General features: G+C 59.4%; 195 protein-coding genes, 1 tRNA gene and 6 pseudogenes (2 of these 202 only partly in view). 102 read left to right on the forward strand and 100 right to left on the reverse strand.

Annotation, left to right across the window (positions count from 1 at the left end):
- Both selB and AC1Q6Y_RS08595 read left to right on the forward strand, forming a co-directional pair.
- Positions 1-319 carry the 3' end of a selenocysteine-specific translation elongation factor gene (gene selB / locus AC1Q6Y_RS08590; RefSeq protein ID WP_492624475.1) on the forward strand. The gene continues 1,589 nt to the left of window position 1, outside the view, so 319 of the gene's 1,908 nt are visible here — the last part of the coding sequence; its start codon lies beyond the left edge, outside the window; the stop codon is at positions 317-319.
- A gap of 19 nt (positions 320-338) precedes the next feature.
- Positions 339-434: transfer RNA gene (locus AC1Q6Y_RS08595), tRNA-Sec, on the forward strand.
- Positions 435-553: 119 nt separating this feature from the next.
- Here the strand turns inward: AC1Q6Y_RS08595 and AC1Q6Y_RS08600 are convergent.
- From AC1Q6Y_RS08600 to AC1Q6Y_RS08610, 3 genes are all read right to left on the reverse strand, one after another.
- A complete protein-coding gene (locus AC1Q6Y_RS08600; RefSeq protein ID WP_102670267.1) occupies positions 554-844 on the reverse strand; it encodes a type II toxin-antitoxin system RelE/ParE family toxin in 291 nt (96 codons plus the stop codon).
- Positions 837-1,082, reverse strand: coding sequence for a type II toxin-antitoxin system ParD family antitoxin (locus tag AC1Q6Y_RS08605; RefSeq protein ID WP_102670266.1), 246 nt, complete (start codon positions 1,080-1,082; stop codon positions 837-839). Before AC1Q6Y_RS08605 ends, AC1Q6Y_RS08600 begins: the two co-directional genes overlap by 8 nt.
- 170 nt (positions 1,083-1,252) lie before the next feature.
- Positions 1,253-2,572: an OprD family porin gene (locus AC1Q6Y_RS08610; RefSeq protein ID WP_492624388.1), complete on the reverse strand. Its 1,320-nt coding sequence runs from the start codon at positions 2,570-2,572 to the stop codon at positions 1,253-1,255.
- A gap of 249 nt (positions 2,573-2,821) precedes the next feature.
- On the opposite strand from AC1Q6Y_RS08610, the gene AC1Q6Y_RS08615 reads away from it, so the two are divergent.
- Complete coding sequence (locus tag AC1Q6Y_RS08615) at positions 2,822-3,553, forward strand: hypothetical protein (RefSeq protein WP_057714817.1); 732 nt, start codon at positions 2,822-2,824, stop codon at positions 3,551-3,553.
- Positions 3,554-3,765: 212 nt separating this feature from the next.
- On the opposite strand, the gene AC1Q6Y_RS08620 is transcribed toward AC1Q6Y_RS08615, so the two are convergent.
- On the reverse strand, positions 3,766-5,256 hold the full coding sequence (locus tag AC1Q6Y_RS08620) for a DUF1254 domain-containing protein (RefSeq protein ID WP_492624389.1): 1,491 nt from the start codon (positions 5,254-5,256) through the stop codon (positions 3,766-3,768).
- Between the two features lie 110 nt (positions 5,257-5,366).
- On the reverse strand, positions 5,367-6,434 hold the full coding sequence (locus AC1Q6Y_RS08625) for an alpha/beta fold hydrolase (RefSeq protein WP_492624390.1): 1,068 nt from the start codon (positions 6,432-6,434) through the stop codon (positions 5,367-5,369).
- Between the two features lie 290 nt (positions 6,435-6,724).
- Between AC1Q6Y_RS08625 and AC1Q6Y_RS08630 the strand changes: the two genes are divergently transcribed.
- Together AC1Q6Y_RS08630 and AC1Q6Y_RS08635 are read left to right on the forward strand one after the other, a co-directional pair.
- A complete protein-coding gene (locus AC1Q6Y_RS08630; protein ID WP_492624391.1) occupies positions 6,725-7,234 on the forward strand; it encodes a cupin domain-containing protein in 510 nt (169 codons plus the stop codon).
- Between the two features lie 212 nt (positions 7,235-7,446).
- Positions 7,447-7,932, forward strand: coding sequence for a hypothetical protein (locus AC1Q6Y_RS08635; RefSeq protein ID WP_492624392.1), 486 nt, complete (start codon positions 7,447-7,449; stop codon positions 7,930-7,932).
- Between the two features lie 221 nt (positions 7,933-8,153).
- Here AC1Q6Y_RS08635 and AC1Q6Y_RS08640 read toward each other — a convergent pair whose 3' ends face one another.
- The 3 genes from AC1Q6Y_RS08640 to AC1Q6Y_RS08650 all read right to left on the reverse strand — a co-directional run bounded on the left by AC1Q6Y_RS08640 (position 8,154) and on the right by AC1Q6Y_RS08650 (position 11,062).
- Positions 8,154-8,960: a creatininase gene (locus tag AC1Q6Y_RS08640; protein WP_090455228.1), complete on the reverse strand. Its 807-nt coding sequence runs from the start codon at positions 8,958-8,960 to the stop codon at positions 8,154-8,156.
- Between the two features lie 75 nt (positions 8,961-9,035).
- The gene (locus AC1Q6Y_RS08645) at positions 9,036-9,587 is read right to left on the reverse strand and encodes a VOC family protein (protein WP_057714836.1); all 552 of its coding nucleotides are present in this window, start codon (positions 9,585-9,587) and stop codon (positions 9,036-9,038) included.
- A 44-nt stretch (positions 9,588-9,631) separates the two neighbouring features.
- A complete protein-coding gene (locus AC1Q6Y_RS08650) occupies positions 9,632-11,062 on the reverse strand; it encodes a purine-cytosine permease family protein (protein ID WP_057714837.1) in 1,431 nt (476 codons plus the stop codon).
- 322 nt (positions 11,063-11,384) lie between these two features.
- Here AC1Q6Y_RS08650 and AC1Q6Y_RS08655 point away from each other — a divergent pair, with 322 nt between their 5' ends.
- Together AC1Q6Y_RS08655 and AC1Q6Y_RS08660 are read left to right on the forward strand one after the other, a co-directional pair.
- Entirely contained in the window at positions 11,385-12,053 is a 669-nt protein-coding gene (locus AC1Q6Y_RS08655; RefSeq protein ID WP_492624393.1) for an FMN-dependent NADH-azoreductase, read from the forward strand.
- A gap of 33 nt (positions 12,054-12,086) precedes the next feature.
- Complete coding sequence (locus AC1Q6Y_RS08660) at positions 12,087-13,427, forward strand: amidase family protein (RefSeq protein WP_057716602.1); 1,341 nt, start codon at positions 12,087-12,089, stop codon at positions 13,425-13,427.
- Positions 13,428-13,455: 28 nt separating this feature from the next.
- On the opposite strand, the gene AC1Q6Y_RS08665 is transcribed toward AC1Q6Y_RS08660, so the two are convergent.
- Together AC1Q6Y_RS08665 and AC1Q6Y_RS08670 are read right to left on the reverse strand one after the other, a co-directional pair.
- Positions 13,456-14,397, reverse strand: a complete 942-nt coding sequence (locus tag AC1Q6Y_RS08665) for a LysR family transcriptional regulator (RefSeq protein ID WP_492624394.1) — start codon at positions 14,395-14,397, stop codon at positions 13,456-13,458.
- An 86-nt stretch (positions 14,398-14,483) separates the two neighbouring features.
- Positions 14,484-15,098 carry a DUF1989 domain-containing protein gene (locus tag AC1Q6Y_RS08670; RefSeq protein WP_079246752.1) on the reverse strand — a complete coding sequence of 205 codons (615 nt, stop codon included), beginning with the start codon at positions 15,096-15,098 and terminating at the stop codon, positions 14,484-14,486.
- A 130-nt stretch (positions 15,099-15,228) separates the two neighbouring features.
- On the opposite strand from AC1Q6Y_RS08670, the gene AC1Q6Y_RS08675 reads away from it, so the two are divergent.
- Entirely contained in the window at positions 15,229-16,098 is an 870-nt protein-coding gene (locus tag AC1Q6Y_RS08675; protein ID WP_090455221.1) for a LysR substrate-binding domain-containing protein, read from the forward strand.
- Here the strand turns inward: AC1Q6Y_RS08675 and AC1Q6Y_RS08680 are convergent.
- Positions 16,082-16,678: a flavin reductase family protein gene (locus AC1Q6Y_RS08680; protein WP_340311910.1), complete on the reverse strand. Its 597-nt coding sequence runs from the start codon at positions 16,676-16,678 to the stop codon at positions 16,082-16,084. The genes AC1Q6Y_RS08675 and AC1Q6Y_RS08680 overlap by 17 nt on opposite strands.
- 217 nt (positions 16,679-16,895) lie before the next feature.
- Between AC1Q6Y_RS08680 and AC1Q6Y_RS08685 the strand changes: the two genes are divergently transcribed.
- A complete protein-coding gene (locus AC1Q6Y_RS08685; protein ID WP_131726867.1) occupies positions 16,896-17,183 on the forward strand; it encodes a hypothetical protein in 288 nt (95 codons plus the stop codon).
- Positions 17,184-17,187: 4 nt separating this feature from the next.
- Here the strand turns inward: AC1Q6Y_RS08685 and AC1Q6Y_RS08690 are convergent, their stop codons facing one another.
- Positions 17,188-18,741 (reverse strand): MltF family protein, encoded by a 1,554-nt coding sequence (locus tag AC1Q6Y_RS08690; protein WP_489338440.1) that lies wholly within the window; start codon positions 18,739-18,741, stop codon positions 17,188-17,190.
- 344 nt (positions 18,742-19,085) lie between these two features.
- Between AC1Q6Y_RS08690 and AC1Q6Y_RS08695 the strand changes: the two genes are divergently transcribed.
- The 5 genes and pseudogenes from AC1Q6Y_RS08695 to AC1Q6Y_RS08715 all read left to right on the forward strand — a co-directional run bounded on the left by AC1Q6Y_RS08695 (position 19,086) and on the right by AC1Q6Y_RS08715 (position 27,789).
- Complete coding sequence (locus tag AC1Q6Y_RS08695; RefSeq protein ID WP_492624395.1) at positions 19,086-20,309, forward strand: patatin-like phospholipase family protein; 1,224 nt, start codon at positions 19,086-19,088, stop codon at positions 20,307-20,309.
- A gap of 123 nt (positions 20,310-20,432) precedes the next feature.
- Positions 20,433-20,648 (forward strand): hypothetical protein, encoded by a 216-nt coding sequence (locus AC1Q6Y_RS08700; RefSeq protein WP_492624396.1) that lies wholly within the window; start codon positions 20,433-20,435, stop codon positions 20,646-20,648.
- A gap of 1,177 nt (positions 20,649-21,825) precedes the next feature.
- The gene (gene gfa / locus AC1Q6Y_RS08705; protein ID WP_492624397.1) at positions 21,826-22,404 is read left to right on the forward strand and encodes an S-(hydroxymethyl)glutathione synthase; all 579 of its coding nucleotides are present in this window, start codon (positions 21,826-21,828) and stop codon (positions 22,402-22,404) included.
- A gap of 68 nt (positions 22,405-22,472) precedes the next feature.
- Positions 22,473-22,622, forward strand: a pseudogene (locus AC1Q6Y_RS08710) (ornithine cyclodeaminase); the annotation flags it as partial.
- Between the two features lie 334 nt (positions 22,623-22,956).
- The gene (locus AC1Q6Y_RS08715; RefSeq protein WP_492624398.1) at positions 22,957-27,789 is read left to right on the forward strand and encodes a M10 family metallopeptidase C-terminal domain-containing protein; all 4,833 of its coding nucleotides are present in this window, start codon (positions 22,957-22,959) and stop codon (positions 27,787-27,789) included.
- 76 nt (positions 27,790-27,865) lie between these two features.
- Here AC1Q6Y_RS08715 and AC1Q6Y_RS08720 read toward each other — a convergent pair whose 3' ends face one another.
- A complete protein-coding gene (locus AC1Q6Y_RS08720; RefSeq protein ID WP_492624399.1) occupies positions 27,866-28,018 on the reverse strand; it encodes a hypothetical protein in 153 nt (50 codons plus the stop codon).
- Positions 28,019-28,143: 125 nt separating this feature from the next.
- Between AC1Q6Y_RS08720 and AC1Q6Y_RS08725 the strand changes: the two genes are divergently transcribed.
- From AC1Q6Y_RS08725 to AC1Q6Y_RS08745, 5 genes are all read left to right on the forward strand, one after another.
- Positions 28,144-29,580, forward strand: a complete 1,437-nt coding sequence (locus tag AC1Q6Y_RS08725) for an NAD(P)-binding protein (RefSeq protein ID WP_492624400.1) — start codon at positions 28,144-28,146, stop codon at positions 29,578-29,580.
- A 204-nt stretch (positions 29,581-29,784) separates the two neighbouring features.
- Positions 29,785-30,240 (forward strand): glycine zipper 2TM domain-containing protein, encoded by a 456-nt coding sequence (locus tag AC1Q6Y_RS08730; RefSeq protein ID WP_057714847.1) that lies wholly within the window; start codon positions 29,785-29,787, stop codon positions 30,238-30,240.
- Positions 30,241-30,440: 200 nt separating this feature from the next.
- Positions 30,441-31,256 (forward strand): AraC family transcriptional regulator, encoded by an 816-nt coding sequence (locus tag AC1Q6Y_RS08735; RefSeq protein WP_492587052.1) that lies wholly within the window; start codon positions 30,441-30,443, stop codon positions 31,254-31,256.
- Positions 31,257-31,365: 109 nt separating this feature from the next.
- On the forward strand, positions 31,366-32,442 hold the full coding sequence (locus AC1Q6Y_RS08740; protein WP_492624401.1) for a threonine aldolase family protein: 1,077 nt from the start codon (positions 31,366-31,368) through the stop codon (positions 32,440-32,442).
- 192 nt (positions 32,443-32,634) lie between these two features.
- The gene (locus tag AC1Q6Y_RS08745) at positions 32,635-33,093 is read left to right on the forward strand and encodes a metallophosphoesterase family protein (RefSeq protein ID WP_492587155.1); all 459 of its coding nucleotides are present in this window, start codon (positions 32,635-32,637) and stop codon (positions 33,091-33,093) included.
- A gap of 19 nt (positions 33,094-33,112) precedes the next feature.
- Here AC1Q6Y_RS08745 and AC1Q6Y_RS08750 read toward each other — a convergent pair whose 3' ends face one another.
- Complete coding sequence (locus tag AC1Q6Y_RS08750; protein WP_340311894.1) at positions 33,113-33,571, reverse strand: winged helix-turn-helix transcriptional regulator; 459 nt, start codon at positions 33,569-33,571, stop codon at positions 33,113-33,115.
- A gap of 135 nt (positions 33,572-33,706) precedes the next feature.
- On the opposite strand from AC1Q6Y_RS08750, the gene AC1Q6Y_RS08755 reads away from it, so the two are divergent.
- Positions 33,707-34,984: an MFS transporter gene (locus tag AC1Q6Y_RS08755; protein ID WP_492624402.1), complete on the forward strand. Its 1,278-nt coding sequence runs from the start codon at positions 33,707-33,709 to the stop codon at positions 34,982-34,984.
- Here AC1Q6Y_RS08755 and AC1Q6Y_RS08760 read toward each other — a convergent pair.
- Positions 34,943-35,374, reverse strand: a complete 432-nt coding sequence (locus AC1Q6Y_RS08760) for a GFA family protein (RefSeq protein ID WP_492624476.1) — start codon at positions 35,372-35,374, stop codon at positions 34,943-34,945. The two genes, AC1Q6Y_RS08755 and AC1Q6Y_RS08760, sit on opposite strands and share 42 nt — an antisense overlap.
- 190 nt (positions 35,375-35,564) lie before the next feature.
- Entirely contained in the window at positions 35,565-35,795 is a 231-nt protein-coding gene (locus AC1Q6Y_RS08765) for a hypothetical protein (protein ID WP_090455175.1), read from the reverse strand.
- A gap of 330 nt (positions 35,796-36,125) precedes the next feature.
- Here AC1Q6Y_RS08765 and AC1Q6Y_RS08770 point away from each other — a divergent pair, with 330 nt between their 5' ends.
- On the forward strand, positions 36,126-37,448 hold the full coding sequence (locus AC1Q6Y_RS08770) for a DUF1329 domain-containing protein (RefSeq protein ID WP_340311890.1): 1,323 nt from the start codon (positions 36,126-36,128) through the stop codon (positions 37,446-37,448).
- Between the two features lie 161 nt (positions 37,449-37,609).
- Here the strand turns inward: AC1Q6Y_RS08770 and AC1Q6Y_RS08775 are convergent, their stop codons facing one another.
- The 5 genes from AC1Q6Y_RS08775 to gabP form a co-directional block, all read right to left on the reverse strand.
- Positions 37,610-38,536, reverse strand: coding sequence for a 2-hydroxyacid dehydrogenase (locus tag AC1Q6Y_RS08775; RefSeq protein ID WP_492624403.1), 927 nt, complete (start codon positions 38,534-38,536; stop codon positions 37,610-37,612).
- 42 nt (positions 38,537-38,578) lie between these two features.
- Positions 38,579-39,382: a response regulator transcription factor gene (locus tag AC1Q6Y_RS08780; protein WP_154946424.1), complete on the reverse strand. Its 804-nt coding sequence runs from the start codon at positions 39,380-39,382 to the stop codon at positions 38,579-38,581.
- A gap of 114 nt (positions 39,383-39,496) precedes the next feature.
- On the reverse strand, positions 39,497-40,729 hold the full coding sequence (eutH, locus tag AC1Q6Y_RS08785; protein WP_218495873.1) for an ethanolamine utilization protein EutH: 1,233 nt from the start codon (positions 40,727-40,729) through the stop codon (positions 39,497-39,499).
- An 81-nt stretch (positions 40,730-40,810) separates the two neighbouring features.
- The gene (locus AC1Q6Y_RS08790; RefSeq protein WP_090455167.1) at positions 40,811-41,575 is read right to left on the reverse strand and encodes an SDR family NAD(P)-dependent oxidoreductase; all 765 of its coding nucleotides are present in this window, start codon (positions 41,573-41,575) and stop codon (positions 40,811-40,813) included.
- Between the two features lie 197 nt (positions 41,576-41,772).
- On the reverse strand, positions 41,773-43,182 hold the full coding sequence (gene gabP / locus AC1Q6Y_RS08795; protein ID WP_492624404.1) for a GABA permease: 1,410 nt from the start codon (positions 43,180-43,182) through the stop codon (positions 41,773-41,775).
- 463 nt (positions 43,183-43,645) lie between these two features.
- Here gabP and AC1Q6Y_RS08800 point away from each other — a divergent pair, with 463 nt between their 5' ends.
- Positions 43,646-44,254 (forward strand): trimeric intracellular cation channel family protein, encoded by a 609-nt coding sequence (locus AC1Q6Y_RS08800; RefSeq protein ID WP_090455163.1) that lies wholly within the window; start codon positions 43,646-43,648, stop codon positions 44,252-44,254.
- 301 nt (positions 44,255-44,555) lie between these two features.
- Here the strand turns inward: AC1Q6Y_RS08800 and AC1Q6Y_RS08805 are convergent, their stop codons facing one another.
- The 14 genes from AC1Q6Y_RS08805 to AC1Q6Y_RS08870 form a co-directional block, all read right to left on the reverse strand.
- Positions 44,556-46,052: an aldehyde dehydrogenase gene (locus tag AC1Q6Y_RS08805; protein ID WP_492624405.1), complete on the reverse strand. Its 1,497-nt coding sequence runs from the start codon at positions 46,050-46,052 to the stop codon at positions 44,556-44,558.
- Positions 46,049-46,954, reverse strand: coding sequence for a dihydrodipicolinate synthase family protein (locus AC1Q6Y_RS08810; protein WP_057714859.1), 906 nt, complete (start codon positions 46,952-46,954; stop codon positions 46,049-46,051). Before AC1Q6Y_RS08810 ends, AC1Q6Y_RS08805 begins: the two co-directional genes overlap by 4 nt.
- Positions 46,955-47,049: 95 nt before the next feature.
- Positions 47,050-48,381 (reverse strand): MFS transporter, encoded by a 1,332-nt coding sequence (locus AC1Q6Y_RS08815; RefSeq protein WP_218495877.1) that lies wholly within the window; start codon positions 48,379-48,381, stop codon positions 47,050-47,052.
- A gap of 172 nt (positions 48,382-48,553) precedes the next feature.
- Positions 48,554-49,873, reverse strand: a complete 1,320-nt coding sequence (locus tag AC1Q6Y_RS08820; RefSeq protein ID WP_492624406.1) for an NAD(P)/FAD-dependent oxidoreductase — start codon at positions 49,871-49,873, stop codon at positions 48,554-48,556.
- Positions 49,874-49,972: 99 nt separating this feature from the next.
- Positions 49,973-50,695, reverse strand: a complete 723-nt coding sequence (locus tag AC1Q6Y_RS08825) for a GntR family transcriptional regulator (RefSeq protein WP_090455155.1) — start codon at positions 50,693-50,695, stop codon at positions 49,973-49,975.
- A 297-nt stretch (positions 50,696-50,992) separates the two neighbouring features.
- Complete coding sequence (locus AC1Q6Y_RS08830; protein WP_489340622.1) at positions 50,993-51,976, reverse strand: GlxA family transcriptional regulator; 984 nt, start codon at positions 51,974-51,976, stop codon at positions 50,993-50,995.
- Positions 51,977-52,088: 112 nt separating this feature from the next.
- The gene (locus AC1Q6Y_RS08835; protein WP_492624407.1) at positions 52,089-53,087 is read right to left on the reverse strand and encodes a 4-hydroxyproline epimerase; all 999 of its coding nucleotides are present in this window, start codon (positions 53,085-53,087) and stop codon (positions 52,089-52,091) included.
- A gap of 12 nt (positions 53,088-53,099) precedes the next feature.
- Complete coding sequence (locus tag AC1Q6Y_RS08840; RefSeq protein ID WP_057714865.1) at positions 53,100-53,951, reverse strand: ABC transporter permease; 852 nt, start codon at positions 53,949-53,951, stop codon at positions 53,100-53,102.
- Positions 53,948-54,796: an ABC transporter permease gene (locus tag AC1Q6Y_RS08845; RefSeq protein ID WP_154909030.1), complete on the reverse strand. Its 849-nt coding sequence runs from the start codon at positions 54,794-54,796 to the stop codon at positions 53,948-53,950. The genes AC1Q6Y_RS08840 and AC1Q6Y_RS08845 overlap by 4 nt, the downstream gene beginning before the upstream one ends.
- Positions 54,793-55,911 (reverse strand): quaternary amine ABC transporter ATP-binding protein, encoded by a 1,119-nt coding sequence (locus tag AC1Q6Y_RS08850; protein ID WP_057714867.1) that lies wholly within the window; start codon positions 55,909-55,911, stop codon positions 54,793-54,795. The genes AC1Q6Y_RS08845 and AC1Q6Y_RS08850 overlap by 4 nt, the downstream gene beginning before the upstream one ends.
- Before the next feature lie 78 nt (positions 55,912-55,989).
- Complete coding sequence (locus AC1Q6Y_RS08855; RefSeq protein WP_154909029.1) at positions 55,990-56,838, reverse strand: glycine betaine ABC transporter substrate-binding protein; 849 nt, start codon at positions 56,836-56,838, stop codon at positions 55,990-55,992.
- A gap of 194 nt (positions 56,839-57,032) precedes the next feature.
- Positions 57,033-57,719 carry a GntR family transcriptional regulator gene (locus tag AC1Q6Y_RS08860; protein ID WP_057714869.1) on the reverse strand — a complete coding sequence of 229 codons (687 nt, stop codon included), beginning with the start codon at positions 57,717-57,719 and terminating at the stop codon, positions 57,033-57,035.
- A 426-nt stretch (positions 57,720-58,145) separates the two neighbouring features.
- Positions 58,146-58,307 (reverse strand): DUF2986 domain-containing protein, encoded by a 162-nt coding sequence (locus AC1Q6Y_RS08865; RefSeq protein ID WP_090455146.1) that lies wholly within the window; start codon positions 58,305-58,307, stop codon positions 58,146-58,148.
- A gap of 57 nt (positions 58,308-58,364) precedes the next feature.
- On the reverse strand, positions 58,365-58,931 hold the full coding sequence (locus tag AC1Q6Y_RS08870; RefSeq protein ID WP_492624408.1) for a nucleotidyltransferase family protein: 567 nt from the start codon (positions 58,929-58,931) through the stop codon (positions 58,365-58,367).
- A gap of 228 nt (positions 58,932-59,159) precedes the next feature.
- On the opposite strand from AC1Q6Y_RS08870, the gene AC1Q6Y_RS08875 reads away from it, so the two are divergent.
- From AC1Q6Y_RS08875 to AC1Q6Y_RS08915, 9 genes and pseudogenes are all read left to right on the forward strand, one after another.
- On the forward strand, positions 59,160-60,497 hold the full coding sequence (locus AC1Q6Y_RS08875) for an MFS transporter (RefSeq protein WP_492624409.1): 1,338 nt from the start codon (positions 59,160-59,162) through the stop codon (positions 60,495-60,497).
- A 114-nt stretch (positions 60,498-60,611) separates the two neighbouring features.
- Positions 60,612-61,148 carry a P-loop NTPase family protein gene (locus tag AC1Q6Y_RS08880; RefSeq protein ID WP_407515457.1) on the forward strand — a complete coding sequence of 179 codons (537 nt, stop codon included), beginning with the start codon at positions 60,612-60,614 and terminating at the stop codon, positions 61,146-61,148.
- A gap of 215 nt (positions 61,149-61,363) precedes the next feature.
- Positions 61,364-61,666: pseudogene (locus AC1Q6Y_RS08885) on the forward strand (PAS domain-containing protein); the annotation flags it as partial.
- Between the two features lie 288 nt (positions 61,667-61,954).
- Positions 61,955-62,929, forward strand: a pseudogene (locus tag AC1Q6Y_RS08890) (methyl-accepting chemotaxis protein); the annotation flags it as partial.
- A 169-nt stretch (positions 62,930-63,098) separates the two neighbouring features.
- Positions 63,099-63,434, forward strand: a complete 336-nt coding sequence (locus AC1Q6Y_RS08895; protein ID WP_349734056.1) for a hypothetical protein — start codon at positions 63,099-63,101, stop codon at positions 63,432-63,434.
- Positions 63,435-63,746: 312 nt separating this feature from the next.
- A complete protein-coding gene (locus tag AC1Q6Y_RS08900; protein WP_057714874.1) occupies positions 63,747-64,025 on the forward strand; it encodes a DUF2790 domain-containing protein in 279 nt (92 codons plus the stop codon).
- A gap of 278 nt (positions 64,026-64,303) precedes the next feature.
- Positions 64,304-64,957 carry a hypothetical protein gene (locus AC1Q6Y_RS08905; RefSeq protein WP_492624410.1) on the forward strand — a complete coding sequence of 218 codons (654 nt, stop codon included), beginning with the start codon at positions 64,304-64,306 and terminating at the stop codon, positions 64,955-64,957.
- 73 nt (positions 64,958-65,030) lie between these two features.
- Positions 65,031-65,237, forward strand: a complete 207-nt coding sequence (locus tag AC1Q6Y_RS08910; protein WP_407515455.1) for a co-regulatory protein PtrA N-terminal domain-containing protein — start codon at positions 65,031-65,033, stop codon at positions 65,235-65,237.
- 111 nt (positions 65,238-65,348) lie between these two features.
- Positions 65,349-65,801, forward strand: a complete 453-nt coding sequence (locus AC1Q6Y_RS08915; protein WP_057714877.1) for a thiol-disulfide oxidoreductase DCC family protein — start codon at positions 65,349-65,351, stop codon at positions 65,799-65,801.
- Positions 65,802-65,914: 113 nt separating this feature from the next.
- Here AC1Q6Y_RS08915 and AC1Q6Y_RS08920 read toward each other — a convergent pair whose 3' ends face one another.
- Positions 65,915-68,038, reverse strand: a complete 2,124-nt coding sequence (locus AC1Q6Y_RS08920) for a TonB-dependent receptor (protein WP_492624411.1) — start codon at positions 68,036-68,038, stop codon at positions 65,915-65,917.
- Between the two features lie 267 nt (positions 68,039-68,305).
- Here AC1Q6Y_RS08920 and pdxR (AC1Q6Y_RS08925) point away from each other — a divergent pair, with 267 nt between their 5' ends.
- The 3 genes from pdxR (AC1Q6Y_RS08925) (at position 68,306) to AC1Q6Y_RS08935 (ending at position 72,314) form a co-directional block, all read left to right on the forward strand.
- Positions 68,306-69,814 (forward strand): MocR-like pyridoxine biosynthesis transcription factor PdxR, encoded by a 1,509-nt coding sequence (pdxR, locus tag AC1Q6Y_RS08925; RefSeq protein WP_057714879.1) that lies wholly within the window; start codon positions 68,306-68,308, stop codon positions 69,812-69,814.
- Between the two features lie 112 nt (positions 69,815-69,926).
- Entirely contained in the window at positions 69,927-70,997 is a 1,071-nt protein-coding gene (locus tag AC1Q6Y_RS08930; RefSeq protein ID WP_492624412.1) for a sugar phosphate isomerase/epimerase family protein, read from the forward strand.
- A gap of 51 nt (positions 70,998-71,048) precedes the next feature.
- Positions 71,049-72,314, forward strand: a complete 1,266-nt coding sequence (locus AC1Q6Y_RS08935; RefSeq protein ID WP_057714881.1) for an MFS transporter — start codon at positions 71,049-71,051, stop codon at positions 72,312-72,314.
- Positions 72,315-72,380: 66 nt separating this feature from the next.
- Here AC1Q6Y_RS08935 and AC1Q6Y_RS08940 read toward each other — a convergent pair whose 3' ends face one another.
- On the reverse strand, positions 72,381-74,171 hold the full coding sequence (locus tag AC1Q6Y_RS08940; protein WP_492624413.1) for an acyl-CoA dehydrogenase C-terminal domain-containing protein: 1,791 nt from the start codon (positions 74,169-74,171) through the stop codon (positions 72,381-72,383).
- A gap of 82 nt (positions 74,172-74,253) precedes the next feature.
- On the opposite strand from AC1Q6Y_RS08940, the gene AC1Q6Y_RS08945 reads away from it, so the two are divergent.
- On the forward strand, positions 74,254-75,171 hold the full coding sequence (locus tag AC1Q6Y_RS08945; RefSeq protein ID WP_492624414.1) for a LysR family transcriptional regulator: 918 nt from the start codon (positions 74,254-74,256) through the stop codon (positions 75,169-75,171).
- 91 nt (positions 75,172-75,262) lie between these two features.
- Here the strand turns inward: AC1Q6Y_RS08945 and AC1Q6Y_RS08950 are convergent, their stop codons facing one another.
- The 8 genes and pseudogenes from AC1Q6Y_RS08950 to AC1Q6Y_RS08985 all read right to left on the reverse strand — a co-directional run.
- On the reverse strand, positions 75,263-76,630 hold the full coding sequence (locus AC1Q6Y_RS08950) for an ATP-binding protein (RefSeq protein ID WP_492624415.1): 1,368 nt from the start codon (positions 76,628-76,630) through the stop codon (positions 75,263-75,265).
- Positions 76,627-77,289: a response regulator gene (locus AC1Q6Y_RS08955; RefSeq protein WP_492624416.1), complete on the reverse strand. Its 663-nt coding sequence runs from the start codon at positions 77,287-77,289 to the stop codon at positions 76,627-76,629. The genes AC1Q6Y_RS08950 and AC1Q6Y_RS08955 overlap by 4 nt, the downstream gene beginning before the upstream one ends.
- Positions 77,290-77,300: 11 nt before the next feature.
- Positions 77,301-77,945 carry a tetratricopeptide repeat protein gene (locus tag AC1Q6Y_RS08960; protein WP_492624417.1) on the reverse strand — a complete coding sequence of 215 codons (645 nt, stop codon included), beginning with the start codon at positions 77,943-77,945 and terminating at the stop codon, positions 77,301-77,303.
- Complete coding sequence (locus AC1Q6Y_RS08965; RefSeq protein WP_492624418.1) at positions 77,942-78,751, reverse strand: SDR family oxidoreductase; 810 nt, start codon at positions 78,749-78,751, stop codon at positions 77,942-77,944. The genes AC1Q6Y_RS08960 and AC1Q6Y_RS08965 overlap by 4 nt, the downstream gene beginning before the upstream one ends.
- Positions 78,738-79,412, reverse strand: a complete 675-nt coding sequence (locus tag AC1Q6Y_RS08970; RefSeq protein WP_492624419.1) for an iron-containing redox enzyme family protein — start codon at positions 79,410-79,412, stop codon at positions 78,738-78,740. Before AC1Q6Y_RS08970 ends, AC1Q6Y_RS08965 begins: the two co-directional genes overlap by 14 nt.
- Positions 79,409-80,890, reverse strand: a complete 1,482-nt coding sequence (locus AC1Q6Y_RS08975; RefSeq protein ID WP_492624420.1) for an AMP-binding protein — start codon at positions 80,888-80,890, stop codon at positions 79,409-79,411. Before AC1Q6Y_RS08975 ends, AC1Q6Y_RS08970 begins: the two co-directional genes overlap by 4 nt.
- Positions 80,880-81,557: a thermostable hemolysin gene (locus AC1Q6Y_RS08980; RefSeq protein WP_150813190.1), complete on the reverse strand. Its 678-nt coding sequence runs from the start codon at positions 81,555-81,557 to the stop codon at positions 80,880-80,882. The genes AC1Q6Y_RS08975 and AC1Q6Y_RS08980 overlap by 11 nt, the downstream gene beginning before the upstream one ends.
- Before the next feature lie 205 nt (positions 81,558-81,762).
- A pseudogene (locus AC1Q6Y_RS08985) lies at positions 81,763-81,954 on the reverse strand (LysR substrate-binding domain-containing protein); the annotation flags it as partial.
- 386 nt (positions 81,955-82,340) lie between these two features.
- Between AC1Q6Y_RS08985 and AC1Q6Y_RS08990 the strand changes: the two are divergent.
- Positions 82,341-85,259 (forward strand): multicopper oxidase domain-containing protein, encoded by a 2,919-nt coding sequence (locus AC1Q6Y_RS08990; RefSeq protein ID WP_492624421.1) that lies wholly within the window; start codon positions 82,341-82,343, stop codon positions 85,257-85,259.
- Positions 85,260-85,527: 268 nt separating this feature from the next.
- Here the strand turns inward: AC1Q6Y_RS08990 and AC1Q6Y_RS08995 are convergent, their stop codons facing one another.
- The 8 genes from AC1Q6Y_RS08995 to AC1Q6Y_RS09030 all read right to left on the reverse strand — a co-directional run bounded on the left by AC1Q6Y_RS08995 (position 85,528) and on the right by AC1Q6Y_RS09030 (position 92,633).
- Positions 85,528-87,033 (reverse strand): multiheme c-type cytochrome, encoded by a 1,506-nt coding sequence (locus AC1Q6Y_RS08995; protein ID WP_492624422.1) that lies wholly within the window; start codon positions 87,031-87,033, stop codon positions 85,528-85,530.
- Between the two features lie 412 nt (positions 87,034-87,445).
- Complete coding sequence (locus AC1Q6Y_RS09000) at positions 87,446-87,904, reverse strand: MarR family winged helix-turn-helix transcriptional regulator (RefSeq protein WP_057714893.1); 459 nt, start codon at positions 87,902-87,904, stop codon at positions 87,446-87,448.
- A gap of 127 nt (positions 87,905-88,031) precedes the next feature.
- Positions 88,032-88,484, reverse strand: a complete 453-nt coding sequence (locus AC1Q6Y_RS09005) for an Ohr family peroxiredoxin (protein ID WP_057714894.1) — start codon at positions 88,482-88,484, stop codon at positions 88,032-88,034.
- Positions 88,485-88,562: 78 nt separating this feature from the next.
- Positions 88,563-89,003: an Ohr family peroxiredoxin gene (locus tag AC1Q6Y_RS09010; protein WP_492624423.1), complete on the reverse strand. Its 441-nt coding sequence runs from the start codon at positions 89,001-89,003 to the stop codon at positions 88,563-88,565.
- Positions 89,004-89,274: 271 nt separating this feature from the next.
- Entirely contained in the window at positions 89,275-89,481 is a 207-nt protein-coding gene (locus AC1Q6Y_RS09015; protein ID WP_057714895.1) for a hypothetical protein, read from the reverse strand.
- Between the two features lie 118 nt (positions 89,482-89,599).
- Positions 89,600-90,220 carry a hypothetical protein gene (locus tag AC1Q6Y_RS09020; RefSeq protein ID WP_154909283.1) on the reverse strand — a complete coding sequence of 207 codons (621 nt, stop codon included), beginning with the start codon at positions 90,218-90,220 and terminating at the stop codon, positions 89,600-89,602.
- Positions 90,221-90,870: 650 nt separating this feature from the next.
- Entirely contained in the window at positions 90,871-91,566 is a 696-nt protein-coding gene (locus AC1Q6Y_RS09025) for a tRNA (adenine(22)-N(1))-methyltransferase (RefSeq protein WP_305734407.1), read from the reverse strand.
- A gap of 110 nt (positions 91,567-91,676) precedes the next feature.
- Entirely contained in the window at positions 91,677-92,633 is a 957-nt protein-coding gene (locus AC1Q6Y_RS09030; protein WP_492624424.1) for a threonine dehydratase, read from the reverse strand.
- A gap of 96 nt (positions 92,634-92,729) precedes the next feature.
- Here AC1Q6Y_RS09030 and AC1Q6Y_RS09035 point away from each other — a divergent pair, with 96 nt between their 5' ends.
- Both AC1Q6Y_RS09035 and AC1Q6Y_RS09040 read left to right on the forward strand, forming a co-directional pair.
- On the forward strand, positions 92,730-93,608 hold the full coding sequence (locus AC1Q6Y_RS09035; protein WP_492624477.1) for a helix-turn-helix transcriptional regulator: 879 nt from the start codon (positions 92,730-92,732) through the stop codon (positions 93,606-93,608).
- Between the two features lie 110 nt (positions 93,609-93,718).
- Positions 93,719-94,342, forward strand: coding sequence for an eCIS core domain-containing protein (locus tag AC1Q6Y_RS09040; RefSeq protein WP_492624478.1), 624 nt, complete (start codon positions 93,719-93,721; stop codon positions 94,340-94,342).
- Positions 94,343-94,396: 54 nt separating this feature from the next.
- On the opposite strand, the gene AC1Q6Y_RS09045 is transcribed toward AC1Q6Y_RS09040, so the two are convergent.
- The gene (locus AC1Q6Y_RS09045; protein ID WP_057714899.1) at positions 94,397-95,353 is read right to left on the reverse strand and encodes an AraC family transcriptional regulator; all 957 of its coding nucleotides are present in this window, start codon (positions 95,351-95,353) and stop codon (positions 94,397-94,399) included.
- A gap of 198 nt (positions 95,354-95,551) precedes the next feature.
- On the opposite strand from AC1Q6Y_RS09045, the gene AC1Q6Y_RS09050 reads away from it, so the two are divergent.
- Both AC1Q6Y_RS09050 and AC1Q6Y_RS09055 read left to right on the forward strand, forming a co-directional pair.
- On the forward strand, positions 95,552-96,505 hold the full coding sequence (locus tag AC1Q6Y_RS09050; RefSeq protein ID WP_492587013.1) for a hypothetical protein: 954 nt from the start codon (positions 95,552-95,554) through the stop codon (positions 96,503-96,505).
- Between the two features lie 78 nt (positions 96,506-96,583).
- Positions 96,584-97,006: an MAPEG family protein gene (locus tag AC1Q6Y_RS09055; protein WP_057716609.1), complete on the forward strand. Its 423-nt coding sequence runs from the start codon at positions 96,584-96,586 to the stop codon at positions 97,004-97,006.
- 11 nt (positions 97,007-97,017) lie between these two features.
- Here the strand turns inward: AC1Q6Y_RS09055 and AC1Q6Y_RS09060 are convergent, their stop codons facing one another.
- Positions 97,018-97,410 carry a GFA family protein gene (locus AC1Q6Y_RS09060; protein ID WP_057714901.1) on the reverse strand — a complete coding sequence of 131 codons (393 nt, stop codon included), beginning with the start codon at positions 97,408-97,410 and terminating at the stop codon, positions 97,018-97,020.
- Positions 97,411-97,743: 333 nt separating this feature from the next.
- Between AC1Q6Y_RS09060 and AC1Q6Y_RS09065 the strand changes: the two genes are divergently transcribed.
- The 8 genes from AC1Q6Y_RS09065 (at position 97,744) to AC1Q6Y_RS09100 (ending at position 105,523) form a co-directional block, all read left to right on the forward strand.
- Positions 97,744-98,424, forward strand: a complete 681-nt coding sequence (locus AC1Q6Y_RS09065) for a DUF3313 domain-containing protein (protein ID WP_057714902.1) — start codon at positions 97,744-97,746, stop codon at positions 98,422-98,424.
- 159 nt (positions 98,425-98,583) lie between these two features.
- Complete coding sequence (locus tag AC1Q6Y_RS09070) at positions 98,584-99,045, forward strand: hypothetical protein (RefSeq protein WP_492624479.1); 462 nt, start codon at positions 98,584-98,586, stop codon at positions 99,043-99,045.
- A gap of 627 nt (positions 99,046-99,672) precedes the next feature.
- Positions 99,673-100,494: a winged helix-turn-helix domain-containing protein gene (locus AC1Q6Y_RS09075; protein WP_492587011.1), complete on the forward strand. Its 822-nt coding sequence runs from the start codon at positions 99,673-99,675 to the stop codon at positions 100,492-100,494.
- Entirely contained in the window at positions 100,491-100,973 is a 483-nt protein-coding gene (locus tag AC1Q6Y_RS09080; RefSeq protein WP_090455109.1) for a hypothetical protein, read from the forward strand. Before AC1Q6Y_RS09075 ends, AC1Q6Y_RS09080 begins: the two co-directional genes overlap by 4 nt.
- 646 nt (positions 100,974-101,619) lie before the next feature.
- Positions 101,620-101,952 (forward strand): hypothetical protein, encoded by a 333-nt coding sequence (locus AC1Q6Y_RS09085; protein ID WP_057714906.1) that lies wholly within the window; start codon positions 101,620-101,622, stop codon positions 101,950-101,952.
- A 127-nt stretch (positions 101,953-102,079) separates the two neighbouring features.
- The gene (locus AC1Q6Y_RS09090) at positions 102,080-103,093 is read left to right on the forward strand and encodes a helix-turn-helix domain-containing protein (protein ID WP_492624425.1); all 1,014 of its coding nucleotides are present in this window, start codon (positions 102,080-102,082) and stop codon (positions 103,091-103,093) included.
- A 263-nt stretch (positions 103,094-103,356) separates the two neighbouring features.
- Positions 103,357-104,952, forward strand: a complete 1,596-nt coding sequence (locus AC1Q6Y_RS09095) for an EAL domain-containing protein (protein ID WP_492624426.1) — start codon at positions 103,357-103,359, stop codon at positions 104,950-104,952.
- A 70-nt stretch (positions 104,953-105,022) separates the two neighbouring features.
- On the forward strand, positions 105,023-105,523 hold the full coding sequence (locus AC1Q6Y_RS09100) for an outer membrane beta-barrel protein (RefSeq protein WP_057714909.1): 501 nt from the start codon (positions 105,023-105,025) through the stop codon (positions 105,521-105,523).
- An 86-nt stretch (positions 105,524-105,609) separates the two neighbouring features.
- Here AC1Q6Y_RS09100 and AC1Q6Y_RS09105 read toward each other — a convergent pair whose 3' ends face one another.
- From AC1Q6Y_RS09105 to AC1Q6Y_RS09200, 20 genes are all read right to left on the reverse strand, one after another.
- Positions 105,610-107,226 carry a mechanosensitive ion channel family protein gene (locus AC1Q6Y_RS09105; RefSeq protein ID WP_492624427.1) on the reverse strand — a complete coding sequence of 539 codons (1,617 nt, stop codon included), beginning with the start codon at positions 107,224-107,226 and terminating at the stop codon, positions 105,610-105,612.
- Positions 107,227-107,514: 288 nt separating this feature from the next.
- Positions 107,515-107,970: a YMGG-like glycine zipper-containing protein gene (locus AC1Q6Y_RS09110; RefSeq protein WP_090455105.1), complete on the reverse strand. Its 456-nt coding sequence runs from the start codon at positions 107,968-107,970 to the stop codon at positions 107,515-107,517.
- Between the two features lie 538 nt (positions 107,971-108,508).
- Entirely contained in the window at positions 108,509-109,219 is a 711-nt protein-coding gene (locus tag AC1Q6Y_RS09115) for an NAD(P)H-dependent oxidoreductase (protein ID WP_057714912.1), read from the reverse strand.
- Between the two features lie 9 nt (positions 109,220-109,228).
- Positions 109,229-110,875, reverse strand: coding sequence for an ABC transporter ATP-binding protein (locus AC1Q6Y_RS09120; protein ID WP_492624428.1), 1,647 nt, complete (start codon positions 110,873-110,875; stop codon positions 109,229-109,231).
- A gap of 2 nt (positions 110,876-110,877) precedes the next feature.
- Positions 110,878-111,705, reverse strand: a complete 828-nt coding sequence (locus AC1Q6Y_RS09125; protein WP_057714914.1) for an ABC transporter permease — start codon at positions 111,703-111,705, stop codon at positions 110,878-110,880.
- 3 nt (positions 111,706-111,708) lie between these two features.
- Positions 111,709-112,668: an ABC transporter permease gene (locus tag AC1Q6Y_RS09130; protein ID WP_057714915.1), complete on the reverse strand. Its 960-nt coding sequence runs from the start codon at positions 112,666-112,668 to the stop codon at positions 111,709-111,711.
- A gap of 135 nt (positions 112,669-112,803) precedes the next feature.
- On the reverse strand, positions 112,804-114,405 hold the full coding sequence (locus tag AC1Q6Y_RS09135) for an ABC transporter substrate-binding protein (protein WP_090455101.1): 1,602 nt from the start codon (positions 114,403-114,405) through the stop codon (positions 112,804-112,806).
- 99 nt (positions 114,406-114,504) lie between these two features.
- A complete protein-coding gene (locus AC1Q6Y_RS09140; RefSeq protein WP_492624429.1) occupies positions 114,505-115,920 on the reverse strand; it encodes an aldehyde dehydrogenase family protein in 1,416 nt (471 codons plus the stop codon).
- A complete protein-coding gene (locus AC1Q6Y_RS09145) occupies positions 115,913-117,103 on the reverse strand; it encodes a pyridoxal phosphate-dependent aminotransferase (RefSeq protein ID WP_090455099.1) in 1,191 nt (396 codons plus the stop codon). The genes AC1Q6Y_RS09140 and AC1Q6Y_RS09145 overlap by 8 nt, the downstream gene beginning before the upstream one ends.
- A 24-nt stretch (positions 117,104-117,127) precedes the next feature.
- Positions 117,128-118,735, reverse strand: a complete 1,608-nt coding sequence (locus AC1Q6Y_RS09150; protein WP_492624480.1) for a 5-guanidino-2-oxopentanoate decarboxylase — start codon at positions 118,733-118,735, stop codon at positions 117,128-117,130.
- Between the two features lie 10 nt (positions 118,736-118,745).
- Positions 118,746-120,845 (reverse strand): acetate--CoA ligase family protein, encoded by a 2,100-nt coding sequence (locus AC1Q6Y_RS09155; RefSeq protein WP_492624430.1) that lies wholly within the window; start codon positions 120,843-120,845, stop codon positions 118,746-118,748.
- Between the two features lie 18 nt (positions 120,846-120,863).
- Positions 120,864-122,024: an acyl-CoA dehydrogenase family protein gene (locus AC1Q6Y_RS09160; protein WP_008021395.1), complete on the reverse strand. Its 1,161-nt coding sequence runs from the start codon at positions 122,022-122,024 to the stop codon at positions 120,864-120,866.
- Positions 122,025-122,064: 40 nt separating this feature from the next.
- Positions 122,065-122,856, reverse strand: a complete 792-nt coding sequence (locus AC1Q6Y_RS09165; RefSeq protein WP_150813208.1) for an enoyl-CoA hydratase/isomerase family protein — start codon at positions 122,854-122,856, stop codon at positions 122,065-122,067.
- Between the two features lie 356 nt (positions 122,857-123,212).
- The gene (locus AC1Q6Y_RS09170) at positions 123,213-124,637 is read right to left on the reverse strand and encodes an amino acid permease (protein ID WP_492586995.1); all 1,425 of its coding nucleotides are present in this window, start codon (positions 124,635-124,637) and stop codon (positions 123,213-123,215) included.
- Positions 124,638-124,845: 208 nt separating this feature from the next.
- A complete protein-coding gene (locus AC1Q6Y_RS09175; protein ID WP_492624431.1) occupies positions 124,846-127,101 on the reverse strand; it encodes an ATP-binding protein in 2,256 nt (751 codons plus the stop codon).
- Entirely contained in the window at positions 127,098-127,871 is a 774-nt protein-coding gene (locus tag AC1Q6Y_RS09180) for a substrate-binding periplasmic protein (protein WP_492624432.1), read from the reverse strand. The genes AC1Q6Y_RS09175 and AC1Q6Y_RS09180 overlap by 4 nt, the downstream gene beginning before the upstream one ends.
- Positions 127,872-127,876: 5 nt before the next feature.
- Entirely contained in the window at positions 127,877-128,593 is a 717-nt protein-coding gene (locus AC1Q6Y_RS09185; protein ID WP_057714926.1) for a response regulator, read from the reverse strand.
- Positions 128,594-128,685: 92 nt separating this feature from the next.
- Complete coding sequence (locus tag AC1Q6Y_RS09190) at positions 128,686-129,333, reverse strand: TetR family transcriptional regulator C-terminal domain-containing protein (protein WP_090455090.1); 648 nt, start codon at positions 129,331-129,333, stop codon at positions 128,686-128,688.
- Positions 129,334-129,546: 213 nt separating this feature from the next.
- Complete coding sequence (locus AC1Q6Y_RS09195; RefSeq protein WP_154862733.1) at positions 129,547-130,335, reverse strand: class II aldolase/adducin family protein; 789 nt, start codon at positions 130,333-130,335, stop codon at positions 129,547-129,549.
- 75 nt (positions 130,336-130,410) lie between these two features.
- A complete protein-coding gene (locus tag AC1Q6Y_RS09200) occupies positions 130,411-131,460 on the reverse strand; it encodes an ABC transporter substrate-binding protein (RefSeq protein WP_340311795.1) in 1,050 nt (349 codons plus the stop codon).
- A 315-nt stretch (positions 131,461-131,775) separates the two neighbouring features.
- Here AC1Q6Y_RS09200 and AC1Q6Y_RS09205 point away from each other — a divergent pair, with 315 nt between their 5' ends.
- Positions 131,776-133,737 (forward strand): oxidoreductase, encoded by a 1,962-nt coding sequence (locus AC1Q6Y_RS09205; RefSeq protein WP_492624433.1) that lies wholly within the window; start codon positions 131,776-131,778, stop codon positions 133,735-133,737.
- A 179-nt stretch (positions 133,738-133,916) separates the two neighbouring features.
- Positions 133,917-134,513, forward strand: a complete 597-nt coding sequence (locus AC1Q6Y_RS09210; protein ID WP_057714930.1) for a cupin domain-containing protein — start codon at positions 133,917-133,919, stop codon at positions 134,511-134,513.
- On the opposite strand, the gene AC1Q6Y_RS09215 is transcribed toward AC1Q6Y_RS09210, so the two are convergent.
- Complete coding sequence (locus AC1Q6Y_RS09215) at positions 134,510-135,442, reverse strand: helix-turn-helix domain-containing protein (protein ID WP_492624434.1); 933 nt, start codon at positions 135,440-135,442, stop codon at positions 134,510-134,512. The genes AC1Q6Y_RS09210 and AC1Q6Y_RS09215 overlap by 4 nt on opposite strands.
- A 162-nt stretch (positions 135,443-135,604) precedes the next feature.
- On the opposite strand from AC1Q6Y_RS09215, the gene AC1Q6Y_RS09220 reads away from it, so the two are divergent.
- The 10 genes from AC1Q6Y_RS09220 to AC1Q6Y_RS09265 all read left to right on the forward strand — a co-directional run bounded on the left by AC1Q6Y_RS09220 (position 135,605) and on the right by AC1Q6Y_RS09265 (position 147,300).
- The gene (locus tag AC1Q6Y_RS09220) at positions 135,605-136,963 is read left to right on the forward strand and encodes a glutamine synthetase family protein (protein WP_090455086.1); all 1,359 of its coding nucleotides are present in this window, start codon (positions 135,605-135,607) and stop codon (positions 136,961-136,963) included.
- A 170-nt stretch (positions 136,964-137,133) separates the two neighbouring features.
- The gene (locus AC1Q6Y_RS09225) at positions 137,134-138,222 is read left to right on the forward strand and encodes a polyamine ABC transporter substrate-binding protein (protein WP_489340554.1); all 1,089 of its coding nucleotides are present in this window, start codon (positions 137,134-137,136) and stop codon (positions 138,220-138,222) included.
- The gene (locus tag AC1Q6Y_RS09230) at positions 138,219-139,520 is read left to right on the forward strand and encodes an NAD(P)/FAD-dependent oxidoreductase (RefSeq protein ID WP_090455085.1); all 1,302 of its coding nucleotides are present in this window, start codon (positions 138,219-138,221) and stop codon (positions 139,518-139,520) included. The genes AC1Q6Y_RS09225 and AC1Q6Y_RS09230 overlap by 4 nt, the downstream gene beginning before the upstream one ends.
- Before the next feature lie 239 nt (positions 139,521-139,759).
- Positions 139,760-140,356, forward strand: coding sequence for a paraquat-inducible protein A (locus AC1Q6Y_RS09235; protein ID WP_057714935.1), 597 nt, complete (start codon positions 139,760-139,762; stop codon positions 140,354-140,356).
- On the forward strand, positions 140,353-141,009 hold the full coding sequence (locus AC1Q6Y_RS09240) for a paraquat-inducible protein A (RefSeq protein ID WP_150813220.1): 657 nt from the start codon (positions 140,353-140,355) through the stop codon (positions 141,007-141,009). Before AC1Q6Y_RS09235 ends, AC1Q6Y_RS09240 begins: the two co-directional genes overlap by 4 nt.
- On the forward strand, positions 140,990-142,666 hold the full coding sequence (locus AC1Q6Y_RS09245) for a PqiB family protein (RefSeq protein ID WP_492624435.1): 1,677 nt from the start codon (positions 140,990-140,992) through the stop codon (positions 142,664-142,666). Before AC1Q6Y_RS09240 ends, AC1Q6Y_RS09245 begins: the two co-directional genes overlap by 20 nt.
- A 17-nt stretch (positions 142,667-142,683) precedes the next feature.
- Complete coding sequence (locus tag AC1Q6Y_RS09250) at positions 142,684-143,241, forward strand: PqiC family protein (RefSeq protein WP_090455082.1); 558 nt, start codon at positions 142,684-142,686, stop codon at positions 143,239-143,241.
- A gap of 376 nt (positions 143,242-143,617) precedes the next feature.
- Positions 143,618-144,631: an iron ABC transporter substrate-binding protein gene (locus AC1Q6Y_RS09255; RefSeq protein WP_218495961.1), complete on the forward strand. Its 1,014-nt coding sequence runs from the start codon at positions 143,618-143,620 to the stop codon at positions 144,629-144,631.
- Positions 144,632-144,634: 3 nt separating this feature from the next.
- Entirely contained in the window at positions 144,635-146,233 is a 1,599-nt protein-coding gene (locus AC1Q6Y_RS09260; RefSeq protein ID WP_492624436.1) for an ABC transporter permease, read from the forward strand.
- The gene (locus tag AC1Q6Y_RS09265) at positions 146,230-147,300 is read left to right on the forward strand and encodes an ABC transporter ATP-binding protein (RefSeq protein WP_057714941.1); all 1,071 of its coding nucleotides are present in this window, start codon (positions 146,230-146,232) and stop codon (positions 147,298-147,300) included. The genes AC1Q6Y_RS09260 and AC1Q6Y_RS09265 overlap by 4 nt, the downstream gene beginning before the upstream one ends.
- A 4-nt stretch (positions 147,301-147,304) precedes the next feature.
- Here the strand turns inward: AC1Q6Y_RS09265 and AC1Q6Y_RS09270 are convergent, their stop codons facing one another.
- Positions 147,305-148,243, reverse strand: coding sequence for a site-specific integrase (locus AC1Q6Y_RS09270; RefSeq protein WP_057714942.1), 939 nt, complete (start codon positions 148,241-148,243; stop codon positions 147,305-147,307).
- A gap of 328 nt (positions 148,244-148,571) precedes the next feature.
- Here AC1Q6Y_RS09270 and AC1Q6Y_RS09275 point away from each other — a divergent pair, with 328 nt between their 5' ends.
- The 6 genes from AC1Q6Y_RS09275 (at position 148,572) to AC1Q6Y_RS09300 (ending at position 154,442) form a co-directional block, all read left to right on the forward strand.
- Positions 148,572-148,727 carry a hypothetical protein gene (locus AC1Q6Y_RS09275; protein WP_223502226.1) on the forward strand — a complete coding sequence of 52 codons (156 nt, stop codon included), beginning with the start codon at positions 148,572-148,574 and terminating at the stop codon, positions 148,725-148,727.
- Positions 148,705-150,084, forward strand: coding sequence for a UDP-glucose dehydrogenase family protein (locus AC1Q6Y_RS09280; RefSeq protein WP_057714943.1), 1,380 nt, complete (start codon positions 148,705-148,707; stop codon positions 150,082-150,084). Before AC1Q6Y_RS09275 ends, AC1Q6Y_RS09280 begins: the two co-directional genes overlap by 23 nt.
- Positions 150,085-150,266: 182 nt before the next feature.
- The gene (locus AC1Q6Y_RS09285; protein ID WP_492624437.1) at positions 150,267-151,478 is read left to right on the forward strand and encodes an MFS transporter; all 1,212 of its coding nucleotides are present in this window, start codon (positions 150,267-150,269) and stop codon (positions 151,476-151,478) included.
- 158 nt (positions 151,479-151,636) lie between these two features.
- Positions 151,637-152,344: an HPP family protein gene (locus AC1Q6Y_RS09290; RefSeq protein WP_492624438.1), complete on the forward strand. Its 708-nt coding sequence runs from the start codon at positions 151,637-151,639 to the stop codon at positions 152,342-152,344.
- Between the two features lie 97 nt (positions 152,345-152,441).
- Positions 152,442-153,914, forward strand: a complete 1,473-nt coding sequence (locus AC1Q6Y_RS09295) for a nucleobase:cation symporter-2 family protein (RefSeq protein ID WP_150813227.1) — start codon at positions 152,442-152,444, stop codon at positions 153,912-153,914.
- Between the two features lie 57 nt (positions 153,915-153,971).
- Positions 153,972-154,442, forward strand: a complete 471-nt coding sequence (locus AC1Q6Y_RS09300; RefSeq protein WP_492624439.1) for an LEA/WHy family protein — start codon at positions 153,972-153,974, stop codon at positions 154,440-154,442.
- A gap of 35 nt (positions 154,443-154,477) precedes the next feature.
- On the opposite strand, the gene AC1Q6Y_RS09305 is transcribed toward AC1Q6Y_RS09300, so the two are convergent.
- Together AC1Q6Y_RS09305 and pssA are read right to left on the reverse strand one after the other, a co-directional pair.
- Positions 154,478-155,494: an AraC family transcriptional regulator gene (locus AC1Q6Y_RS09305; RefSeq protein WP_150813258.1), complete on the reverse strand. Its 1,017-nt coding sequence runs from the start codon at positions 155,492-155,494 to the stop codon at positions 154,478-154,480.
- A 183-nt stretch (positions 155,495-155,677) separates the two neighbouring features.
- Complete coding sequence (gene pssA, locus AC1Q6Y_RS09310) at positions 155,678-157,021, reverse strand: CDP-diacylglycerol--serine O-phosphatidyltransferase (RefSeq protein WP_407515414.1); 1,344 nt, start codon at positions 157,019-157,021, stop codon at positions 155,678-155,680.
- A 215-nt stretch (positions 157,022-157,236) separates the two neighbouring features.
- Here pssA and AC1Q6Y_RS09315 point away from each other — a divergent pair, with 215 nt between their 5' ends.
- The 3 genes from AC1Q6Y_RS09315 to AC1Q6Y_RS09325 all read left to right on the forward strand — a co-directional run bounded on the left by AC1Q6Y_RS09315 (position 157,237) and on the right by AC1Q6Y_RS09325 (position 159,302).
- Positions 157,237-157,800: a TetR/AcrR family transcriptional regulator gene (locus AC1Q6Y_RS09315; RefSeq protein ID WP_090455074.1), complete on the forward strand. Its 564-nt coding sequence runs from the start codon at positions 157,237-157,239 to the stop codon at positions 157,798-157,800.
- Positions 157,801-157,855: 55 nt separating this feature from the next.
- Positions 157,856-158,332: a nuclear transport factor 2 family protein gene (locus AC1Q6Y_RS09320; protein ID WP_020799197.1), complete on the forward strand. Its 477-nt coding sequence runs from the start codon at positions 157,856-157,858 to the stop codon at positions 158,330-158,332.
- Between the two features lie 190 nt (positions 158,333-158,522).
- The gene (locus tag AC1Q6Y_RS09325; RefSeq protein ID WP_057714950.1) at positions 158,523-159,302 is read left to right on the forward strand and encodes a TSUP family transporter; all 780 of its coding nucleotides are present in this window, start codon (positions 158,523-158,525) and stop codon (positions 159,300-159,302) included.
- On the opposite strand, the gene nudC is transcribed toward AC1Q6Y_RS09325, so the two are convergent.
- Complete coding sequence (nudC, locus tag AC1Q6Y_RS09330) at positions 159,270-160,100, reverse strand: NAD(+) diphosphatase (protein ID WP_492624440.1); 831 nt, start codon at positions 160,098-160,100, stop codon at positions 159,270-159,272. The two genes, AC1Q6Y_RS09325 and nudC, sit on opposite strands and share 33 nt — an antisense overlap.
- 6 nt (positions 160,101-160,106) lie before the next feature.
- Complete coding sequence (locus AC1Q6Y_RS09335) at positions 160,107-160,919, reverse strand: crotonase/enoyl-CoA hydratase family protein (protein WP_057714952.1); 813 nt, start codon at positions 160,917-160,919, stop codon at positions 160,107-160,109.
- 559 nt (positions 160,920-161,478) lie between these two features.
- Between AC1Q6Y_RS09335 and glgA the strand changes: the two genes are divergently transcribed.
- The 8 genes from glgA to AC1Q6Y_RS09375 all read left to right on the forward strand — a co-directional run bounded on the left by glgA (position 161,479) and on the right by AC1Q6Y_RS09375 (position 174,320).
- Positions 161,479-163,062, forward strand: coding sequence for a glycogen synthase GlgA (glgA, locus tag AC1Q6Y_RS09340; protein ID WP_090455073.1), 1,584 nt, complete (start codon positions 161,479-161,481; stop codon positions 163,060-163,062).
- Between the two features lie 12 nt (positions 163,063-163,074).
- Positions 163,075-164,871 (forward strand): malto-oligosyltrehalose trehalohydrolase, encoded by a 1,797-nt coding sequence (gene treZ, locus AC1Q6Y_RS09345; RefSeq protein ID WP_492624441.1) that lies wholly within the window; start codon positions 163,075-163,077, stop codon positions 164,869-164,871.
- Positions 164,868-166,946: a 4-alpha-glucanotransferase gene (malQ, locus tag AC1Q6Y_RS09350; RefSeq protein WP_057714955.1), complete on the forward strand. Its 2,079-nt coding sequence runs from the start codon at positions 164,868-164,870 to the stop codon at positions 166,944-166,946. The genes treZ and malQ overlap by 4 nt, the downstream gene beginning before the upstream one ends.
- On the forward strand, positions 166,943-169,738 hold the full coding sequence (locus tag AC1Q6Y_RS09355) for a malto-oligosyltrehalose synthase (RefSeq protein WP_492624442.1): 2,796 nt from the start codon (positions 166,943-166,945) through the stop codon (positions 169,736-169,738). The genes malQ and AC1Q6Y_RS09355 overlap by 4 nt, the downstream gene beginning before the upstream one ends.
- A gap of 21 nt (positions 169,739-169,759) precedes the next feature.
- Complete coding sequence (locus AC1Q6Y_RS09360; RefSeq protein WP_489340548.1) at positions 169,760-170,077, forward strand: DUF2934 domain-containing protein; 318 nt, start codon at positions 169,760-169,762, stop codon at positions 170,075-170,077.
- Between the two features lie 229 nt (positions 170,078-170,306).
- Positions 170,307-172,469, forward strand: coding sequence for a glycogen debranching protein GlgX (gene glgX / locus AC1Q6Y_RS09365; RefSeq protein WP_057714958.1), 2,163 nt, complete (start codon positions 170,307-170,309; stop codon positions 172,467-172,469).
- Positions 172,470-172,682: 213 nt separating this feature from the next.
- A complete protein-coding gene (locus tag AC1Q6Y_RS09370) occupies positions 172,683-173,441 on the forward strand; it encodes a PIG-L deacetylase family protein (protein WP_492624443.1) in 759 nt (252 codons plus the stop codon).
- A gap of 114 nt (positions 173,442-173,555) precedes the next feature.
- Entirely contained in the window at positions 173,556-174,320 is a 765-nt protein-coding gene (locus tag AC1Q6Y_RS09375) for an endonuclease/exonuclease/phosphatase family protein (protein WP_090455067.1), read from the forward strand.
- Between the two features lie 158 nt (positions 174,321-174,478).
- On the opposite strand, the gene glgB is transcribed toward AC1Q6Y_RS09375, so the two are convergent.
- The 3 genes from glgB to AC1Q6Y_RS09390 all read right to left on the reverse strand — a co-directional run bounded on the left by glgB (position 174,479) and on the right by AC1Q6Y_RS09390 (position 182,216).
- On the reverse strand, positions 174,479-176,710 hold the full coding sequence (glgB, locus tag AC1Q6Y_RS09380) for a 1,4-alpha-glucan branching protein GlgB (protein ID WP_492624444.1): 2,232 nt from the start codon (positions 176,708-176,710) through the stop codon (positions 174,479-174,481).
- 2 nt (positions 176,711-176,712) lie between these two features.
- Entirely contained in the window at positions 176,713-180,054 is a 3,342-nt protein-coding gene (gene treS, locus AC1Q6Y_RS09385; protein ID WP_492624445.1) for a maltose alpha-D-glucosyltransferase, read from the reverse strand.
- 167 nt (positions 180,055-180,221) lie between these two features.
- Complete coding sequence (locus AC1Q6Y_RS09390) at positions 180,222-182,216, reverse strand: alpha-1,4-glucan--maltose-1-phosphate maltosyltransferase (protein WP_492624446.1); 1,995 nt, start codon at positions 182,214-182,216, stop codon at positions 180,222-180,224.
- 215 nt (positions 182,217-182,431) lie between these two features.
- Between AC1Q6Y_RS09390 and AC1Q6Y_RS09395 the strand changes: the two genes are divergently transcribed.
- A complete protein-coding gene (locus tag AC1Q6Y_RS09395) occupies positions 182,432-182,599 on the forward strand; it encodes a hypothetical protein (RefSeq protein WP_198530240.1) in 168 nt (55 codons plus the stop codon).
- A gap of 37 nt (positions 182,600-182,636) precedes the next feature.
- Here the strand turns inward: AC1Q6Y_RS09395 and AC1Q6Y_RS09400 are convergent, their stop codons facing one another.
- Entirely contained in the window at positions 182,637-183,134 is a 498-nt protein-coding gene (locus tag AC1Q6Y_RS09400; RefSeq protein WP_154908971.1) for an MgtC/SapB family protein, read from the reverse strand.
- A gap of 121 nt (positions 183,135-183,255) precedes the next feature.
- On the opposite strand from AC1Q6Y_RS09400, the gene AC1Q6Y_RS09405 reads away from it, so the two are divergent.
- The 3 genes from AC1Q6Y_RS09405 to mapR all read left to right on the forward strand — a co-directional run bounded on the left by AC1Q6Y_RS09405 (position 183,256) and on the right by mapR (position 186,583).
- Positions 183,256-183,489 carry a DUF3203 family protein gene (locus AC1Q6Y_RS09405; RefSeq protein ID WP_057714965.1) on the forward strand — a complete coding sequence of 78 codons (234 nt, stop codon included), beginning with the start codon at positions 183,256-183,258 and terminating at the stop codon, positions 183,487-183,489.
- 195 nt (positions 183,490-183,684) lie between these two features.
- Complete coding sequence (gene ccoG, locus AC1Q6Y_RS09410) at positions 183,685-185,097, forward strand: cytochrome c oxidase accessory protein CcoG (RefSeq protein WP_492624447.1); 1,413 nt, start codon at positions 183,685-183,687, stop codon at positions 185,095-185,097.
- A gap of 76 nt (positions 185,098-185,173) precedes the next feature.
- Positions 185,174-186,583 carry a GntR family transcriptional regulator MpaR gene (mapR, locus tag AC1Q6Y_RS09415; RefSeq protein ID WP_057714966.1) on the forward strand — a complete coding sequence of 470 codons (1,410 nt, stop codon included), beginning with the start codon at positions 185,174-185,176 and terminating at the stop codon, positions 186,581-186,583.
- Positions 186,584-186,733: 150 nt separating this feature from the next.
- Here the strand turns inward: mapR and AC1Q6Y_RS09420 are convergent, their stop codons facing one another.
- From AC1Q6Y_RS09420 to AC1Q6Y_RS09455, 8 genes are all read right to left on the reverse strand, one after another.
- Positions 186,734-187,480: an SDR family oxidoreductase gene (locus tag AC1Q6Y_RS09420; RefSeq protein ID WP_057714967.1), complete on the reverse strand. Its 747-nt coding sequence runs from the start codon at positions 187,478-187,480 to the stop codon at positions 186,734-186,736.
- An 85-nt stretch (positions 187,481-187,565) separates the two neighbouring features.
- On the reverse strand, positions 187,566-189,683 hold the full coding sequence (locus AC1Q6Y_RS09425; protein WP_407515406.1) for a putative bifunctional diguanylate cyclase/phosphodiesterase: 2,118 nt from the start codon (positions 189,681-189,683) through the stop codon (positions 187,566-187,568).
- A 290-nt stretch (positions 189,684-189,973) separates the two neighbouring features.
- Positions 189,974-191,455, reverse strand: a complete 1,482-nt coding sequence (locus AC1Q6Y_RS09430) for an efflux transporter outer membrane subunit (RefSeq protein ID WP_057714969.1) — start codon at positions 191,453-191,455, stop codon at positions 189,974-189,976.
- Positions 191,452-194,559, reverse strand: a complete 3,108-nt coding sequence (locus tag AC1Q6Y_RS09435) for an efflux RND transporter permease subunit (RefSeq protein ID WP_090455060.1) — start codon at positions 194,557-194,559, stop codon at positions 191,452-191,454. The genes AC1Q6Y_RS09430 and AC1Q6Y_RS09435 overlap by 4 nt, the downstream gene beginning before the upstream one ends.
- The gene (locus tag AC1Q6Y_RS09440) at positions 194,556-197,660 is read right to left on the reverse strand and encodes an MdtB/MuxB family multidrug efflux RND transporter permease subunit (protein ID WP_057714971.1); all 3,105 of its coding nucleotides are present in this window, start codon (positions 197,658-197,660) and stop codon (positions 194,556-194,558) included. The genes AC1Q6Y_RS09435 and AC1Q6Y_RS09440 overlap by 4 nt, the downstream gene beginning before the upstream one ends.
- Positions 197,657-198,973, reverse strand: coding sequence for an MdtA/MuxA family multidrug efflux RND transporter periplasmic adaptor subunit (locus AC1Q6Y_RS09445; RefSeq protein ID WP_090455059.1), 1,317 nt, complete (start codon positions 198,971-198,973; stop codon positions 197,657-197,659). Before AC1Q6Y_RS09445 ends, AC1Q6Y_RS09440 begins: the two co-directional genes overlap by 4 nt.
- A gap of 177 nt (positions 198,974-199,150) precedes the next feature.
- Complete coding sequence (gene tpx, locus AC1Q6Y_RS09450) at positions 199,151-199,651, reverse strand: thiol peroxidase (protein WP_057714973.1); 501 nt, start codon at positions 199,649-199,651, stop codon at positions 199,151-199,153.
- Between the two features lie 147 nt (positions 199,652-199,798).
- The gene (locus AC1Q6Y_RS09455; protein WP_057714974.1) at positions 199,799-200,242 is read right to left on the reverse strand and encodes an SRPBCC family protein; all 444 of its coding nucleotides are present in this window, start codon (positions 200,240-200,242) and stop codon (positions 199,799-199,801) included.
- A gap of 178 nt (positions 200,243-200,420) precedes the next feature.
- On the opposite strand from AC1Q6Y_RS09455, the gene AC1Q6Y_RS09460 reads away from it, so the two are divergent.
- The 14 genes and pseudogenes from AC1Q6Y_RS09460 to AC1Q6Y_RS09525 all read left to right on the forward strand — a co-directional run bounded on the left by AC1Q6Y_RS09460 (position 200,421) and on the right by AC1Q6Y_RS09525 (position 217,115).
- A complete protein-coding gene (locus AC1Q6Y_RS09460) occupies positions 200,421-200,846 on the forward strand; it encodes a YciI family protein (protein WP_492624448.1) in 426 nt (141 codons plus the stop codon).
- 364 nt (positions 200,847-201,210) lie between these two features.
- Positions 201,211-201,624: pseudogene (locus tag AC1Q6Y_RS09465) on the forward strand (hypothetical protein); the annotation flags it as partial.
- Positions 201,623-201,727 (forward strand): annotated as a pseudogene (locus AC1Q6Y_RS09470) (DUF1214 domain-containing protein); the annotation flags it as partial. The pseudogenes AC1Q6Y_RS09465 and AC1Q6Y_RS09470, both read left to right, overlap by 2 nt.
- 12 nt (positions 201,728-201,739) lie before the next feature.
- Positions 201,740-202,687: a SphA family protein gene (locus tag AC1Q6Y_RS09475; RefSeq protein WP_057714976.1), complete on the forward strand. Its 948-nt coding sequence runs from the start codon at positions 201,740-201,742 to the stop codon at positions 202,685-202,687.
- Positions 202,688-202,695: 8 nt separating this feature from the next.
- The gene (locus tag AC1Q6Y_RS09480; protein ID WP_492624449.1) at positions 202,696-203,676 is read left to right on the forward strand and encodes an AAA family ATPase; all 981 of its coding nucleotides are present in this window, start codon (positions 202,696-202,698) and stop codon (positions 203,674-203,676) included.
- Complete coding sequence (locus AC1Q6Y_RS09485) at positions 203,673-204,608, forward strand: DUF58 domain-containing protein (protein ID WP_492624450.1); 936 nt, start codon at positions 203,673-203,675, stop codon at positions 204,606-204,608. Before AC1Q6Y_RS09480 ends, AC1Q6Y_RS09485 begins: the two co-directional genes overlap by 4 nt.
- Complete coding sequence (locus AC1Q6Y_RS09490; protein WP_492624451.1) at positions 204,605-205,171, forward strand: DUF4381 domain-containing protein; 567 nt, start codon at positions 204,605-204,607, stop codon at positions 205,169-205,171. The genes AC1Q6Y_RS09485 and AC1Q6Y_RS09490 overlap by 4 nt, the downstream gene beginning before the upstream one ends.
- On the forward strand, positions 205,158-206,150 hold the full coding sequence (locus tag AC1Q6Y_RS09495; protein ID WP_159389856.1) for a vWA domain-containing protein: 993 nt from the start codon (positions 205,158-205,160) through the stop codon (positions 206,148-206,150). The genes AC1Q6Y_RS09490 and AC1Q6Y_RS09495 overlap by 14 nt, the downstream gene beginning before the upstream one ends.
- Position 206,151: 1 nt before the next feature.
- Positions 206,152-207,732, forward strand: coding sequence for a VWA domain-containing protein (locus tag AC1Q6Y_RS09500; protein WP_492624452.1), 1,581 nt, complete (start codon positions 206,152-206,154; stop codon positions 207,730-207,732).
- Positions 207,729-209,150: a BatD family protein gene (locus AC1Q6Y_RS09505; protein WP_492624453.1), complete on the forward strand. Its 1,422-nt coding sequence runs from the start codon at positions 207,729-207,731 to the stop codon at positions 209,148-209,150. Before AC1Q6Y_RS09500 ends, AC1Q6Y_RS09505 begins: the two co-directional genes overlap by 4 nt.
- Entirely contained in the window at positions 209,147-210,172 is a 1,026-nt protein-coding gene (locus AC1Q6Y_RS09510) for an HAD family hydrolase (protein ID WP_340316332.1), read from the forward strand. The genes AC1Q6Y_RS09505 and AC1Q6Y_RS09510 overlap by 4 nt, the downstream gene beginning before the upstream one ends.
- 73 nt (positions 210,173-210,245) lie before the next feature.
- Entirely contained in the window at positions 210,246-211,826 is a 1,581-nt protein-coding gene (locus AC1Q6Y_RS09515) for an arylsulfatase (protein ID WP_057714984.1), read from the forward strand.
- Between the two features lie 191 nt (positions 211,827-212,017).
- The gene (locus AC1Q6Y_RS09520) at positions 212,018-214,531 is read left to right on the forward strand and encodes a spermidine synthase (protein WP_492624454.1); all 2,514 of its coding nucleotides are present in this window, start codon (positions 212,018-212,020) and stop codon (positions 214,529-214,531) included.
- Positions 214,532-214,754: 223 nt separating this feature from the next.
- Positions 214,755-217,115 carry a tetratricopeptide repeat protein gene (locus AC1Q6Y_RS09525; RefSeq protein WP_492624455.1) on the forward strand — a complete coding sequence of 787 codons (2,361 nt, stop codon included), beginning with the start codon at positions 214,755-214,757 and terminating at the stop codon, positions 217,113-217,115.
- A gap of 121 nt (positions 217,116-217,236) precedes the next feature.
- Here the strand turns inward: AC1Q6Y_RS09525 and AC1Q6Y_RS09530 are convergent, their stop codons facing one another.
- Both AC1Q6Y_RS09530 and AC1Q6Y_RS09535 read right to left on the reverse strand, forming a co-directional pair.
- Positions 217,237-217,716: a DUF934 domain-containing protein gene (locus AC1Q6Y_RS09530; protein WP_057714987.1), complete on the reverse strand. Its 480-nt coding sequence runs from the start codon at positions 217,714-217,716 to the stop codon at positions 217,237-217,239.
- Positions 217,713-219,386: a nitrite/sulfite reductase gene (locus tag AC1Q6Y_RS09535; RefSeq protein WP_159389848.1), complete on the reverse strand. Its 1,674-nt coding sequence runs from the start codon at positions 219,384-219,386 to the stop codon at positions 217,713-217,715. Before AC1Q6Y_RS09535 ends, AC1Q6Y_RS09530 begins: the two co-directional genes overlap by 4 nt.
- A gap of 359 nt (positions 219,387-219,745) precedes the next feature.
- Here AC1Q6Y_RS09535 and ccoN point away from each other — a divergent pair, with 359 nt between their 5' ends.
- Together ccoN and AC1Q6Y_RS09545 are read left to right on the forward strand one after the other, a co-directional pair.
- Entirely contained in the window at positions 219,746-221,173 is a 1,428-nt protein-coding gene (ccoN, locus tag AC1Q6Y_RS09540) for a cytochrome-c oxidase, cbb3-type subunit I (RefSeq protein ID WP_057714989.1), read from the forward strand.
- Positions 221,173-221,394: a hypothetical protein gene (locus AC1Q6Y_RS09545; RefSeq protein WP_057714990.1), complete on the forward strand. Its 222-nt coding sequence runs from the start codon at positions 221,173-221,175 to the stop codon at positions 221,392-221,394. Before ccoN ends, AC1Q6Y_RS09545 begins: the two co-directional genes overlap by 1 nt.
- A gap of 57 nt (positions 221,395-221,451) precedes the next feature.
- On the opposite strand, the gene AC1Q6Y_RS09550 is transcribed toward AC1Q6Y_RS09545, so the two are convergent.
- The 4 genes from AC1Q6Y_RS09550 to AC1Q6Y_RS09565 all read right to left on the reverse strand — a co-directional run bounded on the left by AC1Q6Y_RS09550 (position 221,452) and on the right by AC1Q6Y_RS09565 (position 224,281).
- The gene (locus tag AC1Q6Y_RS09550) at positions 221,452-221,946 is read right to left on the reverse strand and encodes a hypothetical protein (protein WP_057714991.1); all 495 of its coding nucleotides are present in this window, start codon (positions 221,944-221,946) and stop codon (positions 221,452-221,454) included.
- Between the two features lie 145 nt (positions 221,947-222,091).
- The gene (locus tag AC1Q6Y_RS09555) at positions 222,092-222,613 is read right to left on the reverse strand and encodes a GNAT family N-acetyltransferase (RefSeq protein WP_407515389.1); all 522 of its coding nucleotides are present in this window, start codon (positions 222,611-222,613) and stop codon (positions 222,092-222,094) included.
- 173 nt (positions 222,614-222,786) lie between these two features.
- Positions 222,787-223,767 carry a LysR substrate-binding domain-containing protein gene (locus AC1Q6Y_RS09560; protein ID WP_492624456.1) on the reverse strand — a complete coding sequence of 327 codons (981 nt, stop codon included), beginning with the start codon at positions 223,765-223,767 and terminating at the stop codon, positions 222,787-222,789.
- A gap of 73 nt (positions 223,768-223,840) precedes the next feature.
- Entirely contained in the window at positions 223,841-224,281 is a 441-nt protein-coding gene (locus AC1Q6Y_RS09565; protein WP_057714994.1) for a carboxymuconolactone decarboxylase family protein, read from the reverse strand.
- A gap of 204 nt (positions 224,282-224,485) precedes the next feature.
- Here AC1Q6Y_RS09565 and pdxR (AC1Q6Y_RS09570) point away from each other — a divergent pair, with 204 nt between their 5' ends.
- The 5 genes from pdxR (AC1Q6Y_RS09570) to AC1Q6Y_RS09590 all read left to right on the forward strand — a co-directional run bounded on the left by pdxR (AC1Q6Y_RS09570) (position 224,486) and on the right by AC1Q6Y_RS09590 (position 228,659).
- On the forward strand, positions 224,486-225,919 hold the full coding sequence (gene pdxR, locus AC1Q6Y_RS09570; protein ID WP_090455038.1) for a MocR-like pyridoxine biosynthesis transcription factor PdxR: 1,434 nt from the start codon (positions 224,486-224,488) through the stop codon (positions 225,917-225,919).
- Positions 225,920-226,042: 123 nt separating this feature from the next.
- Positions 226,043-226,336, forward strand: coding sequence for a putative quinol monooxygenase (locus tag AC1Q6Y_RS09575; protein ID WP_057714996.1), 294 nt, complete (start codon positions 226,043-226,045; stop codon positions 226,334-226,336).
- A gap of 240 nt (positions 226,337-226,576) precedes the next feature.
- Positions 226,577-226,996: a cupin domain-containing protein gene (locus tag AC1Q6Y_RS09580; RefSeq protein ID WP_223502188.1), complete on the forward strand. Its 420-nt coding sequence runs from the start codon at positions 226,577-226,579 to the stop codon at positions 226,994-226,996.
- Positions 226,997-227,224: 228 nt separating this feature from the next.
- Positions 227,225-227,938 carry an ATPase gene (locus AC1Q6Y_RS09585; protein WP_492624457.1) on the forward strand — a complete coding sequence of 238 codons (714 nt, stop codon included), beginning with the start codon at positions 227,225-227,227 and terminating at the stop codon, positions 227,936-227,938.
- 145 nt (positions 227,939-228,083) lie between these two features.
- Complete coding sequence (locus AC1Q6Y_RS09590; RefSeq protein ID WP_154860093.1) at positions 228,084-228,659, forward strand: hypothetical protein; 576 nt, start codon at positions 228,084-228,086, stop codon at positions 228,657-228,659.
- Positions 228,660-228,749: 90 nt separating this feature from the next.
- On the opposite strand, the gene AC1Q6Y_RS09595 is transcribed toward AC1Q6Y_RS09590, so the two are convergent.
- Positions 228,750-230,686: the 3' portion of an NAD-glutamate dehydrogenase gene (locus AC1Q6Y_RS09595; protein ID WP_492624458.1), read on the reverse strand. It continues 2,962 nt past the right edge of the window; 1,937 of the gene's 4,899 nt are visible here — the last part of the coding sequence; the start codon falls outside the window, past its right edge; it ends in the stop codon at positions 228,750-228,752.

A 230,686-nucleotide genomic window follows, 5' to 3' on the forward strand; every position in this document is an offset into this window, starting at 1 on the left:
GGTGCGCAACCTGGGACATGACGAAGCCACCGTCCGCACATTGCTACGCAAGATGGCGCGCCTGGGCTTGTTGCACCAGGTGGTACGCGACCTGTTTTACACCGACAGCATGATTCGCCGATTGGCGGCTATGCTGTTGCAACTGGCGGACGCCAACCCGGTGATTCAGGTGACGGCGTTTCGTGATGCGGTGGGCCTGGGGCGCAAGCGCAGCATTCAGATACTGGAGTATTTTGACCGTGTCGGCCTGACCCGGCGCTTTGGTGATCGTCGGCAGATTCGCCTGGACAGTGCGTTGGCCCAGCGAAATGAGCTTTGATTCAAAGGCAATCATTCAAGGAAGGCAATCGCGCCCGGTGGCGCGGCCGGGCTTCAAACCCGGTTGGGGACGGCATCCGTTCCCGGGCAGGTTCGACTCCGGCTGCCTTCCGCCAATCAACCCCACACGTTCTGACTCAACCGAATCCCCTGTGGGAGCGAGTCTGCTCGCGATGGCAGTTGGTCGAAGCAACACATTCGTCCAGTTTTTACACGGGGGTTGGAAAATGGATCGTCAGAGATTGCGCTGCGCTTCCATCCGATCATGAAGGATCCTGATGATCGCAATACCGTACGCAGTGATTCGAAAATAGATCATGTGCCGCTCCACACTACAGCGCCGATAACCAGGACGGATAGCGTCGCAGGCCGGCGCCTTTTTCGGGTGCTCGGCCAATTGCGCAAATGCTGAGGTAAGGATATCAATGTAGCGATTGGCCTGATCCAGACCCCACTGGCGAGCGGTATAACTCCAGATTGCCTCAAGGTCACCCTCTGCGGCAGGCGTCAGACGATATTCAGCCATGCGCGGTTAACATTCTCTGTTTGAATGCAACAGGATCGAATGGGCGAGGCTTTCCGCTGGATTCACCTTCCCGAAGGGCGGAACGGATCGTTTCGAGTTCAGCGCTGCGCTCCTGTTCACGACGGATCAGATCGCGAATGTATTCGCTGTCGTTGGTGTAATGGCCCGCTTCTATCTGCGCTTTGATCCAGTTGTCTTGCTGGTCAGTCACGGTGATGGTTTTTCGTACGGTTCCCATGAATGGGCCTCCACGGAGATGGTCGACTGCGTGCAAGCTATCATACTATTGGTGCGGTTTCGAGCAACCTGGCCACTATTGCTAACCTTCCAATCCGAACAGAATTTGCAGATTTGCGGCAAGCCCGCTCCAACAATTGAATACATTCCAAACATTGCCGCGTGGTTTGCTCAGAACTCCAGCGGGTACTCAATCACTACATATATCCGGTCTATGTCATCACCCGCCTGCGCCTCATTGGCCCGATGCGAAACGTGTGACACCTGTACCGACAGGTCCTTCGCCGCCCCCGTTTGGACGATGTACTTCAAATCAATGTCCCGCTCCCAATGCTTGCCGCCATCCCCTTGTTGCGGCACGTAGGTGCCGGTCACCGGGTCGAACGGGTTGTAGGCCCCGCCTTGTGGTGCATGGGTGCCGTCGATCTGGTCGCCGGTGACGTAGCGGGTCATGAACTTCAGGCCGGGTATCCCGAAGGCAGTCAGGTCCAGGTCATAACGAACCTGCCAGGAGCGTTCGTGGGCGCCGTTGAAGTCGGCGTACTTGATCGAGTTGGCCAGGTAGATGGAATCGCCACCGACGAAATCGAATGGCGTATCACCGTCGACTTTCTGATACGCCAGGGTGAAACCATGGGCGCCCAGCGCGTATTTACCGGACAGGCTGTACGCCGTGTTGTCGATGGCGCCGGCCAGCGCCTGACCAGTGTCCCTGGTGTGATAGAGGTTGGCGTCGAGGAACACCCCGGACTGCTTGAAGTGCAGGTTGCCGTAGTACTGATGCCAGGTGTCGGTCAGATCCGAGGCATACAGGGCGCCGCCAACCGGGCTTTGGGTAAACAGATCAGCGCCGACAAATGATATGCCGCCGGCCTCGGTATTGGCGCCATAACCGAAAAAGTTGCCCTTGTCTGAAGCACTGTCCTGATTCTTGAATGCCGTGAAGTGACCGGCTTGCAGGTTCATGCCGTCGATTTCGCGGCTGTTGAGCAGAAAACCTGTGGCGTACTCCGGCTGCAGGCGTTTGTCCGCGGTATCGAACACCGGGGATTCGACCTCCATTTCGCCAAACGCCAGGGTGGTGTTCGATGCCTTGAGCTTGATCGCGCCGCCACCGCTGGAGTAATTGCTTTCGCTACGACCGTCACTGCCCACGGGCAGCAGACCGGTTCCGGAATGGCCTTTGCCACCGTCGAGTTTCAATCCAGCAAAGGCATGGGCATCGAGACCGAAACCAACTGTGCCCGGCGTGAAACCGGATTCAAAAGCGCTGATAAAACCTTGAGCCCATTCGGCTTTGTAGTTTTTTCCGGTCGGTGAGGGGGATCGATAGTCGCTGTTCAGATAAAAGTTTCGACTGAGCACGCCAAGGGTCGAGCCCTCGAAAAATCCGTCTGCGCCTTGCACCGATTCCTCGGCCGGTGCGTGGTTGGCCAGCAGGCAGAAAAACAGGGCAACAGGCGCCCTGAAATCTTGCAGGGAAAGGATCATCAATGGGTCACTACAGGGGAGGTTCTGCCTTTGCAATGGTCATGACACTGTTCTTACGGGGGGCGTGAGGTGGTCATGGTTACGTAGATCGGGTCGGGAATATTGAATCGGTGTGCTGTCTTTGATGCCTGGTGCGCAAAGTGGCTAGAACCCCAATAGGGCTGTCCATCGGCACGGTCCTGCAAGCGGCCGGCTATCGATTATTCTGGTAATGAGGCCAGCGCTGCCGGCCGAGGAGGGGACGCAATCATGTCTGCACAGGATCGAGAACTGCTGGACCAGGTGCTTGCCGCCCATGGCGGCCTGGTGCGCTGGAACAGTTTCAATAAGGTCTGCGCCACGATCGTCACCGGCGGCTCGCTCTGGGGCATGAAAGGGTTGACCCAGGACAGCGCTCCACGCCAGATGACCGCGTGGCTGCATGAACAAAGAGCCTCGGTGAAACCCTTCGGTGCACCGGAGCAATTCACGGCCTATACGCCGAACCGAATCGCCATCGAGAATACCGCGGGCAAGGTGATTGCCGAGCGCCATGCGCCCCGGGCATCCTTCAAGGGCCATGGGGAACACACGGCGTGGGACCCGTTGCACCGGGCCTACTTCAACGGCTATGCGATGTGGTCCTACCTGACCATGCCCTTCCTGTTCACCTTGCCGGGCGTAACCTGCGAGGAAATCGAGCCCCTGCAAGAGGGGGCCGAACTCTGGCGGCATTTGCGGGTGCACTTTCCCGACAGCATCGCAACCCACAGCACCATCCAGGACTTCTATTTCGGCGATGACTTTCTGCTGCGCCGCCACGACTACAGCGTCGATGTGAGCGGCGGCATGCCCGCTACGCAACTGGTTGGTGACTACGTCGAAGCCGACGGATTGCGCATGCCGGGCAAGCGGCGAGCCTATCGACGCAAGATCGATGGGCAGGTCAACATGGAGGCGTTGCTGGTGTCGATCGACTTGAGTGAAATCCATTACTCGTAGCAAAAGTTGTGTCTTGGCGTAAACCGGCGGAGCGCGAAGCCAGCCGTCGTGTCTCCTGTGGGAGCGAGCTTGCTCGCGATAAGGCCGGCACATCCAGCATTGATGCCGGCTGACACTCCACCATCGCGAGCAAGCTCGCACTGGGCCCTGGAGTTTCCATGTCGCCAAAATGAAATGAGCGCCACCCGGGCGCTCATTTTTTCAGATCCTGTTCATTTGGTTTTCACCACCGCCGGTGGGGTCCAGTCGCCGTCGAGGACATCGGCTTGCGGCCAGTAGGCGCGGATGTACAGCGAGAATTCGGCACCTTTGGGCGAGGGCAGCCAGTTGCTTTCCTTGTCCTTGCCCGGTGATTCACTTTGCACGTAAATGGTCAGCGAGCCGTCAGGATTGGTTTGCAGGGATTTGTTCTTGGTGCCGATGGAGTAACGCTTGAGCTCGTTCGGCGAGAAGAAGTGCTGTTCGTTGTACAGCGTCAGCGACCAGAACCCCCTGACTGGCGGCAGCTTGCCTTTGGCGAATGTGATGCTGTAGCCGTACCGGCCGTTGAGGCGCAGGCCGTTCTCATCCAGGTCCTGGTAGAAGTATTTGGTCTCTTTCTGCTGGTTCACGAATATGTTCGAACGCGCGACGGCGGTACGGGTGAAGTAGTCGGTGCCGAACGCTGCACCGTTGCTCACGGTGCTCCAGTGATTGGGCAATTGCAGACCGTAGTTGCGGAACTGCAACAGCGGGTCGATCACTTCGCTGTCGGCCTTTTTCGCCTCGTCGATCATCGCAGCGCGAAGTTGCGGGTCGGCCTTGGCGATGGCCGCGAGGGCGGCCATTTGCGCGTAGCGGGCTTCTTCCCCCGGCAATGGCTTGGCGTCCTTGAGCAGGGCCGGCAGTTCATCGAAGAACTTCTCCGGCACCACCCACCTGGTTTCGGCATTGCCTTCAGAAGCCTGGGCCGGGAATTTCGGCAGCCTGGCCCAGTTGCGCTTCTTCATTTTGCCGTCGTATTGCGACAGCGGGTACATGTCGATGCCCGACAAAGCCGGCTGCAAGGCCTGACGATCGGCGGCGGTGTCGTCCTGGAATACCCGTGGGATCACGAACCCGGTGTTCGTGCGCGCCCGGTACACCCGCTTGATGCCGGGCGGCACCTTGCCGTTCCAGTCCGGGCCGACCAACAGGTAGAAGCCCGGTTGGGTGTTATACATTTTGCCCATTTCGGCGAAGCTGTCCGAACGCAGGTCCACCACCTGATACACCCAGAATCGGCCGTCGAAGTCCGGCACTTGCAGCACCACCGGCTCAATGTCCAGGGCGATGCTGCCGGCGCCGTACACCACGTCCTGGTTCGGACAGGCCACCAGCCGCTCGGCCGGGTCGATGTAGTCGCTGAGCATCGACAGCCGATTGATCGGGGCCACGGGTACGATGCCGCCCATCAAGCCGGGTTCCGGCAAGTTCTTGAAGGCCTGGCGACGATTGAAGATGTTGGCCATCGGCCAGGCCCAGAAATACGCCTCGCGCGCCATCATGCGCACATACGGTTCGGTTACTTTGGTGCCGGCGACAGGGCCTGAGACAGGGCTGGCGACCGGTGCGGCAACAGTGGCTTGCGCTGCGTAACCCGGCGTACTCAACAGGGCTGCGGTTGTGACCGTACTGGCGAAAGTCAAGGCGAGGAGGGCATGACACCGGGGTAAACGATTCATGAAGCGTCCTTACTTGTCGGCAGTCACCGAATGCAGGTGATTCGCTCTCAAGATAGCTCATCCTTTACCCCAGTGCTGTTCAGCGCAGGCGCGAGGGCCTCAGATCGACCTCAAAGATGATCGGCATCAATCACCGCCTTGGCGAACGCCTGCGGATCTTCCTGCGGCAGATTGTGGCCGATGCCACCATTGATCAACCGGAACTCGTATTTGCCGGTGAAGCGCTTGGCATAGTCTTCAGGCGCCGGGTGCGGTGCGCCGTTGGCATCGCCTTCAAGGGTGATGGTCGGCACGCTGATGGACGGCGCCGTGGCCAGTTTCTGCTCCAACGCTTCGTACCGACTTTCGCCCTGGACCAGGCCCAGGCGCCAGCGGTAGTTGAACACAGTGATGTCGACATGGTCGGGGTTGTCCAGCGCCTTGGCACTGCGGTCGAAGGTGGCGTCATCGAACGCCCATTTCGGCGAGGCCAGTTGCCAGATCAGCTTGGCGAAGTCATGGGTGTTCTTCTCGTAACCGGCGCGACCACGGTCAGTGGCGAAGTAGAACTGATACCACCACTGCAATTCCGCCTTGGGCGGCAGCGGGTTCTTGCCGGCCGCCTGGTTGCCGATCAGATAACCGCTGACCGAAACCAGCGCCTTGACCCGTTCCGGCCACAGTGCCGAGACAATGCCGGCCGAACGCGCACCCCAGTCGTAGCCACCGAGCACCGCTTGCTTGATCTTCAGGGCATCCATGAAGTCGATGACATCACTGGCCAGTGCAGCCGGTTGGCCATTGCGCAGGGTTTTGTCGGACAGGAAATGCGTATCGCCATAACCCCGGGCATAGGGCATCAGCACCCGATAACCCTTGGCGGCCAGCAACGGCGCAACCTCATCATAGCTATGAATGTCGTACGGCCAGCCGTGCAGCAGGATCACTACCGGCCCGTTGGCCGGGCCTGTTTCTGCGTACGCCACGTCCAGCAGCCCGGCGTTGACATGCTTGAGCGGGCCGAAGGGCGAGGGCGCCGCCTGGGTGGTACCGGCAGGGGCCACGGCTGGCTGCGCGGTGGCGGCCGTTTGCGCGTGGGCCGCACCGAGCACACCGAACAGCGTCAGCGCGAGAATCGAAGGACCGACCAGGTGGCGGCGAGTCTTGCCGGATTTGCAGTTGCGCAGTGCCATCTTCATGGGATGTCTCCATTACCAGCCGTGGGTCAGGGGTTCCGTCCGAACCCCTTCAAACCTTACGAGCATTCAAGCGCGACAACGTATCTGGCCTGTGTCCAATTGCAGTCCGGATGAAAGTCTGTGTATCGAGGTGTCACGCCGATACACTGTGATACACAACAGGTCAGACACTGGAGGGGGACAGGATCAGTTATGAAGACTAACTCGACTAAAGCACTATTTAGTCGAGTTATGTTGGCAAATGCTTCGATTATGCCAATAAAGTTGCGATTTAAAGGCAGGGAGACAAAATGAATCAAAGCACCACGGAAATTGCAAAGCTGATCAAAACCCTGGCCCTTGAGCCCCATATCGAAGGTGGTTTCTTTCGCAGAACCTACCAGTCGGACGACCAGAACACGATTCTGACGTCCGCTGGCCAACGGCATTGCATGACGTCGATTTTCTATCTGCTGACCCAGGACGCTCCAATAGGTCATTTCCATCTGAACCGGTCAGACATCGTTCATTACTATCATCTGGGCGATCCGATTCAGTACACGCTGATTTTTCCGGACGGCACATTGAAAACCATTGTGATGGGTCACGACGTTCTCGCCGGACAATGCTTGCAACTGCATGTGCCCGGTGGCATCTGGAAAGCTTCGCAGGTGATGCACGGCGCAGCAGGATTCGGCTTGATCAGCGAAGCGGTTACGCCAGGCTTTGATTTCGCAGATATGGAAATGGGTGACCGGCAAAAGCTCGGTCAGCAGTTTCCTGAGCATTGGGCGTTGATCGAAAGGCTGACGCGAGGATGAGGTGGTTCCTTGCTTCAAGATCTGTGTGAGTCTGGGCCAATCTGGCCATATCGTATTACGTGTAATGTATATTATGTTAAATGACAGGTCATGTCATAGATGTTCATGAGCTGCCTAAGCCACTGATTCGACAAACCTGCTTCTGACGTCCACGCTCTCAACGGGCCATGTACTTCGTGTTCATGGTGAGACATTGAATGAGGTGGCTGCCGATGAAGCTGATTCAGTGCCGTTACTCTTCCGGTCAGCGTGTACCGCTGCTCGTGCAGACCGGAGATGCGGCGCCATTGCCCATGCTTGTCCCGTTCATCTACGTTCAACTCAAGCTCAGATACCGCGCTTACAACACTGCGGCGGCACATCTGCGCGCGATCCAGGCTTTCTATACCTATGCCAATACCAGAGATCTGGATATCGATGAGGCCATCTTGGCCTGCCACTTTGAGGCGATTTTGGCTTTGCTGAATGGTTACGCCATCTGGCTCCAAAGCGGCCGTCACGCCGATAATCTGATCGCCCGAATCGGCACAGCTGCGACGGCACCTTTTCCGCAGATCGATCCGCGTACTCGTGACCAGTACCTACGATTGCTGAAGCAATACTTGTCCTGGTGTGTCACCCGTTACATCCCGCTTGCTCGTCAAAACTCAACCTCCCTAGAAAACATCGAGGCTGTATTTGCAGACGTTGCCGAATAGCGGCTGCATTCGCGAGCACCTTCATCACTTATCAGCTATTTGAGGTTCCTTGGTCCTGCCTGCGTGGCCTTATCGGCGTTGAAACCGTGGAAGTATTCCAAGCCGTCCATAAGCCAGAAAAGGCCGACTCTCGCGACCAGTCGCGCTGGAGCCTTTCCAAAAACCTGGCTCTTGAACAATCAATTGCAAGGCCGTACCCGTCAGTTGATTTCTCGATTGCATCAAGGTGTCGCGACATTGAAAGTCGCCTGGCCCTGAATCGAATCAAGCCCGAACTCGAATCGTACCGCCTTGGCGATTCCACTGATCACATCATCCACCAGCCACCGTCCTTTGTCCGCGCTTGAGTCCAGCGCAGACGACAGTACCCCACTGGCTGGCACCCATTCAGTCCGCGCGGGGTACATGTCGTAAACCGGGAACTGCGCCGGTCCGTGATCAGGAATTTGGTCAAGGAATACCAACTGCGGGTAGTAATGCAGCATCATCGATGTTTCGATGACCGCTGCATGTTCCAGCGCAATCCCCGGAAAACCGTCCGGAAAGATTCTGTCGAGCGTCTGTGATTTCACGAACTCCCAGTGTTCGAGGCGCATGACCTCCAGTCCGGCATTCGGACCGATATCGCGCATGGCCAGTTCAATACCCTCAGTGACAAACCACTGGTTTTCGTAATGACCGATCACCAGCACCAGGCGCGTCACGCCATGACGATGAAACTCGCGTACGGCATCCCTTACCATGGCGATCAGCGTGGCCCCATCCACGCTGGTTGTTCCGCAGAAGTGCTGCCCTCCTCCACATTTCGGCTGAGATTTATAGCCGTAGGAAAGCGCTGGGGCGACGATGCCGTCGATTTCCCTGGCGACATCTTCACTGATCGCACTGGCCAGCAAAGCATCGGTGCCCAAAGGCAAATGAGGCCCGTGCTGTTCGGTCGCACCGATAGGCAGGAAGACCACCGAGCCCGATTGCACGCGGTGCTCATAGTCGACCCAACTGATGTTATCCATCCTTACGTTGTTCATGGCTGCACTCCCATTTCGATTGGTCATAGCGAACGCCCCGGCACCAGATCGGCGCCAAGACGTTTGCGCGTTGTCTTACGCTTGCGCCGGGTACCACGCTTCGGGCTCCGGGTAGTCCCAGTCCGAAGGAAATGCATAGGTTTCAAATACGGTGGTGGTATCGGCCTCGGTGCCGAAGAACGCGAAATGATTCACTCCCATCCATGACCCGGACTGCACGCATTTGAAGCCGCGTCGCGTCAGCTCCGTAATGCGATCCTCAAACGGAATGTTGTTGCAGTCGTAGGCAACGTGCTGGATGCCTTCGCCATGTTTCTCCAGGAAGTCGGCAAAGATGGTCGGACCGGAGACCGGCTCCATCAACTCCCAGACCATGTTGCCGGACTGTGCGAAGCAGACTTTAAGAACAAACTCGGCCGGTTCGCCATGGTAAGTCTGGTTTTCAGTGTTTTCCGGGCTGAAGGTATACACCCGCCACGGGCCGATCCCCAGCTTGAGCAAGCCATCCATTGTGCGCTTGTGATCACGCGTAACGATCGCAATCTCCACAACATTACCCAGGAATGCATCGACCTCGGTTCCAGCATTCAATGCTTTCAGCACATTAGTTTGTTCAAGATGGGACATACGCAGTTTCCTTTTTAATCGTTTAATGATTGAACACACTGAGTTTACTTAGCCAGCACCGAAGAGCTGACAACTTCCGTACGCCGTGAACGATGCAATAAATAGTAGATCCCCCCTCCCACACCAAACCCTGCCAGCCAGGACAAATCAATTCCGCCCAATGCCATTGCGAGCGGGCCTTGCAGTGATTTAATTGTCCCGACCTGAAATAACCAGGCTGCAAGTATTCCCACTGCAAGTGCAAATATGCCTCTCCAGTTCACATCAGCGCATGCACTTTGGGAGTGGTGGCAATACAGCGATTTCAAATCGACCTGACCACGGCGAATCAGGAAAAAATCAACCAGCGTGATACCAGCCCAAGGACTGATCCACACCACGAAGAACACCATCAGGTTTTCAAAGGCATGTACAAACTCGCCCGATTGCAGAAACAGGTAGAGCATGAACAGCGCAACCACGCCCGAGACCATCGAAACCGCCCAGCGTGGAACACGCAGATCCAGAGACAACGTCGCCAGCGCTGCGGAATAAATGACCACGATGTTGGTGGCTACCGGGCCATGCAACAGCACAAGCAGAACCGGCAGCGCCATTGTGCCGAACACCGCGATGATCAATTGTGCAGGATCCGAACCTCCGCCCGCGGAAGCAATGGTAGCGCCCAGAAAGGCCAGCCATACAGTGGGCAGGAACATGCCCAGGAACGTCGACCGAAACACCTGGCCGTCAGACAGTTTGCTCTGGGTGAAGCGGGTGTAATCAGAGGCGTATACCAGCCATGAAATGCCCCAACCGATCCCGATCGCCGTCATCAGGCTACTCATGGCCGACAGCTTGCCGAAGCCCTCGGTGGTGGATGCCTGCCACTGGATATCCACATGGGTGAAGGCCAGCACGGTCATTACTACCATGATCAACAGAATCACCGGCATGGTGTAGCGCTCGAAGCACTTGATGGCGTTAAAGCCCCATGCCGCAATGCCGACCTGAAGAATCATGACCGCCAAAGCGATCCCGTACTTGAGTTCCATGCCACCGCTGATACCGATTTTTTCCAGGGCTGCCACTGCAAGATCAAGAACGATCCAGGTGTTGGTGGCCACCCAGCCCATAGGCATCAGCACTTGCATGATGGTGGGGAGGTAGGCACCGCGCCGGCCAAACGCCAACCGGGAAAGCACCATTTGCGGTACGCCCGTGCGGTGTCCCATGATGCAGATGCCGCCGAACAGAGCCGCGCCCAACAGGTTGCCGACGACAATCACCAGCAGGGTTTCCCACAGGCTCAAACCCAGCTGGATACCGATTGCACCGAGCACCCAGTTGATAGGCGCGACATTAGCCCCGGCCCAGATCCAGAACTGGTCCAGCGGCGTTGAAGTGCGATGGCTATCGGGCACGGGCTCAATGCCCAGCGCATCATAATTGGCCTCGTTGATTACGCTTTTTTCAGAATTGCGACGGGTTGACATTATTATTTTCCTCGCTGACCGGCGACCACGTGAATCGCCCCGAGCCATTAAAGCGAGGTCTGTTCTTTTACGTAATTGATAATAACTAAAAGACCCTTTAGCAAAATTACCGCATTAAGTTTTACTCAATTGCCCCCGCGAACAGTCAGTCCATCCTCCTTTTAAAAATCGAAGTTTACACCCACGCCCACAAATAAAACTCGCTTATTGAGTTTTATTTAACGCACCTAAAATTAATGTCAATAGCCTCACCCTCGATGGTCGTGGCCAACTTGTTGCAGCCATTGAGGTAATTCCGCCTCAGGTTCAAAGGAAGTTTCACATGACCACCCTTCTTCATATCGATGCTAGCGCACGATCCGATCGTTCCCTGAGCCGCAAACTGTCCCAGGCATTTGTCGAGGCTTGGGTTGATCGCGATGACAAGACGCAAGTCATTGTCCGTGACGTTGGGCACAACCCTCCACCGTTCGTGACGGAGGCATGGATTGCCGCAGTTTTTACTCCCGAAGAGCACATGACGCCGGAAAAACGCGAAGAGATCCGCCTCTCGGATGAGTTGATCGATGAGATCGATCGCGCCGACGTCATCATCATGGGTACGCCGATGTACAACTACGGAATGCCGGCAGCCCTCAAGTCCTGGTTCGACAAAGTCATTCGCATTGGCAAGACCTTCACCTTTGATCTTGACCGCGGCGACTACCCACTGGAGCCGATCATGAACGGCAAGAAGCTGGTCATTTTATCTTCCCGGGGTGAATTCGGATTTGGCCCGGGAGGTGTGCGCGAAGCGATGAACCACCTCGACACTCACATCCAGACCTGTGCTCACTACCTGGGCGTGAACGAAACCCACGTCATCTCCATCGACTTTCAGGAATTTGGCGACGCCCGCCACGAAGCCTCCATCGCCGATGCGTTCGATGCAATTCCGGTGCTGGTCAGGCAGTTGGTTGAAGATCGCCAACGTCAGCTTTTGCCGGCCTGATTGCCAGGTACCGCCGTCAAAATGGGAGAAACCATGATCACGATGATGCAAACCGCTGAACGATTGAGACAAGGCCTGACGACACCCGATAAGTTGATCGAGTCGGCCTTGGCGGCGATCAAAAACTCGGCGTACGTGTTCATTGATGTGCTTGAACAGCGCGCTTTCAATGATGCGGAAGCGTCGACCAGGCGTTGGCGTCAAGGGGCTCCCTTGAGCCCTTTTGACGGGATTCCCTATGCGGTCAAGGATCTGCTGGATGTCGTCGGTAGTCGAACAACCGCCGGCTCCATCACCCGGATCGACGCTCCGATGGCGGTCGAGGATGCGGAGGTGATCGCAGCCCTCGCCGCACTCGGTATGATCCCGCTGGGTAAAACCAACCTCACGGAATTTGCTTACTCCGGGCTTGGCCTGAATCCGCATTTCGGAACACCGACCTGCGATGTCGCGGTCAGCGAGAGCCGCGTTCCTGGCGGGTCTTCTTCGGGCTCGGCCATCGCTGTTCAACGAGGTATCGTCACCTGCGCCATCGGAACCGACACTGCCGGTTCGATCCGCATTCCAGCGGCGTTCAATGGATTGGTCGGGTACAAGGCTTCTACGAGTCGTTACAGCATGAAAGGCCTTCACCCACTCGCCATTACGCTGGATAGCCTAGGCCCTTTCGCCCATACCGTGGCGGATTGCGTTGCACTGGATGCGGCGATGCGAGGTTTCAAAAACGTGGCCATCGAGGCTGTCAACCTTTCAAGCCTTCGCTTTGTGGTCGACGACGGTGTGATGTCTGACCCGGCGTTACAGCCAGTGGTCCAGCACAACCTTGTTTCGATGATGGAGCGGCTTCGTGCAGCCGGTGCACAGGTTGAGCGTCGGCCGGTTCTCGCGGTTGCCCGCACCAGAGAACTCATTGTCCGCGAGGGCTGGCTGGGTGCGATAGAAGCCTGGCGCCTGCTGGGAGCGATAGTCGAAGGTCCGCAGGGGCATCAGATGGACAGGCGCGTGCGCCATCGTCTGCGCGCGGCCAAGGAGGTCGATCCAGCGAGTGAAGCCAGGATCCGCCATCTGCGCACGGAGCTGATGGCGGCCATGGAGCGTGAGCTCGATGGCGCTATTCTGGTCATGCCGACGGTCAAGCACGTCGCCCCGCCGATGGCGCCACTTTCGAATGACGACGAACTGTTTGCGAGCGTCAATCTCGAGACCTTGTCACTCACCATGATTGGCAGCCTGCTGGATATGCCGGGTGTGGCAATCCCGTCCGGCAAGGACAGCATTGGCCTTGCAACGTCGACTTTATTCTCGACGACCCAAGGCCGCGACGATCAACTGCTCAGTGCGTGCCTGGCTATAGAAACGCGCCTTTGTGACTAATGCCTATCAGTCACGCCATGGCGCTAACTCAGGAAGTGACAGCCAACGGTTGTCCTGCCAGATCATTCAGGGCATTTTCCCTGAATGATTTGGCTTCGCTCAGGAGCCAGTCTCTGAACAACGAAAGGCTGCGGCGCGCACTGCAGTGGTGGTCTTCTATAAGGTGGTAGGTGAAACCAGGCAAACTCGGACCTTGCACTCGATGCATCTGTCCAGAACGAAGCTCATGGTCGATCAATACATTGCTGCACAACAGCGGCCCAATCCCGCGCTCAACCGCATGTAGCGCTAGGGTTTCCTCGCTGTACCAGGAGATACGAAATTCCCACGATGAATCGTGCTCCACCTGAGCCAGCCAAGCTGACCACGAGGGCGCTTCGAGCGATTGATTCTTCCATTTGAACGCCAGCAGCGAGCGATTATGAAAGTCGTTGATCGTTGCAGTACGGTTGGCCGGACAGATACTTTTGTCCGCGACCGCGATGTATCGATCCTCGAACAACACCGGCCCCTTCGCATGGGCATCGAATGGGCCATAACGAATCGCCAGATCGACAGTCTCGGAACGCAGGTCCACGACTTTCTCCGAGGCATGGATGGACACTACGATGTTGGGGTAGATCGAGTTGAACTTCGCCAGTCGCGGCATCAACCATCGCTCCGCGAACGCGCGCGTGGTGGACAACTGAATGGCATCCCCCTCCTTTGGCGAACCGATCAAGGCAAACGCTTGGGCAATTTGGTCAAAACCGTCTCGTAACAGCGGGTAGATCGCTTTTCCGGCGGACGTGAGGGTGACCGTACGGCCCCTTTCCAGAAGCTTTTGCCCCAGCCCGTCTTCCAGTTGTCGGACCTGATGGCTTACCGCCGCGACCGTGACAGAAAGCTCATTGGCAGCCGCGGAAAAACTCTGGTGACGTGCTACCGCCTCAAACACTCGCACAGAATTGAGTGGGGGGATTTTGCGCATGGTTTTCTCCGGACACCTGACTGTGTGCTGGCAACGGGTTCAGTGTCCCGCCGGCAGACATCGCCCGCCAGCATGTTTTTTTGAGATCAGTTGACGCTGTAGTGAACATCCTGTGGCTGCATGCCATTAACCGCCGTAATGTCCTGAGGACAGGCAGAGAGGACCACAATAGCGTCCATTTCAGCTTTAAGGCAGACGTACTGCCCAGGTTCACTAACTGGCGCGGCGAATTCGATGCATCCGTCCTGATGAACCGGAACGTTCATAAAGAGATTCAAGGGGCTAGGTGTTTCGTGGACCTTGAGGCCGAGGTTTTCCAAGGCTAGAAAAAGGTTTTCATTGCAACTGTCGTGATGGCCGACAACCCCCAGTTGCACGTAACGGGTCGGGTCACACGCGGCGACCAGCGTGTCGTGCACACCGGGAGTGGTGTCCTCGGTGAGCGTGAGGATTTTCTGTCGTTTGTTGGTGAGGAAGCTGTCACCCTCGCTTGGGTTAAGCTTCAACCAGAACGCACGGCTGTGCTCCATCGACATGGCTTCGGCGAGGTCTGCCGGGTTAAAGGCCCAAGTGTCCACAACCTGCTTGCCATGGGTGTTTATGAGTTTGATGGATTGCCCCTGTTTCAACCGGATCGCTACGCCCCGTCGTGCAGGCAGACGGGTCAGTTTACCGGGTTGGATCGACATCACTGCGTTCATGCCTTTGTTCTCCTCTTTTCAGGCTGATGGCCGGCGTACCGGGTATCTGAATTCAAGGAAAACACAGCACAACTCTTCAAACCAATAATATAAAGTGGCCTCGGTATAAGCTAAATCTATAGGGTATCCCATGCGAATCCGGCAGCTCGAGTGCTTCAGAACTTTGATGATCCACGGCACGATGACCCGAGCGGCAGAGCTGTTGAGTATTTCCCAGCCCGCCATTAGCAGCACCATCGCCAATCTGGAGCATGAGACGGGCTTGAAGCTGTTCGTGCGCAAAGGTGGTCGGCTGCAACCTACGCCGGAAGCACGGCTGTTTTTCGTTGAAGCTGAACGGGCGCTGGAGGCGGTGGAAAAAACCAATCGGGTCGCCAAGGAAATCCGAACGGGAAAACGAGGCCATCTGGCGATCGCCGCCTACGCCAGTATCTCGATCAACCTGTTGCCACGGGTGATGGCCGGGTTCGCGAAAGAGCGTCCGGGGCTTGAGCTGAAAATCATTACCCGAAACTCTCAGTCTGTCCGTGAGCTAATGAACACGCAGCAATTCGACCTGGCCATTGCCGAGTTGCCCCTCGACTACCCCACCTCCAGCATGGAAGTGATCTCGTATGAATGTCAGTGCATGGTGCCGCTCGGCCATCCCCTCGCTCAACTGGAGGTGATCACCCCGTCGGATCTGGATGGCGTACCCTTCGTTTCACTGTTCAAGGGCGACCCTATCTACCAACAGTTGGCCATGGCTTTTTCGGCGCACGGGTCAGCCTGGAACGTGGTGGCCGAGACTGAATTCTTCTCGACGGCATGCGAATTGGTTTACGCTGGCATGGGTGTCGGGATCGTCGACCCGGTGGTCAGCCGGCCCTTCACCAAAAATTTGGTTCTCAAGCCCTTCTCGCCAGCGATCAGATACGAAATTGCACTGTTGCTTCCCACGCAGGAAGAGCCCTCGCAACTGGCACGAGAATTTGCCCATTTCCTCAAGCAACACCTTTAACGATGCTGCCGATGGTTGAAAATTGACCATAACCGAGCCGGGCGAGTGGCCGGATTCTGGAGAGGTCGATACGTCCGTCAGTGAGGCAGGCATCATTGATATGAACGCCGACCACCCGCCCGATGATCAGCAGATTTTCCTCTAGCTCCGATGGAAGCTCGACGGCTTCTAACAACACGCACTCAATGTGTATTGGCGATGCTTTGACTCGTGGAGGCTTCACCAATGAGGACGCTTCGAACTCCAGTCCCGCCCGTTCAAACTCATTGATTTCGGGCCGCTCCACATCACTGGTCGTCCGGACCTGAACACGCAGATCAAAGCTGGCCATGTTGCAGACGAATTCTCCGGTTTCAAGGACGTTTCTGGCTGTGTCTTTAGCACCGTGTGCATGACGGCCATTGGAGCCGAACACCACAATCGGCGGGTTCTCCGACAGCGCATTGAAGAAGCTGTAAGGCGCGAGATTCGGTACCCCGTTTTTACCGAGTGTGGAAATCCATCCGACAGGTCTGGGGACCACACAACTCATCCAATGCTGGTTGATCTCTTCATCATTACGGCCAACTACAAGAAACATGAAATACCCTCCCGAGTTCAGTGATAGCGGGAGTGGAACACCATTGCCGGTCAATAAATAATATTGAATCTTGCACTGACTATAAGTGAATCTTATACAGCCATAGATGGATGGGCGTTGCCTATTAATCTGGCGCTGGAAACGCTCGGTACCAATCGATACTCCTCCGCTGTAAGCATCCGGTGACACATCACCTCATTTCCCAAGGCCGGAAGGTTTGCTTACCATCATCTTACATCCATGGCACAGACCTCGAAGCGAATGGGCCGACGGTAACTTCCTGTTCCGGGTGCTGCCGAAAGCAGACCTTGACGAACGTCCGCTTTGGGTTGTGGATTCAACCGGTCACGACAGGCAGCAATCGGCCAAAAGCTGTCTGTCGATTCCGCCGAATAAAACACAGGCGATCTGCTTCTTATTGCCGCTCAATGCGGTCCACAGAAACGTGGGTGATACAGATATCCAGTTCGAAGCCTGTATCGAGCGCTTTTTTGGAGCACTTTGATAAGTCAACGCGCCTCTTTACTCTGGTCTTTCAGCTTCTGCGTAGCCTCCTCTTTCTCCTTCTTAGCTTCCATGATCAATTGGTAGGCAATGTAGTACTTGTAGATATTGCTAACGTAGGTAACCGTCTCCGCACCGATCTTCTCGGCGGCAACATACTCAACGTTGTGAAACCAGACGTTCGGATCGAGTCCACGCAGGGCGGCTTCTTTACGAAGTTTGGAAATCCTGCCCGCACCTGCATTGTAGGAAGCGAAGGCGAACAGGGCCTTGTCCAAGTTGGTCATGGGCTCCTTGCCATAGTACTGGTCGATCATCCAACGCATGTACTTGATCCCGGCATTAATGTTTGGTTCGACTTCAGCAATGTTGCCGACGCCAAGTTCCTTGCCGGTGGCGGGCATGACCTGCATGACACCAATGGCGCCCACCTTGCTCTTGGCTGCCTGATTCAGTTGAGACTCCTGGTATCCCTGGGCTGCCATCAGTAACCAGTCCACAGAGTATTTGTCCCCGTACCGCTGGAAGTACTGAATCAATGCGATAAATTTCTTGCGTTCGGACTCGGCGGTGGAGGCCTTCACATATTTTTCGTTGATCAAATAACGGGTCAGAAGCATGTTCCCGGTGGTAGTCCCTTGGCCGTGGCGAGCAATGAAACCATTGACAGCAGCCTGGAGCTGCGGACTGCCCTTGCGGATCGCCCAGGCGATTTCGCCGCCGGTGCGTAAGGTGATCTCATCATGCACCGTGATATTCGGGAAGACCTTCTTCCAGAAAACCGCCTTGTGCTTATCCACGACGATCAAAGGAATCATGCCGGCGCTCAGCATCTCTATCAGGTCCTCATCCTCCAAAGCTTCCGGTGCCTCCTTGAGGATTACCGCAGGTTTGTTCTCGCTGACGAAGCGCTGATTGAGGGCTATCAGGCTCTCGTAATAACTGGAGGACTTGCGAACGAAGACTACCTGTCCCGCTAACTCGTCCACGTTGGCCACTGCGGGCGAGTCGGGACCGGATACCACTACCTCGCTGACGTTGCGATAAACAGGCGAGGAAAAATCGACTAGGTTCTTGCGCGCCTCGATCACAGTTAGGTTAGACGCCGCAATATCGCCCTTGCCGGCAATCAACGCCGGCAGCAGTTCATCCCGGGCGACAGGAATGAACACCACACGCACTTTCAGAGCCTTGTGTTTCAGTTTTTTATCCTTGGCCAGTTCCTTGTTCAGATCCTCCTCGAATACGCGAAAAGCGTCGTAAGTCAGACCGCGCTGGACACCCCTATCGACAAAATAGAAAGTTTTGCTGTAGACCGACAAGACGCGAATGACCCGTCGTTCGATCATCCCGTCGAGATCACCGGTCCACGGCTTCGCGATCTCGATCGAGATGGTGAGTTGCTCGCGTTGCGGTGTCTGAGGGGACGACTTTGTCTCGACTGCGGCATAGATCTGGCCAGCGAAAAACGTGAGCGCCGCAACGGTGTAGATGATCGGAGCTAAGCGTGCAAAAAGACGACCTGAACGGTGTATTACCAGATCGCGCGCGCCCAACATGGTCAGTGCTCCACAAGTTGTTTTCGCCTAACTTGTTCCAACTGCTCCGTCCCTAAGTTCAGCCGTGCCAAGATGGCCAAGACCATTCATCCAGAAGAACACAGCAAAGCTTAGTTCAGTGATGACAGCCGTTCCATGCCTGGTTGCCGGATGCTTGATCTGGAGGTCGCGCCATAGCAGAACGATTCAGAGATGCTATCGTTCCAACAATCGCAAGCGATCAGAATGCATAGAGAGTGACTGATCGACGTCAAAAAACCAGTCGCTTCGAAGCAGCCGACACCTGTAGACGATCGTTGAATCGACGCCACGGGCAATCGGATCGAACACTTTTCGAGTGATGCATGACTATGAAAATCCCCAGTCTGGTTGTCGCGCTGCTTGTACTGATACAAGGCTTACAAGGCTGCACCATGACGCCGCCTCGCCTACCCGCGGTGCCGTCCGAATTGACGGCGAGAGCGCAGATTCCGGGAATGACTGGGGTGCGTTATGTCGGTGGCGGAGACATGACAGAGCTGAACCGAGTTGCGCTAGAAGCGCTGCAGCGGGAACAGGCTTACCTCGTGAAGCTGGGGCACAAGGGCCCCATGCCGCCAGTGACATATCTGGCAATTTCGGGCGGTGGAGACAATGGCGCGTTCACCGCGGGGTTGTTGAATGGCTGGACGGTTACAGGAAAGCGCCCTGAATTCAAACTCGTTACCGGAATCAGCACGGGCGCACTGATTGCGCCTTTCGCCTTTCTCGGGCCGAAGTATGACGCAACGCTGAAGCGGGTCTATACCACTCTATCGCCCAAAGACGTCATTGCACCGCGCAGCTTTATCTCAGGCGTTTTGAGCGACGCAATGTCGGACAATGCGCCGCTGTTGAAGCTGACGCGCCAATCGGTGACCGAGGACATGCTCAAGGAGGTCGCCGCCGAGTACGCGAAGGGCCGCTTTCTGTTGGTCGCTACCGCAGACCTCGATGCGCGTCGCCCCATTATCTGGGACATGGGAAAAATCGCGACCTATGGTGGTCCTGAGGCATTGGACCTTTTCGTGAAAATCATGATCGCTTCCGCCTCTATTCCAGGAGGATTTCCGCCGATGATGATCGATGTGGAAGTCGACGGTAAACCCTATCAGGAAATGCACGTCGACGGCGGCATCATGGCGCAGGTATTCGCTTACCCGGCCGGGATCCGTATCAACGAGGAAGCTGCAAAAGCGGGAGTCACCCGCGAGCGTAAACTCTACGTGATACGCAACGCGCGACTCGATCCGGACTGGGCGCAGGTCGAGCGCAGCACGATGAGCATCGCTGGGCGCTCGATCGCCTCGTTGATCCACAGCCAGGGCATCGGCGACCTCTACCGGATCTACGCCACCACCCAGCGCGACGGTGTGGACTTCAATCTTGGGTTCATACCGGCGAGTTTCAACTTCCCCCACAAGGAAGAGTTCGACAACGAGTACATGCGCAAGCTCTACGCCACCGGTTATGACATGGCGCTGCAGAGTTTCCCGTGGCTCAAAGTGCCGCCCGGATTCGCTTCTCCGGGTACAACAACGGGAAAATAAGCTCGATTTCGTTGAGCAAAGGAGTGGAAATGTCTCCTAGCAAAAAAACCAAAGGTACAACAAAAACAGCGGAAGTCGCGGAGGACGCGCCGGTCTTTCATTGCTGATCTCTTTCACGGAGGAATGACGTTTTCGAACGCTGACCTACTCCCTTCTCTGCTCTTCAAGATCAATCATAACTTACTAGCCCTCGAAGCCGCGATCATGGAGCTTACCCTTTGGATCGAGCAGCGCGGCTCGGGTGAGATTGGAGGCAATGTGCATAATGCGTTGGCAACAATCAGCAAGAACGAAGAGTTAATCAACATAACGCTAGCGGTGGCCATGACGCCTGAATGACTTTTTCCTGACAGACAGCAATCCGCCAAAAGCAGTCCCTTTTTTTGGGGGAACCTCAGCTGTAATTTGTCGATCGATTCTAATGTGGGTGAAAAGAGATTAGATGGTGATTTATGACGGCGACCGAGGATCTGATTGTTTGGAATGGTCGATGGCAAATTGCTAATGGCATCGTGTCTTGCCGAACTTGCCACGCCCAGCAAAAAGAGATTGATCGTGTTGACGTGTTTCAACACTCCCCAGATTGCGGGTACGCAGGACAACGGTGTAACCCGTGGAATGACCTGGATTTGATCTGTAAAAAATTCGGGAGTACTCCTAGATCCACGCAAGCACGCAATGGTTTTTGATTGATACTGCAATGTCCGATATGGGGCGACTGCTGCCCGTCACGACAGACAGAAGTCGGCTGTGGATTCAGGTCCACAGCGCAGATGCGTTCAAACTCGTCCTCATCGTAGGTGCGTAGGGTCGCCGGCGCGCCGCGCCAGGAAATACCGGCGTTGGCAAATGCCACGTCGAGACGCCCGAACTGCTTGACGGCCTTACGCACCACTGATTTCGTCGCATCGGCATCGGCATCGGCATCGGCATCGGCATCGGCATCGGCATCGGTGACGTCGTGCTGGAGGTTGCTGGCTAGTACTCCCCTATGAACATAAATCGATGAACAATATCCCCACGATTCTGCCTGTACTCCCCCAGAGCAAGGAGACGGTCCTCTTATGAACACATGACATCGCCCACAAGTTAAATTCTGTATTGAAGCAGATCCCCGCCTCAGTTCTGAGGTCCACAGCTCTAGCTCTCTGAACCAACCCTTTGAATTCTCGCGAACTGATTTGTAGATTTGCCATCGATGCTTCAGACATTAAGTTTTCGTGCTCACCCTGCGATGTGTCCGAAGCAATATCGACGCTGGATCAGTGGGAATCCACGAGCAATAAGAAACCGCTTGCTACCCGGTTTTCAGGGCGTCTTTGAACTATGATTTTCTCTGGGATACCGGAGGCGACAGCCACTCTTTCTCCCCGTGGTCGCTTGGCCCAGGCGATCTTCGGGTCGATAAATCCAAAGGCGTCGAGGGTCGCACCCAGTTGCCGAAGATGGTCCAGGATGCGATGAGGTGTACGGCCCCAGGCACTTTCGTCCAACACCCTGAAACGGAGAAGCCAACGTGAACACCTTGAAACTTCACCCTGCACTGGACAATGGTATCCAGCCTGCCGCTGCGAATTTCACAGGAGGCACCCTGCAATGCTTGTGTGCGACCGACAAGGTCGAGGTCAAGATCGACGCACAAACCCTGCATAACCACGCGTGCGGCTGCAGCAAATGCTGGAAACCGCAAAACGCGACATTCGCCGTCATTGCCGTAGTACCTCGGGATAAGGTCAGCGTCACTGCCCACGGTGAGAAACTGGCAATTGTCGACGAAACCGCCACCATTCAGCGGCACGCCTGCAAGCAGTGCCACGCCCATCTCTTCGGGCGCATCGAGAACAAAGACCATGCATTTTATGGTCTGGACTTCGTCCACACCGAGCTCTCTCCCCAAAGTGGATGGGCTGCGCCGAGCTTCGCGGCGTTCGTGTCCTCCATCATCGAAACCGGCACACCGCCAGCGCAAATGAAGGCCATCCGTGAGCGCCTGCGCTCGATCGGCCTAGAGCCCTATGACTGCCTGTCCCCGGACTTGATGGACGCACTGGCGACTCATGTCGCCAAACAGAAAGGCCTGCTCCCCGCCGCCTGATTGATCGGCCGCCGCGGTTTCTTCGTCGGACCGCGGCCCCGACATCCCAAAAAAACCGCTTCCCGCACAGTGAAATGACGCTGACTACTGCCATTCGCACCGCTGCCACTTCTGCACTTGCCGCCCGCTACCTCGCCCGACCGGACAGTCGCCGAATGGCACTTATCGGCAACGGTTCGCAGAGCGAATTCCAAGCCCTGGCACTCGATGTAAGGCTTCGGGCCTGACTCCACTCGACTCTCCAAAGCGTTCACCTGGCGGCCCCTTCGGCTGCCAGGCGGAACCCTGAACAAGGTCTCGGTCTTTTGAGCTTTTTTTCAGCGCCATCCGCTGCGCGAGCCACCCGGTCCATTGCGGACTCGCCACCTGAATGATCGTCAACAAACCGTTATTTCTCCAAAACATCTCATAACCGCTAATCAGCTTTATCTGTTTTTTGACGCTTCCCCGATATGCGGTCACAACTTTTGCGCTCCGGTGGGTCATAACACGGTAGCTGCCGATGGAGTATTGGCATCTGCCGAGGTTTTCGCCTGATACGGAGATAAACTCATGATTTTCAATGTCCAAAATTTTGGCGCCAAAGGAGATGGCATCACTGACGATACGGCTGCGATACAAAATGCAATTGATGCGGCGGCCGCTGCAGGCGGGGGACAGGTGTACATGCCGACCGGAACTTATATCGTTTCGGGAGGTGAGGAACCCTCCGACGGCTGCCTGATGCTCAAGAGTAACGTCTACCTTTACGGCGACGGCATGGGCGCAACCACCGTCAAGGTGGCTGACGGCTCCGACACCAAGATCACCGGAGTCATCCGCTCCGCCTATGGCGAGCAAACCCACGACTTCGGTGTCAGCAACCTCACCATCGACGGCAACCGTGACAACACCACGGGCAAGATCGACGGTTGGTTCAACGGCTACATTCCAGGCGAAGCGGGCTACGACTCCAACGTCACCCTCGACAGCGTCGAGATCAAGGATTGCTCCGGGTACGGTTTCGACCCCCACGAGCAGACCGTGAACATGGTCATCAGCAACAGCGTGTCCCACGGCAACGGCCTGGACGGTTTCGTTGCCGACTTCCTCAGCGACAGCACCTTCGAAAACAACGTCGCCTACGACAACGACCGGCACGGTTTCAACATCGTTACCAGCACCCACGACTTCACACTCACCAATAACGTTGCCTACAACAACGGCGGCACTGGCATCGTGGTGCAGCGCGGCAGCGAGGACATCCCCTCCCCCAGCAACATCACCATCACCGGTGGCGAGGTGTACGGCAACGGCGCCGAAGGGGTGCTGATCAAACTGTCCAGCGAGGTGACCGTCAGTGGCGTCGACATTCACGACAACGCCAGTGCCGGGATCCGCATCTACGGCAGCAACCACGTCGAGATCATCGACAACACGCTCAACAACAATTCCCTGGGCAGCCCCGTACCGGAGATCATCATCCAGTCCTACGACGACACCCTGGGCGTGTCCGGCAAGTACTTCAACGGCAGCGATAACACCATCCAGGGCAACCTCATCACCGGCAGCAACCTGTCGACCTATGGCGTTGCAGAGCGCAATGAAGACGGCACTGATCGCAACGCCATCATCGGCAACACCATCAGCCACACCAGCAACGGTGCCACGCTGGTCTATGGCGACGGCAGCTACGTCAGCGCCACGGTGCCGATGACCACCGTGCAAGGTACGGCTGGCAACGACACCCTGCTGGGCAGCGCCGCCAGCGAGATTTTCTACGGCGTTGCCGGCAACGACACCCTCCATGGCGGAGCCGGTGGCGACATTCTGGTGGGTGGTGCAGGCATCGACAAACTCACCGGCGGTACCGGCGCCGATACGTTCCGTTTCGCCGCTCAGTCCGACAGTTACCGCAACGCGACCACAAGCTTTGATGACACCATCACTGACTTCGACGTCACCCAGGACAAGATCGACCTCGCCGGCCTCGGCTTCACAGGCATAGGCAATGGCCGTGGCGGCACCCTGCAGGTCAGCTACAGCGCCAGCAGCGACCGCACCTACATCAAGGACTACGACGCCGACGCCAGTGGCAATCGTTTCGAGCTGATCCTCTCGGGCAACCTGACCAGCACCCTGACGGCCAATAACTTCATCTTTAATCGGGTGATCACCGGCACCAGCGGCAGCGACTCATTGTTGGGCAGCGATTCGGCCGACACCCTGTTCGGCCTGGCGGGCAACGACAGCCTCAGTGGCGGCGCGGGCGACGACAAACTCGACGGCGGCGCCGGCATGGACACCCTCACCGGCGGTGCCGGGTCGGACACGTTCGTGTTTTCCAATCGCCTGGACAGTTACCGCAACTACAACACCGGCGGTGCCAACCTTGGCGACCTGATCACCGATTTCGATTTCACCGCCGACAAGATCGACCTCTCGGCCATGGGTTTCACCGGCCTGGGGGATGGCAAGAACAACACCGTATACCTGGTGCTCAACAGTGCCGGCACCAAGACGTACATCAAGTCCCTGACCGCCGACGCCAATGGCAACCGCTTCGAAGTGGCACTGGACGGCAACCACCTCGACAAACTGACCAGCGCCAATTTCATCTTCGCCACCTCGTCACCGACCAACCAGGCGCCGGTGCTGACCACGCCGCTGCTGGATCAGAACGCCACCGAAAACACCGTGTTCAGCTACGTGGTGCCGGCCACCAGCTTCACCGATCCGGACAATGACAGCCTCAGCTACACCGCCACCCTGGCCGATGGCAGCGCCCTGCCCGCGTGGCTGAGCTTCAATGCCAGCAACCTGACCTTCACCGGCACGCCGATCAGCACCGCGTCCGGTAATTACAATGTGCTGGTCAGAGCCACGGACCCGACCGGTGCATCGGTCAGCGATAGCTTCGCCCTGGCGGTGGCCGATGCGCCCGCCAACACCGTCACCGGCACCAACAATGCCGAAACCCTCAACGGCACGGCGGGTGCCGACCTGATCCTTGGCCTCGGTGGCAATGACACGATCAAGGCCGGCACTGGCGCCGACACCGTCGACGGCGGCGCCGGACGCGACTCACTGTACGGCGGCGACGGTGCCGACACCTTCCGCTACAGCAACGTGCTCGACAGCTACCGCGACTACGACACCGGCGGTGTCACGGCCACCGACACGATTTATGACTTCACCGCCGGCGTCGACAAGATCGATGTTTCGGGCCTGGGCTTTCTCGGCCTCGGCGATGGCAGCAATGGCACGTTGTACATCACCCTCAACGCGGCCGGCGACAAGACCTACATCAAGTCCGCCGAAACGGATGCCGATGGCAATCGTTTTGAAATCGCGCTCTTCGGCAACTACCTCAACACCCTGACCGCCAGCGACTTCGTGTTCGGCGAGAGCACCCAGCAGGACATCCTCTATCTGCCCACCCTCGGCCAATCCAATGCGCGCCTGCTGCGCATGACGGAGGACGACGGTCAGTCCGGCACCTCGATGCTGGTCAACGACCTGGACCGCTACACCCCCTATGACGTGCGCAGCCAGTTCACCGATGCCGATGGCAACGGCATCGACATCGCGGTGGGCGGCAGCACGGTCACCGGCCTGTCGACGCTGAGCGCCGGGGAACTCGAGTTGTGCTGGTGGCTGACCGACACCAACCAGCCCGGGGCCGCGTTGTTGCGCGCCGTGACGCTGCTGCGGGGTCAGCTCAGCGAACTGCAATCGATCAGTAACGTCACCATGGGCATCATTTGGGGCCAGGGCGAGGAAGCTGCCCAGGAGATCGCCCGAGCCACGGACAAAGCAGCGGCAGCAGCGGCGTACAAGGCCGCGACCCTGAAGGTGTTTGATTACCTGCATGCCCAGTTCGGCAACTTCAGCGTGTACATGATGGAAACCGGTCACTACGAACAGGACGCAGCGCGTGCCCGTGGTTATTCGGAGGAGAAAATTGCCTCCATCGTCGAGGGGGGTGGTTATGTCCGCGCGGCCCAGGAAGCCATCGCCGCCGAGCGCGCCGACGTCAAGCTGGCGGTGGACTACACCGACCTCCCCTTGCGCTACGAAGTCGATCCGCTGGCGTATCCTGACGACGTCTGGCACCTGCACGAAGAGTCGGCTGAGATCGTCGGCCAGCGCCTGGCCGACTACATTGCCAATGACCTTGGCTTCGAGGGCAACCCCGACGACAACAACAGCGTGCAGGACATTTTCGACAACGCCCGGAACATGATTTCCGGTACCGACCAGGCGGATACCCTGGTGGGCAGCTCGGGCAACGACACGCTGGATGGCAAACTGGGCGCCGACACCATGACCGGTGGCAATGGCAACGATATCTATGTGGTCGACAACGCGTTCGACCGCGTGGTGGAAACCAGCACCTCGACCTCGCAGATCGATACGGTGCAGGCTTCCGTCAGCTGGACCCTGGGCGCCAATCTCGAGAACCTGGTGCTCACCGGCGTGTCGGACATCAACGGCACCGGCAATGAGCGGCACAACTTCATCACCGGCAATGCCGCCAATAACGTGCTCAATGGTGCCGCAGGGGCCGACAGCATGAGCGGCGGCGATGGCAACGACACCTATCATGTCGACAACGCCGATGACACCGTGATCGAGACCAACAGCAGTGCGGCGCCTGGAGGAGTCGACAGTGTGCACAGCAGCCTGGCGGCCTTTACCCTCAGCAATAATGTTGAACATCTGTATGTCGATAGCACTGGCGCCGCCAATGGCACGGGCAACGCGCTGGACAACACGCTGTTCGCCGGAACCGGCAACAACGTGCTGGACGGACGCGATGGCATTGACACGGTGTCCTTTGAGCGCGCCCCGTCCGGCGTTACCGTAAACCTCTCGACGTCAGCGCAACAAAACACCACGGGTTCCGGGCTCGACACCTTGAAATTCTGCGAAAACCTGACGGGAAGCGCCTACGCCGACAGTCTCTCGGGCAACAGCGCCGCGAACGTTCTGAACGGTGGTGCGGGCAACGATACGCTGGTGGGTGGTTCGGGCGATGACCGGCTGATTGGCGGTACAGGCACCGACAACCTCATCGGTGGCACTGGCGCGGATACCTTCGCGTTCAGTGCGCTGTCTGACATGGGCGTCGGGGCTTTGCGCGATGTGATCAACGGTTTCAAGAGCACCGAGGGCGATCTTCTGGATTTCACCGGCCTGGACGCCAACCCGCTGACCACCGCTGTCGACACCTTCACCTTCATCGGCAGCAATGCCTTCGACCCTGCCAACGCCACCGGTCAACTGCGCTTTGCCAATGGCATTCTCCAGGGCAGTGTCAACGCCGACGCCACCCCCGAGTTCGAAATCCAACTGGTGGGCGTCCAGGAGCTGCACGCCAGCGATTTCACAGCCTTGGGTTAAGCCCACACCCTGCGGGAGCGGGTTCGCCCTGATGCCGGTCAGACGAGGGTGATACTGAACCTGCAGGCGTAAACGATCAGGTGCGCAAGTGCGCACTCATGTAGTCAATGAACACGCGCAACTTGGGCGAGGCATAACGGCTGGCTGGCCACAGCATCCAGAAGACGACCTGGCGGTCAATGTAATCGTCCGGCACGGTGACCAACTGGCCGCTTTCCAGAGTCGACATGGTATTTAGAGAGTCTTTAAATCTGTTGGCTATGTCGGCAAGGAACAACTGTTCTTTTGCGACAAGCGAAAACAACTAGCCTGATTCGATGGAGGAGTATTTTCAACTTTCATCAGGGCGTACCTATGAACACATCCACCATGGCAACGGATTATCTGGTCATCGGCGCGGGGGCAACAGCCATGGCCTTCGTCGATACATTGCTCGATCAGTCGGATGCGAGTGTGCTGATGGTGGATCGACACGCTCAACCTGGTGGACACTGGAACGATGCCTACTCGTTCGTCCGCTTGCACCAGCCGTCTGCCTTCTATGGCGTTAACTCCTGCGAGTTGGGCTCCGGCCAGAAGGACGAATCCGAATGGGGCGGTGGCTTGTATGAATTGGCCTCAGGCGCCGAGATTGTCAGTTACTTCGATCAGCTTATGCATCATCGATTCTTGCCGTCAGGTCGGGTGCGATATTTTCCGATGCACAACTACGAAGGTGATCGCACCGATAGTCATTGCATCACTTCCCTGCTCACCGGCGAACGTAATACTGTCCAGGTCCGAAGGAAGCTGGTGGATGCGACTATTGCACAGGCAGCCGTTCCTTCGACCCATCCTCCGCATTACCGGATAGAGCCCGGTATACGGTGCGTACCGCTCAACGACTTGCCAAAGATCGGACAGCCTTACTTGCGTTACGTGGTGGTGGGGGGAGGAAAGACCGGCATCGATGCCTGTCTGTGGCTGCTGCAGAATGGCGTGGCACCAGGCAGGATTCAATGGATCGTTCCAAACGCCCCCTGGTTGTTGGATCGCGCCAACTTTCAACCCGGCCAGGAGAATGTTGTACGAACGATCGGTAGCCTCGCGAACCAATTCGAAGCAATAGGTGCTGCAGATTCGATCCCGGACCTGTTCCTCAGGCTCGAAAGTGTCGGCGAACTGCTGCGCATCGATCAAGCCGTCGAACCCACCGCCTTCCGTGCTGCGACCATTTCACAGGCTGAGTTGCGTGCGCTACGGCGCATAAGCAATGTAGTGCGCCTGGGGCGAGTGTGCTCGATTGAAGCCAGCCGTATCTCCCTCGAAAGGGGCAGCATCGCTGGAGATCCCGACGCCCTTTATATCGACTGCAGCGCAAGCGCTGTCCCGATTATTCCTGAGGGAAGCGTGAAAGCGTTTGATGGCAATCGCATCAACCTGGTGACAGTCAGCAGTTATCAGATTCTGTTCAGCGCCGCAGTCATCGCATACGTAGAAAGCCACCTCGACGATCAGATGCAGATGAATCAACTATGTGGGTTTGTCCCGCTGCCACGCTCACCGGTGGACTGGGTCAGGATGTGGGCCGCTTATCTGGGCAATCAGCGGCAATGGAAGAACCACGCGGGGTTGTCCAACTGGCTTGCGCAGTGCCATCTGCACCTTTTGCCGACAGTGCTGAGAAGCCTGCAGGAGGGGGATCCTGAAAAGCTTGCCGTGTTGAACCGATTTACTGAAGCCAGGAAAAAAGCCCTGGAAAACATGCCCAGGCTCCTGCAGGCCGTAGCAGGTTTGGCGCAAGAGTCCTGAGCGACTGGAGTCAACCAGAACACCTGCCGCCTTTTGCGTGAGCATGGGCGGATCAGTGGCCATCCTGGTCGTGCTCTGGCGCTGGAGCACTTTCTCGACCTCAAACGCCTTGCACAGCCAGACAAGCGCATGAACCGGACTTTTTCGTCTAACGTCATTGGATGCGTTTGCATGATCCACTTCCTCTGAAAATGGAGTTCAACGATGAAAACAATCGCTTCCTGGTTGACGATTTCGCTTTTTGGTCTGGTGCTTGGCGGCTGTGCCGCGGTGGGTGCCGGGAGCGGAGGCGCTGGCGAGATGGAGATTCGCTCGGGGAAAATCGAGCAGATCACACAGACCCAGATGCAGACCAATCACGATAGCGGCGTCGGTGCCATCTTGGGCGGTATTGGCGGTCTGGGCCTGGGTAGCCTGATCGGCCAGGGTACCGGCCGGGATGTGGCGATGGTCGCCGGAGCCCTCGCGGGGGCGGCAGGCGGCAACTACGTCGAAAAGAAAAAATATGATCAGCCCGTGGACGCACAGCAGATCATCGTTCGCACCCAGAGCGGCGTACTGGTTTCGGTAACGCAGCCGATCAACCCGACGCTGAGAAAAGGCATGAACGTGTACGTCGAGGGTGCCGGAAACGAAGCGCGAGTGGTACCACAAAGCTAGGACGGCTACCGGGCGTTGCGCAGCGGACAAATGAGTCGTCGTCACTTGCTGCGCAACATCCTCATGGCGAGCGAGTTGGGTTGACACTCAATGACTCATGCACAACCTCAGGCCAATTGCTGGCAACCCATGGATCTGTACCTCTTGCGCACTTAAACTTTGAGTCTCTCGCCCTCCTCGCCGATTGTTGAACGGGTTTCATGACTGAGCAAGCCAAGTACCATCACGTGTCCGAAGTACCAGGCCTGGTGCTGGGGTCCGCACGTTTTGCGGATGTCGGCTTCGATCGCCATTACCACCTCGATTTCCACATTGGTTTTGTCACCGAAGGCATCCAGCGTCATCGAGCGAAAGGCGAGTCGTTTCTTTTGGGGCCGGGAAGTGTTGCCCTGATGCCGCCGGGTGAAATCCACGACGGTGTATCCGAGGGCGGCGGCGCTTATACGCTCAAGACATTCCGTCTATCCCAGGCGCTGGTCGCGAGCCTGGCCGAGGAAATCAGCGGTCAACCAAAAGAGCTTGAATTGACCGGTGTGTTGCTCGAAGACACGGGGCTTGCCGGCAACCTGCGCGGGTTGCACGATGCAATGCAGCAGGCCGTTGGCCCCGGCAGCCTCGCGGTGCAGACGCAATGGTTCACCCTCCTTGAACCCCTGTTGAGCCAGTCACGGGCGATCAAGCCCGAAACGATTACCGGCTCGCTATCACCCCTGCAATGGTCTCGCGTCAGGGACTATTGTTTCAGCCACATCGATGAGCGAATCACCCTCGATGATCTCGCCGGACTATGTGGGCTGGGGCGTTTCCCGTTTCTCAAGCAGTTCAAGCGGACCATCGGCATGACGCCCCACGCATGGCTGCTTCGCCTGCGTCTCGAACGGGCGTGTGGCCTGCTGTCTGGCAGTGCGCAACCGATCATCGATGTCGCCCACGCCGTCGGCTTCTACGATCAAAGCCATTTCAACCGCGCCTTTCGACAGGCATTCGGCGTCGCGCCATCACGCTACAGGACTTAGGCCGTCGACCATCGGCGAGCGTCAATTTTTTACAAGCGCAACAACCGTCCCCCTCCATAGGATGCGCCAATCCGGGCGAAACACCTTCGCCTGCGCAGCCGAGAACTGGATGATGAACGGTGAAACAAGCAGACCGCCCGCGCTGGGTTTTTCAAGTGACAACATCGCCGGTGCATCGCCGGAGGTGGCACAAGCCCTCGTCAAACACAGTTCGGGCCAGGCGGGTCCCTATGGCACCGACGAGTTGACGGCACAGGTCAAGCGCAAGTTCTGCGAGATCTTCGAGCGCGACGTGGAGGTCTTTCTCGTGCCCACCGGCACCGCCGCCAACGCCCTGTGCCTGAGTGCGATGACACCACCCTGGGGCAACATCTACTGCCACCCGGCCAGCCATATCAATAACGATGAATGCGGCGCGCCCGAGTTCTTTTCCAACGGCGCGAAGCTGATGACCGTCGACGGCCCGGCGGCCAAGCTGGATATCGTCCGATTGCGCGAGCGCACTCGCGAAAAAATCGGCGACGTACACACGACCCAGCCCGCCTGCGTCAGCATCACTCAGGCCACTGAAGTCGGCAGCATCTACACCCTGGATGAAATCGCAGCCATTGGTGACGTCTGCAAGTCCTCTTCCTTGGGATTGCATATGGATGGATCGCGCTTTGCCAACGCCCTGGTGTCGCTTGGCTGCTCCCCGGCCGAGATGACGTGGAAGGCCGGCGTGGATGCCCTGTCGTTCGGTGCCACCAAGAACGGCGTGCTGGCGGCGGAAGCGATCGTCCTGTTCAACACCTCCCTTGCCACCGAGATGAATTACCGCCGCAAGCGTGCAGGCCATCTCTCTTCCAAGATGCGTTTTCTGTCGGCGCAGATCGATGCGTACCTGACCGACGATCTCTGGCTGCGCAATGCACGCAAGGCCAACGCTGCCGCCCAGCGCCTGGCGCAAGGGCTTGAGGGCCTGGGTGGCGTCGAGGTGCTCGGCGGCACCGAGGCGAACATCCTGTTCTGCCGGCTGGACTCGGCAATGATCGATGCGCTGCTGAAGGCCGGCTTCGGGTTCTACCATGATCGCTGGGGACCGAATGTCGTTCGCTTTGTCACCTCGTTCGCGACCACCGCCGAGGATGTCGATCACCTGTTGAACCAGGTAAGGCGAGCTGCTGACCAGCCACAAGAACGTTAGTTGATCGCAAGTGGCGGCTGTGCTCGCTCTGGTTTCAATGAGCAGCCGCCAAAGCGGAGTTTACGCCTTCGATGTCATTTACCGCCCGGGCCCGGCTTCGATGTGGTTGAATTGACTGCTTCGCTCAACAATGCTCAGCACAGGAGACATCCGCTTGAGCCTGGAAGCAGAATGCATCTCGAGCCGCCCGCGATGAAAATCGGCGTCATCTCCGACACCCACGGCTTGCTCCGCCCCGAAGCCATTGCCGCCCTGCAAGGCTGTGATCGCATCCTTCACGCGGGTGACATCGGTAGCGAGGCGATCCTCGACCAATTGGCCGCAATCGCGCCGGTGGATGCGGTGCGGGGCAACAATGACCTGGACGCATCCTGGGCGCGGGAGTTGCCCGATTGTCTGCACCTGGAGTTCAACGGCTGGACGGTGCTGCTGGTGCATGACATCGCCGACGTGGCGGCCGATCTTGATAGCCGCATCAAGCTGGTGATCACCGGTCATTCGCACAAACCGCGCATCGACTGGCGCGGTGAACGGCTATTCCTGAATCCAGGCAGTGCCGGGCGCCGACGCTTCAAGTTGCCTGTCACCCTGGCGTTGCTTGAGGTGGTTGACCAGTCAATCGAACCGCGGCTGGTGTCGCTGCTCGACTGAATCGCCGTCACCGTTCGATTCACGACTCGCCGGCAACCACCCTCACTCTGTGGCAGTCGGACGGTCCAAGTTTTTGGCCGCTCGAGGAGCGAACTTCAATCGGCATCAGGGACTGGCCGTACTCATTGTCCAACAGCACTGAACGCGTCTCGTCCCCCGTGAACAGAAACCGTTCGCCCCACTGCCTCATACTGACCACCACAGGAAAGATCTCACGCCCTTTCTCCGTCAGTACGTATTCCTTGTAGGCACTTCCATCCGACGCCGGTTGAACGTCGAATACACCGACCTCAACCAACGTCTTCAGGCGCGATGCCAGAATGTTCCTGGCCACCCCCAGGCTTTTTTGAAATTCGCTGAATCGGCGAATGTCGTCAAACGCGTCGCGAATGATCATGAGCGACCAACGATCCCCGATGGCTTCCAGTGTTCGTGCTACCGGGCATTCGCTGCTTGGCGATGAAGGGTCTACGACCATCGTGTTTACCTTTTTGGATAACGACTGCCAAGTCCGTCGACCGGTCTTGAGCAATGTGGTTGCAATATGAAACCTGATTCGACAACAATGAATCCAGTTGCTAATTGAAACCAGTTTAGCGCCACGGAGGCTCACGTGAAAGCAGTTACCGATTCAGCCACCCATCCTTTCCTCGCGCAGGCTTCGGGGCTTTCTGCGCAACTCACGTTTCTATTTTCTGTCACCTGCGCGCTTGCCGTCGCCAACGTCTACTTCGCACAACCCTTACTCGATTCAATGGCCCGCAGCCTTGATGTTGCCCCATCAATGATCGGGTTTGTGGTGACGGCGACTCAAGTCGGTTACGCGCTGGGGTTACTGTTCATCGTCCCTCTGGGCGACTTGTTAAACCGTAAAGGGCTGATTCTGACGCAAATGCTGCTGTCTGCGATTGCGCTGGCGGGAGTCGGCGCTGCACAGCAATGGCTGACCCTGTTGGGGGCCATGATCGCCGTGGGTTTGCTGGCAGTGATGGTTCAAGTGCTGGTGGCCTGCACCGCCGCGCTGGCAACGCCGTCACAACGTGGTCAGGCCGTGGGAACCGTCACCAGTGGCATTGTCCTGGGCATTCTTCTGGCGCGCTTCACGTCCGGGCTGATCGCCGATCTGGCGGGCTGGCGCGCTGTGTATTTCGCTTCCTCTGGATTGATGCTGACCCTCGCGGCGGTGTTCTGGAAAGTGTTGCCTGCGGCAGTGACGCCACGCAGTCGATACACCTATCCGACACTCATCCGCTCGCTCTTCACGCTGTTCATGACCGAACCGGTGTTGCGCATCAGGGGCCTGCTGGCCTTGTTGATCTTCGCCGCTTTTTCCGTGCTTTGGACATCCATGGTGCTGCCGTTGAGCGCCCCACCACTGTCGCTTTCGCACACGGTCATCGGCCTGTTTGGCCTGGCGGGCGTCGCCGGCGCCCTTGCGGCCAGAAGATCCGGGCGCTGGGCCGACCAGGGTTTTGGGCAACGCGTCACCGGCGTTTCTCTGGCGATCCTGACGCTGTCCTGGCTGCCCATCGCCTTTGCACAGTCGTCACTGATCGCGTTGGTTTGTGGAGTGGTCTTGCTCGACTTCGCTGTGCAGGCCGTACACGTCACCAACCAGAGCCTGATTTTCGCGGCACGGCCCGACGCCCATAGCCGCATGGTCGGCGCCTACATGTGCTTTTACTCGGTGGGCAGCGCGCTGGGTGCCGCCGCCGCGACGCAGGTTTATGCGCTATGGGGGTGGATTGCCGTCAGCTTGCTGGGCGCTTCGATCAGTGTGACGGCCCTGGTGCTGTGGTTGTTCACCTTTCAACTGTCAACGGGTTCCAAAGCCGACCATGCGCCTGAGTCAAGCATCGACCTGCAACTCATGCAGAAGAAACCCCAGTGAATCCGGGGCTGCGCAATGACTTTTTGCCGAGCGTTGTTCATCCCACGACATAGCATCATCGGTGCAGAAATCTCCAACACACTCCATGCTCAACTCGCCATCGAGAAGTCCAAGCGGAATCCAGTAGTAAGGCGTTTCGCGAAGAACATTAGGCACGGTCGAGCCACATCGTGAGCAAAAGTCATTTCTGTACCCGCTGGGTTTGAGCCACCCCGTGATCGTCCCTTGCCCTTGCTCCCACCGAAAGTCGCAAGCGTTGACCAGCGTGGCAAGATTATGGCCAACCCCGGTTTGCTTGCGGCACAGGGTGCAATGGCAGCGATAGAAAAATCGGGGTTCAACCGCCAGGGAAAAACGTACCGCCCCGCAAAGACATTGCCCTGATGCCATGAGTATCTCCCTTGAAAAATGCTTCATCCGTATTTGCCGGTTAGTGGGTTGGTACTGGAAAAGGGGGGCTGTCCTGTTACTGGCCCCCTGTTGCCATGTCGGCTTGGCAAAATGATAACCTTGGGCTTTTCCTACCCCTGTTTTACGCAGCTCCCCACTACCCCCCTGCATTTCAATGACGTTGAACCTATCAGTCGTCGTTGTCATCGCGATCACGGTAGCGACGGTGATCGCGATCATAGTCCCTGCGATCATAGTCACGGTCATAACCTCGATCATCGTCCCCTCTCTGGTCGTAACCACGTCGATGGTCATGATCGTGATATCGCCCGTACCGCTCTCCGTCATCCCAGTGCGGGCCGCACCCTCCCAACAAGACGGCGCTGGAAATGGCCACGATCAAGATTACTGCGCGATTCATATGAACGTCCTAAACGTCGGAAGTATGGAAGGGTCATGGCTGCTCGAAACCTTCGTCCGAGCAGTGTTCAGACATAGCTATGACCATTCGGTAACCCAATGATTCCGCTGAAAAATACAAACAAGTGACAGTCACTCTCCCATCGAATGCCCGACGAGACAGCCCGGGCCTGTCATCAATAGCCAAGGGGCTGTCGTCGAATGAAAAGCGCCCCTGATAAGGCGGCTATCTAATGGCAGTACTGAAAAAGTCTCTGGTGATGAGTCGACGTAAGCGACTGCTGCGCCTGAGTCACGAGTTGCCTGGTACGCCAGGCAGGAGAATAACAATATGACATTCGTGAAAAGTCTTCTGGCTGCCGTACCCCTCATGGCGCTGGCGATCGATGCCCACGCCTATGTATCGAGCCAGGAAGCCGCCCGGCTGGGCACCAGCCTGACGTGGGTGGGAGCCGAAAAGGCCGGTAATGCCGACGGTTCCATTCCGCCCTACAACGGTGGCCTGACCACTGCGCCGCCCGGTTTCAAGACCGGCGACAGCATGCGCCCGGACCCCTTCGCGGGCGAAAGACCGTTGCTGGTGATCAACAGCAAGAACGTCGAAGCTTACAAAGGCATGCTGACCGCCACCACTGTAGCGTTGGCCAAGCGCTACCCCGCCTTTCGCGTCGACGTCTATCCGACCCACCGCACGGCATCGCTCCCACAGGCGGTACTGGACAACAGCCGCAGAAATGCCACCAACGCCAGGTCCCTCAACGGCGGGATCGCCATCGACAATGTGATGCCCGGGGTGCCTTTCCCGATCCCGCAATCCGGCGCCGAAGCGATGTGGAATTTCCTGCTGCGCTACCAGGGCGTCAACATCCATTCCAAGTACGACTCCTGGAGCGTCGACACGGCGGGCGTACCGAGCCTGGCGGTCACCGGCGAGGCATTCGTCTCCTTCCCGATCTACGAGAACCTGTCGAAACCGTTCAACAGCTCCGACATCTACTATCAGTTGAAACTGTCCTATACCGGACCTGCGCGCCGAGCCGGCGAATCGATCATGCTCAAGAACGCGACCAACCCGGCGGAGTTCCCTGGCCGCGCCTGGCAGTACATGCCTGCCCAGCGCCGCGTCAAACAGATTTCGATCCTGGCCTACGACACCCCCAACCCCGGTACTGCCCGTGCACTCGAGCTGTACGACTGGACGCTGGTGGGCAAGCAGGAAATGATCGTGCCCTACAACACTTACAAACTCACCTACGCTCGCGCTGCCAAGTCGCTGACCACGCCTGACTTCATTTCCCCGGACTTCGTACGCTGGGAAAAGCACCGGGTCTACGTCGTGGAGGGCAACCTCAAGCCGGGGGCGAAGCACATCTACCAGAAACGCCGCTTCTACCTGGATGAAGACACCTGGGCCGCGGTGGCCTCCGATCAGTACGACACCAGTGGCCAGCTATACCGCGGCTCCTTCGCGTTCTTCAGCCAGAGCTACGACCAGCAGGTCCCGGACGCCACCCCTTTCATGACTTACGACCTGTCCAAAGGCACCTACAACATCAATGGCGTGGTGGGCCCCCATGGCGGCATCCGCTACATCGAGCCGCTATCGACGGCGCAGTGGGTGCCAGAATCCATGGCGGGTGCCGGTATCCGTTAGGTCCGCGGCGAAGCAACTCCCGATCATGCATGACCGATGAATAACAAAGCCCCCAGGTTCAAAAGAACCAGGGGGCTTGAGACTTCGGGTGAATGTTTTCGTGCAGATATGGAGCGATTGCAACAGGCCAACCGTAGCGTTTGTCCTTGAAAAACGGGACTCTAATAACCCTTGAAACGATCAACCTCATTCAAGAATGGTCTACCCTCTCGCTCTCTCTGAAGGTTCTCGACGATCACTGCCACACCCCCTTCAATCTGCACATCACTCGCGATGTGCGGGGTCAACAGTACTCGAGGGTGTTTCCAAAAAGGGTTGCCCGGGGACGCAGGTTCCTGTGCCAGGACATCCAGCACTGCGCCTCCCACGCGGCCTTCATTGAGCGCTGCAAGCAGATCTTGCTCAACCAGGTGGGCACCACGCCCCACGTTGATCAGCCCCGCTCCCTGAGGCAGTCGAGCTAGCGTTGCAGCATTGAGTATGCCCTTTGTTTCGGGGGTCAGCGGCAACATGTTCACAACGATGTCGCACTGAGCTAAAAACTCATCCAGTTGCCCAGGTCCGACATAACAACGCCCTCCAGGAACATCCTTCAAGGAGCGATTCCAGCCACTGAGTTGAAATCCCAATGGTTGAAGACGACCAAGCGCAGCTCGCCCCAGATTACCAAGCCCCATGACGCCAACTCGCCGCTGCGAAGCGAGCACGATTGGCCTGGGTTGCCAGCGTCCTTCGCGTTGATCCTGCTGATACGCGAGGATGTCTCGATGCAGGGCAAGGACGGCAAACAAAACATACTCGGCCATGATGCCGGCCATCGAGTCATCAACCAGTCGGACGAGCGAGACCCCTGCCGCCAAACCGGCCAGATCGAACTGATCGACGCCAGCCCCCGCAGCGTAAAGGACTCGAAGATTGCAAAACTGATCAGCAAATTTGGGGAGAGGCTCCCAGGCCAGGAGGTAACGCACCTCTGCCGGGTTACCTGCATCAGGCCATTCGCGGAACTCCAGTTCAGGCGCCATCGATGACAGGCAATCACGCCACTTCTGCGCATCGGCCGGGTCTGCCATGTACAGGATGCACATTGAAAGCTCCTTGTCCGCAATCGGGAAACAACCACTGTTTTTTCAGAGTGGCCCCGTCAGATAGTTGATGAACCGCCGAAAAAGCTCGGCGTTCGTGGAAATATCGAGGCGCTGGTAAATATTGTGCTTGTGAACCTTCACGGTGCCTTCCGATATGTTCAGCACGGCGGCAATCGACGTATTGCTATGGCCTTGCAGGATCAGTTTCGCGATATAGCGCTGGGTCTCCGTAAGCTGTCCCTGGAGGATGTGAACGAACGCATCTTCGGATCTCGCCTCGGTACTTTCCGAGCCCATGTAAAAATCGCTGTGCTTGAGCCGGCAATGCAGTTCCAGCAACGAATTGATAACCGGTGCCAGTGTTTCCAGCGCATTCATTTCCCCGGTCAGGAAGGCTCCATTCCTGAGGTTCCTCATCATCGAATAAACGATGGCGACTCGTGCCTGGACGGGAATGATGAAGCCAATTTCTTCTATCAGCGTGCCATGCTCGGACGACACGCAGGGATGCAGATCCTTGGAGATTGAAAACCCCGAAGAAAAGAAACTGTCGGGTGCCAAATCCCTCATCCGCCAGAGGCCGGCTGGATGATTATTGATGCAAGCGACATAGAACGGGTCTAGCAGGTAGCCGCCTCGAATGTAGGCATTCAGCGTTTTCTCCGGCACCGACTTGTTGTACCCGTTGTGTATCAGGATGGGCGGGTGATTGAAGCGGAACAGATAGCCGCAGCTCATATCGAAGCCCAGGATACTTCTCAGCGCTGAATCAATGGACGCGCCCATCCGCTCCGAGCCCACGGCACTGATCAGGGTTGAGAGCATTTTCGCGTCACTGGCTTTCATATTGACCACACTTGTTCTGCAAAAATGGAACTTCCCAATGGCGCAAATGTAAACGCACGACAGCATGCCAGGCCATCGTGCGTGACTTCGAGCTCAACCCGGGAACCGCAGGTCTCAGGTCAACTCAGGGGCAGCGCCGAGTCCACTCTCCTTGATGTCCTTCTCGCCCAGTTCCAGCGCCTTGGGCACCGCAAGCCAATAGGCAAGCATCATGCCGATCAGGCCGCCGCTGAGTTTGCCGATGATCAGGGGAAGAATGAGCGAAGGCTGGAAGTTGGCGGAGTAAGCCAGATGGTCGCCAAAGGTGAACGCTGCACAAACGGAAAAGGCAATCACCAGTACTTTGTCCTTGGGCGGCATGTCGGCCACCAAGCGGAACATCGCCAGTATGTTCGCCGAAGCCGCGAGCAGACCTGCCGCGCCCATAGGAGAAAGCCCCAATACAGCGGCCACTTTCTCTATGGGCTTTGAAAGGAAACGCTTGATCAGGTAGACCATCGGGAAGGCACCGCACAACATGATGCCGACATAACCTGCGATTTCGAGCGCCCGGAATTGATCTTCCTTGTCGGCAATGATGGGGGCGAAACCCCAAGTGCCGAATACCGAACTGAAGAACGAGGTGAAGTACTCGACGATCGAGGCCACCAATACCAGGGTCACGACACCGTATACGACCTGACCAAGCCTCAAGAACAACAGCACCATCAGGTTCGGGAAGTAGCGCAATGCGGCGGCCAGTGCACCGCAGAACAGAATCAACGGCATCAGGTTCTGAACCAGCATGCCAAGATTGAAATGCAATGCCTGAGTGGCCTCGCCCGCCGTGGCAATGTCCGGCCTTACACCCAGTCCAAGAAACTGCATGCCCATTGCAATAATGATGATGCTGATCGGAATGCTCAGCAGGCCCGCCATGATGCCCAGCGCCATGTACTTGTGATCGGCCTTGTTGAGCATCGCAAGGCCAACGGGGATGACGAAGATCACGGTCGAGCCGGACTGGAACCCGGTTATCAGCCCCAGGATCCAGCCTTCGGGGCTTTGGGACAGGGCATGAGCCAATTGATACCCACCCAGATCAGAGGCGATGAATATCGGCCCGGCGATACCCGCATCCGCGCCCATGGCGAGAAACATCGGAGCCAGGACCTGGCTTATGAAACTGGAGATGAAGGGGATGGCGGCCATGATCCCTGCCACAGGCAGGAAGATCGGTCCAATGCTGTGGATACCTGCGTTGAATTCCTTTCCGAGTTCGGACTCTGCATTGACGATGGAGGCTATGCCGCCAATAACGGCGCACACCATGATGATATAAATGACATACGTACCTATATGTTCCATTGCTGCCTCTGCTATTTAAGAGTTTTTGTTTGGCAGAATTCAGGTGCAAACGAATTTATTATTGGTGGTCAGTGTTCCGGCTCAGAGCGCGGTGTATCCGTTATCGACGAAAAGATGCGTGCCGTTGACGAAGCTTGAATCATCGCTGGCCAGGAACAGAGCCGCAGATGCCACCTCGCCGGGCTCACACAGACGCCCCTGCATCGCCCCGATTGCCTCGTCGCTAGCGTCCACGCCAAACCGGCGAAGCAGATCAAGCTCGCGCTGGCCATGGGCGGTACTGATAAACCCAGGGCAAATGGCATTGCTGCGAATGTTTCGATCGCGGTACTCGACCGAGATGGCCCGCGAGAACATATGGCAGGCCCCTTTGGTGGTGCAGTACAAGACTTCCATGGGCGTACCGACCACACCGGAGATAGAAGAGGTGCAGATGATGCTGCCACCGCCCGACTCGATCATCCCCGGCAGGACAGCCTTGGTGACGAGGAACATGCTCTTGACGTTGATGCTCATCAGGCGATCCCAGTCGGCCTCGCTGGTTTCCAGGAACGGCCCGGCGGAAATCGTCCCGGCATGGTTCATCAACACCGTAATGGCGCCAAAGCGCTCCTCGGCTTGCCTGACAGCGCGATTGACCTGATCGGCCACCGACACATCCGCAGGCAGGAAACAGGCTACGCCGCCAGCCGCGTTAATCCGCGCGGCGACCGCTTCGCCCTGGCTGGTTGGCAGATCCAGGATCGCGACCTTCGCGCCCTCCCTGGCAAACAATTCCGAAACGGCCAGGCCACAACCCCCTGCCCCACCACTGATCAACGCTACTTTGCCTACCAGTCGACCCATTTTTGGTTTTCCTTATTGAAATCGAAGTGAAGTTTGCGATTTCAAGCTAAGTGCCAGCGACAGGACACGTCCATATATCGACCGATATACAAGACTTCAACCTATTGTTTTTACTTGTTTTTTAGTACTGAAAGATATCGAGCAGCGACGACTGGCTTGCCGTCGCTGCTCGATCAGGGGGTTCAATCTCTAATGAATTACGACTTTGCTGAAGCGGACGACCAGGCCGTCTTTTGGGCGTGACGACGAGTATTCATCAGCCCCAATGCGATGATCACGATCGTCAAGGCCCCGGTAGAAAGCACCTCGCTACGGTGCGCGGGCATCGCGACCATAACGCCCAAGGCGAAAACGATAAAACCGATGACCAGCCACGTCAGCCAAGGGAACAACCACATCTTGAATTCGATCAGGGCACTGGATTTTTCCAGCTTCGCTCGCATGCGCAATTGTGAGAACGCAATCACCAGATACACCAGCAGGGCAATGGCACCGGAACTGGCGAGCAGGAACGCGAACACCTGCGACGGTGCAAAGAAATTCAATGCTGTTGTGGCGATACCGATTACCGTACTGGCGATCACGGCACCCCGCGGTACGCCGGCCGATGACGTGCGCTGTAGAAAGCCAGGCGCTTCATTACGCTTGCTCAGCGAGTAGACCATTCGGGAGGAGATGTAGATCGCGGAGTTCAAGCAACTGGCAACGGCAAACAACACCACAATATCAACGATGGTTTTCGCGAAGGGTACATTCATGATCTCCAACGCTCGCTGATACGACCCTTGCACTGGTAGCAACGGGTCATTCCATGGCACCACGGAAATGATCACAAAAATCGAGAGCAGGTAGAAAATGCAGATTCGCCAGATGACCGACTTGGTCGCCCGGGCGATATTCTTAGCCGGATCCTTCGATTCCGCCGCTGCGATAGTGACCGCTTCCGTGCCGACGAAACTGAACATGGTGGTCAGCAACGCGCCGATGATGGCTTCCCAACCGTTGGGCATGAAGCCGCCGAACTCAGTCACTAGACGACTGACACCGCTGACTTCCCGACCGGGTAAAACCCCAGCAATGGCACAGGCTCCAAGCGCAATGAAGGAGACGATGGCTATCACCTTGACCATGGCGAACCAGAACTCGAATTCGCCGTATTTGGCGACGCTGAAGAGGTTCGTCAGGGTGAGCAAAGCGGTTACGCCTACCGCGAACACCCATGTTTCGACCTGAGGGAACCAGCTGTTGAGCACAACGCCAGCGGCAATGGCTTCAAGCGGAATCACCAACACCCAGAACCACCAATACAACCAACCAATGGTAAAGCCGGCCCAAGGCCCGATGGCGCGGTCGGCATAGGTGGAAAACGAGCCCGTATCGGGACTGGCGACCGCCATCTCGCCGAGCATTCGCATCACCAGTACCACCAGCAGCCCCGCCAAGGCGTAGGCGACGATCGCTGATGGCCCGGCTGCCGCGATGGCGTGGCCCGAGCCGATAAAAAGCCCCGCGCCGATGATGCCGGCAATGGAAAGCATGGTGACATGCCGCTGTTTGAAGCCAGCGGCCAGATTGTCATCCGTTGTTAGTTTACTGTTAGTTGACATTAGTGAGCCCTTGTTATTTTTTTGGAGGCGAGCTGCCGCAATTCAATGACTTACAAATATGTTTGCAAGTATCAACTCTGAACTTTGGGAACAGCGTATTTCTAATGCTGTGGAACGTGAGGGTCAGGCTGGAAAGAACGAGATTTAAGAATCTGAGGTTTTATAGTCATGCATAATGCACCTCTTGTAATTTTAAGAATCATCACAATTCAAATCCTTATGACGGCCACGATGCTACGGCTTGCCCTGAGTCGCCGAATCGACTGGGTACGTCACTCGCTTATCTGTTTGCGACACAACGCCTCGCCAGCGCATCAATAAAAAACTTCCTGCACTAAGGCACTAGTTTAGAAAGACGCCCTTTAAAAGTTCAGTTATTGTTATATGTAACGAAGTCGAAATTCGCATTGTCTTACTCATCAACGCGGTTCTACCGCCGGGTCACCTGAGAAGGGAATACAAGATGCTTTATCTTCAGGAAATGCTGGGTATTGCGGTGTTTTCCATCACAGGTGTGCTGGCCATCAAGAAAGCCGATGTCGATTTGTTTGGTGCTGTGGTGCTCGGAATCATCACGGCTATTGGCGGCGGTACCCTGCGCGATCTGTTACTGGATCTTCCGATCTTCTGGATTGCCGACTTCAATTACATTTGGGCCGCTTTGCTTGCAGCACTCCTGGCGTTTTTTCTGACCCAAAGACTACAACAGCGTTACCGTCTGTTGCTTTATCTCGATGGGTTAGCTGCAGCGCTGTTCGGACTGGCCGCTACCGAGAAAGTCCTGGCATTACATCTCGCAGCGCCATTGGCAGTGATGATGGGAGTGCTGACCAGTATTGGAGGCGGCATCGCGCGGGATGTCCTGGCCGGAAGAGTCTCACTGCTGATGTCACGTGACATTTATGCCACGCCAATTTTGCTGGGATGCACGCTCTATGTTCTGCTGCGCAACGTATTCCCCTCGATCTGGATCGCCGGCTGGATTGCGTTGATTTTTACCTTCGGCTTGAGGTTTCTCGCCATCTACAAGCATCTCCAGATGCCGGCGATCTTCTCCACCAAACAGGGCTAGCAAAGCAAAGACAAGACCGGCCCCTAATCCCCATAGAAGCGCTAGGGTGCCCTGATTGCCGAGACCGAATGAATGCGTTACAAGGATTAAACCCAATGTGACGAGAATCAGCAAAAACGATTCTGAAAAACGGATGCGATCGCGAAATATTGCAACATCCAATAAGGCAATGAATGCTGGAAAGCTGGAAAATCCAAGTGTCGCCATTATCAGTTTTTTTGCCATTGCTTGATGCAGCACTCATCCCGACATTCGTGGTATTCGGGATGAGTGTGCATACTGCTGTCATCCGTTCGGTAGATTACCGCTCAGAGACGTCGATCCAGATGGTCTTGATTTCGGTGTACTGATCGTGGGCCCAGATTGACTTGTCGCGCCCGCCAAACCCGGACTCCTTGTATCCACCAAACGGCGTGGAAGCATCACCCTCACCGAAGCAGTTGACCGTCACAATCCCCGCGCGAATTTCGCGCGAGAGCTTGATGGCGTTGCGCAGGTTGTCGGTGTACACCGATGCCGCCAGGCCATACACCGAGTCATTGGCCAGAGCGATGGCTTCGTCAACGGTGTTGAACGTAGTGACCGCCAATACAGGGCCAAAGATCTCTTCCTGGAACAGTCGGCTGTCGACACCTACGCCATCGACAACGGTAGGCTCGACAAAGATGTCACTCTCGGTGTTGCCGCCATAAACGACGTCGAGTTTTTCAACGGCCGCTTGCTCGAGGTAGGAACGAACCTTCTCGAAATGCGCTTTGCTGACCATGGCGCCAAGGCGATTGTCCGGATCCAGTGGATTGCCCATTTTCCATTCGCGCATCTGCACGCCGATGCGCTTCAACAACTCGTCCTTGATGTCCGCATGCACGATCAAGCGCGAGGAAGCCGAGCAGTTTTCGCCCATGTTCCAGAATGCGCCATTGACGACGTGGCTGGCGACCAGATCCAGGTCTTCAACGTCATTCATCACCACTGCAGGATTCTTGCCGCCACACTCCAGCACAATGCGCTTGAGGTTCGAATCCGCCGCGTAGTTAAGGAACCGGCGTCCGGTGGCTGTCGAGCCAGTGAAGCTGACCATGGACACGTCCATGTGGCGGCCAAGCGGCTCGCCTACTTCACCGCCCCCGCCGGACAGCACGTTGAACACACCGGCGGGCACGCCTGCTTCATGAGCCAGTTCGGCGACACGCAGTGCCGTCAAGGTGGTTTCCTTGGCCGGCTTGACGATGATGGAGCAGCCCGCGGCCAGCGATGGGCCGATTTTCCACGCCAGCATCAGCAGCGGGAAGTTCCAGGGCAGCACCAGACCGACGACCCCGATGGCTTCACGCACCACCAGGCTCAACGCACCGGAACCGACCGGTGCGGTGCTGTCGTAGATCTTGTCGATCAACTCCGCATGCCAGCGGATCATGTGAATGGTTTCCGGAACATCCGTGAGTTGGCACTCGCGAACGGGTTTCCCGCTATCCAGACTTTCCAGGACAGAAAGCTCGTGGGAGTTCTGCTCCAGCAGATCGGCAAAGCGCAGCAACACCTTCTTGCGCTCGCCAGGGCTCAGTTTATGCCAGCGACCATCTTCGAAGGCTTCCTTGGCCTTGGCCACCGCGAAGTCAACGTCTTGAGCGTTGCAGGCCGTGATCTCGGCCAGCACGTCATTGGTCGCCGGGTTGGTTGTCGTAAAGGTGTTGCCCGACACCGATGTGTAGGACTCACCGTTGACGAACGACTGAGTCGGGAACTTCAGGTCCCGAGCGATGGCGGCATATTCTGCCGCGCAGAGAAGGCCAGTCATTTTGCGCTCCCGGTCACCTGGGCGACGTCACGTTTCAGAGTGGTGATGATGTCCTGCAAGGCCTGTTTCTCGTGTTCGTACAGAGGTTGCAGAGGCGAACGTACACCGCCAGTGCGAAGGCCGTTCAACTCGCAGCCAACCTTGATCGACTGCACGAATTTTCCGCTTTCCAGGAAGTCCATCAGCGGCATGAAGGCGCTCATGATCTTGCGGCCTTTATCGAAGTCTTTTTCCACGACACAGGCTTCGTAGAGCGCAACGTGCTCACGGGGAATGAAGTTCGATCCGGCGCAAACCCAGCTGCGTGCGCCCCAGGCGAAGAACTCCAGCGCCTGGTCATCCCAGCCGCAGGACAGGCTGATGTTCGGGTATTCCCGTGCCAGGCGATGGACTTGCGCCATGTCGCCGGAGCTTTCCTTGATAGCCACGATGTTTTTGCTTTCGGCAACGGCCGCGAAATACTCCGGGCCCATGCTGACGCCCATGCGTGCCGGGTAGTTGTAGAGCATGATCGGCAAGCCGGCGGCACGATCCACGGTCAGCGCATGGATGGCGTTTTCTTTCTCGGTAGGCAATGCATAAGGCGGAGAGCCCACCAGAATCGCATCGGCCTTGATCTCGCGAGCGGCCTTGGCATATTCGACGGAGTCTTCAGTGCGGATTGCACCGGTACCAATCACCAGTGGCAGTCGTCCGCCGATCACATCTTTAGCCTGGGTCGCCAGTTCGATACGCTCTTGAGAGGTGTGGGCGTAGTACTCGCCGGTCGAACCGCCAATGATAATGCCGTGCACTTTCGACTCGATCAGATACTCCAGCACGTCGGCGAAAGCGGCCTTGTCGATTTCACCGCTCGCGGTCAAAGGGGTAATTGCCGGGGTATAAATGCCTTCGAATTTCATGATTGCCTCTCCATTACTAAGGGAATGTTATTCAACCTGGCGTCCACCGCCATTTATCAGGGACAACTCATCGCTTACGGCTCAGTTGCAGCTTCTCAACTGCTCAGCGCCGCTGCGTCGCGCAAGTTCAACGAACGTGTTTCAGGTGCCATGGCCCAAGCTGCCATCAGCCCGATAAAGGTGACCACGGCGGCCACATACATCGTGTTGCCGATACCCAGGGTCTGTAGCGAAACAGGTACCAGGTAAGTGCCAACCGCTGCTCCCACTCGGGAAAGGGAAGTTCCGATGCCTACCGCAAATGCGCGAACCTCTGTAGGGAACAACTCGTTCGGATAAACAAGCTGCAGAACTTGTGCTCCACCGATAAATACCGCGTAGGCACCGAACAGGAAGAGCACCAGTACTTCATTGCTGTGTGAAAAAGTCGCCAAGCCCAACAGCGCCAGGCCCGACCATAGAAAGCTGTGAATAAGCATGCAGCGCCGGCCAATCGTGTTGATCAGCCTTGTCGCAAGTACACAACCGACCACAAACAGCATCGTGATGATCATGGAGCCGTATGAGGCCCACTCCCCTTTCAAATTCAACGCCAGGAGAACCTTGGGGGCGAACGCATAGACTGCAAAAACAGGAATGATCGAGCATGACCAAAAGACGGAAACAAAGAACAACCGTTTCCCATATCCGGAATGAAGCAAATCCAGGAATGACGTTTTTTTCTGGTCTGGCTCCTCAGGGAGATCGCGAAGCGAATAGTGCTGACCGTACACATGCTTGATCACGCGCTCTGCATCAGCCTCGCGCCCCTTGCTCAAGAGCCAGCGCGCGGACTCCGGGGTGCCGACACGCAGCAATAGCAGCAACAGCCCGATGACAGAGGCACTCGCCAGCGCATAACGCCAGGCGTCATCTCCGCCCACATTGAGGATTGATGTACCGACAACGTAGGCAAATGCCGCACCGGCAAACCACAGGATGGTCAGCGCCGCGAGCCTGGGACCGCGTTGTTTCTTCGGCAGGAACTCGACCAACAACGACGTGGCCACTGGATATTCAATGCCCACCGCCAGACCGATGATAAATCTGAGGGCGAACAATACCGGTGCTGACTCAACCCAGAACTGTGCCAACGAGCAAACGATGAACAGCGTAGGCCCAACGAAATAAACCTTTTTGCGACCCAGCCTGTCGGTCAACCAGCCACCGATGAAACCGCCAAAAAACACCCCCATGAGTGCCGATGCGGCAATCATTCCTTGCCAGAACTCCGACAAGTTCAGGGCGGATGTTATTTGCATCATCGCTATACCGATAATGCTCAGTACATAACCGTCTACAAATGACCCGCCCCCGGAGCGGGCGGTCAGTAAACGATGGAAATTATTGAGAGGAACATCCTCAATAGAGGTATTAGGACTTGTCATTATTGTCTCCTATTCCGCTTCGGTCATTCAAAGGGCTGAAGCTCAAACCCAAAATCCGGGCGAATCAAAGCCGCCTCGATAAGAAACCATCAGCCTTAATGGACTAACCAATAAGCTAAAAACTTCTAACCAATTACTTAACGTTTAACTTGCCTGTCAGAGTGTTACGAAATCAGCTTTCTTTCCCTGCCCGGCACTGTCCCCACAGCAAGTTCATATTCACGCCTGCTGAAAGTAAGGGTTCCGGTGGGTTTCTGTTAGGCCCTGGGGACGACAACAGAAAATCGATCAGTGGGTCCTTCTTGCCTGCCAGCCAGTCTGCCAGCAAGGTGCCTGTCACCGTGCCACGGGTCACGCCCAGTCCATTGCAGCACAGTGCACCATAGACGTTGTTGGCCAGTTGCCCGAAGTGCGCCATGTGGTTGCGCGACAACGCTAGCGACCCGCCCCAGGTGTATTCGAAATTGACATCGGGGAGCATGGGGAATCTGCGATCAAACGAATCCTTGTGTCGCTGGATAAACCGCTCCAGGTATTTCTGATGGCTGCGTCCATCGGCATTGAAGCTGAAGCTGTTGCGCACCAACAGGCGGTTATCCGTTGTCCGGCGCAATGTAGTGCCGAAAGGATCGGCAGGAATAACACCCCAATAAGGCCGACCTCCCAAGCGTGCCTGCTCATCTTCCGTGAGCTGCCGGGTCAGGCTTGCGTACGTGAAGATCGGTAGCATGCGCCCTTTCAAAAAGCCGAAGCTCATGGCGAACGCGTTATTGGTCAGCAACAACTTGTCCGCAACAATACGACCGTTCTTATGGGTGAGGATGGTTTTGTCGCCGTACTCCACCTCGGTAATCGGCGTATTTTCATAAAGCGTCACGTTGGCCGGCAGGCTGTCGGCCAAGCCCTTTACCAAGGCGGCCGGCTGGATGAGTGCCGTGCCCGGGGTGAACAGCGCCTTGCGATAGAACGGCGTGCCGATGTGATCCGGCAAGTCCTTCTCTTCGATCATTTCGTATTCTTGACCGAGTTTGTCCAGCCCACGGCGATAAGCATCCAGAACAGAGATACCCCGGTCTTCAATGGCAGCCTGATACTTCCCGCACATGCGCAACTGACAGTCGATCCGGTGTTTTTCCACGAGGCTCTTCAGAATGTGTTGCCCTGTCAGGTTCAACGCCATACTGATTTTTGCCGTCTCGATATCGCCGATATAGTCATCGGCACCGATATCGTGTGGCAGGTCGATGGCGAAACCGGCATTTCTACCGGAGGCCCCGTAACCGACCTCTTGGGCCTCGATCAGGACAATCTCGTCATCCGGAAAATTCAGCGCCAGTTGCCGAGCTGCCGCAAGCCCGGTAAACCCGGCACCCAGCACGACCCAACGGGCCGAGCGGATGCCCGAGTGGGGCGCACGGGCCACTCTCGGCTGGCTAAGGTGGAACCAGCCGCATGTAGAGTCATCTGCAGGTGTGTATCTGATTTTTGCCATTTTTCGCGACCTGGGCTCTTTTATATTTGTAGTTACTAAAAGCGTCCCTTCTGCACGTTCTCGTCACACGGTTCATGCAAGTGGCATCGGTACTGCTTTTTAGTAGGTAAGTGCCACATCCAACCCTTCCGGCGCGGCGTACTCGGACATACGACGTCGCGACAATTCCAGATGCGCGCGCACGATATCTCCCGCCAGAACCTGATCATGGTTTTCAATGGCACTGATCATTTCGTCATGTTGTTGCGCCGCCACTTCCAGGTCTTCTTGCATGTCCACTGTCGTGGGATGGCGATAGAAGATCTTCCCCAGCCGCGCATGGTCGATCAGCAGGCGTTGCAGGCTTGGCATCAAGTAAGCGTTGTGAGCCATCTTGCCGATCTGCAGATGGAACTCGTCGTTGTAGAGCACTCGCTTCTCTACATCTTTTTCTTCGATGGCCGTGCGGAAGAACGCCTGGATGCGCTTGAGCTCTGCAATCTCCGATGGCGTTGCATGGGCGGCCGCCAATTGGGTGGTGGCGATGTAAATCAACGGGGCTGCCAGGAAAAAGCTTCTGAGCGACTGGTAGCTCATCGACGACACGCGGGCGGCACGGTTCGCCTCAAGATCGATGTATCCCTCGGCCGCCATCTGCCGCATGAGTTCGCGCACAGGTGGTCGGGATAGGCCGAACTCGTCGCACAAGGCCAGTTCGTCAACGACTGCGCCAGGTGCCAGCTCCATGCTCAGGATCCGGCGACGCAACGCCTCTCCCAGCACAGCTTTACGGTCAACGGGCAGATCCGCGGTGGCTTGCAGATCGAGTTCTTTGGTAGCCATTTATTAGAAACCTTTGTACGGGTGAGTGAACGCTGTCTACTACCTGTATTCTCACTATAAAACAACGTTATTCTTTGTGTCTACAATTAAAATACACATTCAAAACAGCCTTCATCCCGAGGCGATGGATGGTTTTGGAGACGCGGCTATCGGGTGGCGCCGCAGCGCCGGATTTTGACGAAGACAGGCGTCAGGGCCGCTTCGCTTGCGCAATCAGGGGTGATCGTCGTGACACCGCCCAGGCATATCCCTGAGCGTGTTCGCCTCACGATTGGCGGGTTCTGAATCACGGCGTCTTTACTTGACCAGCCGGACTTCCTTCGACGGGCGATAGCCAAAATAAGAGCTGTAGCACTTGCTGAAATGGCTGGGTGAAACAAAGCCACAGGCAACCAGCACGTCGACTTGCGAGAGCTCGGTATGCTGCAGGAGCCGACGCGCTTCGGTGATGCGCAACTCCAGGTAATAGCGTTGCGGTGTAGTGCCCAACTGCTCCCTGAACAGGCGTTCGAGTTGCCGGCGTGAGCGGCCGGCGTAGGCCGCCAGTTGCTCCAGTTCCAGGGGCTCTTCGAGGTTGGCATCCATCAGCTTGACCACCTCCCGTAGCGGCGCACTCAAACAGATGTTTTCTGTCGGCTTGATGCGCCGGTAGCGAGACTCTTCAAAAGCAAGAATGTCCTCGATGCCTTCGACCAGCGCTTTGTCGTGCAGCCCCTTGATCCAGTCCAGCGCCATGTGGAATGCCCCGGAAGGACTGGAGGCTGTAAGCCGGTCTCGGTCTATCACATAAGGCTCACTGCTGACCTGTGTCGCCTTGCAGAACTCGGCGAGTGCGGGACGGTGCTCAGGATGTATGGCGCAACGGTAACCCGTGAGCAATCCGGCGCGCCCCAGGAACCATGCGCCATTCCACAATCCGGCGAGCGTGATGCCCAGGCCCGCAGCTGTCTTGAGTAACTGTATGAACTCATCGGTAGCCCTGAGCTCTGTCCGGTAACCGCCACAAATGACCAGCATGTCCAGGTCTTGAAGTACCGAACAATTGATACGGGCATCTGGCCGGATGACCAGGCCCAGGTCACTGATGACCTCACCGTCGTTCAAGCCGAACGTCTGGGACGAGAACAGCTTGGGACGCAGTAGATTCGCGGTGACAATCGTATCCAGCGCCTGGGTGAACGCAGGTAAAGAGAAATGTTCGAGCAACAGAAATCCGGCTCGAACCATTTGCGTCGGCTGGTTGGGGTTGTCATTCACATAGCGAAGATTTTTCCCCTTCATGCCTCCGCTAAACTGGCGTCTTTCGATCAATCTTCGATCCACTCTATTACGTTCGAGAATGCGTCATTTGTAGCGTTGAGAAGCCCATCATCCTGACGCCACTCCTGCCGGGTCAAGCAAGCTGAAAGCCATGACGAAGGGGATCTTTGTCATCGACAAAAATGGTGTTGTGTCCGGTGATCTGCGCCCAGCCACCGATACTTGGCCTGATACCGTCAAACGTTCCCACTTTCACCGACGCTTCGACTTTTCCTTCGAAGATCGTACCGATCAGGCTTTCGTTGCGGTACGTGTCTCCGACCTTCAACCGTCCTTTGCCAAACAGTTGCGCCATTCGTGCCGAAGTACCTGTGCCACCGGGCGAGCGATCAATCGCCTTGTCACCGTAGAATACTGCACCGCGCCCGTCTGCTGCCGTCGAGTGTTCCTCGTCACACCAGATGACATGGTGAACGCCACTGATCCTGCTGTTTTCTGGATGCACGGGGTCACTGACTTCAGACAAGGCGGCGCGCAGCTTCTGACTCAGGCTGACGATGTCTGCCGTGGTCAATCCGTTCAAACCCGGCCAGTTTTCCTGCGGCTCGACCACCGCATAAAAATTACCGCCGTAGGCAATGTCTACGACAAGCTCGCCAACACCAGGCACATCCACCACCACATCGGCGCTGTGCAGATAACTGGCCACGTTGAACAGGCGGATGGAGTCAACATATTCACCGTTCATGGTGTAGTCGACATCCACGCGACCTGCCGGTGTCTCGATGGCCAGCCGACCAGGTTCGCGAGGCGTGACCAGGCCTTCTTCGATGACGACGGTAGATAATCCGATGGTGCCCGCCCCGCACATGGGCAGGCACCCGCTAACCTCGATAAACAAGGCGCCGAAGTCGCAATCCTCACGGGAGGATGGATAGATGATCACGCCGGACATGATGTCGTGCCCTCGCGGCTCAAACATCAACGCCGTGCGCACCCAGTCATGATCGCGAACGAATATTTCGCGTCGCTCCGCCATCGAGACGGATGGCAGCAATGGCCCGCCACCCGTGACGACGCGAACCGGGTTCCCGCACGCATGGGAATCAATACAAAAAAAGCTACGTCTCATTCTGAAAATCTCTTACACGAGTTTGCGCGGGGAGTGACGCTGCAACGCGCCGCGAGACAGCCGATCCAGAAGGAGTGCGACAGCGACGATCGCCAGGCCAGCACGCAGGCCCAACCCCATCTCCATCCTTGTAAGGCCTCGGGTGACTTCAGCACCCAGTCCACCCGCCCCCACCAGGCCTGCCAACACCACCATTGCCAGCGACAGGAGGATGCATTGGTTCAGTCCCACCAACAGCGTCGGCGCGGCAGTCGGCAATTCGATCTTGAACAGTATCGCCCTCGGCGAAGCACCGATGGCCTGGCCCAGTTCAAGGAACTCCTTGGGCAGTTGCTTGAAGGCAAGGGTCGTCAATCTGAGCATCGGTGGAATGCCGTAGACGATGGTCGCAATGATCGCGGGCACCCGTCCCAGGCTAAACAGCATCACGGCCGGGATCAGGTAAACCCAAGGCGGTACGGTTTGCATGATGTTGAGGATCGGCAAGAATGCCTCGTCGACCCGCTTCACCCGTGCTGCCAGAACGCCGAGCGGAAAGGCGATGGATACCGAAATCAGCACCGCAACCGAGACCAGGGCAATGGTCTGCATGGACGCGACCCACAGCCCGGAGAACAGGCAGAATGCCAACATCAACCCGGCAAACAGGGCCACTTTCTTGTTGGCAAAAAACAATGCCAACACCACTACCCCACCGATCAGGGCATAGGGATGCGGCGCAAGCAATGCACCCTCAACGCCGCCCAGTACCGCCTCGATCACCTGGCTGATGACTTTGAACAGCCCATGCAAATTGGCGTTGAGCCAATCGACGGCGGGTGCGAGAAATGCGCCTGGTGAAAAATGGATTTCTGCTGAACTCATTTCGATTCTCCCATCCGGGAACGTGCGGCGCTCTGCGCCAATCGATCCAGAATCATGGTCAAAATCACGATGGCAATGGCTGCGTTGATCGACTTGGCGATGTCCAGCGTGCGAACAGCGCCATAGATCGATTCACCCAGGCCGCCGGAACCGACGATGCCGGCGATGACCACCATGCCGAAGGCCATCATCAGACTTTGATTGACCCCGGCCATGATGCTTGGCATGGCAAACGGCAGGCGGATCTTGAAGAACATCTGCCATCCGGTGACGCCGCTGGCGTCCCCCAGTTCGATGAACTCTTTTGGCGTCATGCGAATCCCCAGGGAGGTCAGGCGCATGGCGGGTGGCACAGCCACGATAAAAGTCGCCAACAGTGCCGTGGCGGTGCCATAGCCCAGCAGCGCAATGGCCGGCAGCAAGTAGATGTAGGGCGGCATGGTCTGGATCAGATCCAGGAACGGATCCACGACCCGATCAAATGAAGGCGCGAGCCCCGCCAGCACGCCCAGTGGTATCGCCACCACCAAGGCAAGCACGGTAGATGTCAGCACCAGGGCAAGCGTGCTGACTGTTTCTGGCCATAAACCAATGACATCACAAAACAACAAGGCCAACCCGGTAAGGATCGCGAAACGCAAACCGACAGCCCGCCAGCCGATCAGGGCAATGGCTATCGCAATGACGTAGTAAGGTGGGTAGGCGATGCACCACTGCACGCCTTCGTAAACGCCCTTCAAAAACGCATTGGTCGTGTCGAACACGGACTCTCCATTGTCCATTAGCCATTCAAGGCTCGAGTCGACGACCGAATCGAATTGGTTGGAAAAGTCAGGCGTGCTCATGTTGAGGCCTCCAGTGCAGTGGCGGCCTTCGATACCGCGAACTCGTTTGGAATACCTTGGACGCCACGCAGCAAATCACGCGGCGTAATGATCCCCACTACCACTCCGTTATCAACCACAGCGAGTGCGTCGCGCTCGGACTTCATCGTCAAGCCGATAAGCTCGTTGATATCCGCATCGACTGAGGTTTTGATGAGCCGGGCGATGTCGCAGCCGGGGTTTGCTACCTTGAATGACTCCACGGGCGTCATGACGGAGTTTGCCCTGACCAGATGCAACCTGGAGATACCGGCGACAAATTCCGCGACGTAATCGTCCGCGGGGTTGAGGACGATCTCCTCGGCCGTCCCCACCTGAATGATCGCGCCGTCCTTCATGATCGCGATCCGGTCGCCGATACGAATCGCTTCGTCCAGATCGTGAGTGATGAATACTGCAGACTTGCCCAGTTCCTTGGTCAGTTGCCGGAACTCATCCTGCAACTGCCGGCGAATCAACGGGTCGAGCGCACTGAAAGGCTCATCCATCAGGATCACTTCCGGGTCTGCGGTGATTGCCCTGGCAAGCCCTACCCGCTGTTGCATGCCCCCGGACAATTCGCTGGGGTAGCGCGACATCCAGTCGCTCAACCCGACTTTGGCCAAGGCCTGCTCGGCAACCTTGTAGCGCTCTGCCTTGCCCACGCCTTGTACTTCCAGTCCAAACGCCGTGTTCTCCAGAACCGTACGGTTAGGCAGCAACGCAACGCTCTGAAAAACCATCCCGATATGACGTGCCCTCACCTCACGCAGTTGTGCGGCATTCAACGACGAGAGTTCTTTGCCCTTGACTACGATCTTGCCGGCGCTGGGTGTGATGAGTTTGTTCAACAGCCTTATCAGCGTAGATTTGCCACTGCCTGACAATCCCATGATGCAGAAGATCTCTCCCCGGCGAACCTGGAGACTGACATCCGAGACCCCGACCACGCAGCCGTAGTTTTGCAGGATCTGAGTCTTGGTGAGCCCCTGCTGAACGACGGCATTCATCGCAGCAGGTGCGGCTTTCCCGAAGATTTTCCAGACTGACTGGCAATCTATCAGCACTTCGTTGGTATCAATGTTGGGCGTTGTCATTTTTCGTACCCGTCGAACCAGTTTTTCTGGTTTTTCTAATGAATCAAAGGGCGGCAGTGGCGTTTAAAAAGATGCTCGTTATTTCTTTATGTTTTCCCAGCGCTTCAACAGGTCAGCGTGCCCATCAGTCCAGCCTTGAATGGCTTGCTCCATGGTCTTGCCGTCCTTTACTTCACCGTTTATTGCCGTGATATCTGAAATCGGCACGTATACGCTGGCCATTACTTCACGTGCACGTGGGTTTTCCTTTGAGAAATCCTTGTGGCCAATCCAGTAGTAACCTTGTGGCGGTGGGAACACACCCTTTGGATCCTTGAGGAACTTCAGGTCGAACTTCTGCGCCATCCATGAAGGCTCCCACACAGTGACGGCAACCCACTCTTTACGATCGACTGCCGATTTCAATGCGGCTGTCATGGCAGCGGTACTGCCTTCGAGCAGTTGCAACTTGATGCCGTAGTCCTTTACCGCCTTGCTCGCGTCATTCATCAAGCCCGAACCTGGTTCGATACCGATGATCTTGTTGCCGAATTTCTCGGCGTTGTCATTGAGTTGTTCGATTGAATCGATGTCGACGTATTTAGGTACGGCGATCGCCTGGTAAAGGCCATAGGAAACCGGGGATAGTTTTTCCAGGCGGTTCTTGTTTTTGTTCCAGTAGTCATTCGCCGCGTAGTCGGTTTGTGAGGCAAGTACCTGGATATCACCTTTGGTCAGAGCGGCATAAGCAATACCCCACTCGGAAAACTCGATGACTTTTACGCTATAACCGGAATCCTCAAGCACCTTTTTGGTAATACCGGTAATGGGTGTCAAGTCTTCCCAGGTCAACGTGCCCATGGTGATTGTTTTTTCTTCCGCGTGAACAGGCAGCATTACCATGCCCATCATCGCGACCGCGCAGACTGCCTTCCAAATCTTCTTCATGGCGTTCCTCGATCTACGTTAATACTTTTTATATTAGTCTCTAAACAATAGAGGCCCGTGGTGCACAGCTATAAGCTCACCATCTGTTTCAGTTGTTGTTGCCTATCAATCCGTATCCGGATTGATATTCAATGCCGCCGTTTCTGCGACATCAACTCGTATCGATCCTCATGCCAATTAAGCGAGGACCGGTATTATTTAAATGGAGTTGGCAGGTCTGCCTTCATTCCATTGGGCGCGATAAACATTTCCATGTTCTCGCGGGAGAGCTCCCAATGCTCAAAGACCAGGTCAACTACAGCGCTCTCGTCACGACGCTCAATGGCTTCAATAAAAGAATCGTGGTGCTCTGCGGAAAGCTGTAGCCGTTGTTCCATGTCCTCATCGCGAGGGCGGAAAAATGTATGACCAATCCGTGCGTGATCAATCAGCAGTCTTTCGAGGCTGGGCTCAAGGTACTGATTGCCCGACATTTCACCCATGATTGCGTGGAATCGATTGTTTTCCACCACCATCATCAGGGCATCACGGGACACCGTCGCAGCACGGAAACGGCGTTGCGTTTCCTTCAGGTCAACCAGCTGCTGAGCCTTGAAATTCTGAACGGCCAGGCGACCTATCGCGGCGTACACCATGGGAGCCACCAGGAAAAAATTTCGCAGTGTCGAATGGTTCATGGGAATCACCCGGGCACCGCGGTTCTCCCTGATATCGATGTACCCCTCACCGGCAAGACGTCGAAATACTTCTCGCACCGGGGTTCTCGAAAGCCCGTACCGTTCGCTGATGGCAACCTCATCCAGCGCCTCGTCAGGATCGAGCTCCATCGTGAGGATCTGACGCTTGAGGTCGTCATAAAGAGTGCTCTTGCCGTTTTTCACAATGACCTCCCGAGGCAGTCAAATCAGCGGTTACGGCTTGTTGTTGAATTCAGATTCGCACGGGTTTCGGGTGTCGTCAATGATTTGTATTTTTTATGTATACACAGAAAATACTGTAAGAACACACATAGGAAATAGATTATTTCCTTACAAATCAAATAGATAAAATTTCAAACCGAAATCATAGGGTCGTTAACAGAAATGTAACCTGTCGCAAATTGAACGGCCCTTCGGCCTCGGGATCGGGCACCTGGCTGGGTCGGATGTCCGACGGCGCCATTTTCAAGACCGCAAACGACATGCTGCCGATATGACAAACAGGGCAATGTTCGAGAAATGTAGCGAGGGGGATCTGGTCATTCAAAGCCGCGAAGCGGCTTCGACTTGAAGGAAGGGGTCGACCACGTCTACGCGGCCCGACCTGTATCAGCTCTCAGAGGCGATCGTTGACTCGTCAGTGGTTTCTGCCGCCAGCTTCAATCGGTCCGCTTTACAAATGTATTTAGGCTTGCTCTTCGGTGCCAGTTTGGCACTGGCCTTTTTGGCCTTAGCCTTGAACAGTTGCTTTAGTTTCTTTTGACGGTTCATGTTGTTCTACTCAGCCTGTAATTCTTGAATGATATCAGCTTGAGACATTTAGCCGATTCAACTTTGCGGCTCCACGATCCTGAGCCAGGGCCAGCGATCCTGATAACTTCTCGCCTTCTGATCGAACAGCTCTGGCTTGAGATTCTTCGGGTTGATTCGAAGTAGCCCGTGCTCGGTGTCGGCCAGGCCGTTGGGCGCATAGACCTCACCCGTTTCGATATCCAGGCCAATGCAGGTGCCGGCAATCAGGTAGCGATCTATCCCGTCTTTAGCCGACTGAAGCCTTGGATAATCCCCGCCAAAGCGCTGGCGGTACCACAGGTGGACGCGGGCCTGATTCTTGATCTCAATGTTCACGTCCAGGTCCTGGAACAGACGCTGACCTGATTCGATGACCTCATTCTCAGCTTCCCATGACAGGTCATCATCGAAGTAAAAGACGTCGTAATCCTTCACGCCCCACTCTGGCGGTCGCTGTGCCTGTTGATTCCAGACGGCCTGGAACAAACAACCGGCCGTGAGCATGCACTGGTTCAAACCGAGCTCCGGCAAACGAGCGGAAATTTCTGCGTTTACCGGATTGGTCATTGCGATCCTGACCAGGCTTTCGACAGTCAATGTCATCTTCATCCCTTCTGATTGATCTAATCCCGGCGACCGACAATACCCTCAACGCTTTTCAAATTTGCAAAAAAGTCGCCCTTTTCTCTCCCTCGGCCAATCTGGCGCGAATCATGCCTGATTCAATAGCCTGAAGTCGGTACTGACTATGTGGGTGACACTTTTGAAGTGAACCACCTCAGTGCCTGCCACGATAATCGATAGCTTACTGACGAACTGTCGAGGTCAAGCATGACGAACGCAACTACGGAACAAGTCAGCCCACAAACACTGAGAAGAGTGATTGTGGCTGCCGGCATCGGCAATTTCGTCGAGTGGTTCGACTTTGCGGTGTATGGCTTTTTGGCCACGACCATCGCCCAGCAGTTCTTCCCCAGCGGCGATGCCAGTGCCGCGCTGCTCAAGACCTTTGCGGTATTCGCCGTGGCCTTTGCGTTTCGGCCTCTTGGAGGGATTTTCTTCGGCATGCTGGGCGACAGGATCGGCCGCAAGCGCACCCTCGCGATGACCATCCTGCTGATGGCCGGTGCCACGACCTTGATCGGCCTGCTGCCCACTTATGCGGCAATCGGGGTCATGGCGCCGATTCTTCTGTCCCTGATCCGTTGCGCCCAAGGCTTTTCCGCCGGCGGAGAATACGCAGGTGCCTGTGCCTACCTGATGGAACATGCGCCGAGTGACAAGCGCGCCTGGTACGGCAGCTTCATTCCGGTGTCGACATTTTCCGCCTTCGCCGCAGCCGCCGTGGTGGCCTACGCGCTCGAGGCGTCATTGTCGGCCGAAGCAATGGGGAGCTGGGGTTGGCGCCTGCCGTTCCTGATTGCCGCGCCCCTGGGCCTGGTGGGTCTTTACCTGCGCTGGAAGCTCGATGAGACACCGGCATTCCAGGCGGTGACTCAGGAACATGCTGTCGCACATTCTCCACTCAAGGAAACCTTGCGCAACCATGGTGCGGCGATCTGTTGCCTGGGCGCTTTTGTGTCACTCACGGCACTTTCGTTTTATATGTTCACCACCTACTTCGCGACCTACCTGCAAGTGGCCGGTGGCCTGAGTCGCGCAACAGCCTTGCTGGTGTCACTGATTGCATTGCTGTTCGCTGCGGCGATCTGCCCGCTGGCCGGGCTGTATTCGGACCGGGTTGGGCGTCGTGTCACGGTGATGACCGCATGCGCGCTGTTGATCCTGGTCGTGTATCCATCGTTCCTGATGGCCAGCTCCGGCTCGTTCGCCGCGTCCATCGTCGGCGTCATGCTCCTGGCGATTGGGGCGGTGTTGTGCGGCGTGGTAACGGCGGCCTTGCTCTCGGAAACCTTCCCTACCCGTACTCGATACACCGCCTCGGCGATCACCTACAACATGGCGTACACCCTTTTCGGCGGCACCGCGCCGCTGGTGGCAACGTGGCTGATCAGCACCACCGGCAGCAACCTGTCGCCGGCGTTCTACCTGATTGCGATTGCATTGCTCGCATTGGCGGGCGGGCTGGCATTACCGGAGACTTCAAGGATTTCCCTGCATGACGTTGCGACGCAGGAGAAAGCCGAGGGCGTGGGCGCATCCGCCTGAAAACACGAAACGAGCCGGCCAGGTGTCACGTGATCGAGGTCTCCCTAAGCGGCCGTTGACTGGCCGTCAAAACCCTGCACAATTGCCGGTTTTTTTCGCGACAGGACGTCACTCATGCAACGGATTGTAATTCTAGGCAATGCCGGTAGCGGCAAATCCACCCTCGCCCGCGCCCTTGGCAAGCGTCTGGGCCTGCCCGTGGTGCACCTCGATACCTTGTTCTGGGAGCCCGGCTGGATAGAACCCGACGCGGAGCAATTCCGCGCGCGGGTCAGCGCCGCGATCGCAGCGGATACCTGGATTTGTGAAGGCAACTATGCCCGGCGCACCTTTGACCTTCGCCTGCCCCGGGCCGACCTGATCATCTGGCTCGATACGCCGCGCCTGACCTGCTTCGCCCGAGTGATCATGCGCAGCATCAGCAAGCGCCCTCGCCCTGACCTTGCAGCCGGTTGCCCAGAGAAGCTCGACCGGGCGTTCCTGACCTTTCTGAACTTTGTGTGGAATTTCGATCAGGGTTACCGCCCCGGTATCGAGGCGGTGCGCCTGACCACAGGCCCGCGGATTCCTGTGGTGCATTTGTGCAATAGCCAGCAGATTGCCGCCTTTCTCCATGGCTTGCCCGCAATGCCAGGCACCTGCCCTGTATAGAGGGCGCATGATTTCACATTGATATCGCCGATTTGTCATGAAATGACAAGAAATTGTCGTCGAATGAATGGTCGATAGCCTCCCCCGTCCATAAATTTCTCTTCGGGCCCGCGCGTTGAATCCCCCGATCTGACGCCTTGCCCGGCTGGCGCAATGCCTGGGCGCATTTCTGATTTATATGCTCAACATAATAATAATCCGAGGGGTCGCATTGTATGCGTGTGAATTTACCCGTAACCGAGCATGAAAGAGTTTTCCCCACCGAACAGCGATTGATCTCCACGACCGATCTGGATAGCCGAATCACTTACTGCAACGACGCCTTTGTTGCCATCAGCGGTTTCACCTACGACGAACTGGTGGGTCAGACCCATAACCTGGTTCGACACCCCGATATGCCACCCGGGGTATTCGTGCATATGTGGCACACCATCAAGCAAGGCAAACCCTGGATGGGTATTGTGAAAAACCGCTCGAAGAATGGTGATTTCTATTGGGTCAGTGCCTACGTCACGCCCATCTATGAAAACGGACGCATGAGTGGCTACGAGTCGGTCCGCTCGGTGCCCAGCCGCGACCAGGTCCGCCGGGCATCAGCGCTCTATTCCAGAATGCGGGCCGGCAAGCCGATCATTGCGCGCAGCGCGCGGATTTTCCGGCCACTGCGACAGGGGTGGCCATTATTGATGGCTGGCGGGGTTACACTGCTCGGTATTCAGTGGCTATCGACAACCGCGGCACAAGGGGTCCTGATCGCGAGCCTTGGAGTTGCCTGGTACCTGATCGAGTCCCGAAATCGCAAGGCCATCGAGCGTACCCTGGCCGAGCATCCGAAAGCCTTTTCCGATCCGTTGGTCGCCCTCACCTACAGCGATAACCACGGCCCCCAGGGGCAACTGGACATGGCCATGGTCAGTGAGGAAGCGCGCCTGCAGACAGCCCTGAGCCGGCTCGTCGATGCCGGGGTCAATGTCAAGGCCAAGGCGGCGCAATCATCCGAGCTCTCAGGTTCCCAGGCGCAGTCGCTTGATCGTCAGCGCAGTGAAACCGATCAGTCTGCCGCCGCCATTTCACAGATGGCCGCCACCATTCAGGAAGTCACGCAGAACGTCATCAGCACCGCACATGCCGCGTCGGAGGCTGACCAGTTGACCCGTGACGGTAGTGAGTTGGCCCGGCAAAGCCTGAGCGCCATGAAAACCATGCATGAGGCGGTCAACGAGATTGGCCAGGCGGTCAATGCATTGGCGAGCGAAACGCAATCGATCGGCAGTGTCGTGGATGTCATCACCTCCATTGCCGAACAGACCAACCTGCTGGCGCTCAATGCGGCCATCGAGGCGGCCCGGGCAGGTGAGCAAGGCCGCGGTTTTGCCGTGGTTGCCGACGAGGTGCGCTCCCTTGCACAACGCACCCGCACCTCCACCGAACAGATCCACGGCATCATCGCTTCACTGTATGCCGGTGCCGATCGCGCCGTATCAACGGCCAATCGTGGCGAGCAGATTTCCCGCGAAAGCATGCAAAGTGTCGAGGCGGTGCAGTCGGCGTTGGTCGGCATCAGCCAGGCCGTCACCCGGATAACCGGCATGAGCCAGCAGATGGCCTCGGCGTCTGAAGAACAAAGTCACGTGGCTGAAGATATCAATCAGCAGATCACCCGGATTGCCCAACTGTGCGACCACAGTGCCGGGCAGGCCAAGCAAGGCGCGGCGATCAGCCAGGATCTGGAAGTAATGGCCGATTATCTGCACAGCCTGGCCGAACGTTTCAGCCGATAGCCATCAGTGCCTGTTGACCATCTTGCATCCGGACAACAGGCAGCCTCAGTGGAAAACAGCGACGCGTCCCTCAACGCCCCTAGTCCCAATGATAGAATCCTGTTTTGAAAAAGGAGTTTCATCTGTGGAGGCTGGAAAAATGAGTTGCCCTTATTGCGCGGAAGTCATCATGGCTGAAGCCATTCTATGCAAGCACTGCCAATCCGACCTCAGGCAGAAAATACAAATCCCGCCTGGGCGGCCACTACCGTCAGAAAAGAGAATGGGCCCTGTCGGCAAAGTCCTCATCGGAACCATTATCGCCATCACCTTGTACCTGGCTTTCGGCTCTTCTGTCAGTAACAGGTCGCAAGACAAGGAAATGATGCAGGCCCGAGATGCCGTCGAACTATGCCGCCAGGAAGTAAACAGCTACTCCGGCCCTGCAGTCGGGAAAAGCATAATCGTAGAAACTTGTCAGAAGCTTGAAGACGAATTCCGTAAGGGTTTTGGCGACGCACCATAGGAAAAGCCGATTACGAAGCCCGCCATTGAGCGGGCTTTTTTGCCTTTGGCATCAGGCAGCAAATCACTGATTCACCCTGCATGAAAATCCATCATGACATGTCATGACATCATTCAAAAACGGACTTTGGTCAACAAATACGGGGTTAAAAGGACGAATGGTCGAGAGGCGTCAAGCGTGGGGAATTGCCGGGAGTTTGCAGCCACTACAGGCTTTTCAGGCAGGCACGTTCGTCGCGGTAAGGTGAACTTCACTTACTCAACGTGTCACATTAGGTCCCCGTCAAGCGAACTTCAGTGGAGGTATAGCCTTATGAGCATGGCCACAATTGTCAGTGCCGTGATTTCCAGTCTCGCACCCAGTGTCTTTGACCAGAACAACCTGCAAGAACCCGGCGCGCATGTTTCAGCCGTCGATTATCACTACGGTATGGACATCGATGTGAAACAGGTACTGCAGCGCACCGATACATCCGACAAGACCGGCGTAGTACCAGTGACTGTGGTCTACCTGGACAGCCAGGGTGAGCTTCACAAGATCCGTTTCCTCGAATGGGGTGCAAGCCCTGCCAACCCCACCAGCATTGCCTGATCCGCTCGTCGATCGGATTCCGGGCCTCACCGCCCCCCCCAGAAGCGGAAGTTAAACCTCCCATGCACTCAGTGCGATTGAGGTTTTTTGTTACCTGAAAATGGACATGATCGAATGACTAAACGTTCATTCGAGAAACTCACTTTTATCTTGGTGGCTTAATGTCGCAAGATTAATTGATAACAATTGCTGGATCTAAATGGCAGTCAGCAACGGTAAATTCCAATCAAACCGTGCATAGAGCCAAGTTGATTCACTATTGAAACCAAGAGGTCACCATGGAACTTAGTATGTTCTCTTCGTCCACCGTGGAATATGTGCGTTTAGGCGTTGTATATTTTCATCTTATCGCCTGCTGCGTAGCAATCGGGCTGGTCTTGACCAGCGACATTGCAATGGTCAAGCAACTCCTGAAGGGAGATGCGTCAGGCCACCACGATGACGCGCACATGGAAAGCCTTCAAAAAACCGTAGTGCTTGCACTTGTAGCGCTCTGGATTACGGGCATTGGTATTGTCGGGATCGATTATGCCGGCAAGGGGATGGAATATTTCCTCAATCCAAAATTGCAAGCCAAAATCGGCATAGTTGTGCTGTTGACCTTTAACGGTTTCCTGTTGCATAGCGCTGTATTGCCGGCGCTGAAAAAAGCCGGTTCGTTACTCAAACTCTCCTTCAGCTTGCGCATGCTGGCGCTGTTCTCCGGCGCCCTCTCTGGCGTGTCGTGGTTCTATGCCGCCATGCTGGGTGTTGGTCGTCCGCTGGCCTGGAAGTATTCGCTGGTGGAGTTGCTGGCAGCCTATCCGGTACTCATCGTCGGTGGTTTCGCAGCGATGGTACTGCTCACTACCTGGGCAAAAAGCAGAGACGCCGAAGCGCGTAGGGAGCAAGGCACCTGGTCACCAGGAAACGCCGCCCTGGCTGGATGGTGAGACAAGAAAGTTCAGCTTTAGCCAATAAAACCCATTTTTAGCAGTTCGTAAAATGTCACTTGAGGATACCCAAATGAAATCCATGAAAGCCCTTTTCGTAATCGCCGCTCTGACCGCTTCTTCTCTGGCGATGGCCACAGGTGGTGGTGACAAGACGTTCAATCGCATGGAGTCGGCCCGGAAAGTCTCGATGGAGGCCTTCCTGGTTGCACAGAAACAGAAGGCTGAAGCCGCTGTCGCTGAAAGCAAAGCCAAGGCTGCCAATCACACCAACAGCTGATCGATGTAGCCTGTCCCCCCGGCTGACAGAAATGTGCAGCCTCAAGCCTCGCTAGCAGTACCCAAGGTGTTGCTAGCGCCGGTTTAACCGAGATCCCTTGGACCCACGCCTATGCCAGTCTCGCAAACCCGCCCCTCACCCGCGCCGTTGCTCAAACCGGGAGAGACGGTTGTTTTGTTCGACGGTGTCTGCAAGCTATGCAATGGCTGGGTGAGATTCTTGATTCGCCATGACCGCCAGCGGCGCGTGCGGTTGGCGGCGGTTCAGTCACCCGAGGGGCAGGCTCTGCTTGCATGGGCAGGTTTGCCCCTGGATCAGTTCCACACCATGGCGGTGATCCGCGACCGACACTACTGGGAGCGTTCGCAAGCATATTTCGAAGTCATTGCCCAGTTGCCCGCACGTTGGCACCCCGTGCTTCTGTTGCGCATTTTTCCTCGCACGCTTCTGGATTGGGCATACGACCGCATTGCGCTTAATCGTTATCGGCTCTTCGGGAAATACGACACATGCCTGTTGCCGGACCCTGATCATGAACAGCGCTTTTTGAAAGCCCCCCTGTGAACGCCCTCATGCGCATTAACCGGATCGCCCTGAGGAACCGGCTATCGCTTCAGGAGACAATCCCCTCAAACAAACGCCCGACAATGCCGGGCGCCCGTTCTTCAGGTCTGTACTCAGAAGCGATAGTTGGTGCTCAGCTCCAGCGTCCGTGGGGCACCCGGTGTGATCAGATCCACTGAGCCATGCGCCGAAGCGTAATAGTCCTTGTCGAAAACGTTGCGCAGACGCAGGGCCATGTCCCATTTCGGCTCGTTGTACAGCAGCGCGGCGTCCACGGTTGTGTAAGCCGGCATGACCACATTGTTATCCAGCGCGGTATAGCGATCATCGACATAGTTGGCCCCCATGCCCACACGCCAGGTTTGCGTCAGTGAACGCACCAACCACAGGTTGGCGCTGTGGCGCGGCGTCAGGGTCGGCACCTGCCCTTCGTTGGCGACCCCGTTGGTAAAGCTGTTGGACTTGGTGATTTCGGCATCCAGAAAGGCGTAACCGGCATAGACCTGCCATTTGTCACTCAACTGCCCGCTGGCGGTCAGCTCAAGGCCGTCGGTACGCTGCTCTCCCGCAAGCACCAGTTTGGTCGGGTTCGCCGGATCGCTGGTTTTCATATTGGTGCGTTCCAGGCGGAACAGCGCCGCGGTCAACGCCAGGCGATTGTCGAACAGGTCCCACTTGCCGCCGATCTCGAAGTTGGTGGTTTCCTCTGGTTCAAGATCCTGGTTCGTCGTGCTCAGGGCGAACATCTCGGCGGAGGGTTGGTAGGAGCGGCTCACCGAGACGTAATAGGACTGCACTTGATCAGGCTGGTAGACCAGACCGACTCGCGGGCTCCAGGTCGTATCGGTGCGGGACAGCTCGCTGTGCGTCAGGTCATCGGCGTACTCCTGGTCGAACACGTCGTAACGCACACCCAGCAGTGCCTTCCACTGTGGCGCCAGTTCGATCAGGTCCTGTACGTAGAAGCCGGCGGTGTCCTGGGTGTTGGTACCCTTGGCGGTTTGCCGGTTGGCCTGGAACGGCACGTCGACCAAGGCATCGCGGTACACCGGCACCCTGGCCACATTGGATTGGCTGAATACGGACTGGTCCTTCACCTGGCGCCCCAGCTCCACACCATAGAGCAGGTTATGGTTCATCCCGGCAAGCACGGCGCGCTGCTTGAGTTCGGTCTGGTTGAACCACCCGTCCTCCTTGCGCTGCACGTTGCCGCGGTTGAGTTTTACCAGCAGTTCACCATTGGGAGCAGTGACGAAACGTGTCGGGCTGGAGTCAGCGAGTGTGTTGTTGCGATCCAGGTCGTAGTGGTAGTAACGACTGGTATTGCTCAGGCTGAAATCGTCGTTGATCCGGTAGTCGACACCCGCCGTGAACGAGAACACTTCGCTGCGGGTGTAGTCATCATCCGGGTCGGCGGCACCGAAGCGCTTGTCGCGGTCCACATCGACCGGGCGGTCGCCTCGTGCCGGGATGCCGAAGTCAATCAGGCGCTTGTCATACAGATAGGTAGCACCCAGGTCCAGTTCCAGATCATCCGAGAGCTTGAAGTAGGCCGAAGGCGCGATGGCCTTGCGGTCGATGTAGCCGTCATCCCGGTAGGTGTCACTGTTCTCCAGCGCGCCTGTCACACGAAAGGCTTTATTGCCTTGCTGCTGATCGGCCCAACCGGCATCGAACTGAGTGCGTTTTTCGCCCTCGCTGTCGACACTGACGCCGACCTCCTGCTTGGGTGCGAAGTTGGGTGTCTTGCTGATGCTGTTGATCAGCCCCCCCGAAGAGCCTCGGCCATAGAGCACCGCAGCCGGCCCCTTGATCACTTCCACCCGCTCGACGTTGGACAGATCCCGGAAGTACAGCGCATCGTCGCGAATGCCGTCGACATACATGTCGCCAATGGCACTGAAACCACGGATGGTGACCTGATCGCGCTGACCGTCACCATTGGACAGGCCGATACCAGGGACGTTCTTCAGCACGTCCTCCATCGACCGCGCCCCCTGATCCTTGATGACGCTTTGGGGAATCACATTGACGGTTTGCGGGATATCTCGCAGAGGGGCGTCGATCTTCAGCGCGCTCCTGCTCTCGGTCGACATGTAGCTCTGCTCGCTGTACTCACTGTTCACAGCGGTTGCCGGTAGGGTTAGAGCAGACTCCGTTTCTGCCTGTAATTCAGGTACAACCAGAACACCCAGCAACGACAGAGAGGCTGGGTAAATGCGCGATCGAGCCACCATGGACACCTTTGTTTGAATTGTCGCGCGAATAATAACGATTATCTTTTGTAAGTAAATACATATCATTCCTATATGCAACTCAGAACGATCGTCTCAATTTCATGGGCGGTCGACAGAAGCGTTAGTGCACTGCCGTACTCGGCAGCCACATTATTGTGACGCTGACGCTGTGGTGGATGACTTATCCAGCCCCCCTCGATACCCTTTCGCCTCCGGGTGCCTGACGGCAATTCAGGTCAAACCACACTTCATCCAGACGAACCAAAAATGAAATCCTCCGCAGGTTTGCTGTTGTCAGGTATCGAGCTGGACCGTGCCAGTTCCATCCCCTTGTACCGCCAACTCTACTTGCAGATTCGCAAACAGATCCTCAGTGGCAGGATTCAGGGAGGCGTGCGCCTGCCCTCCACCCGGACCCTGAGCAAGGAACTGCAGTTGTCGCGAATCAGCATTCTCAATGCGTTCGATCAACTGATTGCCGAAGGTTTTCTGACGTCGAGGACCGGGGCCGGGACCTATGTCGGCCATGAATGGGAAAGCCGCGGTATTGAAGACGATGAACACAAGCGCCAGCCTCCGCGCCTGTCCGACCTTAGCCAGTCCATGCTGTCATTGCGCAGCGATCATTTTCGCGGCGTTTCCTATGCCGACTGGGCGACCGGGAGCCCGACCTCGTTCCTGCCCAGCCACAGCGCCTACGATGCATTCCCGCAATCGGTCTGGAAGCGGCTGTTGAACCGCCACCTGCACAAGCCGACCAAGGCCATGCTCGGTTATGGCGAACTACAGGGATTGCTGGCCCTGCGCGAGGCGATTGCCGAGTACGTCTTCGATGCCCGTGGCATCGATTGCACTGCCGATCAGGTGGTCATCGTGTCCGGCGCCCAGCAAGCCTTCAACCTGCTGGGCATGCTGTTGCTCAATCCGCAGGACAGTTTCTGGATGGAAGATCCGGGGCATATCGCGGCGCGGATTGCGCTCCAGGCCCAAGGTGGTCAGGTCGTGCCGTTGCGTATCGACGAACAGGGGATCGATGTCCGGCAAGGCCTGGCTTTGTGTCCTGACGCCCGCCTGGTGTTTACCACACCTTCCCGTCAGCATCCCTTGGGCGTCACCATGAGTTATGGGCGACGCCAGGAACTCATCGACTGGGCCGCTCAGAATCAAAGCTGGATCATCGAGGACGACTGCGACAGTGAATTTCGCTACAACGGTCGCCCCCTGCCGGCACTCTATGCCATGGACCAATGGGCCCGGGTCATCTACGCCGGAACCTTCAGCAAAGTGCTCTTCCCCTCGCTGCGACTGGGTTACGTGATACTGCCGAACGCCTTGATCGAACCCTTCTGCACCCTGCGGGCGGTCATGGATCGCAGCCCGCCCACGCTGCTACAGGCCGCCACGGCGGACTTCATGCGCGAAGGCCACTTTCTCGGCCATATTCGCCGAATGCGCGCCCTGTACCAGGCTCGCCAGCAGGCACTGGTCGAACAACTGCAGAAACGGCTGGGCTCTTTCTTCAGGATCACGCCAGTGGAAGCCGGCATGCACCTGATCGCCTGGTTACCCGCGCATCTCGATGACGATGCCCTGGCCAGGGAACTCGGCCAGCATGACATTCATACCTATCCCCTGAGTGACTACTGCGTCGAACATGTCTTGCCACCGGCGCTGTTGATCGGCTTTGCCAGCACCCCCGAGGACCAGGCCCAGGCGCGCGTCGAAGCACTGGCCCAGGCCTTGGACAAAATGGGCTACCTGCAACCGGCTACTTGACCCAAGGCAAGTGGTCTTATGATTTAACTGATAATGGATCTATCGAGAGTTCCTGACTGGCGCGATAAAGGCTGCGCCGGTAGACCCGGTGTCTGAACCAGGAACGACTCGAATGAACAATAAGATCCAGGAACGATTCAACGCCTTGCTCAGCCATAAGGCTGTCGAGGCCGGAACTCCCCCCGTACTGACTGAGGCACTGGCCCACCGGTTGCTCGACCGACTGGCACAGTTGCGCCTGTTTGCCCATGCCTACCCCTTGCTGACCAACCTGACCCACGGCCGTGTCACCCCTGGCGACCTGCTGGATTTTGCCTATCGCCACGAACTGCAGGGCCTGAGCCTGCACCTGCTCGACGGTGAGGAAAACAGCCTCAGTCAAATGACAACCGCGCAGCTTCTGGCGTTCGCTGCCAAGGCCAATGCACTGGGGCTGGATGTGCATCTGGAAATCAGCAGCACGCTGAAAAAAGATGTCGATCAAGTGATCGCCATTGCCAAGACGCTGGGCACCCGCAACATCCGTGTCTACTCACGCTACGAAGGGGCGCTGTCCCGGGTCATGGACGTGATCGAGTCAGACCTGCACTACCTCGCGCAACAGGCAGACGAGCACGACCTGTTCTTCGACTTCGAACAGCATGAAGAACTCAAGAGCGCCGAAATCGCGCAACTGCTGAACCGGCTGAACCACCCTCGCCTGCACGCGCTGTTCGACTTCGGCAACATGATCAATGCCTGCGAGCAGCCCCTGGCGGCACTGCGCACCCTGGCGCCGCACATACGCCAGACCCACCTCAAGGGTGTGCGCATCGTGCCTGAACAAAACGGCTTCGGGCATTACGGTGTGCTGCAAGGCTGTGACGAAGACGACCTGCCCAACGCACGCATGTTGTTCGAATTGCTGATGCTCGGCGAATCATCCCCGCAAGTGATCGCCTTCATTCTGGAGCAGGAAAACCACTACGTCGCCCCGGCGTTCCGCCAGCTCGACGAAGCCGCCGACCCGCTCATTGCGTACCGGGAAATGAGTGAAACAGCGCTGCCGGAAGGCTTCTCGCTGGAGCGAATGCTGGCCGATGAGCACCGTTGGGCAAACAACCAGGTCGCCTACGTACGAGGTCTGCTGGCCGAGTTCCGCACCCTGGCCGAGTTGACCCTGGCCCATTGCGCTAACGCCTGAACCTGACGTGCCGACCGGCACTGCCTACCCAATAATGCCTGGAGAACAATAATGACATCCCAAGACAAGGCCAAATGGCTCAGATTCCTGATTCTCATCCTCGGTGGCGGCACCATCTACAAGCTGGCGAATCTCAAAGACGCCTTCTACATCCCCATGCAAGAATTCATGGGGCTGTCCCACACTGAAATCGGCGTGCTGCTGAGCGCCAACGCCATCATCGCCACCGCGCTGTTCGTGGTGGGCGGCATGCTTGCCGACCGGTACGACACGCGCAAGCTGATCCCCCTTGGCTTGATCGGTACCGGCGGCCTCGGACTTTACCTGGCGACCTTCCCGCCCTTCAGCAATCTGCTGGTGGTGTTCTGCCTGCTGGCCGTGTGTGCCGACTGCCTCTTTTGGCCTTCGCTGCTCAAAGCCATCCGCAACCTGGGCGACGATAAGGAACAGGGTCGCCTGTTCGGCCTGCTCGAAGGCGGGCGTGGCGTCATCGATACCCTGGTCGCCTTCTCTGCGCTGGGCGTCTTTGTCGCCATGGGCTCCGGTGAAAACGGTCTGAAATCGGCGATCCTGTTCTACTCGGTCATCGACATTCTTGCCGGTACCCTGACCTGGCTGCTGCTCAAGAGCGGCAAAACCCAGTCGACCGTCAAGCCGAAGAACGGGTTGTCGAACCTGTTCGAGGCCATCAAGGTGCCGGGCATCTGGCTGGTCAGCCTCAACGTGTTCATGGTCTACATCGTGTACTGCGGCCTGACCTATTTCATTCCCTACCTCAAGGAAATGTACGAGCTGCCCGTGGCCCTGGTGGGCGCCTACGGCATCATCAACCAGTACTTCCTCAAGATCCTGGGCGGCCCTGCCGGTGGCTTCATTGCCGACAAACAGTTCAAGAGTTCCAGCCGCTATCTGAAGTGGGCATTCCTGGCGTTGTTGCCGCTGATGGGTGTCATCATGCTCATCCCGAAAAGCCCGGACTTCATCTACGCAGGCATGGCGGCCACCCTCTCCTTCGCGCTGATTGTCTTTTCCATGCGCGGCGTGTTCTGGGCACCCATGGGTGAAGTCGGCATTCCCCAGCACATCACCGGTTCAGCCTTCGGGATCGGTTGCCTGATCGGCTATGCGCCCGGCATGTTCGCCTACGTCATCTATGGCGCCATCCTTGATCACTTCCCGGGTCAGCAGGGCTACAACTACGTGTTCTCGTTGATGAGCGTATTGGCCATTGTCGGGTTCATGGTGTCCAGCCTGCTGTATCAAGCGGTCCGCAAGAATGCCACGATCACTGGCAAGGTCAGCGCCGCGCAAGCCTGAACATAGACGGTGCATGCAGTGCGGCGGTAACCGGGGTCTCTCGGTTACCGCCGCACTGTGCTGCCATCAAAAGGCGAAATCGGCCTCGTCCATGGCCATCAGGCAATGGGCTCCGCCCCGCAGGCTTTCGCGGTGGCCACTGGCACGGGGCAGCACCCGGCGCCAGTAGAAATCCGCCGCTTGCAGCTTGGCCCGATAGAACCCGGGTTCGTCGGTACCAGCATCCAGTGCCGCTTGGGCACGCACAGCCGCCTGTAACCACAGCCCGCCCACCAGCACGTAAGCGCTGTACGCCAGGAAGTCCACCGACATGGCGCCGATTTCCTGCACATCACGCCGACACGCCTCGACCACCTCGGTACCCAGTTCACGCCACTCGACGAGACGCTGCTGCATTGCCTCGACCATTTGCCTCAGCGCTGCTTGCGAGCCGGCCGCGTCGACATGCACGGCCAGCTCATCGATCAAGGCGCCCAGTTCCGTTGCGCCGTCGCCCAGCACCTTGCGCCGCAGCAGATCCAGCGCCTGGATACCGTTGGTACCTTCGTATAGCTGAGTGATGCGGCTGTCACGCATCAACTGCTCCATACCCCACTCACGGATGTAACCGTGGCCGCCGTACAACTGAACGCCCAGGCTGGCGACTTCCTGGCCGACGTCGGTAAAGAAGGCCTTGACGATCGGAATCAGCAGCGCTGCCCGACAACTCGCCTTCTGGCGAGCCTCGGGTTGCGGGTCGCCGTGTTCCAGATCCAGTTGCAGGGCGGTGTAGGCCGCGAGCAAGCGGCAACCTTCGCTCAAGGTTTTTTGCGTCAGCAGCATGCGCCGAACATCGGGGTGCACGATGATCGGGTCGGCGCTCTTGTCCGGCGCCACCGGGCCGCTGATGGCCCGCGATTGCAGGCGCTCACGGGCATAAGCGAGGCCACCCTGGAAGGCGGCCTCGGCGATGCCCAGTCCCTGCAAGCCAACCTGGAAGCGTGCATCGTTCATCATGGTGAACATACAGGCCAGCCCCTGATTCGCTTCACCGATCAACCAGCCTTGTGCGCCGTCGAAGTTCATCACGCAGGTGGACGCGCCCTTGATGCCCATCTTGTGTTCCAGTGCGCCACAGCTCAGCGAATTGCGCGGCCCCGGAGTTCCATCGGCAGCGGCCATGAACTTGGGAACCAGGAACAGGCTGATGCCCTTCACCCCGGCCGGTGCATCCGGCAAACGGGCAAGGACCAGATGAACGATGTTGGCGGTCAGGTCCTGCTCGCCACCACTGATGAAAATCTTGCTGCCGCTGACCTGATAGCTGCCGTCGGCTTGAGGTTGGGCACGGGTTCGCAGCAGGGCAAGGTCGGTACCGGCCTGGGGCTCGGTGAGGCACATGGTACCGGACCATTCACCGCTGACCATTTTCTCCAGGTAAGCCTGCTTGAGCGCCTCGCTGCCATGGCGATGCAGAGCCAGCACCGCGCCTTCGGTGAGGCCGGAATAAATGCGAAACGACAACGAGGCGGCCATCAGCATTTCGTGGAAGCTGGCCGAAATCAGCTGCGGGAAACCCTGGCCGGCGAACTCCAGCGGTCCGGTCATGCTCGCCCAGCCGTTATCAACGTACTGCCGGTAGGCGTCGCGAAATCCCTGGGGCGTTGTGACGTGGCCGTCGATCAACTGACAGCCCTGCTCGTCACTGTTGCGGTTCAGCGGCGCGACCACTTCGGCGGCGAAGCGGGCGGCTTCTTCGAGGACGCCGTCGATGGTTTCCCGGTCCAGCCCATTGTTCAACCGCGCGCAATGGCCGCTGACATCGAACAGTTCGTGCAGCACAAAACGCATGTCGCGCAGGGGAGCTTGATAATTCATGTCGGCCTCATGGGTTGGCGCAGTGGAAAAGATTGCCGTCACCCTAAGCAGGCGCCTACTATTTTTGAAATTTCATTTTCATATGCCTGGTATTTGTAATTTGAATTTAAAAAGCTTCGATCTGAATTTGCTCCGCGTCCTCGATATGCTGCTGCGCGAACAGAACGTGTCGCGAGCGGCCGAGCGCCTGGCCCTCAGCCAGCCCACCGTCAGCAACGCCCTCGCCCGCCTGCGTTCACTGTTCGACGACCCCTTGCTGGTGCGGGTTGGCCGCCACATGCAACCCACCTCCCGGGCGCTGGCGCTTGAGGGGCCGATTCGCGCGGCCTTGCAACAGATCGAACAGACACTCAATGCCGGGGAAACCTTCGACCCACGCCTGAGCCAGCAGCAGGTACGCATCGCCCTGACCGACTTTGTCGAGCAGCTGTGCATGCCGCCCTTGCTGGCACGTCTGGGAGAGCTGGCGCCAAACCTGCGTGTCGACGTTGCTCACCTGGCCCCCAGCCTTCCTGCCGAGCTGCTGGATCGGGGTGAACTGGACATGGTTCTGGGACGCTTCGAAGAAGTGCCAGCGCGTTTCACCCGCCGGACCTGGCACAGCGAAACCCTGCGGCTGGCCGTGCGCAAGCAGCATCCGCTGGCACACGACACACTCACACTGGATGACTTTCTGGGGCAGCGTCATCTCTGGGTGAGTGGCGGCCAGTCGCGGGGCATGGTCGACCAATGGCTGGGCAAGCAAGGCCTGTCGCGCAAAATCGTCTACACCACGCCCAACTACCTGCAGGCGGCGCACCTGGTCGCCCATTCCGACTTGAGCGTCGTCCTGCCGACCCAATTGGCCAATCAATTCGCGCAGTTGCTACCGCTACAGGTGTTCGAACTGCCCTTCGACGTCGGCTCGTTCCACCTCGAACTGGTGTATCTGGCGCAACGCCAACATGAGCCGGCGCTGGCGTGGCTGATCGAGCAAATCCTGGCGGTGCGGCCGGCTTGAACGGACGCCCGGCATAACGCCTTGCCTGAGCCAACGCCTGGGGTTTGCCGAAGTGTTTTTTCGGTTGCGCCAGACAACACCAGGAACAACTTCAAGAGCGACGAATTTCTAACGTAGCGCGTAACCCTCCAGGGCTGCGGTTCTCCAGTTTGATCTGCCCGCCAAAGCGATCGGCAATGGCCTTGACGATAGTCAGCCCCAACCCTGCACCCTGATGATTTCCGCTGCAGTAGAAACGCTCGAAAAGCCGTTCACGATCCTGCTCATTGATGCCCGGCCCCTCATCTTCGACAGTCAGTTCGTAGCTATTTTCCTTTTCTACGAGCCTGACGGTGATCACTCCGTGCCGGGGAGAGAAATTCGCCGCATTGGTCACCAGGTTGTTCAAGGCAATATCGATCGCAGCGGGGTCGACTCTGGCAAGACTGATGTCGTCCCTGACATCAAAAACCAGCTCGAGCCCCTTGCTCAGTAGCCAGGGCGTCAACTGAACCAGGCTTTCGCGAACGGTGCTGGCCAGATCAATAGGCACAGGCGCTTTAGTCCCTGCTGTAGGCTCTATACGAGCCATCGTCAGCAATTGGTTAACCAGTCGGCTGGTACGGTCCACGCCGGCAATCAAGAATTCGAGCGATGCGCGACGATCCGCTTCACTCCCCGCCGCCATCAGGTTTTCAGCGTGGATCCTGAGCACGGCCAGTGGTGTACGCATTTCGTGGGCGGCGTCGGCGATAAAGCGTCGCTCGCGCCCCATGACGTCCTGAATTTGCGCGAGCATACGATTGAGGGCGGCCTGCATGGGCTCAAGCTCAGTGGGTAGCGGCGTCAATTGCAAGGGTTCGAGTGAACCGGGATGCCGGGCCCGCAGCGTTGCAGCCATATTGACCAGTGGCTTGAGTCCCCAGCCGATGGCCAGCCAGATCATGGCGGCCAGCAACAAGCTCCCCAGGATATTGGGCCACAGTGTGTGGCGTACGATGCGGTCCACCAAGTCCATTCGCACGTCGTCCCGTTCGCCCACCCAGATGCGCAGGTTGTTCTGCTTGTCTACAAGCAGGAAGGCACGCCAATGCCGGTTGTTCAGGTCGACTACATCGCTGAAACCTGGTGTGACCGCGGGTGTGCTGAAGGACGGAGAACTGGCCGTATGTACCAGCACTTCGTTCCTGGCGTTCCAGACCTGAAACGCAATTTTCGTTTCATACGGATGCCCCTCGCCCCCGGGCGTTGCCTCGTTCAGGGCCTGGTTGAAAGCCTTGTACAGATCCGCATGTTCCTTGCTCACCATGGGCATACGCATGACGCCTTGTAGCAGGCGAGCGTTCTGGGCCAGATGGGCATCATAGACTTCGGCGATTTCGTGGTTGCTGTCGTGCAGATTCAACACACTGATCACGGCCAGGCCGGCGAGCATCAGGCCGATGATCAGGACCAGGGTCCGACGCCGGATAGAGCTCATCGACGCTCCTCCACCAAGTAGCCGATACCACGGACGGTGCGGATCAGATCGGTGGAGAACTTCTTGCGCAGGTGATGGATGTGCACTTCCAGGGTGTTGCTTTCGGCCTCCTCGTTCCAGCCATACAGCAACTGCATCAGATGATCGCGAGTCATTACCCGACCCGGTGGCGAGAGCAGTTCGTGGAGCAACTGGTATTCCTTAGGTGTCAGGGCTACTGGCTCGCCTTTGTAGCTGACTTGCTGGGTGTCGGGGTTCAGGCTGATACCTGCGTGCTCGATCAGCGATTGTCCACGCCCGGCACTGCGACGAAGCAACGCACGTATGCGCGCCTTCAATTCTGCCAGGTCGAAAGGCTTGATCAGGTAGTCATCGGCGCCGGCATCCAGACCGGCGATACGGTCTTCGGTGGCATCGCGCGCGGTCAGGATCAACACCGGCAGATTGGAACCGCTGTCACGCAAGCGCCTGAGCACTTCGAGACCGTCCATGCGTGGCAGGCCAAGGTCGAGCACCGCCAGATCGAAGATTTCACTGCGCAGCGAGTGCAAGGCGCTGTTGCCGTCCTGCAACCAGTCGACGGTATAACCTTCCCGGCTGAGGGCCTGATGAATACCCTCGCCGAGCGCCACGTCATCCTCTATGAGTAATAAGCGCACAGGGTCTCCTGTCAGCCGAGTTTCTTGTTCACATCCACCAACAGCGTCTCGATCTCCTTGCGGCGCCCGACGTCAGCGCTCTCGCGGCCAGGTCGAGGCGCAGCCTGCAAGGCTTTTTGCAGCGCTGCCCTGGCTTCAACATAACGCTTCTGACGGTAGAGGTGATCGCCCCAGAAGTACAGGCTGTCGATGCCGTTGGGGTTCATTTGCAATGCCAGCTTGAGCAACTGTTCGGCCTTGTCCGAATCGCCGAAACCGATGGGCCAGCCCGGTACGCGGTCATAGAGAGCCCCCAGACTGGTATAGGCTGAGCCTTGCAGGGCCTTGGGGTCCAGAGTCAAGGCTGTTTCCAGATCGGCTTTCGCATCCTTGACCTTGCTCAGCGCACCCAGCCCACCCTGTGCGCCCGCCCAGCTACTGGTGACGATGCCAGACCAGATCCAGGCCTCAGCCACCGTTTGGCGCTCCTGCTTGAAACTCGAAGCCTGAGCGGCCAGCTTTTCAAAAGCCGCGGTCCGTTGCCCCGCGGGCAACTCGTATTGAATGTGCGCCCAGCTTTGCTGGATACCGTTGAGGCGTTGCTGGTCGGCGGGGTCCAGCGCCCAGACGCTCTGGCTCATTGCGCCAAGCAGTAGGCAAGCGATGATCTTTCTCATGGTTTGACATTCTCCTGGTCGGGTTTGTGGCTCAGGCGGCGGATCAGGGGCAATTGTTTGCGCAACCCACGGTCCACCAGATGGGGCAAAAAGCTGTTCAGGCGTACAAAAAAACGTTCGGGCCAGCCCAGGTACAAGTCGCGACGGTCACCGGCAATGGCGTGAATCACTGCGGCCGCCACGGCTTGCGGATCGTCGACATTGGTCTTGAGCGCATCATTCAGCGCCTGGGCCGCCGGGCTGTTCATGCTGGTACGGGTCGCTCGCGGGGCGACGTAAAGCACACTGACCCGAGTGTCGGCCAGCTCCCGGCGCAGGGCCTCAGAGAACCCGCGCAGGGCAAACTTGGTGGCGCAGTAACTGGCGTAGCCGGGGTAGCCGATGGAGCCATAGGTCGAACCGACGTTTACCACCATGGCACTGGCGGCTTGCTTTAGCTGCGGCAACAAAAGTTTTGTCAGGCACATGGGCGCACTGATGTTCACCGCGAGCATCGAATTGATCTCGCTGTCGTCCAGCTGTTCGAGCATGGCGAAATGATTGACCCCGGCGGCATTGATCAGCAGGTTGATGCCACCGATGCCCTGGGCCTGCGCCAACACCTGACGGCGGTCGGAGAGCAACGTCAGGTCCGCACGGACCCAACTCAGGTTACCGGGATAACGCTCAAGCAGCGGCACCAACGGTTCCCGATGCCGAGCCACGGCCAGCACCTGGGCACCACTGGCGCACAGTGCGGTGGCAATGGCCAGGCCGATGCCGCCGCTGGCACCGGTCAACACGACGCGAGCTTCAGACAGGCGCATGCAGATTCTCCCCGTTACGCGGCAAGCCACGAAACATATCGGTGTAGAGCCGGTACACCACTTTGGAGGCATGAATGACGGCGGCCTGGTCGCCCGGGTCTTCAAGACGGTTCATCAATCGACGGTAGGTCTGCATATGTTCGATATCCAGCGAGCCGTGGGAACTGAGGTAGCTGAAGGCGCTTTCCGGCAAGTCCAGGTGCTGGCGAATACTGCCGGCGGCGTGGGTCGCCAAAGCGATGCTCGTGCCTTCAAGTACGTTGACCATGCCGAACAGACCCACCGGATTGTCCCTGGCAATCAGGTCGTAGAGGAAGCTGACCATCAATTCGATCGGCAATGACGGGCGTCCGTCCCGTACAGCGGCTCTGTCACCGCCGCAGGCTTCAATATCATTGAGTACCCATTGTTCGTGGCCGTATTCGTCCTCGATGTATTCACATACCGCTTCGCGCAGCCATTCCAGACGTGATGCCAACCGCGCACCACAGGCCATCATCAACGGCACGGTATGGCGCACGTGGTAATAGGCCTGAGCCAGAAAGGCCCGGTAACTTTCCAGGCTGACGTCGCCCTCCAGCGCATCACGGATGATCGGCAGGTTGAACAACTCAATGCGTTCTTGCTCAGTGGCTTTTTGCAACGTGTCAAAAAAACTCATGGTGCGGATTCCTCGGAAAATGCAGATTCGCTCAATTGCCCCCGGTAGCGTTCGACGATCGCGTCACGGCGGGGCCGGCCATTGGCGGTGAGCAAGCCGTTGGTGGCAGTGAAGGGTTGGTCGAGCCGGCTCCAGTGGTGGACCTGGGCGTACTCGGGCAACGCCTCGTTGGCCTGGGCCACGGCGGCGGCCAGTTGTTCGTCGGTGCAGTCCGGGCGATGGGGCCAGAGCAGCGCATGGTTGTGAGGCATGGCCTCGCCATAGACGAAGGCCTGGGCAACAGGCCCGCGCTGGGTCAATTCGGCTTCCACCCACTCGGGGTTTACGTTGCGCCCGAAACTGGTAACGAACTGATGTTTCTTGCGTCCCTTGAGGTAAAGAAAACCCTCGGCGTCGAACTCGCCGAGATCGCCGCTGGGCCACCACTGGGCGGTGTGCGGTGCCTCTCCCAGATAGCCCAGCAAGGTTGAACCCTTGATCAGCACTTCGCCGTCCTCCGCCAGGCGAATCTCTACATGGGGCAATGGCCGTCCGACACTGCCGGGGCGCCATGCTTGCGGGCGATTGAGGCACACGACCGACGCGCATTCCGACAGCCCGTAACCTTCATAGACGGGTATGCGCACGCGTTGAGCGCGATGCAGTAGATCTTCGCCGACCCGGGCGCCGCCCACGGCGGCAAAACGCAGGTGCTGTGGGTCGAAAGCCTTTTGCTCGGCAGCGTTGACCAGCATCAGCAACAACTGCGGTACCAGAACCAGACTCTGGGGCGATCGGCTGGCCAGGCAACTCAACAATGTCGGCACATCCACACCGCTGGCGCCTTCAATTCCCAGGGTTTTCGGGCCGGGCAGGCTCAAGGTGGCGCCGGCATACAGTGCAGCGTAACAACCGATGTTCTCCAACAAAATGGCCAGCGGCAGCAGCGCCAAGTGGTGTTGCGGATCGGTGGGTTTGCTGGCCAGGTGCAGCTCATAAGCGACCCGCAGAATGCTGTCGGCACTCAAGCACACGCCCTTGGGTGTGCCTGTGGTGCCCGAGGTGAAGGTCAACTTGGCAGTGCCTTCAAGCATCCGGTTCGGGCCATTGAACGTGCGGTGCCAGAACTCGCCGCACTTCTGATACCCGGTCGCCAGCAGTTCGTCGTGCAATTGCGGCTCGGCAATGACGAGCTCGGCCTGGCTTTGCTCCAGGCAATGCCTGCGTTGCGCCGGACTGAAAAAAGGCGGCAAGGCTACACAGGTCAAACCCTCGAACAACGCGGCCAGGTCCCAGAGCAGAGCTTCGACGCCATTGTCCAGCGCCAGGGCGACCACCCTGACCCGTTCATCGCGCAGGCGCTGCTGGCGAAAAATGACCTCGGCATACAGCGTGGCGTAGTCCAGCTTCAGATGATCGCCCCACAACGCAATGGCGTTGGTTTTTTGCTCAGCATGATTACGCAGGGTCTGTTTGAAGCGCTCCATTTCAGGCGACATGGCAGGCACCTTCAATAGAGGTCGGCAAGCCCAGGCGACTGAACAGGCCAATGTTGCGCAAATGAATGAAACCGGAGCGAACATTGCCGAAATGAACCCACGGTTTGCTTTCGTAGTAGCTGCCCCAGGCGTGGCGGTCCTCGCCCAGACGCGCCGGGTCGGCAGCACACAGGGTCACGGGCTTCAAGCCAAGGCGGTGAAAGCTATTGACCAGCCCCAGGTTCCCGGTGAAGGCAACCCATTCCAGCCCCCCCATGGCCAGCAGGTAGGTCATCGCGATGATGCTCATCCGTGCGCTGCCGGTGTCGCTGGCAGCCAGGTTGCCTACCTCTACGATGGCTGAGCGGCTTACGGTCTGGTCGGCCGCGGCACTGATCAGCGGATCGATCGCATCGTCCAGGTAACCTTCCAGGAACAGCGGTCCGCTGCGCGCCAGACGCACGCCAATCACCGCGCAAAGCGCGCCGGACGCCTCGCTCATGCCAAACAGCTCCGGCATGAAGTGGCGAATATCGGCACCGTGGGCCTTACGAAAGCGTTGCTGGATAAAGGCTTCGAAGGCACTTCGTTGCGGGGCGTCCGGCAAGGCCCTGACGAGATACATCTGCTGCGCTTCGGTCAGGCCAAAGTGCAGCGGCAACTGAACGTTCCAGTTGAAATCGGACATTGAAAACATCTCCCCCGGATCAATTGGGGAGAAGTATCAAAGGCATTTCTTAACGAAGTCTGAAGGTGAAAAAACGATTGTCGCCTTGGTGACAGTCCGTAATGACATGCCATGGCCTGCTTCAGGAACGGACTTAGGCCAACAAATACGGGGGTTTAACCGGAGCCCCCGACTGGCTGGCCACAGTTACTCATGGCGCGGACGCTTATGCGCCTTCCAGTTGATCGCGCAAAAACTCGATGAAGCGCTGGGTTTTCGCCGGCAACAGGCGCGTCTCGGTCAGCGCATACACTGAAACCGAAGTGGCGTGCCATTGAGGCAAGACCTTAAGCAGCTTTCCATTGATCAGGTCTTGCTCAGCGATGCTCTCGGGCAGCAAAACGATACCCAGGTCCAGTGGTCAGTATCCCTGCCCTCACGCACTAGTCACTTCTGCCAACAGCGGGCACCGATGAAGTCGGGACGAATGAAAGCAACCGGTCATCGATACATTCAGAAAACAGCCACTTCTCCTGGCCCAGACACCCCGCACAATCGCACCCTTTATTGGGGGATATTCCCCGTCATCGGGGTATTCATCCTGGCTGCTCATACACCAGTTTGAAGCCAGCGGACAAGGGGGGCGTGGCGTAGAGCCATTAGTCACCTCCTGTCACTTTCGGCGGGAAATTTGCATCGTTCCCATCCCGGTTCGCAATCAAACGTTTCGCCAGCCGGGCCAGGAGCCGTGACTCGTTGCTCATCTATTGCCACGCTCCGAGGAACCCGTCAGAGGTGTTTGCGATGAAACTGGATACCGGAAGGTTGAATCCTAGTCTTTTGTCCAAAACCAGGCTGGCGCTGAGTATCTCTGCTGCCGCGATCATGTTGGGGCTGGGCTTGTCCCAGACCCAGGCAGTCCCCCTCGACAACACCGATCCCCCGCCTCCTACCGACCCATCGGCGTTCACCAATCCGCCCGCCGACCCCAATGCCGCATTGAGGGACTTGCTCAAGCAGCCTCCCGCAAACGTCGGCGCCTTCGACTTACCCAATGGTGTGGCCGGTAACCGCCAGACCCCCTTGGTCGACAATGTGCTGCCACCCGATCTGCAACCCAGCTTCAATATCCCCACTAACGGTAATGCCAGCCCGGTGTTCGGGGTTCAACCGTTCACACAGAAGCTTGAGCTTTTCGAGGAGTTCGGCTCGAACAAACTGGATGCGGCCGACCCTCCATCACCTGTTCCGTTTCCGGTTCCGACGCTGGGGCCCGCACCGGCGCAGGATCCCTTGAAGGTGGCGCGTAGCGGCCCGTCGCCGGCTGCGCTGGATGCCTTTCTCAGGCAGCCAGCTTTGACGCCCTTCCCGACAGAGTTCTCCAATGTACTGGACCGCAACCCGTGGAAGGCGCAGATCGAGGATTTCCTCAATCGCCGAGTCGATTCGCCCGCAGAAGGCCGGCCACCGGGAAAAGGTTGGTCGCACCAGCGTTTCAATGAGTTTTTCCCGCGCAACGCCTTCAAGACTGTGCAAGCAGGCGCGCACGTCAACAGCGGCTTGCGTGATCGTATGCAACGGCATAACTACGCCGTGGGGGAATTTGCGCCAGGCGGGCTCTATCACAACACCAGCGGCAACCCGGCCAACGAGGGCACAACCAAGGGCATACAAGTGCAATTTCACGACAACTTCCCTGTCCAGGACCATAATGCGCTGTGGACATTCGACGGCACCTTTCCGCCCAAACTGCTGCAAGTACGCTATGGCCAGGCGATGCTGATGCGTCATTACGATGCCTTGCCCATTGACCCATCGGCCAACCGGGGCTTTGGCCTGCACACCATCTCCACCCACGAGCATAACGGCCACTCGCCTGCGGAAAGCGATGGCTTTGCCAACGCGTTCTTCTTCCCGGGTCAGTACTACGACTATCGCTGGCCGATCCAGTTGGCCGGCTATGACAGCATCAATACCAGCGCTCAGGATCCGCGTGCGGCGTTCCCGTGCGACCCCGGTGAAGAGCTTTTCGTCAACGACGCCAACCCCGGCTTCAAGACCTGCGACCGCGGCACCATCAAGATCCGTGGCGACTGGCGCGAAACCATGAGCACCCACTGGTTCCACGACCACATGCTCGATTTCACCGCGCAGAATGTCTACAAGGGCAATGCCACGATGATGAACTACTACAGCGCCGTGGATCGTGGCAACGAGTCGGTCGACGACGGGGTCAACCTGCGCCTGCCCAGCGGTTCGGGGCTGGGGTGGGGTAACCGCGACTATGACGTCAACCTGACGATCGCCGACAAGGCCTGGGACAAGGCCGGCCAGTTGTGGTTCAACCCCTTCAATACCGACGGTTTTCTCGGTGATCAGGTCCTGACCAACTGGGAGTACAAGCCCTTCCTGGACGTGCGTGCCCGCCGCTACCGTTTGCGCATTCTCAACGGATCGGTTTCTCGCTACTTCAAGTTGGCGTTGGTGCGTCAGGTCAATGGTAATGGTGGCGAGTTTCCTGGCCCGAAAAGCTCCGGGGTTTCATACAACCGGGTGCCGTTCCACATGATTGCCAACGACGGCAATATCATGGAGCACGCAGTGCCGTTCGATGGCAGCCTGGACCTCGATGGCGACGGCGACACACAGGACCACAATGCCATTTTGCCGATACAGGGCATTGCCGAACGCTATGACATCGTCGTCGACTTCGCGAAAAACGGCATCAAGCCGGGCGACAGGATTTTCTTCGTCAACATCGAGGAGCATGAAAACGGCAAGCGTCCCGAACGTGACATTCCATTGGCGGATGTACTCTCCGGGAAGTACCTGCCCGTTGTCAGGCAAACCAGCCACGGGCCACAGTGGGTCAACGGTGACCCGGGCGTGGGCGCGTTCATGCAACTGAACGTCCAGCCTTACACCGGCCAGGATGTCAGCATGAATCCGGTCGACTTCGAGCCCGCCAAGCCTGGCAAGCCCGAGGGCAAGTTCATGATCCCCCTGCCCTTGCACCGTGATGACCCTGCCGATATCGCCCGGCTTGCCCAGGCGCGGCACCGCACCTTTATCTTTGGCCGCTCCAACGGCACGGATTTCAAGCCCTGGACGATCAAGACCGATGGCGGCGAAGGCTTCAACATGGACCCGCGCCGGATTTCAGCCGCACCACAACTGGCCACTGGCCCGACACCGGCAGGGTTCAAGGGTGAAGGCACGCTGGAAATCTGGAAGATCGAAAACGGCGGCAACGGCTGGAGTCACCCGGTGCATGTGCACTTCGAGGAAGGGATCATTCTCACTCGAGGTGGCAAGACACCACCCGAATGGGAAAAAGGGGCGCGCAAAGATATCTACAATATAGGTCGTCATCCTGAGAGCCTCGACAATGTCGAAATGGCCATCCGCATCCGTGAGTTTGCCGGTACCTACATGGAGCACTGCCACAACACACAGCATGAGGACACGTCGATGCTGCTGCGCTGGGACTCTGAGCACCCGGGCCAGTTCCAATTGATGCCCACTCCATTGCCAAGCTGGGACGGCGTGAGATTCGTGGCCTCGGTTGCGTTACCGACATTCCGTACGGGAGATGGTGTGGGACCACAGGTCGAGGTCGACAATAACCAGGAAGATAGCAGTGGCAGTGGTAGCGGTAGCGGTAGCGGTAGCGGTAGCGGTAGCGGTAGTAGCGGCAGCGGTGTTAGCGGAGGCAAAGGCTAGCGGAGTCTCTGCTCAACTATCTGAGCAATGCGGTGAAGTTGACCGAGCGTGGGCACATCCTGGTTGAGGTGTGCCTGCGCCAGGCCGGCTTGAAAGTCGACGGTGCGGACATGGTTGGCAGACTTCGACGGGGACTGGGCCACCACAGTCTGCATGTTGATTTGCTGCGCAGTTACCAGCCCCACAAGACCCATTTGCTATAGCGCGAGTTACTGGATGCAGTGGCTGTCCGTGACGCGTTACCTGTTCGACGATGGTAATGACATGTTCATTCTTTGTAGTAAGCGCTAGCGTCGTCGAGTTTCAACTTCGCGGGTATCGCCCGCTTCGCCGTATCGGATCCGGTCGACAGGGGTACGCTCTGCGTGACATTGGCCATCCGGGTGATTTCCACCTGCAGCTTATCCTTGCCGAGCAGATAGTCGGCCAGCTTCTGGGAAAACGGCCAGTAGTTCAGATCGGCTGTCAGGGTCAGCGGTCCGACGGCGTCGGCCGGCACCAGGAAGGAGAACTCCCCGATATTGTAGCCCTTGGGCAGAATGCGATTGTCCGAGAGTATCTGCGTGGCATTCCAGACCTCGACGTCCAACGGATTGCCGTTCTTGTCGCCTATGTGCACTTTGAAATTTCGCGTGTTGACTTCGGTCTTGCCGTCCTTGATCGAACCCAGGCGATAGAGCTCGCGACCACTGGCATCCTGCACCCGAAAATCGATCCACATCTCCCGCCCCTCGGGAAAGCCGGTTGGCAGCTTGTGCCCGGCGCCGACGTTGGTCACTTTGACGGCTACCGAGGCGTATTGTCCGGGAATGATGGCGGCCGGCAGTTGCTGGAACGTTATTTGCGCCGCGCGCGCGAGCATGTCGCGTGCGCGTTGCGCGCCCTCCTCCTGACCAAGATGCTTGAGCATCGTCGCGTTGGCTCCGCTGAACCAATGCGAGGCGACCTCCTTGCGGTCTGGCCCCATGATCGCGGCCTTGCCCGCAAAGCCCGGCATGTGGCAACTCTGGCAGGTCACATTGTTAAGGCTGTACGTGCTCTCCTGCCATTCGTCATAAGTGCGCTCCACCGCCACGCTGCTGAACGGGTGCGTGACGTTGTGGCAGGTGCCGCAAAAGTCCGAGCGCGTGTGCAGAGCGGAATACACGGTGTCGTGATAAGGCGAAACGGCATCCTTGCGCGGGCCGAACTTGGTCGGTTTCCCGTGCGCTCGCGGGCTCAGAACATAGGCGCCGTTATCGAGGCCCGTGCGGGCACTGATGTTGTGGCAGGTGTCGCAATCGACCCCGGGCATCGGATGATTCTTCGCACTGTCTTCAATCGAGGAGCGGTTGACTTGCGATGTGATCTGCCCGGTGGTGAGACCGATCGGGGTATGGCAGCCGGTGCAGAAGTTATCGACCTTGCCCTCGGTGGCCGCGCTCGCACGCTTGAGCAAGGCCCGATAGATGGGCTCATCCCAGGCCTGGGACATCATCGACGAGCGCCACTGCCTGTAGATCTCCGTATGGCAAGCGCCACAGACCTGGGCATTGTCGAAGTCCTTCACATTCAAGACCAGGTTGCCGGTGGTATTGGCCCGATGCGGAAAGAACGGCATCGCGCCAATCACATGCATGAGCCTGGAGCGTGCCGGCTCCAGCCACTTCTCATTGTTTTGATTGTCATTGCCCTGAGGTTCGTCAGCCACCACCAGCGTTACCGTCAGCAGACAGGTTAGAAAGCACAACCGGTGCAGCGCTACCTGTGCACACGTATGTCTGGAGTGGCTCATAAGCATTTCCCCTGGACGGTTGCAGAGGATGACTGCAGTACTTCTATTGAGTAAGCCCGGTATTGAGAAGCCAGGGCTACTTCGTGATGCAAACCGATGGCTACAGGCAATCACTCAATGGAGTACTGACAGATCCACAGCATCCCGGCCCTGCACCTTGCATGAACGGGACAAGCTCACTCAGCAATTACTCTGCCAGCGTTGTATAAAATAGGCGCGGTGACCTGAAAGATCCGCAAACATTGGCCAGCGATTGAAGTAACCGGTTAATGAACATGCGAATACCGCTGAGCAATAGCCCCCATTAGTGGGGGGCTCACTCCGAATCGGGGGGGTGTCAGACGGGAGGACCAGGGTTTCTTTGCGGGGTGCACCTCGCAAATCCGGGGCCACTCACTTTACTCGATACGACTTACTCTCTGTCCTTGGTCGATCGAATGAGATTGCCCCGTAACTTCACAATGGCCTTCTGCATCTGCACGAAGTCGTCGGGATCAAGACCGGTTTGCGGGAAGCCGTCTTCGGTGAGACCTTCGCGCAGTTTTCGCCCCTCTTTGGTCAGACTGATCCGCACCTGGCGTTCGTCTTCCGGGTCGCGCTGGCGCATTAAATAACCCATCGCTTCCAACTTCTTCAGGATCGGCGTGAGGGTATTGGATTCGAGAAACAGCTTTTCGCCGAGGCTGCCAACGGTCTGGTTGTCTTCCTCCCACAGCGCAACGAGGGTGATGTATTGCGTATAGGTCAGGCCGAGCCGTTCGAGCATTGGCTTGTAGGCCTTGCCGAAGGCCAGGTTGGTGGAATAGACCGCAAAACACAGGAAGTCGGTGAGTTTGAGATCCAGGGCGGATGTCTTGTCGGTGTTTTTCATGGGCGTTCTCCTGGCTCAATCTTGCGAGACCGAAACTATACGTCGTACGCGATGGTATCGGAAGTGCGTATAAACGCCGACGGCCAGCTCACCGGGGAAATCCCCGGTGAGCTGGCCGTGTAGTGGGTTATGCCGTCAGGACGTTGATGTCGACATCAATATTGCCGCGTGTGGCCTTGGAGTAAGGGCAGATTGCATCGGCGTTGTGGGCCAACTCGGTCGCCACCCCCTGGTCCAGCCCCGGCACCCGCAGGGTCAGTCGGGCCTGGAGGAAGTAAGCCGCGCCGGTCTGGCCCAGGTCCACTTCAATGTCGACGGCGGTGTCGGTCGGCAGTGTCACCTTCATCTGTTGGGCGGCCAGCCCCACCGCTGCGATGTAGCAGGCCGACCAGGCTCCGGCGAACAGTTGCTCGGCTTTCGGGTGCGGCTGGACGGCGGTGAGCACGTGTGCCGGTGTATCGCTGCCGGGGGACGACAGCACGATATCGAGGTTGCCGTTATGACCGCGCGAGGTGTTGCCCGCGCTGTTATGAGTGGTGTGGGTTTTGCCGCTGGCCAGTACTTTTTCGATCTTGCTCATGATGATTCCCTCAGGATTACAGTGAGTTATGTTCGCGCACGCTTTTATCGCATGCGATATTAGTGACGCATCCAGGCATCACGCCGTAATAACGTTCAGGGCAACGTCGATATTGCCGCGTGTGGCTTTGGAGTAAGGGCAGATGGAGTCGGCAATGTGCGCCAGTTCGGTCGCGACATCGTGTGCCAGCCCTGGCACTCGCAGGGTCAGTCGGGCCTGAAGGAAATAGGCCAGACCAGTCTGGCCCAGGTCCACTTCGATGTCGACGGCCATATCCGTCGGCAACACGATATTGCGCTCCTGGGCCACCAGCCCCACTGCCGCGGTGTAGCAGGCAGACCAAGCACCGGCAAACAGTTGCTCGGCTTTCGGGTGCGGCTGTGTAGCGGTAAAGACGTGGGCCGGATGGGCGGAACCCGGTGACGACAGTTCGATATCGAGGTTGCCGTTGTGACCGCCGACACCGCTGTGGGTGGTGTGGGTTTTGCCGGTTGCCAGTACTTTTTCGATCTTGCTCATGGGGACTTCCTCAGGACTTGATATTTCGTGCGATTATATCGCATGCGATATTAGTGATATTTAAAAAGACAACGTTCATCAATTGGCGTGTGCAATGATCCAGTTGTTGCCGTTTTGGCCATGGGAAGCGTGAGCGGTTGAGATAAACATTGTGCGGCGGCTTCCGGTGTTCATGGCTGAGTCTCCAAACGGCAGGGGTTGTCATTACTTTTAATCGCTACCGATTAGATCGTATGCGATTGATGAATATTCAACCAAAGCCCCAATGATGTCAAAGTTTATTTTGTGCCTTGCCGATGAGCGGTAGACGCGAGATCAACCTCGCTACCCTCTCCCTTGCGGAAAGGATGATGGGCTTCTCACCGTCCGGCCCTCCGGAGCCCCCGGTTACGCGCATCGGATCGCTTTCACCCATGACGATCAACGCTTTGGCGCTGAAGTGAAATGGACGTTTTTCACTCGAAAAAAAACCGGCCATTCGAGCCGGTTCTTTGATTTCCTGAGCCCCACACACAAAAAACCCCCTCACAAGGAGGGGGTCTGATGTTTGAAAGGTTCAGACAGGTTCACCCGTCTTTTCCTGGAGCCTCGTCAGTTCAGCGCAGCGCAGGAATACCCGCAAACAACCACGAAGTTTCGTGAACCGGAGTTGCTTCGTTGCGCTTACGCGCCCACTGGGTCAGCGCCACCATCATCGCAAAGCCGAGCACGATCAACACCGGATAGGCCATCAGCAACTCGGTGAGCGAATACTTCCAGGCCAGCGGTCGACCGACACCGAGCATGGCGGCATACAACCAGGACACGCCCGACAGTGCGCCAGAGAACAGGGCAAACATTCGCACATTGATCTGTAGATCAAGCAGCGAACCGGCCTTCAGCATTGCCGGCAATACATAGCGGTGCAACAGCATGCCGTTGAACGTCAGCAACAATACAATAATAACTTTTGCTTGAAGTTTCGGATTGGCAAAATAGGTCATGCCTTTTTCAAGGTAATCAATACCTATAATCGCAGCTCCGGTGACCCACAAGAAGATCAACGCATTGGAAACAGACTTCTGAAGACTGGCCATATGTTCATTATCGTGCCCCGACGACACGCGACCTTTCAATAAGTCCTTTACCATTGCCGCGTCGCTGGCAAACACCAGGCCAATAGCTACGCAGCAAGCCAACAGGTGAACGTACACAACGCCTAAACGCAAAAACTCCATGGATTCTTTCTGGCCGATCAGGCCGATAATTGTACTAATATCCAAGATTACATCTCCACTTATTGCGGCAGTGCAAATTGACCATGCCCCAGGCATGCGAATTAATTAATTAATTGCGCCTGCACGATCAAGTTCGCATTGATTGAATCAACTAAATAATTTGGTATTACAAGAGAGAGCGACTCGCCCAGCAAGTCAGTGATGACGACATACTATCACTCCAGGTCTCAGGTAAAAAAAATCCCCATGCGCATTCCATTCAATGCAGATGAGGTATACGTCCATTTTATTAGTGAGTGCAGCGCGAACTATCAAAGGATCCGCCTGCCGGTAAATCAGAGCGAAGCATATCAAAATCGTTCACTTTTTGAGCAGTACGCTCGACAAACGGTACTAAATTCAACACCTGGAGGTACCTGTTTTCCTGGCTGAAACCTGCATAGCTACGGTGCTGAATCGATTCTCTTGGCATACCGAAAAAAAACCCGCTATTGCGCTGAACTTTCGTCGCCAGCCCCGACCAATGGCGAAAATTGCCTACTGGTCACCGGCAAATTCGAGTCGCCTGAAGGGGCCGTCGACGCGTCTCGCTCGACTCAGCCACACCCACGCTGAATCGAGGTTCTTTTTGGGCGGTGCCCCAGGCTTGCTCAAGCCAGCAATTGGGTGATCCACCGGGCCTGCCGAGCGATGTCCTGCACCGTCTCCTCGGGCACGGCCTGCTGCGCCAGGGCAAAGTGGCTCAGGGTCTTCTGTTTCTGGCGCAACTTGCGCTGCCACTTGACCAGGAACGCCGGGCTGCGGGTCTGCATCTGCAACGGGCCGAAGTACAGCTCCTGGGCGGTGTAGATCACCGGCCCTGCGCGTTCGGCGACGATGATTTCGTAGTCGAAACGATTTTCCCGCAGCACTTCCTCGCAGAGGATGCGATAGCCATTGTCCATCAGCCATTGGCGCAGTGGCTGCTCGCCGCCGTTGGGCTGCAGGATCAGGCGCTCCTGACCGCTCAGGTACGCCTTGCCACTGTCGAGGATGTCACGGATGGTTTCGCCGCCCATGCCGCAGATGCTGACCGCTGTAATCCCGTCTCCCGGCTCGATTGCCGCCAGGCCGTTGGCCAGGCGCACGGTGACTTGCGAGTCCAGGCCGTTCTCGCGCACGGTGCGGTTGGCCGCGTGGAACGGCGTCAACGCCACCTCGCCGGCCACTGCCGCCGCGATGGCGCCACGGCGCATCAAGGCCACCGGCAGGTAGCCGTGATCCGAGCCGATATCGGCCAGGCGCGCACCGGCTGGCACATAGGCGGCAACGCGCTCCAGGCGCATGGACAATGTCTGTTCGTTCAACTGCGGCCCCTTTTCACCACTAACGTCCGGCGACTTGGGCCGGATCGGGGCGTGATTCTGTCGAGCAATGCCGTGCATTTCAAATTTATGTGACCAGGGTCATGCCCTTTTCACGCAATCACTTGCGCATACACCGATCTGTCGACGTTGCCACCGGAGAGAATCACCCCCACCCTTCTTCCCGACATGGCTTCACGCTCCGAGATGAGCGCTGCCAACGCCGACGCACCGGCCCCTTCGGCAAGGTTATGGGTATCGGTGTAATACACGCGCATGGCTTCGGCGATCTGGTCATCGCTGACCGATACGATCCGGGCAGCACCTGCCGCGTAGACGGCAAAGGCTTCAGGAATCGGCTTGCGCACGGCAAGGCCGTCGGCAAAGGTGTTGGCCGAGGCGGTTTCGCAGATTGCGCCAGCGTCAAACGATAACTGTGCAGCCGCCGCCTGCGTGGAAACCACGCCAACCACTTCGGTTTCCAGACCCAGCGCATCGCGGGCGGCGATCACCCCGCAAATCCCCGATCCACAGCCAATCGGTACATAAACGGTATCCAGGTCCGGCGCTGCGTTGAACAGCTCCAGCGCATAAGTGGCGACGCCTTTGACCAGCTCGGTGTGAAACGGCGGAACCAGGAACAGGTCCTGCGCGTGCGCCAGGCGGGCAGCCTCTTCACGGGCATCATCGAAATCGCGGCCATACTCGACCACTTCAGCGCCAAAGCCGCGCATGGCGTTGTTCTTTTCTACCGAGTTACCTTCCGGCACGACGATCAACGCCTGCAAACCCAGTGTGCGAGCCGCCAGTGCCAGGCTCTGGCCATGGTTGCCGCGGGTCGCGCTGACAATGCCCTTCGCGCCCGGGTACTCGCGCTTGAGCCAGTGCATGAACGTGATACCGCCGCGCACTTTGAAGGCACCGGTAGGCGTGTGATTTTCGTGCTTGACCCACACCGTGCAACCCAACCGCTGAGCCAGCAAGGGCCAAGGGTACTGGGCTGTGGCGGGCATGACCTGGTAAACGTGGCGAGCGGCTTGTTCGATATCGTCGCGAGTCAGTGTGTGCATGAGAGGTCCCCCTGAGGTTTTGCCCAGTCTGAACAACGGCGCAGTACTCCGGCTTTCAAAAAACTGACCTGACTTTTGTCCCCCCTCTTCACTACTATGGTGTCCATGAGTCATCGAAATCGCCCGCCGCCACCACGCTTGTCCGAACCGGTCCGTCGTATCGAGGCCGGCCCTTGGGCGATCGAATTGCTCCCCGGCAGCGCCTACGCGACCCGCTATGTCGCGACCCAGGCGGGAATCGGCTTCGCCTTCGACAGCCAGCGAGGCCTGCACGCCATCGGCAGCGACCGAATACGCCCCTTCGATGCCGTGCCCAACGGCCTGGCGTTCGTCCCCGCCGGGTGTGACGTGTTGTCCGAATCCCCCCAGGGCGGCGAATACTTGCGGGTGATTCGCACCGATGGCATGGCGTTGATGGGGGATCGTGCCTTCAACAATCGCATCGACCGGCAGGCCACCGCTCTCGCGTGGCGTATGCGTGCGGCGCTGTTGCTGTCCTCTGTGGAGGACGATTGGGAGGCCTGGGCACTGGCATTGTCCGAACGGGCGACCGGTAGCGAAGCGGTGTCGACAACACCCCATGGCTCGATAACCGGCAGCCGGATGCGCTTGCTCGATGAGTTCATTGATGCAGGCCTCGAAGACCCGTTGAGCGTACCGGCAATGGCGGGCCTGCTTGGATTGTCCGAAGGGTATTTCATGCGGGCCTTCAAAAACGCCACCGGCAAAAGCCCGCACAGCTACCTGATCGACCGACGCCTCGCCAAGGCCCGTGCCCTGATGCGCGATTCGACCGCCACCCTGACGGAAATCGCCTACGCCTGCGGTTTCAATTCCCAGGCGCACATGGCGACCACCTTCAAGCAACGCCTTGGAGTGAGTCCGGCGCAGCTGCGTCAGTCTTTGGGGTTAGAGCAGATTGACAGCGAATCCCACGCCAAAGCTGACCTGCTCGGCGTGGCCAAAAGAAACTGAGGAACCCAGGGAATCGAACGGTGTCGCAGCGGTCCAACACGCGGCAGCACAATGGGCGCGAGACGCCCAACGTATTGCCTGCCGACCGCCATTGCCCATGGGAGAACCCATTGCCAGCTATTTTTTTGCGTCAAGTTTTCCGGTTAGCGATCGTGCTCTTTTGCGCTGGCACCTCGTCCTCGGTTTTCGCCTGCCCGGCCGGGCAGTATCAGGTCTGCATGGTCGCTTGTTTTTGTGCTCCAGGTTCCGAAGAGGAAGCTGGAACGATCTTCGACGACATGAACCAGATGGCGGCCTCTGGATTGCAGAACTGGATTGTGCAATCGCGCAACACCGCGGCAACCGGCGATATCCAGCCAATCCCGCTGAATATCCGGGCCCAGCTCGAACCCTACTATGACATTCAAGTGCTCGATTCGGTTCGCTACAAGGTAGGCGATGATGTGGAGCTGAACGCCGCACACACCATGCTGCAGAATCCTGATGTACGTGCGGTCACCCTTATCGACATCATCGTCTTTCGAAATCCCGAAGATGCACTTAACGATGTCGCGCTGTGGGCGCATGAGTTGAAGCACGTGCAGCAGTACCAGCAATGGGGCGATCGCGAGTTCGCCACTCGTTATACCCGTGATTACGAAGCCGTCGAGGCGCCTGCCTACGAGATTCAAGCCCAGGTAGCCAGAACGCTACGAGCCAGCCAGGCTCGGGCAGAATCGCCTCGGCTTCCTTGAGTTCAAAAGGTCAAGCCTGGTCAGGTCAACATGGAAAGGTGGCACCGCCCCTTCTCATGCGGATTGTCTGCGCCAGGTGCCGGGGGATGTGCCGAATTGGCGTTTGAATGCGCGACTGAACGCGGCTTCGGAGTCGTAGCCAACGGCAAAGCCGATTTGCGCCACATTGCCGCGACCTTCGCGCAACTGTTGAGCCGCCACGTGCATGCGCCACAGCGTCAGGTATTGCATCGGTGGCTGTCCGACCAATGCCGTGAAGCGCTCGGCGAACACCGAGCGCGACATGCCCACCTCAAGCGCCAGAGCTTCTGCCGTCCAGCCTTCGGTTGGACGCGCATGCAATAGCGCCAGTGCGCGCCCGATATGCGGATCCCGCAACCCCGCCAGCCACCCACGCCGCTCAGCGGGAAGGCTGGCGACATACTGGCCGACGGCTTCGACGAATAGCAGCTCCGATAGCTTGGCGATGACCGTTGTCGAACCGACGCGGCCCGCCGCGATTTCACTGACAGCAAAACGAAAGGAGCTTTCGATCCAGGTGCCCGAAGCCGTCGCGCGCAAATCCAGCTTCAATAAGGAAGGCAACGACGAAAGCAACGGACTGAAGGGTGTTTCTGAACCGAGGAACCCGCACAGCAACTGCGTAGCCTCGCCGCCCCCGCCGTACTTGATCCGTGATATGCCGCCGACTTCTGGCGGCTGGATGACTTCTCTGGCCGGCATGGGCGCAATGCTCAGGTCGCTGCCAAAAGAATGTGCGTCGTTGCGAGGAAGCAAAACGAGCTCGCCTGCCCCTACCTCGATGGCGGCACCACCGTCGATTTGAATTTGCATGCGCCCAGCGGCGACAAAGTGCGACGCAATGATGTGTCGAGGTGCCACCAGGAACGGCTTGCAATCATCCGCCGAGATTCTGCCGTTGATGCACCAGGGCGCAGTGAGCTCCGCCTCGAGGAAGACCCCTCCAGACAGCCGAATCACACGCAACACATCAGAAAGCGCATCCAACACTTGACCGCCCTCCTTTCCGGAGTCCGGAGCAGGTTTTCAGGCGCACCGGTCATTCACCGCCTGAACTGCGACGCCTAGATTAGCACCAACGCGGAATCAGCGATCGAAACTGCCCCAGAGGCTTCACCCAGGGTCATTGGCTCCGACGTCAACCGAAATTGCCCCATTCCAACGCCACCAGGGCAGCAGGAGATCCATATGAACAGCGTCGTTACCCTACCCGGTTCAGCGTCAGGCAACACCGCCCGTTATGCGCAAATGGTCAGGTCATCGAAAAAGTCCGAATGGCAGATCGATCGCGATCTGCTCCAGGACCGCAGTTTCGACTTCTCGCGCAAATTCCTCCCCGACGGACTGTCGCAGGTCGACCGCCTGACCTTTCTCGATGCGGCCCAGGCGCGCCTGCTCAGTCAGATCCAGGGCCGGACCTATGCATACATCTTTGGCCTGGTCGAGCGCTTTATCAGTGCCAAGATGCTCGATCAGGGTCGGGCCCATGTATTTGACAATCAACTGGCCCTTGAAGCGCTGGTGCGTTTTTCCAACGACGAGATCAAGCACCAGGAGTTGTTTCGGCGCATGGAGACGATGATGAGTTCGAAGTTGCCTGCGGGATATCGTCAGGTTGCCGATCCAAACGAGGTGGCGCGCTCGGTACTGGCGGCCAGTACCTGGTCGGTGCTGGCGCTGACCTGTCACATCGAGCTGTTTGTTCAGGCGCACTACGTGCAAAGCATCGCCCCGCGCGAGGAACTGTGCCCGTTGTTCAAGGATGTCTTCAAATTCCACTGGAAGGATGAAAGCCGGCACGTCGTACTCGATGAACTGGAATGGCAGGACGAGCACGCGAAACTCTCGTCGGCCGAGCACGACCAGGCAGTGAATGACCTGATTGCGCTGGTAGCGGCCGTCGACGCGATCCTGCAGGCACAATCGGCAGCCGATGCCGACTACTTCATCAGTCATGCTTCACGATCGTTCAGTGTCGATGAGACCGCGCAAATCAAGGCCTGCGTACTGAGCGCCTACCGCTGGCAATACATTATCTCGGGCGTACGGCATCCACACTTCGGTCGACTGCTGACGCAGATGACAACGCCAGCACAGATGTCCAGGATCCAGACCGCTCTGGCCCCCATCATGAGCAATTGACCGACAGCGCGCGACAGACTGCTCGTCGGTCGCGCTGCGGGACGACGTGCTGACAATGAACCATCGAGGATGGCGGCCATGACGATACCGATGTGGATGCTGCTTGGGTTTGCGACCTGGACCTTGCTGCTATTGATGGCAACCGTCGGGGTTTATCGCTGGGTCGCAATCCTGTTCTCGAGTGTTCCGATCGCCTCTTTCCGAAGCGATCGGCTCGAAGGCGAAGATTGGTATCGCCGCGGGACAAGGGCCCACGCCAACTGTGTGGAAAACCTGCCTGTGTTTGGCGTCATCGTGTTCGTGATTACAGCCCTTGATGTCAACGGCGCCGCAGTGAACTACTTGTCCACACTCGTCCTGATCGCTCGCGTGTGCCAGTCATTGGTTCACGTCTCCCATGAGCAAACCAATGCGTTCGTGGCGGTTCGGTTTGCCTTCTTTAGCGTTCAGTTGGTGTGTTTTCTAGCGCTCATTGTCATAGCCGCTTGTTATGGCATATGAACAGGTGCCCGCTAATCCTCAAATCGCCCCGTGCCGTCTCGATCGCGCTCGTAGTGTCGGGTGAGTGCAAACGCCGGCAACCAGGCCTCGCGCCGCACAGTCCAGCTCTCGTAGGTTGGCGTCAACTGGTCAGGGGCATCCAGAGATCCAAGGTTCACCTCGACTTCGTCTGCGCTGCGTGAGAACACCGACGAACCGCACTGCGGACAGAAGTGCCGCCCGGCGTAGTCACGCGTTTCGCCCTCGATTGTCACGGCATCCTGATGAAATATCGCGGACGCGTGGAACAGCGCCCCATGGTGCTTGCGGCAGTCGAGACAGTGACAAACGCCAACCCGGAACGGGCGCCCCGACGCGACAAGACGCACTTTGCCGCACAAACAACCGCCGGTGAATCGGTCCATTCGGTGCCTCCTTCAGGCCGTCCGAAACGGCGTATCAGCGTGGGAACAGGAACGTCACGGCGATGCCAAAACCGGCGTTGCAAAGGGTTAGCGTAGGCAACTGTGATCGATGTGCAATTTGTCCCGACCGTGTGTTTAACAGTTTTTGAGAGTTATTGATTCGGATTATCCCGCCGCTACGGGCAGCATTCGGCCCGCATTGACCGGCGTGCAAGCACCTGCTTTGCGTAACCGACTGGCAAATACCAATGCCTGAAAACAAGGCGCCCGGACCAATGCCCGGGGCCAGGTCGGAACCCGAATGACAACTTTCATCACTTGAGAACCAAACATATGGGCATGTCGAATAAATGGATTGCGGGTATTGCTTTGAGCTGTGTATTTCAGGTCGGCTGTGTCTCGCAAGTCGCGCAGCAAGAGCAATACTCGGGCTTCCTGGGCAATTACCAGGGCCTGGAGGAGCAAACTACGCCAAGTGAGCAGAAAGTATTGCGCTGGGTATCGCCAGGGTTCGATCCACGCGCGTATTCCACAGTGGTGTTCAGGCAGATGGAACTGTATCCATCGCCGCAGCCGACCGCGCGCGTCAGCCTGAAAACCCTGCAAGACCTGCAATTGATGGCCAGCAACAGCGTCAAGACCGCCTTTGCCCGCCGCTATGCGATCGTCCCTTATCCACAGTTGGCGCCGACCAATTCACGGTCGCTGATCCTGCAGGCGGCGATCACTCACGTCAGCGCCAACAACGAAGGCATGCACTGGTATGAAGTCGTACCAATCGGGGCCATTGTCGGGGCGACACAAGCAGCCACCGGGCACCGGGACCAGACCGCCGAGATGTACATCGAAGCCAACCTGATCGACGCCAAAACCGGTTTGCCGGTAGCGAAGATCGTGCGCAAGGTGTTCGGCGAGACCATCAAGAATGCCAAGCAGCCGATTGTTGCCAATGACTTCAAGGTTGCACTCAAAGGCATGTCAGACGATATGCAGGCCCTGCTCCTCAAGCACTGACGTTCAAGCAAACCCCATCGCAAGCGTGAAAGTGCCTGCCGTCCACCGGCATTGGATGGCATTGCAAGCAAACCGGCATGGGGTTTCGACGTGGCGCCACGCCGCGTTTTCCCTCTGACAAACCGTTAGCCGTGCCGACGCCTGACGCGAGACTCGATGATGAAAATTCTGGCCCATACCCTGGCGATCCTGATGCTGTTGCTGAGCACCAGCGCCCTGGCGGCAACCGTGATTCCCCTCAAAGGTCAGACCTCCCAGACCATCCAGCAGGACACCAGTGCCTGCCAATCCCAGGCCAACGCGCAGCATCCGGTGCAAAGCACCGTGCCCTCCGGTGGTCGGGTCAAGGGCGCCGCAACCGCTGCGGTAGCCGGTGCGACGGCGGCGGAAGTTCGGGGCCGCCAACATGAAAACGTCTATGACCAGATCGACGACGATACCCGCCAAGACTATCGCCAGAACCACGCACGCAGTGCCGCGGCTGCCGGCGTCGTCGTGGGGGGCGCCAGGCAACGTCAGGCGCGCCGGGAGAATCTGAGTGAGAGCGAACAAAGCATCACCGCCAACAACTCCGTCTACAGCAGCTGCCTGCAACAACGTGGCTACGATGTTTTGCCTTGATCGATGACGACAACGGCGTGAAGAACCAAAAAAAAGCCCCGGGCCCTTCATGAAAGGACTCGGGGCAAAGTCGTAGAACGAGAGGTGAGGATCGTTGACGCCGCGAGAAACAAACCGTGAACACGCAACGTTCCTCGAGATCCATTTAAATCGGTAACGTCCCTGGTTAAAAGCTAATAAGAATCAAAAATAATCTTTCACACGCCAAGTGCACAAGAACACCATCATTGATTTGTATCCTGATAGTTCAGGCTGATACAGAAACCTGGCGCAACAGCGAGGTTAGTTCATTGAGGGGTGGCCGCGCGCCCCCCCCCCCTCCTGCCCGAGCTTGCAGTTTTCGGATAGCGCAGTTAATCCATTCCAAGCATTATTCATGGTGTCCAAATCGAAAACCATGGGTCATCCAGCAATGCTTTTCCTTTGTATGATTGAACGGATACCTCTGACAGACAGGGCTGTTTGCCGAACTGCACGCCTCTGAAACGAGCCAATCCAGCATCGTAAATGCAACACACAGTGCACCTTCCGCTGGGCCCTCATCTTCGTTCACTTCCCAGACCAGAATGTACCGAGCCAAATCCGGCCCCTATACTCAGGCCAGCACCGCCTGAACGGAAGATTTCTATGAGTTACACCTTCAAGTTGAAAAATGGCGCCGTCGCGGTGTTCGACCCGGACAGCGCCATGCTTTCCATTACAACACCCCATGGAGATGTACAGAATTCCACGTTAGGTAGAGCTGAGTCGCGCCTGTTGGACCTGCTGCTCATGGAGCCAGGTGTCACTAAAAGCCGCGATGAAATCATCGACTACACCTGGAATGACCGCGTGGTTGCCTCCGGCAGTTTGAATCAAACGGTTTTCTCACTACGCAATATTCTCAATGACAGCCGGGATCACGAGATCTTGATGACTGTTCCTCGACGAGGATATTGCTTCAACCGGCAATGTGTCGTCGATGCACAAGCAGATGTACCGGCACCCCGGGAGGAAACAACGCAGCCCCCCGCCCCCATCGCTGAGCAACTACCGCCGGCTGGGAGTGATGGGCTGCTTGCACCCTCAGGTAAAACCAATGAATCCGCGCGCATTACAAAAGCCCAGCTGATCGCTTATATCGTTACGCTGGCAGTCGTTGCCTTTACTGTTTTTCAATTCGACTTCGACGCGCCAAAAATTGAAATTTCCAGTACCGACAAGAATGGGCTGGTCATACACGCCGTGGGCAGCGATCTTGCCGAGGCGCAAGCGCTGATGGAGTTGTCCGCCAAACAAACCGAACAGCTGCCACCAAACCTGAAGGGCCAGGTCTGGATCAACCTGTATAAAGCCAATTATTCCGTTTCGTGCATCCGCCAGGATCTAAGCACTGCAAATCTACAATTGAACAGCAGCGAAAGGGACCTCGCCTTGATGATTCGTCAATGTCTGGAAGTCACTTTATGAAATTTGAAATTTCGCAAGCGGTTCACTGGCCTCTTATAGGCTTGATCAATGCACTGTGCATTTTCTCTTTCGTTTACTCACCTTCGCACTACATGGAAAATATCAGTTACCAGACAAAATCCCGACAATGGCTGGAAGATCTCAACCAACTCAACACCGAAGAGTACCTCACTATCGGGCATGGCAGGCTCACGGGGACCACGCTGGAAAGCCTGAATGGGAAAATCCGCAACGCGACCATCTCAGCGAACATAATCGGAGAAAGCAATAAACACGTCGAGATCAAAGTCAGCAACATCAAGCTCAGCCAGGACAATGAACTTTTTGCCATTGAAAAGACCCCTGACTTGTTCTTTAGACGTCAATACGTCTTGCAAGAAGGCGCCATTCTGAACTACGAGTTGATCCCGACCCAGGATAAAAACGCGGTGTGTTTTTACATCCATGAACTTGGCCGTTTGCGCTGCATGAACCATTAATCGGCCTCCCGAACGGGCTCGACACCCGCCTGGCAAAGGTTCACATCAAAGAATTTTCAAACAAAAATAATACTTATTGATTTGAATCAAACGTCTCCCCCGCCAAAAATCCCTCCTCGATAATCCTTGGAATCGAGCCCGCTTGATTCTCGTCCGGGACAATGCCCTACAGAGGGAATCAAGTGAACACCATGCATTTCCTGCGAGCCCATAAATCGACGACTTTCAGATTCCTGGGGGTCTTGTTTCTGTCTGCCATTCCACTTTATTCGTTGGCGCACGACGAGCACTCCGTCGAAAGCACGACCATTGAATATTATGAAGTTGAAACAAGCCCGGATGACAGCCAGAAACTATCGCATCTGAAGATTCACAGTGAGAATGAGTATCATACAGACGAGCAGAGCAGTGATTCTACTCTCCCCGCCCCACCACAAAGTGACACAGGCATGAGCTACGCCAGTTCGCTCATACTTCTATGAGGGGCGGGCAAACGCTGACTGGCCTCTTCTGACGACCTGACAAATATGAGTTATTGACTTTGGCAGGCACCATCGAAGTGAGATTATTTGCAGCCCAAGTCGTGGCAGAGATGCAGCTGACATTCTGCGCTGCCTGAATAAACTGTTAATAAGGAATCGCCTCGATGCTACTGAAAAACTTCGTCACCGTGTCGTTTGGTTTATTGCTTTCTCTCAAGGCCATGGCCGACGACAAGGGTGTCTACAGTGCCAAATTGACGAGTGTCGAAACCAACAAAAAGGCCCCAACTACTGTGAAAACTGGCTATCAGGTAAAAAACGGTTATCGTATTGACGACTTTTACGCCTTTACAGCAGCAGCCATTGACCCGATGAAACCCCAATCGCAGATCTTCAGTTCGAAAATCGATCCGCGCAACGTTCAACACATGGACGACTCACCGTTGGACAGCAAGTACGCATTTTCGGCGGAACTGGAACTGATCCGGGGACTCTGAAAACCCGTTCAAAGCCAATGACAATGGGGTCGATTTCACCGACAGCGAGAACGCCCAATCGCGCATCTTCTCCATGACTGCCCGTCAGGCTTGACCCTTATCATTTAACAGATGAGCCTTCAATTTCATGAGTATCGCACCGCCCGACGAGATCTTTCATTTGTCCTCTGCCTTGCCGAGCCAACTGAATAGAACAATAGGCAAATGGGAAATGAGCCTTATTCCGACCGAGCATGAAGCGCGCATTCGGCAACACAAACTCTTTCACAGTCCGCAACTGCAGTGCAGTCGCCTTGAGTTCGACTCATCCGTGACGCTGGTCAGTTCTGTCCCTGCCGGATTCGTGACATTCGCCATCTCCCAGGCACCGATTGGCCGCCCCGTCGTAAACAATCAAAAACTACGGCCTGACGAAGTCATCGTACTGCACAGTGATGAACCGGTGCATTACACCTGCGAACCGAATGAAACACTTTTCACCATCACCACGACACTGGAAAACTATGAGCGGTGCCGCCAACATCACTCTGTCATAGATATCCTTGCAAACAGAACACAACACCGCTTCCAGGCTGAAAACTTTCAATTCATACAATCGGCCATTCAAGCCATCAGCGCGTGCTGTGTCGACATCAACGACGCTGCTTCAGCACAGCGCAGCGAAACAGAGGGTTCGACGATTGAAAGTGCGGTACTCGCTTCTCTGTTGCAATCGTTGACGCCCGCTGGCCGCTTCATCCGCAAAGTCCCGACAAGAAGAAAGGTGGCGATACAAGCCATACAGTACATCCATGAAAACACAAAAAAAACGCTCACTATAAAATCGCTGGTAAGGCAACTGGAAACCACCACTCGCACTTTGCATTTTGGCTTTATTGAAACGTTCGGGATATCGCCAATCGCTTATATCAGAAACTTGAGGCTCGCAAGCGCCCGTCGCGACCTGATCAATAAAACGTGGCCTACCGTCACAGAAACCGCGATGTTTTGGAATTTTCACCATCTGGGCCGGTTTTCCAAGGCCTATCAACTGGCTTACGGAGAGACGCCGTCGGAAACGGCCAAGCGCAACTCGGCCAGGCCAAGGAACACGACCTCATCTGTTTACAACCAGGTCGTCGGGGATAGAAATTATCGTTAACAGGCGTTTATCAAAGCCCCGAAAATGATGATTAATGATTTCCCTTGATTAACCACAAGTTTCCACAATTGCTTATTTGCCTACTCAAGGAGATAAGCATGCAACATCGAATAAACACACTGCCACTCAAGCAGAAAATCGCACTGTGTCTTACCGTCTATGCCAGCGGCATCTTGTTGGCTTGGGTAATTGACTGGTACTGAAGTCGCTTAATCCGCGACTACAGAAAACACAGTGAAATAATGATACCTCGGAGTTTTTCGATGGTTGCCGCATATAAAGCATTACTTGGAAGGCACGCAGTCACTGTATGTCTGATTGCTGCAACAGGTTGGGCCGCATGGTTCTGTGCTGGAGGGCTGGCGGATCAATTCGTTGCACGGAAGTTGAATAATGTTTATGCCGATCTGCGTGCTGCTCAAGTGGAGCCCAATGCGCAGATCGACAAAGTACTGGAAACCCTCGGCGATCTCGATCGCTCGGGTCAGGAATGCTCCGTAGAGCAATACTCACAACTGGCTGACCTGGTCAAGAACCTGCGATTTGTTGATCAAGCGGCAATCCAGTTGCCCAATGGCAAGATCTGTTCCTCCAACGGACAAGCACCTCCCTCGATACTGGCCGATAGCGACAAGCGCAAGTTTTCCGTTGGAAAGCGAACCTACTGGGTGGATGCTGGCCTCACGGTTTCTGCGGACTCCGATTTTATCATTGTGTCGGAACAGTCAACCTACGTCTGGGCAAACAAGAAGCTCCTGCTCGACAACTTGAAGTTTCCCAGGGACCTGCAACTGGACCTCATCGGCCCCGGCGGCGCAGTGCCCATTGCCTCTACGGGCCACAAACCGCTGGCGATGCAGAAACCGTTCCACCTGGAAGAACTGGTTACCTCGGCAGACAAGGTCCTCATCGCCTTTGCGGGCAACCGAAATGAACTGATCTCGGTCATTTCTCTTCCGTTGAGCTACCTGACGAGTCTCAAATTCAAATTATTCATTGGCCTTGTGTGCGTGTTCGCAGCGCTGTTTTTGCTCGCATGGTGTGTCAAACGGCATTACACCTCTACCGCCGTACGGCTTCGCAATGCCCTGAAAGCCAACAGGCTGGATGTTCACTACCAGCCTATCGTCAACCTGACGACGGGCTATCTGGTGGGCGCTGAATCACTTTCTCGCTGGAACGACAACGGCACCCAAGTGCCTGCGGATGTTTTCATTGCGGTGGCGGAAAAATCCGACTTGATCCGCGTACTAACACGTTCGGTAATTCGACAGGTGGCGGAGGATTACAGCACCTACCTTTGGGCGTGCAAGGACTTCTACATTACGGTCAATCTTTGCGCCCAGGATATTCAGGACCCAAGTTTTCCAGACTATGTGGCCAGCGTGCTGGCAACCTACAACATGCCAGTGTCCGCCATGGCTTTTGAAATCACCGAAAGGACCCTGATCGATCAGAAGCCTGCCGCCCTGCAATTGCGACGGCTTCGTGCGTGCGGACATCGCATTGCCGTGGACGACTTCGGTATCGGTTATTCCAACCTCTCGCTCCTCGATTCAGTGCCTTTCGACATTCTGAAATTAGATCGCTCATTCATCGCCGACGACAAGATCGCGGCCAAGGATGCCTTGTGGCGCCACATTGCCCAGTTGGCCAGGTCGCTGAGACTCAAGGTCGTGGCCGAAGGTGTCGAGACTCAGGAGCAACTGCCGCATCTGGTCTCGGAGGGGGTTCTATTGGCACAAGGCTGGTTGTTCTCCAAAGCGCTGCCAATTCAAGCATTGGCAAGACGCTACTTTCAATGTCCGGAAAACATCCCGCCTTACGACTCAAAAATATCAATCAATGATTTTTATTAACCCTTCATGGCCCCTCAAATGCTCGCCGAACCCTAACACCAGACAAACCTGAACAAGGACTCCACCACCCATGCTACTTCGAAACCTTGGCTTCGCTTCACTGCTATCGCTGCTGTCTTTTCAGGCGCTCGCTGATGACAAAGGTTTATATCTTGGAGCTGGCGTAAGCAGCATACAGACCGACGAATCCAGATTGGACGACGACGACACCAGCTACAAGGTTTATGCCGGGTATCGCGTCAATAGCTACCTGGCCTTCGAGGGGGCCTACGTCGACCTGGGTCAATTCAAGGACAAGAATGTCGATTTCGATGGTAAATCGGCTCAGGCTGCGGCCCATGTCGGCTTTCCGCTGGGCGATCGGTTGCGGGTATTCGGCAGTGTCGGTGCTCACGCCTGGGACGCCGACGGCAATGCCACCGACGACGATACCGGGGTTGACCTGACCTACGGCGTCGGCGTCGAGTTCGATGTCTTTCGCAACATCGGCCTGCGCGCTGAATACGAAGTTCTGGAGGTCGGAGAGATCGACCTGAATCAGACGACTGCATCCGCCTATATGCTTTTCTGACACCGCTACAACTGAGCGGCCTCCCCCGGGTCGCTCATCGCACTCTGCACAATGCTCGTCCTCGCTCTACCTATCCCACCCTGCCATTACTTCAACGTTTCCTTCGATTCCTGCGCAGGCGCCATGTACCACTTGTCCCTGGGCACCCATTTCTCTTGTTGCGGATCGCCCAGATAGTGCGGCGACATGATCTGCACACCGTACTCGTTGAACACGTCCTGGATGTTGGCGTGCAGCATGCTCAGCAGCACGGCGCGCGGTCGAGGCTGGCTGGGTATGGCCTGGGCCACCAGCCGGTATTCCGGGTAGAAGTCCGACAATGCCGTCTGGAACACCTGCGGCGGTGGGGTTTCGAGGACGCCGGGCGTGCGTCTGGCGGCTTCCAGCAACATCCCTTCGACCTGCCGCCAGGGGGTGTCATAACCGATGGTGACTACGGTATCGACCACATAACCGGGGCCTTGTACGACCCGTGAGTAGTTCTTGGTGACCGTGCCGGTGATCATCGAGTTGGGCAGGGTCAGCACTTCGCCCAGGCCGGTACGAATGCTCGTGGTGAACATGCCCAGTTCAGTGACCGTCCCTTCGTGCTCGCCAATGCGCACGAACTCACCGGGACGCAGGGTTCGGGTGTACGTCAGGATCAATCCGGCCGCCGCCTGCCCGACGACGCTGGAAGCACCCAGGGAGATCATCAGGCCGACCAGCACCGACAAGCCTTTGAACGCATCGGTACCGGCACCCGGCAAGTAGGGATAAGCCATGGCCAGGGCAAACAACCAGATCGCCAGCGAAGTCAGGCGCTGAGTCGGTTTCAGGGTTTCGTGGTTCAGCCAGTTGAAGGTGCCGGGCGTGGCCATGCGCCGCAGTATCCGGCGAGAGAACGCTGTCGCGCCACGGGCAATGAAAAAGATCGCCAGCGCCACGCCGAGCCCGGGGATGGCCCCTAGAATCCCTTGCAGCAAATAGTCGGCGACTTCCAGCAGATAGTTGTTAAGGCTTTCACCCCAAGGCCGGGTATAGGGAAACCGCGACAGGACAAACCCCAACCACTCGTAAGAGAGCAGCAGCACGATGACCCAGCGCAGCAACTCCAGCACGCGGCTGACCAAGGGATAAAGGAAGTTGGCGTCGATCAGCGGAACCTTTCCGACTTTCAGCGCCTGGGTGTGCCGATGCATCAGTTCAGGCAGTTTCTGCAGCACTCTGCGCCGCAGGTACGACATGCCGAACAGCAGCGCGATGTAAATGCCGGTGGCCAGCAACGCAGCGACGACGGAACGCAGGATCAACTGCAGGCTACGGGCTTCCCGGGTTTCGGCCACGACCTGGCGCAGCCTGTCGGCCGCGGCTTCGGCGGCCAGTTGCACCGAGTCGAATTCGGTCTCGTCGACATCCGTGGGCGAAACGATAAAAGCACGGCGAGACCCCAGCAGCACCATGTAGCTTTTCATGATCGGGTCGAGGGTGACATTGAGGTCGTCGGCGTCATCCAGCGCCTCACCGATCACCGCTTTCGCCCGTTTGACCCGCGAAGCCGGGGCTTCACCGAGGATGGTCGCGCGAAACACCATGATGCTGCGGTTGGCCACTTTCAATTCAACGGGAGCATCGACCACTTTCGGTGAGTCTTCGGCCCACAGTTGCACCGACCAAAACATCCCGAAAACAGTAAACATTACAGCGAGCAGCCTGCTCCGCATGTGTCAGATCCTTACGTCACGAAATTCAAATCCAGAGTACGTATCGCAGCGTAGTTCACCGATGAACGGTTGTCAGATTGGAGCTACAGGCCGTTTCCTTATCCGTCTGTTTTCTTGAAACAGCGAGCTCAAGCCCTGGAAATTGTGCTCTTGACCGAATTCTTGAAACACTGAAGATCCCTGTGGGAGCGAGCCTGCTCGCGATAGCGGTGGGTCAGACACCGGGATGTTGAATGTGCCGCCGCCATCGCGAGCAAGCTCGCTCCCACAGTGTGTTCCATACCTGATTCAAGGATTGACCTGATAACCCTTGCCTTGCAAACAGCTGGTGTAAGCCGTCGTGGTGTTCGCCTGCGTGGTTTTCGATTGCTCCCGGCGTTCCTGGCGCTGACGTGAAGCACCGACCACGGCGCCGGCCGCCGCCGTCTCCTTGGCGCGGTTCTGGCGATAGTCCTGTTTCCTGTCATCGTCGACACGATCATAAGCTTCGTCATGCTGATTGCCGCGCACCTGGGCCCCGACCGCGCCGGCGGCGGCCCCGGCAGCAGCACCCTTGATCCTCCCGCCGGAAGGCGTGGAAGCCGTCGAGGCGCTCTGGCTAGCGGCGATGCTGTTGCATTCGTTGATGTCGGCCTGGGTTTGTTGCGAACTTTGCCCTTTCATCGGCACCACCGATTGCGCCCATCCCGGGGCACTCAAAATCGACAATGCGATACATAGGCTGACCGATGAAAATCGTTTCATGATGACCTCCGACAGGCTTGCCACAACGGGCAAGCCTTTGGGTCGACTGGCGGGCGGCAAGCGACGCAATGCGTCGCCCTGCCGATCGGGTGGAGCAACTGAAAAGTGTAGTTCAACGGCCCCGCGCAGAAGGACTTCCGAACAAGCGGTGGACGTTGTGCAGGAGCGAGCCTGCTCGCGATGGCGGTGTATCAGGCACATTAATGTCGAATGTGCGGCCGATATCGCGGCAGGTTCGCTCCTGCAGGTCTATTGGTGAACTGCGGATGTGCGGTTACTCAGCCGGATCGAGCCGATCCAGCGCCCGATTCACTGCCAATACCAAACGAGGGGTGGTGGCCATACGCAGGTTGGTAGACCGGCCCAGGAACCCGGCGCATCCGAAGACGCCCTACGCAGGCTGCAGAATACCTGGCACACACCAAAAACCTGTGGGAGCGAGCTTGCTCGCGATGGCGGTGGCTCAGTCAACATAGATGTTGAAGCTGATGTCCTCATCGCGAGCAAGCTCGCTCCCACAGGGGGTATGTGGTGTTGGTCAGGCATTGGTTGTCAGCGGATAGAGCTTGTCATCAAACTCCGCCAACTTCGGAAACACCAGCGGCTGATCATCGCTCAGATGCTGCAGTCGCTGCCCGTAATCCACCAGAAACTGCTGGCGCGCCTCGTCACTGATGTACGGCACATGCCAGGCCACGAACGGCTCCAGCACATCAAAACCAACATAAGCCAGGGTGCCACGCAGGATCGGCCGCAGCATGTCCTCCAGCGGGCCGTGAATCGCACCTTCGCCGAACATGTGTTCACGCCCGCCCAGGGTCACGGTCACCAGCGCTTTCTTGCCGGCCAGGCCGCCCTGATCGTAGAAACGCTTGCCGCCATAGCAGATGCCCGACACCAGCACCCGGTCGATCCAGCCCTTGAGCATGGCCGGGGTGGAGAACCAGAAGATCGGGAAGTTGAGGATCAGCAGGTCGGCCCACAGCAGTTTGTCCAGCTCAGCCTGGATATCCGCCGCCAGCGACTGGCTCTTCACGCCCAGGCGTTGTTCCAGGGCGTAGACCAGGTATTCGGGGTTTTCCCGATTCGAGAAGTCCGCGTCGCTGGCCACCGGGTTCCAGTTCATTTTGTACAGGTCACTGACCTGCACTTCGTGGCCCTGGGCTTCAAGCGTGGCGACAGCCTGGTCCCGCAGGGCGGCGGTGAAGGATTGCGGCTCCGGGTGAGCGTGGACGATCAGTACTTTCATGGTGGTTCCTTAGACTTGTTCCAGCGTATCGGTTGAAGGTGTGGAAGCGCGCGTGGCCAGCAACCGGTCGAGCCAGTCGGGGTCCATTTGCGGTTCGGAAGAAAACAGCAGCCCGGTGTAGTCCTGATGCGGCGGGGTGAAGATCTGGCTGCGCGAGCCGTGGTCCACCACCCTGCCCCGTTGCATCACCAATACCTCATCGGCGATCGCCCGCACAGTAGCAACATCATGGGTGATGAACAGATAGCCGACACCCAGTTGCTGCTGGATGCGGTTGAGCAATTTCAGTACGCCTTCAGCCACCAGTTGGTCGAGGGCCGAGGTCACTTCATCGCAGATGATCAGTTGCGGCTCGGCCGCCAGGGCCCTGGCGATGCAGATGCGTTGCTTCTGCCCGCCGGACAGCTCCCGGGGCTGACGATCCATGAAGGTCGCGGGGTCGAGTTCGATCATCTCCAGCAGTTCGGCAACCCGGGCGCGCATGGCTTTACCCTTGAGACCCAGATAAAACGTCAGCGGCCGGCCGATAATGTCGACGATGCGCTGGCGCGGATTCAGCGCGGTGTCGGGGATCTGGTAGATCATCTGGATGCGCCGCAGTTGCTCCTTGCTGCGCTGGCGAAAGTCCGCCGGCAAGGGTTCGCCGTCGTACAGCACCTGGCCGTAGGTCGGTGGCAGCAATCCGGTGATCAGCCGCGCCGTGGAGCTTTTGCCGCTGCCTGACTCACCGATCACCGCCAGGGTCTGACCACGGTAGAGCTTGAGGGAAACGTCATGCAGCACCGGTTGCTGGCCATAGCTGGCGCAACTGTTGCGTAGTTCCAACAGCGGTTGTTCCTGCTGCGGACCGGCCTTGGGTTCGGTGCGGAAACTGCGCACCGCCCACAGCGACTTGGTGTAGTCCTCCTGCGGGTCACCGAGCATCTGCCGGGTTTCGGCCTCTTCCACCAGCTTGCCGTGACGCAGCACCATGATGCGGTCGGCCATTTGCGCCACCACCGCCAGGTCGTGGCTGATGTAGATCGCCGCGCTGCCATAGGTCGCGACTGCGTCACGAATGGCTGCCAGCACCTCGATCTGGGTGGTGACGTCCAGCGCGGTGGTCGGTTCGTCGAAGATGATCAGGTCCGGATGGCAGGCCATCGCCATGGCGGTCATGACCCGCTGCAACTGGCCACCGGAGACTTGATGCGGATAGCGCTGGCCGATGGTTTCGGGATTGGGCAAGCGCAGTACCCGGTACAACTCCACCGCCTCGCGCATGGCCTGCTCACGGCTCATGCCGCCGTTTTTCACAGCGGTTTCGACGTGCTGGTCGATCAGGCGATGGGCCGGGTTGAACGAGGCTGCCGCGCTCTGTGCCACATAGGCAATACGCAGCCCCCGCAGTTTACGCAGGGCCTCAGGCTTGGCGTTGAGCAAGTCGATGCCGTCGAAGTGCACCGAGCCGCCGGTGATCCGGCAGCCGTCGCGGGTGTAGCCCATGGCCGACAGGCCGAGGGTCGACTTGCCCGCGCCGGACTCGCCGATCAGCCCCAGCACCTCGCCCCGTTGCAGGGTCAGGTCGATGCCCTTGATCAGCGGATGCCAGGCATCTTCGTAGTGGCCTTCGATGTGCAGGTTGCGGATTTCCAGCAAAGGTTTTGAGGTCGTCATGTTCAGCATTCCTTGAGGCCGCTGGATTTGTGCAGCATCCAGTCGACGACGAAATTGACGCTGACTGTGATCAAGGCCACGGCCAGGGCGGGCAGCAACGGGCTGATGTCGCCAAAGGTGATCAGCACCGCGTTGTCGCGCACCATGCTGCCCCAGTCGGCGGTGGGCGGCTGGATGCCCAGGCCGAGGAACGACAGCGCACTGATGAACAGGAACACGAAGCAGAAACGCAGGCCGAACTCGGCAATCAGCGGTGCCGCCGCATTCGGCAACACCTCGCGGGTCACCAGCCACCACAGGCCTTCACCGCGCAGGCGTGCGGCTTCGACGAAATCCTGCACCACCACGTTCATCGCCACAGCACGAGACAGCCGAAACACCCGGGTCGCATCCAGCAGCGCAATCACCAGCACCAGCGACGTCGCCGTGGTGCCGACCACGCTGAGAATCAGCAAGGCAAAGATCAGTTGCGGAATGGCCATCAGGATGTCCACCACCCGGGACAATCCCTGGTCGACCCAACCACCCTTGATCGCTGCGATCAGGCCGCTCAAGCCACCGAGCAGAAACGCCAGGACGGTGGTGAGGAAGGCAATGCCCAGAGTGTTGCGCGCGCCATAGACCAGGCGGCTGAACATGTCGCGCCCCAGGTTATCGGTGCCCAACAGGAACTGCCCGCCCCAGGGGGCAAAGCCCTCGCCCACCACCTGGGTTTCGCCGAACGGTGCCAATACCGGCGCGAACACCGCCACCAGCACGTACAGCAGGATCATCAACAAACCGAACTTGGCGCTCAGGGGCGCCTGCCACACTTGTTTTAACAGGCTCATGGTCTACCCCTTCGGATGCATCAAGCGTGGGTTGCTGGCAATCGACAGCACATCGGCACTGGTGTTGAGCAGGATGTAGGTCGCGGCGAAGATCAGGCTGCAGGCCTGCACCACCGGGATGTCACGCTTGGCCACCGAGTCCACCAGCAACTGGCCGAGCCCCGGATAGACAAACACCACTTCGACCACCACCACGCCAACCACCAGGTACGCGAGGTTCAGCGCCACCACGTTGACGATGGGGGCCAGGGCATTGGGCAAGGCGTGACGGAAGATGATCCGCGACTGGCTGATGCCCTTGAGTCGGGCCATTTCGATGTAGGGGCTGGCCAACAGGTTGATCAAGGATGCGCGGGTCATGCGCATCATCTGCGCGATGACCACCAGGCTCAGGGTCGCCACCGGCAACACCGAACGCTCCAGTACCGTGCCCAATGAGGCGTCCGGCGCGAGGTTGGAAATGCTCGGGAACCAGTTGAGCTTCACCGCGAACACCAGGATCAGGATGTAGGCGACGAAAAACTCGGGGAACGACACCGCGCTCAGCGCCGAGGTGTTGAGCAAACGGTCGAACCAGCTGTTGCGGTACAACGCCGCGAGCATCCCCAGCAGCAAAGCCAGCGGCACCGACACCAGCGCTGCCAGCAATGCGAGGCTGAAGGTGTTGCCCAAACGCGTACCCACCAGTTCGGCGATCGGCCGCTGGTTGGCCAGCGACACACCGAGATCACCGTGCAGCAACTGCCAGATCCAGTGGCCAAAGCGGGACAATGGCGGCAGGTCCAGCCCCAGTTGCGCGCGGTAGGCGGCCACGGTTTCCGGGGTGGCCGACTGGCCCAGCATGGCCTGGGCGATATCGCCAGGGAGCATGCCGACGGCCAGGAAAATGATCACTGAGACGGCGAACAGCGAGAGCAGGCCTAGCGCCAGACGCTGCCCCAACAGCTTGAAAATACTTCTCATCGTGCAGTTCCTCAATACAGATAGCAGCCCCTGTAGGAGCGAGCTTGCTCGCGAAAAACCCGAAGACACCGAGGTGAATCAGGTTTCCCGCATTACCGTTGGCCTCCATCGCGAGCAAGCTCGCTCCTACAGTGCCTACGCCTGCCACCACCGCTCGATCACCCGCAGGCCATCCAGCTCGCCATAGGGCGCGGTCTGGCCGCCGTGAACCACACGGTTGGAACGCGCCGCCACGGAACTGGCGAACAACGGCACGATCGCCCCGCCCTCGTCCCGGCACAGCGCCTGCATTTCGTTGTACATCTCGCGGCGCAGCGGGTCGTTCATTTCGCCGCGAGCGGCGTTGAGCAGTTGATTGAAGCGCGGGTTGTCCCAGTGGGTTTCGTTCCACGCCGCGCCCTTGGCGTAACCGATGCTGAACATGCGGTCGGCGGTCAGGCTGCTGTACCAGAACGAAGTGGTGAACGGTTGCTTCATCCACACGTTGGAGAAGAATCCATCCGCCGGTTCACGCACCACGTCGATGTCGATCCCGGCGGCTCGAGCCTGTTCCTTGAACAGCACCGAAGCATCCACGGCGCCGGTATAGGCAGCGTCAGAGGCTTGCAGGCGAACCTTGAGCGAATCCAGACCGGCCTTTTTCAGGTAGAAGCGCGACTTGTCCGGGTCGTAGGTGCGCTGCTCCAGCGCAGTGTTGATGAAGCGGCTACCAGGCTGGATCGGATGGTCGTTGCCCACCAGGCCATAGCCATGCAGCACCGAAGCCAGCAGGGTTTCGCGGTTGATCGCGTGCTTCATCGCCAGGCGCACGTCGTTGTTCTGAAACACCTGACTGTCGGTGAGCATCGGGAAGGTGTAGTGCTGGGCGCCTTTGGTTTCTTCGATGACCAGATTCGGGTTGCGCTTGAGCAGCGCGACGGTTTTCAGGTCGACCTTGTTGATCACATCCACTTGCCCGGTGACCAGCGCGTTGACCCGCGCCGCGCCGTCGGCGATGGCAATCAACTCGGCACTGGCGAAGTGTGCCCGGCCCGGTTTCCAGTAATCGGGGCTGCGTTCCAGGGTCATGCGCACGCCCGGCTCGAAGTCCTTGAGGCGATAGCCACCGGTGCCGGCGCCGGCCTGCCAGTCCGCCGCGCCATCCTTGCTCGGCATGATCGCCAGGTGGTAATCGGCGACCACATACGAGAAGTCGGCGTTGCCCGAGTGCAGTTCGAACACCACGCTGTCGCTGCCGTTGGCGCTGACCTTGGCCACGTCACCCAGCACGGTCTTGGCCGCCGAGGTGGATTTCTCGCCGAGGTGGTGCTGGATCGAAGCGACCACGTCGTCGGCGGTCAGGGTCTTGCCGTTGTGGAAGGTCACGCCCTGACGGATTTTGAAGGTCCAGATGCGCGCGTCCGGGGTCGAGGTCCAGCTTTCTGCCAGCTCGGGGATGGCCGTGCCGTCGACGGCAATTTCGGTCAGGGTGTTATAGACCGCCGAGAAGCCGACGAAGGTGAAGGTGTCCGCCCAGGAGCCCGGATCCTTGGAGTCCGTGGTGCTGCCTCCGGCCAGGCCCAGACGCAGTACACCGCCGGGTTTTGGCGTGGCCTCCCCGGCAAGGGCGCCAAACGGCAGCCCCATGGAGAACGCCCCGGCCACCGCTGCGGCAGCGGCGCTGTACTTGAGGAAGTCTCTACGCGGAAAACTGAATTCATGGTTCGCTTGAGTAATCTTGTTTTTGTTATCGCTCATTGCATTGCCCCTGATCAAAAAGCTAATGAATTACCGGTTCAAAACCACGCAAGACACCGGGCCATGGCCCGGTGCATACAACGTTTGAATCGCCAACCGTCACACCTGGATCGCCTTCACTTCGACGAACTCGTTCAGCCCTTCTTCACCCCATTCGCGACCGTTACCCGACTGTTTGTAGCCACCGAACGGCGCCTGATAATTGAATGCCGCACCGTTGAGGAAGCACTGACCGGCGCGCAGCTGACGCCCCAGTTGCAAGGCGCGCTCGGCACTGCCGGCCCAGACGCCGCTGGACAGGCCGAACGGCGAGTCGTTGGCGATCTGGATCGCTTGCGCCTCATCGGCGTAGGGAGTCAGGCACAGCACCGGGCCGAAGATTTCTTCCTGGGCAATGCGCATGCGGTTGTCGACATCGGCGAACAGTGTCGGGCTGACATAGAACCCGCGCTCGAACGTCGATGGCGTGTCACCACCGCACAGCAACCGTGCGCCTTCCTGTTGGCCGACCTTGATGTAATCGAGCACGGTGCGTTTTTGCCCGGCCGAGCACATCGGGCCGAGGAAGCTTTGCGGGTCGAGGGGATCGCCCATGCGCAGGCTCAACGTTTCCGCCAGCGCCAGTTCCACGGCCTCCGCGTAGCGGCTGGCCGGCAGCAGCATGCGGGTCAGCGCGGTGCAGGTCTGGCCGGAGTTGATCATCACGTCCTGCACGCCGTAGCGCACCGCCGCTGCCAGGTCGGCATCCTCGGCGATCAGCAACGGCGACTTGCCGCCCAGTTCCAGGCACACGCGTTTGACTGAAGGTGCCGCTGCTTGCGCGACCCGCACCCCGGCGCCGGTGGAGCCGGTAAACGACACCATGTCCACGTCCGGGTGTTTGGCCAGCGCTTCGCCGACTTTCGAGCCCGGACCGCTGACCAGGTTGAACACCCCGGCAGGCAGGCCGATGTCCTCGATCATCTGCGCCAGCAGGAAGGCATGCAGCGGGGTTTCCTGACTCGGCTTGACCACCACCGTGCAACCGGCGGCCAGTGCCGGGGCGAGTTTGCCGATCAACTGGTGCAGCGGGTAATTCCACGGATTGATGAACGCGCAGACACCCACGGCCTCGCGGATCACCAGCGAGTTGCCGACTTCGCGCACCTCGTCCATGAGATGCGCCAGTTCGACGTACTGCTCAAGGCCAGTGATCGGCCCGTCGACCTGCACCGAGCGGCACCATTGCACCGGCATGCCCAGTTCCGTAGTGATGACCGCGGCCATCTCATCGGCACGATTGCGCAGTTGATCGGCCAGTGCACGGATATAACCGGCACGCACGCTGGACGGCGTACGCGACCATGAAGCGAAGGCCCGGCGAGCCGACGCCACGGCGTTTTCAACATCGAGTTCATCACCCAGCGGAACGCTGCCGCAGACTTCCTCGGTGGCCGGGTTGATCACCTCGGCGATGCCCCGCCCCGACGGGGTTTGCCAGCGGCCATCAATGAACAGTGTCTTGTGATTAAGCATGAACCTGGGCCTCCATCAATTCCTGGGCACAACGGGCAATGCGCTGGCAGGCATCGCGCAGCGGTTCGGCACCGACCACCAGACCGAGGCGAATGTGCCCCGCCGCGCTCGGACCAAAGGCCTCGCCCGCCAGGACCGACACGCCGTGGCGATCCAGCAGACGGTCGGCAAACGCCTGGGCGCTGAGCCCGGTCTGACGGATATCGAGCATCACGAACATTCCGCCATCGGGTTTCAACGCCCGCACGCCGGGGCAATCGGCCAGGCTGTCGCACACCAGATCGCGACGCTGGCGATAGGCTTCGCGCATGGCTTCGAGTTCCGGCAGGTTGCTTTCCAGGGCCACCACGGCGGCGTCCTGAATGAAATCCGGCGAGCCGTAGAGCATGCACAACGCGAGGTTTTCCAGGTGCGCGGCCAAAGATGGCGGCGCCACCACCCAGCCGACGCGCCAACCGGTCATGGCGTGGGATTTCGACAGGCTGTTGAGGGTCGCGGTGCGCTCGGCCATGCCCGGCAGACTCGCCGGGCTGACGTGTTCGCCTTCGAACAGCAGTTCGCTGTAGACCTCATCGGAAATCAGCCACAGGTCGTGGGCGATGCACAATTCAGCCAAAGCCGTCCATGTACTGCGCGGCAAACTGGCGCCCGACGGGTTGTGCGGGCTGTTCAGTGCCAGTGCCCGGGTGCGTGGCGTGATGCGCGCGGCGACATCTTCGGGCAACACGCGAAAGCCGTTTTCCGAACGTACGGGCACCGGCACCACCACGGCACCGCAAGCACCGAATACCGCTTCGTAGGTGACGTACATGGGCTCGGCGACGATCACTTCGTCACCCGGATTGAGTACGCATTGGGCCACGCTGAACAGCGCACATTGCGCCCCGGCCAGTACGGTGACCTGATCGGCCGAAACGCTTTGGCCGCTGCGTTGTTGATGACGCCTGGCAATGGCCTCGCGCAGGGCACGCTTGCCGCGCACCTCGGCATAGTGCGTGTTGCCGTTTAGCAGGCTGTCGATCGCACCCTGCACGATGGGCTGTGGCGTGTCGAAATCCGGGTCGCCCACGGACAACAGCAGAATGTCTTCGCCTTGCTCGCGCAGTGCCAGGGCGCGGTAGTGAATGTCCCACGCGGCGGCGCCGTCACCGGCGATACGTTGAGTCAGATCGGAAAAGCGCATGGCTTCATCCCCTTAAAATGCAGATCAATGCGCACAGGCATGCTTGAGTTCGATCAGGGTCACGCCGTTGCGCTTGAAGCCATGGCGCAAGTCGGTCTGCAACTCGGCGAGGCTTTGCGGCTGGGTCACGGTGCAGCCGAAGGCACGCGCAAGGGCGGCGAAATCCGGGTTTCGCGGCAAGACGCCGATGGGCTCGATGTCCAGGCCGAGCATGTCGTCGCGGATCTGCCCCAGCGCATCGTTGTTCCACAGCAGCACCACCAGCGGGCTGTCCAGTTCTTCCACGGCGGTGGCCAGTTCCTGGGCGGTGTAGAGGAAACCACCGTCGCCCACCAGCACCAGCCCAGGCCGCTGCGGCGCACCGAATTTGGCGCCGATCCCGGCCGGCAGGCCATATCCCAAGGTGCCGTAGCCGGTCGGGTGCAACCAACTGCGAATGGCGAGGCTGTCGAAGGCATAGTTGCCGGTGTAGGCCAGTTGGGTCATGTCGGTGCTGATGAAGGCGTTGTCCGGCAGCTCCGCCGCAATGCGATCCAGAATCGACTGATGAATCGATTGCAACGGGCCATGGCTGGCCTTGACCGCTTCACGCAGTGCGGCGACCGAGGCAATCGCAGCACTGGCCTCGCGCACGTCGGTTGGCAGGCGCTCAAGCAAGCCACTGAGGGTTTGTTGCGCATCGCCATGCAACGCCACCGCGCAGGGGTAGAAGTCGTTGAATTTACGTGGGTCGATGTCGACGCGCAGCAGTTCGCCATTGAGTGGCAGGCGTTCGCGCCAGAAGTCGGTGTCGGCCATTTCGGTGCCGACCGCCAGCACCACGTCGGCCTCGGCGATCAGGTTCCAGCCCGGCTCCACACACAGGGATGAGCCGGCGTTGAGCGGCGCGTCCGGCGGCAGCAGGCCTTTACCGGCGACGCTGGTGAACAGTGGCGCGGCCAGCCGGGTGCTGATTTCTTGCAGCTCAGAGGTGGCATTCAAGGCGCCACCACCGGCAATGATCATTGGTCGCTTGGCAGCGTTGAGTTTGGCCACGGCTTGATCAATTACGGTGGTCGATGCCGGGCCACGACCCGGACGACGCACCACCTCATTGCTCCAGTCACGGGCAATCGGCGCCGACAAAACGTCCAGCGGCACCGAGATGTGCACCGGGCGCGGGCGCTCGCTGTCGAACACTGCGTAGGCACGGGCGATCAGTTCCGGCAGGTCTTCGGCAGTCAGTGCCACGGCCGAGAACGCAGTGATCGGCGCGGTCATTGCGCGCTGGTCCTGGCACTCGTGCAGACTGCCCCAACCCTTGCCCAGGCTGGCGCTGTGGTTGACGCTGGAAATCACCAGCATCGGAATCGAGTCGGCGTAGGCCTGGCCGATGCCGGTGGCGGCGTTGGTCACGCCGGGGCCGGTGATGACAAAGCACACACCGGGTTTGCCGCTGACCCGGGCGTAGCCGTCGGCCATGAAACTGGCGCCCTGCTCATGACGAGTCAGCACATGGCGGATGCCGCTGCCGGGCAAGCCGCGATACAGCTCCAGGGTGTGTACGCCGGGAATGCCGAACACGGTATCGACGCCGTAGTTGGCCAACAGGCGCACCAGGGCCTGGCCACCGGTCAATGTTTTGCTTTGCATATTCATGTCCTCACTCGTGGCCGAGGCGAATCAACGCATCGACCGCAGTCGTGCCTTGGGCACTGACCAACAATGGGTTCACATCGAGTTCCAGCAACTGCGCGGCGTTTTCGCAGGCGTAATCGGCCACGGCGCGAATCGCGGCCACCAAGGCGTCCAGGTCAGCAGACTCACGACCACGGAAACCTTGCAGTAGCGGTGCGCTGCGCAGACTGAGCAAGGCATTGCGGATCGCGCCGTCGGTGGTCGGCAGCAACAGACTGCGACTGTCCTTGAGCAACTCCACCAGAATGCCGCCGGCACCGATCACCAGGGCGAGGCCGAAATCGTTTTCGCGCTTGATGCCGACAATCAGCTCAGCCAGTGGCGGCTTGGCCATGGGTTCGAGCAACAGCTGATCGAACACGACGCCCGGGGCGTAAGCAGCAATGCTGGCGCGCATCTTCTCCAGTGCAGCGCTCAATACCGCGCCGTCCTTGAGGTTCAGCGCCACGGCACCGGCCTCGGTCTTGTGTGGCAGTTGAGCGCTGACCGCTTTGAGTACCAGCGGATAGCCCAGGGTTTCTGCGTCCTTCAGGGCCTTGTCCGGCGTGCTCAATACGCCGTTGGGCGTCGGCAGGCCAAAGGCTTTTAACGCCTGTTTGGAATCCCATTCATTGAGCAAGCGTCCCTCGCCTTCCAGCGCTTGCGGGCACAACGGCACCAGCGCCGATTCCCCCAGCGCCAGCAAGGCATGGCGATTGCGCTGATAACCGGCGATGCGGCCCCACGCGGCCAACCCGTCTTCAACGCCCTGCAAGGCTGCGACGCCTTGGGCGTGCAGACGTTCACGGGCATGGGCCGGCAGCAACTCGGGGAAGGCCGAGGTGACAAAGCCGGTCTTGCCGTGACGTTGCAGTGCCGCGCAGTACAACTCCAGCAGCAGGTCGCATTCCTTGCGCTCGCCGGTGAACTCCGACGGATAGTCGAGCACCAGCATCGCCGCGTCGGCTTCGGTGCGCAGCGCGCTGTCGAGCATGCGGTTCAAGGCTTCGCCGTCGCCCCAGATCGCGGTGGTGAAATCCAGCGGGTTGACCAGGTTGGCATAGGTCGGCAGCACTTGCGCGAGTTCACCGACCTGCCCTTGATCGAGTTTCGGCAGGCTCAGGTCGTTGCGTTCGGCGTAGTCGGCAATCAACCCGGCGTCGCCACCGGAACAGGCCAGCGCTATCAGGCTGTTGCCCGCCGGCAGATTGCCGCAGGCCGCGGCTTTGAGGGTTTCGACAAAACTCACCGGGCCGCTGACGCGAATCACCCCGAGACGGTCGAACAGCGCGTCATACAGCGCATCGGAGCCGGACAGTGAACTGGTGTGACTCAAGGCCAGTTCGGCACCGATCTGCGACACGCCGGTTTTCAGGGCGATGATCGGAATGCCCTTCTCCAGTGCCTTGTGCGCAGCGCGGGCAAAACCCGGCACATTCTTCAGGCCTTCCAGATGCAGGCCGATGGCGGTGACCCGAGGTTCGTCGAGCAACACGTCCATCAGTTCAGCCACGCCCAGTTGCGCCTGATTGCCCACCGAGGCCATGTAGGCCACCGGCAGCGAGCGGTCGCTCATGGACAGGTTGTAGGCAAAGTTGCCGCTCTGGGTCAGCACCGCCACGCCCTTCTCGACTACCTTGCCGCCGTGGGCCACCGGCCACAGAGCGGAGCTGTGCAGGTAGTCGAGCAGGCCGTAGCAGTTGGGGCCGAGCAAGGCCATGTCGCCAGCGGCCTTGAGCAGTTGCTGTTGCAGGGCCTGGCCTTCGGCACCGGTCTCGGCGAAGCCGGAGGCGTAGCAGATCGCGCCGCCTGCGCCGATGGCGGCCAGTTCGGCCACGCAAGTCAGGGTCAACTCACGGTTGGTGGCGATGAATACCGCGTCCGGGCCGCAAGGCAGCTCGGCAACGCTGCGCACGCAAGGAACGCCTTCGAGGCTGTCGTGTTGCGGGTTGACCAGCCACATTTGCCCTTGGTAGCCGCCTTCGGCACAGCGCTTGAGGGCGCGCGCCATGCTGCGGCCGCCGACGAACGCCACGTGTTGCGGCGCGAGCATGCGTTTGAGGTTGTCACGAATGGTTTGGGACATGGGAGTTCTCCGGGCCGATCAGCGCAGGAGCGGCCGCAGCAGCTCGCGGGAAATGATGTGGCGCTGGATTTCCGAAGTGCCTTCCCAGATCCGTTCGATCCGCGCGTTACGCCAGATGCGCTCCACCGGACCTTCGTCCATCAGGCCCATGCCGCCGAAGATCTGCACCGCTTCATCGGCGGTACGGCCGAGCACTTCACTGGCGAACAGCTTGGCCATGCCGGCCTCGCCATCGGTCATGGTGCCCTGGTCCATTTTCCAGGCGGTGTGCAGGGTCAGCAGTTCCGCGGCGCGGATTTGCGTGGCCATGTCCGCCAGCTTGAAAGACACGCCTTGATAGGTGCCGATCGGCTGGCCGAATTGCTTGCGGTCCGCCGCCCATTGCAAGGACACGTCCAGTGCGCGCTGGGCCTGACCGACACAGTTGGCCGCGACCATCACGCGCCCGGCGGTCAGCCAGGCGTTGGCCACGTCCCAACCCTTGCCGACTTCGCCCAGCACTTTGCTGGCCGGCACACGGCAGTCGTCGAAGAACATTTCGAAGGTGTGATAACCACGGTTGCTCACGCACTTCGGCCCACGGCGGATGGTCATGCCCGGGGTGTTGCGGTCGACCAGGAACGAGGTCACGGCGTTGCGCTTCTTGCCGTTGTGCTCGTAGGTGTCGGTGACGGCGAAGACGATGGCGAAGTCGGCGTGGCCGGCGTGGCTGATGAAGTGCTTGCTGCCGTTGAGAATGAAGTCGTCGCCTTCACGCACGGCGCGGGTCTTGATCGCATTGGCATCGGAGCCGGCACCCGGCTCGGTCAAGGCGAAGCAGTCGATTTTTTCGCCCTGGATGCACGGCAACAGGTAGTCGTTGATCTGCTCGCCCTTGCAAGCCATGAGGATTTTCGACGGCCGTGCGACAAACACGTGCAGCGCCCAGGACACCTTGGACAGCTCGCGCTCGATCAGCGCCTGGGACAGGTAGTCCAGACCGCCACCACCCACCTCTTCGGGCATGTTGAACGCATAGAAACCGGCGGCAATCGCCTTGCCGCGAATCTGCGCTGCCAGTTCCGGGGAAACCTCGTCGGCGCGGTCGACTTGTTCTTCATAGGGCAGCAGTTCCTTCTCGACGAAGCTGCGTACCGAGTCCACCAACATTTCTTGTTCTTGGGTCAGTTGGAAATTCATGGTGCTACCTGTTGTTCGTGTTCTGGGAGATGGAGAGGAATCAACGACCGATGAAGCGTGCCGGGCGTTTTTCCATGGCGGCACGCAGGGCTTCGTTGCCGTCTTCGCTGCGACCGCACAACAGGCCGGCGGCCAGTTCGGCCTGCAGTTGTTCGGCCAGGCTGCGTTCGGCGCCTTCACGCATGAGTTTCTTCGTCTGGGCGAAGGCAAAGGTCGGGCCAGCGGCCAGGCGTGCGGCCAGTTCGCTGGTGACCGTCAGCAGTTGATCGTCGGCACAGACATCGCCGACCAGACCGGCGTCGAGGGCACGGTCGGCGCCCCACAATTCGTCCAGGAACAGCAGACGCTTGGCCTGTTCGCTGCCGATCAGGCGCGGCAAGTGCCAACTGGCGCCGGCGTCCGGCGAGTACGCCATGCTGGTGTAGCCGGCCTTGAAGCGTGCCGATTGCCCGGCGATGCGCAGGTCGCAGCACAGGGTCAAGTCCATCCCGGCGCCGACGGCGGTGCCGTTGATGGCGGCGATGGTCGGTTTTTCCAGGCTGTGCAGGCGAGTCATCAGGGCGTGGGCGGTTTCGGTCCAGCCGTAGGTTTCCAACGCACCCCGGGCTTCGGCATCGGCCCATTCATCAAGGTCCGCGCCGGCGCAGAAACTACGGCCGCTACCGGTGAGCACCACCACGCGCACCGCTGGATCGGCGTTGAAACCGTCGAGCAAGCCGTGCAGGTTTTTCAGCGTCGGAATGTCCAGCGCATTGCGCTGGGCAGTGCGATTGAGGGTGATCCAGGCAACGCCTGCTTCGACCTGGCTGAGCAGCGACGATTGAGTGGTCATGGGAATCCTCGAATTATTGTGTTTGGTCTGAGGTGATGCGACTTGAGGCCATACTAAACGAGTGTTCAGTAAGGCGGCAATCGGCTTGGAAATGGGCTGTAACAGGCCGCCACTGTCGCCAAGTCATTGGTTTTATTAGGTATTATTCGGATTGCGAGGGATGTGCCGATGGTGCTGTTACAACTTCGAACAACTGATCACAGAGGACTAAGTCGCAGATCGACTGCCCACCACAAAACCAATGTGGGAGCGGGCTTGCTCGCGAAGGCGGCATCACATTCAACATCTCTGTCGACTGATCTACCGCTTTCGCGAGCAAGCCCGCTCCCACAGAGGGATGTGCTTGTTTCAAGGAATCAGGCAGTCGGCAAGCTCGGCGCCAATACCCCCTGACGCTTGCGATGGATCAGGAAGTACGCGCCATAGCACAGCGCAATGAATCCAAAGCCCCAATACAGCGACGGACGCTGGGTTTCATCCAGGGCCAGGAACACGAACAGAGAGCAGCACAATGTGATGCACATCAGCGGCAGCACCGGGAACCACGGCGCGCGGTATTTCAGGTCGCTGAGTTTGCCGCCGTCACGCAAATACGCCTTGCGGAACTTGTACTGCGCCAGCGCGATGACAATCCAGGTCACGGTGCCGGACATGCCGCTCACCGCCATCAGCACCATGAACAAGGTGTCGGCGGCGACGAAGCTGGTCATCAGCGACACCAGTGCGAAGCACAGGGTGATGCTCAAGGCGCGCAGCGGCACGCCACGCTTGCTCAAGGGCGACAGGCTTTTGGGCGCCATGCCGGTTTTCGACATCGCCCACAGGATGCGCGTCGAGGCATACAGGCCGGAGTTGCCCACCGACAGGATCGCGGTAAGGATCACGAAGTTCATCAGGTCGGCCGCATAGGGAATGCCGACCATGTCGAACACCTGCACGAACGGGCTTTCCATCAGGCCCGCCTGCTGCCACGGCACGATGGCCGACAGCACGATGATCGCCAGCACATAGAAGATCAGCACGCGGAACACCACGTTGCGCACGGCGCGGGGAATGCTTTTTTCCGGCTGATCGGTTTCACCGGCAGCCACGCCCATGATCTCGCAACCCTGGAACGCGTAGACCACGGTCATCATCACCGCGAACACGGCTGACAGGCCGTTGGGGAACAACGAATCGCCGATCAGGTTGGTCGCCATCGGCGCCGGTGCGCCGCTGCTCAGGGGCATCACGCCGAAGATCACCAGCACACCGACCACGATGAAACCGAGAATCGCCGCGACCTTGATCCCCGAAAACCAGTATTCGGCTTCACCAAAGGCGCGGGTCGCCATGGCATTGATACCGAACAGCACCACCACGAACAGCGCCGACCAGTACCAGATTGGCACCTCCGGGAACCAACGGGTCATCAGCATGCCGGCGGCGGTGAACTCCAGACCCACGGTGGTGGCCCAGCTCATCCAGTACACCCAACCGATCATGAACCCGGTGGCCGGGCCGATGTATTTTGTGGCGTGGGTCTGGAACGAACCGGACACCGGCATCTGCACCGACAGTTCACCCAGGCAGACCATCACCAGGTACATCAGGAAGCCCGCGACCAGGTAAGCCAGGATCGCCCCCACCGGGCCGCCCTGGTTGATGGTCACGCCAGAGCCCATGAACAACCCGGTGCCGATGACGCCGCCCAGGGACAGCATGAAAATGTGCCGGCTCTTGAGGGCCCGGGTCAGCTGGATGCCTTTGTGATCAGTGCTGCGATCAGTGTTTTCGTTCATGTCGGCACCTCAGCAGTCAGAGAGGTGCGCAGCGCGCGACAGGACGTCACGGCGCAGGGAGGGATCAGCTTTACGGCAATTCATTATTATTATCTCCAATAAGCTTCGAAGACCGCGCTGCGGCGGTTGCGTCGATTATTGGAAAGCCATGTAAGTTCGCGTTGACCGTAAAGATCGAAGTTGTACAAAGTCGTAACAAACTTGTACGTCAGCTCTGCAACAGGCCTTCGAGGGTATCGAGCGAGTGCTGCAATTGCTCATCGAGCGTGAGGCTCATGCGGCGGATCGCCGATTCATCGTTTGCCAGCGCCAAGGTCTCCAGCGCCCTTAACGTGCTGGCCAAGCCCCGAAAACCCAGGGAATCGCAGCTACCGGCCAGGCGGTGAGCCAGTTGCGCGACCTCTGTGCAGTCATCGGCGGCCATGGCTTCATTCAGCGCGTCGCGGTGCTGCAGGATCGAGTCACGCAGAACCGCCAGCAGACCCTGAACCTTTTGCGCACCGAGCAGGCTGCGATGGGTCTGTAACAGCGGCCAGTCCATTGCCTCATCGCTGAGCAGCGATTCGGCCACAGGCACATGCCCTTCCAGCACCTGGCGCAGGTTTTCCAGTTTCAGGGGCTTGGCCAGGACACCGTCCATGCCGGCCTCCAGATAACCGCGCACCAGTGCCGGTTGCACGCTGGCGGTCAGGGCGAAAATGCGGGTATGGCGGTTCGGCCCGTCGCTGTGGCGGATCTGGCGGCATAACTCGACACCACTAATGCCCGGCAGATGCACATCCAGCAGCATCAGGTCGAACACCTGCGCCGCGCAGTGTTGCAGCGCCTGATCCGCTTCTTCGGCGAGCCACACCCGGTGGCCGTCCCGTTGCAGCAAGCCCTGGACCACTTCGCGGTTGAGCGCCACGTCTTCGACCACCAGGATGTTCAGTGCCGGCCCCGCCGCCCGAACCGGCGGGGCCTCAGCCACGCCGCTGGCCGGCTGCAAGGACAACTCGAACCAGAAGCAACTGCCGCGCCCCTCTTCACTGTCCACGCCGATGCAGCCCCCCATCTGCTCCACCAGGTGTTTGCAGATCGCCAACCCCAACCCCGTGCCCCCAAAACGTTGCGCGACTTCTTCGCTGGCCTGGGTGAAGCGCTCGAAAATCTTTTCCTGCATCTGCGGGGCAATGCCGATGCCGTCATCCGTGACACAGACCCGCAACCGTTGCCCCAACGGTTCTCCGGTTTCGCTGAGCAGCGCCACCTCGACGCTGACTTCGCCGCCTTCGGTGAACTTGATCGCGTTGGCCAGCAGGTTGCTCAGCACTTGGCGCAGGAACTGCTCGGCGCCGTGGTGATGCTCGGCAATCCGCCGGTCGACGCGGCAACTGAGGATCGTGTCGTTGTTCAGCGCTCGCGGTTCCAACAGAGTCAGTACCTCGTCGAGCAACTGGCGCAGCGAGAAATCCACCGGTTCGGGATGGCTCACGCCCTCCTCCAGCTTGGCGAAATACAGCACTTCGTTGAGGATTGTCAGCAAGCCTTCGCCGGCCTTGTGCAGGGCATCCAGGCGTTTGCCGTCCTGGGCATCCAGCCGAGCGCCGCGCAGCAATTCGGCCATGCCGAGAATGCCATTGAGGGGTGTGCGCAGTTCGTGGCTCATGGTCGCCAGGAACCGCGACTTGGCAAGGTTGGCCGCTTCCGCTTCGTCCTTGGCGCGCATCAGGCTGGCGGTGCGGCGCTCGACCATTTTCAGCAACTCGTCACGGTTGTCCTGCAAGGCCAGCCGATCGGTTTCCCGGCGCTCGATGTCCCGCAGGATCGCCCGGCGCATGTCGTCCAGCGCATGGGCCACGGTGTCGATTTCGTCACTGCCGCGGCGCTTGTCCAGGTGCAAGGGTTCCTGCCATTCACCGGCGGCGATACGCCGGGCAAACTCGGCCATGACTTTCAGGTGTCGGGTCACCAGTCGATAAAACAAGCCCGACAGGGCAACGGCCAGACCGCAGAGAAACACCGCCATCCACAACAGGCTGGTCAAACCGGTGGCGTAGAGTCGCTGGTACACCGCCCCCAGATCGGTGCTGACTTCCAGTTCACCCAAGTTGCGCAAAGGGCCGGACGGCGGCTGATAGTCCAGGGCAAAGCGCTCGATGCGCAGCGGTCCCGCAGGGGCCGGATTGCCCTGTACCAGGTCGAAATCGGCGCTGGTCAAGTGCACCCGCGCGACGTCGGAGAAGTCCACCAGCCCACGCAACTGCACATTCAACTGCTCTTGGTTCAAGTCCCAGAGGCTGCGTTCCAGGCTGGCCAGGTACCCGGCGCGGATCAGTTCCATGCGCGAATCGATGTCGCGCATTTCCCGTCGATACTCGATGTACAGTTGCACGCTGCTGGCGAGCACGGTGAAGCACAGGCTGAACAACAGAATGAACAGCAACAGGCGTCGCAACAGTCCACCGGGACGGGCGCGAATCATTGCGCATCGGCCGGCAGGTTGATCATGTCGCGGTAGGTCACTTCGCTTTCGTTGAGCCAGCGCTCGATGTCACCGGCATCGACCATGCGCTGCAACTGCGCATTGATCTCGGGCATGCGAGTGGCCAAGGGCGAGCGCCGCGACACGGCAACCCGCAGGTAGTCCACGTTCAACGCCTTGGGCAAGGCGACGATGTCCTGGCCGCCGGGCAGGTTTTCCACGTACAGCTGGCCGGTGCGCCGCTCCTGAGTGATGAAGTCGATGCGCCCGCGAATCAGCTTACCGAAGTTCTGGTGGCTGTCGGAAACCCATTCGATATTGTTGTTGCGCGCAACCATGCGATCGAACTCCACACCGTAGCTCTCACCGAACAACAGGCCACCGCGGTAACGGGCCAGGTCGTCCAGTTGTTCGAATTTCACCGGATGCTGGCGGTTGACGAACAACGCCACTTCTTCACGCAATACCGGCACCGTCGAGAACAGCATGCTCTGCTCCCGTTGCGCAGTGCTGTAGGCCAGTACCACATCGACCCGGCCTTCGGCGGCGTCCAGCAGGCAGCGTTTCCAGTTGCCCAGCACGACCATCTCGACTTCATACCCCAGTTGACCGAACAAGTGCTTCACCACGCTGGGCGCCAGGCCACGCACCTGCTTGCCATCACTCCAGGAGATCGGCGGGTACACCGGGTAATCGCAATAGCGAACCTTGTCCGCCGCGACGGCATGGCCGGCCACCAGTATCGCCAGCAGGCAAAACCATCGCGCCATCGGCTTCAGGCCGCCACGCTGGCGGTGAACAGGTAACCGGCGCCGTGAATGGTGATGATCAACTGGGGTTCGGCCGGATCGTCATGCAACTTGCGGCGCAGGCGCCCGACCAGCACGTCGATGGAGCGGTCGTTGGGCACCCATTCGCGGTTGCGGATCTGGTCCATCAATTGATCGCGGCTGAGGGTGTGGCCGCTGTTGCGCAGGAACACGCTGAGCAACTGGTATTCGCCGTGGGTCAGCAGGGTTTCGCTGCCGGACGGATCGATCAGGCGACGGCGGTCGGTGTCCAGCGCCCAGTCGGCAAACTGCTTGACCGGTTTTGCCGCCGCGATGGCGGGCGCTGGCGTTTGCGCATGACGTACCCGGCGAATCAGGTTTTTCGCCCGGGACACCAGCTCCCTTGGATTGAGGGGTTTGATCACGTAGTCATCGGCGCCGCATTCGAGGCCGACGATGCGGTCGATTTCATCGTTGCGCCCGGTGATCAGGATGATCCCGACCTCCGAACGTACCCGCAACTCGCGGGTCAGGGTCAGGCCGTCCTTGCCCGGCAGGCGGATGTCGAGCATCACCAGGTCGACGGTCTGGCTAGCGAGGAAGGTTTCCGCCAGTTCCGCCGTGGCGGCGCAATGGACGTCGTAACCTTCCTGGGACAGGTAGGCGTGTAGCAGATCGCGAATCAGCGGATCGTCATCGACGATCAATACCCGAGGAGTCATCGCTTGGTGTCCGGCATAGGCCCGAAGGCCAGTTTCTTATTAGAGTGTTTTCCTGCGTCGGCGCCAGAGAGTATCGATTGCTGAACGACTGATCAACAGTCGCTCGTCTGCACGCAGAAGCGCTGTCGTCCGCCGGCCTGCAAACCATCGACCCAGGCCTCGCAAATCTGGATGCCCTGCTCCGGGGTGAAGGTGCCGGGGTTCAGCCCGGACTCCAGCCACAAGCCGTCGAGCAAGGCGCTGAGGCTGATGGCGGCGAGGTCGGCGTCGAAGCTTTCCCAGCCCTCCTCCTGAGCCAGTTCCGCCAGCACCTTGCGCAGGATGCCGCGATACTCGCCATAGGAATGATCGTGGGCCTGGTTGATGGCCTCGGCGGTTTTCACTGCGCCCCAGAACGCCAGCCACGCATCGATCAGTTGCGGATCCAGCAGCTCGGCGGAGAACGATCCGCGGAAAAACGCCGACAAGCGTTCCCGGGCATTCGGCGCGGCTTGCTCCATGGCGTCACGCAGCAAGGTCATGACCCGCCCGGTGATCGCCATGTAAGCCTCGGCCACCAGCTCATCCTTGCCGGAATAGTGATGGCTGATCAGCCCCACCGAGACCCCGGCCTCGGCGGAAATCTTGCGGATCGACGCGCCCTGGAAGCCATGACGCTTGAGGCACACCAGCGTCGCCTCGATCAGGTTGGCTTTGCGCAACTCCGGTTCCATGCGGGAAAAACGGGCTTCCTGATTCATGGGCGACACGCTCCTTGGTTCAATCGTTTAGGCCCGCGCGGGGTAGCGGCGGGCTGAACGAATGTACAGCAAGAGCGGGCAGTTTCTCTAGTCGGGTGTAAGCCAGGGGGACCGTGGTGCGCCCATCGCGAGCAAGCTCGCTCCCACAGTGGTTTGCCCTGTGGGAGCGAGCTTGCTCGCGATGGCGTCAGTCCATACAACACAGGATCTGGATCAGTCGCGGTAACCCGGCGCCACTCGATCCAGCATTCTCAACAACGCCGCCCAGGCCAGTTGCATGGCATCCGGATCACTCAGCTCCCCTTCCTCCAACGGCCGCCCCGGATCATTGAACTGCCGCTCGGTATGCGCGCAGACCTCGTCAGACGGCAGTACAACTTCACCGGCGGCCTGGGCGGCCAACTGGATCTCACAGGCCTTTTCCAGGTAGTACATGCGCAGGAATGCCTGGCTCACCGTCTCACCGACGGTCAGCAAACCATGGTTGCGCAGCATCAGTACCGATTTGTCGCCCAGGTCCGCGACCAGCCTTTTTTGCTCGCTCAAATCCAGCGCCACGCCCTCATAGTCGTGGTAGGCAACACGGCCGTAGAACTCCATGGAAATCTGGTTCACCGGCAACAACCCGCACTTCAACGCCGCCACCGCGCAACCGGATTTGGTGTGGGTGTGCAGCACGCATTGCGCGTCTTCGCGGGCGCCATGAATAGCGCTGTGGATCACGAAGCCAGCCGGATTCACCGGGTACGGCGACGGTTCCACGGCGTGGCCATCAAGGTCGATCTTCACCAGGTTGGACGCGGTGATCTCATCGAACATCAGCCCGTAAGGGTTGATCAGAAAGTGATGCTCCGGCCCCGGAATGCGCACCGAGATGTGGGTGAAGATCAAATCGGTCATGCGAAAGTGCGCAATCAAGCGGTAACAGGCCGCCAGTTCCTCACGCAGGCGCTGCTCGGTGGCGCTGCGTTCGGGTGCCAGGTGGGTGGCGATGTTGTTCATTCTTGTGGTTCTCCAGGCTGATCGGCTGGGGCAGACAGTAAGGCTGGACGCTCGGACACGTCCAGCCATCGGCAGTTATTTGCTGGCCCAGGCGTTGAAGCGCTCTTCGAGTTCTTCGCCATGGTCGACCCAGAAACCGACGTTCATCGACAGTGCGCCCTTGAGGTTCTGCGGCGCGGTGGGCACCCATTGCGCCAGTTTGTCGTCCAGCCGTGCGGCGGCCTGGGTGTTGGTCGGGCCATAAGGGATCTGTTGCACGTAGTTGACCTGGGCGTCCGGTTGATTGGCGAAGGCAATGAATCGCTTGGCCTGATCCACATGTTTGGACCCTTTGATGATCGCCCAGTAATCCATGCCGTACAGGCTGCCGGGCCAGACCAGACCCAGGTGGCTGCCTTTCTGCGCGGCGTCGGCGATGCGCCCGCTGTAGGTCGAGGTCATTACCACATCGCCGGCGGTCAGCCATTGCGGCGGTTGCGCGCCCGCCTCCCACCACTGGATGTAAGGCTTGAGTTCAGTGAGTTTGGCGAATGCCCGGTCCACGCCCTGCGGGGTGCTGAGTACCTTGTAGACGTCTTCGGTCTTGACCCCGTCCGCCAGCAAGGCGAATTCCAGGTTGTACACCGCACGTTTACGCAGCCCACGCTTGCCGGGGGTTTTCTTCACGTCCCAAAAGTCTGCCCATGAGGTTGGGGCCTGGGCCAGTTTGTCGGTGTCGTAGGCAATTGCCACGCTCCACACCAGCGCAGCGGAGCCGCATTCCTGTGCCGCTTCGGGGATCAACTGGTCGGCATGGCCCAGGCGGGTCCAGTCCAGGCGCTCGTACATGCCTTCCTCGCAACCGCGCATCAGGTCCGGGCCTTCGATTTGCACTACGTCCCAGTCGACGTTGCCGGTATCGACCATCACTTTGATTTTGGCCATTTCGCCGTTGTATTCGCTCTGGATCACTTTGCGTTGATCCACGGCGGCGAAGGGTTGAAAGAACGCCACGTCCTGGGCTTTTTGTCCGGCTCCGCCGTATCCGACCACCACCATGTCCGATGCTGCCTGAGCGCTGCCCAGGCCCATGGCCACGGACAACACCAAGGGATAAAAACCGTGCTTTAGCGTGTGCGATTTCATCAGTGGTTCCTCTTGCAGGTGCCACGGGAGCCAAGGCCCGCGCAGCCCTTTTTTATTGTTGTGAGGTTTGGCCCTGGAGCGGGCTCGAGACGAAACTACTGCAAGGCATAGTAAAAAAACAAGTTGATTTTTTACTGAAGGTAAATTTCTATAGATAAAAATAACAACACCGAAAACCTTATGCCTCTGTAGGAGCGAGCTTGCTCGCGATGGACCTGAGGGCGACGCGTTCATCCAGACAACACGCGTTATCGTTAACGTCCATCGCGAGCAAGCTCGCTCCTACAGAGGTAGCCTGCCAGGAGTACCCGCACCATGCCGACCTCTGCACCCGCCTTCGCGCACCTGTTCGAACCCCTGGAGATCCGTGGCAAGCGCCTGAAGAACCGCATCATGTCCAGCGGTCACGACACGTCGATGCCCACCGACAACCTGGTCAATGACCAATTGATCGCCTATCACCGGGCGCGGGCCGAAGGCGGAGCCGGGCTGATCGTGCTGCAAGTGGCCGGGGTGCATGACAGTGCGCGCTACACTTCCCACGTGCTGATGGCCACCGACGATGCGTGCATCGAGGGCTACCGCAAACTGGCGCAAACCTGCCATGCCCACGGCACCCTGGTGTTGTCCCAGGTGTTCCATCCGGGGCGGGAGATCATGGAGTCCAGCGATGGCCTGCTGGCGGTGGCCTACTCCGCATCGTCGGTGCCCAACGAACGTTTCCGGGTGATGCCCCGCGCGCTGGACCAGGCAATGATCGACGAGATCGTCGCCGGTTATGCCGCTGCCGCCCGCCGCCTGCATCAGGCAGGCATTGATGGCGTCGAGGTCGTGGCCAGCCACGGTTACCTGCCGGCACAGTTCATCAATCCGCGGGTCAACCGGCGTACCGATGGCTACAACGGTGAGCTGGACCAGCGTTTGCGTTTTCTACGCGAGGTCATCGCCGCCGTGCGCGCGGCAACCGACCAGCAGTTCATCATCGGCCTGCGCATTTCCGCCGACGAGCGCGACCCGGAAGGCCTGACCGAGGACGAATCCCTGGCCACCGTGCAGTCACTGCAAGCGCAGCTTGATTACGTGCATATCGTCGCCGGCACCTCGGCTTCCCTTGGCGGCGCGGTGCATATCGTGCCGCCCATGGCGATCGAAGCCGCGTACCTGGCCAAGGAAGCCGGGACGTTCAAGGCCAGTTTGAACATTCCGTTGTTCGTCACCGGGCGCATCAACCAGCCCCAGGAAGCCGAGCTGATCCTGGCTCGTGGCCAGGCCGATGTGTGCGGCATGACCCGGGCACTGATCTGCGATCCGCAAATGCCCAACAAGACCGACACCGGCCGCGTCGAAGACGTGCGGGCGTGCATTGCCTGCAATCAGGCGTGCATCGGCCACTTCCACAAGGGCTTGCCGATTTCCTGTATCCAGCACCCGGAAACCGGACGCGAACTGATCTTCGGCGAACGGCGACAAGCGCCACAGCGCAAACGCATCATGATCGCCGGCGGTGGCCCGGCCGGGATGAAAGCCGCCACCGTCGCGGCCCAGCGCGGGCATGAGGTGACGTTGTACGAAGCCAGTTCGCAACTGGGCGGTCAGGTGCTGCTCGCGCAATTGCTGCCACGGCGCAGCGAATTCGGCGGTGCCAGCACCAACCTGCAGCGGGAAATGGAACTGGCCGGCGTGCGCGTAGTGCGCAATACCCGAGTCGACCGGGCACTGGTGGAGCAGGAAAAACCGGACATGGTGATCGTCGCTACCGGTGCCGAGCCCTACTGGCCGCCCTTCGAGCGCGGTGGTGAGTTGCAGGTGGTGGACGCCTGGCAGGTATTGCGCGATGAAGTACGGATCGGCCGTTCGGTGGTGGTCGTGGACTGGCGCTGCGACTGGATCGGCCCCGGCATCGCCGAACGCCTGGTTCGCGCCGGGCACCAGGTACAACTGGCGGTCAACGGCACCCATTGCGGGGAAAACCTGCCGCTGTACGTGCGCGATCAACTGGCCGGCGAGCTGCATAAACTGGGCGTGCCGATCACGCCATATGCGCGGTTGTATGGCTGCGATGACAACACGGTTTACCTGCAACACACCGCCAGTGGCGAACCGATGCTGATGGAGAACATCGACACGCTGGTGCTGTGCCAGGGGCATCAGCCGGTCGATACCCTGGGTGCGGAGTTGCAAGGGCTGGTGGAGTTTCGCCGGATCGGTGACTGCCTGGCGCCGCGCACCGCCGAAGAAGCAATTTATGAAGGCCTTAAAGTCGCGTGGGAGCTTTAAGGCTGTTTATACTCCGGGGCTTAGACGGCTAACACCAACCCTGTAGGAGCGAGCTCTGCTCGCGATGAACCCGAGAACACCGCTGGGTGTCAGGCTTCCAGCGTTATCGTTGGTGACCATCGCGAGCAGAGCTCGCTCCTACAGGGATTTGCGCCACTCCTCCCGGTTCGGATTTGACCATGAGCAACAGCAGCACCACACAGCCCGCACCCGGCAGCGCCGAACCGCACTTTCTCGGCACGCGCATTCGCGGCCTGCGCAAGCGTCGGGGCATGACCCTGACGGAACTGGCGCAACAGAGCGAACTCACCGCTGGCTACATCAGCCAGCTGGAACGCAACCTCGCCTACCCGTCGATTCCGGCGCTGTTCAACATTGCCCGCAGCCTCGGCGTCACCATCCAGTGGTTCTTCGCCAGTGAAGCGGTCACCGCGCCCGAAGACGATGGCATCGTGGTGCGCAAGAACAGCCGCCTGAACGTGCATTACGAAGACGGTATCGTCGACCAGTTGCTGACACCGCAAGCCAACCGCCAACTGGAAATGCTCCACTCGCGTTTCCCGCCCGGCACCTACAGCCAGCAAAGCTACAGCCACGACGGTGAAGAAGCCGGCTACTTGCTCTCGGGGAGTTTCGAGTTGTGGGTGGGCGAGCGCCATTTCCAGCTCAATGAAGGCGACAGCTTCAGCTTTTCCAGCCAGGAACCGCACCGCTATGGCAACCCTGGCGATGTCGATGCGGTGGTGATCTGGGTGATTACACCGCCGACGTTCTAACGTCGGCCGCGACCAGGGGACGGCGTGACACTCGCACGCTTGAGGGTGTCGCTCGGCAATTCCTTGAACAGCGCACGATAGCTGCTGGAAAACCGCCCCAGATGCCAGAACGACCAACGCATCGCCACTTCAGCCACGGTGGTTTGCGTCGGCGTGCGACTCAGCAATTCGCGGTGGGCACTGTTGAGTCGGCGCAGGCGCAGCCACTGGGTCGGCGACATGCCGGTGTAGGTCTTGAACGCATGCTGCAACTGACGCAGTGAAAACCCCGCGATCTGGGACAATTCCAGCAGATTGAGATGTTCTTCCGGGGTGTCAGCGGCCCATTCCCCTACCCGTTTCATGATCGAGCGCTCCCCGGCACGACGCTGCAAGGCGCCCTGGTCGAGGCCGACACACGCGTTGTCGAGGATGAACAGGCAATCTTCCAGCAGTTGCTGGGTCAGCGCTTCGCGGCTCGGTGGATCGAAGGTCTGCGACAGCCGCGTCAAGGTTCCGCTGAGCCAACGGCAAAACAGCGCGTTCTGCTGGGCGTTGAGCGGAGCCATGAACAACCCTTCAAGCCTGGCGATGTCCAGGCTGTGGCGCTTTACAAACTCCGGCCCGAACACCACGGCGATTTCCTGGTAGTTCTCCGGGGTGATCCAGATGTTGCGGCTTTCGCCATTCAACACGTACAGCGCGTTGTCACCGCGATCGAAACAAAACGATAACGAACCCTGGGGCGCGCTGAAATTCTGCTCGACCCGGGTGTTCATCGACTCTTCGTAAATCTCCACGCCCTGCAGATCCAGATAACGCACCCTACCCGCGAAGTGCCCCGGCGACATCTGCTGGTATTGCTGCACCCAGCCCGGCGTGGCGCGGATTTGCTCGGCGACATCGGCGGTGTTGAACGCTTGGACCTGGAGGGAATTGGAACCTGTCATGGGGTGACCTTACGCACTCTTTTGGTGCGTTTTGTGCTGCTTAAAGTGGATAGATGGAACCGCAAGGCTCGCACAAGATAGTCGTCAACGCGCTACAGGGGAAGTGTCCGGCGGATGAAACCGGTCTCCCCTGGCGTTAATAAAACCAATAACGAGGTCTTTATGAATGTCCCTTTCGATCAGCTGTTCACTTGGCTGAAAGATCACAAGATTACCGAAGTCGAGTGCGTCGTCAGCGATCTGACCGGCATTGCACGCGGCAAAATTGCACCGACCAACAAGTTCCTGCATGAGCGAGGCATGCGCCTGCCGGAAAGTGTCCTTCTGCAAACGGTAACCGGGGACTTTGTCGACGACGACATCTACTACGACCTGCTCGACCCGGCGGATATCGACATGGTCTGCAAGCCGGACGCCGACGCCGTCTACGTGGTGCCATGGGCCATCGAGCCGACCGCCATCGTGATCCACGACACCTTCGACAAGTTCGGCAACCCGATCGAACTGTCGCCGCGCAATGTGTTGAAGAAAGTCCTGCAGTTGTACACCGATAAAGGCTGGCGGCCGATTGTCGCGCCGGAAATGGAGTTCTACCTGACCCAGCGCTGCGAAGACCCGGACCTGCCGCTCAAGGCGCCGATGGGCCGTTCGGGCCGTGCCGAAAGCGGTCGTCAGTCGTTCTCCATCGACGCGGCCAACGAATTCGACCCGCTGTTCGAAGACGTCTACGACTGGTGCGAACTGCAAGGCCTGGACCTCGACACGCTGATCCACGAAGACGGCCCGGCGCAGATGGAAATCAACTTCCGTCATGGCAACGCCCTGGACCTGGCCGACCAGATCACCGTGTTCAAGCGCACCATGCGTGAAGCGGCGCTCAAGCACAACGTGGCGGCAACCTTCATGGCCAAGCCGGTCGGCGACGAGCCTGGCAGCGCCATGCACCTTCACCAGAGCGTGGTGGACATTGCCACCGGCCAGCCGATCTTCGCCGATGCCGATGGCAACATGAGCGAGCTGTTCCTGCATCACATCGGTGGCCTGCAGAAGTACATCCCGAAAGTGCTGCCGATGTTCGCGCCGAACGTCAACTCGTTCCGCCGCTTCCTGCCGGATACCTCGGCGCCGGTGAACGTCGAATGGGGCGAAGAAAACCGCACCGTCGGCCTGCGCGTGCCGACCTCCAGCCCCGACGCCATGCGCGTCGAGAACCGTCTGCCGGGCGCTGACGCCAACCCGTACCTGGCCATCGCCGCCAGCCTGCTGTGTGGTTACCTGGGCATGGTCGAACGCATCGAGCCAAGCGCTGCGGTACAGGGCCGCGCCTATGAGCGCCGCAACCTGCGCCTGCCGATCACCATCGAGGACGCCCTGACCCAGATGGAAGAGTGCGACACCATCAGCCGCTACCTGGGCAGCAAGTTCGTGCGGGGCTATGTCGCGGTCAAACGCGCCGAGCACGAGAACTTCAAACGGGTGATCAGCTCCTGGGAGCGTGAGTTCCTGATGCTCAGTGTCTAAATAACCCGCTCTCGCATGGGATCACACATCCTTTGTGGGAGCGAGCTTGCTCGCGATGAGGCCAGTGAATCCAATATCTTCGTTGACTGACAGGCCGCCATCGCGAGCAAGCTCGCTCCCACAGGTAGGTGATCACCTGAAGAATCCAATAATTCCAAGAAGGTATCGATATGCGCTTATTGAAATCCATGGTCCCGGTCGCGCTGGCAGCACTGTTCAGTGCCGGTGCCCAGGCTCAGCCACAGGTCAGCGTCTACAACTGGACCGACTACATCGGCGAAACCACCCTCGCCGACTTTCAGGCCAAGACCGGGATCAAGGTGATCTACGACGTATTCGATTCCAACGAAACCCTTGAAGGCAAACTGCTTGCCGGTCGTACCGGGTATGACGTGGTGGTGCCGTCCAACCACTTCCTCGCCCGCCAGGTGAAGGCCGGCGCGTTCCTCAAGCTCGATCGCGAGCAACTGCCGAATTTCAAGAACCTCGACCCGAAATTGCTGGCGCTGCTGGAGAAAAACGATCCGGGCAACGCGCACTCGGTGCCGTACCTGTGGGGCACCAACGGCATCGGCTATAACGTCGACAAGGTCAAGGCTGTGCTGGGCATCGACAAGATCGACTCCTGGGCCGTGCTGTTCGAACCGGAGAACATCAAGAAGCTCAGCGCCTGCGGCGTGTCGATGATGGACTCGGCGGACGAAGTGTTCCCGGCGATGCTCAACTACATGGGCATGGACCCGCGCAGCGAAAACCCCGAGGACTTCAAGAAGGCCGAAGCCAAGCTGCTGAGCATTCGCCCCTACATCACCTACTTCCATTCCTCCAAGTACGTCTCGGACCTGGCCAACGGCGATATCTGCGTAGCGTTCGGATACTCGGGTGATGTGTTCCAGGCCGCCAACCGCGCCAAGGAAGCCGGCAACGGCGTGAACATCGCCTACGCCATACCCAAGGAAGGCGCCAACCTGTGGTTCGACCTGCTGGCCATCCCCGCCGACGCCAGCAACCCGAAGGAAGCTCATGCCTTCATCAACTACCTGCTGGACCCGCAAGTGATCGCCAAGGTCAGTGAGTCGGTCGGCTACGCCAACCCGAACCCGGCCGCCAAGCAGTACATGGACCCTGAGCTGGTCAGCAACCCCGAGGTTTATCCGTCCCAGGAAGTCCTCGACAAACTCTACATCTCCACCACGCCGCCGCAGTCGATCATGCGCCTGATGACCCGTTCGTGGAGCAAAGTGAAGTCCAACAAATGAATCAGTACACCAAGGAACACACCCACTCCTATTACGCAGCGTCCGCCAAGGGCATGAGGCAGCGCCCCGCGCTGGCCTCGGACCTGGTGGCCGATGTCTGTGTGGTCGGCGCGGGTTTCACCGGCATCAACACCGCCATCGAGCTGGCCCAGCGTGGGCTCTCAGTGGTCCTGCTGGAGGCCCGACGGATCGGCTGGGGCGCCAGCGGGCGCAACGGCGGCCAGTTGATTCGTGGTATCGGCCATGACGTCAGCGGTTTCGCCAAGCACATCGGCGCCGATGGCGTGCAATACCTGGAACACGCCGGGAACGAGTCGGTGCAAGTCGTGGCCAATCGCATCCGCGAGCACGGCATCGATTGCGACCTGAGCTGGGGCTTCTGCGAACTGGCCAATACCCCGGCCCAGTTCAAGGCGCTCAAGGCCGAGCAGGTGCAACTGATTGAATCCGGCTACGCCTTTGAAACCCGACTGGTGGCGCCAGAACAAATCCGTGAACAGGTGGTGAACTCCGGTGTGTACGCCGGCGGCCTGGTGGACATGGGCTCTGGGCATTTGCATCCGCTGAACCTGGTCCTTGGCGAAGCCCAAGTCGCCGAGTCCCTTGGGGTGCGGATTTTCGAGCAGAGCCCGGTGCTGGAGTTGACCCATGGCAGCACGGTGCAAGTGCGCTGCGCCGGTGGCACTGTGAGTGCAGGCACGTTGGTGCTTGCTTGCAATGCCCATCTGGAAGAGCTCGAACCGAAGCTCAGCGGCAAAGTACTCCCGGCAGGCAGCTACATCATCGCCACCGAACCCTTGTCGCAAGAGGCCGCTGCAAAACTGATCCCGCACAATGTTGCGCTGTGCGACCAGAAGGTCGGCCTGGATTACTACCGGCTCTCGGCTGACCGGCGCTTGTTGTTCGGTGGTGCCTGCCATTACTCCGGGCGCGATCCTTCGGACATCAGCGCCTACATGCGCCCGCAGATGCTCAAGGTGTTCCCGCAACTGGCCGATGTGCGCATCGACTATCAGTGGGGCGGCAAGATCGGCATCTCGGCCAACCGCTTCCCCCAGGTCGGGCGCCTGAGCCAACACCCGAACGTGTTCTACGCCCAGGGCTACTCAGGCCATGGCCTGAACGTGACCCACTGGTGCGCGAAGTTGTTGGGCGAAGCGATCCATGCCGGCCACAGCAAAGGCTTCGACGTGTTCAGCGCCGTGCCGCACATGACCTTCCCCGGCGGACGCGCCCTGCGTTCACCCTTGCTGGCCCTTGGCATGTTCTGGTATCGGATGCGGGAAATGCTGGGCTGACGTAGGCCTGCCGGGCGCCTGCTAACCACTGTGGGAGCGAGCTTGCTCGCGATAGCGACCTGAAATCCAATGATTGGGTTGTCTGGCACACCGCTATCGCGAGCAAGCTCGCTCCCACACTGTTTTACGTATTCCCTCTTCTACCATCCCCTTGTTTCGACTTTCGATTTGCTCAATTGCGAGTCACTTCTATATTGAGGGAGTGCTCTGAACTTCCTGCCTTCTGTCGAGCTTGACCCATGGCAACTACTGATCAGCTGATCATCTGCGAGCACTGCGACAGCGTGTACCAAAAAGTAACGCTCGCCAAACATCAAAAAACCCTGTGTACACGCTGCGGCGGCGTGCTTCAGCGCTATAACGGCCTCACTGTGGAGCAGCGTCTTGCGTTGACCTTCACCGCGTTGATGCTCTGGATATTCGCCAATTTCTATCCGGTAATGAGCATCAACCTCAAAGGCGTGAAGAACAGCGCAACGCTCTGGGACTCGGTGCTGGCCCTGAGCCTGGGGCCTATCACCTTCATCGCCATGGTGGCGGCAATCGCCATGATCATCGCGCCGATTTTCCAGTTGCTGCTGCTGATCTGGGTGCTGGGCTTTGCACTCGGCGGGCGACGCTCGCCCGGATTCAAATTCTGCATGCGCTGGCTGGAAACCCTCAGGCCCTGGAGCATGCTCGAAGTCTGCCTGCTGGGCGCCATGGTCGCGGTGATCAAGCTCGCCGGACTGCTCGATGTGCTGCCCGGCATAGGGTTGTTTGCCCTGGCGGCGCTGAGCCTGATGATGATCCGCATCGCCGGGCGCGACATTCGCGAACTATGGGACATTGTATGAGCACGCCTCCTTACGCCGACGAGCTCAACCTGTGCCTGTGCCACACCTGCGGCCTGGCCTGCGACATGACTTGCGAGCCCCACGAATGCGAGCGTTGCGGTGCACCGCTGCACCGGCGCAAAGCCAATTCTCTGGCCCGCACCTGGGCCTACATGATCGCGGCCCTGGTGTTCTACATCCCGGCCAACCTGTTGCCGGTGATGAACACCGAGATGGTCGGCAACGGCGCCGACAGCACGATCATGAGCGGCGTGCTGGAGTTCTGGGAAGCCGGGGCCTGGGATATCGCCCTGATCATATTCATTGCCAGTATCGCGGTGCCGGGAATCAAGTTCGTCGCCATCACATTGCTGCTGGTCACCGTGCAACGCGACAGCGAGTGGGCACGCAAGGAGCGGTCGACGCTGTACCGCTTCGTCGAAGTCATCGGTTACTGGTCGATGCTCGATGTGATCGTGGTCGCCCTGGTGGCCTCGCTGGTGAAATTCCAGGCCCTGGCCGACATCGAACCGCGCCCGGGCATTCTGTTTTTTGGTCTGGTAGTGGTGTTCACCATGCTTTCGGCAATGAGTTTCGATCCCCGCATGATCTGGGATAAAGAACGGAAAAACCCACACAATGAGGAGGTCACTGATGAAGTCACAAGCCACTGACGGGCCACAAGTCCCCGGGCAGGCGCCGATCAAGACCCGCCGTTTCAGCGTTTCGCTGGTCTGGATCGTCCCGATCGTCGCGGTGCTGGTGGGTATTTCGCTGGTGGTCCACAGCATTTTGCAGCAGGGCCCGACCATCGTTGTCACGTTCAAGACCGGTAACGGCCTGACCGCGAACAAGACCGAGGTCAAATACCGCAATGTCGTGATTGGTCATGTCTCCGATGTGGAGCTCAGCAGTGACCAGAAAAGCGTCAACGCCACCATCAAACTGGAAAAGCAGGCCGAAAGCTTTACCCGCGAAGATTCGCAGTTCTGGGTTGTGCGGCCGCGCATTGGCGCGGGCGGTGTATCAGGGATCGATACGCTGCTGTCGGGCGATTACATCGGGGCCGATATCGGCCAGGCCAACGGCCGGGCAAAAAACTTCATCGGACTGGAGAATCCGCCACCCATCACCTACGGCGAACCGGGCAAGCGTTTTACGCTGTTCACCCAGGACCTGGGATCGCTGGACATCGGCTCTCCGGTCTACTACCGCAAGATCCCCGTGGGTCAGGTGGTGGCCTACGCGCTGGACCCGGATGGCAAGGGCGTGAACATTGAACTGTTCATCCATGCACCCAATGACAAGTACGTCACCGAAAACACCCGTTTCTGGAACGCAAGCGGCATTGACGTGAACGTCGGCGCCAATGGCTTTGCGGTCAAGACCGAGTCGCTGTCTTCCTTGCTGGTGGGCGGCATAGCCTTCCGCGCGCCCGACTACAGCCCCAACGACAAGCCGGCTGCCGCAGAGTACGCCTACGAATTGTTCGACGACCAACAAACCGCCCTGGCCCCGCCAAACGGCAAGCCGCAGTACCTGGCCATGCGTTTCGACCAGGCACTGCGCGGGCTCAAGGTCGATGCCCCGGTGGAGTTCCTCGGTGTGGAAATCGGCAAGGTAGTGGCGGTCAATCTGGATTACGACGAGAAAAAGCGCTCCTTCCCGGTCAACGTCGGTATCGTGATCTACCCGCAGCGCCTGGGACAGGCCCATGTCAAAATGCTCAAGGCGCTCAATCATGACCCTGATAACGAAGCCGCTGGCGTACGCTTGATCGGTACCTTTATCGAAAACGGCCTGCGTGCCCAGGCCCGCACCGGCAACTTCCTGACCGGCCAGTTGTACATTGCCCTGGACTTCTACCCCAAGACCGACAAGGTCGCCTTCGATGTAAACGCACGCCCGGTCATGATTCCGACCCTTCCCGGCAGCCTCGAGCAATTGCAGGAAAAACTCGAATCCATGGTCGACAAGATCAACAAACTGCCGATCGAGCGTATTGCCGGCAATCTCGATGGCAATCTCGTCGAACTGCGAAAAGGCATGATGCAATTCAACGGAAAGATCTTGCCTGGCGTGCAAACCACTTTGTCGGAAGTCAGCAAGACGCTGGAAACGGCCAATTCGACCCTGCAGTCGGCCAGTTCGACCTTGGCCGAGGATTCGCCGCAACGGGAAAAACTGGGGCTAACCCTGGATGAACTGGGACGCACGTCGAGATCCTTGCGTGATCTTTCGGATTACCTGGGACGGCATCCGGAATCGCTGCTTCGCGGTCGTCCGAATAATGCCGCCCCCATGGATCTGCAAGGGCCACCGCGCAATTGAACACAGGAGCAACACCCATGGCTTTACCGCTGAAGTTCACCCTGGTCACCGCGATGTTGCTGCTCGCCGCCTGCCGCAGCGACCCGATTCAATTCCATACCCTGACCCCGGCCCAGGAGGGCAATCACTCAAGGACCACCGTCGGCGTGATCCAGATCGAGTCGATCAGCGTGCCGCCCCAGGTCGATCGTGCGCAGATCGTCATTCGCGAGGGCAACAGTGGCCTGGCGATCCTGGAAACCCAATGGTGGGGAGCAACCCTGGTGGACGAACTGCGCAGTGCGTTGGTCGATCAACTGAGCAACAGTCCTGTACAAGGCCGACACTCGGTGCGGGTCGATGTGCAGCGTTTCGACTCGGTGCCCGGCCAGTACGCCTTGATGGACGTGGAATGGCGCCTGCGCAGCGCCAGCACCGGCGACACGGCACGGTTGATTTGCCGTAGCACCTTGCAAACGCCCTCGGGTGCGAGCATCGATGACCTGGTGCTTGCCCAGCAAAACAACGTCAAACGCCTGGCCGCGCTGATCAGCCAGGCTGCCGTCAGACCACAGGCAACCTGCCCTGCGCCCTGAATGTATTCCTCCCCAGGATCAACGGCGACAAGTTCGCCGTTAATCCGTCCTTCCTGTTTCCTGTTGTCATTCCCCGCGACAGGCGGCCCGCAGCAACTGGCAACGTCAAATACGCCGAGGCACACGACAAAAAGGCAGCCGGGGCAGCGTCATATTCTGATCGGCGGCCTCGTTTGATCGACGAGTCGAAACACAGCGGGCACAGTGCTGCTAATCTGAATGAAAATTACATGTATTAACGGTTTTTTTGACGTTATTTTCTCATTTGGATCTCTACATTTCCCGCACTTCAAAAACATGCAAATGATTCGCATTGGTTAACTGGCGTTTCAATGCCCATGACTTTCAAAAAAATGTACCAGGAGCAGCCCACAGAATGATTCCAAAAATCCCTTCGTTCTTGAAAAAGGCCCTGCTGGCCGCCGCTTTGCTGAGCGCTGGCCAGGCCTATGCAGCCGACTCCGTCGGCATCGTGGTGTACAACGCGCAACACGCAGGCCTGACCAAGGCCTGGGTCGAGGGTTTTACCCAGGAGACAGGTATTCCCGTCACCTTGCGCAACGGCGATGACACCGAAATGGGCAACCAGATCGTGCAGGAAGGCGCGGCTTCGCCAGCGGACGTATTCCTGACCGAGAACTCCCCGGCCATGGTCCTGGTCGACAACGCCGGGTTGTTTGCGCCTGTCGATAAGGCCACGCTGGAGCAGATTGACTCCGCCTACCGTCCGGCCCACGGCAAATGGGTAGGCATCGCCGCGCGCTCCACGGTGTTCGTCTACAACCCGAGCAAACTGCCAGAAGCCGACCTGCCGAAATCGATCATGGACCTGGCTTCACCGAGCTGGAAGGGTCGCTGGGGTGCATCGCCCGGTGGTGCTGACTTCCAGGCCATCGTCGCTGCCATCCTCCAACAGAAGGGTGAAGCCGCCACGCTGGATTGGCTCAAGGCGATGAAAACCAACTATGCCAACTACCGTGGCAACAGCTCGGTACTCAAGGCCGTGAATGCCGGGCAGATCGACAGCGGCGTGATTTACCACTATTACAGCCTGGTGGATCAGTCCAAGACCGGCGAAAACAGCAAGAACACCGCCCTGCACTATTTCAGGCACAAAGACCCGGGCGCTTTTGTTAGCATCTCCGGCGGCGGCGTCCTCGCTTCCAGTAAACACCAGGACCAAGCCCAGGCGTTCCTCAAGTACATTACCGGCAAGGATGGCCAGGCTGTCCTGAAGAACGGCAAGTCGTTTGAATACGCCGTGGGTAAAGGCGCTGAATCCAACCCTAAACTGGTGCCTCTGAATCAACTCGATGCGCCGACTGTCGATGCGTCAAAACTCGACAGTAAAAAAGCCGTGGAGCTGATGACACAGGCCGGACTGCTCTAATTGATGCCAGAAACCCTGCCTGCGGAGGTCGCTGAGGCGACACCCGCACATTTGCGTCGACGCTCCCGCGGAGTCTTTGCGGGACGTGGCGGTGTATGGGTGATCGGTTTGTCGGTGCTGGTTTCATTACTGGCACTGCTACCGATCGCCTACGTTATTGGTGTGTCCCTGCAAACCGGCTGGTCAACCGTTGTGACCCTGGTGTTCCGCCCTCGGGTCGGTGAACTGCTGGTCAACACCGTGCTGCTGGTGCTGCTGACGATTCCCTTGTGCGTCGCGCTGGGGGTGACGCTGGCGTGGCTCACGGAACGCACGAATCTGCCGGGGCGGCGCTGGTGGTCGTTGCTGGCCACCGCGCCGCTGGCAGTGCCTGCGTTCGTTCACAGCTACGCCTGGGTCAGCCTGGTGCCACCGATTCACGGCTTGTTTGCCGGTGTCCTGGTCTCGGTCATCGCCTACTTCCCGTTCCTGTATTTGCCGGTAGCGGCCACTTTGCGCCGGCTCGATCCGGCCATCGAAGACGTCGCCGAGTCCATGGGGCTCAAACCCTGGAAAGTGTTTTTCCGCGTTGTGTTGCCGCAATTGCGCCTGGCGATCTGCGGCGGCGCCTTGCTGGTCGGTCTGCACCTGCTGGCCGAGTATGGCCTGTACGCCATGATCCGCTTCGACACCTTTACCACCGCGATCTTCGATCAGTTCAAATCGACCTTCAACGGCGCAGCGGCGCACATGCTGGCCAGTGTGCTGGCGCTGTGTTGCCTGGCGATGTTGACGGCCGAATCCGCCGCCCGGGGTTCTGCGCGTTACGCCCGCGTCGGTTCGGGAAGCGCCCGGGAGCAACGGGTCGTACGCCTGAAACCGGTATCCACCCTGCTCTCGCTGACGCTGCAGATCATGACCTGCGCTCTGGCCCTTGGCGTGCCCTTGATCACCCTGGGCAAGTGGCTCATCGCCGGAGGCGTGGAAGTCTGGGACATGGCCGAATTGTTGCCAGCACTTGAGCAAACCCTGCTGCTGGGCATCGGGGGCGCGGCGCTGACCACCTGCGCGGCGATCCCGATTGCCTGGCTGTCGATCCGCTACCCCGGTCGACTGCAACGGGTGCTGGAAAGCTGCAACTACATCACCAGTTCCTTACCCGGCATTATCGTGGCGCTGGCACTGGTGACCGTCACGATCCACTTTGCCCGGCCGATATACCAGACCACCTTCACCGTGCTGCTGGCGTACCTGTTGATGTTCTTGCCCCGTGCCCTGGTGAGCCTGCGCGCGGGCATTGCCCAGGCCCCGGTGGAACTGGAAAACATCGCTCGCAGCCTTGGCCGCTCGCCAGCCCGGGCACTGTGGCTGATCACCTTGCGCCTGGCTGCCCCGGGGGCGGCCGCCGGCGCGGCGCTGGTGTTCCTGGCGATCACCAACGAATTGACCGCCACACTGCTGCTGGCCCCGAACGGCACGCGCACCCTGGCGACCGGGTTCTGGTCCTTGACCAGCGAAATCGATTACGCAGCCGCCGCGCCCTACGCCTTATTGATGGTTGTGCTGTCGCTTCCGTTGACCGGACTTCTTTATCACCAATCGAAAAAAACGGCTGGCCGATGAACACTCTTGAATTGAATGCCCTCTACAAGTCCTATGGCGCCCATTGCGCCCTGGACAACGTCAGCCTCTCGGTGCCCAGCGGCAGTCGCACGGTCATCGTAGGCCCCTCCGGCTCGGGCAAGACCACGTTGCTGCGGATGATTGCCGGTTTCGAGTTCCCCGATTCCGGACGCCTGTCGCTCAATGGCCAGACCCTGGTCGACGGCACCCACGAAGTGCCGGCCCATCAACGCCTGATCGGCTACGTGCCACAGGACGGCGCACTGTTCCCGCACATGACCGTGGCAGCGAACATCGGCTTCGGCCTGGCGACCAAGGGCACTGAAAAACAGCAGCGCGTTGCCGAACTGATGGACAGCGTTGCGCTGGACGCGAAGATGGCCGAGCGCTGGCCCCATGAATTGTCCGGTGGCCAGCAACAGCGCGTGGCCCTGGCCCGAGCCTTGGCGCAACAGCCACGACTGATGCTGCTGGACGAGCCGTTCTCGGCGCTCGATACCGGATTGCGCGCCGCCATGCGCAAGATGGTTGCACGGCTGCTGGAGGACGCGGGCGTCACCACCATTCTGGTCACCCATGACCAGAGTGAAGCCCTGTCGTTCGCCGACCAGTTGGCGGTGATGCGTCATGGCCGACTGGTCCAGTCAGGGCATCCGCTGGACCTTTACCGCTATCCCGAAGACGAGCAAACCGCGCTGTTCCTGGGGGATGCCGTGGTGATGCCCGCACGCATCGAGGCCGGTTGGGCCCACTGCGACCTGGGCCGGATCCCCGTCAACAACCACCGCAACAACAGTTCGGCGCAGATCATGCTGCGCCCCGAACAACTTCAACTGGCCAGCATCCTCCCCAGCGACCCGGAAGCCAGCGGTTGCCGGGCCGTGGTCACCGATCGGGATTTCAGCGGCAACACCTGCACGCTGACGGTGGAACTGCAGCCATTGACCCGTAACGCGCAGTCGGGCCGATCACTGCTGGTGCGCAGTTCAGGCATGTATGCACCACCCGCCGGCAGCTCGGTTCAAGTCTCGACCATCGGCCATGCCCATGTACTGAGCGAGGTGTGATCGTTCACAGATCGAATCGATCCACCGCTCGACGCCGCTCGTTGTCATCGCGCACATCGTAGTTGGCCGTGGTCTGGATATTGCTGTGGTGCGCCAGCTTCTGCGCAATCGACAAGTCATGCTCTTCGATCACCCGGGTGATGAATGAACGCCGGAAGTCGTGGGGCATGATTTTCACCCCGACCTGCGCGCCCCGTTGCCGGGCGATGTAGTAAATCGCGTGTTTGGTGATGCGCTCCCGGGTGATGTGGCTGCCACGGCGGATGCGGTTGAACAGGAACGGGTCGTCCGACTCGCCGTCCTTGAGCATCGAACGGCGCAGCTCGAGCCAGGCTTCAAGCTTGGCGAAGGCCCAGGCCGGTGCGTACTTGATCAACTGCTTGTTGCCCTTGGCCGTCACCCGCAGGCTGCGCTCGGTGAAGTCGACCTGGTTCAGCTCCAGGTTCACCGATTCGGATTTGCGCATCCCTGAACCGTACAAAATCCCGATGATCGCGGCATCCCGCAGGCCTTGCGGCCGCGGATCGGCAGCGCAGACCGCCATCAGTTCCTGGATCAGCGTACGCCTGAGATTGCGCCCCTGGGACAACCGTGTACCGGCCATGCCCTTCACCGTACGCATCTTCAACAGATGCTCCTGAGAGATCAGGCTCATGCGCCACGCTTCGTTCATCACCCCGCGCACCGCGTTGACATAGAGCGAAGACGTGTTCGGCGCATAGCCGTCCGAACGCAAGGTGGCCACCAACGCAATGACGTCCTCTGGCTGCAGATTGTGCCAGGGAATTTCCTCGATATCGTGGTCTTCGAAGCCCAAGCGGTCGGCGGCATCCTGCAGCACATAACGCATGGTCAGTTGGCTGGACGGCGCCAGTCGCGCCAGATACAGGGTCAGTGGATTGGTGAGGGGTGTGCGTGAATCAGATACAGGTAAGTCAATCAAACGAAACGGCCTTGAATTAAAACAGTTAAGTGAAACAACTAATAAGTAAAAAAACAATGATGTAAAGGCTATTTACGTTTACAGCCCCAGGGCTGCCCAAGAGTCAGGCATTTCTCCCTTTTTCCCGGCACGGTATCGGCGACGAGGAAATCGCTGTCGTAGAGCATGCCGCGGTTCTTCAAGCCTTGCGCCCGTTGCAGTACTGGGCAGCGTCGGCATTGTCCTGACGGTTGAAACGGCCGGATGTGGCTTTTTTCAACACGATAGACAAATTGAAATATGACCTTGCCTATCCTGACTCGGTTTTGATTATTCCTCAGGCGGCACCATGAGCCTGCTGTTGCTACTGGTCGCCTGTCTGCTGACCCGCCTGGAAAAGCCTTGGCGTGGCATTGCTCTTCCTCGGCGTCATAACCATCAATATCCCGACCTGCTCGTGCGCCTGAATCAAGGAGTGACCCATGAAAATCAGTGTATTTGGTAGCGGATATGTCGGCCTGGTGCAGGCAGCGGTATTGGCGGAAGTCGGCCACGACGTGGTCTGCATGGACGTTGACGAGAATAAAGTCGAACTGCTCCAACAGGGCCACGTGAGCATATTCGAACCCGGGCTGGCCAGCCTGGTACGCGAAGGCCTTGACGCCAGGCGGTTGCAGTTCACCAGCGACGAAAAGTTCGCCGTCCAGCACGGGCAGGTGCTGTTCATCGCCGTTGGCACTCCGTCCCGGGACGACGGCTCGGCGGACTTGCGCTACGTGATGTCGGTGGGCGACGCCGTGGCCCGTCATCGCGAGCAACCGGCGATCCTGGTGGAGAAGTCCACCGTCCCGGTCGGCACCGGCGATGCCTTGCGTGCACACATCGACAAATGCCTGATCAGCGTCGGGCGCGTATTGCAGTTCGATATCGTCTCCAATCCGGAATTCTTGAAAGAAGGTTCGGCCGTGGCCGACTGCCGACGCCCGGACCGTATCGTCATCGGCTGTGAACGCGAAGAAGTGCGTGAGGTGATGCGTGATCTGTACTCGCCCTTCAACCGCAACCATGAGCGCATCATGTTCATGGACCTGCGCAGCGCCGAGCTGACCAAGTACGCCGCCAACTGCATGCTGGCGACCAAGATCAGCTTCATCAACCAGATCGCAGAACTGGCCGAACACCTGGGTGCCGACATCGAATCGATACGCCTGGGCATCGGCGCCGACTCCCGCATCGGCTACCACTTCATCTACCCCGGTTGCGGCTACGGTGGCTCATGTTTCCCCAAGGACATGCGCGCCCTGATCCACAGCGCTGAACAGGCCCATTGCTCCAGCGACCTGCTGCAAGCGGTGGAAGCCATCAACGAGCGGCAGAAATACAAGCTGTTCGAGCGCATCAACGCGTTCTACAAGGGCGACTTGCGTGGCAGGACCTTTGCTCTGTGGGGCCTGGCATTCAAGCCAAACACCGACGACATGCGCGATGCGCCGAGCCGGGTGTTGCTCGAATCCTTGTGGGCCGCCGGAGCGAATGTCCGTGCGTTCGATCCGGAAGCCATGCAGGAAACCCAGAAGCTGTATCCCGATGAATCGAAGCTGATGCTCATGGGTACACCCGAGTCGGTCTTGTCCGGTGCCGATGCACTGATCATCTGCACCGAATGGCAACAGTTCAAGGCGCCGGACTTTCAGCTGATCCGGCAGCGGCTCAACGCACCGCTGATCTTCGACGGCCGCAACCTTTACGACACAGACCGTCTGGCACGCATCGGTTTCACCTACTTCCCGATCGGTCGGGGCGAGTCGAGCAAATTGCCGATTCCGTACCAGCAATGGTTTGCCGAGTCAGTGGTCGCCTGAACAGCCTGTTCCCTCACATCCGCCAACAGTCTCCCGCGCTGGGTCTGCACGGCCGTTGGTGCATTGCCGCCAGTGCTGAGCGGGCGGTTCGACAAGAATGATTTTGTGCTGCGGCACCTCAAGCAAATCCCGTAGCAACGACCGCGTGTCTGACTGCTAGAGTAGCGCTCACGATCGGGCTGATGCCGGCCCGATTGAATAAGGATATTCGCGCCGTGACCAGCTACTCCCCCCTCATCCGCCGCCTGTTGATCTGTTCGCTGACCATCGTCGTCAGCCGCGCCATCACCAGCCCTTTGCTCACGCTGTTCGTCAGCGACAAGCTGGGGCTCAACCAGCAGGACGTTGGCTTGCTGCTCGGCATTGCGGTGTTCGTCGCCACCCTGCTCTCCCTGTATGGCGGCTACATCATCGATCGCTTCGAAAAGCGCCGGTTGCTGATTCTCTCGATGGCGTCCAGCGCTGTCGGCCTGGTGCTGCTGACCTTTGCTGAAAACCTCTACCTGACTACCATCACCCTGATCGTCACCGAAACCGCTTCATCGCTGTTCCTCATCGGTTCGAAAGCGATCCTCAGCGACAACCTCCCGGTGGGTCAACGCGCCAAGGCGTTTTCCCTGAGCTATACACTGACCAACATTGGCTACGCTGTCGGGCCGATGCTCGGCGTGCTGATTGCCGGGGCCTTTGCCAGTGCCCCCTTCCTGATCGCTGCGGCCATCGCTTTTTTCAGTATTTTCCTGATGACCGGGATCGCGAAGGACCCGGCGCGCTCGCCTGTCGGCGGCCAGGGGCAGAGTTTCCTCAAAACCCTGATCACCCTGAAAAACGACCGCACCCTGATCCTGTTCACCGCCGGCTGCCTGCTCAGTACCGTGGTGCACGGGCGATTTACCTTTTACCTGTCGCAGTACCTGCTGGTGACCAGCAATCCCCAACACACCATGGAAATCATGGCCGCCCTGCTCGCCTGCAACGCCATCAGTGTGATCTTGCTGCAATACCAGATCGGGCGTTTTCTCAAGCGCGAGCAACTGCGCCAATGGATCATGGCCGGCACCGGCCTGTTCATCCTCGGGCTGATCGGTTTCAGCCTGGCGGACAGCCTGGTGAGCTGGTGCGTGGCGATGTTCGTCTTCACCCTCGGTGAAATCATCATTTACCCGGCCGAGTTTCTCTTCGTCGACACCCTGGCGCCGGAAGAACTGCGGGGCAGCTACTACGGCGCGCAAAACCTTGCTGCCCTTGGCGGTGCGTTGAGCCCGGTGATTTGCGGCTTCATGCTGATGCACACCCCGGCGCCGACGATGTTTTATGCCTTGAGTGCACTCGCGGCCCTGGGTGGTTTGCTGTGCTACACAAGCGGTCGACGGAGCAAATTACAGCAAAATTAATGCACTGAAAGCTCATTAATATGAATTTGTCAGTAGCAGGATTGGACGGCACACTGTGCGCGTTCCTCCCCCAACAGTTGGAACAACTTCAAGGGCTTTCTGGGTTCCCCAGCCAAGCCCTTTTTTTTGCCTGGATTTTCTGCCGGAGTCTTCTCGAAATGCTTGCTCGCTGGTTGCCCGCCGCCATCAACACCCGCCCCACCGAATGGAGCCGCGCCGCCATCGGCATGGCCCTGGGGACACTGATGAGCGTGTGGCTCTGTAGCCAGGTGTTCGGCATTGAGGTGGCCCAGCACCTGATCGGCCCGCTGGGGGCGTCGGCGGTGCTGTTGTTTGCCGTGTCTTCGGGCGCGCTCGCCCAGCCCTGGTCGATTCTCGGTGGTTACTTGAGCGCCGGTGTGATTGCCCTGCTGGTGGCCCATGTGTTGGGCCGGACCCTGGGTAGCGCTTGCCTGGCGGCGGGCATGGCGTTGATCCTGATGTGCTGGCTGCGGTGCCTGCATCCACCGGCCGGTGCGTTGGCCCTGACCCTGGTGCTGGCCGATCCGGCAACCATTGCCATGGACTGGAAAGCCATTGGGCCGGTGATGCTCAGCGCGGCGACGATGCTGCTGTGCGCCCTGGCCTACAACAACCTGACCCGCGTTCGTTACCCCAAGAGCGCCAGCGAGCCCGCGGCCAGGATTCCTGCCGATCACCCGCCGGTCGACCGTCAGGCCATCACCGCCGAAGACCTGAAACTGGCGTTGGCCGACATGGAAGCGTTCTATGACGTGCCCCCCGAAGACCTTGAACAATTGATCCAGGCCAGCGAACTGCACGCCAAACGCCGCAGCGTTGGCGAAGTGTTCGCCCCACGATTGTAAGTCGCTGTTCTGGAGGTTCTTTTGCCGTGGCCGGGCGGTTCTGGCATCCTGCGCCTCCATTTTCTGACCCGGCCCGCCTTCTGGCACGCAAACCACCATGACCGCCTCCGAAAAAGCCCCCGCTCCACGCCACAGCGACCTGATCTACGGCCTCGATGACCGCCCGCATCTGACCGCCACCGTCTTCGCCGCCCTGCAACACGTGCTGGCAAGTTTCGTCGGCATCATCACCCCGACGCTGATCATGGGCAGCGCCCTGGGCCTGCAAAGTGAAATTCCTTACTTGATCAGCATGGCGCTGTTCGTCTCCGGCCTGGGCACCTTCGTGCAGGCGCGGCGCTTCGGCCCGGTGGGCTCTGGCCTGCTGTGCCTGCAAGGCACCAGTTTCTCGTTCATCAGCGTGATTCTCAGCGCCGGCTTCATGGTCAAGGCTCGTGGTGGCGGTACCGATGAGATTCTCTCGACCATTTTCGGCGTGTGTTTTTTTGCCGCGTTCATCGAGGTGGTGTTGAGCCAGTTCATCGGCAAATTGCGCATGCTGATCACCCCGGTGGTGACCGGCACGATCATCACGCTGATGGGCTTGTCGCTGATCAAGGTGGCGATGACCGACATCGCCGGCGGCTTCGGCGCCCCTGACCTGGGAGCGGCCAGTCACCTGGCCCTGGCGGCGCTGGTGCTGGGAACCATCGTAGTGTTGAACCGGGTGGATGTGCCGTTTCTGCGCCTGGGGGCGATTGTCATCGGCCTGACCCTGGGCTACGGGGTGGCATGGCTCATGGGCCAGGTGGATTTCAACAGCCTGCCCGAAGTGCCGCTGATGAGCGTACCGGTGCCGTTCAAATACGGGTTCTCCTTCGATTGGGTGGCGTTCATTCCGGTGGCGGTGATTTTCCTCGTGTCGCCGCTGGAGGCCGCCGGTGACCTCACCGCCAACTCGATGATCTCCCGGCAACCGGTCAAAGGCCCGGTGTACATTCGACGGATCAAGTCCGGCCTGCTCGCCGATGGCCTCAACTCGGCCATGGCCGCGGTGTTCAACAGCATGCCGATGGTGACCTTCGCCCAGAACAACGGGGTGATCCAGCTCACCGGCGTGGCCAGCCGCTACGTGGCGTTTTTCATTGCCGGATTGCTGGTGGTGCTTGGCCTGTTCCCGATGATCGGCGCGGTACTGCAACTGATGCCGAAACCGGTGCTCGGTGGCGCGGAACTGGTGATGTTCGGCACCGTCGCCGTGGCCGGGATCAAGATTCTCGCCGAAGCCGGCCTGCATCGGCGCAACATGCTGATCGTGGCGATCTCCATCGGCATGGGCCTGGGCGTGGCCGCCGTGCCGGAAGTCTTGCGTGAACTGCCCAAGGCCCTGCACAACATTTTCGAATCGCCCATCACCGTCGGCGCGCTGTGCGCTATCGTTCTTAATATCTTCCTGCCCGAGGAGTTCATCGAGCTGGAGGAGGACGAATTCGATCCGGAAGCCTCCGTGCTTCAGGTGATGCAGAACCCCGATGTGACCGCCAGGGATGAGCCCGCAAAGGCTGCGGTGGTTGCACAGTCGAACCACTAGTCGGGCTCAAGGGCTGAGCCGCTGGCGGTTCAGCCTTTTTCAGATGAGAGCACGTCCATGCGCAGCCTCTACGCGGTCCTGATTTCCCTCCTGCTTTGTCTGAGCGCCTGTTCCTCGCTGCCCAATCGAGACCCGTTGAAAATCAACGTCGTAGATGTCGAACCCCTGCAAGGCGAAGGCATGGAAGTGCGCTTTGCCGTGAGAATCCGCGTGCAGAACCCCAATGACTACACCCTCACCTACAGCGGCGTTGCCCTGGACCTGGACATCAACGGCCAGCCCTTCGCCTCTGGCGTCACCGATGAGAGGGGTACGATCGGGCGCTTTTCCGACACCATCGTCAGCGTACCGGTCAGCGTTTCGGCGTTTTCGGTGATCCGCCAGACCTATGGCATCAGCCAGATGGAAACCCTCAACAACATGCCTTATGTCCTTCGCGGCAAGCTCTCGGGTGGGGTGTTCAACACGAAGCGTTTCGTGGACAGTGGCACGCTCAATCTGCCTGGACCGACCACTGGCAGCCGTTAAACGCCTTGGATGAATTGGCTGTTGCGCCGCTGAATTCACTCGGTGTCATTGAGAATCAGGCTGCGGTAATGCCCCGGATTTGACCCCGACCATTTGCGAAACGCCTTGTAGAACGAACTGACGTCAGCGAACCCGAGCCGCGTGGCGATTTCGCTGAAGCTGATCGTGGGTTCCGCCAGCCAGACAATCGCCAACTCCTTGCGCACGCTGTCCTTGAGGCCTTGATAGGTTTGCCCTTCTTCGGCCAGTCGGCGGCGCAAGGTTGAAGCCGACATGCACAGGCGTTGCGCCAGGGCTTCGGTTTCCGGCCAGTGTTCGGCCGGCAGGTGGCGCAGGTCGTGTTTGATGCGGCTGGCCAGGCTCTGCGGATCGCGGTACTTCACCAGAATGTTCGCCGGCGCACGGGCCAGGAATCGCTCGAGTTCTTCAGGGCTGCGCTTGATGGGCAGGTCCAGGCAATCGGCGGAGAAAATCATCCGGGTGCGTGGGCGGTCGAAGCGCAGGTTCTCGGAAAACATCACCTGATAGTCATCGCAGAAATCCGGCCTGGAACAGCGCAGCTCGATGGCAAGGATCGGAATCCGCCGTCCTGCCAGCCAGCAGGCAACGCCGTGCACGATCATCCAGTAAGTGAAATAAGTGAAGGCCCGGCGCGGGTCCTTGTCATCCTCCAGCAGGACGATTTCCGCCAGGCTTTGCTGACGCACCAACTGCGCCGGCAAGTACTCGAGGATCAACGACAGAAACGCCAGGCCGCTGGCCACTCCCGCCGCTACGTTGGGCTGGAGCATGGCGCTGCGGCAAAGGAACGCAAAGCTGCCGGACTTGAGTTTGCGTGGGTCCATGCCAAAGAACTCATCATCCCCGCGCCGTGCCAGCAACCGCCACAGGCGCGCATAAGCCGTGGCCGGAACGCGGGCGTCGGTGCTGCCCAACAGTTGCGGGTCGATGCCGACCTTGATCAACACCTCGTCCGTGGCGATTCCTGGCGCGCAGCTTTGCAACAGTGCTTCACGCACCAGTTGAATGGAGATGGTGTCTTTTTCCGACATGGATCGCGGCAAGCCCTGTTCTTGTTCGAGTGGGGGGCATATTAGCTGAAACAGTATCCCTGTTGATTGATCCACCGCTATCGCGAGCAAGCTCGCTCCCACACTGGATCTGCGTTGTTCACAAATGCTGTGAACACCCGGATTCCTGTGGGAGCGAGCTTGCTCGCGATAGCTTTTCTGAATTCACAGAATGCGGTAGAGCAACCGTTCGATCCGCACACGACTCACGCGCTTGAGGAACTTGGCCACGCCCGCCGGGTATTCGGCCAGGGTTTCCAGGTTCTGGAAGTGCTCGATTCGCCGGGTGTGCTGGAAGATCTCCGCCAGCTCTTTGCCACGCGATTCCAGCAGTTCGCCATGGGGATCATCGAGCAACAAGGCGTTTTCCAGATCGAGTCGAAACGCTCGCGGGTTGAGGTTGTTACCGGTCAGCAAGGTATAGCGCCGGTCGATCCACATGCCCTTGAGGTGGTAGGTGTTGTCACCGTCACGCCACAGATGCAGGTTCAACTGCCCGCTGTCGATGTTGCGCTGATGACGCTTGGCAAACCGGCGCAAGCTGATTTCGTACAGGTACGGCAGCGCCGAAATGACCCGGAACGGTTCGCTCGGCGGAATGTAGAAGTCGTTGGCCGTCTTGTCGCCGACCACGATGTCGATCTTCACCCCGCGGGCCAGCGCGCGGTTGATCTCGCGGATGATCGCCAGCGGCAGGTTGAAGTACGGTGTGCAAATGGTCAGTTGCTGCTGGGCGCTGGCGATCAGTTCGCAGATCACCCGGTTCAGCGGATTGTTCTTGCCGACGCCGAGCAGCGGGCTGACGGACAAACCGGTCCTGTCGGTGGTGCCCTGCGTGGTGTCGTACGCCGCGTGCTTGAGGCGGCTGCGCAGGTCACCGATGTCATTGCGCAGGCTGCGGGTGGTCGGCAGGTTTGGCAGGTCGAGGCGGTGCACCGCTTTGGAAGCCACCAGGCCGTGCTGCACCAGATGTTGCATCGAATCGGCCAGTTCACGATTGTGCAGCAGGTGATAGCGGTCGTAGCGGTACTTGTCGAACTTGTGCAGATACACGTTGTTCAGGCTCGCACCGCTGTAGATCACGCAGTCATCGATCACGAAGCCTTTAAGGTGCAACACACCGAACAGTTCGCGGGTTTGTACCGGGACGCCGTAGATCGGCACTTCGCTGGCATGGGTGCGGGTCATTTCCTGATACCAGGCGGAGTTGCCCGGTTGCTTGCCGGCACCGATCAGGCCGCGCTGGGCGCGCAGCCAGTCGACGACCACCACCACGTCCAGTTCCGGACGCGCCAGTTTGGCAGCGTGCAAGGCATCGAGAATTTCCTGGCCGGCTTCATCCTGTTGCAGGTACAACGCAACGATGTAGATGCGCCGGGTCGCGCTGGCGATTTTCTCCAGCAAGCAACGACGGAATTCGGCAGCGCCGCAAAGGACGCCAACGGCATCGGCCGTCAGCGGAAAACTGCGCAACTTGGGCAGCAGGGAGCGTTTGAAAAGCGACGGCATAGGGCTCGCAATGGGTCGAATCCGAAGAATCCAAGAGCTTACACCATCGATGGGTTCGGGTCTTGTTACTGTCTGTAATGCCCTCTTCGCGAGCAAGCTCGCTCCCACAGGGGAACGCATTTCAAATGTGGGAGCGGGCTTGCTCGCGAAGGTAATTTGTCAGGCGGCGCAAAAACAAATTGACCATGGAGAACGATCGTTCTACTGTTTGCAGCATGAACGAAATCACTAGCAACGACACACGCGACATCATTCTGGATGTCACCGAAAAGTTGATCTACAAAAGTGGCATAGCCGCCACTGGCATGGATCTTCTGGTGAAAACCGCCGGCGTCTCCAGAAAAAGCATCTACCGCTACTTCGCCAACAAGGACGAACTGGTGGTGGCCGCCCTGCAACGCCGGGACCAGCGCTGGATGCACTGGTACAGAGGCGCAGTCGGCCAGGCACAAACCCCGGCCGAGCGACTGCTCAACCTGTTTACCGTACTCAAATCGTGGTTCGCCTCCGACGGTTTCCGCGGCTGCGCGTTCATCAACACCAGTGGCGAAACCGGCGACCCGCAAGACCCGGTGCGCCTGCTCGCCAAAGAGCATAAACAGAAGCTGCTCGACTACGTGTGCGAGCTGTGTACCGAACATGGCGCCGAGGATCCGCAGTTGCTGGCCAAACAGCTGCTGATCCTGATCGACGGTGCCATTACCGTGGCGCTTGTCATGGGTGATCACAGTGCCGCCGATAATGCGCAATGCATGGCGCGAAAGTTATTGGACCTGTAGCAACCTGATCAAGCTCGACTGTTGTTTTAACTTTAACTTGATACGGAGACTTTAAATGTCTAATGCCGAAGTTCGTCCGCCATTACCCCCTTTCACCCGTGAATCGGCCATTGAAAAAGTTCGCCTGGCCGAAGACGGCTGGAACTCCCGGGACCCGGAGCGGGTGTCCCTGGCCTATACCCTGGACACTAAGTGGCGCAATCGCGCCGAGTTCGCCTATAACCGCGAAGAAGCCAAAGGCTTCCTGACCCGCAAGTGGGCCAAGGAGCTTGATTATCGGTTGATCAAGGAGCTGTGGGCGTTCACCGACAACCGAATTGCCGTGCGTTATGCCTATGAATGGCATGACGACTCGGGCAACTGGTTCCGCTCCTACGGCAACGAAAACTGGGAGTTCAACGAGGACGGCCTGATGGCCCGCCGCTTCGCCTGCATCAACGACATGCCGATCAAGGAAAGCGAGCGCAAGTTCCACTGGCCGCTGGGGCGTCGTCCTGACGATCATCCGAGTTTGTCGGATCTGGGCTTGTAATTCAGCTTCACGTTAAACCCTGTGGGAGCGAGCTTGCTCGCGATAGCGGTTGTACATTCAACAGATCTGTTGCCTGTCACACCGCCATCGCGAGCAAGCTCGCTCCCACATTGGTTTTGTGTTGTACAGATGAGTAAGATGCTGCCCTTCCCCGCAGCCTCTTTCTGCACCCGCCGAATAAGCCGATCCCATGCCTTTCGAACTCAGCGTTGACCTCTCCACCCTGGCCATCCTGGCCTTAGTCGCTTTTGTTGCCGGTTTCATCGACGCCATCGCCGGTGGCGGTGGGCTGTTGACCACCCCGGCCTTGTTGACCGCCGGCCTGCCGCCGCATCTGGTGCTGGGCACCAACAAACTCAGCTCGACCTTCGGCTCGGCCATCGCCAGCTTCACCTTCTACCGCCGCAAGCTGTTCCACCCCGCGCAATGGATTCATGCCATCGTCGGCACCCTGGTCGGAGCGCTGACCGGTGCCGTGGTCGCGCATTACCTGCCGGCGGAATGGCTGAACAAGATGCTGCCGGTGATCGTCTTCGCTTGCGGTGTCTATCTATTGTTTGGCGGCACGCCAAAAGCGCCACTGGACAGCGAGGCACCGATCAAGAAAAAGTGGCAGTCGACCCAAGGCTTCAGCCTCGGCTTCTATGACGGTGTGGCGGGTCCCGGCACGGGCGCGTTCTGGACCGTGAGCAGCCTGCTGCTCTACCCCATCGATCTGGTGAAAGCCAGCGGTGTGGCACGCAGCATGAACTTCGTCAGCAACGCGGCGGCGCTGTCGATCTTCATCTTTTCCGGTCAGGTGGACTGGATCATCGGCCTGTGCATGGGCTTGTCGTTGATGGTCGGCGCCTTCTTCGGCGCCCGCACCGCCATCAGCGGCGGCGCGAAATTCATTCGTCCGGTGTTCATCACCGTGGTGCTGGGCCTGACCGTGCGCCTAGCCTGGCAGCACTGGTTCAGCGTGGCCTAAACGCCGCGCCACGTAGACGTCGATCAGGTAACGGGCAATCGAGCGTGACGCCGGCAACGGCGGCAGCTCGTGCACGTTGAACCACTGGGCGTCCTCGATCTCGTCTTCCTGACAGACGATCTCGCCACCGGCATATTCGGCGTGAAAACCGAGCATCATCGAGTGCGGGAACGGCCAGCACTGGCTGCCCATGTACTGGATGTTCCTGACCTCGATGCTCACCTCTTCTCGAACTTCGCGAATCAGGCAGTCCTCGGCCGATTCGCCCGGCTCGGCAAACCCGGCCAGGGTGCTGTAGACACCGCTGACAAAACGCGGTGAGCGCGCCAACAGCACTTCATCGCCTCGGGTCACCAGTACGATCATGCTCGGCGAAATCCGTGGGTAGCTGCGCAGATCGCACGGCAGACAATACATCGCCCGTTCGCGTGGCACCTGGGTCATGGCCTGACCGCAGTTACCGCAATAGCGGTGTTCACGGGCCCAGGTGCCGATCTGTGCGGCGTAACCGAGCATCTTGTAGAGCGTGTGATCGCCTTCGAGCATGAACGCCCGCAGGCCTTTCCAGTTGCAACCCGACACTTCGCTGTGACTGCGCAACTCCAGCAGATAGACCGGCTCGCCATCGAGATGACCGATGCCATGCTCGGCAAGAATCGACAGGTCCTGGCGCTTGAGCCATTCGCGAGCGAACAGTGCGCCGTTGTCATCGAACAGAAAGCCTTCGGGGCTGCGCGCGATGGCCCAGCCGCCGGGTTGATCGGTGTCCAGTACTGCGGTGGTCCAGCGAGGAATCATGGTTAATCAATCCAGAAATTCGGGTTTCTGTTTGCTCATATGGGCGGCCATGGCCACGCGCAGATCGGTGGATTGCAGCATGGCGGCGTTCCAGGTGGCGATGTATTCGAGGCCGTCATCGATGCGATGGTCGCGCATGTAGCTGATCATTTCCTTGGTGCCGGTGACGGCGATCGGCGACTTGCTGGCGATTGCGTAGGCAATGCCCATGACGCCGTCGAGCAGGCTGGCGTTGTCGCTGTAGACGCGATTGACCAAGCCCATGCCTCGCGCTTCGTCGGCGCCGAAGGTGCGACCAGTGTAAGCCAGTTCCCGCAGCATGCCGTCACCGATGATCCGCGGCAAGCGTTGCAGCGTGCCAACGTCGGCGGCCATGCCGATGTCGATTTCCTTGATCGAAAACTGTGCGTCCTCGGCGGCATAACGCATGTCGCAGGCGGCAATCAGGTCGATGGCGCCCCCCAGGCAGTAACCCTGAATGGCCGCAAGCACCGGTTTGCGGCAGTTATCGACTGCATTGAAGGACGCTTGCAGGGTGAGGATCTTGCGCCGCAACAGGCGCGCATTGCGTCCGACGTCCTTGCCCAGCTCATTGGCCACACCGGCCAGCATCATCAGGTCGATCCCCGAGGAGAAATGCTTGCCTGCCCCGCTGAGAACCACCACGCGCACTTCATCGGTGTCGTCGATCCACTGGAAGATCTCGACGATCTCGCTCCAGAACGCCGCGTTCATCGAGTTGATCTTCTCCGGGCGGTTGATCTGTACGTGGGCGATTTTATCGACCAGCTCGACGTTGAACGCGCTGTATTGAGACATGCCAATGATCCTTTTGCGGGCAAAAATGAGGCCCGAACTATAACAAGGCATCAAGGTGGGCAGTAAGGCAGCGGTTCGGCCAAATGCGGGACTCAAACCGGCGCACCAGAACAGTGCGTTCCTGATAAATCACGTCGCACATTTATGTGACTGCCCAGTGACTTTTTGATGCCAAAACGCAAAAAAACCTGCACTTCGTCGGGGCGTTTGCACCTCTATCAGGCACGTTCGTACCGCTACAAACCGATTGTCGAACAATTTTGCCATCTGGCCTTTACCGCTCTAAGTTCTGGCCTAGACTCATTTTCTTGAGGCGAAACCGGTCGGTCACAAAGTGGAAAAATAGTCGAAACTTTTTCCAATCCCGATCGGTCCTCTGACAAGAAGGTGCGTTGCGACTGGTGCAATCCTTGCAATGGCTCATTCACCCCTTTTGCTTCGACGCATTGGGCAGCGCTTGCTCACTGATGCGTAGCGCGATTGCGCCCGGCCACAGCAATTGGCCATGAAGCACCGTTTGCCAGACCTAAGAATTAGATCAACAACACGGGAGATTCATATGATCAGTACGGCTTTGGAAATACAGGGAGAGCGTGCTCATCAGGTCGGCGAATCGAGCGCCGTAACTGCCGCAAACACCCAACCCGTCGGCGTTCCTGGCACCAGGACGCTGACTCCGGCAGCCAACCAGAATCCGAACCGTAAAAAAGTGTTGTTCGTCACTTCGGAAATTGCCGACCTGGTGAAGACCGGTGGCCTGGGCGACGTTTCTGCAGCGCTGCCACGGGCCATGGCCCATCTGCACGATGTGCGGGTACTGATCCCGGGTTACCCGCAGGTGCTGAACAGCGAAAATCCGATCCATATCATTGGCGAGCTTGGCGGTCATGCTGCGCTGCCACCGTGCAAGATCGGGCGCATGGACATGCCCGACGGTCTGGTCATTTACGTACTGATCTGCCCCGAACTCTACGAGCGCGAAGGTTCGCCCTATGGCGCCAACAACGGCCGCGACTGGCCGGACAACCATATCCGTTTCGCCCGCCTGGGCCTGGCAGCGGCCGATATTGCCGCCAACCTCGCACAAATCCATTGGTGCCCGGATCTGGTGCACGCCCACGACTGGCCGGCCGGCTTGGCCCCGGCCTACATGCACTGGCGTGGGCAGCGCACGCCGACGCTGTTCACCATTCACAACCTGGCCTATCAAGGCGTGACCAGCCTGGGCTCGTGCCCCGAACTGGGCATTCCCCATCACGCGCTGCAACAGGAAGGTATGGAGTTCTACGGCAAGATGTCGTTCCTCAAGGCCGGCATGGCCTATTCGAGCCACATCACCACCGTCAGCGCGACCTACGCCCAGGAAATCACCACCCCGGATTTCGGCTGCGGCCTGGACGGTTTCCTCGCCGCCAAGACCCAGCAAGGCCTGCTCAGCGGCATTCCCAACGGCATCGATGAAAGCTGGGATGCGGCGACCGATCCGCACCTGTTCTGCCCGTTCAACATCGGCGACTGGGATGGCAAGGCCGTGAACGCCGCCCATGTCCGCGAGCTGTTCGGTCTGGAAGATTCCCAAGGGCCGCTGTTCGCCGTGGTTTCGCGCCTGGTCTACCAGAAAGGCCTGGACCTGACCGAAGCGGTGTCCGAGTACATCGTCAAGTCCGGCGGCCAGATCGCGATCATCGGCCGTGGCGAACCGGAAGAAGAACAGTCGATGCGCCAGCTTGCCCTGCGTTTCCCCGGGCAGATCGGCGTACGCATCGGCTTCAACGAAACCGACGCCCGGCGCATGTTCGCCGGCAGCGACTTCCTGCTGATGCCTTCGCGTTACGAGCCATGCGGCCTGAGCCAGATGTACGCCCAGCGCTTCGGTTCGTTGCCGGTGGCGCGCAACACCGGTGGCCTGGCCGACACCATCGAAAACGGCGTGACCGGTTTCCTGTTCGATGAATCCACGGTGCAGAGCTACCAGGAAGCCCTGAGCCGCGCGTTCAAGGTGTTCGCCTTTCCCGACCTGCTGCACGCCATGCGCTGCCGGGCCATGGCGGCGCCGTTCAACTGGTGCAAGGCGGTCGAACCCTACGCCGAGCTCTACGAACAGCTTGTGGCTAAGGCATTGGGGAAATCGCACAAACAGTAAGAGGCTTTCAAGATGCCGTTACGGACCCTTGAGACCTGGCCCCACGGCGCAATCATGCTGGACGCAGAGCACACGCGATTCGCGTTGTGGGCGCCAGATGCGTTCTACGTCAGTGTCGAACTGGAAAATGGACAGTCCTTGCCGTTGCTGCCCCAGGCCGACGGCTGGTTCGTGAGCAACATCCGATGCACGGCGGGCACGCGTTACCGCTACAGCATCGACGGCGAACTGGAAGTGCCCGACCCGGCCTCCCGCGCTCAGGCCGGCGATATCGACCGGCACAGTGTGGTGGTCGATCCGCTGGTCTATGCCTGGCAACACAGTGCCTGGCAGGGACGGCCATGGAACGAAGCGGTGATCTACGAACTGCATGTCGGTGCGCTCGGCGGCTTCAGCGCCGTCGAGCAGCATCTGGCGCGGCTGGTCGAACTGGGTGTCACCGCGATCGAACTGATGCCCGTCGCGCAGTTTCCCGGTGAGCGCAATTGGGGTTATGACGGCGTCCTGCCCTACGCGCCCCAGGCGTCATACGGCTCCCCCGAGCAGCTCAAGCACTTGATCGACACCGCCCACGGCCACGGCCTGGCGGTGATTCTCGACGTGGTCTACAACCACTTCGGCCCGGATGGCAATTACCTGCATCGTTATGCCAAGGGCTTTTTTCGCGAAGACAAACACACGCCGTGGGGCGCGGCCATCGACTTGCGCCGTCGCGAAGTACGGGACTTCTTCATCGAAAACGCCTTGATGTGGCTGCTGGAATACCGTTTCGACGGTTTGCGCCTGGACGCGGTGCACGCCATCGAAGACCCGGATTTCCTCCAGGAACTGGCACGACGGGTGCGCCAGCAGACGGGGCCGGCGCGGCATGTGTGGCTGATGGTGGAGAACGAACACAACCAGGCCAGCCTGCTCGAACAGGGTTACGACGCGCAGTGGAACGATGACGGCCACAACGCCCTGCATGTATTGCTGACCGGGGAAACCGACGCCTATTACGCCGATTACGCGCAAAACCCCACCGAGCAACTGGCGCGCTGCCTGAGCCAGGGTTTCGTGTTCCAGGGCCATCTCAACCGCCATGGTGTGGCGCGGGGTGAGCCCAGCGGGCATCTGCCGCCCAGTGCATTCATCCTGTTTTTGCAGAACCATGACCAGATCGGCAACCGGGCCTTCGGCGAGCGCCTGCATCAACTCGCCCACCCGCAAGCGCTGCGGGCCGCCACGGTGCTGCTGCTGTTGTCGCCGATGATTCCGCTGCTGTTCATGGGCGACGAATTTGCGGTCGAGCAACCCTTCCTGTTTTTCACCAGCCATCATGGTGAATTGGCCAAGCAGGTTCGCGACGGCCGGCGCAGCGAGTTCGCGGCGCTCAGCGCCTTTGCCGACCCGATCCTGCGCGAACACATTCCGGACCCGAATGATCCGCAGACGTTTGCAGCGTCCCGCCCGGTCCTGCCATCGACCGGCCATTGCGAGATGCACGACCTGTATTGCCGCCTGTTGCAGATCCGTCACCGGCACATCATCCCGCGCCTGCCGGGCGCCCAGGCACTGGGAACCGATGTGCTGGGCGAAGGCGCGGTCAGTGCATCCTGGCGCTTGGGCGATGGCAGCCAGCTGCGCATTGACCTGAACCTCAGCGCCAGGCCTGTAGTCCATACCTCACAGACCGATGCCATGCGCTTGTTCGAATACCCGCCACAGAACCCTGACCTGCCGGCTACAAACACTCTTGCCCCGTATTGCGCGCTCGTCAGCCTCGCCGCCGCAGTCCCCTTTGCTACCTCGTTTGGAGAGCGTCCATGAGTGATGCGCAACTGGAAATCCTGGCCAGCCGTGCCGGCCTCGCCGTCGACTGGATCGACGCCAACGGCCGCCCGCAAAAAGTCGCGCCGTCCGTGTTGCGCAACGTGCTGGCCGGCCTGGGCCACCCGGCCGGCAGTGCCCAGGAAATCGACGCCAGCCTGCTGGAACTGCAAGAGGCGCAACAGACCCATCACTTGCCGCCATTGATCACCGCCGATGCGGGGATGGGCCTGGACCTGGCGCGCTTTTTCGAGCCCGGGACCCCTTGCGAAATCCACCTGGAGGACGGTTCGCGGCTCAACCTGAAACTGGACGCCAACGCGGTGCTGCCGGGGCTGGTACCGGTCGGCTATCAACAGATCAGCATGGACGGACAAACCTTCACTCTCGCCGTGGCCCCGGCCCGTTGCTATAGCGTGGCCGATGCCGTGGACAACCCGATCCCCCGAGCCTGGGGCCTGAGCGTGCAGTTGTATGGACTGCGCCGCCCCGGCGACGGCGGGTTTGGTGACACCCAGGCGCTGGAGGACCTCGCCCGGGTAGCCGGCGAGCGTGGTGCCGAGGCGCTGGCGATCAGCCCGCTGCATGCGATGTTTTCCAGTGACACCCAACGCTACAGCCCGTATTCGCCGTCCAGCCGTTTGTTTCTCAACAGCCTTTACTGCGCCCCCGGCACCATTCTCGGCGAACGCGCGCTGCGTACCGCCATCGATGCAACCGGGCTGGCCATTGAACTCAAGGCGCTGGAAGAGCGTCCGCTGATTGACTGGCCGGCCGCCGCCGAAGCCAAGCATCGGCTGTTGCAGTCGCTGTACGAAGGTTTCGTCCAGGGTGAACACCCCTTGCACGAAGACTTCAGCAGCTTTCGTCACGCCGCTGGCGAAGCGCTGGAAAACCACTGCCGCTTCGAAGCCATCCAGGAGGCACGCGCCGCCCGGGGTGAACACCTCGACTGGCGGCAGTGGCCCGAACCCTGGCGCAACCCGCGCAGCGCCGAACTGGCGGCATTCGCCGAAGAGAATGCCGGGCGCATCGGCTTCTTCGCCTTCTGCCAGTGGCTGATCACGCGCTGCCTGGAGCGCGCGCAAACCGCCGCCCGCGCCAGCGGTATGAGTATCGGCCTGATCGCCGACCTGGCCGTTGGCGCCGATGGCGGCGGGAGCCAGGCCTGGAGCCGCCAGGACGAACTGCTCGCGTCCCTCACCGTCGGCGCGCCACCGGATATTCTCAACCGCACCGGCCAGGGCTGGGGGATTTCCGCGTTCTCCCCTGAAGGCCTGGTGCGCAATGGTTTCCGGGCCTTCATCGAAATGTTGCGGGCCAACTTCGCCCACTGCGGCGGCTTGCGCATCGATCACGTCATGGGCTTGCAGCGTCTGTGGGTCATCCCCAACGGTTCGCCGCCAGCCGACGGCGCTTACCTGTATTACCCCGTGGACGATCTGCTGCGTTTGCTGACCCTGGAATCCCATCGTCACCAGGCCATCGTCCTCGGCGAAGACCTCGGCACCGTGCCGGACGGCCTGCGGGAAAAACTCATCGCCCGTTCGATGCTGGGCATGCGGGTATTGCTGTTCGAACAGGACAACACGCACTTCAAGCCGATCCTCGACTGGCCGGACAACGCCCTGGCCACCACCAGCACCCATGACCTGCCGACCCTCAACGGCTGGTGGCATGGTCGCGATATCGACTGGAATGCCCGGCTCGGCATGGTCGATGCCAGCGGTGAAATCGAATGGCGCCAGCACCGCGAACGCGAGCGCGAAGGCTTGCGCCGGGCGTTGAGCCAGGACCCGCAGAACTTTCGCGAAGAGTCCCACGAAACCGACCAGGTGCTCGATGCCAGCGTGCGCTTCCTCGGTCATACCCGGGCACCCTTGGTGCTGCTGCCCCTGGAAGATGCCCTTGGCGTCGAACAGCAAGCCAACCTGCCCGGCACCACCGACACCCACCCCAACTGGTCGCGGCGCTTGCCCGGATACAGCGAAGCCCTGCTCGACGGAGCGGATGCCGCGCGACGTCTGGAATTGCTCGCCTGCGCGCGGCTCCAGGCGGCCGAGCGTGATCGATGACCCAGGTGCCGACCCGACCACTGCGCGCCACCTTGCGCCTGCAATTTCACAAAGGCTTCACGCTCGAAGATGCCGTGCCACTGGTGCCGTATTTCGCCCGCCTCGGCATCAGCCATGTCTACGCCTCCCCACTGTTGCGCGCCCGCGCCGGGTCGATGCATGGCTACGACGTGGTGGATCCGACCAGGGTCAATCCGGAACTGGGCGGTGAGGCGGCGCTGAACAACCTGGTCAGAGCCCTGCATGGGCACAACATGGGGTTGATCCTCGACGTTGTCTCCAACCACATGGCGGTCGGCGGCAACGATAATCCCTGGTGGCTGGATTTGCTGGAGTGGGGACGCCTGAGCCCTTACGGAGAGTTTTTCGATATCCAGTGGCACTCATCCGACCCGTTGATGGAAGGCCAGTTGCTCCTGCCGTTTCTGGGCAGCGACTACGGCGTCGCGTTGCAGGACGGCACCCTGCCCCTACGATTCGATGCCTGGCACGGCACCTTCCATGTCGAGCACTACGAACACCGCTTTCCCATTTGTCCCAGCGATTACGGGGAACTGCTCAGGACCGATGCACCGCTCGATACGCAACAGGCCGAACAACTGAAAAACCTGGCCGATCGCTTCAGCACCCTGAGCTACCAGACCGACGCCCACAGCCTGGCCCTGCCATTGAAAGCAGAACTTCGCGATCTGGTCAGCGATCCGGCCATTGCCCAAGCCATTGAGCAGCACCTGAACAACTACGTCTCACTGACCGGCGAAGGATTCCAGCGCCTGCACAACCTGCTGGAACGCCAGAGCTATCGCCTTGCCAGCTGGCGCACCGCCGCCGATGACATCAACTGGCGGCGCTTCTTCGATATCAATGAGTTGGGCGGACTGCGCGTCGAGCGTCCCGCCGTGTTCGAAGCCACCCACGCGAAGATCTTCCAATTGGTGGCTCAAGGGCTGATCGACGGGTTGCGCATCGACCACATCGACGGCCTCGCCGACCCGCGGGGCTACTGCCGAAAACTGCGCCGCCGGGTCGACAGCCTGTCAGCGGGCCGCCACCTGCCCATCTATGTGGAAAAAATCCTCGGCGAAGGGGAAACCCTGCATCGCGACTGGTCGGTGGACGGCACCACCGGCTACGAATTCATGAACCAGTTGTCACTGTTGCAACAGGATCCACGGGGCGCGCAGACACTGGCCGAACTCTGGCATCGTCACAGCGAGCGGCCCGCCGACTTCTGCCAGGAAGCACAACTGGCCCGTCAACAAATCCTCGGTGGTTCCCTGGCCGGAGATTTCGAAAGCGTCGCCCAGGCCCTGCTGCAAGTGGCCCGGGACAACCTCATGACCCGCGACCTGACCCTGGGCGCCATTCGCCGGGCCTTGCAGGCGCTGATCGTGCATTTCCCGGTGTACCGCACCTACATAGGCCCCCTTGGCCGTTCAGCCCGGGACGAGGCGTTTTTCCGCCAGGCCATGGACGGTGCCCGCCAAACCCTGGGCGAAGCGGACTGGCCGGTGCTCGACTGCCTGGCCGGCTGGCTTGGCGGTGAACCCTGGCGTTCGCGCCCGGCCGGGCGCGAACGCAAGCGTCTGAAGCACGCCTGCATACGTTTCCAGCAACTGACCTCACCGGCGGCGGCGAAGTCGGTGGAGGACACCGCGCTCTATCGATCGGCCGTCCTGCTCTCGCGCAATGACGTTGGCTTCAACACCGAACAGTTCAGCGCACCGGCCGCCGACTTTCATCAGGCCTGCATCGAGCGCCTCGACACCTTCCCGGACAATCTGCTGGCCAGCGCCACCCACGACCACAAGCGCGGCGAAGATTCACGGGCGCGGCTGGCGGTACTGAGCGAGCGCAGCGCCTGGTACGTCGACCAGATCGGCCTGTGGCGCGCCCTCGCCCGGCCCTTGCGCAACGACGATCAAATGCCATCGTCGGGCGATGAAATGATTCTGTACCAGACGATTCTCGGCAGTTGGCCGCTGGAGTTGGGGATCGATCATCCGCCGTCCCTCGAGGACTACGCAAAACGTATCTGGCAGTGGCAACGCAAGGCCCTGCGTGAAGCCAAACTGCAAAGCAGCTGGAGCGCGCCCAATGACCCTTACGAGCAAGCGACAGAGGACTTCATCCAGCGCCTGTTGCTCAGCCCCGAAGGTGAGCTGTTGCGTACGGCCCTGGCCAAGGCTGCCCGTTCGATTGCCGCCCCCGGCGCACTCAATGGTTTGGCGCAAACCTTGCTGCGCATGACCGTGCCCGGCGTGCCGGATTTGTATCAGGGCAACGATTTCTGGGACTTCAGCCTGGTCGACCCGGACAACCGTCGTCCCGTGGATTACGCCAGCCGCCAGCAGGCGTTGCAGCAAGCGGTGGACCTGCCGGACTTGTTGCAGAACTGGCGTGACGGACGCATCAAGCAAACCTTGATTGCGCGCACCCTGGGCCTGCGCGCCGAGCATGCCGAGCTGTTTCGGCGTGGCACCTACCAGGCCCTGGAAGTGGTGGGCAGCGAGGCCCATCGAGTGCTGGGATTTGTCCGTGAACGGGAGGGGAAACGCGCCATTGTGATTGTGCCGATACGTTGTGCCGATCTGCTGGAAAACGGTGCCGAACCACAGGTCCACGCGCCGCGGTGGGGCGAAACCCGGGTCAAACTGCCGTTCGCCGACCCTGACGAACATCTGCAGGGACTTTTTTCCGGCATCACAGTCACAAAACACAGGGAGCTGTTGATCAGCGCCGCGCTGGGGGATTTCCCGGTCAATCTCATTATTCAAACTACCCACACTTGAGTTCAGTTCAGGAGCATTGCGATGAGTACCGACGAAAAACGCATCCGCGAATTTGCCTATCAGATCTGGGAATCCGAAGGAAAACCCGAAGGCCAGGAAGCCCGCCACTGGGAGATGGCGTGCAAACTGGCGGACGCCGAAGCACTGGCCCCGAAAAAACCGGCCAAGGCTGCCCCGAAAACCCCGGTCAGCAAAACGGCCAATGGCAAGGCTGGCGATGCCAAGGTCGCCGCGCCAAAAACCAAAGCCAAACCGGCGGCGGCTTCGAAGGTAATCCCGCCGGGGGAAAAGGCCGTCGCGAAAAAACCCCGGGCTGCGCGAAAACCGCCAGCGGTTTGAATATGTCTTGAGGCCCCTTCGCGGGCAAGTCGGACCGCCGCACCGCCGCTCCCACAGTGTTTGAAGGTGTGGCTGCAATCTGTGGCAACTCACAATACCTGTGGGAGCGGGCTTGCCCGCGAAGAGGCCATCACTTCCAGCATTGATGTTGCCTGACACACCGTTTTCGTCGGAGCGCCGCCCGGAGCAAGCTCGCTCCTACAGGTAACCCCCGTTTACAGGAGTACCTATGACCAGTCCGAAGAAAGCCGCCGCGCCAGCCCCTCGTGCCGAAACCACACGAATCCGCGAAGGCCTGCCCTTTCCGCTGGGTGCCACCTGGGATGGACTGGGAGTCAACTTCGCCCTGTTTTCCGCCCACGCCACCAAGGTTGAACTGTGCCTGTTCGACGACGCCGGCGAAGTGGAACTCGAACGCATCGAACTGCCCGAATACACCGACGAGATTTACCACGGCTACCTGCCCGACGCCCATCCGGGGTTGGTTTATGGCTATCGCGTCTACGGTCCGTACGACCCGGCCAACGGCCATCGCTTCAACCCCAACAAACTGCTGATCGACCCCTACGCCAAACAACTGGTGGGCAAGTTGAAATGGTCCGAAGCGCTGTTCGGCTACACCATCGGCCACCCCGACGCCGACCTCAGCTTCGATGAGCGCGACAGCGCGCCCTTCGTGCCCAAATGCAAGGTCATCGACCCGGCGCACACCTGGGGCCACGATCATCGTGTCAGCGTGCCGTGGGACAGGACGATCATCTATGAAACCCATGTGCGCGGCTTCAGCATGCGTCACCCTGCCGTCCCCGAGAATCTGCGCGGCACCTTTGCCGGGTTGATGGTCGATGAAGTGGTCGAGCACATCCGCAAACTCGGTGTGTCGACCGTGGAGCTGCTGCCGATCCATGCGTTCGTCAACGACCAGCATTTGCTGCACAAGGGCATGACCAACTATTGGGGCTACAACAGCATTGCGTTCTTCGCCCCCGACCCGCGGTACCTGGCCAGTGGCAAGATTGCCGAATTCAAGGAAATGGTCGCGCACCTGCACGAAGCCAATCTGGAGGTGATCCTCGACGTGGTCTACAACCACACCGCCGAGGGCAACGAACAAGGCCCGACACTGTCCATGCGCGGCATCGACAATGCCTCCTACTACCGCCTGATGCCCGATGACAAACGCTTCTATATCAACGATTCCGGCACCGGCAACACCCTGGACCTGAGCCACCCGTGCGTGCTGCAAATGGTCACCGACTCCCTGCGCTACTGGGCCACGGAAATGCACGTGGACGGCTTTCGCTTCGACCTCGCAACCATCCTTGGGCGCTATCACGACGGTTTCGACGAACGCCACAGTTTCCTGGTGGCCTGCCGCCAGGACCCGGTACTGCGCCAGGTCAAACTGATCGCCGAGTCATGGGACTGCGGCCCCGGCGGTTATCAGGTCGGCAATTTTCCGCCGGGCTGGGTCGAGTGGAACGACAAGTTCCGCGACACCGTGCGCGCCTTCTGGAAAGGCGACGACGGGCAACTGGCGGACTTTGCCAACCGCCTGACCGCTTCGGGCGAAATGTTCAACCAACGTGGCCGGCGGCCTTACTCATCGGTCAATTTCGTCACCGCCCACGACGGTTTCACCCTCAACGACCTGGTGTCCTACAACGACAAGCACAACGAAGCCAACGACGAAAACAATCAAGACGGCAGCAACAACAACCTGTCCTGGAACCACGGCGTCGAAGGCCCCACCGACGATCCCGAGATCAACGCGCTGCGCCATCGGCAGATGCGCAATTTCTTCGCCACCCTGCTGCTGGCCCAAGGCACGCCGATGCTGGTGGCCGGCGACGAGTTCGCCCGCACCCAGGACGGCAACAACAATGCGTACTGCCAGGACAGCGAGACCGGCTGGGTCAACTGGGACCTCAGCGACGACGGCAAGGCCCTGCTCAAGTTCGTCAAACGCCTGATCAAGTTGCGCCTGACCTACCCGGTCCTGCGGCGCGGGCGTTTCCTGGTGGGTAATTACAACGAGGACATCGGCGTCAAGGACGTGACCTGGCTGGCGCCGGACGGTACGGAAATGACCACCGAGCATTGGCACGATGCGCACAATCGATGCCTGGGCATGCTGCTCGATGGCCGCGCCCAGGAAACCGGCATTCGCCGCAAAGGCGTCGACGCGACATTGATGCTGGTGGTCAACGCACATCACGACATCGTCAATTTCCGGCTGCCTGAAGTGCCTGACGGCGGTTTCTGGACATGCATGATCGACACCAACCAACCGTCGATCCGCGGCCAGGAGCGCTTTGAGTTTGGCCACGAGTACTCGGTCACCGGCCGTTCGTTGCTGCTGTTCGAATTGCAGCATGAGGAAGAAGAGTAAAAGAGACGCCAGGTATTCATAGCCGTGACACCGCAGGGCGGAAATATCATTGCGGACAACTTCACGACGCGACGAATAGCGTTACATGAGCAATACTCGATTCGCGGCAATCCAGGGTTTGGCTTGTCGCGCCGCTATCCACCAGCCCTCAAGGGTCTGCCGGGCTTGTCCCATGCACGACTGAAGGCGACGCAGAACAAGGACGTATCCACCATGAAACCCGTTTCCCTGAGCGAAGTCAGCCTGCCCTCACAGATCTGGAACAGCGCCCCGCAACTGGACAGCATTCCGGTCATCAACACCCAATCCCTGGTACCCACCGGCGCACGCGTGGTGCTCATTGCCCCGCACCCCGGCGATGAAGTCGTGACCTGCGGCGGCCTGCTGCAATTGCTCAGTAACCTGGGCCACCCGCTGCAATTGATCTCGATCACCGACGGCAGCGCCAGCCATCCGGGGTCACAGCAGTGGTCGGAAAAACGCCTCAGCGTGTTTCGTCCCCAGGAAAGCGTGGAAGCCATACGTCGACTCGGGTTGCCGATGCACAGCCTGAAGTGGATTCGTGGCGGGTTTACCGATAACGCGCTGGCGGAGCAGGAAGATCAGATCGCCCGATTCATCACGCGCTACCTGCGCCCAGGTGATGTGGTGTTCAGCACCTGGCGCCAGGACGGCAATGTCGACCACGACACTGTTGGCCGCGCGAGCGCCTGGGCGGCGGCCAATATCGGGGCCACCTACAACGACGTACCGTTCTGGGCCTGGCACTGGCCGGCACGGGACCGGGAGCTGATTCCCTGGCACCGTGCCCGCAAGGTGCGCCTCGATACCTGGACCGTCGCCCGCAAGAGTCACGCCACCCACGCCTACGCCAGCCAACTGGACGGCGAACCGGCCATCGGCCTCGCGCCGTTGCTGCCCCGGCCGCTGCTGGAGCGTATCCGTTTGCCTTATGAAATTGTGCTGGTTTGAAAACGCAGCCCATTGGACTGAACTGCCTGCTATCGCATCAGTCGCATACATAAGCAGCCCTGAGTCAGAGGAGTGCATGTGGCCAGTCATTCAAAACCGCAGGTAACCGAATCAATGCCATTGAACACGCCCCCGGCGATTCATCGGCTTCGCGTGCTGACGGTCAACACCCATAAGGGTTTTACCGCACTCAACCGGCGCTTCATCCTTCCTGAATTGCGTGAGGCGGTGCGCAGTACGTCGGCAGACCTGGTGTTCCTGCAAGAAGTCGTCGGCGAGCACGACCGCCACTCCTCCCGCTACAATGATTGGCCACAAACCTCGCAATATGAATTCCTCGCCGACAGCATGTGGAGCGACTTCGCCTATGGGCGCAATGCCGTCTACCCCGACGGTCACCATGGCAATGCCCTGCTGTCGAAATATCCGATCCGCGAGTATCGAAACCTGGATGTTTCCATTACCGGCCCGGAACGCCGTGGCTTGCTGCACTGCGTGCTGGACGTACCGGGTCATCGCGAAGTGCATGCGATCTGCGTTCACCTCAGCCTGCTGGAAAGCCATCGTCAGCTGCAATTGCAGTTGCTCTGTCAGCTCCTCGAGTCCCTGCCGGATGATGCGCCGGTGATCATTGCCGGCGACTTCAACGACTGGCAGATGCAGGGCAATGCCACCCTTGCCCGCCACGATTACTTGCACGAAGCCTTCGAACGCCACCTGGGTCGTCCTGCCAAAACCTACCCCGCACGGTTTCCCTTGCTGCGCCTGGACCGCGTCTACCTGCGCAACGCCAGCAGCCATGAGCCGCAAATACTGGGAAACAAGCCGTGGACGCACCTTTCAGACCATTTGCCGTTGGCGGTGGAAGTGCATCTCTGAATCACGGCCATTCATTGCCAGGTGCCGGCGTCGATAGCACCGGCCCCTTCGCGAGCAAGTCGAATCGTCGCACCGCCGCTCCCACACTGGATTGATGCCGTACTCAAAACCAGTGTGGGAGCGGGCTTGCTCGCGAAAGGCAGCAACGCGGCTCTGGATCAGCCCTGCGGCCTTAACATCAATACCGCCAACGGCGGCAAATTCAGCACCAACGACAACGCCTGGCCATGGCTCGGCGTTTCCTCGGCAACCGCCCCGCCACTGTTGCCGTAGTTGGAACCGGCATAGATGGACGAGTCGCTGTTGAGCACCTCGTTCCACTGCCCGGCAAACGGCACCCCGACGCGATAAGCCTCGCGTGGCACTGGCGTGAAGTTGGCCACCACCAGCACCGGTTCGCCGTCCTTGCTCCAGCGCAACCACGCATAAACGCTGTTGATCGCGTCATCGCCGATCAGCCATTGGAAACCCTGCGGCACGTCGTCCTGCTCATGCAGCGCCGGCTCTTCGCGGTACAAGCGGTTGAGGTCGGCCACCAGTTTCTGCACCCCCTGGTGCTCGGGGTATTGCAGCAGGTACCAGTCCAGTTGCTGGTCATGGTTCCACTCGCGCCACTGGCCGAACTCGCAGCCCATGAACAGCAGTTTCTTGCCCGGATGCGCCCACATGAAACTCAGGTAGGCCCGCAGGTTGGCGAATTTCTGCCAGCGGTCGCCGGGCATCTTGTCGATCAGCGAGTGTTTGCCGTGCACCACTTCATCGTGGGAGATCGGCAGGATGAAGCGCTCGGACCACGCATACACCAGGCCGAAACTCAGTTCGTTGTGGTGATGGGCGCGGTACACCGGGTCCTGCTGGATGTAATGCAGCGAGTCGTGCATCCAGCCCATGTTCCATTTGTAGGCAAAGCCCAGGCCGCCCTGTTGCGTGCCCTGGCTTACACCGGGCCATGCGGTGGATTCCTCGGCGATCACCAGCGCACCGGGCGCTTCGAGGGCCACCACGTCATTGAGGTGACGCAGGAAGTCGATGGCTTCCAGGTTCTCCCGCCCGCCATGGCGGTTCGGCACCCACTCGCCGGCCTTGCGCGAGTAGTCGCGGTAGAGCATCGAGGCCACCGCATCGACCCGCAGGCCGTCGACGTGGAAATGCTTGAGCCAGTGCAGCGCCGACGCCAGCATGTAACCATGCACTTCGGTGCGACCCAGGTTGTAGATCAGCGTGTCCCAGTCCTGATGGAAACCTTCCTGCGGGTTGCCGTACTCGTACAGCGCCGTGCCGTCGAACTGGGCCAGGCCGTGGGTATCGGTGGGGAAATGCGCCGGCACCCAATCGAGAATCACCCCGAGTTCGGCCTGGTGGCAGGCGTTGATGAACGCGGCGAACTCGTCCGGCGTGCCATATCGCGCACTCGGCGCGAACTGCGACAACAACTGATAACCCCACGAGCCGCCGAACGGGTGCTCCATGATCGGCATCAGTTCGATGTGGGTGAAACCGAGGTCTTTGACATAGGGAATCAGCCGCTCGGTCAACTCGGGCCAGGTGTACTGGCGGGCCACTTCGCCCAGGTCGTCCAGCTCGCATTGCCACGAGCCGGCGTGCAATTCGTAGATCGACAACGGCGCCGTCACCCGCTGGCGGTCACCACGGGTCATCATCCAGTCCTGATCCTGCCAGTCGATGTTCAAGGGTGAAGCGACTTTCGAGGCGGTGTCCGGTGGCAGGCTGGTGGCCAACGCCACGGGATCGGCCTTCAACGGCAGGATGCCGTGGGCGCCGAGAATCTCGTATTTGTAGGTGTCCCCGGCTTGCAGGCGCGGGATGAACAATTCCCAGACGCCTGTGGGGTGACGCAGGCGCATCGGGTGCCGGCGCCCGTCCCAGACGTTGAAATCACCGACCACCGACACCCGCCGGGCATTCGGCGCCCACACGGCGAAACGCACGCCGTCGATGCCGTCCACGGTTTTCAGTTGCGCGCCCAGGCACCCGCTGAGGTCGCGGTGATTGCCTTCGGCAAACAGATACAAATCCATTTCGCCCAACAACGGACCGAAGCTGTAAGGATCTTCTGCCGTTTGCTCGCCGCCGGCCCAACGGGTGCGCAGCAGATACGCTTGCGCACGTTCGAAATGCCCGACAAACAATCCCGGCGTCTCTGTGGCCTCAAGTTGGCCGAGCTCTTGTCCGGTATCCCTGGCCAGCACCTGCACACTCAAGGCACCCGGCAGATACGCGCGAATGAATTGCCCGCCAGCGCCATCAGCGTGGGGGCCAAGAATCGCAAAAGGATCGATATGCTCGGCGCGCACCAATGCGTCGATATCCCGCGGCCTGGGCAGCAGCGCTTCTTTGTGATGACCCTGTTCCTTGTTCGAGACACTCATGACTACTCTCCACCAAGATCGGAAAAGGGTTTAAGCCCACTCAATAATCCAGATAAACCGTGCAACGGCACGGGCAACCAGGCGGGGCGATTTTCCGCCTCATAAGCCACTTCATACGCCGCCTTCTCCAGACCGAACAACGCCAGCGCGGCATCCTCGCCTTCGGGATCTTGCCATGCATGGGCAAGACTAGCTGCCGCCAGCCGATAAGCGTCGACAAATGCTTGCCGCGCCTCGCTCAAGTAGCGATCGGTGACCCGCAAGCGCGCGGCATCGGCCGCTGCGGTGTTATCGACGCTCTGCACGTTGATCGCCATCGCCGCCGCATAGTCGAAGGACCGCAGCACGCCGCTGACATCCTTGTACGGGCTGTGTTTGCCCCGTCGTTCATGCAATGGCCGGGCCGGTTCGCCTTCGAAGTCGATCAGGTAGGCATCGCCCTTGATTACCAGCACCTGCCCCAGGTGCAGGTCGCCGTGCACACGAATGCGCAAGCCGCCCGCGGTCTTTTTGCCCAACGCTTGTACATGGCCGAGGATGGCTTTCTTGTTGTCCAGTAAACGGCCGACCAGGGTCTGGTCCGCCGGGTCAAGTTGATTTTTATGCTGCTTGAGCAAGTTCAGCGCGTGCTCGATTTGCGCCGCGATATCCTTGGCCGAGGCCAGCGCCTCCTTCTGCGTAGTGATCTGGGGCAAGAAGTCCGGGTTGGCACTCGGCGCCGCCAGCACCTGGTGCATTTCCCCCAGACGCTGACCAAGCATAGCGGCGAAATCTTTCAGTTCGCCGAGCGCGTTGTAATGCTGTTCCTGCTCGGACACGGCGTCGGCCAGTTCATCACGAAGCGCCCGTTCGAGGTTGTTCTGGGTCCATTCCCAGGCGTCGCCCTGATTGCTCAGGTAGCCTTGGGCGATCATCAGCAAATTATCTTCACCCGCCCCGTCCCGGCGCACCACGGCCCCCAGCAATGGTGAAATATTGCTGAACCCGGCTTGCGTCAGGTACGCGCTCATTTCCAGCTCAGGGTGCACGCCGCAGGCGACCTTGCGGATCAGCTTCAGTACCAGGCTGTTGCCGATCACCACCGAGCTGTTGGACTGTTCGGCCGACAGGTAACGCACCGGCGACTCGGCATTGAGGCCGAGTTTTTCCAGTTCGGCGGTGGACTCGAAGCGAATGTCGCCATCGCTGGAGGCCAATACGGTGCCGGCCTGAATGCCCTGCAATACGGCATGCACAAAGGTGTCCAGACTGAAGGCATCGGTGATCAGGCCGACCTGGCGCCCACGCCGTACCCGCGACAATGCCAATTGCTGCGGCAAGGGAGTACCGACCTGATCTTCCGAGATAAAACCGAACGGCAACTGGTAGCGGCTGCTCTGGCCACCGCTGGTGACATTGATCTCGCTGAACAGCACCGGGTGCTGCGGATCGCCGAATCGCATGCCATAGGCCAGTTCGACCTGTTCGATGGCGGCGTCCTTACCCGCAAACCAGCGGCGGTTCTGCAACCAGTTGGGCAGGATGCTTTGCTCCAGCGTGGTGCGTGACGGTGCTTCGAGCAGTTCCTCCATGCGTTTTTTCAGCACCAGCGTGGTGAAGTCCGGCAGGCTCTGTGCGGGTTCCACGTGCCAGCTCGGCATCTGATTTTCCGCGGCGAGGCCGAACCAGTAAAAGCCGTAAGGCGCCAGCGTGAGGAGGAAATTCAGCTGGCCAATGGGCGGGAATGCGTTACCCCCGAGCATTTCCACCGGCACCATGCCGACGTAGGCCGACAGATCGAGCTCGGCGGCCTGGGCGCTGCGCGACACGTTGGCCACGCACAGGATGATTTCGTGCTTACCGTCCGCCCCGGTGTATTCACGGGTGTAGGCCAGAATCCGCCGGTTGCTCGGCGACAGCATCTTCAACGTACCACGCCCGAAGGCCTTGGATTGCTTGCGCACGGCGAGCATGCGCCGGGTCCAGTTCAATAGCGAATGCGGGTCGCCAGCCTGGGTTTCGACGTTGACCGACAGGTAGCCGTATTGCGGGTCCATGATCGGCGGCAGCACCAGACTCGCCGGGTCGGCTCGGGAGAAACCGCCGTTGCGGTCGATGGACCATTGCATCGGCGTACGCACACCGTCGCGGTCGCCGAGGTAGATGTTGTCGCCCATGCCGATCTCATCGCCGTAATACAGGGTCGGCGTGCCGGGCATGGACAGCAGCAGGCTGTTAAGCAACTCGACCCGACGGCGGTCGCGTTCCATCAGCGGCGCCAGACGCCGGCGAATTCCCAGGTTGATCCGCGCCCGGCGGTCGGCGGCATAGTAATTCCACAGGTAATCGCGTTCCTTGTCGGTGACCATCTCCAGGGTCAGCTCATCGTGGTTGCGCAGGAAGATTGCCCATTGGCAGTTGGCGGGTATATCCGGGGTCTGGCGCAGAATGTCGGTAATCGGGAAACGATCTTCCTGGGCCAGCGCCATATACATGCGCGGCATCAACGGGAAGTGAAAGGCCATGTGGCATTCATCGCCGTTCAGGCCTTTCTTGTCGGTGTCGCCGAAGTACAGCTGAGTATCCTCCGGCCACTGATTTGCCTCGGCCAGCAACATGCGGTCGGGGTAGTTGGCGTCGATTTCCGCGCGGATCTTTTTCAGGACGTCGTGGGTTTCCGGCAAGTTCTCATTGTTGGTGCCGTCGCGCTCGATCAGGTAGGGAATCGCGTCCAGGCGCAAGCCGTCGATGCCCATGTCGAGCCAGTAACGCATCACCGACAGCACCGCTTTCATGACTTGCGGGTTATCAAAGTTCAGGTCCGGTTGATGGGAGTAGAAACGGTGCCAGAAGTATTGGCCGGCGACCGGGTCCCAGGTCCAGTTGGACTTCTCTGTATCGAGAAAAATGATGCGGGTGCCATCGTATTTTTGATCGTCATCGGACCACACATAGAAGTCCCGCGCCGCCGATCCGGGTTTGGCCTTGCGCGCCCGCTGGAACCACGGGTGCTGGTCGGAGGTGTGGTTGATGACCAGTTCGGTGATCACCCGCAGGCCGCGTTTGTGCGCCTCGGCAATGAAGCGCCTGGCATCGGCCATGGTGCCGTAGTCGCTGTGTACGCCACGGTATTCGGCGATGTCGTAGCCGTCATCGCGCCGTGGCGAGGGATAGAACGGCAACAGCCAGATGGTGTTGACGCCCAGGTCGGCGATGTAATCGAGCTTGCCGATGAGGCCGGGAAAGTCGCCAATCCCGTCGTTGTTGGAGTCGAAGTACGATTTGACGTGGACTTGATAGATCACCGCGTCCTTGTACCAGAGCGGGTCCTTGATGAACGTGGCTGCCTTGGGTTTCTTCGCCATGTGCAACTCCTGGTGAATTCGAAAGTTCCGCCGGGCTGGTCACTCGAGTCAAACGCAATGAGGTCTACGTGGGAGCGAGCTTGCTCGCGATGACAATTGAATATTCAATAAAGAGGTTGCCCACAAAATTGCTATCGCGAGCAAGCTCGCTCCCACAGGTTTTGCGTTTAAACAGTTATCCTCCAAATCCCGAACGGCTGATACGCCGGGTCGATCCGCATGAACTGCTGCTTGCCGTGCCAGGTCCAGCGATGACCATTCATCAAATCTTCGCCCTGGGTGCTGGCGTAGTCAGGCAAGCCCATGTCCCATAATGGCAACTCGAAGTTCGCTTCCTGCACGTTGTGCGGATCGAGACTGACCGCCACCAGAATGAAATTGCCTCCATCGGCGCTGCGCTTGCCGAAGTACAGGATGTTGTCGTTCCAGGCGTTGTAGACCTTCAGGCCCAGATGCGTGTGCAACGCCGGGTTCTGCCGTCGGATGCGGTTGAGCTGGGCGATCTCGGCAATGATGTTGCCCGGCGCGTTGAAGTCCCGCGGGCGGATCTCATACTTCTCGGAATCGAGGTATTCCTCCTTACCCGGTACCGGAGCCGACTCGCACAACTCGAAACCCGAATACATGCCCCACAGGCCCGAGCCCATGGTCGCCAGCACGGCGCGAATGAGAAACCCGGGACGCCCGGATTCGTGGAGGAACGCCGGGTTGATGTCCGGTGTATTGACGAAGAAATTCGGCCGGTAGCATTCTCGCCACGGCGATTCGTTGAGTTCGGTGAAGTAGGTCGCCAGTTCGGCCTTGGTGTTACGCCAGGTGAAATAGGTGTAGCTCTGGGAGTAACCGACCTTGCCCAGGCGCGCCATCATTGCCGGGGTGGTAAAGGCTTCGGCGAGGAAGATCACCTCGGGGTACAGCGCCCGTACATCGGCGATCAGCCATTGCCAGAACGGCAACGGCTTGGTGTGCGGATTATCGACGCGAAAGATCTTCACGCCCTCCTCGACCCAGCCCACCACGATGTCGCGCAGTTCCACCCACAGGCTCGGAATCGCCTCGGGGGTATAGAAGTCGACGTTGACGATGTCCTGGTATTTCTTCGGTGGGTTCTCGGCATATTTGATCGTGCCGTCCGGCCGCCAGTTGAACCAGCCGGGGTGTTGCTTGAGCCATGGATGGTCCTGGGAACACTGGATGGCAAAATCCAGGGCGATTTCCAGGCCATGGGCCGCGGCGGCCGCCACCAGTCGGCGGAAGTCTTCGCGGGTACCCAATTGCGAGTGAATCGCCTCGTGCCCGCCTTCCTCGCCACCAATCGCATAGGGGCTGCCCGGATCATCGGGACCCGCCGTCAGCGAGTTGTTCGGGCCTTTGCGGTAGCTGCGCCCGATCGGGTGGATCGGCGGGAAATACAGCACATCGAAACCCATGTCCTGGATCATCGCCAGTCGCGTATGCACGTCATTGAAGGTGCCATGGCGCGTCGGGCTGTCGGTGATCGAGCGCGGGAACAATTCATACCAGCTGGCGAACTGCGCCAGTTCGCGCTCGACATCCACCGGGTACTCCGGGCTCAGGCTCAGGTAGGCGCGATGATTGACGCGGGCCATGAGGTCGGCGCTACGCGGGTGCAAAAACAGTGCGACCTGCTCGGTTTCGAGCAGTCCTGACAGTTCATGGTGCAAGGCCGCCAGTTGCTCGCTGAGTAGCCCTTCGCTACGTTCGGCGGCCTGCTGGACATGAATCCGCCCTTCCTGCAATTCCAGACTGACGGGCACTGCCGCCGCATGCTTCTTTTCCAGCTCATGGCAAAAACTGGCGAACTGATCGATCCAGGCTTCGATACAGAACAGATAACGGCCCTGGCTGTCGACCCGGAACTGCCCTTGCCAGCCGTTATTGCCCAGGTCGTTCATGGCCGCGCTTTGCCAGGCGTCCTCGTCCTCGGCCCGCCAGCGCACGCGCACCGCCAGCTTGTCATGCCCGTCGGCGAAGACCTTGGCCGTCACCACCACGTCCTGCCCCACCACGGCCTTGACGGCGAATTGTCCGCCTTCAAGGATCGGCATGATGTTTTCAATGACGATACGCGGCAGCAACAACGCCTGCGACAGCGGCATGTGCGGGTTGTAGCTCAACTCAGTCGGTTTTTCAGCCGTCATCGAGCCTCTCTCCTTACGCCCCATGGACGCGCTTGTGTCTGGTCGCCACCCCGCCGGGCAATCCGCCCCGGGATGCACTCACTTAGGTTCCGAGCGACAGCCGCCGGGAAAGTTTCATCGGCAATTCCCGGAATCAAGTCCTTCGCGCTGCGGTCAACCAATCAGTCCACCTACTTAAGCACGACTCACGCCATGTGCCACCGGAGGCTTGAACAATGAACAATCCATTCCCGGCTGAAACCCCCGATCCCAACATCGACAACCCGGTGATCCCACCCAGCGATCCGCAACCGGTGCCCGAACAGGATCCGCCCGGCACGAACCCGCCACCAAGGGAAGATCCGCCAACGACAATGCCGCCGGTGATTGTGCCCCCTGAATGACGACAGTTGATCGCTCCCATACTGCCGGGGAACGATCTCATTGGTGATCCTTGTCGATCAGTTTCACAATCCCCGGCATCACACTGAACACGCCCAGCGCCAACAACGTACTGAACACCGCCGTCGCCTCCCGGCCCAGCCCGGCCGCGACGCCGATGGCGGCGGTCATCCACAGGCCGGCGGCGGTGGTCAGGCCCTTGACGTGCCCCTCATCGCCATCGCGATTTTTCAGGATAGTGCCAGCCCCCAGGAAGCCGATCCCGGCAATCACGCCCTGCACCACCCGGCTCATGGCATCGGGCTGTGAGCCGGACATCTGCGGCACCAACACGAACAGCGCCGCCCCCATTGCCACCAGCATGTGGGTGCGCACGCCGGCGGCCTTGCCCTGGTGTTCACGCTCGAACCCGAGAATCCCGCCCAGCACCGCGGCCATCAACAGGCGCACGGTCACTCGCGTCAATTGCGAGGCATCGCCGATGTCGGCGAACTCGCCTTGCAGCGTCACCCAGACTTCGTGCCACCAAGTGTTCATGGGATTGTCCTTGTGAGGGGCCATGGACGGTGGACCGCAGCGACCATTAATCGGTTGCACAGAACGATGACCGGCGGTTGCGGCCTGAAACTTTAGTTTCCACTGAAAAAAGGATCCCGTTATGACCGTACGCATCGAGAACCAGACCTGCTTTTTCACCACTGAAAATGGCGAACTCATTCGTCTGTGTCCCGACGTGACCATCATCACCGACGGTGCCATGGCCATGTCGGCAGTGGACATCGAAGGCGAGCGCATCTACATCACGGAAGCCGAGGCCGACGCCTTGACCGTCGCAGGCGCGGTGGATGGACGCCGACACCTGAAAGCTACCGACAGTGGTTCGGTGATTTGACCGGGGTTGATCCGCACTTGCCGCCGCTGTTTTGCAAAGCCCCATGGACCCCACAGCGTCGGCTGCTTCAAGTTGTCGCAGTTCGTGCAAACACGGCCATCTGATCCGCTTTTTAATGCAATACCTGAGTCTGTTATGCAAACAGATCGCCGCTCATAGTGCTCATGCCTGATGGAGGCTGATGAGCGAAAGACCATGAGCGAAAGAATCCCCGTCCGAACCGTAGAAACATTCGAGCCTTCGCGCCCCAAGATGAAGGCCAAATCCAGCGACAACCTGATCCACACCCGCAGCTTCACCGGGTTGTTCCGCAACCTGCGCATCAGCGGCGCCGGTTTTCTGTTTGTGCTGTTTTTCGGCACCGTGTGGCTGAACTGGGGCGGCCGCCAGGCGGTGCTCTGGGATCTCTCGCAAAGCAAGTTCCATATCTTCGGCGCGACCATCTGGCCACAGGATTTCATCCTGCTCTCGGCGCTGCTGATCATCGCCGCGTTCGGCCTGTTTGCAATCACCGTGTTCGCGGGCCGGGTCTGGTGCGGCTACGCCTGCCCACAAAGTTCATGGACCTGGATCTTCATGTGGTGCGAGAAGATCACCGAAGGCGAACGCAACCAGCGGATCAAGTTGCAAGCCGCGCCGTGGGGCCTGAACAAGCTGATGCGTCGCGCGGCCAAGCACACCTTGTGGCTGGCCATCAGCCTGCTGACCGGCCTGACCTTCGTCGGCTACTTCACGCCGATCCGGCCGTTGGCCGAAGAGCTGCTGACCTTCCAGATGAGTGGCGTCAGCCTGTTCTGGGTGCTGTTTTTTACCGGCGCCACGTACATCAATGCCGGTTGGCTGCGTGAAGCGGTGTGCATGCACATGTGTCCCTACGCGCGGTTCCAGAGCGTGATGTTCGACAAGGACACCCTGACCATTTCCTACGACGCGGCCCGTGGCGAGAGTCGTGGCCCACGCAAGCGCGAAGTCAAACCGGCCGAGGTCGGGCTGGGTGATTGCATCGACTGCCAGCTGTGCGTACAGGTCTGTCCCACCGGCATCGATATCCGCGACGGCTTGCAGATGGAATGTATCGGTTGTGCGGCGTGCATCGACGCCTGTGACTCGATCATGGACAAAATGGGCTACGCCCCAGGGTTGATCAGCTACACCTCAGAGCATCAGTTGCAGGGTGGCAAGACGCACCTGCTGCGCCCACGTCTTGTCGGCTACACCGCCGTGCTGCTGGTGATGATCGCAGCCCTGGTGATGGCGCTGGTGGAACGACCGATGGTGTCCCTTGATGTCAGCAAGGACCGGGGCCTGTTCCGCGAGAACAGCCAGGGGCAGATCGAAAACATCTACAGTCTGAAGGTGATCAACAAAACCCAGCAGCGTCAGGACTATCAATTGAGCCTGGTGGATGCCGATGATTTCCAGTTGCAGGGCAGGACCGAATTCAGCCTGGCGCCGGGCGAAATTGTCGATGTGCCGGTGTCGGTGGCGATGCTCACGGAGCGTCCGGCCAGCAGTTCACAGAGCCTCGGCTTCAAGGTGGTCGACAGCGATGACCCTGGCGTCTACAGCGTGGCGAAGAGCCGGTTTGTGGCGCCAATGAATCGCTGAGCCTTTAAGATGCTGACCTTTGTGAGTTGTGGCGCCTCGCCACAATTAATCGAACCGACTCCATTGCGGGACACCGATGAAACGCTACGAAAAATTCGCCGACGACATCGCAGAACTGATCCGCTCCGGCGTCCTGGGTCCCGGCCAGCGGGTGCCGTCGGTGCGCTACGCCAGCCAGACCTACGGGGTCAGCCCGTCGACGGTGTTCCAGGCCTATTACCTGCTGGAGCGTCGCGGCCTGATCCGCGCTCGGCCGCGCTCCGGCTATTTCGTCAACGCCCACGCACCCCGGCCGTTTTCCGAGCCGGTGATCAGCAATGAGGTCAACGAGTCGACGGAAGTAGACGTCAGCGAACTGGTGTTTTCGGTGCTCGACTCGATCAAGGACCCGAACACCGTGCCCTTCGGCTCGGCGTTCCCCAGCCCGACGCTGTTTCCCCTGCAACGTTTGTCCCGCTCCCTGGCCAGCGCCAGCCGCGACATGGACCCGCGCATGGTGGTCACCGACATGTCGCCGGGCAACCCGCAACTGCGCCGGCAAATCGCCCTGCGCTATATGGTCGGCGGGCTGATGTTGCCCATGGAGGAACTGCTGATCACCAACGGCGCCCTCGAAGCCCTGAACCTTTGCCTGCAAGCGGTGACCGAACCTGGCGATCTGGTGGCCATCGAAGCCCCGGCGTTCTACGCCTGTCTGCAAGTACTCGAACGCCTGAAACTCAAGGCCGTGGAAATTCCCGTGCACCCGCGCGATGGCATCGACCTCGGCGTGCTCGAGCAAACCCTGGAACGGCATCCGATCAAGGCCTGCTGGTGCATGACCAGTTTCCAGAACCCCATGGGCGCGACCCTGCCCGAGGCCAAGAAACAGCAGCTTGTGGAATTGTTGCGGCGCCACCAGGTGCCGCTGATCGAAGACGATGTCTACGCCGAACTCTATTACGGCCAGCAAGCCCCGAAACCGGCCAAGGCCTTTGATACCGAAGGCCTGGTGATGCACTGTGGTTCATTCGCCAAGAGCCTGGCCCCTGGCTACCGCATCGGCTGGGTGGCTGCCGGGCGTTACGCACAGAAAATCGAACGGCTGAAACTCATGACCTCGCTGTGCGCCTCGATGCCGGCCCAGGCGGCAATCGCCGATTACCTGCAACACGGCGGCTACGACCGGCACCTGCGTAAATTGCGCCACGCCCTGGAAGACCAGCAAAGCGCCATGCTCGCCGCCATAGCCCGCTATTTCCCGGCGCAGACGCGGGTCAGCCAACCGGCCGGCGGGTACTTTCTGTGGCTGGAATTGCCGCAGCAGATGGATTCGTTGAAATTGTTCCAGATGGCATTGGCGCAAGGCATCAGCATTGCACCGGGGCCGATCTTTTCACCGACCCAGCGCTTCAGGAATTGTATTCGGTTGAATTACGGCAGCCCGTGGACCGAGGACTCGGAGAAGGCGATGGAGACGTTGGGGCGGATTGTGCGGTCGTTCTGACAGCGCCATGTCGTTTTATAAATTGCTATCGCGAGCAAGCTCGCTCCCACAGGTTTCTCTGTACACACAAGATTTGTGAGCACTTGAGATCCACTGTGGGAGCGAGCTTGCTCGCGATGAGGCCAGCGCAGACAACGCTTGTCTCAGGAACTAACGCCCACCACCAAGATCAACAAAAGTCCCCGTCGCATAAGAAGCCTTGTCCGACAACAACCAGACAATCGCCTCCGCCACTTCATCCGGACGCCCGCCCCGCGCCATCGGAATCGCCGATTCCAGCTTGCTGACCCGATCCGGATCGCCGCTCAAGGCATGGAAATCGGTGTAGATGTAACCCGGACGCACGGCGTTGACCCGAATCCCCTCACCCGCCACTTCCTTGGACAGGCCGATGGTGAAGGTGTCCAGCGCGCCTTTGGACGCTGCGTAATCCACGTACTCGTTGGGCGATCCCAAACGCGAGGCGACCGACGATACGTTGACGATGCTGCCACCCTGCCCGCCGTGCCTGGGCGACATGCGCAGGATCGCGTGCTTGGCACAGAGCATCGGCGCCAGGACGTTGGTTTTCATGATTTTGAGAATGCGGAACTCGGACATCTCGTCGACCCGGGACTTCTGCCCGACGGTGCCGGCGTTGTTCACCAGCGCGGTGACCCGCCCCAGTTCACTGTCCACCCGATTGAACAGCGCGATCACTTCGTCTTCGATGCTGACGTCCGCCCGTACCGCAATGGCTTGCGCACCGAGGGCGCGGACTTGCTCCAGCACGCCGAATGCAGACTGTTCGTCCGCCTGATAGTTGATGCAGATCCGATAGCCCTGCGCGGCGGCCAACAGAGCGGTGGCGGCACCGATGCCGCGGCTACCGCCGGTGATGACGATGACTTTGTCCATGCGAGCTTTCCCCCAATCAAAGCTTAAGCGGTCGGGGGCAAGAATAACCGCCATTGGCGGTTTTTGCATGGCTTCACATCAGCTGTCATGTCATCGACATCTCGCGCCTGGCACTGGCTTTCAACTGCTCGACCAACTGCTCCCCGCGATGGATTTCCACCATGAAACCTGCGGCCGGCAGTGGATGCCCCAGCAGGTAACCCTGCAACGAATCGCAGCCGAGCTGAGTCAGGAAGTCCTGCTGCACACCGGTTTCCACACCTTCGGCGACGATGCGCAACCCCAGCGCCTGACCGAGGGCAACGATGGCCGAAACGATGGCGGCGTCATCGCTGTCGCGCTCCAGGTCCCGGACAAAACCGCGGTCGATCTTCAGCTCGTTGGCCGGCAGGCGTTTGAGGTACATCAAGCTCGAATAGCCGGTACCAAAATCGTCGATGGACAGGTCGACACCCATTTCCGACAGTTCCTGCAGCACCGTCATGCTCGCATCGGCATCGCTCATGGCGGTGGTTTCGGTGATTTCCAGGGTCAGGCTGTTGGGTGGCAGATGGTGCGTCGCCAGCGCCTTGGCGACGCTCTGGACCAGCCCGGCATGACAAAACTGAATGGCCGAAAGGTTCACCGCGATGCGCCAGTCGGTGTAGCCCAGCACGTACCACTCGCGCATCTGACGGCAGGCTTCGTTGAGCACCCACTCACCGATCGGAATGATCAGCCCGGTTTTTTCCGCCAGCTCGATGAATTTGTCCGGCAACAGCATTCCTTGAGTCGGGTGTTCCCAGCGCAACAAGGCCTCGGCGCCCACCGGCCGGCCATTGGCGGCGTCGAACTTGGGCTGGTAATGCAGGCTGAATTCCTGCTGTTCCACGGCATTGCGCAGATCCTGCAGCAATTGCAGCTGCTTGCGGGCGTTGTTGTTCATCGAGACATCGAAAAAGCTGTAGCCGTTTTTACCCGCGCCCTTGGCGTGGTACATCGCCGCGTCGGCGTTCATCAGCAACTCGTGGGCGGACTGCCCGTTACCCGGGTAGAGCGCGATGCCGACACTGGCGGAAATGTGCAAATCATGTTCGGCAACCCGGAACGCGCGCGCGATCAACCCGACCTGACGGGCCGCCAGGTTCAAGGCGTCGTTCTGTTCGCTCAATTGCACCAGCAACACGAACTCATCGCCGCCGATCCGTGCCAGGGTGTCCTGGCTGCGCAAGTCTTCGCGCAGGCGCAGGGCCACTTCGCGCAACAACAGATCACCCATGTGGTGGCCGAAGGCATCGTTGACCGGTTTGAAGCCGTCCAGATCGATGAACATCAGGGCAAAGCACCCCCCTTCTTCCCGGACCCGCGACATGGCCTGATCGATTCGATCGGCGAGCAACGTCCGGTTCGGCAATCCGGTGAGGGTGTCATGCAAGGCCAATTGGGTCAGTTCACGGTTGGCCTCGGTCAGCGACTGGGCCAGGCTCGCGGTGCGAGCCTCCAGGCGTGCATCGAGGATCGAGGTCAGCAGGGCAATGCTCAGCACCGCCAACGTGGTGATCAGCACCAGGTTGTCCAGGCCATTGCCGCTCAATCCATTGACCGCCGCGCCACAAAAACTGCCGTCGGCAAAGCGTGCGGCGGCCATCCCGGTGTAGTGCATGCCGACGATGGCGAGGCCCATGATCACGGCGGCGCCACCACGGATCAGACGGACATAAGGCGTGTGCTGGCGCAGATGGAAAGCGATCCACAATGCTGCGCCCGAAGCACCGACAGCGATCAGCAGCGAGGCGCCGAACAGCGTCGGGTCATAGTCGATGCCCGGTTGCATGCGCATGGCGGCCATGCCGGTGTAGTGCATCGCGCTGATGCCGGCGCCCATGACCAACGCGCCAAAGGCCAGTTGCCAGGCCGGCAATTGCGGCTGGCTGACCAGCCACAGCGCAAAACCGCTGGAGAGCACGCCGATCAGCAACGACAACAGGGTGATGGTGCCGTCGTACCCCAGGTCGATCGGCAACTTGAACGCGAGCATGCCGATAAAGTGCATCGACCAGATGCCGATGCCCATGGCAACGGCCCCGCCCGCAGTCCACAAATGCACGGCGCGGCCTTTGGCGGTGGCAATGCGTCCGGTCAGGTCCAATGCGGTGTATGAGGCGAGAATCGCTACACAGAGCGAAATGATGACCAGGGTGGGGGAATAGCTGCCGATGAGCATGGAGACTTCTCGCGAAAGCCCCCTTGTTAATGGCTTTCATTCTCGGGTGGGGGCAAATGCGGCGATTGTACTGATTCCAAATGAGAACGCACTCACAAAATGAGCAAAGGGCCATCAGTCCGATGAAACGCTTGTTTTAAGGTTTTACATTAACTTGCTTCAAGCTGCCGGCACCTGACAAAACCTGTGGGAGCGAGCTTACTCGCGATAGCGGTGGGTCAGGCAACATCCATGCTGAATGTGACGCAGCCATCGCGAGCAAGCTCGCTCCCACAGGGATTGCAGCTACGCTATCGGTTTTCGCTCACCTCAAGCTGCCCGTCCCAGCCACCCCCCAACGCGGCAATCAACTGCACACTGGCTATCAGGCGGCTTTGCAACAGGTCCAGGTTGCTGCGTTCATTGTTCAGTGCCGCCGCCTGGGTCACCACCACATCGATGTACGCGATCAAACCGGCCTTGTACTGGTTCTGGGTCAGGCGCAATGATTCACGGGCGGCATCCAGTGCCTGTTGGCGCACGACGGCTTCATCCTCAAGCACCTTGAGCTGCACCAGGTAGTTTTCCACTTCGCGGAATCCGTCCAGTACGGTCTGGCGGTACTTGGCCACCGTTTCGTCATAGGCCGCTTCACTGCGGTCGACTTCCGCCGAGCGCTGGCCACCGTCGAACAGGGTCATGGCCAATTGCGGTCCGACCGACCAGAAGCGGTTCGGCAGGCTGAACAAGTCTTTCGAGGTACTGCTGCTGTAACCACCGTTCAAGCTCAGGGTCAGGTCCGGGTAATAGGCAGCCTTGGCCACACCGATGTTGGCGTTGGCGGCCATCACCGAGCGCTCGGCCGAAGCGATGTCCGGGCGACGCTCCAGCAACTGCGAAGGCAGCGCCAGCGGTACTTGCGGCAATTGCGGGATGTCCTGGCTTTGCGCCAGGCTGAACTCGGCCGGCGGCAGGCCGATCAGCACAGCGATGGCGTTCTCCAACTGGGCGCGTTGCCAGATCAGGTCGATCATATCGGCTTCGGTGCTTTTGAGCTGTGTCTGGGCCTGGGCCACCGCGTCCTTGCCCGATACGCCTGCGCGGTACTGGTTTTCGGTCATCTTCAACGAACGCTGATATGCCTCGACCGTGTCCTGGAGCAAGCGTTTCTGGCCATCGATCACGCGCAGTTGCAGGTAATTCTGCACCAGCTCCGACTGTTGACTCAGGCGCATGGCCGCCAGATCGGCAAAGCTTGCCTGGGCATTGGCAGTGTCGGCTTCGAGGCCTCGGCGCAGCTTGCCCCATACGTCCGCTTCCCAACTGACGCCCGCCTGGGCCGAGTACGTGTCGCGAATACCGCTGGACGAACTGCTCAGGCTGGAGCTGCTGCTGCCGGTGCCCTGGCTTGAACGGTTCTTGCTGACGTTCAGGTCCACCGTCGGGAAAAACGCCCCGCGTGCACTGCGCACCAGGGCCTGGGCCTGGCGGTACTGCGCTTCGGACTGGGCGACGGTCTGGTTGGCGCTGTTGAGTTTTTCGATCAGGTCGTTGAGCTGCCGGTCGCCATACAACTCCCACCACGCGCCACGCGCCAGGGCATCGCTCGGGTTGGCCTGACGCCAGCCCTCCGCTGCCTTGTACTGCGCAGGCTCGGCGGTTTGCGGGCGCTGGTAATCCGGGCCGACGGCGCAGGCACTGAGCATCGCCACGCACAGTGACAGGCTCAACAGGCGCGAGCCTCGAGCCGTGATCAGCGGTGCAGCCAGGTTGAAAAGCGAACGGTCAGTCATAGCGGAGTTTCCAGAGCAACATCAGTACGCACCCCGCGCCATTTATTGAAGCGATGGCGCAGGTTGTCGAGATAGAGGTAAACCACCGGGGTGGTGTAAAGCGTCAGTACCTGGCTGAAAATCAGCCCGCCAATGATGGTCAGGCCCAGCGGCTGGCGCATTTCCGCCCCTTCGGCGCGGCTCAGCAGCAACGGCAAGGCACCGAGGATCGCCGCCAGGGTGGTCATCAGGATAGGTCGCAAACGTTGCAGGCAGGCGCTGCGGATCGATTCCAGCGGTGCCATGCCCTGGTTTCGTTCCAGTTGCAACGCCAGGTCGATCATCAGGATCGCGTTTTTCTTCACCACGCCGATCAGCAGAAACAGCCCCAGCAACGAAATCAGGCTGAACTCGCCACCCAGCGCATAGATCGACAGCAACGCGCCGACCCCGGCCGACGGCAGGGTCGAGAGAATCGTCAGCGGGTGAATGTAGCTTTCGTACAGCACACCCAAGACCAGATACACCGCCACCAGCGCCCCCAGAATCATCCACGGCTGACTTTTTTGGGTCGCCGCGAAAGCGTTGGCTGTGCCGGCCATTTTCGCGATCACGTCTTCCGGCAGGCCGACCTTGGCAATCGCCCGCTCGATGGCGGCACCGCCCTGCTCCACGGTCACGCCTTCGGCCATGTCGAAGGCAATGCTCTCCGAAGCAAACTGGCCTTCGTGGCTGACCCGGTCGTTTTCCAGGCTGTTTTCGTAATGGGCGATGGTCGACAGCGGGATTCGCGCGCCGTCAGCGGTGATCACCTGGACTTGCGTGAGGGTGATCGGGTCCTGGGCGTATTTCGGATTGACCTCCATCACCACCTGGTACTGGTTAAGACTGTCGTAGATGGTCGAAATCTGCCGCTGACTGTAGGCGTTGTTCAGCACCGCCGTGACCATGTCCATGTCGACACCCAGACGCTTGGCCTGGTCACGGTCGACGATCAGGGTCACTTGGCGGGCGCCCCGGCCTTCCCGCGCATCGATCGCCGTCAGCTCCGGCAAGGCCCTGAGCGCGGTGACGACTTTCGGATACCACTCGCGCAATGCCCCCAGATCCCCACTCTGCAGGATGTACGAGTATTGCGAGGTGGTCTGCTCACGGCCACCACCGAATTGCAGGTCCTGGTCCGCCATGAGCATCAGTTGTGCCCCGGGAACCTTGGGCATTTCCTTGCGCAGGCGTTCGATGACTTTCTGCGCGGAAATGCTGCGCTCCTTGATCGGCTTGAGGCGCACCAGCATGAAGGCGTTGTTGGTGCCGTTATTGCCGCCAATGAACCCGGCGACGCTTTCTACCGCCTCATCCTTCAACACCGCCCGACGGAAAATCTCCATCTTCGGCTGCATCACGCTGAACGACAGGCCGTCGTCGCCGCGCACGAAACCGATCAGTTGACCGGTATCCTGCTGAGGTAAAAACGTTTTAGGAACAACCACATACAATGCAATATTCACGCCGATTGTCACGAACAGGCTGAGCAAGGTCAGGCGCTTGTGGCGCAGCACCCAGTCGAGGCTGGTGGCGTATTTGCCGACCATCCAGTCGTTGGTCCGCCGGCTCCAGCGTTGCAGGCGGTTCTCCTGCCCCGGCGTGTGCGGCTTGAGCCAGCGAGCGCAGAGCATCGGGGTCAGGGTCAACGACACCACCAGCGAGACCACGATGGCCGCCGCCAGGGTGATGGAGAATTCGCGGAACAGGCTTTCGATGATCCCGCCCATGAACAGGATCGACAGGAACACCGCCACCAGCGACACGTTCATCGACAGCAAGGTAAAACCGACTTCCTGGGCGCCGAGGTACGCGGCCCTCATCGGCCGCACGCCTTCGTCGATGTGCCGGGAAATGTTCTCCAGCACCACGATGGCATCGTCCACCACCAGCCCGGTGGCCAGGATCAGCGCCATCAGCGACAGGTTGTTCAGCGAAAAACCGTAGAGGTACATCACGGCAAAGGTGCCGACCAGCGACACCGGCACCGCCAGGGTCGGGATCAGCGAGGCACGGAAGTTACCGAGGAACAGGAACACCACCAGGATCACCAGCGCCACGGCGATCAGCAGGGTCATTTCCGCCTCGTGCAGCGTGGCCTTGATCACCGGCGAGCGGTCCATGGCCAGGTTCAGCTTGACGCTGGCCGGCAGCACCGCCTGCAACGCTGGCAGCTGGGCCTTGATCTCGTTGACCGTCTCGATGATGTTCGCACCGGCCTGGCGGTTGATCACCAGCAGCACCGCCGCGTCGTCGTTGAAGAAACCGCTGTTGTAACGGTCCTCGACGCCATCGCTGACCTTGGCCACATCCTTCAGGCGCAGGGCCGCGCCGCCGTTGTAGTGGATGATCAGCGACTCGTAGTCCTTGGCTTTTTCCAGCTGATCGTTGGCCTGGACCTGCCACAGCCGCTGATCGTCTTCCACCGAGCCCTTGGGCCGGCGCACGTTGGCATTGGCGATGGTGTTGCGCACATCGTCCAGGGCCACGCCGTACTGGTTCAATGACTGCGGTTCAAGCTCGATACGTACCGCCGGCAACGAACTGCCGCCGATTTGCACCTCGCCGACACCCTGCACCTGGGACAGGCTCTGGGACAGGATGGTCGATGCCAGGTCATAGAGCTGGCCTTTTTCCAGCACATCCGACGTCAGCGACAGCACCATGATCGGCGCCTGGGACGGGTTGACCTTCTTGTAGGTCGGCATGCTGCGCATCCCGCTCGGCAGCAGGGTGCGCGAGGCGTTGATCGCTGCCTGCACTTCCCGCGCCGCGCCGTTGATGTCGCGGTCCAGGTCGAATTGCAGGATCACCCGGGTCGAACCCTGGCTGGACCGGCTGCTCATGGTGTTGACCCCGGCAATGCTGCCGAAGGAGCGCTCCAAAGGCGTGGCCACGGTCGACGCCATCACCTCGGGACTGGCCCCGGGCAGGCTGGCCTGGACCACGATCACCGGAAAGTCCATTTGCGGCAGCGGCGACACGGGCAGCAAACCGAAGCTCACGCCGCCCAGCAGCATGATCGCCAGGCTCAGCAGCATGGTCGCGACCGGGCGCTTGATGAAAGGGCCGGAAAGGTTCATGGCTGCTCTACCGCTTCCACGGATTCAGGCTTGCGGCCCCAGCGCCGACCGAGACGGTCGAAGTACAGGTAAATCACAGGCGTAGTGAACAGCGTCAGAATCTGGCTCAGCAACAGGCCGCCGACCATCACCAGACCCAGCGGTTGGCGCAGTTCCGCGCCGGAACCGGTGGCCAGCATCAACGGCACGGCACCGAACAAAGCCGCCAGGGTGGTCATCAGGATCGGCCGGAAACGCAGCAATGCCGCCTGATAGATCGCCGTTTGCGGGTCCATGCCCTGGTTGCGCTCGGCGTCGAGGGCGAAGTCGATCATCATGATCGCGTTCTTCTTCACGATGCCGATCAACAGGATGATGCCGATGATCGCGATCATGCCCAGGTCGTTGCCGCTGAGGATCAACGCCAGCAAGGCGCCCACCGCCGCCGAAGGCAAGGTCGAGAGAATGGTGATCGGGTGGATGTAGCTCTCGTAGAGCACACCCAGCACGATGTACATGGTCACCACCGCCGCCAGAATCAGCAGCAAGGTGCTCGACAACGAAGCCTGGAACGCCTGCGCCGCGCCCTGGAACTGGGTCTGCACGCCAATCGGCATGCCGATGTCCTTCTGCACCTGCTCGATGATCTCGACCGCATGCCCCAGCGCCACGCCGGGCGCGAGGTTGAAGGACATCATCACCGCCGGGAACTGGCCGATGTGGGTGATCGCCAGTTGCGCCTGACGCTCCTCGACATGCGCCAGGCTGGACAGGCGCACCTGACCGCCATCGGTGGTCTTGACGTGAATCTGCTCCAGCGCCTGCGGGCCGATCTTCTCGCCGGACTGCGATTGCAGCACCACGCGGTACTGACTGGCCTGGGTGTAGATCGTGGAAATCTGCCGCTGACCAAAGGCGTCGTACAGCGCATCGGTGATGTTCGACACCGACACACCGACCCGCGACGCCGCATCGCGGTCAATCACCAGATAGACCTGCAAGCCCTTGTCCTGCAAATCGCTGGCGACGTCGGTCAATTCCGGCCGGTCGGCCAAAGCCTCGACCAGACGCCCGCTCCACAGGCTCAGCAGCTCCGAGTCCGGCGACGACATGCTGAACTGATACTGCGTGCGGCTGACCCGGTCTTCGATGGTCAGGTCCTGCACCGGCTGCATGAACAGGCGGATGCCGACCAGTTTGTCCAGTTCCGGTTGCAGGCGGGCAATCACTTGCATGGCGCTCAGGTCGCGGTCGTTGTGCGACTTGAGGTTGATCAGCAACCGGCCGCTGTTGAGGGTCGAGTTGTCGCCGTCCACGCCAATGTAGGAGGACAGGCTCTCGACCGCCGGGTCGGCCAGGATGACCTTGGCCAGTTCCTGCTGGCGCTCGCTCATGGCGGCGAAGGAAATCGATTGCGGCGCCTCGGAAATGCCCTGGATGACGCCGGTGTCCTGCACCGGGAAGAAGCCCTTGGGCACCACCATGTACAGCAATACCGTCAGCGCCAAGGTGCCAATGGCCACCATCAAGGTCAGCGGCTGGTGCTTGAGCACCCACTGCAACTTGCGCCCGTAGGCGGCGATCATCCAGTCGATGAACGCACCACTGGCACGGTAAAAACGGCCCTGCTCTGCTTCCTTGGGTTCACGCTTGAGCAACCGCGCGCACATCATCGGCGTCAGGGTCAGGGAAACGACCAGGGAAATCAGGATCGCTACCGCCAGCGTAATGGCAAATTCGCGGAACAAGCGACCGACCACGTCCGCCATGAACAGCAGCGGAATCAGCACGGCGATCAGCGACAACGTCAGGGAGATCAGGGTGAAACCGATCTGCTTGGCGCCCTTGAGCGCCGCGTTCAGCGGGCTGTCGCCCTCTTCGATAAAACGCGAAATGTTCTCCAGCATGACGATCGCATCGTCCACCACGAAACCGGTGGCGATGGTCAGGGCCATCAGGGTCAGGTTATTGACCGAGAACCCAGCCAGGTACATCACGCCGAACGTACCGATCAGCGACAGCGGCACGGCCACCGACGGAATGATCGTGGCACTGGCGCGACGCAGGAACAGGAAGGTGACCATGACCACCAGGGCGATGGCGATCAGCAATTCGTGCTGCACGTCCTTGACCGAGGCGCGGATGGTCTGGGTACGGTCGGTCAGCACCACTACGTCGAGGCCGGCCGGCAGGTTGTCGGTGATGCTCGGCAGCAGGGCCTTGATCCGGTCCACCACCTCGATCACGTTGGCGCCGGGCTGACGCTGGATGTTCAGCAGCACGGCCTGGTTCTCGTTGGCCCACGCCGCGAGCCGCTCGTTCTCGGCGCCGTCGACAATCTCCGCCACGTCCTTGAGCCGCAACGGCGCGCCGTTGGCGTAGGCCAGGATCAGGTTGGCGTAATCCTTGGGCGACGTCAGTTGATCGTTGGCATCGAGCATCGAGACCCGGGTCGGGCCGTCGAAGTTGCCTTTGGGCTGGTTGACGTTGGAGGCGCCGATCAGCGTGCGCACATCCGACAGGTTCAGGCCGTTGGCCGCCAAAGCCTCGGGATTGACCTTGATCCGCACGGCCTGGCGTTGACCGCCAGCAATGCTGACCATGCCGACGCCACTGATCTGGGCAATCTTCTGCGCCATGCGCGTATCGACCAGATCGTTGAGCTTGGGCAACAACATGGTCTTGGAAGTGATGGCCAGGGTCAGCACCGGCGTATCGGCCGGGTTGACCTTGTTGTACACCGGCGGTGCCGGCAGGTCCTTGGGCAACAGGTTGGTCGCGGCGTTGATCGCCGCCTGCACCTGCTGCTCGGCCACGTCCATGTTGATGTCGAGGCTGAACCGCAGGGTCAGCACCGACGCGCCGCCGGAACTGGTGGACGCCATTTGCGTCAGGCCGGGCATCTGCCCGAACTGCCGCTCAAGTGGTGCGGTCACCGCGCTGGTCATGACATCCGGACTGGCGCCGGGGTACAAGGTCATGACGCGAATGGTCGGGTAATCGACCTGAGGCAACGCCGACACCGGCAGCAACCGGTAGGCGATGACGCCGGCCAGGATAATCGCCAGCATGCTCAGCGTGGTGGCTACCGGGCGAAGGATGAACAGCCGCGAGAGATTCATGCGCCGCCCTTTTTCGCCTTGTCGGTGGTCGCAGGCTCAGCCGCGTTGACCGCCGATTTGCCTTGCAGGTGTTCGGTCGGCGTGGTCGGCACGTCCTGGCTGTCGTTGACCACCTCCACATCGCTGCCGTCTTTCAGGCGGTCAGTGCCTTCCAGTACGACCCGATCGCCCGCCGACAGTCCTTCGGTGACCACAGTGTTCAGGCCGTCACTGGCGCCGACTTTCAACTGACGGATCTTGACCTTCTTGTCACCGTCCAGGACATAGGCGAACGTGCCGTTGGTGCCGAACTGGATCGCGGCGGAAGGCGCCAGTACCACGTCTTTGAGGGTGTCGGCCAACAGCCGCACATTGACGAACTGATTGGGGAACAGCGACTGATCGCGGTTCTCGTAACGGGCCTTGAATTTCAGGGTGCCGGTGGTGACGTCGATCTGGTTGTCCAAGCTCTGCAGCACGCCCGTGGCTTGCAGTTTGGTATCGCCGCGGTCCCAGGCTTCAGCCGGCAGTTTGGCGCCGCTGCGATAACGGGCCAGCACGGTGTCGAGGCTGTTTTCCGGCAGGGTGAAGGCCACGCTGATCGGTTGGGTCTGAGTGATGATCGCCAATGCAGTGGTGTCGTTGGCCGCTACCAGGTTGCCGACGTCCAGTTGACGCAGGCCGACGCGACCGGTAATCGGGGCGCGGATCCTGGTGAATTCGAGGTTGAGCCTGGCGTCGTTGACCGCCGCCTGATTGGTCTTGACCGTGCCCTGGAACTGACCGACCAGCGCTTCGGCGGTGTCCAGGGTCTGCTTGGCAATACTGTCTTCGCGGTACAGGCCGCGATAACGCTCGACGTCGACCTGGGCGTTTTTCAGCTGCGCCTGATTCTGCAGCAAGGTGCCCTCGGCCTGAAGCAAGGCATTCTGGTAAGGGCGCGGGTCGATTTCGACGAGCATGTCGCCGGCCTTGACCATCTGCCCTTCTTCGAAATAGATCTTGACCAACTCACCGCCAACGCGACTGCGGACATTGATGGTGTTGAGCGCCGTAACCGTGCCCAACGCCTTGAAATACAGCGGGAAGTCACCGGTGACTGCCGGAGCCACTCGCACCGGCACCGGCCCGGACGCGCCACCGAATCCCGGGCGCATCCCACCCGACCTGCCGGTATGCCCGGCGACGGCTTTCTGCCCCGTAGCCTCTTTGGGTGCAGCGCTGCCGGGCCAGAATTTCCAGCACAGGCCAGCGATGACCAACAGGACAAGCAGGCCGAACAGCCAGCGACGAGGACTACGGGAAGCGGAGGATTGCATTGAGTGATCAACCATTGGGCGCGTGGGCTTTTTTACATGAGGCTGAACGATAAGCACTGGCGGGTTTTAAGCAAAGCGCCTTTACCGGCAATTTACCTTCGGCTTACGTAACAGGAGAATTATCCAAGACACTGAAACACAAATGAAAACGGCCTGGACAGGGCCAGGCCGTTAAACATTGTAAAGCCCGGCTTATTTCAGAACAGCAAGTGCCGCGTCATAGTTCGGCTCGTCAGCGATTTCGCCAACCAGTTCGCTGTGCAGCACGTTGTCGTTTTCGTCCAGAACCACGACGGCACGAGCGGTCAAGCCTTTGAGCGGGCCGTCGGCGATGGCCACGCCGTAGTTCTGGATGAACTCGGCACCACGCAGGGTCGACAGGTTCTGTACGTTTTCCAGACCTTCGGCACCGCAGAAACGGGCCTGGGCGAACGGCAGGTCAGCGGAGATGCACAGCACGACAGTGTTGTCGACGCTGCTGGCCTTGGCGTTGAACTGGCGCACGGAGGTGGCGCAGGTCGGGGTATCAACGCTTGGGAAGATGTTCAGCACTTTGCGCTTGCCGGCAAAGTCTTTCAGGGTGACGTCGGACAGATTGCCGGCAACCAGGGAAAAGGCTGGCGCCTTGGAACCGGCTTGTGGCAGTTGGCCGTTGACTTGAACCGGGTTGCCTTTGAGAGTGACTTGAGCCATGAACGGAGTCCTTCTGAACGTTGTGGTGGAGAATTTTGACGAGGCCGAAGTTAACCACGAAATTGTCCGACGACCTATGGTCAAACATAAATTGTCATGTATCAGAGCACAAAACTGGATACAACCCACAATCCTGTGGGAGCGGTGCTACTTGAGTAACTGCAGCATATTGCGATGTCGCGCCTCGAAAATCCTCCGCATGTAGCCATTGACCAGCAACCACTCCAATGGCGCCCCCCCCATCGCCGAATACGTCACCCGGTCGGTATATAGCGTACCGCCCTCTCCCGCCTCGACCCGATGTTCATGACGAAAGGCACGCATCGGTCCCTTTAGCATCTCGTCGATGAAATGCATTTCACCGACTTCACGGATCACCACCGTCCAGTCCGACGGAATCACATTGAACATCCAGTGGCGAAAGCGGAATTGCCGCCCGGCTTCAATCCGCAAGTTGTTCAGATCGATATCGCCCAGCGGGGTAATGCGTTCGGGAAAAATCCTTGGGAAATTGACGCCTTCCAGGCAGAAATCGAGGACCTGTTCGGGCGTGCGACCTGGGATGAGTGTGGTGAGTTCCAGAATTGGCATACAGGAAACATTCCTTTGATCGCTGGACAGGCGCGCCAGAAATACGGTGTAGCGAAATGGCGGTCGAAATGAAACCTGCCAAAGTGTCTGCTACGACAATTTTTTCGAGGGGCTGTCGATTTGCAACGCAGCCATTCGACCATTAAGCGAATCACTCAATTACAACGGAGACATCACCATGCGATTTATGATCATCATCAAGGCCAACCAGGATTCCGAAGCCGGCGTGATGCCCAGCCAGGAACTGCTGACCGCCATGGGTAACTACAACGAAGAACTGGTCAAGGCCGGCATCATGCTCGCGGGCGAAGGCCTGCACCCGAGCAGCAAAGGCGCTCGTATAAAGTTTTCAGGTGACAAACGCACGGTGATCGACGGCCCCTTCATCGAAACCAAGGAACTGATTGCCGGTTTCTGGTTGTGGAAAGTGAAGTCCAAGGAAGAAGCCATCGAATGGGTCAAGCGCTGCCCCAACCCGATGCCGGGCACCGAGGCCGAGATCGAGATTCGCCAGGTGTTTGAAGCGGAAGATTTTGGTGCAGAGTTCACACCGGAACTGCGCGAGCAGGAACAGCGGGTTTGGGAACAGGCGAAGAAGAACTGAGGTTGACTGAACCGGCTGCTACTTCAGTTTCCTGTGGAAGCGAGCCTGCTGGCGAAGAGGTCGTCATATCCAACGCATATATTGACTGACAGGCCGCCTTCGCGAGCAGGCTCGCTCCTGCATCGGCTAGATAGCCACTTAACTTGTTTGGGCAAACGCTTGATCCGTATTAACTTTTTAGTACACGAAATTAACGAAAAACTACCCATAAAACGAAAGAATTGATCCTTCCTACTGGTTAACCCGCGGTTAACTGCTAAGTTCATCTGACGAGTCCTACAGGCTTGATCGGAAAGGGATCACGCAGTTACAGCCAGATTCAGGGGCCGTCTGCCCAATCAGCCACCAGGGAACGGGGGGATTAATGTCTAAGAATTTGCGGAAGTACGCCTTTGTATGGGTGACTTCATTCGCACCTGCTTTTTGTGCTCACGCGGATAACGCCGAGACCGCCAACAAAAGCAACAACCCGCTGAACCTGGCACCCGGTATAAACCTGCAGGATTACTACACACCCAAGCTGTTCGATACCAACGCTCACACCAATGATGCGCTGCTGCGCGGCGCCCTTCCGATGGCAGTCAATGACGTCATAGGCGTCCCGCAGTTGCTGCGCGTCACGCTCCCCGTCAGCACCCGACCCGATCCGCACAACGGCTACAGCACCGGCATCGGCGACCTGAACGTATTCGACATTTTCCTGCTCAAGACCAAAGGCGTGCAGCTGGGCATCGGCCCGCAAATCACTGCGCCGACCGCCGAGCAGGATGAACTGGGGTGGTCCGTTCTACGGGATTTTGCGTTTGTATCTACCAAAACCGGAAGTCACCAACGGCCAATGGCACATGCCGTTGCTGACTCCTGTCACCCCAAAACAATAAACGGAGTCAGGCATGTTCAGGCCTCTCGTAGCGCGCCCCTTGTTGGCGCTGTGCATGGTCAGCGGTAGTCCATTGGTACTGGCGGCCGAGGGCGGTGTCGGTCGCCCCATCACCGGGCAGCAAGTGTTTTCCAACGCAGGGATCGTGCCCCCGGAGCCGGGTTGGGTCATGTCCCTGACCAGCATCTGGTACGACGGCGAACTCAAGGGCAGCGCTCAAGTGCCGATCGTGGGTGCCATCAGTACCGGGCTGGACATGAAGGTTTCCTACACCATGGCCAACTTCACCCATGTCTGGGACACCGGCAAGGGTCCCTGGAACTATGCCTCGGCCATAGGCGTGCCAGTGCAGTACACCGACATCACCGCCAACGTGACCGGCCCCCGTGGCCGTACCCTGGGCACCTCGGACACCGGCACCCAGTTCGCCGACATGCTGGTGACCCCGATTGCGGCCGGCTACCACTTCGACGAACTCAACCACATCTCGTTCTCGCTACCGATCTACGTGCCGACAGGCGCCTACAACGTCGATCGCCTGGCCAACCCCGGGCAGAACAATTACACCTTCATGCCTACCGTGGCGTTCACCCACCTGGATGGCAAGGGCGGCGAATTCACCCTGTCGAGCGGCCTGGAGTTCTACACCGAGAACGACGCCACGGATTATCGCAACGGCAACATTTTCACCCTCGATGCACTGTGGACCCACGGATTCGGCAACGGCTGGAACGCCGGCATGGTGGCAGGCTATATCCAGCAGGTCACCGATGACTCCGGATCCGGCGCAACCAGTGGCTTTCGCGGGCGCTCCGTCGGCGCTGGCCCGACAGTGGGCTGGACCGGCAAGTTCGCCGACGCCCAGGCCAATATCAGTGCTCGCTGGGTCCCGGAGTTCGATACCAAGAACCGGCCTGAAGGCAATGGTTTCAGCGTCAACATGACCCTGGCGTTTTTCTAGGAGACCCCATGACCGCACTCAACGACCTCAATGCCCTGCAAGCCAGCATCGCCGAAGCCGTGCTCGGCCAGGATCAGGTCATTCGACAAATCCTTGTGGGCCTGCTGGCCAACGGTCATCTGCTGCTGGAAAGCCTGCCCGGCCTGGCCAAAACCCGCACGGTGAAAGCATTGGCCAAACACCTGGACGCGAAGATGAGCCGCATTCAGTTCACCCCGGATTTGCTGCCGTCGGACATCACTGGCGCCGAGGTGCTGCATCAGGTCGAAGGCAAGAACGAAATCCGCTTCCAGCCCGGCCCGCTGTTCGGCAACCTGATTCTCGCCGACGAAATCAACCGTGCGCCGGCCAAGGTCCAGGCGGCGTTGCTCGAAGCCATGGAAGAACGCCAGATCACCGTGGCCGGCAACAGCCATGCGCTGCCGGAACTGTTCATTGTGGTAGCGACTCAGAACCCGATCGAACAGGAAGGCACGTACCCGCTGCCGGAAGCGCAGATGGACCGCTTCCTGATGAAAGTGTTGCTCGATTACCCGAGCGCGGAAAACGAAAGCCAGGTGCTGCGTCTGCTGCGCGAAGAAGAACAGGCCCTCGGCGCCAGGACCGCTGCGGTGCAGGGATTCTCGTTGTCTCAGGACGTGGTGTTCGCCGCGCGCCGAGAAGTCAGTGCCGTGCACGTCTCCCCGGCCATCGACCGTTACCTGATCGACCTGATCAACGCCACTCGCCACCCTGTCGATTACGACGCCGACCTCGGGCGCTGGATCAGCATCGGCGCCAGCCCTCGCGGCGGCATCAGTCTGGACCGCTGCGCCCGGGCGGACGCCTGGTTGCAGGGCCAGGATTTCGTTTCTCCGGACAACGTCCGCGCCGTGGTGCACCCGGTGCTGCGCCATCGTCTGCAACTGAGCTACGACGCGGTGGCCGATGGTGTGAGCGCCGATCAAGTGCTCGACCGTCTGCTCGATAAAGTGGCGATTCCTGCGTGAACACCGACGGCCTGGTGTATGTCTCTCTGGCGCAGTTGATGGCCCTGGAGTTCAAGGCCCGTGACCTGAGTTTTCTGGCGCGTCAGCCCCAGGGCAGCATCCTGGCCGGCAACCACGCTTCGCGTTTGCGTGGCCGGGGCCTGAACTTCGATGAGCTGCGTCGATACCAGCCCGGCGATGACCTGCGCCACCTCGATTGGCGCGCATCCCTGCGCACCGGCAAACCGGTGGTACGGACATTCACCGAAGAGCGCGACCGCCCGGCGCTGATCCTCGTCGACCAGCGCATGTCGATGTTCTTTGGTTCGCAACGCAGCTTCAAATCCGCGGTCGCCGCCGAGCTCGGCGCCCTGGCGGCGTGGATGGTGTTCAACGCCGGCGACCGCGTCGGTGGACTGGTCTTCAACGATCAACGCATCGACAGCATCGCCCCGCTGCGCAGCCGCAAACGGATCGAAGCGCTGTGCAGCCGCATCGCCCAGCAGAACCAGGCGCTCAATGCCGCCAACCCGGACGCCGAGGGCGAAGACCGGCTCGACAAGGTCCTGCAGCATTGCCTGGCCGTGGCCGGTCACGATCACCTGATCTGCATCGTCAGCGACTTCGCCGGGGCCGGCGAACGCACCTTGCAACTGATGCGGCAACTGGCGGCGCACAACGATGTAATTGCCATGCAGGTGTATGACCCGCTTGCGCTTAACCTGCCGAAAAATGGCCGCGTGCTGGTCACCCAAGGGCAATTGCAGGTGGAGCTGGCGGTGGATCGGCAACAGGTGCACCAGCCGCTTGGGGATTTTCTCAGCGGGCGGCTCAAGGATGTCGCGACTTTGCTGCGCCGCAGCCAGGTGCCACTGATGATGTTCAGCACCGCCACAGAGCCCCACGAACAACTGCGCGCCGAACTGGGCAAGTTTGCCGGAGGGCGCCGATGAACCCCGCTATCCCGAGCATCGACCAGCTCAAGGAAATGGCGCTGCCGGCGCCGGTCAGTTATGCACCGCAAACCTGGGGGTGGTGGGCGTTGCTGGCGTTGTTGATCGTTACGTTGGTGGTGACCGGCGCGCGGCGCTACCGGCAATGGCGGCGCGATCGCTATCGGCGCGAGGCGTTGGTGCGGCTGGAGGAATTGCAGCAGCGCAGCAATGACCTGAGTGCGTTGCGTGAGCTACCGGAGCTGCTCAAACGGGTCGCGATCTCTATGCCTTACGCAAAACCTGTGGGAGCGAGCTTGCTCGCGATGGCGTCCGGTCAGTCACCACCACCTTTGATTGCAAGCTCGCTCCCACAGGACTCTCCAGCGGGGTTGGGGAAAGAGGACTGGCAGGCATTTTTGCAGCGGCACAGTAAACAGCCGCTACCCGTCGACTTCAGCCAACAACTGTCGCTGCTGGCCTACGCCCCCGACGCAACATTGCGGGACATGCCCAATGAACAGCGCCAACAGCTGTTCAGCACCTGCAAAACCTGGGTGGAGCGTCATCATGTGGCAGCTTGATTACCCCTGGCTGCTGATCCTGCTGCCGCTGCCGTGGTTCGGCTATCGCTACCTGTCCGACTACCGCGAAGCGCGCAGCGCCGTGCGTGTACCGTTTTTCGGGGCGATGAGCCGCGCCGTCGGCCAGGCACCGAGCCAAGCCGGCACCCGCAGCAACGGCTGGCAATTGCTCCTGAATCTGCTGGTCTGGGCACTGCTGCTGGTGGCGGCGAGTCGGCCGGTGTTGGTGGAAAAACCCATCGAGCGCCAGCAGCCGGTGCGGGACCTGATGCTGGCCATCGACATTTCCCAGTCGATGGAAACCACCGATTTCACCGACGCCAACGGCCAGAAAATCAATCGCCTGGCCGCAGTCAAGGAAGTGGTGCACGGGTTCATCGACAAACGTAAAGACGATCGAATCGGACTGATCGTGTTCGGCACAGGTGCCTATCCACAGGCACCGCTGACCCTCGACCACGCCAGCCTGTCGCTACTTCTGGACGACACCGGCATCGGCATGGCCGGCCCCAACACCGCCATCGGCGACGCCATCGGCCTGAGCCTGAAACTGCTGGCCCAGGCCCACGAGCAGGAAAAAGTGCTGATCCTGCTCACTGACGGCAATGACACCAGCAGCGCCATCACCCCGGATCACGCGGCCGCCATGGCCGCGGCCAAAGGCGTGGTGATTCACACCATCGGCATCGGCGACCCGACTGCCGAGGGCGAAGCCAGGGTCAACCTGCAAGGCTTGCAGGACATTGCCCAAGCCACGGGCGGGCGTTTCTTCCGCGCCGAAGACCGCAACGCCCTGGATCAGGTCTACAGCACTCTGGACAAACTCACCCCGCATCAGGTGAAAACCCTCAGCCACCAGCCCAAACGCGATCTGTTCTGGTGGCCGCTGGGCGCTGCCATTGCCCTGCTGGCGCTTTATCACCTGGGCGCCCTGCTGCTTCCACGGCTGATGCTCGCCCGTCAACGGCAGGAAGCCTGACATGGACATCAACCTCAGCGACTTCCATTTCCTGCGCCCACTGTGGCTGTTGCTCGCGGTGTTCGGCGCATTGCTGCCATTGCTGTGGCGGCGCAACCAGGACCTGCAACGGCGCTTGCGCAGCAACATCGCCGCGCACCTGCTGCCGCATCTGCTGATCACCCCGCAGGACCGGCAACGTCTGCGTCCCGTGCATCTGGTATGTGCGCTGCTGGTACTGGGCGCCATCGCCGCCGCCGGGCCGACCTGGGAACAGGATCGGCCGGACTTTCTGGAAAACCGTGCGCCGCTGATCATTGCCATCGACCTGTCGCCCTCTATGGACGCCAGCGACGTTCCACCCAGTCGCCTGGAAGCGGTCAAGCACAAGCTCCACGACTTGATCCAGCGCCGCGCCGGTTCGCGCAATGCCTTGATTGCCTACGCCGGCAGCGCGCATCTGGTGTTGCCCGCCACCGACGATCCGGCGCTGCTCGATACGTTCATTCAGGCCCTGAGCACCGACCTGATCAGCAAACCGGGGAAAAATGTCAGCGCGGTCATCGATCAGGCCAAGCGCCTGCTCGCCGCCGAGAAAACGCCCGGCACTCTGCTGCTGATCACCGATGGCGCCGACACCTCGGCACTGGCCGGGCTGGACAAGCAACTGGCAGACAGTGCGCTGCAAGTGCTGATATTGGCGGCCGGCAGCAGCGACGGCGGGATCATCCGCGATGCCAGAGGCCAGACACGCACCGACAGCAACGGTCGCCCGCAACTCGGCAGCTTCGATCAGGACGCCCTCAAGCAGCTTGCCTCGACGATGGATGCCCCTCTGGGCAGCCTGACCCTCAACGATGACGATCTGGACTGGATCGAAATGCACGCCGAGCAGCACTTCCAGGCAGCCAGTGACGAGCAGCGCGAATTGCACTGGAAAGACGCCGGTTACTGGCTGTGCTGGCCGCTGTTGTTGCTCGCTTTCTTCAGCGTACGCAGGGGCTGGAGCCTGAACTGGATGGCTGCACTGCTGCTGACGGTGGGCTTGGGCCTGCAACCGGCGTCGGCACAGGCCAACGCACTGACCGATGCCTTTTTCACCCGCGACCAGCAAGGTCGCTGGGCCTTCGAACATGAGCACTACCCTCAGGCGGCGGCACTGTTTGTCGATCCGTACCGGAAAGGCGTGGCCGCCTACAACGCCGCCGATTTCGACCTGGCACTGGCCAGCTTCGCTCGGCTCGATACACCGCAGGCGTATTTCTACCTGGGCAACATCTACGTGCGCCGGTTCAAGTTCGATCAGGCCATCGCGTCCTATACCCAGGCGCTGAAATTGCAACCGCAGTTCCCGGAAGCCACGGCCAACCTGGCCCTGGCCATTGCCTTGCAGAAAGACACCGAAAGCGCCGAGAAAAACACGCCAGAGGTCAAACCCGACGAAATCAAGATGGACAAGGCGCCGGGTAAAGGCCAAAGCAAAAAGGTGGAAACCCAGCAAGCGGCCTCGGATGAGCAATGGTTGCAGAATCTCACCACATCGCCGGCGAAATTCCTCAAGCAGAAATTCAGCTTGCAGGATCAGGCGGGGGTCAAGCCATGAGCGTTATTCGGCAAGACCGCGTCGCGGCATTCGCGAGCAAGCCCGCTCCCACAGGGGGCTTGTGGTGTCCTTGTGGGAGCGGGCTTGCCCGCGAAAGGGCCCGACCACTCACCACAAAACTCGGCGCCCTGCTCTTCGGCCTGATCAGCCTCAACACATTCGCCGCCGACCCTCAGTTGAAAGTCCAGGCCACCCTGCAACCCGCCGACCCCGTCATGGTCGGCAGCCTGGTCAAGTTGCAACTCGATGTCTTCACCGACTCCTGGTTCACCAGCGCCCCCACCCTGCCCGACCTGAAGCTGCCCGGCGCATTGGTGATGCCACCGGACGGCCATGCCCAGCACATCAACCAGACCTTCGACGGCCAGTCCTTCAGCGGAATGCGCTACAGCTACCTGATCACCCCGAACCTGGCCCAAGGCTACGACATTCCGGCGCTGACGGTACAAGCCACACCGGGTCAGGCCAGCCACGAACTCAGCGCCCAAAGCCAGCCTTTGCATTTCAATGCCGCGCAACCACCGGGGTTCCAACCCGGTGAGGCGGTGCTGGTGGCTCAAGGGCTGCGGTTTACCCAGAAGACCGTCAATTCGGCCACGCCGCTGAAGGTCGGCGACAGCATCACCCGGGAACTGACCTTGCAGGCCGACGGTGCCCTGGCCATGTCACTGCCGACACCGACGCAGGATGTCATCAAGGGCCTGAGCCGCTACCCGAAAGCACCGCAGATCCGCAATCTGGATGACGGTCGCGGCAACTTCAATGGCGGCCAGCGCATCGACAGCGTGACTTATCGAATCGACACCGAAGGCCACTTCAGCCTGCCATCCGTCGAAATCAAATGGTGGGATGCCAGCAGCCAGCAAACCCGCACGGCCACGGTGCCTGCCGTGACCTTCGACGCGGTGGCCAACAGCGCCTACAAGCCGGTGTTTTCCATTACCGAAGACCTGAAAAAACTCGGCCAGCAGAATCGCCTGCACCTTTCCGGGCACTGGTTCGGACTATTGACACTGGTGTTGGCGGTAATGGCACTCGGCTGGTTCAGTCGCCCGCTCGTACACCGCACGCACCTCAAGTGGCAAGCCCGACGCCGCGCCCGACATGCCGCCTGGCTGGAGTCCGCCGACTACGCGTGGCGGCAGATCCCGCCGCAGATCGAAGGCAAACCGGTGCAACTCAGCGCCCTGTACCTGTGGACCCGACGCAGCCGCCGGGGCCTGAAACTGACCGGCCTCGGCCCGAGCCTGCAAACCTTCCTGCGCGCCTGTTATGGCCGCGAACCGGACAAAGACCAGGCGCTGCGCCAAATCAGGGAATCCTTGTCTACGCTGCATAGTCAGGCCGAGCGTGACAGGGAATCAGTCGCACCTGCCCTGCGCCCACTCAACCCGGTTCACGAGAAGGAATTCCCATGACAAATCCGATGACGTTGCGCCACCCGGGCTTCAAGTTTTTGCTGACCCTGGCCTTGAGCCTGCCGCTGCTGGTGCAGGCAGCCGAGCCACTGCCCTCCTGGAACGACGGTCCGTCGAAAAAGCAGATCATCGAGTTCGTGCAGACGGTCACCGATCAAAACAGCAAGGACTTCGTCAAACCCGAGGACCGCATTGCCGTGTTCGACAACGACGGCACCTTGTGGAGCGAGCAACCGATGTACTTCGAGTTGCTGTTCGCCCTGGAAGAAGTCAAACGCACCGCGCCGCAGCACCCGGAATGGAAAACCACCCAGCCGTTCCAGGCCGTGCTGGAAAACGATCACAAGGCACTGGCCGCCACCGGCATGGAGGGCCTGCTGAAGATCTTCGGTGCGACCCACACCGGCATGACCACCGAAGCGTTCGATGACTATGCCAAGACCTGGCTGAGTCAGGCCAGGCATCCGAAAACCGGCAAGCCGTACACCGAAATGATCTTCCAGCCGATGCTGGAGATGCTCGACTACCTGCGCGGCAAAGACTTCAAGACCTACATCGTCTCCGGTGGCGACACCGGGTTCATGAGAGCCTTCGCCGAGAAGGTCTATGGGGTACCGCCCGAGCAGGTTATCGGCACGACCTTCGTTACCAGCTTTGAATACAAGGATGGCAAGGCGTCGATCCTGCGCACGCCGAAACTGGCCCACAACGACGATGGCCCGGGCAAACCGGAAAGCATCGACGCGGTGATCGGTCGTCGGCCAATCCTCGCCTTCGGCAATTCCGACGGCGACTTGCAAATGCTCCAGTGGACCGCCGACGGTCCCGGCAAACGATTCATGGGCCTGGTGCATCACACCGACGCCAAACGCGAATGGGCATACGACCGGCAGTCGCAGATCGGTCGTCTGGACAAGGCCCTGGACGAAGCAAACAAGCGTGGCTGGACGGTCGTCGACATGGCGTCCGAATGGCGTCGTATCTACCCGTTCGATGCCGCCACTTCCGAGCAAGTGCAATAAAAAGACGTTACGCAGGACCGCAATAAACGTTTGTCGCAGCACGCGACGCAAGTGAGCATAAGGAGCCAGTCAGATGACTCGCATACGTAAGTGGATACCGAAACTCGCCTTGGTGGCGACTACGGTCATGGCGTTTTCGGCAACCGCCGGGGCCGCTGAGAAACCCAACATTCTCGTGATCTTCGGCGACGATATTGGCCAGACCAACATCAGCGCCTACTCCATGGGCGTGGTCGGCTACAAGACTCCGAACATCGACCGGATTGCCAAAGAAGGCATGATGTTCACCGACTACTATGCGGAGAACAGCTGCACCGCCGGCCGGTCGACATTCATCACCGGACAGTCGGCGCTACGTACCGGGCTGTCGAAAGTCGGGATGCCGGGTGCCCCGGTCGGCCTGCAAAAACGCGACATCACCATCGCCCAGGCCCTCAAGTCCCAAGGCTACGCCACCGGTCAGTTTGGCAAGAACCACCTGGGCGACAAAGATGAATACCTGCCGACCAACCACGGATTCGACGAATTCTTCGGCAACCTGTATCACCTCAACGCCGAAGAAGAACCCGAGCGTCCGTACTGGCCCAAGGACGACCCAGCGTTCGTCAAGGCCTACTCGCCGCGCGGCGTGATCCACAGCTTCGCCGATGGCAAGATCGAAGACACCGGCCCGCTGAACACCAAGCGCATGGAAACCATCGACGACGAAACCACCGCCGCCGCGCAGGCGTTCATCGAGAAACAGGCCAAGGCGGACAAGCCGTTCTTCGTCTGGATGAACACCACTCGCATGCACTTGTTCACTCACGTGCGTGAATCGATGAAGGGCCAGAGCGGCATGCCCGGCAACGATTATGCCGATGGCATGATCGAGCACGACGGCGACGTCGGCAAACTGCTGAAAACCCTCGATGACCTGAAAATCACCGACAACACCATCGTCGTCTACACCACCGACAACGGCCCGAACCAGTTCTCCTGGCCGGACGCGGCAACCACGCCGTTCCGTAACGAGAAGAACTCCAACTGGGAAGGTGCGTACCGCGTTCCGGCGATGGTCCGCTGGCCAGGCAAGATCAAGCCGGGCGAAGTGTCCAACGAGATGTTCTCGGGCATGGACTGGTTCCCGACCTTGCTGGCCGCCGCTGGCGATGCCGACGTGAAAACCAAGCTGCTCAAGGGGTGGGCACCGACTTCCGGCGGCACCAACTTCAAGGTGCATCTGGACGGTTACAACCAGTTGCCCTACCTGACCGGCCAGGCGCCCAAGGGTGAGCGCAAGGAGTTCTACTACTTCAACGATGACGGCGTGCTGGTGTCGATGCGCTTCGACAACTGGAAAGCCGTGTTCTGCGAACAGCGCGCACCGGGCGGCTTCAAGGTCTGGAGCGAACCGTTCGTATGCTTGCGCGTACCGAAAATCTTCAACCTGCGCATGGACCCGTATGAACGTGCCGACGTGGTTTCCGACCAGTATTACGACTGGCAAACCAAGAACGTCTACCTGGCGGCTGTAGCCGTCGAAAAATCGGCAACGTTCCTGCAGACCTTCATCGAGTATCCACCCAGCCAGAGACCGGCCAGCTTCAGCATCGACCAGATCCGTGCTGCGGTAGACGCCAAGATCGCTGAAAAAATGAAAGCTGCACAGTAAGACCGCTGGACCGCCGCTCGCCTTCATTGGCGAGCGGTACTGTTTCCGAGTTGGGACCGTATTGGCCCCAATCGCGGGCAAGCCCGCTCCCACACTGGATCTTCGGTACGACAAAATCCCTGTGGGAGCGGGCTTGCCCGCGATGAGGCCCGTACAGTCGCAGTTTTCTTGAATTGCAAAGGCAATCCGCAATGACCTCACGTGTCGCCAGCAAATCGTCGGCCATACCTTCCCCGCAAGTCGCCTCCCCGGCGCTGTTGATCCCCGCCCTGCTGCTGTTTGTCTCCGGCGCCGCGGCGCTGGTGTATCAGGTGCTGTGGATCAAGCAGTTGTCGTTGGTCGTAGGCGTCGAGGTCTATGCCATCACCACCGGGATCAGCGCGTTCTTTGCCGGGCTGGCCCTGGGTGGCTTGCTGTTCGGGCGCTGGGCGGACCGGATGCAGCAACCGGTTGTGCTGTACGCCGGGCTGGAAGTGCTGGTGGCCGTGCTCGGTGTCTCTGCAACCTTTGCCATGAGCCTGGCGGCCAGCCCGTTTGCCTGGCTGGAAGCACACGTGGGCTTGCTGGCCTGGGTGCTGCCGTTCGCGCTGGTGGGTATTCCCGCCCTGTTGATGGGCGGCACCCTGCCGGTGCTGGTTCGCTCCCTGGCCACTGACCCGCAACACCTGGGCAAGGCCGGCGGGCAGCTGTATGCGGCGAACACCGCCGGGGCCATCGCCGGCACCCTGCTCGCCGCGTTCGTGCTGATTGCCACCCTCGGTGTGCGCGGCAGCGCGCTGGCCGCCGCCATGCTGAACCTGCTGGCCGCCGCTGGGGCCTTGTGGTTCCAGCGCCAGCGCGTGGCACCCGTCGATGCCCCGGTGAAACATCACACTGAAAAAGCCCCCGACCGCCTGGCCCTGTGGCTGTACTCCATTGCCGGTGGTGTAGCCCTGGGCTACGAAGTGGTGTGGTCGCAATCGATCGTGCAATTCATGAGCACCCGCACCTACGCCTTTGCCGTGGTGCTGGCGACTTACCTCACCGGCCTGTTCCTGGGCAGCATGCTGCTGGCCCGTCGGGTCGATCGCCTGCGCGATCCCTGGGGGGTGTTCGGCGTGCTGATTGCCGCAGCCGGCGCGATTGCCTTGCTGGAAGTGGCGTTGCTCGGACGCTGGCTGGTGCTCGCCCAGACCCTGGCCGAATCCTGGGTATTGTCATTGGGCGGCAGTGAACTGGCTGGCATGAGCACGCGGTTTGCGGTGGCTGCCTTGAGCATCGTGTTTGTGCCGACCCTGTTGTTGGGGGCTGCGTTCCCCTTGGCCCTGCGCTTGAGCGTCGGCGGCGAACAGGTGGGGCGCCATGTCGGCGAAGTCGTCGCGTTCAATACCCTTGGCGGGATTGTCGGTGTGATGCTCTGCGGCTTTGTCCTGATCCCGATGCTGGGTCTGGTACGGACCCTGGGCCTGCTGGCGCTGATTGCCGCCGGTATCGCGTACCTCGCCGTGCGCAAGGGCCATGGTGTGAAGAAAGGCCGGCGTCAGGCGGTGGTTGCCATTGGCCTGGTGTCCCTGGCGCTCGCCGTGTTCACGCCGGTCAACAAGCTCGCCAGCCTGCTGCCGGGCGCGCGCAATGGCACGCTGACGTTCTATGAAGAAGGCCGTGGCGGCACCGTCGCGGTGGTAACCCAGGGCAAGGGAGAAAGGGCGTTCCAGCGTTTGTACATTCAGGGCGTGTCCAATACCGGTGACGCCATGCCGTCCCTGCGCTACATGCGGATCCAGGCGCTGCTGCCCCTGCTGATCCACAACGGTGAGCCGCGCTCGGCACTGGTGATCGGGTTCGGTACCGGCATCACCGCGGGCGCCCTGACCCGCTATCCCGGCCTGGAACATCGCGTGGTTGCCGAACTGCTGCCTTCGGTGGTCAAGGCAGCCCCCTTGTTCAAAGGCAATTTCAATGCCGCGGCCGATCCGGGGGTCGATGTGCGCTTGCGTGACGGTCGCCAGGAACTGCTGCGCAATCCGCAGCACTACGACCTGATCACTCTCGAGCCGCCACCGCCCTCCGCTGCCGGCGTGGTCAACCTGTATTCCCGGGACTTCTACCAACTGGCCGCCAGCCGTTTGCACAAACAAGGCCTGGTCGCCCAATGGCTGCCGCTGCCGACGCAGAACATCGACGACTCGCGCTCACTGGTGCGCAGCTTCCTCGACGTGTTCCCGTACGCGACCCTGTGGACCAGCGAGTTCCACGAGATGCTGCTGGTGGGTTCGATGGAGCCGATTGAACTGGATGCGGCGAAGATCAACGCGCGCTTCCAGCAGGACAGCGTTCGCAGCACCTTGCAGGATGTCGGCGTCGGTTCGGCCGCAGCATTGCTCGCCACCTGGGTGACTGATCGTGAGGGGCTTGAACGCTTCGCTGGCGATGCGCAACCGGTGACGGACGATCAACCGCGCATCGAGTACGCACCCTGGGTTCGCTCGAAAGAGATCAGCCGCGTGTTGCCCGCCCTGCTCGCCCTGCACCAGCCGCCAGCCGTGTTGAACGCCGACACCGGGTTCATCGAGCGCATGAACACCCAGCAACAACGCCTGATGCAGTTCTATCGGGCGAGCCTGCATGCGTACGACGGAAACCGTGACGCTTGGGCCAGGGATATGCGCGAGGTGATGCGTGGGGATTCCGGGAATCCGTATTACCGGTGGTTTGTCGGGGAGTGACGTGGCGCCTGACAGATCGCCATCGCGAGCAAGCTCGCTCCCACAGGTTCGGTGTCGATCACAACATTTGTGCACGACACAAGACCTGTGGGAGCGAGCTTGCTCGCGATGGGGCCATCAGTCTCAAAACAATGCCATTTGACACACGCCGACCATCCGGCAAAGCTGCATCAAGCTTCATCGCGCGCCGCAAGGCAATCGCACCTGGACCATGGAAGTCGTAATGCCGAAACATAAAAATAAAGCTGCAACCCCAAACCCTGATTCGCAACCGACCCTGATCAACCGTTATCTGTTCCCTGTCACCATCGGCATCCTGCTGCTGGCTGTGGCGGGTATTGGCTGGTTTTTGCTGGGCAGTACACCGACACCGCTCAAGCCAGTCCCCGTCAGCGCGCCTGCCGTGCAACCGGCCAAACCGCAACCGGTCGCTGTCAAGCCTGCGAAAATGGTCGATGAGCAACAATGCCAAGGCTGCCACGGCGAGCAGGTCAAGGACTGGCAAGGCTCCCATCACCAACTGGCAATGCAGCAAGCCAACGCGGACACCCTGCTCGGCGACTTCAACAACGTCACCTTCAAGGCCGAAAAAGAGACCACGGTGTTCTCGCGCAAAGGCGACGAATTCTGGGTCAACACGCCGGGTATCGATGGCAAGAATGCCGATTTCAAAGTCGCCTACACCTTTGGCATCGCCCCCTTGCAGCAATACCTGATCGAGGTCGGCGAAGGCCGGCTCCAGGCCCTCGGCGTGGCCTGGGATACCGAGAAGCAGCGCTGGTTTCACCTCTATCCGGGTCAAGGCGTGACCTTCAAGAACCCGTTGCACTGGAGCAAGCCGAGCCAGAACGCCAACTTCATGTGCGTCGAGTGCCACACCACCGGTTACAAGCGCAATTTCGATGCGGCGAAAAACACCTTCGACAGTCACTGGAACAGCCTCGGTGTCGGCTGCCAGGCCTGCCATGGCCCGGCGTCCAATCACCTGGAATGGACTGCGAAGAAAACCGACCTGATCCACGCAGGCTTTGCCGTCGACCTCAAGGACAAGAACGCCGCCGTCGAAATCGAAACCTGCGCCCGCTGCCACTCTCGCCGCGCGCCCCTGGACGATGGCTACACGGTCGGCAAACGGCTGATGGACGACTACCTGCCGAGCGTCCTGACCCGCGAGTTGTACGCGCTGGACGGCAAGATCAAGGACGAAGTGTTCGAGCACGGCTCCTTTGCCCAGAGCAAAATGTTCGACAAGGGCGTGCGTTGCAGCAACTGCCACAACCCCCACAGCACACAGTTGAAGGCACCCGGCAACGGCGTTTGCCTGCAATGCCACAACACCGCTGGCAAAACCACCGTGGAAGGCGTCGACGGCAAGGGCCTGCAAGCGAAAAACTACGATTCCATCGAACACACTCGCCACACCATGGGCCAGCCGGGTTCGCAGTGCGTGGATTGCCACATGCCCGGCAAGTTCTACATGGGCAACGACTTGCGGCATGACCACAGCTTCAGCATTCCCAATCCTGAGCGAGCAAAGAAACTCGGTACGCCTGACGCCTGCCTGACCTGCCACAAAGGCAAGGCCGGCGACAAGGTCACCGAGCAGTTCAAGCTGTGGAACACCGCCAATGCCAGCACGGTACAAGCCCCTCGCTACGACGACAGCCTGTGGCTGATTCGCAACGGCCAGCCCGGCGCCGCGCAGGCGTTGTTCGAGCAACTGCAACGCAGCAACCTGCCGGCGATTCAGCGCGCGACGCTGCTGGCCGAACTGCCGGCGTACCCGAGCGAACAGGCGTTGAAACTGGCTACCAGGGACCTGGGCAACCCGGCGCCGCAAGTCCGCGAGAGCGCGGTGCGGGCGATCAGCGCCTTCCTGCCGCCAGCGGAGCGCGCGCCATTGCTGACGCCGTTGCTGAGCGACCCGGTGCGGGCTGTACGCATCGCCGTCGCCCGGGACCTGCTCAGCGTCGCACGCAATGGCTTGGGCAGCGCCCAGGACGCCTGGAATGCCGCCATTGCCGAGTACGAAGCGGTGCAAAAGAGTCTGGCCGAGCGCGCCGAGGCCAACCTGAACCTGGCCATGCTCTATCAGGCCGATGGCCGCAGCGCAGAAGTCGAAGCTTTGCTGCGTACCGCCCTGCAGCGCGATCCGGACTTCTACCCGGCGCTGGTCACCCTGGTGCAATGGCTGGAGGCCAACGGTCGCAGTCAGGAAGCCCATGCCCTGCTGGCGCAAAGCCTCAAGGACCACCCCGACTCTGGCCTGCTGCAACACACTCAGGGCCTGGCGCTGATTCGTGCGGGCCAGGCCGCTCAAGCCATGCCGTACCTGCGCAAGGCCGCGCAACTGGATCCCCAGAGCGGGCAGTTCGGCTATGTGCTGGCAGTGGCCCTGCATGACAGCGGCAAGATTGACCAGGCGTGCGCCGAACTGGAACGGCTGTTGAAGGTGCAGCCGGCCAATCGCAATGCCCGGTTGTCGTTGATCCAGTATTACCTGGACAACGGCCAGGAGCCCAAGGCGCAAGTGCTGTTGCAGGGCTGGAAGAAAATGAACATGGGGGATCCGGCGTTGAAATGACGGGAGATTCTTGTAGGAGCGAGCTTGCTCGCGATGGCGTTACAGGCGACGCGTTCATCCAAAAAAATCGCGTTTTCGTTGGCGTCCATCGCGAGCAAGCTCGCTCCTGCAGGGACCGAATTCAGCGGCGCCTGAACAACGGCCGCGGCTCAATCACCGAACGCCCGTACAACACGCTCATCCCCGCCAATCCCTTCAATGCATCTTCTGCGGATTTGTCTTCACGCACGGCAAAGCTGTCGAAACCGCATTGGCGCATGTGGCTGAGTTGATCGCGCAAGACATCGCCGATGGCGCGCAACTCGCCAGCCCAACCCAATCGCGCACGCAGCAGATACGCCTGGCTGTACCCGCGGCCATCGCGAAAGCTCGGAAAATCCAGGGCGATCAAGGGCAGTTGGGTAAACCATGGCTGAAGGCTTTCCACTTCATCGTCCGGCCCCAGCCACACGCCGTTTTGCGACGGGTTTTCCAGCCAACGGCTCAGCGGCAGAATCGTTGCACCCACGGGCAGCGGTGCTTGCGGGTCGCGCACGAGCTTCCATGGATCATCCGCGACAATCCGCGCCACGCCCTCTTCCAGCCGCAACAGATTGTTCATGCCGACACCTCCAGCACTTTCGCATAGACAGCCTCCTTGAACGGCTCTAGCCCGATCCGTTGGAAGGCGTCGACGAACAGTTCTTCGCTCTCGCGATAACGCACGAAGGTGTCGATGATGCGCTCGATCACCTCGGGCACTTCGGCGGAGCTGAAGGACGGGCCAATGACCTTGCCCAACGCACTGTTCTTGCCCTGGGCGCCGCCGAGGGTGATCTGGTACCACTCGGTGCCGTTCTTATCGACCCCCAGAATGCCGATGTTGCCGATGTGATGGTGACCGCAGGCATTCATGCAGCCGGAAATATTGAGGCTGATATCGCCCAGGTCGTGCAGGTAGTCGAGGTCTTCGAAGCGTGCGGCAATAGCCTTGGCGATGGGGATCGACTTGGCGTTGGCCAGCGCGCAGAAGTCGCCACCGGGGCAGGCGATAATGTCGGTGAGCAATCCGGCGTTGGCGCTGCCCAGATTGTGTCCGCAGGCCAGGCGCCACAGGGTGAACAGATCGGCCTTGGGCACGTCCGGAAGGACGATATTCTGCTCATGGGCAATGCGGATTTCACCGAAGCCAAAGCGCTCGGACCACTCGGCCACCGCCTCCATCTGCTCGGTGGTGACATCGCCCGGTGGCGCAGCGCTGCCGGGCTTGGTCGACAACACCACGCTGGCATAGCCCGATATTTTGTGCGGCTGCACGTTACGCTGCACCCAACGAGCGAACGCCGGGTTTTCGGCCAGGTGCGTGCCGAAATCGAGATTGGTGTCGGACAGATCACGATATGGCGGAGCGACGAACGCACTGGCCACCCGCTCGAACTCGTCAAGGGTCAGTTGCGCCGGGCCGTCCTTGAGGAACTGCCACTCTTCTTCCACTTCCCGGGCGAAGGCCTCGATGCCCAGGGCTTTGACCAGAATCTTGATTCGCGCCTTGTATTTGTTGTCCCGCCGGCCATGGCGGTTGTACACCCGCAGCACCGCCTCTACGTAAGACAGCAGGTGCTGCCACGGCAAGCCTTCGCGGATCTGCACGCCGAGTATCGGCGTGCGCCCCAGACCGCCGCCCACCATGACTCGCAGGAGCATGTGTCCTTCGGAGCCTGGGTAAAGATAAAGGCCGATGTCATGCATCATGATCGCCGCGCGGTCCTGCTCGGCCGAGCAGATGGCGATCTTGAACTTGCGCGGCAGGAACAGGAATTCCGGGTTGATGGTCGACCACTGCCGCAGAATTTCCGCCAACGGTCGCGGGTCAATCATTTCGTCGGCCGCAACCCCGGCAAAGGCTTCGGTGGTGATGTTGCGCACACAGTTGCCGGAGGTCTGGATCGCATGCATTTCCACCTCGGCCAGGCGTTCGAGGATCGAAGGCACCTGGGCCAGTTCGATCCAGTTGAACTGCATGTTCTGCCGGGTGGTGAAATGGCCGTAACCGCGATCGTAATCCCTGGCGATGCTCGCCAACGTACGCATCTGCCGGGCACTCAGCGTGCCGTAGGGAATCGCCACCCGCAGCATGTAGGCGTGTTTCTGCATGTACAGACCGTTCTGCAGGCGCAATGGCAGGAATTCTTCCTCGCTCAGCTCACCGGCCAGAAAGCGCTCGACCTGATCACGAAACTGCGCAACTCGTTCGAGCACCAGTGCCCGGTCGTAGTCGTCGTACTGATACATCTGGCTACCTCATCAGAATTAGGCACAGAACCCTGTAGGAGCGAGCTTGCTCGCGATGGACGTCAACGAAAACGCGAACCTCCTGGATAAACGCGTCGTCCTTGACTCCATCGCGAGCAAGCTCGCTCCTACAGGGGGCGCAAGTCGGGCTCTGCGGCTCGTTTCGAGGTAACGACTATGAGCTTGCGGCGCAGTACGTTACAGATTCACTTGAACTATAAAAAACCGTATCAGATCACGGTGGACCGCCGCAGGAGTGCCGAAAAATCTGATCCGCACAAATGATTTTTTCCTGAGTCTGTTTTGTTTTTACCGGTGTTTTTACAGTGCACGACTTTGCAACCGTGGAAGCATTGACCATGAGCACAACAACTATCGGACAGGCCTATAACTACAAGGTCGTCCGCCAATTCATCGTGGCGACCGTAATCTGGGGCATCGTGGGGATGGCGATGGGCGTGTGGATCGCCTCGCAACTGGTGTGGCCGCAGATGAACCTGGACCTGCCGTGGACCACCTTCGGCCGCTTGCGCCCGCTGCACACCAGCCTGGTGATTTTCGGTTTCGCCGGCAGCGCGCAATTCGCCGCCAGCTATTACGCGGTGCAACGTACCTGCCAGGTACGGCTGTTCTCGGACACACTCGCTGCCTTCACGTTCTGGGGCTGGCAGTCGGTGATTGTGGTGATGCTGATCACCCTGCCGCTGGGCTACACCACCACCAAGGAATACGCCGAAATCGAATTCACCGGCGCGGTGTGGATGACCGTGGTCTGGGTTGCATACGCCGTGGTGTTCTTCACTACCGTAGTGCAACGCAAGACCAGACACATCTACGTCGGCAACTGGTTTTTCGGTGCATTCATCGTGGTCATCGCCATGCTGCACGTGGTCAATCACCTGTCGATTCCAGTCGACTGGTTCAAGTCCTATCCGGTGTATTCCGGGGCTACCGACGCCATGGTGCAATGGTGGTACGGGCACAACGCCGTGGGCTTTTTCCTGACCACCGGTTTCTTGGGGATGATGTATTACTTCGTGCCGAAACAGGCGGGCCGGCCGGTGTATTCCTATCGCCTGTCGATTGTGCACTTCTGGGCGCTGATCACCCTGTACATCTGGGCCGGCCCGCACCACTTGCACTACACCGCGCTGCCGGACTGGGCGCAGTCGCTGGGCATGGCCATGTCGCTGATCCTGCTGGCGCCGAGTTGGGGCGGAATGATCAACGGCATGATGACCCTGTCCGGTGCCTGGCATAAGTTGCGCACCGACCCGATCCTGCGTTTCCTGGTGTTGTCCCTGGCGTTCTACGGCATGTCGACCTTCGAGGGGCCGATGATGGCGATCAAGACCGTCAACGCCCTCTCCCACTATACCGACTGGACCATCGGCCACGTGCACGCCGGGGCGCTGGGCTGGGTGGCGATGATTACCTTCGGTGCGACCTATCACATGGTGCCGAAGGTATTCGGGCGCGATCAGATGCACAGTACGCCGCTGATCAACCTGCACTTTTGGCTGGCGACCATCGGCACCGTGCTGTACATCGCCTCGATGTGGGTCAACGGCATCACCCAGGGCCTGATGTGGCGCGCGATCAACGATGACGGCACGCTGACCTACTCCTTCGTCGAAGCCTTGCAGGCAAGCCATCCGGGATTCGTCGTGCGTTTTGCCGGCGGGGTGTTCTTCCTCAGCGGCATGCTGCTGATGGCCTACAACGTGTGGCGCACGGTGCGGGTAACGGACGTGGCGATAGCCGAACGCGAGGCGCGGTTTGCCTGATGATTGAAGTCATACTGAACATTCTGGGTGTGGCATTTTTGTGGTTCGCCGTCGAGTATTGTCTGCGCCACCAGACCGCCGAGAGCCTGGACGATGCAAGCCTGATCCCGTTTGCGGATGACCCGGAAGTGGCGCGGCGGGTGGAATTGGCGACCGGAAAAACCGTTAGAACACTGCCGCCGGAAGAGGCGAACCCGGATTGGGAAACCCTCGATATCTGATGTAACACCGATTACTGTGGGAGCAAGCTCGCTCCCACAGGGTTGTATGTCGAGATTTCAGGCACGCTCCCGGGGAATCAGGCTTTGCAGTTGTTGCGCCAGGAAGTTTGCATCGAACTCAAAAGTGTCCGGGTCTTTCAAACCATTGGTCTTGCGCCACTGCCAGCCAGTGGATGGCGGCAGACACACCAGTGACACGCTGCCATAACGTGCTGCTGTAAAGCCCATCACCGCCACGGAAATCTGCCCGCCGACACCCATCACCTCCGGCACGAATTCCACCGGTTTGCCAGTGATCAGGATGCTCAGCTTTTCGGTCTTGAACGGAGAGCTCTCCACCGGAACACTCGGCCCCGACGCGACGTACACTTCGCGGTTCACTACGAGCAGGTCAGGTGCCTTGACCGGTTCCAACCACTGCTGGATCTGATCGAACAGCGCACCAATGCGCTTCGCCCACTCGGCCGATTGCGACTCGAACACTTGCTTTTTGTGCGCTTCGCTTTCGGCGTAGTGGCGAAGCATTTCGCCCAGTTGCTGTACATCGTCCATAGCGGTGTTCCTTTGGTTGAAGCGGTGTTGCGGACATTAAGCATGGCAGATGCGCGTGGCGGGCGTACGAGTAAAAGCGTGAGCGGTACTGCCACCGCCGGACTGAATGCGCAGGAGGCGGTGGCTTTCGCCTTGGGTGGCTGACTCAACCGGCCTTGGGCGTGCGGCGCAGGCGCGCCATGCTCAAGGTGTCCACCAGCACGCCGTCACGCACGGCGTAGTCGCGGAACAGGCCCTCGGTTTCGAAGCCGAACTTGCGGTACAGGGAAATGGCCGCTTCGTTGTCGGCATACACCGAAAGCTCGATGCGCTGCAGATTCATCCAGTTGTCGGCGATATCCAGCGCCGTCGCGAGCAGCTTCGAGCCCACACCCTTGCCCTGCCACGCCACTGCAACGCCCATGCCGAAACTGCCAGCATGGCTGCGACGAATGCGTGAGAACTGCTCCAGGCCAATGTTGCCGATGACCGTGCCTTGATGCAGGGCCACCACTTTCACCAAGCGTTCGTTATCCAGCGCCAGGCGACTGCGCCAGAGTTCGGTGGACTGAAACGGCATTTGCAGGGTTTGACGGGCGATGGCCGGGTCGTTGTACAACGCCGCAACGCCTTCGATATGGGATTCGTTGAAGCGTTCGAGGGTAATGACGGGTTCGGTGGCTGGCATGGGTGAATCATCCTTGAAGCAGACATGGCCGTTCACTCTACAACGCGACCTTCGCGTGTGGCGAGAACCAATGTGGGAGCGGGCTTGCTCGCGAAGGCGGTTTCCCAGTCGTCTTCAATGTTGAATCTGATGGCGCCTTTGCGAGCAAGCCCGCTCCCACATTTTAATCGTGCTCAGCTTTCGAACCACTCCCGGCGCTCGCTGAAAGTGTTTTCGATCAATTCGACGATCATCCGTACCTGCTCGTCGTCCCCGGAATCAGCATTGACCGCCATCCACACCTGACGCCGCATAGGCTGGTCAAACAGGCCCGGTAGGGCAATCAGCCCGCGGTCGAAGTGGCTCATGTAGTGCGGCAGCAGGCCGATGCCGGCACTGCAACGGATCATCTCCAGCATCAGCTCCCGGGATTGCAGTTGCACCACCCCGGCCGGGCGCTGATCCACCAGCGTATTCCATGGCCGGAAGCTCTCAACCTGGCCGTCCTGCCGCCATTGCACCAGGAGAAAATCGGCCAGGTCATCCAGGCATTCCGGCCTGGAGGCAACCCGCGAGTAGCGCTTGGCAATGTGCGGCAGGTAATCGAGTTGCGCCAGGCGCCGGGGTTCGGTGGTGGCAAAGCTCGGTCCCGGCAACGGCGATCCGGTCTCGCCCAGCCACACCACCACGTCGGCGCTGACCGCCTGCAAGGCCAACTCGCTGTCGAGCGTCATGATCTCCAGCCGAACGCTGGCGTTGCGCCGCAACAGTGCAACCAGGTCACGTCCGAGAATGTCATGCAGGATCGAATCCGCCACGGCCAGGCGAATCAACGGCGGCTCGACCACCGGCAAACCGCGCTCATGGGCCAGGGCGATCAATTGTGCGTGCAAGCGCAAGCCATCGCGGCTGAGGCTCAAACCATTGTCGCCATGGTTGAACAGCGAACATTGGAGCTGCGTTTCCAGCAGCACCAGTTGCCTGCGCAGGCGGGTGGTCTTGATGTTGAGACTGCGGGCGGCCTGCATGAAGCAACCGCAACGGGCGCTGACGGTGAAACACAGCGCCAGTTCGGGGTCGATAGCCGCCGCCAACTGGCGCCAGGACGCATTTTTATCAATAGCTACACGATATTCCGTAGCCCCCTGGTGGGCGCTGGCTTCCATGAATGACATCGAGGACTCCCTGTCGATCTGACACTGACAGGTGCATCCTGCGGATCGTTCATGAACCTGCTGTGACAATGACTCAGGCGCTGGGTGTCTGCCGAAAGCTCACGGCCAGGCGATTCCAGCTGTTGATGGTGGTAACGGCAATGGTCAGGTCGACCATTTCGCTTTCACTGAACTGCTCCCTGGCTTGCGCGTAGACATCGTCCGGCACATGGCTTTCGGAGAGCAAGGTGACCGCCTCGGTCCAGGCCAGCGCGGCTCTTTCCCGAGGATTGAAAAAGTTGCTGTCGCGCCAGACCACAATGGAATACAGACGCCGGTCGCTTTCGCCCAGGCGCCGTGCATCCACCGAGTGCATATCGGTGCAAAAGGCACAGCCATTGAGCTGCGAAGCACGAATCTTGATCAGGTGCAGCAGGCCCTGCTCGATACTCAGGCTGCTGGCCAGGGCCTCCATGGCGATCATGGCTTTCATCGCTTTGGGCGACGCGCTGTAGTAATCCAGGCGGGGGTTCATGGGGCGATCTCGTGCAGGCGTGATGTGATCTTCACGGTAGTCGCTGGCGCGGGGGCATGACAGTTCCAATCAGGCGATTTCCCCGGGGACCACCGTCGCCAGACCAATTGACGGTTTTTCCACTGCACAACTTCTGTACCACAAGCGGATAAGAGTAATCTTGCGCGACGCACACGCGCCCAACAGCCCCGGAGCCTCGCCGGTATGGAACTACATGTTGTCATCAACGGTCGCAAGGACCTGGCCGGCCAGCTGTACAACCAACTGCGCAGCGCTATCGAGTCCGGTCGCCTGACCGCCGGGACACAACTGCCCCCCAGCCGCTTGCTGGCCGAACAACTGGGTATTTCGCGCAAGACCATTTCCGACACCTACGCCCAACTGACTTACGAAAACTTCCTCACCGGGGTGGTCGGCAAAGGCACCTATGTCAACGCGCGCTCGTCGAAGGTGCAGCGTAAACAGAACCACACCGAACTCGGCGGCTTCGAGGTGATCGAGTACTGGCGCAACCTGCCGGTGTTTCTGCGTCATCCGACCCTGGAAGGCTCGCTGCGCTACGACTTCATTGGTGGCGCCACCAGCAAGGGCCAGTTTCCCCAGGATGACTGGCGGCGCTGCACCTCTCATGCAATGCGCCAGATTGCCGGTTCCAAGGGCTTATACAGCCAGCCCGAGGGCTTGCCGGCGCTACGTAACGCCATTGCGCAGCACATCGCGTTCTCCCGCGGGGTCAATTGTCAGGATGAGGATGTGGTGGTGTGCAACGGCGCGCAGCAGGCGCTGGACCTGATTGCCCGGGTGCTGATCAGTCCGGGCAGCCTGGTCGCCATGGAAGACCCCGGCTACCCGCCAGCGCGCCTGCTGTTCGGCACCCATGGCGCCACGGTCATTGGCGTACCGGTGGACGCCGAAGGCATTGTGGTGGACCAGATTCCTCGCGGTACGCGCCTGATCTACGTCACCCCGTCGCACCAGTTCCCGCTGGGCATGCCGATGAGTCAGGCGCGCCGGGAAGCACTGCTGGCCAAGGCCCATGAGTTGGGTGCGATCATCATCGAGGACGACTACGACAGCGAGTTCCGCTATGAAGGCCGCCCCACCGATTCCCTGCAAAGCATGGATGAACGGGGAATCGTCGCGTACGTCGGGACGTTCTCCAAAACCCTGTTACCGGAACTGCGGCTCGGCTACGGGATCCTGCCGCCGGCGATCCTCGAGGCCGTGGTGCGCGCCAAGCAGCTCACCGACCTGCACACCTCGACCCTGCCCCAATGGGCGCTGGCCAAGTTCATCGCCGAAGGTTGCCTGCTCAAGCACATCCGGCGCTGCCATACGATCTATGCCGGGCGCCGCGAGCGGATCCTGGCGCGCATGGCCGGCGATCTTTCGCCCTGGCTGGAGGCGGTACCGTCCACTGCCGGCTTCCACATGGTGGTGATGTGCAAAGTGCCGATGGATATTCCATTGGTGATCGAACTGGCGAAAAAAGTCGAAGTCGGGCTATATGCCATCGACAGCTTTTTCTATCAGGAAACGCCCAGGGCTGGGCTTTTTTTCGGTTTTGGCGCCATCGAAACCCTCGACATCGACATCGCCCTGGACCGTTTGCGCGACATCCTGCAGCAAGTGGCCTGACGGATTGGCCTGCGGTTTTATCCGGGGATTGGCTATTGGCGGTCCCGGGGGCCGGGCCTATCCTGCATAGGCGTTATCCCTCAATGAGCAGGATTCGTCCGGCCTGATTCAGGAGTGTGAGCAATGTCCCATGAAGTGATCAATACCGTACAGGTACAAGCCGCCGCCGGGCGCTCGGATGAACTGGGTAAGCAACTGCAAAAGATTGTCGAAACCCTGCGTGAACTTCCCGGGTGCGAATCCTATATGGTCGACCGCTGCCCCGAGGACAGCAATCGCTGGACCGTCAGCGCCCACTGGCAATCGGAAGAGGCCATGCGATCGCATTTCAACAGCCCGCAAGTCCAGGGTTTCATCGACCTGATCGATTGCCAACTGGCCAACTCCGTCGACTTCAACAGCTTTCCGATCCGCTAGCCCCCCCCCTTGTAGGAGCGAGCTCGCTCGCGATGGTCGTCAACGATAACGCGTGCTTCCTGGTTAAACGCGGTGAATCTGAATCCATCGCGAGCAAGCTCGCTCCTACAGAATTACCCCCCGCTGGAGCGAGCTGCCCAGACATTGGTCCCCTGGCCTTCCCGAATATTGGCTGTTTGATTGCCCCTCGCGGCGGACTAGATTGGTTCCTGACCACTTATCCAACGCAGGTAATGATCCATGAACGTTTTGCGCTTCTGTGCCGCTCCCCTTGTTGCCCTGACCCTGGCCGTCGGCGCCCCGGCATTCGCCCATGAAGCCGGTGACCCCTCGGAAAAAGTCACGGTATTGCAGGATCACATGCTGAAAAACGTGCCGGGCAAAAAAGCACTGATGATCGAAGTCGACTACAAGCCCGGCCAATCGTCCATTGCCCACAAGCACGACGGTACAGCCATGGCCTACGTCCTTTCAGGGTCTGTCACCTCTCACGTGAAAGGCGAGAAAGCCGTGACGTACAAGGCGGGCGAATACTGGTATGAAGCAGCCGGCTCCGAGCATCTGGTATCGAAAAACGCCAGCGTTACCGAGCCTGCCAAGTTGCTGGTGTTCATGGTGTTGTCGCCGGACGAACAGGTGCTGGTCCCCCTGAAAAACTGATCGCTGAACGAATAGCCATAAATAAACACGCCCAAATTCGCTATTCGGGCGTTTTTATTTCCCGGGGCAATTAACCCGACTTATTTAAATCAAACAAAACTATAGGTCGACTGATATCCACGCAATCGGCTATTTCATTCTGCGCTTCCCGTTTTAGTCTGGAACAACTGCCGATCAATTCCGGCAGTTTCAACTTCCTTACTGATGTTGTTTCACTGGAGTAACACAATGAAACTTGCACTTGTCAGTACGCTTACCCTATCAGCTGCGCTTTTGGCTGGCTGCTCGGTTCCCACCGCACCCTCTGCGGGGCCTTCGCTGGAAAGTGTGTTCACCGAACCGGTCGGCCGCAGCAACGCGACTCGTATTCCCAACGGCAGCAATGTGGCCCTGGGCGTGGTGTACAGCCAAAACACCCAGGCTAACCGTGCCTATCTACAGGATTACCAGGCCAATGCCGGCACGGGTTTCGGCCAGAGTCTGCTGGTACGGGAGATCCACGACGCCTATGTCGCCACCTCCAGACCCGACCTCGCGGTGGATTGGGTCAAAGCCTCGCTTCAACGGCAATTCGGATCGGTCACCGTGTACCCGGACATGCAGAGCCTCAAGGCGGCGAAACCGGATGTGGTAGCCATTGTCGACAGCCGCAGCCAATTGATCACCTCGCGCAGTTCGGACGTCGAGTCCAAAGTCAGTGCCGATTTCTATGACAGCCACTTCAACTACATTGGCACCGCACAAGGTTATGACGCCAGAGCGCTCAGCCCGGTATGGGCGGACTATAAACGCAGTGAAGAAATTGTTGCCGATATTAACGAGCAACAAAACGTGCAAGTAAGGGCATTGCAGAAGTTTGACCAGTCGCTCAGCAATTTATTGACTAGTCCGACAAGTAACGTCTCGATGATCGACCAAACCTCAGAGCAGAAATTGCATTAAGACTGTGACAGATAGTGTGAGCAAACCTCGACCAGTACAGGAAGGGTTTGCTCACAATTAATCAAGACCGCGACTTTTAAATAGCGGTATCTTCAGATCCGCGCTACAGCGCCAACCACCATTTTCTACAGACAAGGACGTCTTCATGACTAAAGACCAGGAAAGATCCTTCATTGCCCGCATCACGTGCAATGGAATGAACATGACATTTTTTGACCAGATATTGAGCGCGAGTCATTTTGAACCTCAGAGACTCAAATCGCCGATCCCGCCCAATATAGTGTCTACCTTTGAAGCCTATGATCCTGCAAGCCGAACAATGCGCCCTGTAGGTGGCAGAAAACGGACGGCCATGGTCATCCACTTCAGGTGTTATGACGACTACTACAACATGCAGATTCTGAGCGAAGCGTACTATCAGAAATATTTCAGCAAGGGCGGACAAGGCGTGCTTGGCGCCTATCCGGCGGCCGGCGGTGATACCACCTCCTTCAATTTGCTGGACAGCAATCAGCAAATCATCACGCTTGATGATTTAAGCGGCGACAAAGCGACCGTTCACTTGAAAGCACGCAACGCCGCCATTATCAAAAAAGAAATCTGGCGCGATCCGGCGTACAGCACTTGCTTCACCGATAAGTCTGGCGACATTGCCACGTTCAAGCTGGATATTCTGGAAAGGCAGGTCTCTTCACCCGCACGCTCTACTCCCTACAGCTGAGTTCCAACCATGGGCCGGCGTGTTGTCTTTTCCCTTGAATGAAAAAAGCCCCGCATCTCTCGATGCGGGGCTTTTTCATTCAACGCCTGATCAGGCAGCCGGTTCCAGCTCGGCGGCGGCAACGGTGGCAGGCACCACCGCTTGACCGCTCAACGCCAGGTCCAGCAGTTCGCGGTTCGCCACCGCGTACATGGCGTAGTCGGTGCCGCTGGCGGCACGGATTTCCACCAGCATGGCACGCCAGCGTTCGATCATACCTTCATGCTGCTGCATCCACAGGTCCAGGCGTGTTTCCACCTCCAGGGAACCGTCGCCCTGTTGCAGGACCGAGATGGTGATCGCACGTTGCTGCCAGTCGACATCATCACGGAACGCTTCACGGGCCAGGGCCTGCCAGTTGTTTTCAACCGGCAGAGCGCTGATCTGTTGCAGGTACCAGGTGATGTCCAGTGCACTGCCCACGGCGAAGTAGGCCTTGGCCACGTCGGCAGGATCCTGGCCGGTCACGTCGGAAGCCTCGATGATCGGCAGCAGCGTATACAGGTGCGTGGTGCCCGCCACCATGCGCGCCAGCAACTCCGGCACACCGGCTTCGACGTACGCCTGATAACGGGTCTGCCAGGTTTCGCGGATCTCGCCACTGAGCAATTCGTCGAGTTTGAGGCCCAACGCCGCCAGATGCGGACCGAAGTGCGCGACGTCACGGGCAGCGTTCTGCTCGTTGCGACGGGCACGCAGGAACCAGCGCGTGGCGCGACGGCCCAGGCGCATCAGCTCGTCCATCAGCTCCAGTTGTACGTCGGCGGAAACCTTGTAGTCCAGGTTTTCAATCTGACGGAACCAGTGCGGGAGGTGGAAAATGTCACGCACGATCACATAAGCACCGGCCACGTTCGCCGGGCTCATGCCGGTCGACTCTTTGAGTCGTTGAACGAAGGTGATACCCATGTGGTTGACCAGATCGTTGGCAATCTGGGTGCTGACGATTTCGCGCTTCAGACGGTGACGACGCATCGCCGCGGAGAACTTGCTCACCAGTGTTGGCGGGAAAGCGGTTTCCATGTCGCGGGTCAGGTAGTCGTCGTCCGGCACCAGGGAGCCCAGCAACTGCTCCTTGAGGTCGATCTTGCTGTACGAGATCAGCACCGACAGCTCGGCACGGGTCAGGCCATGGCCTTCGGCGATGCGCTCGTTGATCGCTTCTTCGGCCGGCAGGAACTCGATGGCGCGATCCAGCTTGCCGCGACCTTCCAGGTCGTTCATCAGGCGCTTGTATTCGGCAATCCGCGGCAATGCACGGCGGGCTGCCAACGACAGGGCCTGAGTCTGCTTGTAGTTGTTACCCAGCACCAGACCACCGACTTCGTCGGTCATGCTCGCCAGCAACTCATTACGTTGCTTGTCGGTCATGTCGCCGGCCTGAACCACTTCGTTGAGCAGGATCTTGATGTTCACTTCGTGGTCGGAGCAGTCCACACCACCGGCGTTGTCGATGAAGTCGGTGTTGGAACCGCCGCCATTGAGGCCGAACTCGACGCGACCCAGTTGGGTCATGCCCAGGTTACCGCCCTCGCCCACGACTTTGCAGCGCAGTTCGTTGCCGTTCACCCGCAGTGCATCGTTGGCCTTGTCGCCGACATCGGCGTGGCTTTCGCTGCTGGCCTTGACGTAAGTACCGATACCGCCGTTCCACAACAGATCCACCGGCGCCTTGAGCAAGGCGTTGAGCAGTTCGGTCGGGGTCAGCTTGTCGGCCTGGATATCGAAGCGTTCCTGCATTTGCGGGGAAATCGCAATGCTCTTCGCGCTACGGGAGAAGATGCCGCCGCCTTCGGACATGAGGCTGGTGTCGTAGTCCGACCAGGCCGAACGTGGCAGGTCGAACAGGCGCTGACGCTCGGCGAAGCTCGACGCGGGCTCAGGGTTCGGATCGATGAAAATGTGCAGGTGGTTGAACGCTGCGACCAGTTGCAGCTTGTCGGACATCAGCAAGCCGTTACCGAACACGTCACCGGCCATGTCGCCGA

This window comes from Pseudomonas sp. GW823-FHT06E10 (assembly GCF_058794995.1).

Coding starts and splice junctions, on each gene's coding strand:
- AC1Q6Y_RS08600 (WP_102670267.1), bottom strand. CDS start 844: ATGGCTGAATATCGTCTGACGCCTGCCGCAGAGGGTGACCTTGAGGCA.
- AC1Q6Y_RS08605 (WP_102670266.1), bottom strand. CDS start 1,082: ATGGGAACCGTACGAAAAACCATCACCGTGACTGACCAGCAAGACAAC.
- AC1Q6Y_RS08610 (WP_492624388.1), bottom strand. CDS start 2,572: ATGATCCTTTCCCTGCAAGATTTCAGGGCGCCTGTTGCCCTGTTTTTC.
- AC1Q6Y_RS08615 (WP_057714817.1), top strand. CDS start 2,822: ATGTCTGCACAGGATCGAGAACTGCTGGACCAGGTGCTTGCCGCCCAT.
- AC1Q6Y_RS08620 (WP_492624389.1), bottom strand. CDS start 5,256: ATGAATCGTTTACCCCGGTGTCATGCCCTCCTCGCCTTGACTTTCGCC.
- AC1Q6Y_RS08625 (WP_492624390.1), bottom strand. CDS start 6,434: ATGAAGATGGCACTGCGCAACTGCAAATCCGGCAAGACTCGCCGCCAC.
- AC1Q6Y_RS08630 (WP_492624391.1), top strand. CDS start 6,725: ATGAATCAAAGCACCACGGAAATTGCAAAGCTGATCAAAACCCTGGCC.
- AC1Q6Y_RS08635 (WP_492624392.1), top strand. CDS start 7,447: ATGAAGCTGATTCAGTGCCGTTACTCTTCCGGTCAGCGTGTACCGCTG.
- AC1Q6Y_RS08640 (WP_090455228.1), bottom strand. CDS start 8,960: ATGAACAACGTAAGGATGGATAACATCAGTTGGGTCGACTATGAGCAC.
- AC1Q6Y_RS08645 (WP_057714836.1), bottom strand. CDS start 9,587: ATGTCCCATCTTGAACAAACTAATGTGCTGAAAGCATTGAATGCTGGA.
- AC1Q6Y_RS08650 (WP_057714837.1), bottom strand. CDS start 11,062: ATGTCAACCCGTCGCAATTCTGAAAAAAGCGTAATCAACGAGGCCAAT.
- AC1Q6Y_RS08655 (WP_492624393.1), top strand. CDS start 11,385: ATGACCACCCTTCTTCATATCGATGCTAGCGCACGATCCGATCGTTCC.
- AC1Q6Y_RS08660 (WP_057716602.1), top strand. CDS start 12,087: ATGATCACGATGATGCAAACCGCTGAACGATTGAGACAAGGCCTGACG.
- AC1Q6Y_RS08665 (WP_492624394.1), bottom strand. CDS start 14,397: ATGCGCAAAATCCCCCCACTCAATTCTGTGCGAGTGTTTGAGGCGGTA.
- AC1Q6Y_RS08670 (WP_079246752.1), bottom strand. CDS start 15,098: ATGAACGCAGTGATGTCGATCCAACCCGGTAAACTGACCCGTCTGCCT.
- AC1Q6Y_RS08675 (WP_090455221.1), top strand. CDS start 15,229: ATGCGAATCCGGCAGCTCGAGTGCTTCAGAACTTTGATGATCCACGGC.
- AC1Q6Y_RS08680 (WP_340311910.1), bottom strand. CDS start 16,678: ATGTTTCTTGTAGTTGGCCGTAATGATGAAGAGATCAACCAGCATTGG.
- AC1Q6Y_RS08690 (WP_489338440.1), bottom strand. CDS start 18,741: ATGTTGGGCGCGCGCGATCTGGTAATACACCGTTCAGGTCGTCTTTTT.
- AC1Q6Y_RS08695 (WP_492624395.1), top strand. CDS start 19,086: ATGACTATGAAAATCCCCAGTCTGGTTGTCGCGCTGCTTGTACTGATA.
- AC1Q6Y_RS08700 (WP_492624396.1), top strand. CDS start 20,433: ATGACGTTTTCGAACGCTGACCTACTCCCTTCTCTGCTCTTCAAGATC.
- AC1Q6Y_RS08715 (WP_492624398.1), top strand. CDS start 22,957: ATGATTTTCAATGTCCAAAATTTTGGCGCCAAAGGAGATGGCATCACT.
- AC1Q6Y_RS08720 (WP_492624399.1), bottom strand. CDS start 28,018: ATGTCGACTCTGGAAAGCGGCCAGTTGGTCACCGTGCCGGACGATTAC.
- AC1Q6Y_RS08725 (WP_492624400.1), top strand. CDS start 28,144: ATGAACACATCCACCATGGCAACGGATTATCTGGTCATCGGCGCGGGG.
- AC1Q6Y_RS08730 (WP_057714847.1), top strand. CDS start 29,785: ATGAAAACAATCGCTTCCTGGTTGACGATTTCGCTTTTTGGTCTGGTG.
- AC1Q6Y_RS08735 (WP_492587052.1), top strand. CDS start 30,441: ATGACTGAGCAAGCCAAGTACCATCACGTGTCCGAAGTACCAGGCCTG.
- AC1Q6Y_RS08740 (WP_492624401.1), top strand. CDS start 31,366: ATGATGAACGGTGAAACAAGCAGACCGCCCGCGCTGGGTTTTTCAAGT.
- AC1Q6Y_RS08745 (WP_492587155.1), top strand. CDS start 32,635: ATGAAAATCGGCGTCATCTCCGACACCCACGGCTTGCTCCGCCCCGAA.
- AC1Q6Y_RS08750 (WP_340311894.1), bottom strand. CDS start 33,571: ATGGTCGTAGACCCTTCATCGCCAAGCAGCGAATGCCCGGTAGCACGA.
- AC1Q6Y_RS08760 (WP_492624476.1), bottom strand. CDS start 35,374: ATGGCATCAGGGCAATGTCTTTGCGGGGCGGTACGTTTTTCCCTGGCG.
- AC1Q6Y_RS08765 (WP_090455175.1), bottom strand. CDS start 35,795: ATGAATCGCGCAGTAATCTTGATCGTGGCCATTTCCAGCGCCGTCTTG.
- AC1Q6Y_RS08770 (WP_340311890.1), top strand. CDS start 36,126: ATGACATTCGTGAAAAGTCTTCTGGCTGCCGTACCCCTCATGGCGCTG.
- AC1Q6Y_RS08775 (WP_492624403.1), bottom strand. CDS start 38,536: ATGTGCATCCTGTACATGGCAGACCCGGCCGATGCGCAGAAGTGGCGT.
- AC1Q6Y_RS08780 (WP_154946424.1), bottom strand. CDS start 39,382: ATGAAAGCCAGTGACGCGAAAATGCTCTCAACCCTGATCAGTGCCGTG.
- eutH (WP_218495873.1), bottom strand. CDS start 40,729: ATGGAACATATAGGTACGTATGTCATTTATATCATCATGGTGTGCGCC.
- AC1Q6Y_RS08790 (WP_090455167.1), bottom strand. CDS start 41,575: ATGGGTCGACTGGTAGGCAAAGTAGCGTTGATCAGTGGTGGGGCAGGG.
- gabP (WP_492624404.1), bottom strand. CDS start 43,182: ATGTCAACTAACAGTAAACTAACAACGGATGACAATCTGGCCGCTGGC.
- AC1Q6Y_RS08800 (WP_090455163.1), top strand. CDS start 43,646: ATGCTTTATCTTCAGGAAATGCTGGGTATTGCGGTGTTTTCCATCACA.
- AC1Q6Y_RS08805 (WP_492624405.1), bottom strand. CDS start 46,052: ATGACTGGCCTTCTCTGCGCGGCAGAATATGCCGCCATCGCTCGGGAC.
- AC1Q6Y_RS08810 (WP_057714859.1), bottom strand. CDS start 46,954: ATGAAATTCGAAGGCATTTATACCCCGGCAATTACCCCTTTGACCGCG.
- AC1Q6Y_RS08815 (WP_218495877.1), bottom strand. CDS start 48,381: ATGACAAGTCCTAATACCTCTATTGAGGATGTTCCTCTCAATAATTTC.
- AC1Q6Y_RS08820 (WP_492624406.1), bottom strand. CDS start 49,873: ATGGCAAAAATCAGATACACACCTGCAGATGACTCTACATGCGGCTGG.
- AC1Q6Y_RS08825 (WP_090455155.1), bottom strand. CDS start 50,695: ATGGCTACCAAAGAACTCGATCTGCAAGCCACCGCGGATCTGCCCGTT.
- AC1Q6Y_RS08830 (WP_489340622.1), bottom strand. CDS start 51,976: ATGAAGGGGAAAAATCTTCGCTATGTGAATGACAACCCCAACCAGCCG.
- AC1Q6Y_RS08835 (WP_492624407.1), bottom strand. CDS start 53,087: ATGAGACGTAGCTTTTTTTGTATTGATTCCCATGCGTGCGGGAACCCG.
- AC1Q6Y_RS08840 (WP_057714865.1), bottom strand. CDS start 53,951: ATGAGTTCAGCAGAAATCCATTTTTCACCAGGCGCATTTCTCGCACCC.
- AC1Q6Y_RS08845 (WP_154909030.1), bottom strand. CDS start 54,796: ATGAGCACGCCTGACTTTTCCAACCAATTCGATTCGGTCGTCGACTCG.
- AC1Q6Y_RS08850 (WP_057714867.1), bottom strand. CDS start 55,911: ATGACAACGCCCAACATTGATACCAACGAAGTGCTGATAGATTGCCAG.
- AC1Q6Y_RS08855 (WP_154909029.1), bottom strand. CDS start 56,838: ATGAAGAAGATTTGGAAGGCAGTCTGCGCGGTCGCGATGATGGGCATG.
- AC1Q6Y_RS08865 (WP_090455146.1), bottom strand. CDS start 58,307: ATGAACCGTCAAAAGAAACTAAAGCAACTGTTCAAGGCTAAGGCCAAA.
- AC1Q6Y_RS08870 (WP_492624408.1), bottom strand. CDS start 58,931: ATGACATTGACTGTCGAAAGCCTGGTCAGGATCGCAATGACCAATCCG.
- AC1Q6Y_RS08875 (WP_492624409.1), top strand. CDS start 59,160: ATGACGAACGCAACTACGGAACAAGTCAGCCCACAAACACTGAGAAGA.
- AC1Q6Y_RS08880 (WP_407515457.1), top strand. CDS start 60,612: ATGCAACGGATTGTAATTCTAGGCAATGCCGGTAGCGGCAAATCCACC.
- AC1Q6Y_RS08895 (WP_349734056.1), top strand. CDS start 63,099: ATGGCTGAAGCCATTCTATGCAAGCACTGCCAATCCGACCTCAGGCAG.
- AC1Q6Y_RS08900 (WP_057714874.1), top strand. CDS start 63,747: ATGAGCATGGCCACAATTGTCAGTGCCGTGATTTCCAGTCTCGCACCC.
- AC1Q6Y_RS08905 (WP_492624410.1), top strand. CDS start 64,304: ATGGAACTTAGTATGTTCTCTTCGTCCACCGTGGAATATGTGCGTTTA.
- AC1Q6Y_RS08910 (WP_407515455.1), top strand. CDS start 65,031: ATGAAATCCATGAAAGCCCTTTTCGTAATCGCCGCTCTGACCGCTTCT.
- AC1Q6Y_RS08915 (WP_057714877.1), top strand. CDS start 65,349: ATGCCAGTCTCGCAAACCCGCCCCTCACCCGCGCCGTTGCTCAAACCG.
- AC1Q6Y_RS08920 (WP_492624411.1), bottom strand. CDS start 68,038: ATGGTGGCTCGATCGCGCATTTACCCAGCCTCTCTGTCGTTGCTGGGT.
- pdxR (WP_057714879.1), top strand. CDS start 68,306: ATGAAATCCTCCGCAGGTTTGCTGTTGTCAGGTATCGAGCTGGACCGT.
- AC1Q6Y_RS08930 (WP_492624412.1), top strand. CDS start 69,927: ATGAACAATAAGATCCAGGAACGATTCAACGCCTTGCTCAGCCATAAG.
- AC1Q6Y_RS08935 (WP_057714881.1), top strand. CDS start 71,049: ATGACATCCCAAGACAAGGCCAAATGGCTCAGATTCCTGATTCTCATC.
- AC1Q6Y_RS08940 (WP_492624413.1), bottom strand. CDS start 74,171: ATGAATTATCAAGCTCCCCTGCGCGACATGCGTTTTGTGCTGCACGAA.
- AC1Q6Y_RS08945 (WP_492624414.1), top strand. CDS start 74,254: ATGCCTGGTATTTGTAATTTGAATTTAAAAAGCTTCGATCTGAATTTG.
- AC1Q6Y_RS08950 (WP_492624415.1), bottom strand. CDS start 76,630: ATGAGCTCTATCCGGCGTCGGACCCTGGTCCTGATCATCGGCCTGATG.
- AC1Q6Y_RS08960 (WP_492624417.1), bottom strand. CDS start 77,945: ATGAGAAAGATCATCGCTTGCCTACTGCTTGGCGCAATGAGCCAGAGC.
- AC1Q6Y_RS08965 (WP_492624418.1), bottom strand. CDS start 78,751: ATGCGCCTGTCTGAAGCTCGCGTCGTGTTGACCGGTGCCAGCGGCGGC.
- AC1Q6Y_RS08970 (WP_492624419.1), bottom strand. CDS start 79,412: ATGAGTTTTTTTGACACGTTGCAAAAAGCCACTGAGCAAGAACGCATT.
- AC1Q6Y_RS08975 (WP_492624420.1), bottom strand. CDS start 80,890: ATGTCGCCTGAAATGGAGCGCTTCAAACAGACCCTGCGTAATCATGCT.
- AC1Q6Y_RS08980 (WP_150813190.1), bottom strand. CDS start 81,557: ATGTCCGATTTCAACTGGAACGTTCAGTTGCCGCTGCACTTTGGCCTG.
- AC1Q6Y_RS08990 (WP_492624421.1), top strand. CDS start 82,341: ATGAAACTGGATACCGGAAGGTTGAATCCTAGTCTTTTGTCCAAAACC.
- AC1Q6Y_RS08995 (WP_492624422.1), bottom strand. CDS start 87,033: ATGAGCCACTCCAGACATACGTGTGCACAGGTAGCGCTGCACCGGTTG.
- AC1Q6Y_RS09000 (WP_057714893.1), bottom strand. CDS start 87,904: ATGAAAAACACCGACAAGACATCCGCCCTGGATCTCAAACTCACCGAC.
- AC1Q6Y_RS09005 (WP_057714894.1), bottom strand. CDS start 88,484: ATGAGCAAGATCGAAAAAGTACTGGCCAGCGGCAAAACCCACACCACT.
- AC1Q6Y_RS09010 (WP_492624423.1), bottom strand. CDS start 89,003: ATGAGCAAGATCGAAAAAGTACTGGCAACCGGCAAAACCCACACCACC.
- AC1Q6Y_RS09015 (WP_057714895.1), bottom strand. CDS start 89,481: ATGGCCGGTTTTTTTTCGAGTGAAAAACGTCCATTTCACTTCAGCGCC.
- AC1Q6Y_RS09020 (WP_154909283.1), bottom strand. CDS start 90,220: ATGGAGTTTTTGCGTTTAGGCGTTGTGTACGTTCACCTGTTGGCTTGC.
- AC1Q6Y_RS09030 (WP_492624424.1), bottom strand. CDS start 92,633: ATGCACACACTGACTCGCGACGATATCGAACAAGCCGCTCGCCACGTT.
- AC1Q6Y_RS09035 (WP_492624477.1), top strand. CDS start 92,730: ATGGTGTCCATGAGTCATCGAAATCGCCCGCCGCCACCACGCTTGTCC.
- AC1Q6Y_RS09050 (WP_492587013.1), top strand. CDS start 95,552: ATGAACAGCGTCGTTACCCTACCCGGTTCAGCGTCAGGCAACACCGCC.
- AC1Q6Y_RS09055 (WP_057716609.1), top strand. CDS start 96,584: ATGACGATACCGATGTGGATGCTGCTTGGGTTTGCGACCTGGACCTTG.
- AC1Q6Y_RS09060 (WP_057714901.1), bottom strand. CDS start 97,410: ATGGACCGATTCACCGGCGGTTGTTTGTGCGGCAAAGTGCGTCTTGTC.
- AC1Q6Y_RS09065 (WP_057714902.1), top strand. CDS start 97,744: ATGGGCATGTCGAATAAATGGATTGCGGGTATTGCTTTGAGCTGTGTA.
- AC1Q6Y_RS09070 (WP_492624479.1), top strand. CDS start 98,584: ATGAAAATTCTGGCCCATACCCTGGCGATCCTGATGCTGTTGCTGAGC.
- AC1Q6Y_RS09075 (WP_492587011.1), top strand. CDS start 99,673: ATGAGTTACACCTTCAAGTTGAAAAATGGCGCCGTCGCGGTGTTCGAC.
- AC1Q6Y_RS09080 (WP_090455109.1), top strand. CDS start 100,491: ATGAAATTTGAAATTTCGCAAGCGGTTCACTGGCCTCTTATAGGCTTG.
- AC1Q6Y_RS09085 (WP_057714906.1), top strand. CDS start 101,620: ATGCTACTGAAAAACTTCGTCACCGTGTCGTTTGGTTTATTGCTTTCT.
- AC1Q6Y_RS09090 (WP_492624425.1), top strand. CDS start 102,080: ATGAGTATCGCACCGCCCGACGAGATCTTTCATTTGTCCTCTGCCTTG.
- AC1Q6Y_RS09095 (WP_492624426.1), top strand. CDS start 103,357: ATGGTTGCCGCATATAAAGCATTACTTGGAAGGCACGCAGTCACTGTA.
- AC1Q6Y_RS09100 (WP_057714909.1), top strand. CDS start 105,023: ATGCTACTTCGAAACCTTGGCTTCGCTTCACTGCTATCGCTGCTGTCT.
- AC1Q6Y_RS09105 (WP_492624427.1), bottom strand. CDS start 107,226: ATGCGGAGCAGGCTGCTCGCTGTAATGTTTACTGTTTTCGGGATGTTT.
- AC1Q6Y_RS09110 (WP_090455105.1), bottom strand. CDS start 107,970: ATGAAACGATTTTCATCGGTCAGCCTATGTATCGCATTGTCGATTTTG.
- AC1Q6Y_RS09115 (WP_057714912.1), bottom strand. CDS start 109,219: ATGAAAGTACTGATCGTCCACGCTCACCCGGAGCCGCAATCCTTCACC.
- AC1Q6Y_RS09120 (WP_492624428.1), bottom strand. CDS start 110,875: ATGACGACCTCAAAACCTTTGCTGGAAATCCGCAACCTGCACATCGAA.
- AC1Q6Y_RS09125 (WP_057714914.1), bottom strand. CDS start 111,705: ATGAGCCTGTTAAAACAAGTGTGGCAGGCGCCCCTGAGCGCCAAGTTC.
- AC1Q6Y_RS09130 (WP_057714915.1), bottom strand. CDS start 112,668: ATGAGAAGTATTTTCAAGCTGTTGGGGCAGCGTCTGGCGCTAGGCCTG.
- AC1Q6Y_RS09135 (WP_090455101.1), bottom strand. CDS start 114,405: ATGAGCGATAACAAAAACAAGATTACTCAAGCGAACCATGAATTCAGT.
- AC1Q6Y_RS09140 (WP_492624429.1), bottom strand. CDS start 115,920: ATGCTTAATCACAAGACACTGTTCATTGATGGCCGCTGGCAAACCCCG.
- AC1Q6Y_RS09145 (WP_090455099.1), bottom strand. CDS start 117,103: ATGCGCTTTTCCGATCTGACTCAACGTATCGCCGGTGACGGCGCCGCC.
- AC1Q6Y_RS09150 (WP_492624480.1), bottom strand. CDS start 118,735: ATGCAAAGCAAAACATTGACCGGTGGCCAGGCCCTGGTGCGCCTGTTG.
- AC1Q6Y_RS09155 (WP_492624430.1), bottom strand. CDS start 120,845: ATGTCCCAAACCATTCGTGACAACCTCAAACGCATGCTCGCGCCGCAA.
- AC1Q6Y_RS09160 (WP_008021395.1), bottom strand. CDS start 122,024: ATGAATTTCCAACTGACCCAAGAACAAGAAATGTTGGTGGACTCGGTA.
- AC1Q6Y_RS09165 (WP_150813208.1), bottom strand. CDS start 122,856: ATGACCACTCAATCGTCGCTGCTCAGCCAGGTCGAAGCAGGCGTTGCC.
- AC1Q6Y_RS09170 (WP_492586995.1), bottom strand. CDS start 124,637: ATGAACGAAAACACTGATCGCAGCACTGATCACAAAGGCATCCAGCTG.
- AC1Q6Y_RS09175 (WP_492624431.1), bottom strand. CDS start 127,101: ATGATTCGCGCCCGTCCCGGTGGACTGTTGCGACGCCTGTTGCTGTTC.
- AC1Q6Y_RS09180 (WP_492624432.1), bottom strand. CDS start 127,871: ATGGCGCGATGGTTTTGCCTGCTGGCGATACTGGTGGCCGGCCATGCC.
- AC1Q6Y_RS09185 (WP_057714926.1), bottom strand. CDS start 128,593: ATGACTCCTCGGGTATTGATCGTCGATGACGATCCGCTGATTCGCGAT.
- AC1Q6Y_RS09190 (WP_090455090.1), bottom strand. CDS start 129,333: ATGAATCAGGAAGCCCGTTTTTCCCGCATGGAACCGGAGTTGCGCAAA.
- AC1Q6Y_RS09195 (WP_154862733.1), bottom strand. CDS start 130,335: ATGAACAACATCGCCACCCACCTGGCACCCGAACGCAGCGCCACCGAG.
- AC1Q6Y_RS09200 (WP_340311795.1), bottom strand. CDS start 131,460: ATGAAATCGCACACGCTAAAGCACGGTTTTTATCCCTTGGTGTTGTCC.
- AC1Q6Y_RS09205 (WP_492624433.1), top strand. CDS start 131,776: ATGCCGACCTCTGCACCCGCCTTCGCGCACCTGTTCGAACCCCTGGAG.
- AC1Q6Y_RS09210 (WP_057714930.1), top strand. CDS start 133,917: ATGAGCAACAGCAGCACCACACAGCCCGCACCCGGCAGCGCCGAACCG.
- AC1Q6Y_RS09215 (WP_492624434.1), bottom strand. CDS start 135,442: ATGACAGGTTCCAATTCCCTCCAGGTCCAAGCGTTCAACACCGCCGAT.
- AC1Q6Y_RS09220 (WP_090455086.1), top strand. CDS start 135,605: ATGAATGTCCCTTTCGATCAGCTGTTCACTTGGCTGAAAGATCACAAG.
- AC1Q6Y_RS09225 (WP_489340554.1), top strand. CDS start 137,134: ATGCGCTTATTGAAATCCATGGTCCCGGTCGCGCTGGCAGCACTGTTC.
- AC1Q6Y_RS09230 (WP_090455085.1), top strand. CDS start 138,219: ATGAATCAGTACACCAAGGAACACACCCACTCCTATTACGCAGCGTCC.
- AC1Q6Y_RS09235 (WP_057714935.1), top strand. CDS start 139,760: ATGGCAACTACTGATCAGCTGATCATCTGCGAGCACTGCGACAGCGTG.
- AC1Q6Y_RS09240 (WP_150813220.1), top strand. CDS start 140,353: ATGAGCACGCCTCCTTACGCCGACGAGCTCAACCTGTGCCTGTGCCAC.
- AC1Q6Y_RS09245 (WP_492624435.1), top strand. CDS start 140,990: ATGAAGTCACAAGCCACTGACGGGCCACAAGTCCCCGGGCAGGCGCCG.
- AC1Q6Y_RS09250 (WP_090455082.1), top strand. CDS start 142,684: ATGGCTTTACCGCTGAAGTTCACCCTGGTCACCGCGATGTTGCTGCTC.
- AC1Q6Y_RS09255 (WP_218495961.1), top strand. CDS start 143,618: ATGATTCCAAAAATCCCTTCGTTCTTGAAAAAGGCCCTGCTGGCCGCC.
- AC1Q6Y_RS09260 (WP_492624436.1), top strand. CDS start 144,635: ATGCCAGAAACCCTGCCTGCGGAGGTCGCTGAGGCGACACCCGCACAT.
- AC1Q6Y_RS09265 (WP_057714941.1), top strand. CDS start 146,230: ATGAACACTCTTGAATTGAATGCCCTCTACAAGTCCTATGGCGCCCAT.
- AC1Q6Y_RS09275 (WP_223502226.1), top strand. CDS start 148,572: ATGAGCCTGCTGTTGCTACTGGTCGCCTGTCTGCTGACCCGCCTGGAA.
- AC1Q6Y_RS09280 (WP_057714943.1), top strand. CDS start 148,705: ATGAAAATCAGTGTATTTGGTAGCGGATATGTCGGCCTGGTGCAGGCA.
- AC1Q6Y_RS09285 (WP_492624437.1), top strand. CDS start 150,267: ATGCCGGCCCGATTGAATAAGGATATTCGCGCCGTGACCAGCTACTCC.
- AC1Q6Y_RS09290 (WP_492624438.1), top strand. CDS start 151,637: ATGCTTGCTCGCTGGTTGCCCGCCGCCATCAACACCCGCCCCACCGAA.
- AC1Q6Y_RS09295 (WP_150813227.1), top strand. CDS start 152,442: ATGACCGCCTCCGAAAAAGCCCCCGCTCCACGCCACAGCGACCTGATC.
- AC1Q6Y_RS09300 (WP_492624439.1), top strand. CDS start 153,972: ATGCGCAGCCTCTACGCGGTCCTGATTTCCCTCCTGCTTTGTCTGAGC.
- AC1Q6Y_RS09305 (WP_150813258.1), bottom strand. CDS start 155,494: ATGTCGGAAAAAGACACCATCTCCATTCAACTGGTGCGTGAAGCACTG.
- pssA (WP_407515414.1), bottom strand. CDS start 157,021: ATGCCGTCGCTTTTCAAACGCTCCCTGCTGCCCAAGTTGCGCAGTTTT.
- AC1Q6Y_RS09315 (WP_090455074.1), top strand. CDS start 157,237: ATGAACGAAATCACTAGCAACGACACACGCGACATCATTCTGGATGTC.
- AC1Q6Y_RS09320 (WP_020799197.1), top strand. CDS start 157,856: ATGTCTAATGCCGAAGTTCGTCCGCCATTACCCCCTTTCACCCGTGAA.
- AC1Q6Y_RS09325 (WP_057714950.1), top strand. CDS start 158,523: ATGCCTTTCGAACTCAGCGTTGACCTCTCCACCCTGGCCATCCTGGCC.
- nudC (WP_492624440.1), bottom strand. CDS start 160,100: ATGATTCCTCGCTGGACCACCGCAGTACTGGACACCGATCAACCCGGC.
- AC1Q6Y_RS09335 (WP_057714952.1), bottom strand. CDS start 160,919: ATGTCTCAATACAGCGCGTTCAACGTCGAGCTGGTCGATAAAATCGCC.
- glgA (WP_090455073.1), top strand. CDS start 161,479: ATGATCAGTACGGCTTTGGAAATACAGGGAGAGCGTGCTCATCAGGTC.
- treZ (WP_492624441.1), top strand. CDS start 163,075: ATGCCGTTACGGACCCTTGAGACCTGGCCCCACGGCGCAATCATGCTG.
- malQ (WP_057714955.1), top strand. CDS start 164,868: ATGAGTGATGCGCAACTGGAAATCCTGGCCAGCCGTGCCGGCCTCGCC.
- AC1Q6Y_RS09355 (WP_492624442.1), top strand. CDS start 166,943: ATGACCCAGGTGCCGACCCGACCACTGCGCGCCACCTTGCGCCTGCAA.
- AC1Q6Y_RS09360 (WP_489340548.1), top strand. CDS start 169,760: ATGAGTACCGACGAAAAACGCATCCGCGAATTTGCCTATCAGATCTGG.
- glgX (WP_057714958.1), top strand. CDS start 170,307: ATGACCAGTCCGAAGAAAGCCGCCGCGCCAGCCCCTCGTGCCGAAACC.
- AC1Q6Y_RS09370 (WP_492624443.1), top strand. CDS start 172,683: ATGAAACCCGTTTCCCTGAGCGAAGTCAGCCTGCCCTCACAGATCTGG.
- AC1Q6Y_RS09375 (WP_090455067.1), top strand. CDS start 173,556: ATGCCATTGAACACGCCCCCGGCGATTCATCGGCTTCGCGTGCTGACG.
- glgB (WP_492624444.1), bottom strand. CDS start 176,710: ATGAGTGTCTCGAACAAGGAACAGGGTCATCACAAAGAAGCGCTGCTG.
- treS (WP_492624445.1), bottom strand. CDS start 180,054: ATGGCGAAGAAACCCAAGGCAGCCACGTTCATCAAGGACCCGCTCTGG.
- AC1Q6Y_RS09390 (WP_492624446.1), bottom strand. CDS start 182,216: ATGACGGCTGAAAAACCGACTGAGTTGAGCTACAACCCGCACATGCCG.
- AC1Q6Y_RS09395 (WP_198530240.1), top strand. CDS start 182,432: ATGAACAATCCATTCCCGGCTGAAACCCCCGATCCCAACATCGACAAC.
- AC1Q6Y_RS09400 (WP_154908971.1), bottom strand. CDS start 183,134: ATGAACACTTGGTGGCACGAAGTCTGGGTGACGCTGCAAGGCGAGTTC.
- AC1Q6Y_RS09405 (WP_057714965.1), top strand. CDS start 183,256: ATGACCGTACGCATCGAGAACCAGACCTGCTTTTTCACCACTGAAAAT.
- ccoG (WP_492624447.1), top strand. CDS start 183,685: ATGAGCGAAAGAATCCCCGTCCGAACCGTAGAAACATTCGAGCCTTCG.
- mapR (WP_057714966.1), top strand. CDS start 185,174: ATGAAACGCTACGAAAAATTCGCCGACGACATCGCAGAACTGATCCGC.
- AC1Q6Y_RS09420 (WP_057714967.1), bottom strand. CDS start 187,480: ATGGACAAAGTCATCGTCATCACCGGCGGTAGCCGCGGCATCGGTGCC.
- AC1Q6Y_RS09425 (WP_407515406.1), bottom strand. CDS start 189,683: ATGCTCATCGGCAGCTATTCCCCCACCCTGGTCATCATTTCGCTCTGT.
- AC1Q6Y_RS09430 (WP_057714969.1), bottom strand. CDS start 191,455: ATGACTGACCGTTCGCTTTTCAACCTGGCTGCACCGCTGATCACGGCT.
- AC1Q6Y_RS09435 (WP_090455060.1), bottom strand. CDS start 194,559: ATGAACCTTTCCGGCCCTTTCATCAAGCGCCCGGTCGCGACCATGCTG.
- AC1Q6Y_RS09440 (WP_057714971.1), bottom strand. CDS start 197,660: ATGAATCTCTCGCGGCTGTTCATCCTTCGCCCGGTAGCCACCACGCTG.
- AC1Q6Y_RS09445 (WP_090455059.1), bottom strand. CDS start 198,973: ATGGTTGATCACTCAATGCAATCCTCCGCTTCCCGTAGTCCTCGTCGC.
- tpx (WP_057714973.1), bottom strand. CDS start 199,651: ATGGCTCAAGTCACTCTCAAAGGCAACCCGGTTCAAGTCAACGGCCAA.
- AC1Q6Y_RS09455 (WP_057714974.1), bottom strand. CDS start 200,242: ATGCCAATTCTGGAACTCACCACACTCATCCCAGGTCGCACGCCCGAA.
- AC1Q6Y_RS09460 (WP_492624448.1), top strand. CDS start 200,421: ATGCGATTTATGATCATCATCAAGGCCAACCAGGATTCCGAAGCCGGC.
- AC1Q6Y_RS09475 (WP_057714976.1), top strand. CDS start 201,740: ATGTTCAGGCCTCTCGTAGCGCGCCCCTTGTTGGCGCTGTGCATGGTC.
- AC1Q6Y_RS09480 (WP_492624449.1), top strand. CDS start 202,696: ATGACCGCACTCAACGACCTCAATGCCCTGCAAGCCAGCATCGCCGAA.
- AC1Q6Y_RS09490 (WP_492624451.1), top strand. CDS start 204,605: ATGAACCCCGCTATCCCGAGCATCGACCAGCTCAAGGAAATGGCGCTG.
- AC1Q6Y_RS09495 (WP_159389856.1), top strand. CDS start 205,158: ATGTGGCAGCTTGATTACCCCTGGCTGCTGATCCTGCTGCCGCTGCCG.
- AC1Q6Y_RS09500 (WP_492624452.1), top strand. CDS start 206,152: ATGGACATCAACCTCAGCGACTTCCATTTCCTGCGCCCACTGTGGCTG.
- AC1Q6Y_RS09505 (WP_492624453.1), top strand. CDS start 207,729: ATGAGCGTTATTCGGCAAGACCGCGTCGCGGCATTCGCGAGCAAGCCC.
- AC1Q6Y_RS09510 (WP_340316332.1), top strand. CDS start 209,147: ATGACAAATCCGATGACGTTGCGCCACCCGGGCTTCAAGTTTTTGCTG.
- AC1Q6Y_RS09515 (WP_057714984.1), top strand. CDS start 210,246: ATGACTCGCATACGTAAGTGGATACCGAAACTCGCCTTGGTGGCGACT.
- AC1Q6Y_RS09520 (WP_492624454.1), top strand. CDS start 212,018: ATGACCTCACGTGTCGCCAGCAAATCGTCGGCCATACCTTCCCCGCAA.
- AC1Q6Y_RS09525 (WP_492624455.1), top strand. CDS start 214,755: ATGCCGAAACATAAAAATAAAGCTGCAACCCCAAACCCTGATTCGCAA.
- AC1Q6Y_RS09530 (WP_057714987.1), bottom strand. CDS start 217,716: ATGAACAATCTGTTGCGGCTGGAAGAGGGCGTGGCGCGGATTGTCGCG.
- AC1Q6Y_RS09535 (WP_159389848.1), bottom strand. CDS start 219,386: ATGTATCAGTACGACGACTACGACCGGGCACTGGTGCTCGAACGAGTT.
- ccoN (WP_057714989.1), top strand. CDS start 219,746: ATGAGCACAACAACTATCGGACAGGCCTATAACTACAAGGTCGTCCGC.
- AC1Q6Y_RS09545 (WP_057714990.1), top strand. CDS start 221,173: ATGATTGAAGTCATACTGAACATTCTGGGTGTGGCATTTTTGTGGTTC.
- AC1Q6Y_RS09550 (WP_057714991.1), bottom strand. CDS start 221,946: ATGGACGATGTACAGCAACTGGGCGAAATGCTTCGCCACTACGCCGAA.
- AC1Q6Y_RS09555 (WP_407515389.1), bottom strand. CDS start 222,613: ATGCCAGCCACCGAACCCGTCATTACCCTCGAACGCTTCAACGAATCC.
- AC1Q6Y_RS09560 (WP_492624456.1), bottom strand. CDS start 223,767: ATGTCATTCATGGAAGCCAGCGCCCACCAGGGGGCTACGGAATATCGT.
- AC1Q6Y_RS09565 (WP_057714994.1), bottom strand. CDS start 224,281: ATGAACCCCCGCCTGGATTACTACAGCGCGTCGCCCAAAGCGATGAAA.
- pdxR (WP_090455038.1), top strand. CDS start 224,486: ATGGAACTACATGTTGTCATCAACGGTCGCAAGGACCTGGCCGGCCAG.
- AC1Q6Y_RS09575 (WP_057714996.1), top strand. CDS start 226,043: ATGTCCCATGAAGTGATCAATACCGTACAGGTACAAGCCGCCGCCGGG.
- AC1Q6Y_RS09580 (WP_223502188.1), top strand. CDS start 226,577: ATGAACGTTTTGCGCTTCTGTGCCGCTCCCCTTGTTGCCCTGACCCTG.
- AC1Q6Y_RS09585 (WP_492624457.1), top strand. CDS start 227,225: ATGAAACTTGCACTTGTCAGTACGCTTACCCTATCAGCTGCGCTTTTG.
- AC1Q6Y_RS09590 (WP_154860093.1), top strand. CDS start 228,084: ATGACTAAAGACCAGGAAAGATCCTTCATTGCCCGCATCACGTGCAAT.